At 73.3% G+C, this 230686-nt stretch carries 170 protein-coding genes, 3 tRNA genes and 1 pseudogene (1 of these 174 cut by a window edge); 80 read left to right on the top strand and 94 right to left on the bottom strand.

Annotation, left to right across the window (positions count from 1 at the left end):
* From coaE to WMF24_RS19340, 5 genes are all read left to right on the top strand, one after another.
* Window positions 1-465, top strand: partial view of a dephospho-CoA kinase gene (coaE, locus tag WMF24_RS19360; RefSeq protein ID WP_437737910.1) — the 3' portion only. 186 nt of this gene lie to the left of the window's left edge; 465 of the gene's 651 nt are visible here — the last part of the coding sequence; its start codon lies off the left edge, out of view; the stop codon is at window positions 463-465.
* Between the two features lie 129 nt (window positions 466-594).
* Window positions 595-2103 carry a ribonuclease H-like domain-containing protein gene (locus WMF24_RS19355; protein WP_437737909.1) on the top strand — a complete coding sequence of 503 codons (1509 nt, stop codon included), beginning with the start codon at window positions 595-597 and terminating at the stop codon, window positions 2101-2103.
* A gap of 145 nt (window positions 2104-2248) precedes the next feature.
* Window positions 2249-2899 (top strand): DUF72 domain-containing protein, encoded by a 651-nt coding sequence (locus WMF24_RS19350; protein WP_437311521.1) that lies wholly within the window; start codon window positions 2249-2251, stop codon window positions 2897-2899.
* Between the two features lie 100 nt (window positions 2900-2999).
* On the top strand, window positions 3000-3227 hold the full coding sequence (locus WMF24_RS19345) for an addiction module protein (protein ID WP_437737908.1): 228 nt from the start codon (window positions 3000-3002) through the stop codon (window positions 3225-3227).
* Window positions 3154-3531, top strand: coding sequence for a type II toxin-antitoxin system RelE/ParE family toxin (locus WMF24_RS19340; RefSeq protein WP_437737907.1), 378 nt, complete (start codon window positions 3154-3156; stop codon window positions 3529-3531). The genes WMF24_RS19345 and WMF24_RS19340 overlap by 74 nt, the downstream gene beginning before the upstream one ends.
* A gap of 43 nt (window positions 3532-3574) precedes the next feature.
* On the opposite strand, the gene lnt is transcribed toward WMF24_RS19340, so the two are convergent.
* Window positions 3575-5185 (bottom strand): apolipoprotein N-acyltransferase, encoded by a 1611-nt coding sequence (gene lnt / locus WMF24_RS19335; RefSeq protein WP_437737906.1) that lies wholly within the window; start codon window positions 5183-5185, stop codon window positions 3575-3577.
* A 477-nt stretch (window positions 5186-5662) separates the two neighbouring features.
* Here lnt and WMF24_RS19330 point away from each other — a divergent pair, with 477 nt between their 5' ends.
* Together WMF24_RS19330 and WMF24_RS19325 are read left to right on the top strand one after the other, a co-directional pair.
* A complete protein-coding gene (locus tag WMF24_RS19330) occupies window positions 5663-6931 on the top strand; it encodes a hybrid sensor histidine kinase/response regulator (RefSeq protein WP_437737905.1) in 1269 nt (422 codons plus the stop codon).
* Window positions 6931-8127, top strand: coding sequence for a cysteine desulfurase family protein (locus WMF24_RS19325; protein ID WP_437737904.1), 1197 nt, complete (start codon window positions 6931-6933; stop codon window positions 8125-8127). The genes WMF24_RS19330 and WMF24_RS19325 overlap by 1 nt, the downstream gene beginning before the upstream one ends.
* A 621-nt stretch (window positions 8128-8748) precedes the next feature.
* Here WMF24_RS19325 and WMF24_RS19320 read toward each other — a convergent pair.
* From WMF24_RS19320 to WMF24_RS19310, 3 genes are read right to left on the bottom strand one after another with little or no spacing between them, the layout of a single operon-like run.
* Window positions 8749-9495, bottom strand: coding sequence for a TrmH family RNA methyltransferase (locus WMF24_RS19320; RefSeq protein WP_437737903.1), 747 nt, complete (start codon window positions 9493-9495; stop codon window positions 8749-8751).
* Between the two features lies 1 nt (window position 9496).
* Entirely contained in the window at window positions 9497-10270 is a 774-nt protein-coding gene (gene pyrF / locus WMF24_RS19315) for an orotidine-5'-phosphate decarboxylase (RefSeq protein WP_437737902.1), read from the bottom strand.
* 20 nt (window positions 10271-10290) lie between these two features.
* Window positions 10291-11058, bottom strand: a complete 768-nt coding sequence (locus WMF24_RS19310) for a hypothetical protein (protein WP_437737901.1) — start codon at window positions 11056-11058, stop codon at window positions 10291-10293.
* A 515-nt stretch (window positions 11059-11573) separates the two neighbouring features.
* Between WMF24_RS19310 and WMF24_RS19305 the strand changes: the two genes are divergently transcribed.
* Window positions 11574-11789, top strand: a complete 216-nt coding sequence (locus WMF24_RS19305; protein WP_437737900.1) for an acetyl-CoA carboxylase biotin carboxyl carrier protein subunit — start codon at window positions 11574-11576, stop codon at window positions 11787-11789.
* Between the two features lie 99 nt (window positions 11790-11888).
* Here the strand turns inward: WMF24_RS19305 and WMF24_RS19300 are convergent, their stop codons facing one another.
* Entirely contained in the window at window positions 11889-12911 is a 1023-nt protein-coding gene (locus WMF24_RS19300) for an MlaD family protein (RefSeq protein WP_437737899.1), read from the bottom strand.
* 167 nt (window positions 12912-13078) lie between these two features.
* On the opposite strand from WMF24_RS19300, the gene WMF24_RS19295 reads away from it, so the two are divergent.
* Window positions 13079-13819: an ABC transporter ATP-binding protein gene (locus WMF24_RS19295; RefSeq protein ID WP_437737898.1), complete on the top strand. Its 741-nt coding sequence runs from the start codon at window positions 13079-13081 to the stop codon at window positions 13817-13819.
* Between the two features lie 25 nt (window positions 13820-13844).
* Here the strand turns inward: WMF24_RS19295 and WMF24_RS19290 are convergent, their stop codons facing one another.
* Window positions 13845-14720 carry an MlaE family ABC transporter permease gene (locus WMF24_RS19290; RefSeq protein WP_437737897.1) on the bottom strand — a complete coding sequence of 292 codons (876 nt, stop codon included), beginning with the start codon at window positions 14718-14720 and terminating at the stop codon, window positions 13845-13847.
* A 15-nt stretch (window positions 14721-14735) separates the two neighbouring features.
* On the bottom strand, window positions 14736-15611 hold the full coding sequence (locus WMF24_RS19285) for an MlaE family ABC transporter permease (RefSeq protein ID WP_437737896.1): 876 nt from the start codon (window positions 15609-15611) through the stop codon (window positions 14736-14738).
* Between the two features lie 296 nt (window positions 15612-15907).
* On the opposite strand from WMF24_RS19285, the gene WMF24_RS19280 reads away from it, so the two are divergent.
* A complete protein-coding gene (locus WMF24_RS19280) occupies window positions 15908-16846 on the top strand; it encodes a DMT family transporter (protein WP_437737895.1) in 939 nt (312 codons plus the stop codon).
* A gap of 28 nt (window positions 16847-16874) precedes the next feature.
* On the opposite strand, the gene WMF24_RS19275 is transcribed toward WMF24_RS19280, so the two are convergent.
* From WMF24_RS19275 to WMF24_RS19260, 4 genes are all read right to left on the bottom strand, one after another.
* Window positions 16875-18605, bottom strand: a complete 1731-nt coding sequence (locus tag WMF24_RS19275) for a cation:proton antiporter (RefSeq protein ID WP_437737894.1) — start codon at window positions 18603-18605, stop codon at window positions 16875-16877.
* A 146-nt stretch (window positions 18606-18751) separates the two neighbouring features.
* On the bottom strand, window positions 18752-19426 hold the full coding sequence (locus WMF24_RS19270) for a glutathione S-transferase family protein (protein ID WP_437737893.1): 675 nt from the start codon (window positions 19424-19426) through the stop codon (window positions 18752-18754).
* An 81-nt stretch (window positions 19427-19507) separates the two neighbouring features.
* Window positions 19508-20470 carry an NAD-dependent epimerase/dehydratase family protein gene (locus tag WMF24_RS19265; protein WP_437737892.1) on the bottom strand — a complete coding sequence of 321 codons (963 nt, stop codon included), beginning with the start codon at window positions 20468-20470 and terminating at the stop codon, window positions 19508-19510.
* Window positions 20467-21117: a class I SAM-dependent methyltransferase gene (locus WMF24_RS19260; protein ID WP_437737891.1), complete on the bottom strand. Its 651-nt coding sequence runs from the start codon at window positions 21115-21117 to the stop codon at window positions 20467-20469. The genes WMF24_RS19265 and WMF24_RS19260 overlap by 4 nt, the downstream gene beginning before the upstream one ends.
* Window positions 21118-21650: 533 nt before the next feature.
* Between WMF24_RS19260 and WMF24_RS19255 the strand changes: the two genes are divergently transcribed.
* Window positions 21651-24257, top strand: coding sequence for a S8 family serine peptidase (locus WMF24_RS19255; RefSeq protein WP_437737890.1), 2607 nt, complete (start codon window positions 21651-21653; stop codon window positions 24255-24257).
* Between the two features lie 239 nt (window positions 24258-24496).
* On the opposite strand, the gene WMF24_RS19250 is transcribed toward WMF24_RS19255, so the two are convergent.
* From WMF24_RS19250 to WMF24_RS19205, 10 genes are all read right to left on the bottom strand, one after another.
* Window positions 24497-25207 (bottom strand): hypothetical protein, encoded by a 711-nt coding sequence (locus WMF24_RS19250; protein ID WP_437737889.1) that lies wholly within the window; start codon window positions 25205-25207, stop codon window positions 24497-24499.
* A gap of 334 nt (window positions 25208-25541) precedes the next feature.
* Entirely contained in the window at window positions 25542-26915 is a 1374-nt protein-coding gene (locus WMF24_RS19245) for a 3-deoxy-7-phosphoheptulonate synthase class II (RefSeq protein ID WP_437737888.1), read from the bottom strand.
* Between the two features lie 72 nt (window positions 26916-26987).
* Window positions 26988-27971 carry a hypothetical protein gene (locus WMF24_RS19240; RefSeq protein WP_437737887.1) on the bottom strand — a complete coding sequence of 328 codons (984 nt, stop codon included), beginning with the start codon at window positions 27969-27971 and terminating at the stop codon, window positions 26988-26990.
* 66 nt (window positions 27972-28037) lie between these two features.
* The gene (locus tag WMF24_RS19235; protein ID WP_437737886.1) at window positions 28038-29783 is read right to left on the bottom strand and encodes a serine/threonine-protein kinase; all 1746 of its coding nucleotides are present in this window, start codon (window positions 29781-29783) and stop codon (window positions 28038-28040) included.
* Window positions 29784-30170: 387 nt separating this feature from the next.
* On the bottom strand, window positions 30171-31100 hold the full coding sequence (locus WMF24_RS19230) for an RNA polymerase sigma factor (protein WP_437737885.1): 930 nt from the start codon (window positions 31098-31100) through the stop codon (window positions 30171-30173).
* On the bottom strand, window positions 31097-31528 hold the full coding sequence (locus tag WMF24_RS19225) for a hypothetical protein (protein ID WP_437737884.1): 432 nt from the start codon (window positions 31526-31528) through the stop codon (window positions 31097-31099). The genes WMF24_RS19230 and WMF24_RS19225 overlap by 4 nt, the downstream gene beginning before the upstream one ends.
* Before the next feature lie 163 nt (window positions 31529-31691).
* Window positions 31692-32030, bottom strand: a complete 339-nt coding sequence (locus WMF24_RS19220; protein ID WP_437737883.1) for a PEGA domain-containing protein — start codon at window positions 32028-32030, stop codon at window positions 31692-31694.
* Window positions 32031-32032: 2 nt separating this feature from the next.
* On the bottom strand, window positions 32033-33607 hold the full coding sequence (guaA, locus tag WMF24_RS19215) for a glutamine-hydrolyzing GMP synthase (protein ID WP_437737882.1): 1575 nt from the start codon (window positions 33605-33607) through the stop codon (window positions 32033-32035).
* Window positions 33608-33724: 117 nt separating this feature from the next.
* Window positions 33725-34066: a hypothetical protein gene (locus tag WMF24_RS19210; RefSeq protein WP_437737881.1), complete on the bottom strand. Its 342-nt coding sequence runs from the start codon at window positions 34064-34066 to the stop codon at window positions 33725-33727.
* Window positions 34063-34440, bottom strand: a complete 378-nt coding sequence (locus WMF24_RS19205; protein WP_437737880.1) for a hypothetical protein — start codon at window positions 34438-34440, stop codon at window positions 34063-34065. The genes WMF24_RS19210 and WMF24_RS19205 overlap by 4 nt, the downstream gene beginning before the upstream one ends.
* A 70-nt stretch (window positions 34441-34510) precedes the next feature.
* Between WMF24_RS19205 and WMF24_RS19200 the strand changes: the two genes are divergently transcribed.
* Genes WMF24_RS19200 through WMF24_RS19190 form a run of 3 tightly spaced genes read left to right on the top strand, consistent with a single transcriptional unit; the run spans window position 34511 to window position 37191 of the window.
* A complete protein-coding gene (locus WMF24_RS19200) occupies window positions 34511-35791 on the top strand; it encodes a glutamate-5-semialdehyde dehydrogenase (RefSeq protein WP_437737879.1) in 1281 nt (426 codons plus the stop codon).
* Window positions 35792-35849: 58 nt separating this feature from the next.
* Window positions 35850-36746, top strand: a complete 897-nt coding sequence (gene rsfS / locus WMF24_RS19195; RefSeq protein ID WP_437737878.1) for a ribosome silencing factor — start codon at window positions 35850-35852, stop codon at window positions 36744-36746.
* A gap of 7 nt (window positions 36747-36753) precedes the next feature.
* A complete protein-coding gene (locus WMF24_RS19190; protein ID WP_437737877.1) occupies window positions 36754-37191 on the top strand; it encodes a 23S rRNA (pseudouridine(1915)-N(3))-methyltransferase RlmH in 438 nt (145 codons plus the stop codon).
* 12 nt (window positions 37192-37203) lie between these two features.
* Here WMF24_RS19190 and WMF24_RS19185 read toward each other — a convergent pair whose 3' ends face one another.
* Window positions 37204-38157: an SDR family oxidoreductase gene (locus WMF24_RS19185; protein ID WP_437737876.1), complete on the bottom strand. Its 954-nt coding sequence runs from the start codon at window positions 38155-38157 to the stop codon at window positions 37204-37206.
* 201 nt (window positions 38158-38358) lie between these two features.
* Here WMF24_RS19185 and WMF24_RS19180 point away from each other — a divergent pair, with 201 nt between their 5' ends.
* The 4 genes from WMF24_RS19180 to WMF24_RS19165 all read left to right on the top strand — a co-directional run bounded on the left by WMF24_RS19180 (window position 38359) and on the right by WMF24_RS19165 (window position 43226).
* Window positions 38359-39429, top strand: a complete 1071-nt coding sequence (locus tag WMF24_RS19180) for a helix-turn-helix transcriptional regulator (protein WP_437737875.1) — start codon at window positions 38359-38361, stop codon at window positions 39427-39429.
* A 636-nt stretch (window positions 39430-40065) separates the two neighbouring features.
* Window positions 40066-40842, top strand: a complete 777-nt coding sequence (locus WMF24_RS19175; RefSeq protein ID WP_437737874.1) for a nucleotidyltransferase domain-containing protein — start codon at window positions 40066-40068, stop codon at window positions 40840-40842.
* 150 nt (window positions 40843-40992) lie between these two features.
* The gene (locus tag WMF24_RS19170; protein WP_437737873.1) at window positions 40993-41397 is read left to right on the top strand and encodes a hypothetical protein; all 405 of its coding nucleotides are present in this window, start codon (window positions 40993-40995) and stop codon (window positions 41395-41397) included.
* A 296-nt stretch (window positions 41398-41693) separates the two neighbouring features.
* Complete coding sequence (locus tag WMF24_RS19165; protein ID WP_437737872.1) at window positions 41694-43226, top strand: cell wall anchor protein; 1533 nt, start codon at window positions 41694-41696, stop codon at window positions 43224-43226.
* Between the two features lie 179 nt (window positions 43227-43405).
* On the opposite strand, the gene WMF24_RS19160 is transcribed toward WMF24_RS19165, so the two are convergent.
* The gene (locus tag WMF24_RS19160) at window positions 43406-44851 is read right to left on the bottom strand and encodes a hypothetical protein (protein ID WP_437737871.1); all 1446 of its coding nucleotides are present in this window, start codon (window positions 44849-44851) and stop codon (window positions 43406-43408) included.
* A 215-nt stretch (window positions 44852-45066) separates the two neighbouring features.
* Here WMF24_RS19160 and WMF24_RS19155 point away from each other — a divergent pair, with 215 nt between their 5' ends.
* Window positions 45067-45894: an SPOR domain-containing protein gene (locus tag WMF24_RS19155; RefSeq protein WP_437737870.1), complete on the top strand. Its 828-nt coding sequence runs from the start codon at window positions 45067-45069 to the stop codon at window positions 45892-45894.
* A 28-nt stretch (window positions 45895-45922) separates the two neighbouring features.
* Window positions 45923-46093 carry a hypothetical protein gene (locus WMF24_RS19150; RefSeq protein ID WP_437737869.1) on the top strand — a complete coding sequence of 57 codons (171 nt, stop codon included), beginning with the start codon at window positions 45923-45925 and terminating at the stop codon, window positions 46091-46093.
* A 28-nt stretch (window positions 46094-46121) separates the two neighbouring features.
* Here WMF24_RS19150 and nikR read toward each other — a convergent pair whose 3' ends face one another.
* Window positions 46122-46565: a nickel-responsive transcriptional regulator NikR gene (nikR, locus tag WMF24_RS19145; RefSeq protein WP_437737868.1), complete on the bottom strand. Its 444-nt coding sequence runs from the start codon at window positions 46563-46565 to the stop codon at window positions 46122-46124.
* A gap of 12 nt (window positions 46566-46577) precedes the next feature.
* Window positions 46578-47696: a hypothetical protein gene (locus WMF24_RS19140; RefSeq protein WP_437737867.1), complete on the bottom strand. Its 1119-nt coding sequence runs from the start codon at window positions 47694-47696 to the stop codon at window positions 46578-46580.
* A gap of 441 nt (window positions 47697-48137) precedes the next feature.
* On the opposite strand from WMF24_RS19140, the gene WMF24_RS19135 reads away from it, so the two are divergent.
* The 3 genes from WMF24_RS19135 to WMF24_RS19125 all read left to right on the top strand — a co-directional run bounded on the left by WMF24_RS19135 (window position 48138) and on the right by WMF24_RS19125 (window position 54589).
* Window positions 48138-49385, top strand: a complete 1248-nt coding sequence (locus tag WMF24_RS19135; RefSeq protein WP_437737866.1) for an SPFH domain-containing protein — start codon at window positions 48138-48140, stop codon at window positions 49383-49385.
* A gap of 172 nt (window positions 49386-49557) precedes the next feature.
* Window positions 49558-51405 (top strand): serine/threonine-protein kinase, encoded by a 1848-nt coding sequence (locus WMF24_RS19130; RefSeq protein WP_437737865.1) that lies wholly within the window; start codon window positions 49558-49560, stop codon window positions 51403-51405.
* Window positions 51406-51586: 181 nt separating this feature from the next.
* Entirely contained in the window at window positions 51587-54589 is a 3003-nt protein-coding gene (locus tag WMF24_RS19125) for a response regulator (RefSeq protein ID WP_437737864.1), read from the top strand.
* Between the two features lie 106 nt (window positions 54590-54695).
* Here the strand turns inward: WMF24_RS19125 and WMF24_RS19120 are convergent, their stop codons facing one another.
* Genes WMF24_RS19120 through WMF24_RS19110 form a run of 3 tightly spaced genes read right to left on the bottom strand, consistent with a single transcriptional unit; the run spans window position 54696 to window position 59422 of the window.
* A complete protein-coding gene (locus tag WMF24_RS19120) occupies window positions 54696-55805 on the bottom strand; it encodes an ABC transporter permease (protein ID WP_437737863.1) in 1110 nt (369 codons plus the stop codon).
* Window positions 55802-58477, bottom strand: coding sequence for an ABC transporter substrate-binding protein (locus WMF24_RS19115; RefSeq protein WP_437737862.1), 2676 nt, complete (start codon window positions 58475-58477; stop codon window positions 55802-55804). The genes WMF24_RS19120 and WMF24_RS19115 overlap by 4 nt, the downstream gene beginning before the upstream one ends.
* Before the next feature lie 51 nt (window positions 58478-58528).
* Entirely contained in the window at window positions 58529-59422 is an 894-nt protein-coding gene (locus WMF24_RS19110; protein ID WP_437737861.1) for an alpha/beta fold hydrolase, read from the bottom strand.
* Between the two features lie 353 nt (window positions 59423-59775).
* Here WMF24_RS19110 and WMF24_RS19105 point away from each other — a divergent pair, with 353 nt between their 5' ends.
* Window positions 59776-60294: a MerR family transcriptional regulator gene (locus tag WMF24_RS19105; protein WP_437737860.1), complete on the top strand. Its 519-nt coding sequence runs from the start codon at window positions 59776-59778 to the stop codon at window positions 60292-60294.
* 233 nt (window positions 60295-60527) lie between these two features.
* Window positions 60528-61310, top strand: coding sequence for a sigma factor-like helix-turn-helix DNA-binding protein (locus tag WMF24_RS19100; RefSeq protein ID WP_437737859.1), 783 nt, complete (start codon window positions 60528-60530; stop codon window positions 61308-61310).
* On the opposite strand, the gene WMF24_RS19095 is transcribed toward WMF24_RS19100, so the two are convergent.
* The 3 genes from WMF24_RS19095 to WMF24_RS19085 all read right to left on the bottom strand — a co-directional run bounded on the left by WMF24_RS19095 (window position 61311) and on the right by WMF24_RS19085 (window position 65443).
* Window positions 61311-63851, bottom strand: coding sequence for a hypothetical protein (locus WMF24_RS19095; RefSeq protein ID WP_437737858.1), 2541 nt, complete (start codon window positions 63849-63851; stop codon window positions 61311-61313).
* Window positions 63839-64717 (bottom strand): hypothetical protein, encoded by an 879-nt coding sequence (locus WMF24_RS19090; RefSeq protein ID WP_437737857.1) that lies wholly within the window; start codon window positions 64715-64717, stop codon window positions 63839-63841. The genes WMF24_RS19095 and WMF24_RS19090 overlap by 13 nt, the downstream gene beginning before the upstream one ends.
* Before the next feature lie 84 nt (window positions 64718-64801).
* On the bottom strand, window positions 64802-65443 hold the full coding sequence (locus tag WMF24_RS19085; RefSeq protein ID WP_437737856.1) for an RNA polymerase sigma factor: 642 nt from the start codon (window positions 65441-65443) through the stop codon (window positions 64802-64804).
* 535 nt (window positions 65444-65978) lie between these two features.
* On the opposite strand from WMF24_RS19085, the gene WMF24_RS19080 reads away from it, so the two are divergent.
* Both WMF24_RS19080 and WMF24_RS19075 read left to right on the top strand, forming a co-directional pair.
* Entirely contained in the window at window positions 65979-66524 is a 546-nt protein-coding gene (locus tag WMF24_RS19080; protein ID WP_437737855.1) for a hypothetical protein, read from the top strand.
* Window positions 66524-67090 (top strand): septal ring lytic transglycosylase RlpA family protein, encoded by a 567-nt coding sequence (locus tag WMF24_RS19075; RefSeq protein WP_437737854.1) that lies wholly within the window; start codon window positions 66524-66526, stop codon window positions 67088-67090. Before WMF24_RS19080 ends, WMF24_RS19075 begins: the two co-directional genes overlap by 1 nt.
* 65 nt (window positions 67091-67155) lie before the next feature.
* On the opposite strand, the gene WMF24_RS19070 is transcribed toward WMF24_RS19075, so the two are convergent.
* A complete protein-coding gene (locus tag WMF24_RS19070) occupies window positions 67156-69582 on the bottom strand; it encodes a PQQ-binding-like beta-propeller repeat protein (RefSeq protein WP_437737853.1) in 2427 nt (808 codons plus the stop codon).
* A 231-nt stretch (window positions 69583-69813) separates the two neighbouring features.
* Here WMF24_RS19070 and WMF24_RS19065 point away from each other — a divergent pair, with 231 nt between their 5' ends.
* From WMF24_RS19065 to WMF24_RS19055, 3 genes are all read left to right on the top strand, one after another.
* Window positions 69814-70440 carry a CDP-alcohol phosphatidyltransferase family protein gene (locus WMF24_RS19065; RefSeq protein WP_061617996.1) on the top strand — a complete coding sequence of 209 codons (627 nt, stop codon included), beginning with the start codon at window positions 69814-69816 and terminating at the stop codon, window positions 70438-70440.
* 114 nt (window positions 70441-70554) lie between these two features.
* Window positions 70555-71145 carry a Uma2 family endonuclease gene (locus tag WMF24_RS19060; RefSeq protein ID WP_437737852.1) on the top strand — a complete coding sequence of 197 codons (591 nt, stop codon included), beginning with the start codon at window positions 70555-70557 and terminating at the stop codon, window positions 71143-71145.
* Between the two features lie 290 nt (window positions 71146-71435).
* On the top strand, window positions 71436-72404 hold the full coding sequence (locus WMF24_RS19055) for an outer membrane protein assembly factor BamB family protein (protein ID WP_437737851.1): 969 nt from the start codon (window positions 71436-71438) through the stop codon (window positions 72402-72404).
* Window positions 72405-72491: 87 nt separating this feature from the next.
* Here WMF24_RS19055 and WMF24_RS19050 read toward each other — a convergent pair whose 3' ends face one another.
* Window positions 72492-73235 carry a hypothetical protein gene (locus tag WMF24_RS19050; RefSeq protein ID WP_437737850.1) on the bottom strand — a complete coding sequence of 248 codons (744 nt, stop codon included), beginning with the start codon at window positions 73233-73235 and terminating at the stop codon, window positions 72492-72494.
* Between the two features lie 509 nt (window positions 73236-73744).
* Between WMF24_RS19050 and WMF24_RS19045 the strand changes: the two genes are divergently transcribed.
* The 4 genes from WMF24_RS19045 to tssI all read left to right on the top strand — a co-directional run bounded on the left by WMF24_RS19045 (window position 73745) and on the right by tssI (window position 84450).
* Complete coding sequence (locus WMF24_RS19045) at window positions 73745-75292, top strand: hypothetical protein (protein ID WP_437737849.1); 1548 nt, start codon at window positions 73745-73747, stop codon at window positions 75290-75292.
* 187 nt (window positions 75293-75479) lie between these two features.
* Window positions 75480-79379: a serine/threonine-protein kinase gene (locus WMF24_RS19040; protein WP_437737848.1), complete on the top strand. Its 3900-nt coding sequence runs from the start codon at window positions 75480-75482 to the stop codon at window positions 79377-79379.
* A gap of 207 nt (window positions 79380-79586) precedes the next feature.
* Window positions 79587-81356, top strand: coding sequence for a hypothetical protein (locus WMF24_RS19035; protein ID WP_437737847.1), 1770 nt, complete (start codon window positions 79587-79589; stop codon window positions 81354-81356).
* A 157-nt stretch (window positions 81357-81513) separates the two neighbouring features.
* Complete coding sequence (gene tssI / locus WMF24_RS19030) at window positions 81514-84450, top strand: type VI secretion system tip protein TssI/VgrG (protein WP_437737846.1); 2937 nt, start codon at window positions 81514-81516, stop codon at window positions 84448-84450.
* 11 nt (window positions 84451-84461) lie between these two features.
* On the opposite strand, the gene WMF24_RS19025 is transcribed toward tssI, so the two are convergent.
* The 8 genes from WMF24_RS19025 to WMF24_RS18990 form a co-directional block, all read right to left on the bottom strand.
* Window positions 84462-86258 carry a hypothetical protein gene (locus WMF24_RS19025; RefSeq protein WP_437737845.1) on the bottom strand — a complete coding sequence of 599 codons (1797 nt, stop codon included), beginning with the start codon at window positions 86256-86258 and terminating at the stop codon, window positions 84462-84464.
* Window positions 86259-86804: 546 nt separating this feature from the next.
* On the bottom strand, window positions 86805-87278 hold the full coding sequence (locus WMF24_RS19020; protein ID WP_437737844.1) for a DoxX family protein: 474 nt from the start codon (window positions 87276-87278) through the stop codon (window positions 86805-86807).
* Window positions 87279-87302: 24 nt separating this feature from the next.
* Window positions 87303-88097: a helix-turn-helix domain-containing protein gene (locus WMF24_RS19015; protein ID WP_437737843.1), complete on the bottom strand. Its 795-nt coding sequence runs from the start codon at window positions 88095-88097 to the stop codon at window positions 87303-87305.
* 140 nt (window positions 88098-88237) lie between these two features.
* Entirely contained in the window at window positions 88238-89212 is a 975-nt protein-coding gene (locus tag WMF24_RS19010) for a hypothetical protein (RefSeq protein ID WP_437737842.1), read from the bottom strand.
* A gap of 457 nt (window positions 89213-89669) precedes the next feature.
* Window positions 89670-90257: a Uma2 family endonuclease gene (locus WMF24_RS19005; RefSeq protein WP_437737841.1), complete on the bottom strand. Its 588-nt coding sequence runs from the start codon at window positions 90255-90257 to the stop codon at window positions 89670-89672.
* Window positions 90258-90426: 169 nt separating this feature from the next.
* On the bottom strand, window positions 90427-95622 hold the full coding sequence (locus tag WMF24_RS19000) for a pentapeptide repeat-containing protein (protein WP_437737840.1): 5196 nt from the start codon (window positions 95620-95622) through the stop codon (window positions 90427-90429).
* 150 nt (window positions 95623-95772) lie between these two features.
* Complete coding sequence (locus tag WMF24_RS18995; protein ID WP_437737839.1) at window positions 95773-96366, bottom strand: hypothetical protein; 594 nt, start codon at window positions 96364-96366, stop codon at window positions 95773-95775.
* A complete protein-coding gene (locus WMF24_RS18990; protein WP_437737838.1) occupies window positions 96363-97598 on the bottom strand; it encodes an AAA family ATPase in 1236 nt (411 codons plus the stop codon). The genes WMF24_RS18995 and WMF24_RS18990 overlap by 4 nt, the downstream gene beginning before the upstream one ends.
* A 310-nt stretch (window positions 97599-97908) precedes the next feature.
* Here WMF24_RS18990 and WMF24_RS18985 point away from each other — a divergent pair, with 310 nt between their 5' ends.
* On the top strand, window positions 97909-100626 hold the full coding sequence (locus tag WMF24_RS18985; RefSeq protein WP_437737837.1) for a dynamin family protein: 2718 nt from the start codon (window positions 97909-97911) through the stop codon (window positions 100624-100626).
* A 50-nt stretch (window positions 100627-100676) separates the two neighbouring features.
* Here the strand turns inward: WMF24_RS18985 and WMF24_RS18980 are convergent, their stop codons facing one another.
* The 3 genes from WMF24_RS18980 to WMF24_RS18970 form a co-directional block, all read right to left on the bottom strand.
* Complete coding sequence (locus WMF24_RS18980; protein WP_437737836.1) at window positions 100677-102215, bottom strand: protein kinase domain-containing protein; 1539 nt, start codon at window positions 102213-102215, stop codon at window positions 100677-100679.
* Between the two features lie 56 nt (window positions 102216-102271).
* A complete protein-coding gene (locus tag WMF24_RS18975) occupies window positions 102272-103861 on the bottom strand; it encodes a 3,4-dehydroadipyl-CoA semialdehyde dehydrogenase (protein ID WP_437737835.1) in 1590 nt (529 codons plus the stop codon).
* 121 nt (window positions 103862-103982) lie between these two features.
* Window positions 103983-105455, bottom strand: coding sequence for a TolC family protein (locus WMF24_RS18970; RefSeq protein WP_437737834.1), 1473 nt, complete (start codon window positions 105453-105455; stop codon window positions 103983-103985).
* Between the two features lie 159 nt (window positions 105456-105614).
* On the opposite strand from WMF24_RS18970, the gene WMF24_RS18965 reads away from it, so the two are divergent.
* Window positions 105615-106661 carry a hypothetical protein gene (locus WMF24_RS18965; RefSeq protein WP_437737833.1) on the top strand — a complete coding sequence of 349 codons (1047 nt, stop codon included), beginning with the start codon at window positions 105615-105617 and terminating at the stop codon, window positions 106659-106661.
* A gap of 12 nt (window positions 106662-106673) precedes the next feature.
* Here WMF24_RS18965 and WMF24_RS18960 read toward each other — a convergent pair whose 3' ends face one another.
* Window positions 106674-108155: a hypothetical protein gene (locus WMF24_RS18960; protein ID WP_437737832.1), complete on the bottom strand. Its 1482-nt coding sequence runs from the start codon at window positions 108153-108155 to the stop codon at window positions 106674-106676.
* 203 nt (window positions 108156-108358) lie between these two features.
* On the opposite strand from WMF24_RS18960, the gene WMF24_RS18955 reads away from it, so the two are divergent.
* From WMF24_RS18955 to WMF24_RS18920, 8 genes are all read left to right on the top strand, one after another.
* Window positions 108359-108895, top strand: coding sequence for a hypothetical protein (locus tag WMF24_RS18955; protein ID WP_437737831.1), 537 nt, complete (start codon window positions 108359-108361; stop codon window positions 108893-108895).
* A gap of 30 nt (window positions 108896-108925) precedes the next feature.
* Window positions 108926-111379: a DEAD/DEAH box helicase gene (locus WMF24_RS18950; protein ID WP_437737830.1), complete on the top strand. Its 2454-nt coding sequence runs from the start codon at window positions 108926-108928 to the stop codon at window positions 111377-111379.
* Between the two features lie 228 nt (window positions 111380-111607).
* Entirely contained in the window at window positions 111608-112297 is a 690-nt protein-coding gene (locus WMF24_RS18945; protein ID WP_437737829.1) for a hypothetical protein, read from the top strand.
* Window positions 112298-112886: 589 nt separating this feature from the next.
* On the top strand, window positions 112887-114236 hold the full coding sequence (locus WMF24_RS18940; RefSeq protein WP_437737828.1) for an STAS domain-containing protein: 1350 nt from the start codon (window positions 112887-112889) through the stop codon (window positions 114234-114236).
* A gap of 23 nt (window positions 114237-114259) precedes the next feature.
* Window positions 114260-114655, top strand: a complete 396-nt coding sequence (locus WMF24_RS18935) for an STAS domain-containing protein (protein WP_157906757.1) — start codon at window positions 114260-114262, stop codon at window positions 114653-114655.
* Window positions 114636-115427 carry an anti-sigma regulatory factor gene (locus WMF24_RS18930; RefSeq protein WP_437737827.1) on the top strand — a complete coding sequence of 264 codons (792 nt, stop codon included), beginning with the start codon at window positions 114636-114638 and terminating at the stop codon, window positions 115425-115427. Before WMF24_RS18935 ends, WMF24_RS18930 begins: the two co-directional genes overlap by 20 nt.
* Window positions 115424-116008, top strand: a complete 585-nt coding sequence (locus WMF24_RS18925) for a SpoIIE family protein phosphatase (protein WP_437737826.1) — start codon at window positions 115424-115426, stop codon at window positions 116006-116008. The genes WMF24_RS18930 and WMF24_RS18925 overlap by 4 nt, the downstream gene beginning before the upstream one ends.
* The gene (locus WMF24_RS18920; RefSeq protein ID WP_437737825.1) at window positions 116005-116484 is read left to right on the top strand and encodes an ATP-binding protein; all 480 of its coding nucleotides are present in this window, start codon (window positions 116005-116007) and stop codon (window positions 116482-116484) included. Before WMF24_RS18925 ends, WMF24_RS18920 begins: the two co-directional genes overlap by 4 nt.
* Before the next feature lie 160 nt (window positions 116485-116644).
* Here WMF24_RS18920 and WMF24_RS18915 read toward each other — a convergent pair whose 3' ends face one another.
* The gene (locus tag WMF24_RS18915) at window positions 116645-117673 is read right to left on the bottom strand and encodes a tetratricopeptide repeat protein (protein WP_437737824.1); all 1029 of its coding nucleotides are present in this window, start codon (window positions 117671-117673) and stop codon (window positions 116645-116647) included.
* A gap of 194 nt (window positions 117674-117867) precedes the next feature.
* Window positions 117868-119784: a L,D-transpeptidase gene (locus WMF24_RS18910; RefSeq protein WP_437737823.1), complete on the bottom strand. Its 1917-nt coding sequence runs from the start codon at window positions 119782-119784 to the stop codon at window positions 117868-117870.
* A 334-nt stretch (window positions 119785-120118) separates the two neighbouring features.
* Between WMF24_RS18910 and WMF24_RS18905 the strand changes: the two genes are divergently transcribed.
* From WMF24_RS18905 to WMF24_RS18895, 3 genes are all read left to right on the top strand, one after another.
* Entirely contained in the window at window positions 120119-121411 is a 1293-nt protein-coding gene (locus WMF24_RS18905) for a hypothetical protein (protein ID WP_437737822.1), read from the top strand.
* A 231-nt stretch (window positions 121412-121642) separates the two neighbouring features.
* Entirely contained in the window at window positions 121643-122884 is a 1242-nt protein-coding gene (locus tag WMF24_RS18900; RefSeq protein ID WP_437737821.1) for a hypothetical protein, read from the top strand.
* A 65-nt stretch (window positions 122885-122949) separates the two neighbouring features.
* A complete protein-coding gene (locus WMF24_RS18895) occupies window positions 122950-123204 on the top strand; it encodes a hypothetical protein (RefSeq protein WP_437737820.1) in 255 nt (84 codons plus the stop codon).
* Window positions 123205-123296: 92 nt separating this feature from the next.
* Here the strand turns inward: WMF24_RS18895 and WMF24_RS18890 are convergent, their stop codons facing one another.
* The 4 genes from WMF24_RS18890 to WMF24_RS18875 all read right to left on the bottom strand — a co-directional run bounded on the left by WMF24_RS18890 (window position 123297) and on the right by WMF24_RS18875 (window position 132213).
* The gene (locus WMF24_RS18890; RefSeq protein ID WP_437737819.1) at window positions 123297-125012 is read right to left on the bottom strand and encodes a hypothetical protein; all 1716 of its coding nucleotides are present in this window, start codon (window positions 125010-125012) and stop codon (window positions 123297-123299) included.
* A 184-nt stretch (window positions 125013-125196) separates the two neighbouring features.
* Complete coding sequence (locus tag WMF24_RS18885) at window positions 125197-129372, bottom strand: hypothetical protein (protein ID WP_437737818.1); 4176 nt, start codon at window positions 129370-129372, stop codon at window positions 125197-125199.
* Between the two features lie 104 nt (window positions 129373-129476).
* Window positions 129477-130499 carry a hypothetical protein gene (locus WMF24_RS18880; protein ID WP_437737817.1) on the bottom strand — a complete coding sequence of 341 codons (1023 nt, stop codon included), beginning with the start codon at window positions 130497-130499 and terminating at the stop codon, window positions 129477-129479.
* 163 nt (window positions 130500-130662) lie between these two features.
* On the bottom strand, window positions 130663-132213 hold the full coding sequence (locus WMF24_RS18875; protein ID WP_437737816.1) for a methyltransferase domain-containing protein: 1551 nt from the start codon (window positions 132211-132213) through the stop codon (window positions 130663-130665).
* A 156-nt stretch (window positions 132214-132369) separates the two neighbouring features.
* Here WMF24_RS18875 and WMF24_RS18870 point away from each other — a divergent pair, with 156 nt between their 5' ends.
* Window positions 132370-133920 carry an ATP-binding protein gene (locus WMF24_RS18870; protein ID WP_437737815.1) on the top strand — a complete coding sequence of 517 codons (1551 nt, stop codon included), beginning with the start codon at window positions 132370-132372 and terminating at the stop codon, window positions 133918-133920.
* A 42-nt stretch (window positions 133921-133962) separates the two neighbouring features.
* Here the strand turns inward: WMF24_RS18870 and WMF24_RS18865 are convergent, their stop codons facing one another.
* Window positions 133963-135486 (bottom strand): sigma-54-dependent transcriptional regulator, encoded by a 1524-nt coding sequence (locus tag WMF24_RS18865; protein ID WP_437737814.1) that lies wholly within the window; start codon window positions 135484-135486, stop codon window positions 133963-133965.
* Between the two features lie 120 nt (window positions 135487-135606).
* On the opposite strand from WMF24_RS18865, the gene WMF24_RS18860 reads away from it, so the two are divergent.
* From WMF24_RS18860 to WMF24_RS18835, 6 genes are all read left to right on the top strand, one after another.
* Window positions 135607-136452, top strand: a complete 846-nt coding sequence (locus WMF24_RS18860; protein ID WP_437737813.1) for an outer membrane protein assembly factor BamD — start codon at window positions 135607-135609, stop codon at window positions 136450-136452.
* Window positions 136449-136763: a hypothetical protein gene (locus WMF24_RS18855; protein ID WP_437737812.1), complete on the top strand. Its 315-nt coding sequence runs from the start codon at window positions 136449-136451 to the stop codon at window positions 136761-136763. Before WMF24_RS18860 ends, WMF24_RS18855 begins: the two co-directional genes overlap by 4 nt.
* A gap of 95 nt (window positions 136764-136858) precedes the next feature.
* On the top strand, window positions 136859-137338 hold the full coding sequence (gene greA / locus WMF24_RS18850) for a transcription elongation factor GreA (RefSeq protein ID WP_436609937.1): 480 nt from the start codon (window positions 136859-136861) through the stop codon (window positions 137336-137338).
* 71 nt (window positions 137339-137409) lie between these two features.
* Window positions 137410-140871: a sulfatase-like hydrolase/transferase gene (locus WMF24_RS18845; RefSeq protein ID WP_437737811.1), complete on the top strand. Its 3462-nt coding sequence runs from the start codon at window positions 137410-137412 to the stop codon at window positions 140869-140871.
* A gap of 31 nt (window positions 140872-140902) precedes the next feature.
* The gene (locus WMF24_RS18840; protein ID WP_437737810.1) at window positions 140903-142195 is read left to right on the top strand and encodes a tetratricopeptide repeat protein; all 1293 of its coding nucleotides are present in this window, start codon (window positions 140903-140905) and stop codon (window positions 142193-142195) included.
* Window positions 142182-143453 carry an outer membrane protein assembly factor BamB family protein gene (locus WMF24_RS18835; RefSeq protein WP_437737809.1) on the top strand — a complete coding sequence of 424 codons (1272 nt, stop codon included), beginning with the start codon at window positions 142182-142184 and terminating at the stop codon, window positions 143451-143453. Before WMF24_RS18840 ends, WMF24_RS18835 begins: the two co-directional genes overlap by 14 nt.
* Before the next feature lie 935 nt (window positions 143454-144388).
* Here the strand turns inward: WMF24_RS18835 and WMF24_RS18830 are convergent.
* Complete coding sequence (locus tag WMF24_RS18830; RefSeq protein ID WP_437737808.1) at window positions 144389-144970, bottom strand: GNAT family N-acetyltransferase; 582 nt, start codon at window positions 144968-144970, stop codon at window positions 144389-144391.
* Between the two features lie 72 nt (window positions 144971-145042).
* On the bottom strand, window positions 145043-146653 hold the full coding sequence (locus WMF24_RS18825; RefSeq protein ID WP_437737807.1) for a hypothetical protein: 1611 nt from the start codon (window positions 146651-146653) through the stop codon (window positions 145043-145045).
* A 620-nt stretch (window positions 146654-147273) separates the two neighbouring features.
* On the opposite strand from WMF24_RS18825, the gene WMF24_RS18820 reads away from it, so the two are divergent.
* Complete coding sequence (locus WMF24_RS18820; RefSeq protein WP_437737806.1) at window positions 147274-148707, top strand: serine/threonine protein kinase; 1434 nt, start codon at window positions 147274-147276, stop codon at window positions 148705-148707.
* Window positions 148708-148813: 106 nt separating this feature from the next.
* Here WMF24_RS18820 and WMF24_RS18815 read toward each other — a convergent pair whose 3' ends face one another.
* Genes WMF24_RS18815 through WMF24_RS18805 form a run of 3 tightly spaced genes read right to left on the bottom strand, consistent with a single transcriptional unit; the run spans window position 148814 to window position 151768 of the window.
* Entirely contained in the window at window positions 148814-149617 is an 804-nt protein-coding gene (locus WMF24_RS18815) for a hypothetical protein (protein ID WP_437737805.1), read from the bottom strand.
* Window positions 149618-149660: 43 nt separating this feature from the next.
* Window positions 149661-150788, bottom strand: coding sequence for a carboxylate-amine ligase (locus WMF24_RS18810; RefSeq protein WP_437737804.1), 1128 nt, complete (start codon window positions 150786-150788; stop codon window positions 149661-149663).
* The gene (locus WMF24_RS18805; RefSeq protein ID WP_437737803.1) at window positions 150785-151768 is read right to left on the bottom strand and encodes an ATP-grasp domain-containing protein; all 984 of its coding nucleotides are present in this window, start codon (window positions 151766-151768) and stop codon (window positions 150785-150787) included. Before WMF24_RS18805 ends, WMF24_RS18810 begins: the two co-directional genes overlap by 4 nt.
* A 332-nt stretch (window positions 151769-152100) precedes the next feature.
* Here WMF24_RS18805 and WMF24_RS18800 point away from each other — a divergent pair.
* From WMF24_RS18800 to WMF24_RS18785, 4 genes are all read left to right on the top strand, one after another.
* Window positions 152101-152172: transfer RNA gene (locus WMF24_RS18800), tRNA-Val, on the top strand.
* A 43-nt stretch (window positions 152173-152215) separates the two neighbouring features.
* Window positions 152216-152292, top strand: a tRNA-Asp gene (locus WMF24_RS18795).
* Between the two features lie 87 nt (window positions 152293-152379).
* Window positions 152380-152456: transfer RNA gene (locus WMF24_RS18790), tRNA-Asp, on the top strand.
* A 196-nt stretch (window positions 152457-152652) separates the two neighbouring features.
* On the top strand, window positions 152653-153363 hold the full coding sequence (locus tag WMF24_RS18785) for a Uma2 family endonuclease (RefSeq protein WP_437737802.1): 711 nt from the start codon (window positions 152653-152655) through the stop codon (window positions 153361-153363).
* 26 nt (window positions 153364-153389) lie between these two features.
* On the opposite strand, the gene WMF24_RS18780 is transcribed toward WMF24_RS18785, so the two are convergent.
* On the bottom strand, window positions 153390-157805 hold the full coding sequence (locus WMF24_RS18780; RefSeq protein WP_437738821.1) for a CheR family methyltransferase: 4416 nt from the start codon (window positions 157803-157805) through the stop codon (window positions 153390-153392).
* A gap of 254 nt (window positions 157806-158059) precedes the next feature.
* Here WMF24_RS18780 and WMF24_RS18775 point away from each other — a divergent pair, with 254 nt between their 5' ends.
* Window positions 158060-158773, top strand: coding sequence for a PA14 domain-containing protein (locus WMF24_RS18775; RefSeq protein WP_437737801.1), 714 nt, complete (start codon window positions 158060-158062; stop codon window positions 158771-158773).
* A 12-nt stretch (window positions 158774-158785) separates the two neighbouring features.
* Here the strand turns inward: WMF24_RS18775 and WMF24_RS18770 are convergent, their stop codons facing one another.
* From WMF24_RS18770 to WMF24_RS18760, 3 genes are all read right to left on the bottom strand, one after another.
* On the bottom strand, window positions 158786-160324 hold the full coding sequence (locus WMF24_RS18770; protein ID WP_437737800.1) for a hypothetical protein: 1539 nt from the start codon (window positions 160322-160324) through the stop codon (window positions 158786-158788).
* Between the two features lie 168 nt (window positions 160325-160492).
* Window positions 160493-161854, bottom strand: coding sequence for a TIGR03013 family XrtA/PEP-CTERM system glycosyltransferase (locus tag WMF24_RS18765; RefSeq protein WP_437737799.1), 1362 nt, complete (start codon window positions 161852-161854; stop codon window positions 160493-160495).
* Window positions 161855-162311: 457 nt separating this feature from the next.
* Window positions 162312-163859 (bottom strand): hypothetical protein, encoded by a 1548-nt coding sequence (locus tag WMF24_RS18760; RefSeq protein WP_437737798.1) that lies wholly within the window; start codon window positions 163857-163859, stop codon window positions 162312-162314.
* A 423-nt stretch (window positions 163860-164282) separates the two neighbouring features.
* On the opposite strand from WMF24_RS18760, the gene WMF24_RS18755 reads away from it, so the two are divergent.
* Window positions 164283-165560: a glycosyltransferase family 4 protein gene (locus WMF24_RS18755; RefSeq protein ID WP_437737797.1), complete on the top strand. Its 1278-nt coding sequence runs from the start codon at window positions 164283-164285 to the stop codon at window positions 165558-165560.
* A 99-nt stretch (window positions 165561-165659) separates the two neighbouring features.
* Here the strand turns inward: WMF24_RS18755 and WMF24_RS18750 are convergent, their stop codons facing one another.
* The gene (locus tag WMF24_RS18750) at window positions 165660-166265 is read right to left on the bottom strand and encodes a hypothetical protein (RefSeq protein ID WP_437737796.1); all 606 of its coding nucleotides are present in this window, start codon (window positions 166263-166265) and stop codon (window positions 165660-165662) included.
* Window positions 166266-166872: 607 nt separating this feature from the next.
* Here WMF24_RS18750 and WMF24_RS18745 point away from each other — a divergent pair.
* Window positions 166873-169407 carry a hypothetical protein gene (locus WMF24_RS18745; protein ID WP_437737795.1) on the top strand — a complete coding sequence of 845 codons (2535 nt, stop codon included), beginning with the start codon at window positions 166873-166875 and terminating at the stop codon, window positions 169405-169407.
* 15 nt (window positions 169408-169422) lie between these two features.
* Here the strand turns inward: WMF24_RS18745 and WMF24_RS18740 are convergent, their stop codons facing one another.
* Entirely contained in the window at window positions 169423-169731 is a 309-nt protein-coding gene (locus WMF24_RS18740) for a YciI family protein (RefSeq protein ID WP_437737794.1), read from the bottom strand.
* Between the two features lie 260 nt (window positions 169732-169991).
* On the opposite strand from WMF24_RS18740, the gene WMF24_RS18735 reads away from it, so the two are divergent.
* On the top strand, window positions 169992-170927 hold the full coding sequence (locus WMF24_RS18735) for a hypothetical protein (RefSeq protein ID WP_437737793.1): 936 nt from the start codon (window positions 169992-169994) through the stop codon (window positions 170925-170927).
* Window positions 170928-171073: 146 nt separating this feature from the next.
* Here the strand turns inward: WMF24_RS18735 and gloA are convergent, their stop codons facing one another.
* Both gloA and greB read right to left on the bottom strand, forming a co-directional pair.
* Entirely contained in the window at window positions 171074-171469 is a 396-nt protein-coding gene (gene gloA, locus WMF24_RS18730; protein WP_437737792.1) for a lactoylglutathione lyase, read from the bottom strand.
* Window positions 171470-171523: 54 nt separating this feature from the next.
* Complete coding sequence (gene greB / locus WMF24_RS18725; RefSeq protein WP_437640885.1) at window positions 171524-171997, bottom strand: transcription elongation factor GreB; 474 nt, start codon at window positions 171995-171997, stop codon at window positions 171524-171526.
* A 258-nt stretch (window positions 171998-172255) separates the two neighbouring features.
* Between greB and WMF24_RS18720 the strand changes: the two genes are divergently transcribed.
* Window positions 172256-174115 carry an acyl-CoA dehydrogenase gene (locus WMF24_RS18720; protein WP_437737791.1) on the top strand — a complete coding sequence of 620 codons (1860 nt, stop codon included), beginning with the start codon at window positions 172256-172258 and terminating at the stop codon, window positions 174113-174115.
* 90 nt (window positions 174116-174205) lie between these two features.
* Here the strand turns inward: WMF24_RS18720 and WMF24_RS18715 are convergent, their stop codons facing one another.
* Window positions 174206-174706 (bottom strand): hypothetical protein, encoded by a 501-nt coding sequence (locus WMF24_RS18715; RefSeq protein WP_437737790.1) that lies wholly within the window; start codon window positions 174704-174706, stop codon window positions 174206-174208.
* 420 nt (window positions 174707-175126) lie between these two features.
* On the opposite strand from WMF24_RS18715, the gene WMF24_RS18710 reads away from it, so the two are divergent.
* Window positions 175127-176533: a PGRS family protein gene (locus WMF24_RS18710; protein WP_437737789.1), complete on the top strand. Its 1407-nt coding sequence runs from the start codon at window positions 175127-175129 to the stop codon at window positions 176531-176533.
* A gap of 50 nt (window positions 176534-176583) precedes the next feature.
* Here WMF24_RS18710 and WMF24_RS18705 read toward each other — a convergent pair whose 3' ends face one another.
* On the bottom strand, window positions 176584-177372 hold the full coding sequence (locus WMF24_RS18705) for a hypothetical protein (RefSeq protein ID WP_437737788.1): 789 nt from the start codon (window positions 177370-177372) through the stop codon (window positions 176584-176586).
* A 181-nt stretch (window positions 177373-177553) separates the two neighbouring features.
* Here WMF24_RS18705 and WMF24_RS18700 point away from each other — a divergent pair, with 181 nt between their 5' ends.
* Complete coding sequence (locus WMF24_RS18700; RefSeq protein ID WP_437737787.1) at window positions 177554-178792, top strand: di-heme oxidoredictase family protein; 1239 nt, start codon at window positions 177554-177556, stop codon at window positions 178790-178792.
* Between the two features lie 74 nt (window positions 178793-178866).
* A complete protein-coding gene (locus WMF24_RS18695; RefSeq protein ID WP_437737786.1) occupies window positions 178867-179928 on the top strand; it encodes an EfeM/EfeO family lipoprotein in 1062 nt (353 codons plus the stop codon).
* Between the two features lie 156 nt (window positions 179929-180084).
* Here WMF24_RS18695 and WMF24_RS18690 read toward each other — a convergent pair whose 3' ends face one another.
* The 5 genes from WMF24_RS18690 to WMF24_RS18670 all read right to left on the bottom strand — a co-directional run bounded on the left by WMF24_RS18690 (window position 180085) and on the right by WMF24_RS18670 (window position 187621).
* On the bottom strand, window positions 180085-180858 hold the full coding sequence (locus WMF24_RS18690) for a PP2C family protein-serine/threonine phosphatase (RefSeq protein WP_437737785.1): 774 nt from the start codon (window positions 180856-180858) through the stop codon (window positions 180085-180087).
* A gap of 194 nt (window positions 180859-181052) precedes the next feature.
* Entirely contained in the window at window positions 181053-182543 is a 1491-nt protein-coding gene (locus WMF24_RS18685) for a hypothetical protein (RefSeq protein ID WP_437737784.1), read from the bottom strand.
* Between the two features lie 531 nt (window positions 182544-183074).
* Window positions 183075-183821, bottom strand: a complete 747-nt coding sequence (locus WMF24_RS18680; protein ID WP_437737783.1) for a hypothetical protein — start codon at window positions 183819-183821, stop codon at window positions 183075-183077.
* A gap of 1140 nt (window positions 183822-184961) precedes the next feature.
* Entirely contained in the window at window positions 184962-185570 is a 609-nt protein-coding gene (locus WMF24_RS18675; protein ID WP_437737782.1) for a hypothetical protein, read from the bottom strand.
* A 1328-nt stretch (window positions 185571-186898) separates the two neighbouring features.
* Window positions 186899-187621 carry a hypothetical protein gene (locus tag WMF24_RS18670; RefSeq protein ID WP_437737781.1) on the bottom strand — a complete coding sequence of 241 codons (723 nt, stop codon included), beginning with the start codon at window positions 187619-187621 and terminating at the stop codon, window positions 186899-186901.
* Between the two features lie 743 nt (window positions 187622-188364).
* Here WMF24_RS18670 and WMF24_RS18665 point away from each other — a divergent pair.
* Both WMF24_RS18665 and WMF24_RS18660 read left to right on the top strand, forming a co-directional pair.
* Window positions 188365-188661, top strand: coding sequence for a hypothetical protein (locus WMF24_RS18665; RefSeq protein WP_437737780.1), 297 nt, complete (start codon window positions 188365-188367; stop codon window positions 188659-188661).
* A gap of 15 nt (window positions 188662-188676) precedes the next feature.
* Window positions 188677-188967, top strand: a pseudogene (locus WMF24_RS18660) (aldo/keto reductase); the annotation flags it as partial.
* On the opposite strand, the gene WMF24_RS18655 reads toward WMF24_RS18660, so the two are convergent.
* A complete protein-coding gene (locus tag WMF24_RS18655) occupies window positions 188922-190163 on the bottom strand; it encodes an SUMF1/EgtB/PvdO family nonheme iron enzyme (RefSeq protein ID WP_437737779.1) in 1242 nt (413 codons plus the stop codon). The pseudogene WMF24_RS18660 and the gene WMF24_RS18655 sit on opposite strands and share 46 nt — an antisense overlap.
* Before the next feature lie 129 nt (window positions 190164-190292).
* On the opposite strand from WMF24_RS18655, the gene WMF24_RS18650 reads away from it, so the two are divergent.
* The 6 genes from WMF24_RS18650 (at window position 190293) to WMF24_RS18625 (ending at window position 198460) form a co-directional block, all read left to right on the top strand.
* Complete coding sequence (locus tag WMF24_RS18650; protein ID WP_437737778.1) at window positions 190293-191891, top strand: metallophosphoesterase family protein; 1599 nt, start codon at window positions 190293-190295, stop codon at window positions 191889-191891.
* Between the two features lie 388 nt (window positions 191892-192279).
* Window positions 192280-193323: a vWA domain-containing protein gene (locus WMF24_RS18645; RefSeq protein ID WP_437737777.1), complete on the top strand. Its 1044-nt coding sequence runs from the start codon at window positions 192280-192282 to the stop codon at window positions 193321-193323.
* A 112-nt stretch (window positions 193324-193435) separates the two neighbouring features.
* Window positions 193436-194734 carry a BMP family lipoprotein gene (locus WMF24_RS18640; RefSeq protein WP_437737776.1) on the top strand — a complete coding sequence of 433 codons (1299 nt, stop codon included), beginning with the start codon at window positions 193436-193438 and terminating at the stop codon, window positions 194732-194734.
* 20 nt (window positions 194735-194754) lie between these two features.
* Window positions 194755-196326 (top strand): ABC transporter ATP-binding protein, encoded by a 1572-nt coding sequence (locus tag WMF24_RS18635; RefSeq protein ID WP_437737775.1) that lies wholly within the window; start codon window positions 194755-194757, stop codon window positions 196324-196326.
* On the top strand, window positions 196323-197435 hold the full coding sequence (locus WMF24_RS18630) for an ABC transporter permease (protein ID WP_437737774.1): 1113 nt from the start codon (window positions 196323-196325) through the stop codon (window positions 197433-197435). Before WMF24_RS18635 ends, WMF24_RS18630 begins: the two co-directional genes overlap by 4 nt.
* Complete coding sequence (locus WMF24_RS18625; protein WP_437737773.1) at window positions 197435-198460, top strand: ABC transporter permease; 1026 nt, start codon at window positions 197435-197437, stop codon at window positions 198458-198460. The genes WMF24_RS18630 and WMF24_RS18625 overlap by 1 nt, the downstream gene beginning before the upstream one ends.
* On the opposite strand, the gene WMF24_RS18620 is transcribed toward WMF24_RS18625, so the two are convergent.
* The 4 genes from WMF24_RS18620 to WMF24_RS18605 all read right to left on the bottom strand — a co-directional run bounded on the left by WMF24_RS18620 (window position 198445) and on the right by WMF24_RS18605 (window position 202600).
* Entirely contained in the window at window positions 198445-199854 is a 1410-nt protein-coding gene (locus WMF24_RS18620; RefSeq protein WP_437737772.1) for a DNRLRE domain-containing protein, read from the bottom strand. The genes WMF24_RS18625 and WMF24_RS18620 overlap by 16 nt on opposite strands.
* A 336-nt stretch (window positions 199855-200190) precedes the next feature.
* Window positions 200191-201069 (bottom strand): hypothetical protein, encoded by an 879-nt coding sequence (locus WMF24_RS18615; RefSeq protein WP_437737771.1) that lies wholly within the window; start codon window positions 201067-201069, stop codon window positions 200191-200193.
* A 286-nt stretch (window positions 201070-201355) separates the two neighbouring features.
* Window positions 201356-202186, bottom strand: coding sequence for a hypothetical protein (locus tag WMF24_RS18610; RefSeq protein ID WP_437737770.1), 831 nt, complete (start codon window positions 202184-202186; stop codon window positions 201356-201358).
* A 192-nt stretch (window positions 202187-202378) separates the two neighbouring features.
* Window positions 202379-202600, bottom strand: coding sequence for a hypothetical protein (locus WMF24_RS18605; RefSeq protein ID WP_437737769.1), 222 nt, complete (start codon window positions 202598-202600; stop codon window positions 202379-202381).
* Window positions 202601-203065: 465 nt separating this feature from the next.
* Between WMF24_RS18605 and WMF24_RS18600 the strand changes: the two genes are divergently transcribed.
* Entirely contained in the window at window positions 203066-204100 is a 1035-nt protein-coding gene (locus WMF24_RS18600) for an STAS domain-containing protein (RefSeq protein WP_437737768.1), read from the top strand.
* Window positions 204101-204176: 76 nt separating this feature from the next.
* A complete protein-coding gene (gnd, locus tag WMF24_RS18595) occupies window positions 204177-205160 on the top strand; it encodes a phosphogluconate dehydrogenase (NAD(+)-dependent, decarboxylating) (protein ID WP_437737767.1) in 984 nt (327 codons plus the stop codon).
* A gap of 18 nt (window positions 205161-205178) precedes the next feature.
* On the opposite strand, the gene WMF24_RS18590 is transcribed toward gnd, so the two are convergent.
* Both WMF24_RS18590 and WMF24_RS18585 read right to left on the bottom strand, forming a co-directional pair.
* Entirely contained in the window at window positions 205179-207017 is a 1839-nt protein-coding gene (locus WMF24_RS18590) for an inositol monophosphatase family protein (protein ID WP_437737766.1), read from the bottom strand.
* A gap of 29 nt (window positions 207018-207046) precedes the next feature.
* Window positions 207047-207394 carry a LysR family transcriptional regulator gene (locus WMF24_RS18585; protein WP_437737765.1) on the bottom strand — a complete coding sequence of 116 codons (348 nt, stop codon included), beginning with the start codon at window positions 207392-207394 and terminating at the stop codon, window positions 207047-207049.
* 104 nt (window positions 207395-207498) lie between these two features.
* On the opposite strand from WMF24_RS18585, the gene map reads away from it, so the two are divergent.
* Window positions 207499-208251, top strand: a complete 753-nt coding sequence (gene map / locus WMF24_RS18580; protein ID WP_437737764.1) for a type I methionyl aminopeptidase — start codon at window positions 207499-207501, stop codon at window positions 208249-208251.
* Between the two features lie 104 nt (window positions 208252-208355).
* Here map and WMF24_RS18575 read toward each other — a convergent pair whose 3' ends face one another.
* Both WMF24_RS18575 and WMF24_RS18570 read right to left on the bottom strand, forming a co-directional pair.
* A complete protein-coding gene (locus WMF24_RS18575; protein WP_437737763.1) occupies window positions 208356-208847 on the bottom strand; it encodes a hotdog fold domain-containing protein in 492 nt (163 codons plus the stop codon).
* Window positions 208848-208959: 112 nt separating this feature from the next.
* The gene (locus tag WMF24_RS18570; RefSeq protein ID WP_437737762.1) at window positions 208960-210720 is read right to left on the bottom strand and encodes a protein kinase domain-containing protein; all 1761 of its coding nucleotides are present in this window, start codon (window positions 210718-210720) and stop codon (window positions 208960-208962) included.
* Between the two features lie 48 nt (window positions 210721-210768).
* Between WMF24_RS18570 and WMF24_RS18565 the strand changes: the two genes are divergently transcribed.
* Window positions 210769-212025, top strand: a complete 1257-nt coding sequence (locus WMF24_RS18565) for a dicarboxylate/amino acid:cation symporter (RefSeq protein ID WP_437737761.1) — start codon at window positions 210769-210771, stop codon at window positions 212023-212025.
* A gap of 139 nt (window positions 212026-212164) precedes the next feature.
* Here WMF24_RS18565 and WMF24_RS18560 read toward each other — a convergent pair whose 3' ends face one another.
* From WMF24_RS18560 to WMF24_RS18540, 5 genes are all read right to left on the bottom strand, one after another.
* Window positions 212165-212476 (bottom strand): hypothetical protein, encoded by a 312-nt coding sequence (locus tag WMF24_RS18560; protein WP_437737760.1) that lies wholly within the window; start codon window positions 212474-212476, stop codon window positions 212165-212167.
* A gap of 642 nt (window positions 212477-213118) precedes the next feature.
* On the bottom strand, window positions 213119-213514 hold the full coding sequence (locus WMF24_RS18555) for an SPW repeat domain-containing protein (protein WP_437737759.1): 396 nt from the start codon (window positions 213512-213514) through the stop codon (window positions 213119-213121).
* Window positions 213515-213939: 425 nt separating this feature from the next.
* The gene (locus WMF24_RS18550; RefSeq protein ID WP_437737758.1) at window positions 213940-215046 is read right to left on the bottom strand and encodes an alpha/beta fold hydrolase; all 1107 of its coding nucleotides are present in this window, start codon (window positions 215044-215046) and stop codon (window positions 213940-213942) included.
* Window positions 215047-215176: 130 nt separating this feature from the next.
* The gene (locus WMF24_RS18545) at window positions 215177-216181 is read right to left on the bottom strand and encodes a M23 family metallopeptidase (protein WP_437737757.1); all 1005 of its coding nucleotides are present in this window, start codon (window positions 216179-216181) and stop codon (window positions 215177-215179) included.
* Window positions 216182-216379: 198 nt separating this feature from the next.
* Window positions 216380-217828: a DEAD/DEAH box helicase gene (locus WMF24_RS18540; protein WP_437738820.1), complete on the bottom strand. Its 1449-nt coding sequence runs from the start codon at window positions 217826-217828 to the stop codon at window positions 216380-216382.
* Between the two features lie 468 nt (window positions 217829-218296).
* Between WMF24_RS18540 and WMF24_RS18535 the strand changes: the two genes are divergently transcribed.
* Window positions 218297-219592 carry a phosphodiester glycosidase family protein gene (locus WMF24_RS18535; protein WP_437737756.1) on the top strand — a complete coding sequence of 432 codons (1296 nt, stop codon included), beginning with the start codon at window positions 218297-218299 and terminating at the stop codon, window positions 219590-219592.
* Window positions 219593-219667: 75 nt separating this feature from the next.
* Here the strand turns inward: WMF24_RS18535 and WMF24_RS18530 are convergent, their stop codons facing one another.
* The 8 genes from WMF24_RS18530 to WMF24_RS18495 form a co-directional block, all read right to left on the bottom strand.
* Window positions 219668-220117, bottom strand: a complete 450-nt coding sequence (locus tag WMF24_RS18530) for a hypothetical protein (protein WP_437737755.1) — start codon at window positions 220115-220117, stop codon at window positions 219668-219670.
* Complete coding sequence (locus WMF24_RS18525; protein WP_061607782.1) at window positions 220114-220506, bottom strand: DUF4150 domain-containing protein; 393 nt, start codon at window positions 220504-220506, stop codon at window positions 220114-220116. The genes WMF24_RS18530 and WMF24_RS18525 overlap by 4 nt, the downstream gene beginning before the upstream one ends.
* 10 nt (window positions 220507-220516) lie before the next feature.
* Window positions 220517-221161, bottom strand: coding sequence for a DUF3540 domain-containing protein (locus WMF24_RS18520; protein ID WP_437737754.1), 645 nt, complete (start codon window positions 221159-221161; stop codon window positions 220517-220519).
* A 20-nt stretch (window positions 221162-221181) separates the two neighbouring features.
* Window positions 221182-222231, bottom strand: a complete 1050-nt coding sequence (locus WMF24_RS18515) for a pentapeptide repeat-containing protein (RefSeq protein WP_437737753.1) — start codon at window positions 222229-222231, stop codon at window positions 221182-221184.
* Window positions 222228-224870 (bottom strand): DUF2169 family type VI secretion system accessory protein, encoded by a 2643-nt coding sequence (locus WMF24_RS18510; protein WP_437737752.1) that lies wholly within the window; start codon window positions 224868-224870, stop codon window positions 222228-222230. Before WMF24_RS18510 ends, WMF24_RS18515 begins: the two co-directional genes overlap by 4 nt.
* A gap of 30 nt (window positions 224871-224900) precedes the next feature.
* Window positions 224901-225338 carry a hypothetical protein gene (locus tag WMF24_RS18505; protein WP_437737751.1) on the bottom strand — a complete coding sequence of 146 codons (438 nt, stop codon included), beginning with the start codon at window positions 225336-225338 and terminating at the stop codon, window positions 224901-224903.
* A 123-nt stretch (window positions 225339-225461) separates the two neighbouring features.
* Window positions 225462-227882, bottom strand: coding sequence for a type VI secretion system Vgr family protein (locus WMF24_RS18500; protein WP_437737750.1), 2421 nt, complete (start codon window positions 227880-227882; stop codon window positions 225462-225464).
* 108 nt (window positions 227883-227990) lie between these two features.
* Complete coding sequence (locus WMF24_RS18495) at window positions 227991-230402, bottom strand: DUF2169 domain-containing protein (RefSeq protein ID WP_437737749.1); 2412 nt, start codon at window positions 230400-230402, stop codon at window positions 227991-227993.
* Between the last annotated feature and the right edge of the window lie 284 nt (window positions 230403-230686).

Genomic DNA, 230686 nt, shown 5'->3' with positions numbered 1-230686 from the left:
GACGGATCGCTCGATCGCGCGCGCCTCGCGGCGGTCGTGTTCGCCGATCCGGAGAAGCGCCGGCAGCTCAACGCGATCGTGCACCCGCGCATCACCGCGCTCACCCTGGAGCGCGCCGCCGCGCTCGAGGCGCAGGGCGAGCGGCTGGGGTGCTACGAGGCGGCGCTCCTCGTCGAGAACCGCGTCGCCGACATGTTCCGCCCGCTCGTGGTGGTCGCGGTGCCCGAGGCGGTGCAGATCGCGCGCGCGATGGCGCGGGACGGCGCCACCGAGGACGAGGTCCGCGCCCGGCTCGCGGCGCAGCTCCCGCTCTCCAGCAAGGTCGCTGTCGCCGACCACGTCATCGACAACGCAGGCGATCGCGCCGAGACCGAGCGGCAGGCCGACGAGGTGCTCGCCGCGATCCGGGCGAGGTTCGGCGCCCCCGCCGGCGCCGCCCGCCCTGGATCCGGCCGGGGCGCCTGACGTCGCCTCGCCGGGGCGCCTGACGTCGCCTCGCCGGACCGCCGGACGTCGCCTCGCCCGCCGGACGCCGCCTCGCAGGACCACTGACTTGATGCGCAGTGCCCGGCGTGGAAGTCTCGCGACCGGCCGATGACGTCGTTCAAGTCGAAGCTCGCGCGGCTCGGGCCGCTCCCGACGGAGCAGCGCGGCGGCGCGCCGCTCGCGCCCGCGCCGCTCGCGCCGGAGCCGCTCGCCCGCGGCGGCGAGGCGGAGGACGCCGCGCGACACGCCGCGCCGCCGTCTGCGTGCGGCGCGGCGCCGGCGGCCCAGCTCGCGGCCGCGCCCCCGGCGGCCGGCGGCGCGCGGCCGTCGCTCGACGAGCTGCGCGAGCGCATCTCGCGCATCGTCGCCCGGGGCGCGCCGCCGACCCCCAGGGCCGACCCGTCGCGCGGCGAGCTCCCCTTCCATCTCGAGCAGACGCCCGGCGGGCCTCTCTACGTGAACCGCACCCGCTCGCTCGCGGCGGCCCGCGTCGGCCGCGCGCCGCTCGTCGCCGCGCGCGACGCCGACCCGGCGATGCTCGCGCTCCTGGCGCTCGACCCGGCGCTCGCCGGCTGCGACGTGCGCCGCGCGCTGTTCCTCGACACGGAGACCACCGGCCTCGCCGGGGGCACCGGCACCGTGCCGTTCCTCGTCGGCCTGGCCTGGTTCGACCCGGGCGCGGCCAGCGCGGGTCCGCTCGGCGAGCCCTCGTCCGACGGCTTCATCCTGGAGCAGCTCCTCCTGCGCCGCCTCGGCGAGGAGGAGCCCATCCTGCGCCGGCTCGCCGAGCGCCTCGCCGAGGCCTCGATGATCATCACGTACAACGGCAAGGCGTTCGACATGCCGCTCCTGCGCACGCGCTACGTGATGAACCGCCTGCCGCCGCCGCCGGAGCTGCCGCACCTCGACCTCGTCCACGTCGCGCGCCGCATCCACAAGGCGCGCCTCAAGACGCGCACCCTCATCGCCCTCGAGCACGACGTGCTCGGGCGGGTGCGCGTCGGCGACGTCCCCGGCGGCGAGATCGTCGCCTGTTACGCCCACTTCCTGCGCACGGGCGACGAGGAGGCGCTGCTCGGCGTGGTCGAGCACAACGCCGCCGACGTGCTCGCGATGGTCGCGCTCGTCGGCCTCTACGGCGAGCCGCTCGGCAGCCTCGCCGCCGGCGATCTCGCGGGCGTCGCCGCGACGCTGCGCAGGGCGGGCGCGCTCGAGCGCGCGGCCGAGCTCGCGGACGCGGCCGTCGAGCGCGGGGGCGGCGCGGCGGCGCGGCGCGCGCGCGGCGACATCGCGAAGGCGCGCGGCGACAAGGCGCGGGCGCTCTCCGACTACGAGGCGCTCGCCGCCGAGATCGACGACCCCGCGGTGCGCCTCGAGCTGGCGAAGCTCTACGAGCACCACGTCCGCGCGTTCGCCCGCGCCCTCGAGCTGGCCGACAAGGGCACCTCCGAGCCCGAGCCCGCGCAGGCGCGCCGCCGAGCCCGCCTGCAGCGAAAGATCGACCGCCGATCCGGCGGCGCCGGCGCGCTCCCCCTGCCGTTCGAGCCGTCCGACGGCGCCGGCGCGCGCCCACGGGAGGGGGGCGCCGCGGCGCCGCCGCGCGAGGGCGAGGAGTGAGCGGGCTCCTGTCTCCTGTCTTCGCGCTGGCGGGGCCCCGCGGGACAGCGGGCGGCCGGGGGGCCGCCGGGAGCCTGGGCGAGCCCATCGAGAAATCCATCGGTCCGGCTTCTCGCCAGGGCGTGCGTGGGCTAGGGTGGGGGCGATGATTACCGTCGGCTGCGCCGGTTTCCCCGTCCCAGCGACGCGCTATTTCCGCGAGTTCATGTTCGTGGAGGTGCAGGAGACCCATGTGTCCCTTCCGGGACCTGGAACGATCCGGCGCTGGCGGCGCGAAGCTCCGGTCGGCTTTCGTTTCGCCCTGCTCGGTCCGCGTGAGATCGGGCAGGAGGGGTTCCGGGACGGAAAGGTCATTGAGACGGCGCTGAAGAGCATCGAGGCCGTCGCAGACGAGCTCGAAGCGAAGAGCGCTGTCTTCGTCGGCCCCCCGGAGTTCACGCCGACGCGCGCGAACAAGGCGATCCTTCGCGACTTCCTGGTGAACGTGAAGAAGCGCTTCGACCGCGTCGTCTTCGAGCCGCCGCCCGGGTGGGATCCCGACGAGAGCGACGAGCTCACGCAGGAGGTCGGCGCGCTCGCCGCGCGCGATCCGCTGACCGCGGGGCTGTCGCGCCTGAAGGTGGCCTACTACCGCCTGCACGGTCCGGCGGGGCACAAGTCGCGCTACGAGGACCCTGCGATCGAGCGCCTGGCGGAGATCGCGCGCGGCGCGAAGCACGACGACGCGACGTACGTGTTCACGAACGTCGACATGTTCGCCGACGCGAAGCGCTTCAAGAAGGCGATGAAACTGTAGCGTGGCGCGGCCAGGAGATGGGGGCCCCTCCGTCTGGCTGGACATGCCCTCCAGCGCTGGCCCGATCCATGCGTCCGGCAGATCTGCTAGGCTGCTGCGCATGACCTTCCCGGCCGAAGAGCTCCTCGACGAGGCGATGAAGCTCCCCGAGAGCGAGCGGCGCGTCTTGGCGCTGCGGCTGCTGGAGAGCGTGGGCGACGAATCGCCGGAAGAGGTCGAGCGCGCATGGGTCGAGGAGGCCCGGAAGCGCCTCGATGACATCCGGTCGGGGCGCTCTCAGCCCGTCCCCTGGGCCGAGGCCCGCGGGCGCATCTTCACCCGAGGCTGAGGTGCCTCGCCGTCTTCTCGTCCTCGCGACAGAAGCAGAGCGCGAGGCCCACGAAGCGTTCCTGTGGTACGCCGCGCGCGACCCGAACGTGGCCGAACGCTTCGAGGCCCAGGTTCTCGCAGCGTTCGACCGCATCGCCGACGCGCCTGAGCAGGGCCTCGAGATCGACCCCGGCGTCCGGCGCCTGCTGCTGCAGCGATTTCCGTACGGATTGCTCTACGCCGTCGAGCCTGATCGCATCGTCGTGCTCGCCGTCATGCACCTCCGCCGCCGTCCCGGGAGCTGGCGAAGCCGGGGCCGTTGACCTCGGACGGGGGCGGCGACGCCGCGCGTCGCCGCGGCCGAGCTCAGCCCGCGGCGCGCTGGCGTCGCCAGCGCGCGGGTCGCGTGAACAGCGCCATCGCGGCGCTCACGACCGCGGCGGCGTACCACGGGATGTCCTGCACCGTCCCGTAGACGGTCCGCGCGCGCATGAACCTCGCCTCGCCGAGGAGCGACTGCTCCTTGAAGGTGTCGCTGTGCACGACGACGCGCCCGACCGGATCCACGATGGCGGAGACGCCGCTGTTCGTGGCGCGAACGAGGTACCGGCGGTGCTCGATCGCCCGCATCTTCGCGAGCGCGAGGTGGATCCACGGCTCGGTCGTGTCGCCGAACCAGGCGTCGTTCGTCAGGTTGACGAGCAGGTCCGGGTCGCCCTCCGCGACGAGCTTGTTCACGAAGTGCGGCAGGATGTCCTCGTAGCAGATCATCGTCGCGAGCCTGTGGCCGTTCCACTCGAGCGGCGCGAGCGACGTGCCCGGGCTGAAGCGCCCCGAGTTCGGCGACAGCGTGTAGAGGTACGGGATCGTGTCGCCGAGCGGGAGGTACTCGCCGAACGCGAGGAGGTACTGCTTGTCGTACCGCCCGAGGATCTCGCCGTTCTCGCCGGCCATCAGCGCCGTGTTGAAGCTCACGCCGCGCTCGTACGTGTTCGGGGGCAGCCGGTGGATGACCGTACCGACCACCGTGGGCACGCCGAGCCGGCTCGTGAGCGAGCGCTGGACCTCGGTCTTGTAGGCCGACTCGCGGAAGGCCTGCGGCACGCCAGCCTCGCTCCACACGACGAGCCCGGCGCCCTGCTTCGCGAGCTCGCGGGTCCGGTTCACGTGGATCTTGGCCGCGTTCCGGCGATCGAAGAGCGCCAGGTTCGGCTGGACGATCCCGATCGTGATCGGCTCGGCCGCGGCGGTGGCCGCGTCCACGGCGCGCATCCGGACGACGCCGTACACGGCGGCGAGGGCGGGGGCCGCGATGCCCACCGCGACGACCGCGCGGTTCAGCGGGCGACCGCGCCCAGGCGGCGTGGCGTCGCGGTACGGGGGCGGCGCGCCCGGCGCGGCGGGCGACGCGGCGCGCGGCAGCTTGCGATCCATCCAGAACATCACGAGCTCGGCGATGGCGAGGTTCGCGGCGACGAGCACCAGACCGACGAGGTAGGGACCGCCGAGATCGGCGACCTGACCCATCACCGGCGCGTTGTGGACGGAGGCGCCGTAGTACCAGGGGAAGAGCAGCGGGAAGACGAGCTCGCTCGTCACGAACGCGAGCGCGAAGGCCACGGGGCCCGGCCAGCCGCGCGCCTCGGCCCGCCCGTAGAGCCAGCCGCACAGGGCGATGCGCCCTGCCTGGTAGGCGCACAGGATCGCCATGAAGAGCGCGCAGAGGATCGTCGGGAATCCGCTGAACACCCGGAGCATCTCGAGCAGCCAGTAGAAGCCGGTCATCGTCATGACGAAGCCGGCGATCCAGCCGAGCAGGGCCGCGCGCCGCGGCGTCTGCCCGCGCAGCGCCACGATGAGCGGGACGAGGCCGAAGAACGAGATCGGCCAGAGATCCATCCCCGGGAACCCGAGGAAGTAGAAGAGCCCGCTGAGCGCCGCGAGCCCGCAGGCGAGGCGCGCGGGAAGCGGTCGCACCGCGCTCGCCGCGCTCGCACCGCGCGGCGCCTCCGGCCGAGGGAGGCTCGCGGCCTCGCCGCCGCTGGGGTCTGCGCTTGGAGCCTCGTTCTCTTGCTGGTGCGCGGTCGTCATCGGGGGCGCCGGAAGGAGGAGAAGCAGCGCGCCGCCGTGGCGCGGTGGAACCTGAGGGGGCCGGGCATGGCGGCCCCCGTATTGAAGGGACGCCGCCGCCACGTCAACCCGCTCGGCGCCGCCGGTCGTGACCCGCTCGGCGCGGGCGCGGATCCGCTCCGCGCGCTCGAGAACCGCTGCTGCTGCTTCGACGCGGGGCAGCGATGCGCTCGACGCGAAGCCTGGAGAGCCGCGCGCGCGCGTACGCCGCGAGCGGACGATCCGGGCGTTCCCGCCTCGGCGCACGCCGGCCATGGCGGCGGAAAGTCGCGCAGAACGTGCCTGGTCCCCGTGGTTCGTGACTACACTGCGCACGTAGAGCCCATGTCGAAGATCCTTCACATCGAGGACGATCCCGCGAACCGCCTGCTCGTCCGCAAGCTGCTCCAGAACGCCGGCTACGAGGTCCTCGAGGCCGCCGACGGGCTCGAAGGGGTGCGCCTCGCCTGTGCCCATCACCCCGACCTCGTCCTCGTCGACCTGAACATCCCGGGGCTCGACGGGTTCGAGGTCACCCTGCGCCTGCGCGGCGAGGCGTCGCTCGCCGGCGTGCCCATCGTGGCGATCACCGCCGAGGGCGACCGGGACACGAGCCTCGCCGTGGGCTGCGACGGCTTCCTCCAGAAGCCGATCGACGCGCGCTCGTTCTCCGCGATCATCGCCCGCTACCTCAGCGGCGCGCGCGAGGAGCTCCCCGCGTCGCAGGGGCCGCTCCGGCTGCGCGAGCAGAGCCAGCGCATCGTCGCCCACCTCGAGCAGAAGGTGGCGGAGCTCTCGCGCGCGAACGCCCGGCTCCGCGAGCTCGACGCGGCGCGCACCGAGTTCTACCGCAACATCTCGCACGAGCTGGCCACGCCGATGACCCCGATCGTCGGGTACGTGAAGCTGCTCGCCGACGAGGAGCTCGGCCCGCTCAACAAGGCCCAGAAGAAGGCGTTGCTCGCGATGGAGGACTGCGTCCGCAGGCTCCGGTCGCTCATCGACAACCTGCTCGACGTGACCGGCATCGAGACGGGCCGGATGCGCTTCATGCACTCCGAGTACGACTTCCTCGACACGACGCGGCGCGCCCTCGCCCAGGTGGCCGACCGCTTCGCCGAGGGGAAGGTCCAGCTCGTCGAGGACCTGCCCCGCGGCCCGCTGCCCGCGTGGGGTGACGCGGGCCGGCTCCAGCGCGCCATGATCCAGCTCTTCGAGAACGCGGCGAAGTTCACGCCGGCCGGCGGCACGGCGGGCGTGCGCGTCAGCGTGCTCCAGTCGGGGCACTACGAGCTCTGCGTGGCCGACACGGGGCCCGGGGTGAAGGCCGACCGGCAGCAGCGCATCTTCGAGCCGTTCTACCAGGTCGACGGCTCGGCCACGCGCGCCTACGGCGGCGTCGGCGTCGGCCTCGCGATCGCGCGGCGCACGGCCCGGGGGCTCGGCGGCGACGTGCGCGTCGTGTCGCCGAGCAACGAGGTCATCGAGGGCGAGACGCTCACCGGGTCGGCGTTCTACCTGACCGTCGCCCGGCGGGCGCCCCTCCAGGACGACGGCAGCTCGCCGGGCCGGCTCGGCCCCCCGTCGTCGCCGCCCTACGATCCGTCCACCTGATGGCCGGTCGCGTCATCTACCTCGACTGGAACGCCACGACGCCGCCGCACCCCGAGGTCCTGGCGGCGATGCAGGCCGCCGCCGAGGTGGCGTGGGCCAACCCGGCGAGCGTGCACGGACCGGGGCGCCGGGCGCGCGCGTTCATCGAGCAGGCGCGGGAGGCGGTCGCCCGTCTGACGGGGTTCGACGCGCGCGACGTGACGCTCACCTCGGGCGGCACCGAGGCGAACAACCTCGCGCTCTGGCACGCGTTCGGCGACGAGAACGCCGGGGATCGGGCGGCCGGCGCGCGGCTCCACGGCGCGCTCGTCGTCTCGCGCATCGAGCACCCCTCGGTCACCCGCGCCGCGGAGGCCCTCGCCGGCCGCGGCGTCGAGGTCGCGTGGGTCGACCCCGAGCCGTCCGGCCGGGTCGCGCCGGAGGCGCTCTCGGCCGCCCTCGATCGGGCGGCGGCGGTCGCCCCCGTGCGGCTCGTGAGCCTCCAGGCGGTGAACCACGAGACGGGGATCGTCCAGCCGGTCGCCGAGGCCGCGGCGCTCGCCCACGCCCGCGGGGCGCGTCTGCACGTGGACGCCGTGCAGGCCGTGGGGCGCCTCCCGGAGGCGTGGACCGGGGCGGATCTCGTGTCGGTCGCGGCCCACAAGATCCGGGGCCCCAAGGGCATCGGCGCCCTCGCCGTGCGGCCGGGCATCCGGCTCCGGCCCGTCCTCTTCGGCGGCGCCCAGGAGCGCGGGCTCCGCCCCGGGACGCAGGACCCGATCGCCGCGGCCGGCTTTGCCGCGGCCGCCCGCCGCGCGCTCGACGGCCCTGCCCGGTACGCCGCGCTCGCGCCGCTCCGCGACCGCCTCGAGGCCGACCTCGTGGCCGCCGGGCGCGCCGCCGGCGCCGCGCCGATCCGCAACGGGGAGGGCGCGCGCGCCCCCCACGTCACGAACCTCTCCTGGCCCGGCTGGCGCGGCGACGAGCTCTGCGCCGCGCTCGACCTGGAAGGCGTCGCCGTATCCAGCGGCTCGGCCTGCAGCGCCGGGACCGCCGAGCCGTCGCCGGTCCTCACCGCGATGCTCGGACCCGAGCGGGCGGCGTCCGCCGTGAGGTTCTCGATCGGCGAGGAGACGACCGAGGCCGACCTCGCCGAGGCGGCGCGCCGCGCGGCCCGCGTGCTCTCCCGCCTGCGGCCAGTTCCAGCCGGAACCTGAGTCGTTCCGGCCTTCTACGGCGAGGTCATTGGTTCTTGAACCATCCCTCGAGCCATTCCGGGCAACCGCGGAGAGAAGGGTGAGTCCACAGGGGTAACTCCTGGTAGCGACTCGTGTTTTCAGGGGGGGTGTGGATTCTTTTTATCGATCCATTGAATGGATCGAATCGGCCGTCTTCCTGGGAACCTGTTCAGCAATGGACCGGTGGCTCGAACTCGCATCAGATTTATGTCGTATCTTGTTGTAATTGCTAAATATTTATCGTTGATAAGGGATTGTACTACGGCGGTTCCGGGGGACTCCCGTGGCGCTCGATGGTGGTCACCGCGGGCGCATTGATCGAGGCAATGCGCGCAAGCTTCCGTGGGCGGCGGGTTCGCCCTGCGGCGCGGCGGGATTGTCGCGCGGCGCGCGATCCCGCGCACCGCGCAGCCCCGGGCCGGTCGGGTGGGCCATCGCACGCGCCGCGCTCACCGCGGCGGCATCCCGACGCGACGACCTCGCGGCGCGGGCCCGTCCGCTCACCGCGGCGCGGCGCCTCGTGGCTGCGGCTGCGCCCGCGAAGGATCGCGCGCGCAGTCAGGCGCAGCGCTTCTGCTGGGCTACGCGCGCCGCGCGGGGCTACGCGCGCGCCGCGCGGCGCTGTCGGACGACCTCGTAGAGCGCGATCGCCCCGGCGACCGAGGCGTTCAGCGACGAGATGGGGCCGGTCATCGGCAGCCGGGCCACGTGCTGGCAGACGCGGCGGACCGAGCGCCGCGTGCCCTTGTCCTCGGCGCCGATCACGATCGCGACCGGGCCGGTCAGCGGCAGCTCGCCGAGCTCCACCGGGCCCTGCGCGTCGAGCGCGATGGCGGCGACGCCCCGCGCGGCGAGCGCTTCGAGGGCGTCGGGCAGGGAGCGCACGCGGCAGAGCCGCGCGTGCTCGATGGCGCCCGCCGAGGCACGGAACGTCGCCGGGGTGAGCGGCGCCGAGCTGTGCTCGGGCCACAGGATCGCCCGCGCGCCGAGCGCGACGGCGCTGCGGATCACCGCGCCGAAGTTCTGCGGGTCCATCACGCCGTCGAGCGCCACCGTGATCGTGCCGCCGCCCGGCTCTCCCTCCTCGACGACCGGGATCGCGTCGACCCCGACGATCTGGAGCTCCGGCGCCGACGCGACCGCCCCCTGGTGACGGCCGCCGGCGCTGCGGCGATCGAGCTCCCCGCGGGGCGCGCGCTCGGTCGGGATGCCCTGGCCCTCCGCGAGGCGCGCGAGCGCGTCCAGCTTCGGGCCGCCGTCGCGCTGGACGAGGACCCACCCGATCCGCGCGCCGTGCGCGCGGATCGCCTCCCGGACCGGCTGCAGACCGTAGACGATGCGGCTCACGTCAGCGCGCCGGGTGGAGCGTGTGCGCGATCTCCTGCACGATCGAGCGCGCCGCCGCGAGCGGGTCGGCCGCCTCGCGGATCGGCCGGCCGATCACGAGGAGATCGGCGCCGGCCGAGATCGCGGCCGACGGCGTGGCGATGCGCTTCTGATCGTCGACGCGGGCGCCGGCCGGCCCCGGGCCGAGGCGGATGCCCGGCGTCACGAGGAGCTCGCCCGGGCCGAGCGCCTGCCGCAGCGCCGGCACCTCGTGCGGCGAGGCGACGAACCCGTGGATGCCGGCGCCGCGCGCGAGCTGCGCCATCCGGAGCACGTGGTCCGATGCGCTCCCCTGGACGCCCTGCGCGGCGAGATCGCCGTCGTCGAGCGACGTGAGCACCGTGACCGCGAGCAGGATCAGGTCCGGCGAGCGCGCCGCCTCCTGCGCCGCGCGCCGCAGCATCTCGGCGCCGCCGGCCGCGTGCACCGTCAGGTAGCGGACCCCGAGCGCGGCGGCGCTCGCCACCGCGCCGGCCACCGTCGCCGGGATGTCGTGCAGCTTGAGATCGAGGAAGACGTCGAGCCCGAGCTCCTTGCCGATCTCGACCGCCCGCGGGCCCTCGCGGACGAACAGCTCCAGGCCGACCTTGAGCACGCCGATCGACGGCGCGACGCGGGTCGCCGCCGCCCTGGCCTCGTCCAGGCTCGGGTAGTCGAGCGGGAAGACGAGCCTGCGGCGCGCCTCGTCGAGCGAGCTGCCGCCGAGGCTCGTCCTCTGCCTCACGGAGTTGGGCATGCGGTGATCTCGTCCGGTGATCAGAGGCAGCTGCACAGCGGATCGCCAGGGGCGCAGTTGCAGGGGGCCTTGGCGCCGCCCCCGCTCGCCGGAGCGCCGCCAGCGGCCGGCCGGCCGCTGCCGCGGCTGCTGCGGAGCTGGTCCTGCTTCTGCTGCTCCTGCTCGAGCTGCTTCTGGAGCGAGAGGCGCGTCGCCTCGTCCTTGGCGCTCGCGAGCTGATCGCGCAGCCCGGACATCTTGGACTCGGACTCCCTGAACTGCGCCTCGAGGCGCTTGTTCGCCTCCTCGAGCTCGCGGGCGCGCGCGGCCTCGGCCGCGATGCGCGCCTCGTTCTCCTGCGCCGACTTGACGGCGGCGATCGTGACGCCGCCGATCACCAGCACGCTGGCGATCGCGCCGCCGATCAGGAGCTTGCGCAGCTTCTTCTTCCCCTCGTCCTGCTGCAGCGCCGCGAGCGAGCGCTCGTGGTGCTGCTGCGCGGCCATCGCCTCGAGCCGCGCCTTCTGCTCGGCCTCGACGCGCGCCTTCTCGATCTCGGCCTGGCGGATGGCCTCGAGCCGCGCGGCCTCCTCGCGCGCGCGGCGCTCCTCGTTGCGACGGCGCTCCTCCTCGGTGCGGATGCGCAGCTCCTCGGCCTCGCGCGCGGCGCGCTCCGCCTCGATCCGGGCCTTCTCGGCGGCGGCGGCGGCGGCGGCCTTCTGGGCCTCTTCGGTCTTGATGCGATCCTCCTCGAGGTTCATCAGCTCCTTGAGCGAGAACAGGACCGAGCTTTCCTTCTGTTCCGACATGACCTCGTGGCTCCTTCGATCGAGCGCGTGCTGTTTGGCTAACCAGGGGGCGTTGCGGAGACCCTGCAGGTGCCCTGGGCGGGGCCACCAAGCAGGCAGATTGTGACCCGCAGAGCGGCTATCACGCAATTATTCACGACGACCGCGACCCTCGTCACGCCGAGGACTCGCGGAGCCGCCAGGCTGATTATCGCCGTGGTGAACGACTGGTACCAGGGGAAATCGCAGCGCTCCGTCCCTTCCACCTCCGTCACCATCCGCTGCCGTCCGTCGCCGTCCGCTGTCGTCCGTCACCGTCCGCTGCCGTCCGCGAGCGTCCTTGAGCGCCCGTGGCCGCGCGGGCGGGGCCTGCGGATACCCGCGCACCCGCGCGCCGCGGACAGCACCGGGCGACCTGTGCCGTCGCGGAGGCGCCCGGGGCGCGCTCGGGAAGGGAACGCCCGATACGGTGCCGCGCGCCACCTCGGTACGGTCCCGTTGGATTCTCGACGGCTCTCCGGTAGCTTCGCGCGCCCATGGCAAAGGTCATCAAGGCGCACATCACCGGTACGGTCTGGAAGATCGAGGTCAAGCCGGGCGACACGGTCGAAGAGGGGACCGTCGTCGTCATCCTCGAGTCCATGAAGATGGAGATGCCCGTCGAGGCGGAAGAAGAGGGCACGGTCGAGGAGATCCTCGTCACCGAGGGGGCCTCGGTCACCGAGGGCGCCCCGCTCGTCAAGCTGGCCTGACCGCCCGGGCCGGCCGGCGCTCAGCCCACGCACAGCTCCCACGCGCAGGTTCCGCGCGCACGCCGGCGTCCCCGCCGCGGCGAGGACGTCGGCGCGCGCTCACTCGCGCCAGAAGAACTTCCAGGGGTTGTGCTTGAGGTCGCGCGCGAGCTCCTGGAGGTCGTCGAAGAGCTGTTCGTCCATCACGAGCGCGCCCACCGTCCCCTTGCCGCGCTTCACGTGGGCGAGGACCTCCTGGGCGTCGGCGGTCGCCGCCCGCGCCCGGCCCGCGATCTCGGCGATGTCGTCGAGCGTCTTCTTGATCTTCGCCTGCTCCGCCTCGCTGCCCACGGTGGCCGAGAGCCGGCGCGCGTTCGCCAGCGTCTCGCGCGCGTCGTCCAGGAGCGGCGGCAGATCGCGCGCGGCCGTGCCGCTCACCTGATCCGCGTTCGCGAGGATGCGGTCGATCTGCGGGTTGTTCACGTACTTCTGCCGGGCGTCCTTCACGAGCTCGGTGCCGTCGAGGCTGATCTGCTCGACGTTCTCGGCGATGCGATCGAGCCGATCCTGGTTCCTGTGCATGAAGTCGCCGGTGCCCTTCAGCGTCTTCCGGAGCCCGTCGAACGCCTCGCCGACCTCCTCGCGGTGCTCGCGCATCGCGGTGACGGTCGCGTGCAAGAGCTCGTAGCCCTCGGCCAGGAGCATGTCGAGGCGCGGCGGATCGAGCCCGCGGACGACGGCGTTCTCGGGGAGCACCGGCCTGTCGGTCGAGCCGGGCTCGATCGCGAGGAACTGCTCGCCCAGCACGCCCTGCGTCGTGACGTAGAAGGTGGCGTTGTCGTGGATGCTCTGCTGATACCGCTCCTCGATGCGCACCTGGATCCGCACGAGCGGCTCCCGCCGGCCGTCCTTGCCCATCTGGCCGCCGCGGAAATGGATCTCGCTGAGCTTGCCGACCTCCACCCCGGCGATCTTCACGGGCGCCCCGGTCTGGAGGCCGCCCGGGTTGTCGAAATCGACGTAGATGGAGTACTTCGGCTGGAAGTTGACCCCGCCCATCACGAGGATGAAGGTGGCGAGGAGCCCGATCGCCGTAAGGATGAGGATCCCGACTTTGACCTCGATCGACCGCGGGCTTGCCATGGGCCTGTCATCTTCTCCTATCTGGCGGCAGGGAGGTGAGCGAAATGGGCCAGGATCTGCCTGCTCTGGCGCAGGTTCCCACGCCGGCGCCATGACGCTCCGCGCCGCCCGGCCGCTGCATGGTCGTGACTTGCCTTGACGCAACCGCTCTTGCCGCGAAAGCCACGATGATCTCGTTCCGAAATGTCAGGAAATCCTTTGGACCCAAGGAGGTCCTCAAGGATGTCTCGTTCGACGTCGCAGACGGCGAGGTGTTCTTCATCATCGGGCAGTCGGGGGTCGGGAAGAGCGTGCTCATCAAGCACCTCGTGGGGCTGCTCTACCCGGACGGCGGGGAGATCTGGCTCGACGGCGAGGACGTGAGCCGCTTCGACGAGGCCCGGATGTACCCGGTGCGGATGAAGTGCGCGATGGTCTTCCAGCACTCGACGCTGTTCGACTCGATGACGTGCGCCGAGAACGTCGCGCTCCCGCTCCGCAAGCACAAGGGGCTCAAGCCGAAGGAGGCGCTCTCCGAGGCGCGGCGGCGGCTCGAGCAGGTGCACATGCGCGAGTTCGCGGACCGCTTCCCGCCGGAGCTCGGCGACGGCATGCGCAAGCGCGTCGCCATCGCGCGCGCGCTCACGCTCGACCCGCGCTACGTGCTCTTCGACGAGCCGACCACGAGCCTCGACCCGGTGAGCGCGCGCCGCGTCGACAAGCTGATCCGCGAGCTCAGCGACACGCTGGGCGTGACGAGCATCGTGGTGAGCCACGACCTCGTCAGCATCTTCTCGATCGCCGACCGCATCGTGATGCTCTATCAGGGGCTCGTCCGCCTGATCGGCGATCGCGGCGCGTTCCAGGGCTCGACGGACCCGATCGTGCGGCAGTTCATCACCGGGAGCGCCGAGGGGCCGATCGAGTGAGGCGCCGATCGCGGTGCGCCGGCGGCTAGCGGAAGATCAGGAAGGCGGCGGCCGAGATCAGCATGTTCAGCACGATGACGGCGAGCGAGGAGTTCACGACCGCCCGCGTCGTCGCCCAGCCGACGCCCTCGCTGCCGCCGAAGGTCGACAGGCCGGAGTGGCCGGAGACGACCGGGATCGCGGCGCCGTAGGCGAGGCACTTCGCGAGGCCGGTCGCGAGATCGCCGGCGTCGACGAGGCTCACGTTCATGAACGTCTCGGGGCTCACGTCGAACATGCTGTACGCGGTGACCATCCCCGTGGTGAACGCGACCGCGGCGCTCCAGACGAGCAGGCACGTCGTCATGAGCAGGCTCGCGATGAACCGCGGCTTGAGCAGGTAGTCGATCGGGTCGGCCGCGCACATGCGGAGCGCGTCGACCTGCTCGGTGACGACCATCGAGCCGATCTCGGCGGCGATGCCCGCGCCGACGCGCGTGGCCAGCATCAGCGCGCCGATCGAGGCGGCGAGATCGCGCACGAGCAGCTCGAGGTAGGTCGCGCCGAGCATGGTCAGATCCGGGATGACCCGCTTCGCCTGCTGGCCGGCCTGGAAGACCATGATCATCCCGATGAAGCCCATCACGACCGTCAGGAAGAAGATCGACTTGTTGCCGATCTCGTACATCTGCACGAGCACGGCGCCGGGCTCGCGGCGGCCCTTGAAGCAATAATAAAGGGTCCTGACAAATACGGAGTACAGCTCGCGCGCCGACCGGAAGAGCGACAGCGCGGCCCCGCCGAGCGCGGCGACGCCGGACAGCTCCGGCGCGACGTCCCGGAGCTCGCTCGAGGGCGGCCCCGCGCTCGCGCGATCGGCCGCGTTCGCGCGGTCCCGGGGGCTCTTGTGGGGGAGGTCCATGCGCGGCGCCGGCTGTCAGTCGAGCGTGAACGAGACGAAGTAGTCGAGGATGAAGATGCCGGCGGCGGAAGCGACGACGGTCGCGTTGACGGCGCGGCCGACGCCGGGGGCGCCGCCGGTCACGCCGAGGCCGTACTGGCAGCTCGAGAGCGCGAGGACGACGCCGAAGACGACGCTCTTGACGAGGCCGCTCATGACGTCGCCGATGCCGAGCAGGCCGCTCGTGAGGCCGTTGTAGAACACGGCGGGCGCGACGCCGAGCAGGAGGTCGCCGGTGAAAGCGGCGCCGAGGAGGGCGAGCGCGTCGGCGAAGATCACCGAGAGGAGCAGCGTGAGGACCATCGCTAGGAAGCGCGGGGCGATGAGGAAGCTCACCGGGTCGATCGCGAGGACGCGGAGGGCGTCGATCTGCTCGGTGACGACCATGGTGCCGAGCTCGGCGGTGTTGTTGGCGCCGACGCGGCCGTTGATCATGAGCGCGGTGAGCAGCGGGGCGATCTCGCGGAGCGTGCCGAAGCCGGCGCCCCAGCCGAGCAGGCCGTGCGCGCCGAACCGCTCGACCAGCGGCGCCGCCTGGATGACCATGATCGCGCCGGTGAAGAGCGCGGTCACGGCGACGATGGGCATCGACTTGACGCCCATCTTGTAGAGGTTGCGCATGAACTCGGCGCCGTCGACGCGGAGCGTGGCGACGCGCACCGCGATCTGGCCCGCGAGCACCGCCATGCCGCCCACCGTGGCGGCGATCTGGAGGAACGAGCCGCCCAGCTGGTGAACGCCGGAAGGGTCCTCTGCACGGGGCGCGGGCCGCCGCGCCGGGCGCGGGCCGCCAGGGGAGGCGAGCGCGCCCGGGCCGCGCACGGCGGTGCCTGGGCCAGCGGGGGACGTCATGAGACCGGGGAGCTTAGCCCAACGCTCCCGCGGCGCGCGGCCCGATCGGACGCGATCCGACCCGAGCGGAGACCGGGACGGCTGGTCAAGCCGGAGATCGTTCTCTACCAGAGAGTACCTGAGAGGCGTCTTCCCCTGTGCGATGGCAAACGCGCAGTCGCGTGCGCAATGCCGGCGCGCCTCACGCCGCCTCACGCCGCCTCACGCCGGACGAGCGCGCCGGCGGCGGCGATGGCCGGTCTGCGGCGCTCGGTTCTCGGCCTCCGGAGCGCGTGAAGCAGAAAGAAGCGTAACCCATGTCCACCGGCGAGCGTGTCCACACCTTCAGCGACGAGCACAGGACTGGGCTGCTCGACGACGGGCGGACGTTCGCTGTCCTCTCGGCCGCGACGTTCGCGCTGAAGGCGATCTTCGTGAAGCTCGCCTACGCCGCGCACCCGATCGACGCGGTGTCGCTGCTCGCGCTGCGGATGGGCATCGCGCTGCCGTTCTTCCTGTGGCTCGCCCGCCGCGAGCGCGGCGCGAACGCCGCGCCCATGACGCCCCGCCTGTGGGCGGGCGTGATCGTCGTCGGGTTCCTCGGATATTACCTCTCCAGCCTGTTCGACTTCATCGGGCTCACGTACATCAGCACAGGCCTCGAGCGCCTGATCCTGTTCGTGTATCCGACGCTCGTCCTGCTGATCGGCGCCGTGTGGCTGAAGCAGCCGGTGCGCGCCAAGGCCTGGGGAGCGCTCGCCGTCTGCTATCTCGGCCTCGCGGCGGCCGTGTGGCACGATCTCGAGCAGTCCGGGGACACGCGCGCCGTCGCGATCGGCGGAGCGTGGGTGTTCGCGAGCTCGGTGACGTACGCGCTCTACTACATCGGCGTCGGCAGGCTCGCCGCGGCGGTCGGCTCGACGCGCCTCGCCGCGTACTGCGGGGCGACGTCGTGCGTGATGGTGCTCGCGCACCACGCCGTGGCCGGGAGCCCCGCCCGGCTCGCCGAGATCCCGGCGTCGGTGTGGGCGTACGCGGCGGCGATGGCGACGGTCAGCACCGTGCTGCCGATCGTCCTGCTCGCGGCCGCGATCCGGCGGCTCGGCGCGGGCCGCGCAGCGACGTTCTCGACGCTCGGCCCGGTGCTCACGATCGCGTTCTCCTGGGTCATCCTGGGCGAGCCGTTCGCGTGGCAGCAGGTCCTCGGGCTCGCGCTGGTCGTGGGCGGGGTGAGCTGGCTCGGCAAGATGCGCTGAGCCGGCTCGGGCGGCGCGCTGAGCCGGCTCAGCGCGCCTGCGCCGGCTGGTCGAAGAGCTCGCTCCGGACGCGCTCGCGCTCGCGCTCGACCTGCTCGGCCGTCGCGCCGAGCCGCACGAGCAGGCGCTCGGTCATCGAGAACGCGACCTCCGCCTCGCCCGTCACCACGACGTCCGCGCCCGCCTTCTTCAGCGGCCCCGCCTCGCGCAGGTAGAAGGCGCGGGCCAGGACGAACAGCCCCGGGTTCATGCCCTTCGCCTGCTCGATCACCCCGTCGCCGGGCGCGCCCGCCGACGTGTAGAGCAGGCTGTCGGCCTTCCCGACCCCGGCGCGCTCGAGGATCTCCCGCTGCGTCGCGTCGCCGTAGATCGCGTGGATGCCCTGGGCCTGCAGCACCTTCACCGTGTCGAGGTTCAGCTCGATGATGGTCGGCTCGATGGCGTTCTCCCGGAGCAGCCGCGTCAGCGTCCTGCCGACAGGGCCGTAGCCGACGACGATGGCGCGGTGCGCGAGCTCGTCGGCGTGCGCAGGCTCCTCGCCGTCCGCGTCCGCCGCGGCGGCCTGGCGGCGCAGGAAGAAGGATGACGTCCACCGCGCGAGGCGGTCCCGGATGCTGAAGAGCAGCGGGTTCAGCGTGATCGACGCGATCGACACGACGACGAGCGCCTGCGCGGCCTCGTCGGGCATGACGCCGAGCTGCCGGCCGAGCGCGGCGAGGATGAACGAGAACTCGCCGATCTGCGCGAGCGACAGGGCCACGGCGAAGGCCGTCTTCATCGGGCGGCGGAGCAGCAGCACCACGACGAGCGCGGCGATCGGCTTGCCGATCAGCACGACGGCGAGGGTCGCCAGCGTGATGGGCCAGCCGGCGGCGAGCTGCGCGGGGTCGAGGAGCATGCCCACCGAGACGAAGAACAGCACGGCGAACGCGTCGCGCATCGGGAGCGCCTCGGAGGCGGCGCGCGAGCTGAAGTCGGACTGGCCGACGACGAGGCCGCCGAGGAACGCGCCGAGCGCCATCGACGAGCCGAAGAGCTTCGCCGAGCCCACGGCGACGCCGAGCGCGACGACGAGCACCGTGAGCGTGAAGAGCTCGCGCGAGCCCGTCTTCGCCACGTAGCCGAGCAGCACCGGGATCACGCGCTGGCCGACGATGAAGGTGAAGGCGACGAGCCCGGCGAGCTTCAGGATCGCGAGCCCCACCGAGATCGCGACGCCCGTGACGCCGCCCGAGGCGCCCCCGACGAGGCCGGGGAGCAGCACGAGCACGAGGACGGTGAAGACGTCCTCCAGGACGAGCCAGCCGACGGCGAGGTGGCCGGCGGGGGTGTGCAGGACGTGGCTGTCGCTCAGGACGCGCGTGAGCACGACGGTGCTCGCCACGGAGATCGCGACGCCGAAGACGAGCGACGCGGCCCACGACCACCCCGCGACGCGGCCGACGAGGGCGCCGAGCACCGTGGCGACCGCGATCTGGAGGAGGGCGCCGGGCACCGCGACCTTCCGGACGGCGAGGAGCTCCCGGACGTGGAACTGCAGGCCGACCCCGAACATCAGCAGGATGACCCCGATCTCCGCGAGCTGGTCGGCGATCGCCTTGTGGGCAACGAAGCCCGGCGTGAAGGGGCCGACGAGGATCCCGGCCAGCAGGTAGCCGACGATGGGGGACAGCCTCATGCGCTGGGTGATGAAGCCGAGCGCGAGGGCCGCCGTGAGCCCACCCGTCAGCGTGAAGATGAGGTCGAGTTCGTGCGGCATGCCCGGCACCAGTAGCGCTTTTCGTCGCTGGCCGCAGCGGCTGCGTCGCGCGGTGGTGACGATCGCGGCCCGGGCGGCGCACGCGCGACCCGGGCGGGGCCGCGGCGCAGCGTGGCCGGCCGGCGAGCACCGCCGGGCGAGCGTCGCTACTTGCCGACGACGCCGATCGCCTCGTACTCCTCGATGATCTGCGGCTCTTCCCTGGCCTTCGCGATCCACTCCTGCATCGCGGGGAGCCCCAGGATCGACGCGACGTAGCGGCGTGAGACGTCGTCGAGCTCGACCCCGTAGGTGTTGAACCGCGTGGCGACCGGCGCGTACATCGCGTCCGCCACGCTGAAGCGCCCGAACAGGAACTCGCCCCCTTGGCCGAAGCGGGCGCGGCAGTCGCCCCAGATCGCCCGGACGCGCGCGATGTCCTGAGAGGCCGCCTCCGTGAGCGCCACGCCCTGGATCTTGCGCCGCACGTTCATCGGCAGCGCGGTGCGCAGCGCCGCGAAGCTGCTCGCCATCTCGGCGCTCACCGACCGGGCGACGGCGCGCGCCTCGCGCGCGTCCGGCCAGAGCTTCGCGTCGGGGAAGAGCTCCGCCACGTACTCGGCGATCGCGAGCGACTCCCAGAGGGTGAGCGCCCCGTGCTTCAGGGCAGGCACCTTGCCCGAGGGGGAGTGGCGCTGGATCTCCGTCGTGCGCTGGCCCGGCGCCCGGAGCGGGATCATCACCTCGTCGAACGCGGCACCGGCGTGCTTCAGGACGAGCCACGGCCGGAGCGACCACGACGAATAGGACCTGTTTCCGATGTAGAGTGTGAGCTCAGCCATGCCGGGAGCCTACCATCGCTGACCGCCGCGCGACGGCGCGCGAGCGCATCAGCGCGCGAGCGCATCAGCGCGCCGGGCGCATCACGCCGCCGGCTCGCCCCCGAACACCTCGCTCGCCAGCGCCTCCACCGCCATGCGCACCGCCTCGTCGCTGGTGTGGCGCACCCGGAACCCGAGCGCGGCCAGCTTGCTCGGATCCATCCGCGAGCGCGGCACGTCGCCGGGCCACCCGCGCTCGCCGCCCTGATACCGGATCACCGCGTCCGGGTAGGGCGACGCCGCCACGCACAGCTCCGCGATGCGGGAGACGCTCGTCGTGTCCTCGGGCGCGAGGTTGTAGACGTTCAGCCGATCTCCGGCGCGGTCGAAGCCGAACAGCATCCCGTCGGCGCAGTCACGGACATCGAGGTACGGCTTCGACTGGCGCCCATCGCCGAGCACCTCGAGCTCGGTCCGCCGATCGCGCAGCTTCCTGAGGAAATCGAGCGCCGCGCCGTGCGTCCCGCGCGGGCCGACCACGTTGCCGAAGCGGTAGATCCACGCCGTGAGGCCGAAGCACTCGACGTAGGCGCTGACGAGCGCCTCGCCCGCGAGCTTGCTCGCGCCGTACAGCGAGATGGGCAAGGAGCCGAGATCTCCCTCGGCGCACGTCCGCGGCGTGTCGCCGTAGACCGTGCCGGAGGACGAGAAGATCAGCCGGCCCACCCCGGCGCGCCGCATCGCCTCGAGCACGTTGTACGTGGCGATCGTCCCCTGCTCGAGGTCGAGCCGCGTGCGCGCGAGCCCCCAGCGCGCCTCGGGGTTCGCGGCGAGGTGGACGACGAGATCGTGGCCCACCATGGCCTCGGTGAGCCGCTCGAGGTCCAGCGCGTCCGCCTCGATGAGCGTCGCGCGACCGGAGGCGAGGTGCTGCGCGACGAACGCGCGGCGACCGACAGAGAGGTTGTCGTACAGCGTCACGGGGCCGCGCGCGACGAGGCGATCGGTGAGGTGGCTCCCGATGAAGCCGGCGCCGCCGACGACGAACGACCTGAGCTGGGTCATCGCGCGCCCTCCGCGCCCGCCGTCCGCTCGGCGCCCGCGCGCTCGATCCGCGCCGCGAACTGGAGGCGATCCTGCGTCACGAGGCGGAACGGCAGATCGTGGATGCGCAGCGGCCACTCGAGGCCGGTGATGCGCCCGCCCGCGCCGTGGACGAGCTCGACGAGCTCACCCGGGGTGAAGTAGGTCCCACGCACCTCGACGCCCGGCGCGGCGTTCCCGACGAGATCCATCCAGAGCAGCACCTTCTCCGAGACCGGGCCGAACCGGAAGTGGTCCTTCACCGCGACGACGCGCGACGCGACCCGGAGGGCCTCGGCGAGCAGCGCGCCGGGGCGCGCGCAGTGGTGCAGCACGTCGGAGAGGAGCACCGCCTCGAACGCGCCGTCGGGGAAGGGGAGCCGCTCGCCGTCATAAGCGGCGACCGGCAGCGCCGCCCCGGGCCGCGCCTTCACGTCCACGCCGACGACGCGCTGGGCGCCCACGCGGCGCGCGACCGAGAGCGCGACCGTCCCGTCGCCCGCGCCCACGTCGAGCAGCGACGCCGCGCGGCCCACCTGCGCGGCCAGGGCCCGCGCGACGCGGCCAACGCGGGGTACGTGGACCAGGCGATGGTGCAGCGAGAACAAGGCGTGTTCCAGGACCATCATGCCAACTCCCACATCCGAGCCCGGCGCCGCCCGCGCCGGAGCGCCGGAGCGCCGGAGCGCCGGAGCGCCGGAGCGCCGGAGCGCCGGAGCGCCGGAGCGCCGGAGCGCCGCGGCACGCTAGTCGAGCGCGCGGGGACGGGCAACGCCCCGAGGGCGCCCGTCATCGCATGGGGCGCCGAGGGCTGCCCTCGCGCGGGAAGGGCAGAGCGCCGGGCGACCGCGGCCTGACGGGACAGCGGCGACATCGCGAAGAACAACCCCTCTCCAGGACTGTCATCGAGGCGCCGTATGCCACGGAAGCGGAACGAGCGGGATGCCCGCGAACTCCCGCGCTCCTGACATGATGGCTGAAGCGCGCAATTCATGGCTCCCGACCCGAACGGAGGGCCGCGATGCAACAAGCCCTCTTCCAGCATCTACGGCGATGACCGCCCCGGGCTCGCCGCTCGAGCTGTACTCGCCCGCTCTCGCTTGACCGATTCGCGTCATCGAACATAGCTGACTTGATGATCGGCACACGCGGGAAAGGGCTCATGAAATACGATGTGCGCTGGTTCTTTCTGGCCTCCCTCCACATCGCTCTTCCGGCGTGCAGTGGAGAGCCTGGAGACCGGGAGGCGGGCCGGGACACTGCCCTTCCGGGCGGCGAGGAGCCCGGCGAGGCGACGTTCGCGCCGGATGAGCCGACGGAGCTCTGGTTCGTGGAGTTCGAGCGCGCGCCGTCGGTGAGCGGCGGGCGCGCGCGCGCCGGAGGCCTGTCCGACGAGGCTCGCGCGCGGTTCCGCCGGACGGCCGTCGAGCGAGGGCTCCGGTACAGACAGCGATTTTCGTTCGAGGATCTCTGGAACGGCATCTCCGTCCGCGTCGCGCGCGAGGGCGCCGAGGCGCTCCCGGAGATGCCCGGGGTCAAGGCCGTCTATCCGGTCCTGCCGGTCGATCTCGACATCGTCCGCGCGGCGGCGACCATCGAGCCGGACCTCGGCGTCGCGGGCGAGATGTCGGGCGTTGACATCGTGCGCCGGGACGTCGGCGTGACCGGTCAGGACATCCGCGTCGGCGTGATCGACAGCGGCGTTGACTACCATCACCCCGATCTCGGCGGCTGCTTCGGGCCGGGCTGCCGCGTGGCGTTCGGCCACGATTTCGTCGGCGACGACTTCGCCTCCGGCGACGCGAACAGGCAGCCCGCGCCCGACGACGACCCCGACGATTGCCTGGGCCACGGCACGCACGTCGCCGGCATCATCGGGGCGAACGGCGTCGTGGAGGGCGTGGCGCCGGACGTGACCTTCGGCGCCTACCGCGTGTTCGGCTGCCGCGGCGGCTCGCGCGCCGACATCATCGTCAAGGCCATGGAGCGCGCGGCCGACGACGGCATGGACGTGGTCAACATCAGCATCGGCACGCCGTTCCAGTGGCCGGACTACCCGACCGCGGCGGCCGCGAGCGCGCTCGTAGCGCGCGGGGTCGTTGTCGTCGCCTCGATCGGCAACAGCGGCGAGAAGGGGCTCTGGGCCGCGGGCGCGCCCGGCGTCGGCGACGCGGTCATCGGCACCGCGTCGGTCGACGGCGCGCGCCTCACCAGCCTGTCGTTCACCGTCGCGCCGGGCGACGTCGCGATCGGTTACACGCGCGCGGTCGGCAGCCCGCCCGCGCCGCTCTCGGGCAGCGCCCCGCTGGCGCGCACCGGGACGCCCACCAGCGCGCGCGACGGCTGCACGGCGCTCCCGGCGGGCAGCCTCGCGGGCAAGATCGCGCTCGTCCGCCGCGGCGGCTGCCCGTTCCCCGAGAAGGCCGCGCGCGCCCAGGCCGCGGGCGCCGTCGGCGTCGTGCTCTACAACGACCGGCCCGGTGCGATGAACCCCTCGGTCGTGGGGCGCGACCGGATCACCATCCCGGTCGTGGGGATCGCGCAGGCGGACGGCGCGCTCCTCAACGCGCGCCTCGACGCGGGGGCCGTGACCCACACGTGGACCGACCGGGCCGTGGCCGCGCAGAACGGCACCGCGGGCCTCGTCTCCGGCTTCAGCTCGCACGGCCTGAGCGCGGCGCTCTCCTTCAAGCCGGACATCGCCGCGCCCGGCGGCTCGATCTACTCGACGGTGCCCGTCGAGCTCGGCGCGTACGACTCGCTGAGCGGCACGTCGATGGCGGCGCCGCACGTGGCCGGGGCCGTCGCGCTCCTGCTCGGCGCGCGCCCGGAGCTCTCCCCGGCGCGCGTGCGCGACGTCCTGCAGAACAGCGCGATCCCCGCGCCGTGGAGCGGCGATCCCGCCGCCGGGGTGCCGGAGGGCGCGTACAGGCAGGGCGCCGGGATGATCCGCGTCGACCGCGCGATCCGCGCGACGACGCTGATCAGCCCCGGCAAGCTGGCGCTCGGCGAGAGCGAGGCCGGCCCCGTCACGCGCACGCTGACGCTCGAGAACGTGGCCGCGCACGACGTCACCTACGATCTGTCGCACGCGCCCGCCGCGTGCGCGACGGGCGGCGACCACTGGGCCCCGCGGAGCGAGACGGCCGGCGCCGCGCGCGTCGACTTCAGCGCGCCGAGCGTCACCGTGCCATCGCTCGGGAGCGCGACCGTCTCGGTCACCGTCCGGGCGAGCGACGCGCTCGCGGACGGGGGCCTGTTCGGCGGCTACCTCGTGTTCACGCCGCGCGGCGGCGCGGCCGACGGCGCGCTGCGGGTGCCGTACGCGGGCTTCAAGGGCGACTACCAGCGCGTGCCCGTGCTCAAGACGTCAGGGCACGGGGCGCCGTGGCTGGGCAAGGTGAACGGGACGCGCGTGACGCCCCAGCCGGGCGGCGCGACGTACACGCTGGCGTCGGGCGACATCCCGGTCCTGATGGTCCACCTCGACCACGGCGCGGAGCGCCTGACCATGGACGTTGTCGGGGCCGCCACGGGCCAGGCGTGGGGGCGCGCCCTGGAGCTCTCCCACGTCGGCCAGAGCTCGTCGGCGACGGCGGTCACGCGGTACGGGTGGAAGGGCACGACGAAGCGCGGCGGTCGCCCCGTCGTCGTGCCGGACGGCGATTACGTGATCAAGCTGCGCGCGCTCAGGGCGCTCGGCGATCCGGGCAACGACGCGCACTGGGATTCGTGGACGTCGCCCGTCATCACCCTGGATCGGCCGTGATGGGCTCGCTCAGGGCGCCTTGTAGACGAGCACCGGCCGGAGCCGGCGGACGACGCGCACGAGCTCGCGCTGCGCCCGCATGAGGGGGACGCGGCGGTACAACCCCGCGAGGAGCCGCGCCGCGCGATCGCGGTCGGCGAGGAGGCGTGAGGGCAGGCGCGCAAGGCGTGCGCGGCCGGGGCCACCCCCCGCGGACCGCGCGCGCCTGCCCCTGGCCGGTGCGCCGCCCGGCGAGGGCGCTACGTCGCCTGGCGATGGGAATGCGTGTGCGCGGCGCACTGGTGCTCGGCGACCCGCGCGACGTAGCCGAGCATCCGGCTCGTGACGAGCTGCATCAGGGGCGCCGTCAGGGCGTCCCAGAGGAAGAGCTGCCGGCGCGTCCGCGTGTCGGTCGCGCGGATCCGCGCCTCGTACGAGAGCAGCGTGCGGCGCTGGCCGTGGGGCGTCACGACGAAGCCGGCGGCTGCCTTGATGTGGCCGGGGCAGTCGAACGCCTTGAACTCGGCGGCGGTCCGCCCCGAGAACAGGCTCTCCGTGCGCATCGGCCGCGCGATCGCCCCGACGACGATCTCGGAGCCTTCCTTCTCGGCCAGCTTGATCTGGCCATAGTCCTGGACGTTCTGGAGCGACACGCGCGCGGGCGCGGGAAGCGGCGCGAGCCCGAGCCGGCGCCGGGCGCGCCGCACGTCGGCCACGCGGAGCGCGAAGAAGGCGCGGAGCACCAGAGAGCGGCTCTTCGCGAAATCGACCCTCCGCAGCGCGGCGTACGTCACCTCCGGAGGCGCCATCACCACGATCTCCTGGTTCACGACGATGTCGGCCTCCGGGAGGAACGACTCGAGCAGCGTGGGGCCCGTGGCGGTGCGCTGCTGTCCCTCGAGCGGGCCCTCCGTCGTTGCCTGTCCCTCACCCTGTCGGCTGTCACTCTGCTGTGTCGAGATGTTCTGCATGGCGAACTACCCCCCCGCGGTGTTTCCTTGGGACAGGCTCGACGGATCGCCACCGGGCGTCTCCTGCTTTTGGATCGAGGACCGGAGAGCGCCTGGAATGTCAGATGGACAGAAAGGGTGTGGCAACAACGCGCAACCATCCGCAACGACGCGCAACGATGCGAGAGTCACGATGTGAGAAAGAGAATTGGAACCACAGAGGGCACAGAGGGCACAGAGGAAAGAGAGAGGGAGAGAGGGGGAGATTTCTTTCCTTCTCTCCTCTGCGCCCTCTGTGCCTCTGTGGTTCCAACTCTTCCCCCCGGCAGCCGACGCCGCCGCGGGCGCCGGGGGGTCAGCCCGGGAGGCGCCGGGACGACTCCGCCATGCGGTGGGCGATGCGGAAGGCCATCTCGAGCGACTGTCGGTAGTTGAGCCGCGGGTCGCACAGGCTCGCGTAGCGCCGGTCGAGATCGGACTCGGTGAGCCCGGCGCCGATGCACTCGGTGACATCGTCGCCGGTGAGCTCGAAATGGACGCCGCCGAGGTGGGAGCCGAGCGCCTCGTGCACCTCGAAGCTGGCCTCGATCTCGGTGAGGATATCCTCGAAATTCCGTGTCTTGATCCCGCCGGACGTCGTCTGGGTGTTCCCGTGCATCGGATCGGACATCCAGAGCACCTTGCGCCCCGCCGCGCGCACCGCCTCGATGAGCGGCGGCAGCCCGTCGCGCACGCGGCCGGCGCCCATGCGCACGATGAGCACGATCTTTCCCGGCTCGTCCGCGGGGTTCAGCCGATCGAGGAGGCGGATCACCTCGCCGGGGACCGTCTTCGGGCCGAGCTTGATGCCCACCGGGTTCTCTACCCCGCTGAAGAACTCGACGTGCGCGCCGTCGGGCTGCCGCGTGCGCTCGCCGATCCAGGGCAGGTGGGTCGTCAGGTCGTAGTAGCCGGGGCGGCGCGCGACCTTCCGGGTCTGCGCGGACTCGTAGTGCAGGTTGAGCCCCTCGTGGCTCGTGAAGAACTCGACCCGCGACAGCTCCCCGACGGGGACCTCGGCGAGCGCCTCCATGAACCGGAGGGCCTCCCCGACCTGCTCGGTCATCCGCTGGTACCGCTCGCGCAGCTCGCCGGGCAGATCCGCCCGCTCGAGGAAGCTCAGGTCCCAGTACTCCGGGTGGTGCAGATCGGCGAAGCCGCCCTCCGACAGCGAACGGATGAAGTTCAGCGTCAGCGCCGCGTGCTGGTAGCCCGCCACCATCAGGCCCGGATCCGGGCGGCGGGCGGCGGCCTCGAAGGGAGCCCGGTTGATGAGATCCCCGAAATAGCTCGGCAAGCTCACGCCGGCGCGCGTCTCGACCGGGCTCGATCGCGGCTTTGCATACTGGCCGGCAAAGCGCCCGAGGCGCACCACCGGCCGGCGCGCGCCGTGCACCAGCACGAGCGACATCTGGAGCAGGATCTTCAGCTTGTTCGTGACGATGTTCGGACGACAATCGTCCAGCGTCTCCGCGCAGTCGCCCCCCTGCAGCACGAACCGCCGCCCGAGCTGCGCCTGGGCCAGATGGCCCTTGAGCCGCTCGACCTCCCACGAGGTCACGAGCGGCGGCAGCGCGCGGAGCTTCTCGACGGCCGCGACGACGGCGTCGGCGTCTTCATAGGGGAGCGGCGCTGCGTTGGGACGTTCACGCCATGAGTCGGGCGACCAGGATTGAGCAGGAACGGACATGCGTTGAGCCCTGATATGGCAAGGCTCCCACCCGCGCAACCCTCGGTCAACGCCATCGGCTGTCGAGCGCGATCAGCGACCCTCCGGCGCCGGGGCCGCCCCGGGCGACGGCCCGACGCGCTCCTCGATCGCCTGGATTGTCGCCTTGATCTCGCCCGAGATCGAGGCGCACGGCGCCGCGCAGCGGCTCATCCCGAGAAAGCCGCATCCCTTGCTCTTGCCGACGACGAGCGGCGCGAGGACGTCGATCGCGCGCCGATCGCCGTCGGCCTTGGCGCGCGCGAGCAGCGGCTGCCGCGCCTTGCAGGAAGCGGCGCCCCGCAGCTCGTGCGCGACGCGCAGCGCGGGCGTGGCCCGCTCCAGGACCGCGGCCTCCGCGAGGCGCTTCGCGGCGCGCTCCTTGAGCGCGGAGCTGCCCACCGCGAGGTCGTAGAGGAGGTCGGCCCCGTGGCTCCCCAGGGGGCCCGCCATGAGGTCGAGCGCGGAAGAGGCGGCCTCGGGAGGTCCGCCGGCGGCGCTCGCGACGACGCGCTTCACGTCGTCGTCGGCGGCCGCCCCCGGATCGAGCTCGAGGAGCCGCTTCGCCGCGGCCAGCGCGGCGGCGTGGTAGGGCGGCGGGAGCGCGTGGCGAAGCATGAGGGCCCGGAAGATCGCCGGGTCCTTGGGGTAGCGCGCGGCGAGCGCCTCCAGCGCGAGCACGCCGCCCGCGTTCGCCGCGGCGAGCTCGTCGGCGGGGACCGCGTTGCTCGGGCGCGGGATGACCGGGCGCCGCGGCGCGGAGCCCTCCGGCGGCGCGCGCTCCGCGCCCGCGGCCGCCTCGATCCGGTCGAGCGAGGCGTCGTCGCGCACGAGGGCGGCGGCGACGACGAGCGCCACCGCGGCGGCCGTGCCGGCGACGAGCCACCGCGCCGCGACCGGCGCCCGCGCCAGCATGGATGCGCGCGGGCTGGCGGCGCTGACGCTCGTGGCGAGCGCGCTGCCCTTCGCGGGGAGCGTGCTCGGTCTGTCGGGGGAGCTGGCCCGGCTGGCGCCCGTTCCAGATGCCTGCGCTGGCATGGTCCGCTCACCTAACACAGGCGCGGGCCGCGGCCCATGGCCGGCGTCGCGCGCCCGGGCCTTGGCTCATCGCCGCCGTTCCCGCCACTGGAACACGGCGGCTGCGAGCGCGGCGCCCACGCTGATCAGGAAGAGCAGCGCATCCCACACCGGCCAGGCGATGCCGACGGCCCGCTGCAGGAACACCGCCTCGAGCAGCCGCACGAGCAGCGACGCGGCGCCGTAGGCCACGAGCGCGAGGACGACGGGCGTCGTGATCCGCGGCGCGAGCGCGCTCAGCCTGACGTCGTCCCGCCAGATGTGACGGAAGACGTAGAAGCCGCCGAACAGCCCGACGCCGAACAGGGCGCACAGGATCCCGAACGTGAGGAGCGCGGCGCCCTGGCCCGACAGCGCGGCGTCATCACCGCGCGCGGCGCGCACGAGGCCGGCGAGGCTGCTGACGAGGCCGGCGCCGAGCCATCCCAGGCCGAGGCTCGCCGAGAGGAAGACCATCTGCCGCGTCAGGTACGCCTCGGACGCGGGCGAGCCGGGCAGGCCGAAGGCCTGCGAGAGCGCGAACGGCCGCCCGAGCACGACGGACGGGCGCGCGAGCGGCGCGCGCGTGCTCGACGGCATCTGCCCGGCCGCGGCCGCCTCCTCGTACGGCGTGAGGTCGCTGGCGAGCTCGCCCATCGAGGCGTGACGGCCGCCCTTGTCCTTCGCCATCGCGCGCTGGAGGACGAGCTCCAGCCCGGGCGGGATCTCCGGGTTGAGCGCCCGCGGCGGCTTCGGCTCCTCCGTCATGACCGCAAGGAGCGTCGCCGTCGGGTCGCTCTGCTCGAAGGGGCGCTGCCCGGTGAGCGCGTGGTAGAGCACGGCGCCCACGGCGTAGATGTCGGCCCGGAGATCGACCTCCTCGCCCTTCGCCTGCTCCGGGGCCATGTAGGCAGGCGTTCCGAGCACCATGCCCGTCCTCGTGAGCGCCGAGGGCTCCGAGGTCTTCGAGATGCCGAAATCGAGGACCTTCACGGTCGGACACGCCGGATCGCCCGTGAGGAAGATGTTCTCCGGCTTGAGGTCCCGGTGGACGATCCCGGCGGCGTGCGCGGCCGCGATGCCGTCGCAGACCTCGCGCGCGATCCGCACCGCCGTGCCCACCGGCAGCCGTCCCCCGGACGCCGCGAGCAGCTCGCCGAGCCCCTGGCCGTCCAGGTACTCGGCGATGATGCACGGCCGGCCGTCGCTCAGCCGGTTCACGTCGTAGATCTCGACGACGTGCGGGCTCCTGATCGCCGCCGCCGCCTCCGCCTCGCGCTGGAAGCGCGCGAGGACGGTGGGCTGCTGGGCGAGCTCCGGGTGGAGCGTCTTCAGGGCGAACCGCTTGCCCGGGATGCGGGTGTGGTGCGTCTCGTAGACGCGGCCCATGCCGCCCTCGCCGAGGAGGCGGGTGATGAGGTACGCGCCCGCCACCGTGGCGCCGACGAGCGGGTCCGCCTCCGAGGGCCGATCGCCCGGCGCGCTCCCCGGGGGCGGCGCGGGTGGACGGACCGTGTCGGCGGTCGCGTAGTGCGAGGCCGCCCGCAGCCCCGTGGGGACCGCGGGCGGGCGGACCGTCTCGGGCGCCATGTCGGGCGCGGCAGCGCTCCCGCCGCCGGGGGGAGCCGGCGGGCGGACCGTCTCCGCGGTCGTCGACGCCGTCGGCATGACGGGCGCGACGATGGGCGTGGCGGTGGCCTGGGACTGAGCCAGCGCTCCACGGACGGCGGCCAGCGCGGCCTGCCGCTCCGTGTCGCTCATGACGCGGGTCGGCCCGTCGCCCTCCTCAGGCACGTGAGAGGGCGCGCCTCCGGTAGAACCGGACGAGGGTACGGCAGGGCTGCCCGAGCGACCGGGCGAAAAGCTCGAATCCGACACGCTCAGGGCCTCGCTCCCATGAATCCTGGTCGGCCCGCGCTGAAGGCGGGGACCGACGATCCGTCGCCAAACCGCAGACGAACGCCGCGAAGCGACGCTACCACGGATCGAGCTGCGCGAGGACGCCGACCTGCCGGACCTGGATCGGCACGCGACGTCGAGGCCTTCGCGCGGCCGGTCCGGCTAGCGGCGCGCCGCAGTCGGCGGGTCAGCCGGCGGGCTGCTCAGCCTGGACCGGCTTCTGCTTGGCGGCCTTGCGCTGCTCGGCATCGAGCAGGCCGATCCGCGCCTTCTGGCAGCGCTTCAGGCGCTTCTTCTTGAGCGGGGTGGCGAGCCATTCGTGACGCAGACGGACATTCCACTTCGGAGTATTGGCCATGATCGTAGGACTTTCTCTGCGAGGGCGGCGGAGACTACACAAACGTACGGGGGCGTCAAGCTGCCAGTGGGGCCGTCTGCTTCCCTTTTGTCGAGGAGGATCCGCTGCTGGATGCGGAGCCAGAGCGCGCGCGAGGCGGAAGCGGGGCGGGGCGGGAGCGCCCGCGCCGCGCGCAGCAGGGACGCGGCGAAGGCGTCCAGCGAGCGCTCCAGCGCGGGGAAGGGGCGCAGGGCGCTGCGGCGCTCGCGGGGCTGGCGCGCGACCGCGGCGCGGAAATCCTCGCGGGCGAGGCGCAGGCGGGAGCGGACGGTGTTCTCCTTGAGCTGGAGCTCCCGGGCGATGTCGGCCACCGGGACGCCGAGGACGTCGACCATCACGAGGATCACGCGCCGCTCGGGCGCGACCTTCAGGAGAAGCGCCGTCACGATCTCGGCGCGGTCCGCGCTCGCGAGCGTTTGCTCCGGGGTCGGCGTCGGATCGCGCCCGTCGAACGGCCATGAGCCGCCCGCCCCGGACGGGATCTCTCGGCGGCGATGGGCGCGCGCGTGGTAGTGGCTCGTCTTCCGCCACGCGATGCCGAAGAGCCACCGGTGGAGCGCCGCCTCCGGCTTGATCCGCAGGGGCGGAGGCCCTGCCGCGGAGCGCTCGGCCCGCGGGGCCGCGTGGTAACGCCACGGCTCGTAGGTGTCGAGGCCCCGGTAGGCCGCGAGGAAGATCTCCTGGAGCATGTCGTCCAGATCGTTCGCCGCGACGCCGAGCCAGCGGAGCGCGTGGTGGAGGAAGGGCAGGCCCGCCGCGTACACCGTCTCGAACGACGGGCGCGCCGAGGAGAAGGACGGCGAGGGCAGCGTCATCCGATGCTCCGTGCCACCGGGGCCGCCGGAAGATCCGCGCCGGCGTAGAGGGGGTAGGGGCGCGGCGCCGGCTGGTCTGCGGGCAGATCGAGCGCCGGGGGCGGCGGGAGCCAGCGCTCGATCGGCTCGAGCTCGACGAGCATGTCCAGCGACGTCCGGAGCGAGAGGCGGAAGTCGTCGTCCTCGGCGGCCCGGGCGCTGTGGAATGCGACATAGAACAGCACGGTGCCGAGCTGTGTCGCCTGCGGATCCGCGCGGCGCTGGAGGAAGCGATCGGCGAGATCGCACAGGGCATGAAACAGGCGGCCGCCCGGGCGACGGCTCCCGGGGCCGCACACGTCGAGCGTGGCGCGCCGGCGGGGGCGCCGGGCTGCTTTCTTTGGGGCAGGCGCGCAGGGCTGCGCCTTCGAACGGCTCCGGTTCGGCATGCTCCGGTCCATGGTCAAGGTTGAGGTCGCGATGGCCGTGCGTGCGACCATCGCCATGGAATACGGAGAGCTCTCCAGGATGATTTCGACTTCTGCTCTCGCGCACCGGCGGAGCTGCGGCGCCGACGTGGGAGGACCGGAGGCGCTCGGTCCGGCGCGATCGTCAGTCCGGCACGGGCGTCATCTGCACTTGCAGGTGGATCGGCGGGGCGCCGCTCCTGGCCTCGACGAGGCGGTCCCACGCGAAGTAGCCGGCCTTCTCGACGGTGATGCGGTGCGTGCCCGGCGGCAGCGCGACGCCGCGGGCGGCGACGTAGGCGAGCGCGCCGATGTACTGGTCGTCGATCGTGACCGACGCGTCGGGCACGTTCCCCTTCATCCGCAGCGAGACCGTCGCCGGCGTGCGCGGGACGCACGCCGAGAGCCCGAGCAGCAGGAGCGCCGCGGCGGCGCGCGTCCTCTTCGCGTTCTTCGCGTTTGCGTTCGCGCTCGCGCCGGCCATCGTCACTCCCACTCGATGGTCGAGGGCGGCTTCGAGGACACGTCGAGCACCACGCGGTTCACGCCGCGCACCTCGTTGATGATCCGCGAGCTCACCCGCGCGATGAGGTCGTAGGGCAGCCGCGCCCAGTCGGCGGTCATGCCGTCGGTCGAGTGCACAGCGCGCAGCGCGATGGCCTCGTCGTAGGTGCGCTCGTCGCCCATCACGCCGACGGAGCGGACGGGGAGGAGGACGCAGAAGCTCTGCCAGAGCGACTCGTAGAGCCCGGCGGCGCGGATCTCCTGATCGAAGATCGTGTCGGCCGCCCGGAGCACGCGGAGCTTCTCCGGCGTGACCTCGCCGAGGCACCGCACCGCGAGCCCCGGGCCGGGGAACGGCTGGCGGTAGAGGATCTCCCGCGGCATGCCGAGCGCCTCGCCGGCGGCCCGCACCTCGTCCTTGAAGAGCTCGCGCAGCGGCTCGATCAGGCCGAGGTTCATCCGCTCGGGCAGGCCGCCGACGTTGTGGTGGCTCTTGATGACGGCGCTCGGCCCCTTGAACGAGACGCTCTCGATGACGTCCGGGTAGAGCGTGCCCTGGACGAGCCACTTCGCGCCCTGCACCCGCTTCGCCTCCTCCTCGAACACCTCGATGAAGAGGCGGCCGATCACCTTGCGCTTCTGCTCGGGATCCACGACGCCGCGCAGCCCCTCGAGGAACCGCGCCGACGCGTCGACGGCGTCGAGGTTCATGTGGAAATGGTCGCGGAACGTGCGCTCGACCGTCTCGGCCTCGCCCTCGCGCAGGAGGCCGTTGTCGACGAAGATGCACGTCAGCCGGTCGCCGAGCGCGCGCTGGCAGAGGACGGCGGCGACCGAGGAGTCGACCCCGCCCGACAGGCCCAGGATGACGCGGTCGTGCTGGCCCGCCTTCTCGCGGACGGCGGCGATCGCCTCCTCCACGAACGACGCGGGCGTCCAGGTCGGCGAGAGGCCGGCGACGTCGAAGAGGAACGCCTGGAGGATCTCCTTGCCGCGCGGGGTGTGGACGACCTCGGGGTGGAACTGGAGGCCGTACATCTTGTCGCGCTCGCGCGCGACGGCGCAGAGCGGGCTGCCTGGCGAGGTGCCGAGCGCGACGAACCCCTCCGGCAGCGCGGCGAGGCGGTCGCCGTGGCTCATCCAGACGTCGATGGCGTCGCCCTCGGCGAAGCGGGAGAAGATGCCCGTCGGGCGCTCGACGCGCACCGTGGCGGGGCCGTACTCGCCGCCTGTGTGCGCGCGCTCGACCTTGCCGCCGAGGTGGTGCGCCATGAGCTGGAGCCCGTAGCAGATGCCGAGCGTCGGGACGCCGAGCTCCAGCACCTCGCGCGCGCAGCGGGGCGCGCCTTCCCCGTACACGCTGGCGGGGCCGCCGGAGAGGATGAGCGCCCGCGGGGCGAGCCTGCGCAGCTCGGCGACCGGCACGTCGAAGCGGTGAATCTCGCAGTAGACGCCAGACTCACGCACGCGCCGGGCGATGAGCTGCGTGTACTGAGAGCCGAAATCGAGGATGACGACGAAGTCCCGCCGGGGTGAGAGCATGGCTGCCGCTAGCATGGCGGTGCGGGATCCGCCAGGGTCGGGCCGCGGTCGGTCGATCCATCCAGCCATCCATCCATGCGCGCGGGCGCGGCGCGCGCATCGACGGCGGCGCGCCCGCTCGCCTCGCCTGGGTCACGGCTGCGCGGGGGGCGGCGGCGGCGTGGGCGCAGGCGGCGCGCCCGTGGGCGGCCCTCCCGGCGACGGGGCCAGGAGCGGCGCGCCCGGCGCGGCCGCCGGATCGTCCGGCGGCGCGGCCGGGGCCTCCGCCGCGCCGCTCCCTGGCGCGGGCGCGCCGCTCCCTGGCGCGGGCGCGCCGCTCCCTGGCGCGCCGCCGTCGAACGCGCGCGGGGGTTCGTATTCGGGCGGCGGGCCGCCCGGGAGCGGCTTCGGGGCGGACGAGCACGCCGCGGCGAGGAGCGCGGCGGCGATCGCGGCGATCGCGGCGAACTGCGAGGCGTGGTGGGCTCGTGTCATAGCTGGACTTCGCTGCCCGCGGCGCTCCCGGCAGGATCTGGAGGCTGCGGCAGGTCGGGAGGGCCGAACGGATCGGGCGGGATCTGGAGCCGCTCCGGATCACCGAACGGCGAGGAGGGGATGGAAGGCGGCGGCGACTCGAGCGGCGCCCCGCGCGCGTTCGGCGCCGCGAGGGGGATCCCCGTGCTCGGCGGGGCGGGGGCGTCCTCGGCCGCGTCCGGGCCGCCGCACGCCGTGGGCGCGAGCGCCGCGAGGAGCGCCCCCGCGACGAGCGCCGTCGCGCGCGGCCCCGGCGCCCCGCGCGAGGCGCGGCAGGCCGGGCGGGAGCGGCAGGCGAGGAACGCCTGGATCGACCTTCGGAGATCGCCGGACACGGCGGGTACGCTAGCACGGACACGCAGGAGAACGGTTGGCCCGCGCAGGGAGGCGAGCTAGGTTCCCGCTGTGGAACAGAGCAACGTCGATCTCGAGGGCACGCTGCGCGCGCTCTGCCAGCGCGCCCGGACGGCTGCCCGGGCCCTCGCACCCCTGGACCGGGCTCAGAAGGACCGCGCGCTGCGCGCCATCGCCGAGCGGCTGCGCGCCGAGGCCGGCGAGGGCAAGCGCTCCGCCGTGCTGGCCGCGAACGCCGAGGACGTGGCCGCGGCGCGCGCCGCGGGCGTCTCCGAGTCGCTCGTCGACCGGCTCGTGCTCGACGAGGCGCGCCTCACGGCGATCGCCGGCGCGGTGCTCGAGGTCGCGGCCGCCGGCGATCCGGTCGGGCAGGTCGTCGGCATGGAGCGGCGGCCGAACGGCCTGCTCGTCGGCCAGGTGCGCGTCCCGCTCGGCGTGATCGCGATGATCTACGAGTCGCGCCCCAACGTGACGGTCGACGCCGCGGTGCTGTGCCTGAAGAGCGGCAACGCCGCGATCCTTCGAGGCGGCAAGGAAGCGGCGCGCTCGAACGCGGCGCTCGGCGCGCTGCTCTCGGACGCCTTGCGCTCGGTCGGGCTGCCGGCCGACGCGGTGCAGATCGTCCCGTCGCTCGATCGCGAGGCGACGCGGATCCTGCTGGGCCTGACGGGCATGATCGACCTCGCCATCCCGCGCGGCGGCGAGGGGCTCATCCGGTTCGTCGCCGAGAACGCGCGCGTCCCCGTGATCCAGCACTACAAGGGCGTGAACCACCTCTACGCCGACGCCGGGTGCGACGTCGACATGGCCCTCCGCCTCGTCGAGAACGGCAAGCTCCAGCGCCCCGGCGTGTGCAACGCGCTCGAGTGCCTGCTCGTCCACGAGAGCGTCGCCGCGGCGCTGCTCGGGCGCGTCGCGGCCCTCGCGGAGCGCGGGCTCGAGCTGCGCGGCGACGAGGCCACCTGCGCGCTCGTGCCGTCGGCGCGCAGGGCCTCCGAGGACGACTACGGCCGCGAGTTCCTCGCGCCGATCCTCGCCGTGCGGGTCGTGCGCTCGCTCGACGAGGCGCTCGAGCACATCGGCCGCCACGGGTCGATGCACACCGAGGTCATCTGCACGCCGCGCTACGATCACGCGCAGCGATTCCTGCGCGAGGTCGACGCGAGCTGCGTGCTGGCGAACGCGTCGTCGCGGTTCAACGACGGCGGCGAGCTCGGCCTCGGGGCGGAGATCGGCATCTCCACGACGAAGCTCCATGCCTATGGCCCGATGGGGCTCGCGAGCCTGACGGCGCTCAAGTGGATCGCCTACGGCGAGGGCCAGACCCGCTGACGCGGGCGAGATGAGGGCCCCTGTCGACAGGGGCCGGGCACAAGAAAGCGAGAGAACGTTGGCGACGACGAAGAAGGACGCAGGCGAAGGGAGCAGCAAGCCGCGGGCGAAGTCGGGATCGAAGGCGGGCGAGGGCGCGGAGCCCCGCGTCCCCGCGCGCAAGAAGGCCGTCACGGCCAAGGCGGGCGCGGCGGGGCGGGCGAGCTCCGCGGCGAAGCCGAAGCGGCCGGCGTCGCCCCGGATCCGCGCCTCCCACGCGGGCGTCGGCGACGCCGCGGCGAAGGCCGGGCGGGCGCGCCGCGCGGCCGGCGCGGGCGACGAGGTGGAGGAGAACGAGCGCCCGGCGCGGCCGATCCCGGCGGATCGGCCGGCGACGAGGGCGCGGCGTCCGGCGCGGGGCGAGGGCGACGCGCCGCGGCCCGCGCGGGGCGGCGGCGAGGGCGGGGCGAAGGCGGCGCTGCCGCTCGCGGGCCGGGCGCCCGCGCGGGCCAAGTCGCCGCTCGCCGGCCCGAAGCGCGCGGCCGCGCGCCGCAGCACGCCGCCGGCGGCCCCCCAGCCGTCGGCGCCGGCGCGCGAGCTCGCGCTGACGCTGGCCGCGGCGGGGCTCGACAAGAAGGCGATCGGCGTCGAGATCCTGGAGGTGGTGGGGCGCGTCGACTACGCGGACTACCTGGTGATCATGACGGGCCGCTCCGACCGGCACGTCCACGCGATCGCGACAGGCCTGGAGGAGGCGACGCGCAAGCACAACGTCGCGCCGCTCTCCATGGAGGGCCTCGCCGCGGCGACGTGGGTGCTGATCGACTTCGGCGACGTCGTCGTCCACGTGTTCCAGGAGGAGACGCGCCGCCTGTACGACATCGAGGGGCTCTGGATCGACGCGGGCCGCGTGCCGGTCCCGCAGGACGGCCCGCCGCCGGGGGCGCAGCCCGCCCCGCGGTTCGACCCGAGCTGAGCGCGCCGTGCGCCTCGTCGTCGCGGCCGTCGGTCGCGTGAAGGACAGGCCGCTGCGCGCGGCGATCGACGAGTACCTCGGTCGAATCCGCCGCTACGTCGCGTGCGACGAGATCGAGATCCCGGACGGCCCGCCGGCGAAGGTCGGGCCGCTCCTTGCGCGGGCGACGGCGGGGGCGAGCGTCATCGCCATGGAGGTGAACGGCAAGCCGCTCGGCAGCGAGGCGTTCGCGTCCGGCGTGGAGCGGTGGGGCTCCCGCGGCAAGGGGGTCGTCGCGTTCCTGATCGGCGGGGCGGACGGGCTGCCGCCGGACGTCTCCGCCGCCGCGAACGACCGCTGGAGCCTCTCGCCGCTCACGTTCCCGCACCGCCTCGCGCGGCTCGTGCTGATCGAGCAGCTCTACCGCGCGATGACGCTGCTGCGGGGCGAGCCGTACGCGCACTGAGCCCGCGCGCGGTCACTCCTTCGGCCAGTCCGGGGCCGCGAGGTCCATCGGCCCATCGAGCCAGCTCGCGTAGGCCGCCTCGTCGGCCTTCCTGTACTGGCCGAACGTCTTCTCGAAGTACTCGCCCCAGTGGGGCTGCCGCCCGTCGACGTCGGTGAAGCCGTACGCGCGGGCGAGGTCCCACGAGCTGAAGACGCGGCCGGCCCTGGCCGCGACGTTCGGGTCGGCGGCGAGCGCCGCGACGGCGCGGCCGACGAAGTACGGGGTCTCCGATGCGATGAAGTGCGGGTCCTTGGCGGCCGCGTCGCGCCAGTTCTCCTCGGTGACGCCGAACCCGTCCAGCATGGCCTCCGAGCGCAGGAAGCCGGGCGTGATCGCGAGCGCCGTGATGCCTGGGTGGCGGCGCAGCTCCCAGGCCATGGCGAAGGCGAGGCGGATGACGGACATCTTGGCCAGATCGTAGAAGAGGTTGCCGCGGTAGCCGAAGCTGTCGCCGTCGGTGACCTCGACGATGAGGCCGCGGCCCTGCTCGAGCAGGAGCGGCACCGCGTGGCGGCTCGTGATGATGTGCGAGGTGACGGCGCGCTCGAGCAGGAGCTTCCCCTTGGGCACGGAGAGCTTCCAGAACGGCTGGCCGAACTCGGTGAGCTCGTCGCCGCCCCAGACGTCGTTGACGAGGACGTCGAGCCGGCCGCGCTCGCGCCGGATCCGGTCGCAGAGCGCCTCGACCTGCTCCTCGACGGTGTGGTCGACCTGGGCGGCGACGCCGTGTCCTCCGGCCGCGGTCACCCGCTCCGCGGTCTCCTCGATCGTCTCCGGGCGCTGGCCCGTGGCGGGCTGGCCGCGGACGCTGCGCCCGGTGCAGTAGACCGTCGCGCCGGCCTCGCCGAGCGAGCACGCGATGGCGCGCCCTGCGCCGCGCGTGGCTCCGGCGACGAGGGCGACCTGTCCTTCCAGCGGTTTCATTCGGTATCTCCTCCTTCGTGGGGCCGGCGTCGCCGCGCCGCAGCGCGAGCCGCGCGCGGGCGGCGTCGCCGGTCCGGTCGTGCGGAGACGCTACGGGACGATTCCTGACACCTTCTGTCATGAATTCCGCGTAGGCTCGGATCCGGGTCGAATCAGGGCCAGATCGAGGTCAGGTCGAGGCCAGGAGCAGGGACGGACGTCATGCGCGCGGATCGGCTGCTCAGCTTGATGTTGCTCCTCCAGCAGGCGAAGGGCCGGCAGCTCACGGCCGAGGACCTCGCGCGGCGGCTCCAGGTCTCGGCGCGGACGATCTACCGGGATCTCGACGCGCTCTCGTTGGCGGGCGTGCCCGTGTATGCGAACCGTGGCCCGAACGGCGGGATCGCGCTGCTGGACGGGTGGCAGACGAGCCTGACGGGGCTGACGCAGATCGAGGTGCAGGCGCTCTCCGCGGTGGCCGCGCCGGGCGCGCTGGCGGACATCGGCCTGTCGGCGGCGCTGGAGAGCGGCTTGATCAAGCTGTCGGCGGCGCTCCCGGTGGTGCAGCGGTCAGCCGCCGAGCACGCGCGGCAGCGGCTCCACGTGGACTCGTCGGGGTGGTTCCAGGGAAGGGAGTTGGTGCCGCACCTCGACGTGCTGCGGGAGGGGGTCTGGCAGGACCGCAAGGTGTGGCTCGCGTACCGGGACTTCGACGGCGAGGCGAGCGAGCGGGTGGTGGACCCGTACGGGCTCGTGATCAAGGCGGAGCGCTGGTACCTCGTGGCCGGGACGGCGCGCGGGCCGACCGTGTTCCGGGGCGCGCGCGTGGAGGGGGCGCGGCTCCTCGACGAGGGGTTCGCGCGGCCCGAGGGGTTCGACCTGGCGGCCTGCTGGAAGGAATGGTGCCAGCGGTTCGCGGAGCGCCGGGCGAGCTACGTGGTGACGCTCCGCGCGAGCGAGGAGGGGGAAGCGGCGCTCCGGCGGGTCCGGCCCAGCGGCGAGCACGAGCGCTGGGGGCAGGGGAGCCGCGGGCGTGACGGGACGAGGACCGTGACGGTGGATTTCGAGCGGGAGTCGATCGCGGTCTCGCAGATCCTCGGTCTTGGCAGGGGGATCGAGGTGCTGGAGCCGGCGGCCCTGCGGGCGCGGCTCGAGGCGATCGCGGAGGACCTGCGCGCCGTGTACGGGGCGCGCGAGGGGGCGAGGGCGGGCGCCGGGGTGGTGGTGGCGTCCGCATCGACGCCGCGGAGGCGAGACCGGAGGAAGGCGGCGCCGTCGACCGGCGCCGGGTAAGAAAAAGAATTCACGCCGGAGGCTGTCGAGAGGCTCCGGTTTGAATTGAAATTCACCCGGAGGCTGTCGAGAGGCTCCGGGTAGAAAAAGAATTCAGGATGGAGGCTGTCGAGAGGCTCCGGTTTGAATTGAAATTCACCCGGAGGCTGTCGAGAGGCTCCGGTTTGAATTGAAATTCACCCGGAGGCTGTCGAGAGGCTCCGGTTTGAATTGAAATTCACCCGGAGGCTGTCGAGAGGAGGTGGGGGACCCCCCCCTGCCGGAATGATGGAACCGCCAAGACGCCATAAGACGCCAAGAAAACACAAAAAATCTTGGCGTCTTATGGCGTCTTGGCGGTTCAAAAGACCCCGCCTTCGGCCGAAGTACCCCACGACCGTCGAGAGGCTCCGGTTTGAATTGAAATTCACCCTGGAGCCCGCCGGTTGCGCCAAGGCCGGAATAACGACACCCCCATGAAAAGGCGAGTCGCCCTGTCGCCGTCGCTTCCTTGCGCAGGGCTCAGCGTCGGCCGCTGGACGCCTGACGCGGTGGCCCGGGTCGGGCTTGACGGGCGGTCGCGCTCCGGCGCTACCGTACGCTCATCATGGATCGGGGAGACGTAGCGAGCGCAGCAGCGGAGAGGGCCGGGGACCGATGACCTTCGGCGCGCACGACGACGCGCTCGCGCGATGCCGCTGGCCCGATCTCTCGCCGAGGTACGCGCGCGCGCTCCGCGCGGCGGTCGACCTCGTGCTCGAGCGCTTCGAGCCGCTGGCCATCGTGGCGGCCGGATCCATCGTCCGCGGCTGCGGAGATCCGTCGAGCGATCTCGATCTCTTCGTGATCCACGGCGCTCCGTACAAGCAGCGGTTGCAGCGCTGGTTCGGGGACGTCCCCGTGGAGATCTTCGTGAATCCTCCCGCCGCCGTGCGTGAGTACTGGGTCGCCGAGCATCAGAGCGGCCAGCCGTCCGTCGCGCACATGCTCGCCACGGGGTTTCCAGTCCTCGGATCTCCGCTCCTCGACGAGCTCAGGGCAGAGTCCGCCGTGTGGCTCGCGAAGCGGACCGCGCTCACGCCCGACCAGGATGCCTGGGCGCGGTACAGCGCCGCGACGCTCCTGGAGGACGCCCTCGACGTCGCCGCGCGCGATCCCGCGATGGCCAGCGCCCTGCTCGCCGAGGCCGTCCTCGCGATGGTTCGCTACCATCTCCTGGCGCGCAACGGCGTCCTGCCGCGCGCCAAGGAGCTCCTCGCCGAGCTCGAGCGGAGCGACCCGGAGGTCGCCCGCTCGGCGCGCCGGTCCTTCGAGGCTGCCTCGCTGGGAGACCGGATCACCGCCGCGCACGCGGTCGCCGATGTGTGCATAGGCGCTCGCGGGTTCTTCGCGTGGGAATCCGAGCGCGTGCCTGTGGCGGCGCCCTCCGGGTGACGGTCGCCAGGAGCCGCCCGGCTGAAGCGGACGCCCGGCTGAAGCGGACGCACGAGCGCTGCTGTTGCCGTGATGCGCCCGCAGCAGGGCTGTCCGGAGCGCGCGAGCGCTGAACTTCATGCAGGCTTGCGACACGGAGGGGAGCGCCGGATGCACCACGCGCGATCGGGGTTCGTGTTCTTCATCGTTGTGACAGCCATCGGTGTGACCGCCTGTGCGGCGAGCGGGCCGGCCACGGAGGCCGCGTCCCCGGCGGTCGAGGACCGCGCCGGATCCGCGTGGTTCATCGATGCCGACGGGAACGTGAAGACCTGGGTTCCGGGCAGCAGCGCGCCCTCGGACCTAAGTCTTCAGGACGATGTGATGGAGGTCCGTTGTCGCGTCTCCACGGAGGGCGAGTACTACGGGTGCAGGCGGCTGCGAGGGCCTCGGTCGGCCGAGGATGACGTCTTCGCGGCGCTGAGGACGATGCGCGCAGAGCCGGCCACGAGCAACGGTGAGCCCGTCGAGGTCTGGCGGACGCTCACCTTTCGACTGGGATTCCGGATGAACTGACCACCGCGTCGGCCGAGGATCGACCGCCCGCGGCGAGCTTCTCTCGAGATCTCCCACCCTCGGATGCCCCGCAATCGGCGTCAGCCGGGTTGCATCAGGTGTGGTTTGTGGTTTAGTTCTCCCCCTGAAGCAATTGGCTTGATTGAAAGAGCCGCTTAACAATAAATTACAGAAAGGGACTGACTTTGATCTTGACGAGCTTCGGTGCCAGAATCCGCTTCGTTTGCGCTATTTCGCTGCTCGGAGGGGCTGGCTGCGTCTCCCCTGATCTCCAGGGCACGGACCTCGAAGGCGACATGTCCGCCGAGGTGGGTGAGGCCGTTCAATCGCTCTCGACTGTAACGTTCCGCGCCAGCTCGACGGCGAGCGCGAAGAACGTGACCTCGTTGGCCGTGGCGAAGCCCGCGGGCGTCGTGCAAGGCGACGTCCTGATCGCGCGCATCGCCAACCGGAATCACGTGGAAGCGGTGATCACCCCGCCGGCGGGATGGACGGTGCTCCGCTCGGATCAGAGCGCGTCTGCCATCAAGTCGTGGGTCCTCTGGAAGGTGGCGACCGGCGCGGAGCCCGCCAGCTACTCCTTCGGGTTCGACGTCTCTGCCTACGTGGCGGGGAGCATCGTGGCGTTCAGCGGCGCCGACCCCGTGAACCCGATCGACGCGGTGAGCGGCCAGAAGAACGGCAACTCCGCGACCCTGGCGGCGCCCGCGGTCACCACCACGGCGGCGAACGGCGTCGCGGTCTGGTTCGGGACGCAGGTCTGGACCGGATCGGCCTGCCCGGCGAGCCCGATCCAGCCGCCCGCGGGCTTCACCGAGCCGTTCGACACGTGCCTCCTCTCGTCGTCCACGGGCCTCCTGTTCGACGCGGCGTACGCGCAGCTCGGCGCAGCGGGCTCGCAGCCGGCGTGGAGCGGCAGCTCGCCCTTCCCCAACACGAACACCGCGCAGGTCGTCACGCTGAGGCCTGCCGGCGCCCCGGCCTGCACCGCGGGCGACAGCTTCGCCAGCACCTTCACGACGCTCGGGAGCCTGACCTCGACCGACATCGTGGAGATCTCCGGGCTCGCCGCGAGCCGCGTCAACCCGGGCGTCCTGTACGCGCACAGCGAGAACAACGCGAACTTCGTCGCCATCAACAAGACGAACGCGGCGGTCGTCGGGAGCTATGTCGCCGGCGTGTTCCCGTGGGACTGGGAGGACGTCGCGACCGGCCCGTGCCCCGCGGGGAGCTGCATCTTCATGGCGGACATCGGCAAGAAGAGCGGGCATCCGCCGCCGGAGCCGACGACCTTCGCCGTGTACCGCATGAAGGAGCCGAACCTCGCCGCGGGCGAGACGAGCGGCACGGTGTCTGGCGACAGGTTCCCGTTCCAGTATCCGGACACGGCGCAGAACGCCGAGGCGCTCATGGTGCATCCGACGACGGGGGACATCTACGTCGTCACGAAGAACGGCACCACGGGGCTCAGCAAGGTGTACAAGTTCCCCAAGCCGCTACCGGCGCCCGACACGATGTCCACGTTGATTCACGTGGCGGATCTCCAGATGCCTCAGGGCGCGGACGTGCCCGCCTGGGAGGTCACCGCCGGGACCATCCACCCGTGCGCCAACCGCTTCCTGCTGCGCACCTACCGTGCGGTCTACGAGTACCGCGCTCCGGCCGGAGGGAGCTTCGAGTCGGCCTTCTCCGCGTCGCCCGTCGCGCTCACGGACACCAAGGAGGGGCAGGGCGAGTCGATCGAGTACGAGCCTGACGGCTCCGGCTATTTCACGATGACCGAGAGAGAGACTGCCCCGTACCCGCTGAAGCGCGTCGCTCGCCAGTAGGGCAAGCGGCCATCCCGTCACTCGCCCGCTCATCAACCACCCCTCGGGTCTCATCCCCCGCTTCCGCGCTCACAGCACGTTCGCAGCAACGGTGTTTTCCGCGCGGGGTAGGGGATGGGCCACCCCATCTTCAACCACGGTAGGCCCGCGGCGAGGGTGTTCTGGCAAGGTGCCCCCGCTCACTCCGGGAAGAACGTCTCGATCGCGAGCGCCGGCGTACCCTCCGGGTGGACCCCGCCGAGCAGCGCGAGCGTCCCGTTCGGCGCGGGAACCGCCGTCGCCCCGCGCCGCGGCTCCCGCAGCGGCAGCTCCTCCACCTGCGCCGCCGCGACATCGGCCACGAAGCTCCTCGTCAGCCCCCCGTCGCCCGCCTCGGAGCCCACCGCGAGCACGCGCCCGCCCGGCAACGCGAACGCGGCGACGTCCACGACCGCCGCGGGCAGCGCGGCGCCCGCGACCTCCACCGCGGCGCAGCTCGCCGCGCACCCCGGCGCGAGCCGCCGCGTCGGCGCCGCCGCGCCGCCCTCGACCCCGCCGACGAGCGCGATCTCCCCGGGCCCGGTCACCGCGGCGCCCGCGCCGTGCGTCGCGTCCGGCGGGAACGGCCGCGGCAGGAACGCTGTCGCGCCGTCGCCGAGCACCTCCACCCCCGCGCCCTCCGCGCTCCCGCCGGCGACGACAAGGCCGAGCCCCTCCACCCACACGGCGGCGGCGCCGGCCCGCGCGTGGCGGAGCCGCGCCACCGAGAGCGTCCGGTCCGCGCCGACGACGAGCACCGCGTCCGAGGGCTGACCGGGCGCCCCCGAGGGCTCGCCCGCGCGCGCCCCGCCGACGACGAACGAGCGGCCGTCGGCGGCCTCGACCGTGCGGCCGCCCGCCACCTCCGCGAACGAGCCGAGCCCCGTCGGCAGCGACGCCTCGGCGCTCTGCCCGGCCAGGAGGTCGGTCCAGGTCGCGCCCTCGCCGTCGATCGCGAGCAGCACGTCCCCGCGGACGACGAGCGACCGCGCCGCCCGCGGCAGCGCGCTGCTCGAGGCGCTCCCGCCCCAGCCGGCGAGGTCGTACGCGTCGAGCCGCCCCGGATCCACGTCGCCCGCCGCTGCGCCGGCGGCGGCGCCTCCGGTGAGGAACAGGTAGCGCTCCGCGAGCACCCCCCCGGGCGCGCCGACGCGGGACGCCGCGATCCCGCCCGGCGGCCGCGCCCACCGGCCGGTCCGCTGGGCGAAGAGCCGCAGCACCTCGCCAGGCACCGAGGGGAGGTAGATGCCCGACGCGGAGCGCCCGCGCACCACCGTCGCGCCGGCCGCGTCGAGGCCGCGCACCTCGAACGTGTATGCCCGCTCCGCCGGGATCTCGCCGAAGTCGAGCGCCCCGCCCGGCGCGGCCGACGCGGACACGGCCACGTCGCCCTCGACCGCCGCGGCGGTCACCTCGATCCGCGCGACGGGCGGGTCTTCCTGGAAGGCGCCCGCCTCGTGCCCCGGTACGACCTCGACCGTGATCGTCCGCGGCTCGGAGGCGCAACCCAGGAGACCGACGTGGACGACGCAGCCGATGCACGCGACGCAGCCGCGCAGCAGCAGGCCGAGCGCGGGCAGGACGCGCTCCGGGGGCGGGGTCTTCATGAGGGCGCAGTCATAGCGCCTCGCGCGCGCGCCGGCGCCCGCGGTCGAGAACTTTCCCCGCGCGCGCCCCGCGTGCGAGGCTGCACGGCCCGAGCCGAGCGCGGGCTCACCGCCGAGCGCTCACCGTCGCGCTCTCCCCGGTGGATGTAGGATAAAGTGAGACACGAAAGTTGTCGCGTCTCGGCCAGGCAGGGTAGACGGGTCGAGGAGGACGTATGAGGCGCAGCAAGGGCGAGAGCATGGACACCGGGTCGGTGCGCAACCTGGAGGAGATCCAGGAAGAGGATCCCGGGGCTCGCCCATCGCGCGCTGGCGCGCTGGTGCTCGCCTCGCTCGGCGGGGCGTGCATCGTCTTCGCGTCCGTGGCGCTCCTTCGCGCTCCGCAGCGCGAGAAGCCGGTCAGCGCCGATCCGCTCGGCGATCTCGTCGCGCGCGCCCACCCGGCCGGCGTGAAGCCGGCGCCGCGCCCCGCCACGATCGGGCACGACGTGACCTTCCCCGCGATCCTCTCCGACGCGGAGAACCCGACGACCGCGCTCGAGGCCGTGCGCAACCCGCGGGCCGCGAAGGCGGCGGACTCCGCCCAGCCGCCCGCGGCCGACGCCGGTCCGCCGTTCCCCGCGGACCGGCTCCCCGTGGTCCCGCTGCCGGCGCAGCACGTCCTCGGGCCCTCGGGAGGCGAGGTCGCTCCGAACGACACGCTCACGGCGATGGCGCGCCACGTGGCGCGCGAGGAGGGCCCCGAGACCGAGCGCGGCGGGCCGGGCGGCTACCAGCTCCAGGTGAGCTCGTTCAACGATCCCACCGACGCCGAGAACTTCGCGGCGGCCCTGCGCCGCCGCGGGCACAAGGCCTACGTCGAGCCGGCGTACGTCAAGGGCCGCGGCCTCTGGCACCGCGTGCGGATCGGCCCCTTCAAGTACAAGCGCTCGGCGGTGATCTACCGGCAGGAGTTCGAGGCCAAGGAGCGCCTCGTCACATTCATCGTCGATCCGCCCAAGACGACCGTGAAGGTGGCTGACAGCTCCGGCGACGACGCGTAGATCAGGAGCTCAGGAGAGCTTCGATCCGATGCACGCGCGAACGGTGCGGCACATCGTGCCGCGGCGAACGGTGACGCTCCTCGTCGCGTGCCTCGGGGCGCTGCCCGCATGCACAGCGATCTCGGGGGTCGGCGAGCTCCGGTTCGATGGGGCCGGGGCCTCGGGCGGCTCCGGAGGAAGCGGCGGCTTGCCCAGGTGACGCCGAGCGCGGGGCGCCGGCCCGCGCGTCAGCCGCCCTGCCGGCGCGCCCCTTCGGCCGCGGCGCCCGGGAACGCCGCCGCCGGCGTGAGCGCGCACGACAGCACCCCCTTGGCCCCGGCGAGCTGCCCCGCGAGCTCGGACAGCGCCGCGCCGCGGCCCTTGAGCGCCATCACCTGGAGCAGCCGGCCCTCGTCGAGGCGGACGAGCAGGCTCGAGACCACCGCCCCGGCGTGCTGCTCCTCGAGCGCGGAGATCCGCTGCACGAGCTCCCGCACCTCGGGCGCGTAGACGACGGTCAGCGTCGCCGCGACCTCGGCCCCCTCGTCCCAGGCGGCGCGCGTCAGATCCGCGCGGACGAGATCCCGCAGCGCCTCCGAGCGGTTCTCGTAGCCCTGCGCGGCGATGCGCCGATCGAACTCGGCGAGCAGCGCGCGATCCATCGCCACACCGAAGCGGACAAGGTCGCTCATCGTCGTCCTTCGTCAGCTCTTGCGCCGCTCGAGGTGCCGCCGCGCGGCGTCCTTCACCGGCGACGTGACGTTCTTGCTCTTCGAGATGCCCCGGAGATCCGCCTCGCGCAGGTGCTGGACCAGCCGCGTCGCGACGAGCACCGGCGTCCTCGGGTTCTCCACGAGGTTCCGCTTGACCGTGTAGCTCTTCATCCACTCGGGCGTCGTCGCGATGATGCGCAGCACCTCGTCGGAGATGTTCCGGTTGCGGCTGATGAGGACGACCTCCTCCTCCTGCATCTGCGGGCTGCGCACGGCGGCGCTGGCCACGAGGCGGTTCGCGTCGCGGACGAGCAGCATGCGCTCCTCACGCGAGCCGAGCATCGCCCGCCGGATGCGCTGCGACATGGTCATGTCGGCGAGCCGCTTGTAGAGCGGCACGTACTGCTCCTTGATCTCCTCCTTGCCCTCCTCGTCCTCGACGTGGGTGTCGACCGCCTCGTCGGCGGCGAGGGCGTCCGAGAGCGCCTGCGTCTCGTGGAACAGCACGTCGTCCGGCGTGGGCTCGGGCGACGGCTCGGCGATGAGCTCGTCCTTGATCGCGAGGCTCACCTCGCGCCACGCCGGGATGCCCGTGAGCTCGACCCCGTTGCGCGACGCGAGGTCAACGAGCCGATCGGCCGTCGACATGCGCGTGCTCTTGTTGAGGTAGAGCCGCTCGATGACGCGCGGGTTCCTGAGCAGCCGCTCCTCGTTGACGGCGATGAGCTCGGTCACCGCCTCGCTCCCGGTCCGCGCGAGCTCCTCGAGCGTGTCCGCGGCGATCGTCGGCATCGCGCAGAGCCGCTCGACGACCGGGAGCCGGTCCGCGTAGAGGCGGGCCAGCCGGTCGACGACAGCGGGCTGGAGCTCGCCCCCGAGCGCGCCCTGGAGGAGCGGCTCGGGGAGCGCGGACAGCGTCTTCTCGGCGGTCTCGCGGGCGGGTTCGTCCTCGCGCGACGCGAGCAGCACGAGCAGCGTCACGATGTCGCCCGGCTTGAGCCCGGGGGCGATGCCGCGCGCCGCCATCTCCCGGAGCTTCGGCGGCGCTCCGGGCTGCGCCATCTTCTGCGCGGGCGCCGAGAGGGCGCCGACGTCGATCGGCGCGATCATCCGCGGGGCCTCCCCGGCGCGGCCCCGCGCCGGGAGCTCATGAAATGCCGCGAGCGCCGCGGGCACGGAGGTGACGACCGCGTCGCTCGGCGGGCGACGGAGCTCGGCGCCGGCCGGCGCGGCGCGGGTGAAGACGGCGAAGGGGACGGGCGTGGCGGAGGTGGCGCGAGCGAGGCGACGGGCATGCGATCCTCCCCGGCGGGGGCATTGCTGCTCCGCGATCTGCGGATTATCCTGAGGTCGCTGTGTGCCTGAAGGGCGCGGCGATCGTCAACGGAGAAGCGACAGCGCAGGTGGAGCGCGTCGCGCGCCGGGAGGTGCTCGGGGGGGCACGGCGCGGGCACGCTCGTCAATCTGGTCAACCTCGTCAGTTTCGTCAGTCTCGTCAGTCTCGTCAGTCTCGTCAGTCTCGTCAGTTCAGCCCAGCCAGAGGAGCGCGACATGGGGATTTTCGATTTCGTGAAGAGCGGCGTCCGCGAGATGATGATCGCGCGCCCGGACGCAGCGAAGCATCTCATCGTCTACAAGCATCCGGACCAGAACGTCCCCTTCTGGTCGCAGCTCACGGTCGACAGCGATGAGTGTGCGCTCTTCTTCAAGGACGGCCGGTACGTGGGCTACCTCCCGACCGGGCGCCACACCCTGCAGACGCAGAACATCCCGTTCCTGAACAACCTCGTCAACAAGTTCACGGGCGGGGACGTCTTCATCGCCGAGATCTTCTTCGTCAAGACGCAGCCGGTCCGCGGCGTGCCCTTCGGCGGGCCGCTGGAGTCGATGGAGGATCCCATCCTCTACGAGTTCGTGACGCCGCGCATCTTCGGCGAGTTCTCGCTGGTCGTCGTCGACCCGGTGCGCTTCGTCGTCGGCTACCACGGGCAGTGCGGCGGCAGCGGCGACAACGACGTCATCCTGAGCTGGATCAAGGGCAAGTTCTTCATGAGCGTGAAGACCGTGATCGGCCAGGTCTGCGCGCAGCAGCAGAAGAGCCTCCTCAACCTCGGCGGCATGAGCATGGAGCTCGGCGCCCGCATCGTGCAGTCCGCGCCGAACCTCGAGGAGATCGGCTGCAAGATCCTCGAGATCGGCAACTTCAACATCAACTTCTCGGCCGAGGACCAGAAGCTCCTCCGCGAGGCGAACAAGGCGCGCGGCGAGGCGCGCCGCGGCATCGGCGTCGCGCAGGACACCGCCCGCGCGAAGCAGTTCGAGCTCGATCAGCGGTTCCAGCAGGACGCGCGGTACGTCCAGCAGCTCGCCGGCAACTGGCAGAACTACGCCGCCGGCCAGGCGATGATGGGCGCCGGCCAGGGCATGGCGCAGGGCGGCGACGGCAGCGGCGTCGCGGGGCTCGGCGCCCAGGTGGCGATCGGCGCCGGCCTGGCGCAGGCGATGAACCCCGCCATGGCGGCGCAGGGCCAGCCCCAGTTCGTGCCGCCGCACATGCAGCACCCGGGCGCGCCGCAGCCGGGCTACCCGGGCGCGCCGCAGCCGGGCTACCCGGGCGCGCCGCAGCCGGGCTACCCGGGCGCGCCGCAGCCGGGCTACCCGGGCGCGCCGCAGGCCGCGCCTGCCGCCGGGCCGACCATCGAGCAGCGCCTGGAGCGCCTCGCGGACCTCAAGAACAAGGGCCTCATCACGGACGAGGAGTTCCAGGCCCGCAAGGCGAAGATCCTGGAGGAGATCTGAGCCCTTCCGCGCGCCCAGCCCGCCGCGCCGGGCGCCGGTCGAGGCGGGCGCGCCCCGCGTTCGCCGCCTGTCGCGACATGTCGCCATCTGATCCGAAACACAGCGCGCGCTTTCGGCTAGACTCGCCGGGGTGCCAGTAACGCTCCGCATGGCCGGGGATGCTCCGCCCGAGATGACTGCCAGCGAGTCCGAAGCGGCCGAGCTGTTCCATCGGGCAGAGATTCCGCGGCCGCTCGGGGACCACGGCAGCGCGCCGCCGCCGGCCCGCAGCGACGCGCCCCCGCGCGGCGACGCGCCGGGGGCCCACGGCCACGCGCTGCCGGGCGGCGACGCACTCCTGGGCGGCGATGCGCTGCCGGGCGGCGACGCACTCATGGGCGGCGATGCGCTGCCGGGCGGCGACGCGCTGCCGGTGAGGTCGGTGGTCCCGACGCGCAGCGATGCGCTGTCAGTGATGTCGGTGCTCCCGACGCGTGGCGACATGTTCCAGGCGCGCCGGGGGAGGGTGAAGCAGGTCCCGCGCGCGCGGCGCTGCCCGACCTGCAGGCTGACCTTCTCGGGCGACTCCAGGTTCTGCCCGTTCGACGGCGATCCGCTCGTCGACGCGCCGGACTGGAACCCGGCCGCCGATCCGCTGCTCGGGCGCACGATCGACGGGCGCTACGAGGTCCAGGCTGTCGTCGGCGAAGGGGGGATGGGGACGGTCTACGAGGTGCGCCACAAATCCCTCGGGCGCCTCTTCGCCCTGAAGGTGCTGCGGCGCGACATCGCGCAGGACGCCGAGCTCGTCGCCCGCTTCATCCAGGAGGCGAAGGCGGCCGCGGCGATCGGCCACCCCAACATCGTCGCGGTCAGCGACTTCGGCGCGATCGAGGTCGAGCCGGGGCAGCCGGAGCTGCCGTTCTTCGTGATGGAGTTCCTCACCGGGGCCTCCCTCGCGGCGCTCCTGCGCACCGAGAGGACGCTGCCGGCCGAGCGCGTCGGGCAGATCATGCTCCAGTGCGCCGCGGCGCTCGGCGCCGCGCACGCGGCGGGCGTCATCCACCGCGACCTCAAGCCCGACAACGTGTACCTCGTCCGCAACGGCGACCAGGAGTTCGTCAAGCTGCTCGACTTCGGCGTCGCGAAGGTCGCCGGCGGCAAGCGGCTCACCCGCATCGGCATGGTGTTCGGGACGCCGCACTACATGAGCCCGGAGCAGGCCGAGGGGAAGCGCATCGACGGCCGCGCCGACATCTACGCGCTCGGGGTCCTCATGTACGAGTGCTTCGCGGGGCGCGTCCCCTTCGAGGCGGACACGTACATGGGCGTGCTGACAAAGCACATGTACATGTCGCCCGAGCCGCTCGAGCAGGTGATGCCCGACGCCTCCGCGCTCGGCGCGTTCGGCCCGATCGTGATGCGCTGCCTGGCGAAGAGCCCGGAGGAGCGCTTCTCCTCGATGGCCGAGCTCGCCGCGGCCATCGAGCTCGCCCTCGAGGCGCCGAACCGCGCGGGCGTCACCATGCCCCAGGAAGAGCAGCCGCGCCGCGATCCGCTGAAGCTGCGCGACCGCGACGAGATGCTCGGCCCGGTCCAGGTGCCCCGGGCGCCGGGCGACGCGCTCTCGATGGGCGCGCGCGTCGCCATCGCGCTCGCGGCGGTCCTCGTGCCCATCGCCATCGCCGTCGGCTTCCGCGCGCTGCGGGCCTCGGCGCCCGAGGCGGCCCCCGAGGCCGCCGCTCCGGGCGCGCTCCAGGCGCCGACGGTGCTCGAGAGGGCGCCGGACGATCCGCCGCGCGACGGGCCCCCGGGCGACCAGCGCGACGAGCCCCCGCGCGACAGGCGCGACGAGCCCCCGCCCGGGAGCACGGCGGCCGCGCCGCCCGCGCCGGACCCGTCCCGTCTGCAGGGGACGCCCGTCGTGAGCCCGGCGAGGCCGCCCGTCGCGACGGCCCGGCCGGCGGCGACCGCCGCGCCGAGCGCGCCGGCCGTGAGGACGCCGTCGATCGGCGACATCATCGATCCCTGGGAGCGCTGATCGCGCGCGCGGCGCGCGACGAAACCTGGCCTTTCCAGGCGTCCTGTGCTCACGATGGGCGCCGCCGATCACCGGGCCCACGGCCGCGGGACATGCGATCGACGGCAGCGGCGACGCGCGGCCCGGACGCTTGACAGCGTCCGCTCGGGCTCGCCATCCTTCGCGAGGGCGGAAACCTCTAGTGGCCAAGCAACAGCTCCTCCTGGTCGACGCGGATCCACGCAGCGTTCGGGTCCTCGAGGTCAGCCTGAAGAAGGCCGGTTACAGCGTGACCACCGCGAAGGACGGGGCGGACGCGCTCGCGAAGCTCGAGGTCTCCACGCCGGACCTGGTCCTCAGCGACACGCGCCTGCCGCACGTGGACGGGTACGCGCTCGTCCGCAAGATGAAGGAGCACGCCGACTGGGCCTCGATCCCGGTCGTCTTCCTCACGAGCCAGCGCTCCATCGAGGACAAGATCCGCGGGCTCGAGCTCGGCGTCGAGGACTACCTGACGAAGCCGATCTTCGTGCGCGAGCTCATCGCGCGCGTGACGCTGCTCCTCGCGCGGCGGACGCGCGAGGGAATCACGACGCGCCACTTCTCGACGACGGGGCGGACCCGGTTCTCCGGGTCGATCCTCGACATGAACGTCGTGGATCTGCTGCAGACGTTCGAGGTGAGCCGCAAGAGCGGCATCGTCCACCTGTCGCACGCGGACAACGAGGCGCAGGTCTACTTCCGCGAGGGCAAGGTCGTCGACGCGACGCTCGGCCGGCTCTGCGGCGAGGAGGCCGTCTACCGCGCGCTGCTCTGGAACGAGGGGACGTTCGAGGTCGAGTTCTGCAAGGTCGACAACCCCGACGTGATCGAGACGTCGACCCAGGGCCTGCTGATGGAGGGCATGCGCCGGGTCGACGAGTGGGGCCGGCTCCTCGAGGCGCTGCCGTCGCTGTCCACCGTGTTCGAGGTCGACAGCGAGGAGCTGCTGGAGCGGCTGAACGAGATCCCCGACGAGCTGAACGGGATCCTGCGCCTGTTCGACGGCAAGCGGACGCTGATGCAGGTGGTCGACGCGTCGCCGTTCGAGGATCTCTCGACGCTCTCGACCATCTCGAAGCTCTACTTCGAGGGGCTCCTGGTCCCGGCCGCCGCGCTGCCGCCCGACGACGTGGTGCCGAGCGAGCCGGACGCGGCGTTCCACGACGAGTTCTCGCCGCTCTCGTCGCCGTCGAGCGCGCGGCGCTCCCACCACCCCGAGGGGGGGCCGGGCAACGCCGGCGCCGACGACCTCGAGGACGCCGCCGTCGTGCCGGCGCCGCTGTCGAACCGGGTGTCGCCGGGGATGCTGCCGCGCTCCCGGTCCGGGCAGGAGATGCTCGCGCACCCGGTGGACCCCGACGCGGAGTCCTCGGGGCGCCCGGTGACGGCCCGCAGCGCGGTCCACGGGGCGATCGGCCGCCCTGCCGGCGCGGCGGCGCGAGCGGCCGGCGCGCAGGGCGGGCGGGCGCCGTCGGAGCCGCCGCGGAGCGTCGCGTCGGGCGCGGCGCGGGCGGCTGGCGCGCAGGGCGGGCGGGCGCCGTCGGAGCCGCCGCGAGGTGGTCTGTCGGCCGTCGCAGGGCGCGCGGGGGTCGCGGAGGGCGGGCGGGCGCCGTCGGAGCCGCCGCGGAGCGTCGCGTCGGGCGCGGCGGCGCGGCCGGGGGGCGCCGAGGGGGGTCGGGCGCCGTCGGAGCCGCCGCGCAGCGCCACCGCGGCCGTCGAGGCCGTCTGGGGGCGCGCGCGAACGGCGGTGGAGATCGACAAGGACACGACGCTCGCCAGCAGCGATGAGGCCCCGCTCACGCGACCTCTGGTGACGCCGCGCAGCTTCGCGCAGAAGCAGCGCGCCCCGGCGAGCGATAGGCCGCCGGCCTCGAGCCCTTTCGAGAAGCGGTTCCGCTCCTGGCCCCCCGACGCAGCGGCGCCGCCGCCCTCCCGGGTGCCCGCGACGCCGCCGCCGCTCCCGCCCGTGGCGCCGCCGCCCTCCCGGGTGCCCGCGGTGTCGCCGCCGCTCCCGCCCGCGGCGCCGCGCCCCGAGGCGGCGCCGGCCGCCGGCGATGAGCGCGCCGCGGCGGCATCGACGAGCCCCACGCTGCGGCCCCGCCCGCCGAGCGACGCGCCGCCGGCCGTCTCCATCCCGCGCGACGCGCCGCCCGCGCTGGCGCCGCCGCCCGCGCTGGCGCCGCCGTCCGGCGAGGCGCCGCCGTCCGGCGAGGCGCAGCCGTCCGGCGAGGCGCCGGCCGCGGAGCCGCGCGCGTCCGAGGCCGCCGCGCCGGCGCCGGACGGCGCGCCGGCCGGCGAGGCCCCGCCGGCGACCGTCGCGGCGCCGGACGACGCGCCTCCGAGCGAGCCGCTCAGCGAGAGCGAGCGCTTCTTCCTCCGCGCCGGGCAGGACCCGCCGCACAGGATGGCAGCGCGCGAGCCGTCGTCGACCGCCGAGGACACCGACACGACCGCCGGCGCCGTGGAGGCAACGCTCTGGGCGCCGCGCCAGGAGGCGCGCCGGGCCCGCGTCGCGCGGATCGTCGCCGGCCTCGTCACCGCGGCCGCGATCGGGGCGGCCGGCGTGTGGCTGATGCGCCAGGACCGGCACCCCGTGCCTTCCGCGCCGGTCGACCCGGCGCTCCAGGGGGAGCACCAGAGCCCGACCGCGGCGACGGCGTCGCCTCCCGCCGCGCCGGACCCGGAAGAGGATCCGAGCGACGCCGTCATCCCCGGGCTCTCCACCGCGGGCACCGCCGAACCCCCGGCTGACAAGCCGGCCGATCCCGCGGCGGGCGCGCCGACCGGGCCGGCTGCGACGAGCCCTGCCGCGCCGGCGACGCAGCCGGGCGGCCCGGCGACGGCCGGGCAGGCGTCACCGCCGGCGCAAGCGCCTCGATCGGCGCCGCCGGCGACCGCGCCCGCTGCGCCGGACGAGGAGGGCGGGCCCCTCTCGGCCCGCGTGATGCGCGCGCTGGAGTCCGGTCAGACCGGCAGGGCCGTGCAGCTCGCCCAGCAGCTGACGGCCGCCTCCCCGGGGAGCGCCACGGCGTGGCACCTCCGCGGCGCCGCGGAGCAGGCCGCCGGGCGCGGCGGGCGGGCGTCGTTCCGCAAGTGCGCCGAGCTGTCTTCGGCCGACTCGCCGCTCGGCGCCGAGTGCCGCGCGCTCGCAGGCATGCCCTGAGCCGCGGCCCGCGGGGCTCGCTCGTCCCGATCGCGCGGCGCGCGCGCCGCGGTCAGCGCGACCGCGACCTGAGCCGCGGTCAGCGCGGCCGCGACGTGAGCCGCGGTCAGCGCGACCGCGACCTGAGCCGGGGATCGAGGGCCAGCGCCGCGAGGTCGAGCACCACGGTGGCGAGCACGATCGCGGCCGCGGCGAAGAGCACCGTCCCGACGAGGAGCGGCCCGTCGCGGTTCTCCAGCGCCTCGACGGCCATGCTCCCGACGCCGGGCCAGCGGAAGATCCGCTCCGTGACGATCGCGCCGCCCGCCAGCGCGCCGAGATCGAGCGCGGCCAGCGTGGCGAGCGGCAGCAGCGCATTGCGCAGCGCGTGGACGACGAACGCGCGCAGGCGGGAGGCGCCCTTGGCCCGCGCGGTCCGGATGAAGTCCTGGCGGAGCAGCGCCCCGAGCTCCTCGCGAACGACGCGCGCGTAGAGCGCGCTGCCGAAGATGCCGAGGGTCAGCGCCGGCAGGACGAGCGAGCGCAGGTGATCGGCCGCGGTGACGCCGTACCCGTCGTAGGGCAGGAGCCGGAGCTTGTAGGCGAGCACGTACTGCAGCGCGGGGCCGATCACGATCGTCGGCGCGCTGGCGCCGAGCAGGGTGACGCCGAACGCCGCGTCGTCCCACGCCGTCCCGCGCCGGGCCGCGGCGACGAGGCCGAGCGCGAGCCCGAGCAGGAGCTGCACCGAGAGGGCGGCCAGCGCGAGCTCCATGGAGCGCGGCGCCTTCGCCACGAGCAGATCCACGACCGGCTTTCTGTAATGGAAGCTGTAGCCGAGATCGAGGTGAAGGCCGAGGGGCCCGGCCGCGCAGCTCCGGTGCTCCGGATCGCCGCGCGCGCCCGCGCGCGGGGCGGGCCCCGCTGGATCGGGGCCGAGGTGGACGAGCCGGCGCACGAACCGCGCGAGCTGCTCGGGGACCGGCCGATCCAGCGCGTAGATCGTCCGGACGCGGTCGACGTCGGCGGCGGACGCCTGCGGTCCGACGAGCATGCGCGCCGGGTCCCCCGGCAGGAGGTACGCGATCGCGAACGAGACGGCGGTGACCCCGGCGATCACGATCGCCGCCCACCCGAGGCGCCGGAGCAGGTGCGCGACCGCGGCGCCCACCGCGGCGGCGCGGCCCGCGCGAGCGGGGCTCGTCGCGGCGGTGCGGCGCGAGGGCGTGGCGCTCATCGCGGGGGCACGGCGCGGCCGGGCAGCGCGCGGAGCGGCGAGACGCGCGGCGGCGCGCCCGCGCGCGCGAGGCGGCCCGGCGCGGCCGGGTCGAGCCAGACGTCGTGGAAGCGCGAGGGGACCACGGCGGAGCCCTCGTAGCCGCGCAGGTACGGCTGCCAGACCTCGAGCATGCCCACCGTGTACGTTGGCACCCAGGGCGCGCGATCGCGGACGATGCGCTCGGCGCGGGCGTAGAGCTCGAGGCGCCGCGCGCGATCCTGCTCGGCGTGGGCGGCGTCGAGCGTTCGATCGAGCTCCTCGTCGCTGAAGAAGGCGAAGTTCTGCGACCCCTCGTCGCGGATGGCGCGCGACGAGAGCGTCGGCTCGAAGAAGCTGGCGGGGTCGGGGAAATCGGCCTGCCATCCGACCCAGCCCATGGGGACGGTGCGGCGCCGCGACGCCTCGGCGAGGTAGGTCGCCCAGCTCACGAGCCGCAGGCGCACGCGGAGGCCCACCTTCGCGAGCTGCTGCTGGAAGATCTCGCCGACCGCCTGCTCGAAGGTGTCCGGTACGGCGATGTACTCGATGACCCCCGGGTAGCCGCCCTTCCCGGTCGCCGGGTCGTACGCGTAGCCGGCGGCGGCCATCAGCGCGAGCGCGCGCGAGAGGTCGTGCTGGCGCATCGGCTCGTCGCTCGGGGGAGCCGGGATGGACGGCGGCAGCACGCGGTCGAGGACGAAGAGGTCGGGGCGCACCTTCTCGAGCACGGAGGGGTCGAGGGCGAAGGAGACCGCGCGCCGCACGGCGAGCCGGTCGAACGGCGCGAGCTCCGTGTTGAGGAAGACGGCGTTCGTCCTGCTCCGGGTCACCCAGCGCGTCGTCGCCTTCCACGCGGGGTCGGCGCGGTAGATCGCCACGTCGGTCGCCGTCAGATCGCGGAGGTAGTCGAGCTTTCCCTCCTCGAACTTGTAGCGCTGGGTCGACGCGCGCATCCGCGTCTGCCACTCGATGGCGTCGAGGAACGGCCGGCCCGGCCGGAAGTACCCCTCGTGCCGCTCGAGCCGGACGCCGGCGTCCTGGTCCCACCGCGCGACGCGGAACGGGCCGGCGCCGCACGGCGGGGGAGGGCTCGCCGCGTCGACGACGGCGCCGGAAGAGGGGCACACCGGCGCCATGAACGCGAGCGTCATCCGCGCCAGGAAGGTCGCGTCCGGCGCGCGGAGGTCGATCGCGACGGCGCTGTCGCCGAGCACCCGCACGCCGGCGAGGTGCGGCGCCGCGCCCTCCCGGTAGGCGGCGAACCCCTCGATCATGTCGTACTGGCTGGCGCCCGGGCTCGGCGTGCGGGGGTGCAGCGTCCGCTCGATCGAGCGCTTCACGTCGGCGGCCCGGAGCTCCGCGCCGTCGTGGAAGCGCGCGCCCTCGCGGAGCGTGAACACGTACGTCCTCCCGCCCCGCTCGACAGCGACGTCGCGCGCGAGCTCGGGCGTGACGTTCCCGTCCTGGTCCCACGTCACGAGGCGGGCGAAGACGAGCTCGGCGACGGCGCCCGAGACCTCGTCGTACGCGATCGCGGGGTCGAGCGTGCGGAGGTGGCCCGTCGTCGCGAGGCGCAGGGTCCCGCCGCGCACGGGCGCGCCGGGCGAAGGCTCGCCGCCCACGCCCGCGAGCGGCGGCTGCACGCCGCGCGGCGAGACGCCCCAGAGGAGCAGGAGCGCCGCGCAGGCGATGAGCAGATCGACCGGCAGGCGCCGCCCGCGCGGGAGCTCGGCGCCGGCGGGATCGAGCGCCTCGCGGAGCCCCTCGCCCGCGCGGTGGAAGCCGAGCACGGTGATCACGATGAAGAAGCCGGGCGCCGCGACGAGCAGCGGCTTCACCTCGAGGCTGGGCACCGCCTCGTGCAGCATCCGGCCCCACGTGGCGGTCGGCGGCTGCACGCCGACGCCGAGGTAGCCGAGCGTGCCCTCGGCGAGGATCATCTGCCCGGCGCCGAGCGTCGCGACCGCGAGCAGCGTGCCGCCGACGTTCGGCAGGACGTGGCGCCGGACGATGTGCAGCGTGCCGGCGCCGAGCGCGCGCGCCGAGGCCACGAAGTCGCGCTGGGCGAGCTCCAGCGTCTTGACCCGGACGACCCGCGCCACCCAGGTCCACCCGGTGAGGCCCAGCACGAGCAGGATCGTCCCCACGTCGGAGCGCCCCACGGCGACGCCGATCGCGGTCACGAGCAGGAGGTAGGGCAGGGCGAGGATCACGTCGATGATCCGCAGGAGCGCGCCGTCGAGGGCGTCGAGCCGCGTGCCGCTGGCCATGCCGGCGGCGACGCCGACGAGCGCGCCGAGCCCCGTGGCGAGCGCCGTGGACGCGAGCGCGACGCCGAGCGAGAGCCGCGCGCCGTGCGCGAGGCGCGCGAGGAGATCGCGGAACAGCGGGTCGGTCCCCAGCCAGTGGGCGGCCGACGGCCCGGGCGGCGCGCCGAAGGCGTCGCGGGACAGGCTGAAGTCGCTCGCGTTCGGGTCGTGGCCGACGACGGCCGGCCCCAGGGCGGCGAACAGCGCGAGCAGCGCGACGATCGCGAGGCCGATCAGCGCCGACCGGTCCGCGAGCAGGCGCGCCGCCGCGGCGTCGCCGAGGAGCGCCCGGGCGAAGCGCCGGCCCGCGCGCGCGGGCGCGAGCCGGGCAGAGCGATCCATCACCGCTTCCCCTCGGAGCGATCCATCACCGCTTCCCCTCGGAGCGATCCATCACCGCTTCCCTTCGAGGAACTGCGTCGCGAGCGCGACGAACTCCTCCGGCCGCTCCTCGTGGGGCGAGTGCCCCGCGTCCATGATCTCGAGCATCGCGCCGGAGATCTCGCGGGCCAGCCGCTGCGCGCTCGCCGCCGGGAAGATGCGGTCGTCGCGCCCCCACACGACGAGCGTCGGCGCCGTGACCCGGGTGAGGCGCGCGACGACGGGGCGCGCGTCGAGCACCGCGCGCAGCACGGCGTGGGCGCTCTCGCGCGCCGAGGGGGCGTTGAAGAGGTCGTAGTGCCTGTCGATGCGCGACATCGGCACCGCGGCGTCCGCCCGGAAGACGTCGTCGCGGAAGAACGACCGGAACGTCCCGCGGCCGTGGAGCTGCTTGAAGAAGATGCCGCCCACGACCGGCAGGAGCGGGAGCTTCATCCTGAAGCGCTTCGGGAACGGGTAACAGAGCGCGTCCTCCAGGACGAGCCGCTGGACGAGCTCCGGGTGCTCGGCCGCGAGCGTGATCGCGATCGCGGCGCCCATCGCGTGGCCGACGACGTGCGCCCGGCCGACGCCGAAGGCGGCGATGAGGTCGGCCATGGCCTCGGCGAACGTCTCGATCCCGTAAGCGTACCGCGCCGGGCTCGGCTTCTCGCTCTCGCCGAACCCGGGGAGATCCGGGGCGATGACGTGGAAGCGCTGGGCCAGCGCGTCGATCACGTCGTCGAACTCCAGGTGGCTGACGAGGAAGCTGTGGATCAGGAGCAGCGCCGGGCCGTTGCCGGCCCCGGCGACGAGGACCCGCATCCTGACCCCCCGGGCGGTGACGTCCCTGATGACGCGTTCGACCGGTCGGGGAGCGGCAGGCGGGGCCGCGCCCCGACCCTCGCTGGCGAGGGCCTTGGCCATGGTGCCGACGAGACTATCAGCCCTTTTGTCTGAATTGGCCGATGTGTGTCAGGGTAAGGGCGATGCCGCTTCACGAGCCTCCCCGCGCGCCGGGCGCCCCCTCGCGCGCACCCATTGCCCCCGGCACCCCGCTTTTCCCGCCTGCCCCCAGGCTTCGCGACGTGCGGAGCGGATCGACGCGCCGTCCCGACGGACGAAAAATGTCCGAGGCGTGTCGAGAACCCCAGGAAAGCACCGCGTCCCACGACAGCCACACAATAATCGTAGTCGCGTCAATTGACTGTATTCCATTCAGTGGAATAGAGTCGCCCGCGTCGGTTGGGTAGGGCCTCCGGCAATCGATGGGAGGACCGGTGCAGAGGATCCCCGAGGACGTGCTGGAACGCCTTGAGCGCGAGCACGCCCAGGGGATCACCTCGAGCGATATCCTCGAGCTGTTCGCATCGCACGGCATCAAATTCAGCGAGGCGACGCTCCGGAAGTACGTGCAGCTCGGCCTGCTCCCGCGCAGCGTGCGCGTGGGCCGCAAGGGCAAGCATCAGGGTTCGCAGGGGATGTATCCGGCCACGGTAGTCCGCCAGGTTCAGCGCATCAAAGAGATGATGGCCCAGGACTACACCATCGAAGAGATCCAGCGTGAATTCCTGTTCGTGAGAGGTGATATCGAGGAGCTCGAGCGCACGATGGCCAAGGTCTTCAATGCGCTCAGGGAAGCTGCCAAGGAGAGGCGGAGCGAGACGAGCGGCAGGGCGATCGCCCAGGACCTCGCGAGCGCGGAGACGCTCGCGCGGGAGCTCGTCGCGAAGCTTTCGTTGATAGAAGAGCGCTTGATGGCGCAAGCGCGGCTCACGAAACAGGCGGCCTCGTCGTAAGGGGCCGAGTCGCGGGATCTTCGTTGATGTGCATGGGGCCGCGGGCGCGGCCCCTCCTGGGTGTGGTGTACCGACGGGACGGGCGTCAGCTCGTTTCGTCGTAATTTTTCAGGGACGGCATCCGGCGTTACGTCGGGCAGGGAGCGGTGATCTTCGCGCTCGAGCTGGGACTCGGGACGTGGAGGGAAACGCGCGCGCTTGAGAGCGGAGACGCTACCAAACGGAGGCAGCGCATGGCGACGGTGTCTGAGAGCGAGCTCGAGATCTTCGGCCTGGACGGTTCGGATGCAGTGGGCGGCGAGTGCGACCCGGCCGGCTCGAACGAGCCAGTCGTGGAGGGCGCGCTCGCGCTCCAGGTCGATCCCGCGGCGTCCGGGAACTCCATCACGCGCGAGCAGCGCAGGTCCCGGCGCAAGCGCGAGATCCGGGCGCGGACGATCAGCGTCAAGCGCATGACGAAGCGCGAGCTGGAGATCGGCCGGATGCTCTATCCGGAGACCGATTATTACAAGCCGCGCACCCGCGCCGAGTGCGTCGACGGCCCGCGGCCGTGCCCGTACGTCTCGTGCCAGCACCACCTCTATCTCGACGTGTCCGCCAGGACGGGCGCGATCAAGCTGAACTTCCCCGATCTCGAGGTCTGGGACATGAACGAGACGTGCGCGCTCGACGTCGCCGACCGCGGCGGCACGACGCTGGAGGACGTGGGCGCGATCATGAACCTGACCCGCGAGCGCATCCGCCAGGTCGAGGTCAAGGCGCTCGCGAAGCTAGAGGCGCTGAAGGACATGATGGCGCTCCGCGACTACGTCGACGAGGGCCCTGTCGGCAAGCGCCGCCTCCCGGTGCTGACCCAGCCCGAGGAGGACGAGGACGAGGACGAGGTCGCGCTCGACGAGGACGAGGACGCGGCTGTCGACGCCGACGCCGACGCCGAGGACGAGGGCGTCGAGGCGACGCACGCCGAGCGGACGGCCGGGATCGAGGACGCCGGCGACTTCGACGGCGGGGAGTGATCAGTCGGGCCGCGCCTCCACGGTCACGATCGCGTCCGCGCCGAGGGCGCTCGCCAGGAAGGCGCGCCACGTGGCGAGCGTGGCCTTCGCCGGGGGCGTGCGGGCGGCGCGGCCGGTGAAGAGGTTGATGAGACGGCGCCGCGGCTCCGCGAGCGCGTCGCGCTCGCGCCGGGCGACGAGGGCCTCGGCGCGGCCGAGATCGGCGTCGGTGACCCGCTGCGCGAGGCCGGCGAGGAGCTGCTTCACGCGCTCCGTCGCCTCGTCGAGCTCGGGGCCGGGAGCCCGGATCTCCACCGCGAGCGCCGCCGCGCGCGTGCCGCCGAGGAGACGGGCGCTCGCGCGCGCCGCGAGCTGCCGCCGCGGGGCGCCCGCGTCCGCCGGCGGAGAGGCCGGCGCGGAGGCGGCGGAGGGCGCCGGCGCGGAGGCCGACGCTGTCGCCGGAGCGGCGAGCGCCGTCGCGAGCAGGCCGTCCGCCCCGTTCAAGGCGGCGACCGTGAGCTCGGCGAGCTCGCGCGCCGTGGACGCGGCCTCGCGCGCGGCCGGGAGCCGCGCGCCGACGACGGCCTGCGCGAGGGCCGTCCCCGCTGGCAGGCGGGCGTCGTGGTGACCGGGACGGGGCACGACGGCGCCGTCCGGTGAGCCGCACGTGCGCGGCGCGAGCCGCGGCGCGAGCCAGCGCTCGGCCGCCTCCGCCGCGGCGGCCGCCTGGGCGGCGTCGGCGTTCGCGAGGACGGCGATCCGGAGCGGGCCGGTCGCGAGCGCCTGCCAGCGGAGCTGCACCGTCTCGAGCGCGCTGCTCGCCACCCGGTCCCAGACGCCGAACGGCTCGATCCAGGACGGGTGGTCGGGCGCGATCGCGGAGGCGAACGCCTCGAGCGCCGCGGCCCGACCGCCGGAGAGGCGCTCCAGGTGCTCGAGCGCCGCGGCGCGCGCCTGCGTGAGCGCGTCGGGGCCGAAGGTCGTCGCCGCGATCGTGCGCGCGGCGGCGCTCGCCACGCGGCGCCCGAGCTCGGCCGGCGTCTCGCGGTCGTCGCGGAACGGCGCGTGCGCGATCACCCCGACGGCGTCGGCCGTGATCCAGGGCTCGATCGTCACGTCGAGCTCGCGCCGCCGCGTCTGCACGGCCGCGAGCGCGGCGAGCGCCGTGGCGCCGGCGTCGTACAGCCCCTCCTCGGCGACGCCGCACGGGCTCGCGAGCAGCACCCAGACCTCGCCCTGCCCGCGCTCGACGAGGGCGCGCCGCTCGAGCGCGGGCTGCGCGCCCGCCGCGAGCGCGCGCGAGAGCTCGGCCTCGAAGGTGCGCGCGCCGGCCTCCCCTGGCGCCGCGGGCCGCGGCGGCTCGGCGCTCGGGGCGACGCCGAGCGCCGTCGCCCAGCGCTCCGGCGGCGCGTTCGGCGCGCTCCCCGAGAGCGCCCACCAGGCGGCCCGCGCGCCCGCGTCGCGCGGGTCCTGCGCGGTGAGGATCTGCCGCGTGACGATCGCGGGGCCCGGCGGCGCGGCGAGGCCGCGGCGGATCTCCTGCCGCGCCACCGCGGCCGCGAGCGCCGCCGAGGCCTCGACGGTCGGGGCCGCGGGCAGGTCGGACGCCTCGATGGTCACGCTCACGCAGCCGCCGCGCGGGCGGGCGACGCCGAGCACCTCGACGGTGCGGAACGGGGAGGGGAGCGCCGAGAGCCGCGCGCGCAGCGCCGACCCCGGCGCGCCGAGCCGCTCCGCCGCGGCGACCGCCGCCTGCGGGCTCGCGACGCGCGCGGCCACGGTGACGCGCGCGGCGCGCCGCTCGAGCTGGTTCGTCGCGTACACGCCGATCGTGTCCGCCGCCGGCCACGCGTCCGCGGGCGGGCCGCCGGCGGGCCAGCCGTCGATCCCCTCGGCCGCGCGCGCGGCCTCCGCGCAGAACGCGGCGGGGCCGACCGCGGCGATCGAGGTGCGGCCGGCGTGGAGCGCCGCGGCGCGCCAGGCCTCGAGCTCGCGCGCGCCCGCGGGCGTCGCCAGATCGACGACGGGCTCGGCGCCCGCGAGGCCGAGCCGGCCGGTGCACGCGGCGATCGGCGAGAGCTCCGGGGCGTCGAGCGGGGTCGCCCGGAGCGCCTGCACGCGCTCGATCGCGCGGGCGACCTCCGGGCTGCCGGCGACGATGGGCTGCGCGAACGCCGCCGACAGCGCGCGCAGGAACGGCGCGACGCGCGCCGCGTCCTTGACGAGCAGGCGCACGCGGAAGGCGCTGCGATCGATGCGCGCGTCGACGTCGAAGCCGGCGGCGAGCAGCCGCGCCTCGACCACGGTGGCGAGGGCCGTCGTTGCGACGGAGCCGAGATCGGTCGCGACCGACGCGACGAGCGCGGGCGCGGGGTCGCCGTCGCGCGAGACGAGCGTGAGCCGCGGCCGGGCCTCGAGGTTGCGCACCTCGATGCGCCCGACGCTGCCGTCGGGCGTCGAGACGAGGGCGTTCTCCGGCGACGGCGCGGCGCCGCGCGTCGCGCCGGCGCAGGCCGCGAGCAGGACGAGCGGCAGCGGGAGCGCGGGCCTCAGGGAGCGCATGCGTCGTCGACCGGGAGCGGCGCGTCCTCGGCCTGGAAGTCGGCCGGGCAGCGCGGGGCGATCTTGAAGCCGTAGAAGTAGGTGAGCACGCCGGTGACGGAGCGGAACGACGCGCCGGCCGCGAGGGGGGGGCCCTGGGCCTCGAGGTCGTAGAGCTCGTTCGACAGGCTCGGGACGTCGGCGGCGGGCACGCCGGCGCCGACGTTGATGGCCGCCGTGTAGCGGCCCCCGCTGCTCCTGGGGTCGCCGGCGATCGTGATGCCCTCGACGCGCACGAGCATGCCGATGTACCTGCGGGCGGACGCGTAGCTCCTCAGGTCGTCGAGCGGCACCCGCATCGGCCTCGGGGGGCGATCCTCGAAGCGGAAGCTCAGGGTGCCGCCGATCTCGGGCAGGGTGCGGCAGTCGCCGAACCGGCCCGACGAGGGGCCGAGGAACTCGGTGAGCACGCCGCTCAGATCGACAGCGTCGCCGGGGACGAGCCGCAGGTCCGGCGGGCTGAACGCGGGCTGGAAGACCGTCATGCCGGAGTAGGCGACCGGCTCGTCGGCGAGGTCCTGCACGTAGTGGTTGCCGTGCGCTCCCTCGCCGGTCTCGTCGAAGCGGTCGATGGCGACGAGGGCGACCCCGGTGACGTGGGCGCGGCGATCGGGCGGCACTGCGCAGCGCTCGCTGTCCTCGTCGTCCGGGTCGAGCCACGCGGCCTCGCCGACGAGCTCCGCGATGCGCGCGCCGCCGCCGCGCTCGTCGGCGAGCGGGATCGACGGGGCGTCGCCGTTGCCCCCGCCGCACGCGGCGAGCAGCGGGGCGGCGGTCACGACGACCACGGCCGGGAGGGCGGAAGAGGTGCGGAGCGATCGGGCCATCCTCTCCGGCTCATACCACAGGGCGGACGGACGCCGAGCCCCCTTCGGGCGCCTCGATCGCCGGGCCCTCCTGTGCGGGGCGCCTCACGCCGCAACGCGCGCGTCGGACAGCATCGCCTCGAGGCGGCTCTGGATCTTGTGACGCTTCGTGTAAACGGTCTTCACGCTGATGTGCATCCGCTCGGCGATCTGCTCCGGGGGCAGGCCCTCGCCGAAGTAGAGCGCGACGAACTCGCGGTCCTTGTCGGAGAAATCGTGGAGCACCTGCCCGACGATCGCGGCGCGCTCGCGGCGCTCGGCGTGGTCCTGCGGGGAGGGGCGCTCGCAGGGGAGCTCGACGGCCGCGTCGTCGAGCGGGGCGCAGCGCAGCGCGCGGCGGGCGCCGCGCAGGTGGTCGTAGGCGCAGTGGACGGCGAGCGTGCCGATCCAGGAGCTCAGCCGCGCGCCGCGGTCGGCGTCGAAGGTCCGCAGCTTGCGCTTGTCGTTCGAGATCAGCTGCATGAGCAGCGTCGCGTGGATGTCGCGGATGTCGTCCTGCGCCACCACGGCGGAGAAGCGGGCGATCACGCCGCTGATGCAGCGGTGGACCAGCCTGTCGTACCTGGCGTGGAAGGCGCGCCAGGCGCGCTCGTTCCCCGCGATCATCTCCTTCACGAGCGCCCCTTCGGCGACGTCGCCGAGGTCTTCCGAGCATCCCTTACCGCAATGAGGCAGGTCGTTGGACATGCCGGGGCCATGTGCACCCGACATGCCAGCGCCGGCGACGCCGGATCGACGGGCGGCGCGGCGGCGATGTGCCGCCGTGAGCCTGTGGCCGTACCTCGTGAGCTGTTAACGAGGGTTCACTGCCCTCCGAGCACGCAGCGCAAGGGGGCAGGCGCGGACGGCGGCGCCGCGCCGCCCGTCGAGCGCCAGCGAGACGCCGGAGGATTTGATGTGCGGTGCGGCGTGAGAGCGTGCCTCGAAGGACATGCCGGACTCGGTTGTTCGAAGCCGGCGAGACATTCACTCTCCTGTTCGCGTCGGGAGGCATGTGGTCGTGGGGACAGGGCGCCCGAGCGGGCCGGCGGCGAGCCGAGGGCGCGCTCGGCCAGGCGCCGGCACGCCGGCGCGGGGCGCAGCGTGAGCCGGGCGCCGCCCCGAGGCCGGCGCCCGCCGGCGGCATGGAAAAATCCAGCCCTGCGCCCGGGCGCGGGGTCGCTCCGGCGGCGCCGAGCGCATCGGGTCTGCGCGCGACCCTGTTTCGGGTTATGGACGGATCGTGCTTTCCGGTCGCGCCCTCGCCCTCGCGGTCCTCGCGTGGTCGTTCCTCAAGGTCGCGGTGCGCCGTCTGTTCGACGGTCCGAGCGGCCTTGCGCTCTTCCACGAAAACTACGACGCCGATCGCCTGCCGCCCCTCTCGCCCGCCGAGCGCGCGGCCCTGCCGGGCTTCTCCCGCTGCATCGCGTGCGGGCGCTGCGACCTCGGGGAGGCCGAGCGCATCGCGGCGTCCGGGGGGGCCTACCCCGGCCTCATGACCGTGGTGCTCGCGTCGTCGCGGAGCATGCCGGACTTCGACGCCGCGGCGCTCGCGCTCGCGCACGTGCCGGAGGCGGTGCTCGCCGAGAAGGAGCGGATCTGCCCGACCGGCGTGCCGTTCCGCGGGCTGGCCAGGTTCGTGCGGTCCAAGGCCAGCGCCCAGGCGCCCCTGTCCGCGAACGGGGAGGGGGGCGACCCGGCCGCCCTGGCCCTCGTCGCCGCGGTGGCCCCGCCCGCGGCCGCCCTCGACCCCTCGTCGGCCGACCGCGCCGCGCCCGAGGCGCTGTGATGACGCCGCAGGGACACCGGGTCGCGGCGAGGGCGCTCGCCTTCCTGCTGCTCTTCTGCACCCCCGCCTGCTCCGCGCACCAGCCGGTCGCGCCCCGGACGGGCGGCGACGCGCCGATGGCGCGCACCGTCGCGCCGAGCACCCCGCCGGTGCCCCGGCCGGGCCGCGTGGAGGACGACGACGCGGACGAGGACGACGGCCGCATCTCGACGCCTGTCGCGCCCGCGAGCGCCAGGAGCGCGAAGAAGGGGGTCCCGATCCAGCGCGGGCGCGCCACCTACTACGCCGACAAGTTCAACGGCCGCGCCACCGCGAGCGGGGAGCGGTACAACCCGCGCGCGCTCACCGCCGCGCACCGGACGCTCCCCTTCGGCGCGCTCGTCGACGTGATCCGCCGGGACGGCCGCCGCGTGCGCGTCCGGATCAACGACCGCGGCCCGTTCAAGCGCGGCAGGATCATCGATCTGTCGCGCCGGGCGGCCGAGCGGATCGGGCTGATCAAGGACGGCGTGACCGACGTGACGCTCGAGCTCATCTGGAAGCCCACACGGCGGCCGCGCCGCTGACGCGCGCGGCGGCCCCGACCCGGCGGCCGCGCTGACGCGCGCGGCGGCGCCGGGCGCGGGGGCCGTCACTGCACGAGGCTGAGCCGCGGGGCCGCGGCGAAGGCGGCGAGGTGGCCGCTCTCCTCGGCGACGTAGACGTCGCACCGCTCGTCGACGCGCAGGAGATCGGGGATGAGGTCGGTCGGCACCTTGCCGAGCAGCGCGCCGTCGCGCGGCCGGACCACGTGCACCTCGCTCTGCGGCACGAACAGCGCGCCCGAGCGGAGCACCGGCTCGAGGCGCCGCGGCCTGTCGCCCTCGACCCCGCCCGCGATGACGTGCCGGTACCGGACCGCGCCGTCGTGCGCGCCGACCCCGACGATCTCGCCCGCCTCGCTGTTCACCACGACGACATCGTCGACCATGAGGCACGAGGCGGTCGCCGCGCACGCGGTCAGATCGAAGCGCGTCGCCCCGGTCCGGCGGTCGAGGCCCACGAGCCCGGTGCCGCGCCGCCCGTGGGTCACGACGCACACGGTCTCGGGCCCGAGCAGCGGCGCGCCGACCGGCGCCACGTGCTTCGGCAGGTCGACCGTCCACCGGGCCTCGCCGGACCACGGGTCGAGGTGGTGCAGCCGCGCCCCGCCGCGGCCGACGAAGGCGCCGTCGCCGGCCAGCGCGAAGAGCGCGTCGTGATCGACCGCCACCGGCGACGCGAACGGGAGCCTGTCGCAGAAGCGCCAGACGACCTCGCCGCTCAGCACGTCGAGCGCCACGAGCGCCGGCTCGCCGCTGCCGACGACGACGAGCTTGCCCGCGCGGCGCAGCCGGAAGTTCTCGCCGCGGCGCGCGGCGTAGCGCCAGCGCACCTCGCCGGAGTAGAGGTCCACCGCGGCGAGGTGGCGCGTCCCCTCGCTCACGATGAGCATCCGGGGCAGCCCGGGGGCGCTCACCACCGCGCCCGAGGCGTTCGCGCCGACGCGCGGCGAGAGGCGCGTCGACCAGGCGACCTCGCCGGTCGCGAGCTCGTGGAGCTGCAGCGTGCCGTCGGGCAGGAGCCGGCCGAGGCCGACCGGGGTCATCACCGAGACGGCGCGCGGCGTCGGCTTGCGCCACAGGCACTCGCCGGTGCGCCGGTCGATGCAGGTGAGCTCGCGCGTCGAGCCGACGACGAGCACGTCGCCGCAGAGGAAGGTCGCGCGCAGGTCGAGCGACGGGATCGCCGCGATCCACCGGGCCGTGAAGCGCAGGCGCGTCCGCCCGAAGGTGTCCTCGGCCGCGGCCTGGGGGCGCGCCGCCGCGGCGAAGGCGCGGTACGTCTCCGGGGCGACGTTGATCTTCGCGTCGTTGCGCGTCAGCTCGCGGAGCCGCTCGGCGAGCTCGCGCACGCGCGCGCGGAACTCGAACAGGCGCAGGTTCGACGTCTGCCCGCGGTCGCGGCGCACGAGGCTGCGCGCGAGCGCCCGCCCGAACGCGACGACGCCCTGGGCGAGCGCCGCGACGTCGACGGCCGGGAAGGTCCAGGTCTGCGCCCGGTCCTCGGCGGCCGCGAACGCCGAGCCGCGGCCCGGGCCGAGCGCGCGGGGGTCGGCGGACGCGGCGCGGCCGACGCGGGGCACGCCGAGCGTGAGCGACAGCGCGCCCTCGCTGTGCAGGCGCACGCCGAGGATGGCGCCGCCGACGGTGAGCCGCCGGTGGTACGGCTGCCGCCGCGCCCACGCGTCGAGCGACTCGAGCGAGAGCGACGCGAGCTGCTCGGCGAACGGGAAGATGAAGACGTCGGGCAGCTCGCGCGCCTCCTCGCCCACGAGCACGCGGATCTTGCCGCGGAAGAGGAGCGAGAAGAGGTCGGCCCGGAGCACGGCCGGCTGCGCGGCGGCCGCGCCCTGCGACGGGCGCAGGAGCGCCTCGGCCGCGATGACGATCGGGATCTCGCCGGTCGGCTCGACGCCGACGATGGCGGGCTCTCCCCCCGGCTCGTCGTCCGAGAACGGGAGGGCCGCGGCGAGGGCCCTGCGCGCGGCGGGGAGCCGGTGCTCGCCGAGCACGCCGCGCTCGGCGTCGTTGTCGGCGAGGGCGGCGTCGCGGCGCAGGGCCGAGCTCCTCGGCGGGGCGAGCCGGTCGATGGCCGCGAGCAGGCGCGCGCAGAGCGCGTCGCCCTCGAACCGCCGCTCGTGCAGGGCGATCTCGGGCACGTCGCCGCCGTGGAAGACGGTGACGAGCAGGTCGCGGCCGACGCGCTCCAGGCCGAGCTCCCAGGGGTCGGGCTCGAGGCACAGGCGCACGACGGCGCGGGCGCGGCGTCCGGCGGCGAGCTCCGCGGCGGCCTCGGCGAGGTCGCAGAGCAGCGGCAGCGCCTCGGTCTCGGCGCGTAGCGGCAGCGCCGCTTCATCGAGCGGAGGGGGCGTGTTGCGCGCCCCCTCCAGGACGAAGTCGAGCAGCTCGTGCAGCGACGTGCGCTCGGGCTCCGGTGAGCATCGGGTGGTGTCGGCGACAAGAGACAGTCCGGGCATCCGTTGCGGGATGCTAGGCAGGGCGGAGCCGGGTCCTAAGTTTTGTGCGCGGATAGCCGCGGAGTGGACAAGCGGGTGGCACCTGACTAGACAGCGCCGCCGCCGGGGGCCGCCGGTGCTTCCGCGCTCGAGGAGCGCTGCGGTGGGAGGGCGGCTCGGGTACGCTGGCGCGCGCCGCGCGGATTGGTGGGCAATCCAACCGGACGTGCAACACTCCGCACCCCGAGCGCCATGTCTCCCGAAAGACCGCCCCATTTCTCGATGCTCCGGTCGTTCGCGCTGGCCGACTTCGTCACGCTGGCGAACGCGGCGAGCGGCACGCTGAGCATCCTGCTCTGCCTGAACTACGTGGCCGAGCGCGAGCGCATCTACATCTGGGTGGCCTTCGGGCTCTTGCCGCTCGCGCTCGCGTGCGACGTGCTCGACGGGACGATCGCGCGCTGGCGCCGCAAGCACTCGCCGCTCGGCGCCGATCTCGACTCGCTCGCCGACGTCGTCTCGTTCGGCGTGGCGCCCGCGGTGCTCGGCTACGCGCTCGGCCTGCGCGGCCCGTGGGACGCCGCGGCGCTCGTCTACTTCGTCGCGTGCGGGATCAGCCGGCTGGCGCGGTACAACGTGACGGCGGCCGAGCTGTCGGACGAGCGCGGGAAGGTGCGTTATTACGAGGGAACGCCGATCCCCACGAGCCTGCTCATCGTGCTGCTCTTCGGGGTGCTCTTCGCGATGGATCGCGTGCACGAGCAGCTCTGGCTCGGATCCATCGCGCTCGGCCCCTGGGCGTTCCACCCGCTCAGCCTCGTCTACGTCGTGAGCGGCAGCGCGATGGTCAGCGGGACGCTCCGGATCCCGAAGCCGTAGCGGGGAGGGTGGCGCGCCGAGCGGGCCTCTCCGGCTGCAGCCGACAGGGCTCCTCGCTCCTGGCTCGCTCGTCGCCGCCTTGCCTCTCGTCGAGCCCCCGGGCACGCTCCTGTCATGGGCCAGCCCGGCGAGAAGCCCCGCCGCGCGACGTACGCCGATCTCGAGGCCGTCCCGCCAAACAAGGTGGCGGAGCTCATCGGGGGCGTGCTGCACGTGCTGCCCCGGCCGGCGCCGCCACACGCACGGGCGTCGTCGCGGCTCGGCGTCAAGCTGGGGGGCCCCTTCGATCTGGGCGAAGGCGGACCCGGCGGCTGGCACATCCTGGACGAGCCCGAGCTCCACTTCCCGGATCCGGCGTCCCCGGGGGATGTGGAGGCCGTTGTTCCCGACCTCGCGGGCTGGCGCGTGGAGCGCATGCCCGAGCTGCCGGAGACGGCCTTCTTCCCGCTCGCTCCGGACTGGGTCTGCGAGGTCCTGAGCCCCTCGACCGAGGAGCATGACCGCGAGGAGAAGATGCCGGTCTACGCGCGCGAGGGCGTGCGGCACGCGTGGCTGGTCGACCCGATCGCGCGGACGCTCGAGGTCTTTTCGCTCGTGCCCGGGCGCGGATGGGCGCCTGTCGCGACCCACCGGGACGCCGCACGGGTCCGGATCGAGCCCTTCGACGCCATCGAGCTCGACCTCTCCCTGCTGTGGGTGAAGTAGCGGGCGGCGCGCAGCCTCCCACAGTCCCTGGTCGCCCTTCGATCCCTCGATCCTGGCCGCTGTCATGCCGCGGCGAGGCAGCGCCGCCCGCGCGCCGCTCACGGTCGCTCTCGATCGCGGGCAGCGGCCGGCGATAGACTGTCGCGATGCGACCCTGCAGGAGCTGTGGTGCCGCGCTGGAGGCGAGTGGTCATGGGGGGGTCACATGTCCGCGCTGCGGCGCCGAGAACCCCGCCGTCCGCGGTACGGCCGCGCAGCCGCCCGCGCCTGCCCCGGGCCCGTCGAGGGCGGTGAAGGCGCTCCTCGCCGTGGGGATGGCGGCGGTGGGCGCCGGCTTCGCGGTGATGTTCTTCGCGCGCGTCGAGCCGCCCAGGGAGACGCCGTCGCGCGCGCGCCAGCTCTCGACGCAGCTCGACGCCCTCTGCTTCGTGGACGCGAACGGCGACGACGCGCCCGACCCGGTGCTGTGGCAGGACGGCAAGACGCGCGGCCGGGTCGTGGCCGTCGACGGGCGCAGCGGGCAGGGGCTCTGGTCGTCGCAGGAGTTCGAGCGGCCGGAAGCGCTCGCCTGCCCGGACCAGCGCACGGTGCTCGCGGGCGGCGGGGAGGAGAGCCGGCTGCGCGCGCTCGACGCCCGCACGGGCAAGGAGCGCTGGGCGGCGAGCCTGCCCGCGGTGCCCGACGAGGTAGCCGGCGGCGACGGCTGCGCGACCGTCGTGATGAAGGACGGCGCGGCGATGGGGATCGCGCTCGCGGGCGGCGAGGCGGCCGACTGCCCGACGGCGCCGGCGCCGGCGACGATCACGGGGCACTTCTGGGAGCGCAAGAAGAACCCCCGCGTCGTGCAGATCGGCGACGTGGAGGTCGCCCTCTCCGCGCCGGCCGAGGGGACGCCGCGGCTCGCCGCCGAGGGGCGGCGCGGCGGCGCGTCGCTCTGGAAGCGGGATCTCCCGGCGCGCGCGCCGGTCTCCGGCGGGCGGCCGGACCTGTTCCTCGTCGCGAGCGGCGGCGCCGCCGTGGTGCTCGGCGTCGACGTCGCCGGCGGCACGGAGCCGCGGATCATCGCCCTCGACCCGGCGTCCGGGGCGAGCCGGTACGATGTCGCGGCGGGCTACCTCGGCGAGCGGCTCCTCGTGGCGAAGGCCTCGGGCCCTTACGTGTACATCGTGAGCGGCGCCGCCGTGAGCGGCGCCGCGCTGCGCGCGATCGACCCGGCGACCGGAGCCACCGTGTGGCGCGCGACCCCGCCGCCTCCGTGATCCGGCGCGGCGCGGCGGGCGTGCTCAGCACAGGCAGCCGACGCGGCGGGCGCGCTCAGCCAAGGAGAGCCGGCGCGGCGGGCGCGCTCAGCAGAGGCAGCCGACGAACGTGCCCGAGAACAGCGGCCGCTCCATGACCACGGCGCCGCACGTCGGGCACATGTCGCCGAGCTTGAGCTCGCGGGGCGGCGGCGCCTGCTTCGACGGCTTCGTCGCCGGCGCGCCCGCGGCGGCGGCGGTCACGGCGAGCGGCTGGAACTCCACGATCGACACCCGCGAGAACCCCTGCCGCGGCGTGGCGCTGCGCTGCGGGGAGGCCAGGAGATCCTGCTTCGTGCGGACCGGCAGGATCGGCCTCGACATGTTGATGTACGCGAGCTCGGACGTGTAGAGCGCCGGATCGAGCATGCGCGGGTCCTCGGGCTGGACGATCCCGTGCTGGAAGGCCTCGATCAGCATGTCGATGTCCGTTCGCGCGTTGCGGTTGCGGGCGGCGTCGACGAGGAACAGGCCGTTGCCGTAATAGGCAGCGTTGAGCCAGAACCCGGTACCCGCGGTGTGGTAGCCGCCGGTCGCCCACTTGTAGCCGCGCAGCGAGCGGACGTGCGTGGTCAGCGCGTTCGCCAGCGCGTAGGACGTCATGCCCAGGGGCAGCAGGCTGACGAGCGCTGCCGGATGGAAGTTCAGGCAATCGCTGCAGCAGACAGGCACAGTCGGCACGAGCGCCTGCGCCGGGTCGATGCAAACCTGGACTTCCGATTCGCTGCGATAGCAGCCGGTGAAACAGGAGTGCCGCTCGACGGCGGCCAGGAGCGCGGCGGGAAGTGCCATGCGAGCAACTATACCGTCCACGAGGGCGCATGGCTGCCGCCGCGAGCCGCAGCGGCGCCGTCGCCGCGCGCTGTCCGCGACGCGTGATGACGACGCTGGACGATGAGCCCAGGCGTTCGAAACGTCCGCGCGGCCGCGTGCGTCCACACGCGGCCTCGTCGCCGCGCTGGCGGCCACCGCCACGACCTTTTGCGTGTCGTCACGAGCTCTTGGGCGTCGTCATGCGCGTTCATACGCCGCGACACGCGTCGACGCGCTCTGACGCGCTCTGACGCGCTCTGACGCGCTCTGACGCGCTCTGACGCATGATTGCAGCCAGGCGAGCGCAATTGCGTCCTTCGTGTGCCTGTCACAGGATCGCCGCACGTGGCGAAGGCCGTACAACAAGAACGCATGTTTCGCTGGCGATTCGTCCGCGATGGAGCGCGGCCGGAGGAGCGCGCGATGCCGGCGCGGGCGGGCGCCGCCTCCTCCTGCCGGCCGGTGCGCCGCGCGCTCGCACGGGCGGCGTGACGGGGCGCAGGCGCGCGCTGCTCGTCGCGCTTGCCGGCGCCCTCTCGGCGCTGCTGCCGGCGCTCGCGCTCTCCGGGTTCACGGTCGACGACGCCCTGATCACGGCGCGCTACGCGCACCACCTCGCGCGCGGGCTCGGTTACCGCTTCAACGCAGCGGGGCCGGTGACCGACGGCGTGACGCCGCTCGGGTGGGCGTTCGTGCTGGCGCCGTTCGCGGCCGCCGGCCCGCTCGCCGCGCTCGCGGCCGCCAGGGTGATCGGCGTCGCGGCGTGGACGCTCGCCGCCGGGGCGCTGGCGCTCGCGGTGGACCGGTGCTCCGGTCGGCCTGCCCGGTTCGCGGCGCTCCTGCTCGTGCCGGCGTCGGCCCCGCTCGGCGCCTGGAGCGTGGCGGGCATGGAGACGGGCGTCGTCGCGGCGCTCGGCGCGCTCGCCGTCGCGCTGCCGGCGCTCGGCAGGGCCCTCGCCGGCGCCGCCTGCGCCGGGGTCGCGGCGGCGCTCCGGCCGGAGCTCCTGCCGTTCGCGCTCGTCGTGGCGCTCGCGGCCCAGGCGGCCCCGCGACGCGGAGGCGAGAGGGGGGCGACGCCGCGAGGGGGACACGAGGACGGGGGCGAGGCGACGCCGCGAGGGGAACACGAAGGCAGGGGCGAGGCGACGCCGCGCCCTTCGCCGCCGGCGTGGGCCCGCGCGCTCGCCGCGCTCGCGCTCGCGGGCGCCCCCTTCGTCGCCGTGGCGCTGACGCGGCTCGCGATCTTCGGGCGCGCGGCGCCCCTCGCCGCGCTGGCGAAGGCGCCGGACGCGGCGCTCGGCGCGCGCTACGCGCTCGCGTGCTTGCTGCTGACCGGGCCGGTTGCGCTCGTCGCGCCGCTCGCGTGGCGCGCGCTCCCGGCGTGGCCGCGCGGGCTGCTCGCGGCGGTGGCGGTCCACTTCCTCGCCGTCGCGGCGGCCGGCGGCGACTGGATGCCGCTGTCGCGGCTCGTCGTCCCCGCGCTGCCCGCGGTCGTGCTCGCGGCGGCCCACGTCGCCTCCGTGGCGGACGCGCGCGTCACGGCGCCGCGGATCGCGCTCGCGCTCGCGGGTGAGCTCTTCGTGATGGCGCGGGTCGGGCCGACCGCCGCGCGCGTGGGCGCCGAGCGGCTCCGCGTCGTCGAGGAGCTCCGCGGCGCGCTCGCCGGGGCCGAGGTCGTCGCGGCGCTCGACATCGGCTGGCTCGGGGCCGCGACGGGCGCGACCCTCGTCGACCTCGCCGGGGTCACGGACCCGGCGATCGCCGCGCTGCCCGGCGGGCACACGACGAAGCGGATCCCCGGCGCGCTGCTCGACGCGCGCGGGGTGGACGCGCTCGTGCTGCTGCTCGCGGAGGGGCAGGCGCTCGCGTCGCCCTGGACCGCGTCGCGGTTCGCGCGCGGGGTGGAGCAGCGCCTCGCGCGCCTCCCGGGCGCCGGCGAGGCGTTCGCCCCCGTCGCGGTGAGCGGCGTCCCGCACCTCCGGTACGTGGTGCTGCGTCGCACAGGCGCGGAGAGCGCAGGCGCTGCGCCGCGCTGACACGCGCGCCGGCGAGGTGCGCGCCCGTGCGCCGGCGCGTGAAACGCGGAGCGTCGATCAGCGCGCCGGCGACGTGAGCCGGCTCGCGCGCCGCGCGCGTCGGCGCAGGCGGCAGTGGACGGCGGACGCGCGTCGCTGGCACGCTGTGTAGAAGCGGCAGAGCGCCCGCCCGGAGCGCGTCAGCTCGATGCAGTCAGGAGAGGTCGTCGACGGCCGGTTCGAGATCGAGGAGCACGCCGGCTCCGGCGGCACGGCGCGCGTGTACCGCGCGCGCGACCGGCGGTCCGGCGAGCGGGTCGCGCTCAAGCTCCTGCAGACGGCCGCGACGCCCTCGCTGAGCGCCCTCGCGCGCGAGGCGCTCGCCCTCGCGACGCTCCACGTCCCGGGCACCGCCCGCTACGTCGCGCACGGCGCGACCGCGGGGGGACGGCTCTACCTCGCGACCGAGTGGTTCGCCGGCGAGACGCTCTCCGAGCGCCTCGACCGCGCGCCGCTCACCATCGCCGAGAGCCTGACGCTCGCCGCGCACGTGGCCGAGACGCTCGCGGCCGTCCACCGGCTCGGCTTCGTGCACTGCGACGTGAAGCCCAGCAACCTCGTCCTCGAGGGCGGCGACATCGAGCGCGTCCGCCTCATCGACTTCGGCGTCGCGCGCCTGTCCGGCGACGAGGAAGAGCCCCCGGCGCTCGGCGAGATCCGCGGCACGCCGCAGTACATGGCCCCGGAGCAGGCGCGCGGCGAGCCGCACATCGACGCGCGCGCCGACGTGTTCGCGCTCGGCAGCGTGCTCTTCGAGTGCCTGACCGGGCGCGCCGCGTTCGCGGGCGACGACCCGCTCTCGGTGCTGATGAAGGTCCTCCTCGAGGAGCCGCCGCGCGTCAGGGAGCTCCGCCGCGACGTCCCCGCCTGGCTCGATCGGCTCGTCGCGCGGATGCTGTCGAAGCCGCGCGAGGCCCGCCCGCGCGACGGCGCCGCGGTGGCGGCGGCGCTCGCCTCGGAGGCGATCGCGCGGGGCCTCGACGCGGGGCCGCTGTCGCAGCCCTCGTCGTCGCACCCTCCTTCGCGCCGCGCGCGCGAGATCACGACGAGCGAGCGGAAGGTCATGTGCCTCCTCCTCGCCCGCGAGGGCCAGGCCGACGCGGAGGCGACCCTCTCCGACGTCGAGGACGAGCGCCGCGCGCGGGCGATCCGCGAGCTCGTCGAGCGCCACCGCGGCCGGGTCGAGCTGCTCGACGCGCGCTGGCTGCTCGTCACGCTCTCGGGGTCCGCCGCGCCCACCGACCTCGCGGCCCAGGCGGCCCGGTGCGCGCTCGCGCTCCGCGAGCTGCTCGGCGGCGCGCGCCTCTCGCTCGTCACCGGCCGGGCCGAGGTCGCCGCGCGGCTGCCGGTCGGCGCGGTGATCGATCGCCTCGTGCAGCTCGTCCAGGGCTCCCGCGAGCCGCCCCGCCCGGCGGCGATCCGCATCGACGACACGACCGCGGGCCTGCTCGGCGCGCGGTTCGACGCGACCCGGGACGCGTCGGGGTGCTGGCTCCACGGCGCCCGCGAGGAGCCCGAGACGCCGCCCCCGCTGCTCGGCCGCCCCACGCCGTACGTCGGGCGCGATCGCGAGCTCGCGCAGATCGCGGCCGACATCGACGGCTGCCTCCGCGGGCGCACCCCCGGCGCGGTGCTCGTCACCGGCGCGGTCGGCGCGGGCAAGTCGCGGCTCTGCTACGAGCTCGTCCGCGCGCTCCGGGCGCGCGGCGAGCCGCTGGAGGTCTGGGTCGGCCAGGCCGATGCGATGAGCGCGGGCTCCGCCTTCGGCCTGCTCCAGCGCGCGCTCCGCCGCGCGTTCGGCCTGCGCGACGGCGAGCCGATCGCGTCGCGGCGGCGCAAGATCCACGGCCGCGCCGAGCGCCGCGCCGGGGCCGTCGCCGCCGCGCGCCTGTCGCCGTTCCTCGGCGAGCTCGCGGGCGCGCCCTTCCCGGACGACGACGACGTGCGGCTCCGGGCGGCGCGGCGGCGCCCGCTCCTGATGAGCGACCAGCTCCGCCTCGCGTGGGAGGACTTCCTCGCCGCCGAGTGCGCCGCGCAGCCGGTGCTCCTCGCGCTCGACGACCTGCACTGGGGCGACCTGCCGACCGTGACGCTCGTCGAGGCGGCGCTGCGCAACCTGAAGGGCAGGCCGTTCGCCGTGCTCGCGCTGGCCCGCCCCGGCGTGCACGACCTCTTCCCGGGGCTCTGGGGGTCGCACCTCCTCCGGGAGATCCGCCTCGCGCCGCTGCCGCCCGCGGGCGGCGAGCGGCTCGTGCGGGAGGCGCTCGGCGACCGGGCGAGCGCGGAGCTCGTGCGGACGCTCGTCGAGCGCGCCGACGGCAACGCGCTCTATCTCGAGGAGCAGATCCGCGCCGCCGCCCGCGGCAGGACCTCGGCGCCGCCGGAGACGGTGCTCGCGGTGGTGCAGGCCGGGCTCGACGCGCTCGACCCGGAGGCGCGCCGCGTGCTGCGCGCCGCGAGCGTCTTCGGCGAGGCGTTCACCGAGGCGGGGGCCGCCGCGCTCGTGGGCCGGGCGGAGGTCGCGCCCGAGCTCGACGAGCTCGCGCGGCGCGAGATGATCTTGCGGCTCACGCCGCCCGGCGCCGAGGGCGACGCGGCGTACCGCTTCCGCCACGCGCTCGTCCGCGAGGCCGCGTACGGCATGCTGACCGAGGGCGACCGGCGGCTCGGCCACGCGCTCGCGGGCGGCTTCCTCGAGCAGCGCGGCGAGGCCGACCCGATGGCGCTCGCCGAGCACTTCGAGCGCGGCGGCGAGCCCGCGCGCGCGGCCACGGCGTACCTCGCGGCGGCGCGGCAGGCGCTCCGCGGCAACGACCTCGGCGCGGCGCTCGCCCGGGCGGCGCGCGGCGTCGCGTGTGATCCGGCGCCCGCGACCGTCGGCGAGCTCCGCCTGATCGAGGCCCAGGCGCACTTCTGGCGCGGCGACGTCGCGCTCGCCGAGGAGCGCGCGGCGGCCTCCGCCGAGCAGCTCGCGCCGGGCTGCGCGGCCTGGTTCTCCGCGGTGACGCAGATCATCATCGCCGCGGGCACGACGGGCGGCCACGAGCGCGTGGAGCGCTGGGCCGCCGTCGCGCGCGACACGCCCGCGGCCGTCGAGGAGGGGAGCTCGGCGAAGAGCGTTTGCCTGAGCTCGGCGGCGCTCATGCTGGCCTTCGGCGGGCGCTACGCGCTCTCCGACGCCCTTCTCGAGGCCGCGGAGGGCGCGATCGAGGGCGCCGCGGCGCCGGATCTCGACGCGCTCGCGAACCTCCACGATGCGCGGGCGATCCGCGCGCACGCGGCCGGCGACGCCGGCGCGAGCCTGTCGGGCATCGAGGCGGCGCTCGCGGCGTTCGAGCGGGCCGGCGACGTGCGGAGGGCCTGCCTCGCGCGGATGAACCTCGGCTACTGGTACGGCCAGGCGGGCCAGCTCGAGGAAGCCGAGGCCGCCCTGCGCCAGGCGCTGGCCGAGTCGGAGCGGATGGAGCTGCGCGGCACGACGGCCTACGTGCTCCAGAACCTCGGCCTCGTGCTGGCGTACCGGGGTCGGCTCGACGAGGCGAGGTCGGTCGAGGAGACCGCGTGCGCGATGCTGGAGCGCCACGGCGACGCGCGCATGGAGGGCTGCGCGCGCGTCTACCTCGCGAGCATCCTCGTGCTCGCGGGCGACGCCTCCGCGGCGGCGCGCGAGGCGCTGGCCGCGGAGGCGCTGTTCGACCGGGCCCCGCCGATGCGCGCCTACGCCGTCGCGGTGCTCGGCCGCGCGCTGCTCCACCTCGGCCGCGCGCGCGAGGCGCTCGCGGCCGCCGAGCGGGCGCGCGCGCTCCTCGACGAGGTGGGCGTGGAGGAGGGCGAGTCGGTCGTGCGCCTGGTCCACGCCGAGGCGCTGCGGGCCTGCGGGCACGGCGCCGAGGCGGCGCGGGCGATCGCCGCGGCGCGCGCGCGGCTCCTCGAGCGCGCGGCGAAGATCCGCGACGCGGTGTTCCGGGAGCATTTCCTCGAGCGCGCGGCCGACAACGCCCGCACGCTCGAGCTCGCGCGGGCGTGGCTGGGGGAGGCGGCGGAGTAGGTCGTGGCCGGCTGAGGCGGCGACGCGTCGTTCATCCCGGGGCGTCGTGGCCCTGCTGCGCCTTGCGCCCCAGGGACGACCAGATGGGCACCCACGTCGCGGGGCGGGCATCCACGTCGCGGGGCGGGCGGGGCGCGCTCGCTGGACGAGCAGCGCGGCTGCGACGGAGGAGCGCGCCCACGGACGCCATCGTTTACGCTCGGAGCGATGAGGAGCCGCCCGCTCATCACGCTGCGCGTGCCCGAGGTCGTGCACCCGGGCGAGACGTTCGACGTCGAGCTCTCGCTCGACAGCGCCTCGGAGACGCCGATCGATTTCGTGCGCGTGACCCTGCAGCAGACGCAGACGCTGTGGTCGATGGGTCGCGGGGAGGTGCTCCAGGCGCGCGATCGGCTCCTCCTCAGCGAGGAGGTGGCCGGGCGGGGCCGGCTCGGGGAGGGCGCGCATCGCTACCGGGCCTCGTTCACGCTGCCCGGCGATGTCCCTCCGACGCACCTCGGGTTCGTCGCCGAGCTCCGGTGCTTCGTCCGCGCGGTTGTGTCCATCCCGTGGTGGCCCGACGCCGAGGAGATCCGAGACATCGTTGTTCGGCCGGCGATCGGGCCACGACCGAGGAGCGAGCCGTTCACCGGCGCGAGCGCCCGCGGGACCGGCCCGTTCGTCGAGGTGTCGCTGTCGCATCGCACCCTCGCCCCCGGCGACATGCTGACCGGTGCGGTCGCGTTCGGCGGTCTCGCGGGGCGTCGCGCCAGCACCCTCGAGGTCGCCCTTGTCGGCGTCGAGAGGGTGCATGCGGGCCCGGAGCCCTCGTCGAGCGAGGTCCACAGGCTGCCGTTCTTCCGGGATCTCTCGAGGTCCCACGAGGGGCAGGAGGTGCCTTTCCGCATCGAGGTGCCGGGCGATCTCGCGCCCTCCTTCAGCGCCGCGGAGGTCTCGCTGGAGTACGCGCTGGACGCGGTGCTGGAGCACGCGGGCGGCCGGGTTGTGCACCGCGTGCCGGTGGACGTCGGCCCGTTCGCGCCGCGGTCCGGGCGCGACGCGACGCGCCCCAGCGTCGGCGCGGCGCGATGGCGCGCGGTCTGGGCGCGCGCGGGGGAGAGGGCGGGCCTGTCGCTGCGCGAGGGGGCGGACGGGCTAGGGCTCCGCGGCGTCCGCGCGGGTTGCGTCGTGGAGGTGGCTCGGGGCGACGAGGCTCGGGGCCACGGGCGGTCGGCGTCCGGCCTTGGCGCGACGGTGCACATGGCGGAGCCCTGGGGGCTCGACCTTCACGTGCGGCCGCGGCGCGTCCTGGAGCTCGTCGGCGTTGTCACGGGGGACCCCGCGTTCGACGGGCGTTTCCGGGTGTGGGGGCGGGAGGACGCGCAGGTGCTGGCGGCGCTCACGCCAGCGTTGCGCGCCGCGCTGAGGGCGTTCCCCGAGGTGGAGCTGGACGACGCGCGGGTGCGGGTGCGGAGCGCCGTGGGCGCTTTCGACGAGTCGGTGCTCGAGCTGTTCCTGCGGCAGGTCGAGGCGCTCGCGCGGGCGCTCGCGGACGCCGGCGCGGCGCTGCCGCCGCCGGCGGCGATGGAGTCGTGCCTGCCCGCGTGGCGCCGCTTCGCCGAGGAGTGCGGCGGTTCGCTCCATGTCGGCCCGATGCGGATCTCGGGCTACCTGGAGGGAGAGCGGTTCGAGCTGGCGACGTTGTTCAAGGGGGCTGCAGCGGTCGGGACGCGCGTCGCGCTGCCGCTGGATCCGGCGATCGAACGCGCCGATGGCGGCTCGATCGCGGCGAAGGAGGCGCTCGCGGCGGCGCTCCGGGACCAGGTGTCGTGGTTCCGCGATGCCGAGGGCGCGGTGATCTCGGTCGGGCCGGAGGAGATCGCGGTGAGGCTCGCGGCGACGCTCGGGGCTCCGGCGGCGGCGCGGGAGGTGCTGCAGCCTATGCTGGCGCTAGCGCGGGCGCTGCGGGGCGAGCGGCGAGGGGGGCCGTACCGGTGAGAGGGAGGGCAGGGCGGGGACGTGGCCGGGGAAAGAAGTGCTCGACGAGGAGCCGGCCGCGTGGTCGGCGCCGGTGGGGATCGTGATCGGCCGCTGATCCTTGGCGCCGGGCCGCACGTCCGGGCGATGCTGGCGCCTTCTCACCCGAGGGACGCCCATGAAAGACATCCTGTCTGCTCGCCTGGAGTCACGCGCCTTCGCCGCCGACGCGGTCGAGCTGTACGAGCTCACCGGGCGCGAGGTCATCTCGCAGCTGTTCGAGTTCCAGCTCCACGTCGTGTGCAAGAGCCCGGAGGGGCTCGACGAGGAGGCGCTGCTCGCGGAGCCCGCCGCCCTTGTGTTCCTCCGGGGCGACCGCGAGGAGCGGCGGCTCTTCGGCGAGATCGCGGTCGTGCGCGACGCGCTCCTCACCGAGGCGGCGCACACGGCGTACACCCTCACGTTCGTGCCGCGCGCCTTCCGCATGACGCTCACCGAGACGTCGGAGATCTTCATGGACCTCTCGGTCCCGGAGATCCTCAAGAAGAAGCTCGAGCGCGCGGGCCTGTGCGAGGGCGACGACTTCGAGCTCCGCCTGGTCGGGTCGTATCCGCCCCGCGAGTACGTGGTGCAGTACAGGGAGACGGATCTCCAGTTCGCCTCGCGCCTGGCCGAGCACCTCGGCATCTCGTTCTTCTTCGAGCACCGGGACGGCCGCGACGTCATCGTCTTCGCCGACGCGAACAGCGGCTTTCGGCCCATCCCCGGCGGCGGTCGCGCGCACTTCTATCCCCGGGGCGAGCACGCCGGCGTCCACCGGCTCGAGGGCACGACGCGCAAGGTCCCGAGCCGCTACGTGGTCAAGGACTACAACTACCGCACGCCGCACGTGCCGCTCATGGCGGCCGCGACGGTCTCCGATACGGCCGGCGGCGGCATCGTCGAGTACGGGGCGCACTTCAAGACGCCCGACGAGGGCGAGCGCATCGCGGCCATCCGGGCCGAGGAGCTGCGCGCGGGCCGCAAGGTCTTCGAGGGGGCGAGCGACGTGCAGGCCCTCGGCGCCGGGGCGCGGTTCACGCTCGAGGGGCACCCGCGCGGCGACATCGAGCTCTTGCTCGTCGAGGTGCGCCACAGGCTGCAGCAGGCGACGATGAACATGGGGACCGGCGGCGAGCACGCCTATACGAACGAGCTCCGGGCGATCCCCTTCTCCACGACCTACCGCCCGCCGCGCGTCACCCCCAAGCCCAGGGTGCATGGGGCCATCACGGGGGTCATCGACGCGGCCGAGAAGGGCCAGTACGCCGAGATCGACGACGCCGGCCGCTACCGCGTGCGCTTCCAGTTCGACACGAGCGGCGCCGAGGACGGCAAGGCCTCCAGGCTGGTCCGCATGGCCCAGCCCCACGCGGGCGCGGGGTACGGGTTCCACTTCCCGCTGCGGAGCGGCGTCGAGGTCATCCTCACCTGCATCGACGGCGACCCGGACCGGCCCATCATCACCGGCGCGGTGCCCAACCCGCAGACCCCGAGCACGGTCGGGGCGAAGAACGGGCGGCGGAACGTCATCCGCACGGGCGGCGGCAACGAGATCAACATCGACGACACCGAGGGGGAGGAGCGCATCAAGCTGGCGACGCCGTTCGGGGGCGCCACGTTCCAGCTCGGCTCGCCCAACACGCCCGAGGCGGGGGCGGCGCTCACGACGAGCGAGGCCTGGACGGCGGTGGCGAACGCAGGCGTGAGCACGCTCACGTCCGTGAACACGGTGGTATCCGACATCGCTTCCATCCTGACTGCCGGGAACTCCGTCAATCACGCCGGGCTCGCGAGCAGCGTCTTCAACGCGCTCAAGGGCGAGAAGGGTCAGAAGCTGATAGACGGCCTGCTCGGCATTGCCAAGAGCGCTCTCGACATTCCGGCAAAGCTCGACAGCTTGGAGCAAGCCAGGCTCGACGAAGACGCCGTCAAAGCTCAGGCGCGCGCCGATGAGATCGAGCGGTCCATGGCGAGACGATGGTCTGATGAGAGCCTGCGAGCGGCCCCCAAGGTCGCGACCGCGGACGGGACAGCGCGGCCCATGACGCGCCAGGAATGGGAAGCGCTGTACTATCCCGAGGACCTTCAGCGAGCCGAGAAGGCGACCCTCGACGCGAAGCGGGCGAAACAGATAGCGGACGGGCACAAGAAGCAAATCACCGAGGGTGATGACGCGATCGCCCGACGGGAATCGCTCAATACGATCGAGAACGCCAAGACCGCCAGCGCGGGTATCAAAGGTGTGGTCGACCTGTACAGCTCGAACGTCAAGATCCTTCAAAGGAGCGCAGAGCATGCCGCCGTCGCCGTGGCGAAAACCATGGCGACGGCGGCCGGCGGCTTCGCGAGCGCGGGCCGAATCCCCGGCATCATCACTGCTCCAGGAAGCCCTCTGAACCTGAACTCAGCCACTGTGACTTCTGCTATCGTGGGAGACGTCGACGCCTTCGTGTGCGGCGGGGTCACGGCGACGCTGTCATCCGGGGGCCAGGCAATCGTCGCCGGGGGAGGCGCTGCGATGCTCAAGTCGCCCGCCGCCGTGGAAATCGCGGGCAGCGGGAGCACCCTGATCACATCCAACGAGCTCGTGGATCTACTGTCACACGTCGCAGTGAAGCTGACAAGCGGTCACCTGATGAGCATCAAGAGCGGCAAGGTCGTGGACATTGATGCGGGTACCAGACTGGAGATGAAATCTGGAGGGCCGCTGATCGCCGAGGCGCGCGGCGCGGCCAACATCAAATCCGGGGGTGCCATGGCATTGCAGAGCAGCGACACGCTGACGGCGAACGCCGCAGGCAGCATGAAGCTCACCGCTGCGTCGAACGCCCAGATGGACGGCAAGACCCTCACCGTAAAAGGGGGCGATTGGGGCATGGAGGCAGGTTCCGGCAAGGTCACCGTCGGCAGAGATGGAGTGGGCCTGACTGTCTCATCAGGCGACGCGCGCATAGCCAAAGGCGGGTCGGCGTGCACGGTAAAGAGCGGGAGCGTGGAGCTGAAATCTGGGGGAGCGAAGCTCACCTGCGGCTCGGGCACGATAAAGCTCAGCGGCCGAATCGAGCTCGGGTGAGACAAAAAACTCTAATGGCGTGAGCTCTCCCAAGCAAGAAACCAGATGTATGCCATGAGCCCAATGAAGGCAATCACGCAGCCGAACGTCCTGGATCGCTTCTTCTCCGCGGCCTCCGCTCTGATGGCGTCATCTGCCATCTGCTGATGGTGCGTCACGAGGGCATCGAGCTGCGCCTTGTGCGCTGCCTCTGCTGCCTCCTCAGCGGCCGCTTTCCGATCAAGGAGCGCCTCCCGGGTTGGCTTCGCGGGCCTGGGCTCGTTTCCACTGGCAAAGAGCAGCCTGCCGCCAGCGTCGAGCTTCCAGGCAAGCCCTGCCTTGCCGAGAAGCCAGAGTCCCCCACCGGGGCACACGGCGATCCTGACCTCCGACAGCGGCAGAGCGTCGCGCTGGGATTCAAGGACAGTGCTCTGATCTCCTGTCGGGCCGACGCGTACGAGCCGGCTGCTGCGAAGCACGTAGGCGTCTCCGCGGAGGTCGGCACCGAGCATCCGGCGCTCTCGTTCCGGGGGTTCGTCAGGGAGATCCACGCAGTAAATCTTGCGTCCTTCGGCGTCGAAGCGGGCGAGCGCATTCGTGTCCAACAGATAGAGTGAGCCATCCGGGCCGCAACACATACTTCTGAGCCAGATGGCCACCTCCACCGGCCGATCGGGGAGAGCGCGCAAGCCCCAGCTCGAGTCGTCATCGGGGTCGCCCCTCGGAGCTTGATTCGCCCAGACGGGCACCTCCGCTCCGTTCTGGGCAATTCGCCGGAGCCTGCCGTCGTCGTGGAGCAACAGCGAACCATCACGGTCAGCGGCCAGCGGATCCTGCTCGATGTCGTGATCGAGCAGAGCGGGCGTGGTTATCGGCGCTGTAGCGCCTGGGCGGTCGACGAGCGCCCCCGTCTCCGGCGAGAGCCAGAGCGTCGACAAGCCCCGGTGCATCACGACGAGCGTGTCCTTGAGGCAGTACATGAAGCGCACCGCGTCCGTGCGATCGCGCTGGATCCAGCGGATGTTCAACGATGGATCGACGGACCACAGGACGTTGTCACGCCTTTCCCTCACATGGCCGCTATCGTCATGATACCAGTGCGACTGCGTGGCCGCGCAGTAGAGGTTCCCCTCGGCATCCACGGCCGCCACCGGCAGCCCTTCCCAGTCGAACAGCCCCGCCGCGACGGCCTGCGGCGCGGGGGCGTTCAGGGGGACCGCGGGGTGAAAGCAGAGAACCCAGCTTGCCGCCACCTTCCTTCGCCCCCGGTACACGAACCCGTCCGGCACGTGCACGCTCGCCCTGCAGAACCGGCAGGTGGACGCGCGGTTCACGCCGTCGAACGCGGCCGGCGAGCCGCACTGCGGGCACGGAAACGTCGCCGCCTCGGCCTCGGGCGCGGGCGCTCCGGCGAGCGGGTCCGGATCCTCGCCGACCAGGTGCGTGATGTTCGGGAGCGCTCCGGAGAGCTGCGCGGGCACTGCCCGCACCCAGGTCTGCTGCGCGCATCGATCGCAGCGGAGCATCGCCTGCTCCCGCACCTCCTGGATGGCCGCGACGGGGATCTCTTTCCCGCAGCCGTGGCAGCAGGGCCCGCGCCGCACGTAGGCGGCCGAGAGTTTGCCCGCCGAGCTGCGGCGCAGCTCGTTTGCGAGCAACCTCGGGCCGTTGTAGAGGGGGGCGCGGAGCAGCGCCTGCCAGAGATCGCCGCCGATCACCGTCGGTCTCCCGCAGCTCTGGCAGGTCACCTCGCGGGCCAGCGTGTTTACCGGCATCGGCAGCCGGCAGGTGCCGCACTCCGTCTCCACCTTCACCGCGACGCTGATCATGGGTGTCTTCCGCTCCTCGATGCCTCTCGATCACCAGAGAGGCTCGCTCGGGCGTGCTCCGGCGAAAGCGCACCGGACCGGAGGCTATCGTGCCCGTTCTCGCGGGTCCAGCGCGGGGCCTGGCGGCCCGAGCGCGTCCAGGTGTCGCCCTGCCTCTCGATCCGAGCCTCGTGATTGCGGGTAGCAATCAACTCGAGGTGGGGTCCGGGATCCTCTGGACCGCGGGGCAGGCGGGCAGCGGGCATGTCGGGACATGGCCAGGGGCTGGCCGGCGAGGCAGGCGGGCATGTCGGGACATGGCCAGGGGCTGGTCGGCGAGGCAGGCGGGCATGTCGCGACATGGCCAGGGGCTGGTCGGCGAGGCAGGCGGGCATGTCGGGACATGGCCAGGGGCTGGCCGGCGAGGCAGGCGGGCATGTCGGGACATGGCCAGGGGCTGGTCGGCGAGGCAGGCGGGCATGTCGGGACATGGCCAGGGGCTGGTCGGCGAGGCAGGCGGGCATGTCGCGACATGGCCTGCGGCTTGTACGAGCGGAGCGCCGCGTCTTACTCCCCGTTCCGGCGCCGGCTCTCGCGGCGGCCAACGATCGCCACGGCCACCGTCGCGGCCAGGAACACGATCTGCAGCAGCGTCCGCGGCACGAGCGGCGTCACAGGGCTGCCGCCCAGGGTGAGCCCCGCGCGCGCGGCGTGGACGTTCGCGGGGAACATCGCCACGAGCAGCACCGTCAGCCCGGCGGCGGCCCATGGCGCGAGCCTCGGGACGAGGAGCGCCGCAGCGCCCGCGATCTCCAGGACCCCCGTGGCGGTCACGAGGAGCTCGGGATAGGGCAGCGCCGGCGGCACCATGGCGACGAGCTCGGCGCGCCGGCTCCCCCAGTGGGCCGATGCGGTCAGCAGGAACATGGCCGCGAGGGCGTACCTCAAGCACGTCACCCAGCTCGCGAGGTGTTTGACGCCGAGGCGCCCGAGCACGAGGAACAACACGAACGAGACCGTGAGGACAAGGAGAGGTGCCATGCGCGCAACATGGCAATCCGCCCTTCACCCGTCTTGAACCAGCTGGCTACGACGTCTCAGGTCGGACGGGCTCACCCCGAACATCCGGCGGAAGGTCCGGGTCATGTGCGCCGCGTCCGCGAAGCCGGCCGCGGCGGCGGCCTCCGCCAGCGTCGCGCCGCCGGCGATCGCCGCCCCGGCGCGCTCCAGCTTGAGCCACAGGAGGTAGGGGCGCAGCGGCACGCCGACGCTCTCCGTGAAGGCGTGCATGAACCGCCCGGGCGAGAGGCGCGCCACGCGCGCAAGCGCCTCGAGCGACGTATCGGCGCTGCCGTCGTCCGCCCGCAGGTGGCGCAGCACCCGCTGGATGCCCGGGTGCCTCGGCCTCGGCGAGGGCGGCGGGAGCGCGACCCCCAGCGCCTGGAACACGCCGGGCAACGCCGCCGTGAGCCCGCCGTCGCCGACCGCGGCGACGCACGACCGCAGCCGGTCCGCCGTCTCGCTGCCAACGATCTCGAGCTTCGAGGCCCCGAACGCCTGGGCCAGCCCGTCGCCGGCGTCGCTCTCCGGCTCGACGAACACGAGGAGCACACGTCTGCCCGACGCGTCGACCGCGTGCGCGACGTCGGGGGCGGTGACGACGGCGCCTCCCGGCTGGAACGGGCCCGCGTCGGCCCCGCGGACCTGGAGCTCTCCGTCGAGCGCCAGCACGAGGTGCCAGCAGTGGTGGGCGTGCAGCGTGCTCCGCTCTCCAGGGCCCCACGTCGCCAGCACGGACGGCCACGGCCGCAACACGCCCGCGTGCGCGGCGAGGCCTGTCGCTTTCGAGGGGAGGAGCATCGGCCCGCAGTCTAGCCAGTCGGGCCCGGTGAGCGCCGCCTTGCGCGAGGGGTCAGGGAGCAACGAACCTCGCCCGCGCGCGTTGTCCTTGCCGCTTTCGGAAGAACGGTGCTGCCGCTCCTGTGGCGGGTGCTGCGCCCCTACCGTCCGATGCGCGCGCGGATGGTGGCGCGCGTCTCTGCCGAGAGCGTGTCGAGGTAGGAATCGGAGAGCGCGCGGAGCACCTCGTCTGGCAAGGCGAGCAGCACCTGCTCGGGCGGCAGGCCGGCGACCCGCTGCTCGGCAGGCAGCCCCGCCAGGCGCTGCTCGGGGGCCAGCCCCGCCAGGCGCTGCTCGGGGGGCAGCCCCGCCAGGCGCTGCTCGGGGGGCAGCCCCGCCAGGCGCTGCTCGGGAGGCAGCCCCGCCAGGCGCTGCTCGGGAGGCAGCCCAGCCAGGCGCTGCTCGGGGGCGTAGGCCGACAGCACCCGCTCGGGCGGCAGGGTGGCCAGGAGCTTCCTGAGCACCTCGTCGAAGCCCTCCAAATCGTGCATGTCCATGGCGATCTCCTCGGCTCCAAGCTGCTGCGACAGCCACCGGCGGGCCTCGACGGTTCGGGCCTCGCCGTGACCGAACAAGCGTAGCAGATCGTCGTCCTCGGCCTCCGCCGCGGCGTCGATCTCCACGACCAGCAGCGTGAACGCCCCGCCGTGGAGCCGCCAGTAGCCGCCGCCGAGGTCGCCCCACGCCAGGCCGAGGTCGGCCACGTCCGCGTCGAGCGACCTGGTGCGCGACGGGACGAGCAGCACGCCGCCGAGGTCGCTCCGCTGCTCGATCCGCTCCGGCTGGTCGGCGCAGTAGAGGTGCAGGTAGCTGCACAGCCGGTCGAGGTTGCGCCGGCGGTAGGGCCGGCCGATGCTCTTGAACTCGACGATCGTGTCCCTTGGCAGCAGGTCCCAGAGCCGCTTCAGCGTGCCGGCCGGCTCGCTCGGCCCCGCGCCGCCGCGCAGCAGCAGGTAGTCCGCGCGGAGCGGCTCTGTCGAGAGCGGCACCTCGCTGCGCACCTCGAACCGCCGCGAGCCGCGCTGGGTGAGCAGCGCGACGAGCAGCACATGCCAGGCCGTCCGGGTGGAGCCCATGGGGCGCCGTCTACAGGCGTGTCCCGGGCGGGGCCAACAATCCACGATGTCCTGCGCACGGCCCCGGAGGGAGGTCCGGGGGCGGGTATCGGCCTGCGCCGAGGCATCGTGTCTGGCGCGCATGAAACACTGCTGCCCTGCGTAATTGCAGCGAGCTTCCGGACGCCGCGGCTTCGGGGCGCGCTACGCCGACACCGGCGCGCCGCGGGACAGCCACGCCTGCGTCATCCGCGGTGTCGTGTGCCGCGCGGACGAGGCTCGGCTCGGGGGAATCGTGATCGGGGTGGTAGACGAGGAGCCGTAGGCGTTCGGCTGTCCCTGGAGACCGGTGCCGGTCCTCGCCGTGGGCGGGAGAGCCAGAGAAGCAGAGCTACGCGAGCGTCGTGACGAGGGATCCGGCGCCTGGCGACCGCGACGGCGGGGCTCACGGTGCAGCCGGTCATCGGGGGTCAGGCGTTCAATCGCCGTCCAGGTCGAGGTCCTCCCACCAGATGGAGAGATCGAGCTCCACCTCCTCGAACGGCTCGGCGCGCACCCGTTCCGCCGGACCATGGACGCCGAGCTCGAGCCACCTGCCGTCGACGAGGCGGCTGACCGCGAGCGATCTCGCCTCGGGATCCACATACCAGAGGTGGCTCACGCCGATCTCGGCGTAGAAGCGCCGTTTGACGATGAGATCATAAGCGCGTGTCCCGGGTGACAGGACCTCGCAGACCCAGTCCGGCACGACGCGGATGGGCTCTTTGACGGGCAGGCGAGGCAGCCGCTCGCGCCGCCACCCCGCCACGTCCGCCGAGATCTCCGGGGCGCGAGGGAGCTCGACGCCCGGCTCGACGAGGATCCACCAGCCGCCGGGGCCGTTGCGCCGCTTCTGGAAGGGGCCGTGAAGGTCCGTGGCGATGCTTGTCTCGAGGCTCCCGTGCGGGGCGCGCGGGCGGGGGAAGGCGTAGAGGTCGCCGTCGATGATCTCGCCGCGCATCGTGTCCGGCAGCGCTTCGAGGTCCGCTCTCGTCGCGGTGCGACCCAGCTTCCGGGCAAAGCTCATCGGGGGCTCCTACGTCGCACGGAGCTTACCGCAGCGGGGGCGCGCCGCGCGAACACCGGCGCGGCGGCGATGCCGGCGCGTGCGAGGCCCCTGGGACCTGCGGGGCTGAAGGACGCACGCGCCTCGGTCGAGGTTGGCCAGGAGCGGCCGCCCTCCCCGCGACCGGCGCTCAGCCCCGGCCGAGACGGCCAGGCGGTGCGGGCAGCAGCGGCTCGTCGTCCGCGATGCGCAGGCCAGGGATGAGGGCGTCGAGCTCGCCTGGCTCGAAGCGGCAGAGGTTGGCGGCGTGCCAGAATCCCCCAGCGATGTCGCCGCCCAGCTTGTAACGGCCGTCGGATCGAAAGGCGACCCAGCCTTCAGGGAGCATCAGGAGCGCGGCGAGGCATGCACCGGTGCGCACGTCCCAGAAGCGGAGGGTTCCGTCGGCGGAGCTGGAGAGGAGCGTGTCGCCGTCAGGGGTGAAGGCCAGGTCCATCACCGAATCGGAGTGCCCTTGCAGCACGCACAGGATGTCGCCTGTCGCCGCGTCCCACAGGCGAACGCTGCGGTCATCGGAGGCCGATGCGAGCAACGCCCCGTGAGGGCTGAAGGTCACGCTCATCACCCGGCTGCCATGGCCGCGCAGCGCGCGTGGCTCGCCTCCGCCATCGAGCGGCCAGAGCCGCACGACGGTGTCGTCGGCGCCGGACGCGAGCGTCCTTCCATCGGGGCTGAAGGCCACGCACCTCGCGACGGCGTCGTGAGCTCCCAGCTCGCGCGCTGCTCCTTCGCCCTTCACCTGCCAGAGCCGGATGGTCCGATCGACCGATCCAGATGCGAGCGTCCTCCCATCAGGGCTGAAGGCGACGCACCTGACGACATCGTCGTGAGCTCCCAGCACGTGAGACGGGTCTGCCGTCCCGGCGCGCCAGAGCCGCACCGTCCTGTCGAACGAGCTCGACGCGATCGTCGTCCCATCAGGGCTGAACGCGACATCCGTGACGTACTCGGAGTGCCCCTCCAGCACGCGTGCGACGTCGTTCGTGCCGAGCTCTCGCACCCGGATCGTGCGGTCGTGAGCGGCGAATGCCAGCGCTGTGCCGTCAGGGCTGAAGACCAACCTCGAGGCGCAACTGCCGCTCTCCTTCAGCGAAGGCAGCGCGCTCCACGTCGACATGCGCCAGAGATGAACGCCGGATCCCTCGCAGCCGAGCGCCAGCGTGGAGCCATCGCGGCTCAAGGCTGCTGCGAACGCCATCCTTGGATGCCCGTTCAGCACACGGAGGGCTCCTCCTGTCGCCGCCTGCCAGAGCCGTACGGTCCGGTCTTTCGAGCCAGACGCGAGCGTCGCGCCATCGGGGCTGAAGGCAACGCTCGTCACGCCAGCGGAATGCATCTCGAGCACGTGCGACATGACGTTGGACTCGTGCCACAGCCGCACCGAGCCGTCTCCAGAGGCAGATGCGAGCGTCGCGCCGTCGGGGCTGAACACGACGCTCCTCACGTGCCGCGCATGACCCTTCAGCATGTTCAGCGCCTCGCCCGTCGACGCCTGCCAGAGCCCGATATCGTAGTCCATGGATCCCGACGCCAGCCTCTCTCCGTCAGGGCTGAACGCGACGCTGAGCACGCCGCCCCGGTGGCCGCTCAAGACGCGAAGCATGTCGCCAGTCGAGGTCTTCCAGAGCCGGATCGTGGCATCATGAGCTCCGGAGGCCAGCATCTCGCCGTCGGGGCTGAACGCCACGGCCTTCGCCCCGCCCAGATGACCCTCGAGCACGCGGAGCTGACTCGATGCGGTCGCATGCCAGAGTCGCACGGTGCCGTCACGAGCGCTGGAGGCCAGCATCTCGCCGTCGGGGCTGAAGGCGACGCTCGTCACGTCATGCACGTGCCCCCTGAGCACGCCGAGCACATTCCCCGTCGATACATCCCAGAGTCGGATCGTGTGATCTTCAGAGCCGGAGGCGAGGGTCTCGCCGTCAGGGCTGAAAGCGATGCTCGTGACCCAGTCGGAGTGACCATCCAGCCTGCGCAGCGCGCTGCCGGTCGCCATGTCCCACAGCACGACCCAGCGGGCGTGGCCGGATGCGAGCACCGTCCCATCGGGGCTGATCGCCACGGCGTTACATCGGCTCTCTTGCACCCAGCTCGGCTCGAACCTCGCCGCCTCCGGCATCGCCGCGCCGAACGTGTCGCACGCGTCGAACCGCGCGCCCCGCGCGCCCACGAGCTTCGCCCCGCGCAGCTTCACCGAGGCGAGCTTCGCCCCCGTCAGGTCCGCGCCCACGAGGCGCGACCGCACCGCCGTCGCCCCCGTCAGATCCGCCCCCGAGAGCGCCGCCCCCGAGAGGTCCGCCCCGTCGAGCTGCGCCCCCGAGAGCTGCGCCCCGCTCAGGTTGGCCCCCACGAGCTTCGCCTCCCGCAGATCCGCCCCCCGCAGGTCGCAGCCGCTGAGGTCCTTCCCCGACAGATCCTGCCCCCGCAGATCCGCCCCCGCGAGGTACATCCGCTCCGCCCCCGCGAGGTACATCCGCTCGCGTACGCCGAGCCCCATCCGCCCGTAGAGCCGCAGCGCGTTCGCCGCCGCCACCGCGCCCCACGCGCCGCCGAGCGCCGCGCTCACCCACGCCGCCGCCTCCTCGCGCCCGGCGAGCGCCCCGAAGAAGTCGGCCATCAGGTCGCTCACCTCGCGCTGCGCGAGCGCCGGCGCCTCGCCGGAGCGCTGCACCTCCTCGGCCGCCTCCCGCGCCACCAGCCACTCGAGCACCGACTGGTGGATGAAACGGAAGTTCTCCTGGTCGTCCCACACGAGCAGCGTGCCCGACCCGATCTCGTGCGTCGCCACCGCCACGTCGAGCTCGTGCCGCCCGAGCGCCTGCAGCGCCGCGATGAGCTCCGGCGGCAGCTCGCGGATGCTCACGCTCTGCTCCGTGCGCTGCCACAGCCGCGTCGCGAGCTCCGTCACCGCCCGCCACCGCTGCGCCACCGACAGCCCCGGCTGCGCGCCCCGCGGGTGCGCGCGCTCGTACTCCCAGACGAGCCACCGGTCGAGCAGGAGCCGGTACAGCCCCGCCGACGTGATCTCCCCGTCGCCCGCCTTCGCCTGCCGGAGCTGCGCCTCCTCGATCTCCGCGATGAACCCGAGCATCCGCGGGTTCGCCGACAGGCCGAGCAGATCCTTCACGTCCGCGAGCAGCCGCATGCGCGCGTCGGCCGCCTCCTCGCTGCCGAGCCGGTTCACGAGGAACCGGTGGATCTGCTCGGCAGTGAACGGCAAGAGGCGCGCGAGCCGGTAGCCGGGGAGCAGGGCGGCCTTCTCCGCCAGCGCCGACCGCACCTGCTGCTCCGAGATGAAGTGCTGGCTGCGGCTCGTGACCACCACCTTCGCCGCCTTGCCCTGCGCCGCCTGGATCAGCGTGTCGAAGTGCTCCACCGCACGGTCGTACGTGACGCGGAAGGCGAGCTCGTCGAAGCCGTCGAACAGGAGCGCGATCCGCCCCTCGGCGAGCATGTGCCGGAACGCGGGCAGGTCGATCTTGCCGAGCCCCGCGAGCGCGAGGTGCTGCGCGATGAGCGCGTTCAGGTCGCGCGCCTTCTCTAGCGCGCGCATCTCGATGAGCACCGGCGTCAGCGCGCCGCCCGTCTTGCCCATGCGCCGCGCGAGCTCGCGGAGGAGGAACGTCTTGCCCGTGCCGAAGTCGCCGAGCACCAGCACGAACCGGCTGTGCTCCGAGTCGAGCAGCTCGGCGAACGCGTCGAGCGCGCGCTCGCGCAGCGCCTCGTCCTGGCCCATCGTGAGCGCAACGCGCTGGTCGACGTAGAGCGCCGACGGGTAGGTCGGGTCCCGCTCGAGCTTCGCGTTCTGCCACGCGAGGTAGCCGCGGAAGTCGATGAGCCCCTGGTACTCGAGGAACCGCACGAGCCGCACGCGCCGCGCGCTCGCGTAACGCACGAGCTCCTCCGGCGCGGGCTCGCCGCCGTAGACGAGCGTGGACACGAGGCCGGGGTCGTCGCGGCGGTACGAGGCGTCGATGCTCTCCAGGAACGCGGAGACCGCCTCGGTCGAGATGCCGCTCTCGAGCGCCGCGAGCGGCGCGATCCGGACGATGCCGCCCTCGTTGACCGACACGCGCAGGTAGCAGCCGAAGGGGAGGGGAGCGTCGAACCACTCGATCTCGACGCCGTCCGGCTCGCGCAGCCTGCACACGCGCTCGACGCGCGAGAGGAAGTCGTCGCTGCGCCCCTCGCCCGGCAGGACGATGTCGTCGCCGTGCTCCGCGTGGCCGCCCCGCGCGCGCGCCGGGAAGCGGCGCAGCCTGCGGCCCCGTCCGGCGTCGTCGGCGCGCCCGGGCGAGAGGGTGCGCCGCAGGAACGCGAAGAGGAACTCGGCCGAGGCGCGGCACGCGAACGCGCGGAAGCTGTCGTCCTTGTCGTGGTCACCGTGGTCCGACACCGCCTTCGCCACGATCGACCGCCGCCCGAGGCGCTCGGCGACGTAGCCGATCGCCGCGGCCTCCATCTCGACGCCGAGCACCTTGCGCCCGATCGGCCTGAGCCGCTCGAACAGCGCGGGGTCCTCCTGCACCGCCTTGCCCGTGGCGATCGGGCCGATGTGCACGCGGAACGGCCGGGCCGGCGGCGGGCCGTCGGGGTGGATCACGCGCTCGCGGCGCACCTGCGCCATGCCCGCCTCCGTGAGCTCGAGGCCGCGGTCGCCGATGCGGAGCGCGCCGTCGGCCTCCAGCTCGCCGACGCGCTCGGCCCACCCGGGGCAGCGCTCGGCGCGCTCCGGCAGCGCCACGGGGGAGGGAGCGCCTTCGACCTGGCTCGCATAGAGCGCGTGCCGGAGCCACCACGCCTGCGACGCCCTCGACGGCGGGCGCTCGCGCGCGAGCGGCGTCGCGCGCTCGAACTCGCGCGCGAAGAGCGCGGCGTCCATGTTCCACGTGCGCTCGAGGTTGTACGTCTCGATGTCGTGGAAGAAGCCGCCCTCGCCGCCCTCGCCGGGCGCGACGCGCTTGCCCTCGTCGTGGCTGTAGACCCGGTCCGCGACGATGACGTCGCCGAGCGACACCTCGCCGCGCCTGCCGGCGCAGATGCCGCACATCGCGAGGCACCCCGGGTCGAGCTCCTCGATGAGCCCCTGCGCCCGCGCGGCGGCCGCGCTCTCGCCCATCCGCCCCGACCACGCGGCGGCGACGCGCAGCGGCTGGCCGCGAGCGTTCGGGATCTCGCGGACGTAATACGGAAACCCGGCCGGATCGCGCGCCTCGCGCCAGCCGTCCCGGCCGCCGTCGCCGAGCGCCAGCACCGCCTCGAGCTCGTCCTGCAGCGCGGTCACGACCAGCGCGTCGACGCGCCCTGTGGGGAGGTCCGGCGGCACGGGGCCACTCTAACAAACAAGCGAATCGAGCGCGCTCCGTCGCGTGAGCCGTCGTCCGGGGGCCCGGAAGGGCCTTTGTCGACGGCTGGGTACGCGAAGCACGCGAGCTCCCCGCGCGCCGCCGAGCCTTCGACATCCGCCGGCCGCAGGTCAGGCGCTGACGTCGCCTCCGCGCACGAGCGCGGTGAGCGCCTTCACGATCTCGAGGATCGCCTCCACGCGTTGTCGAATGCAATCGCGCACGGCACGATCCGATTGCCACGAGATCCTGTTGAAGATCGCGTCACGGGCGTTGACGTCCTTCTGGAGCGCCTGCGCCACGAGCGAGCTCGCGAGGCCCTTGTCGCAGTGCTCCGCTGCCTCGATGACGGTCTCGGTGTTCTCCTTCAGCAGGAACACGTGGAGCCGATCCGGCGCGTCGCACCTGTCCTTGATCGCGCGCACCACCGCGGCGTCGTCCGCGCTCTCCGCGACGCCCTCGTGCTTGAGCTGGTGGCGTATGGCGTCGTTGTCGACGAGCGCGAAGACCTGCTGGCCCTTGGCGCTCAGGCGACGGATGTCTCTCCGGCAGCTCCGCAGGAGGTTCTGCACGCCCTTCATCGGGCGGCCGTCGAGCTTCTTCCGGAGCGCGAAGCGGTCTTCCCCGGCGTCATCGGCGACGCACGCGACGAGGAGGTTGTGGAGCCCGAACTCCTTCTCCGGACCTCGCTGATCTTCGTACAGGATGACCGCGAGCGGGGTCACGCCCCCTCCCGCCGCGTCAGGATGGAGGCCGCGTGGCCGGCCCCCCGCACGTCGCCGAGCCCGCGGTAGTCCGTGAGCCAGTCCCGCAGCGCCTCCGGATCGGGCCGCACGAGCCGCGTGGCGCGGCGATCATCGAGCTCGCAGAGGACGACCGAACGGGCGGGGTCGGACAGGCCGTCGAGCAGCCGGTCGGAGTGCGTCGCGAGCAGCACCGGCCGCTCCTTCGCCATGGCCTCGAAGAACCCGAGCACGCGCTGGAGCAGCTCGGGATGCAGGTGCGTCTCGGGCTCGTCGAAGGCGATGAGGCTCTTCTTCGTGTTCAGCCGGTAGAGGGCCACGAAGGCGAGGTACGCGAGCGTGCCGTCGGAGATCGCGAACGAGGGGATCTGCTCGTCGAGGCCGGCGTACTTGAGCCGCAGGGCGATCGAGCCGCCGCCCGGATCGGCGCGCACGTTGACGGACTCGACGTCGGGACCGAGGCCCAGGCGGACGTAGTCCATCGTCTCCCGCCAGTGCGCGTCGGAGAAGTCGTTCTTGAGAGCGCTCCACGCGTTCGGGAGGTTCGCTCCGAAGCGAGACAGCGCCTCCGCCGGCTCGATCGTCGCCGCGCCGCGCAAGGGCGAGGGCTGGCCGCGCGAGCGCTGCACCCAGCGCGCCGTGGTGTCGAAGGGAACGTGGACGTCGATGGCGCGGAGCGCGGCCAGCGCTTCACGTATGAGCCAGTGAGGGGGGAACTCGCCGAACGAAGAGAGCGCCAGCCGTCGGGAATCGATGGACCTGCCGACGGGTCCAGTTGCTGGCTCATCGGTCAGAAAGCTGAACGAGCTGCTCCTCTGGACTCCCCCCTCGCGCGAGATGATGCTGACACGCCGATCCACGGGAGCGTCGCTGTCGTCGCGCTCGGCGAAGACGCAATCGAGGTGCTCGCGCAGGATGACTCCGCTTGTATGGAGCGTGAAGGAGTACTCGAACCTGTCGTACAAGCGATCTTCCGGCACGAGGGCAAGTCCGAGCTCCAGGTGCTCGGCGCCGACGCGAAGCAGGCTCCCGACACCGCCGTGGATCCTGTTCAGGTCCTCGGAGAAGCTCTCGCTGGCCGCGCGCTGTAGCAGCTCGCACGCCTCGATCAGGCTGCTCTTGCCGCTGCCGTTGTCGCCAATGAGGACGGTGAGACCGTCAAGCCGGAGCCGCACATCGGCGAGCGACCGCAGCCCCTTCGCGTGAATCTCCATGATCCGGTTGCCTGGCATGACGAGCGCCACCGTGCCCCGCGGCGCCCTCGTAGTACCCCATGCGTGTGGGCACGGCGTACCTTTTGTCTTGTCGTTGCCCGTCCGTCGGTGGCGCATGCGGAGCCCCAGCGAAGGCCAGCGCGCCGCTCGCGGTCCCCCGGCTGGCTCCGCTGCCGGTGGCCTCGTGCGCACCTCGCAGCCCTCCGGCGAGCTCCTGGCTGTCTCCCGGCCCGGCCCCCCGCCGCGGGTCGGCCACCGCGGGGTCGTTTTTCTTGGACGAGCGCCCTCTCCCGGGGCTTTCATCCCGCCCATGGCGAGGCTCGTCGAGGCGCTGAACCGGTTCTTCGGGAGGGTCGAGATCCTCGCGCTCGGCCTCGAGAACGAGCGCAGCGCCGCCGAGGCGGCGCTCGCGAAGGGCATGCCGCTCGACGCGCGCGAGCACGCCCGCACCATCCTCTCCGTCCTCCCCGACTCGGCCGTCGGGCTCGCGCTCTGGGCCGACGCCGCGGAGGAGGCGTGGCTCGACGAGGAGGTCGTCACGGCGCTCGCGGACCTCTCGAGGCGCGTGCCGTGGCGCGCCGACGTGTGGCTCCGCCTCGGGCGCGCGGGGCAGCGCACCGGCTGGGGCGGCGCGCGCGACGCGCTCGAGCGGGCCGCGTCGGCGCCGGAGGAGCGCGACGCCGCGCGCCTCGCGCTGCTCGACCTGTGCGACCTCGACCTCGCCGCCGGCGACCCGGCCCGCGCGCAGCGCTGGCTCGACCGCATCCCGGCGCCGCTCTCGACCGTGCCCGACCGCGACGTCGCCCTCCGCCGCGCCGCGTGCGCGCTCGCGCAAGGCGACCTCGATGGCGCGCGCGCCGCCGCGGAGATCCTGGGCGAGCCCGCCGCCATCGAGGGGCGCGCCGCCCTCGTCCTCGCCCAGCTCGCGCTCGCCGAGGCGGGCGCCTCCGCCGCGGCGCTGCCGCCCGCCGTCGTGGCGCGCGCGCTCGACCTCGGGCTCCGGGCCCTCGTGCTCGACGTCCCCGGCGCGGCGGAGCTCTGCGCCGCGCTCGTCGCCGCCTCCCGCGACGTGCTCGTCGTCGACCGCGTGCGCCGCGTCGTCCGCGCCGCGGACGCGCTCGACGAGCCGACCTGGGCCGCCGCGTTCGCGTTCGCCGAGGGGCGGCGCGACGACGCGCGGCAGGCGCTCGCGCGCGGCCTCTCCGCCGGCGACCGCGCGGCCGCGGCGGCGCTGCTCCGCATGGCCGTCGAGACGCGCGACCTCGGCGCGCTCGACGCGCTGGCGGCGCGCGCGGCGGAGGCGACGCGCGCGGCGGGCGAGGAGACGCGCGGCGCGGCGGCGCCGCCGCTCCCGCCCGACCTCGCCCGGCTGCGCGACGCCGCGGCGATGGCGTCCGAGGGGCAGGGGAGCAAGGCGCTCGACGCGCTCGACGCCGTCGCCGGCGAGGGCGCGGCGTGGGCCGAGGACATCCGCCGCTCGATCCTGCGCGGGTGGATCCCCCCCGCGGAGGGCGGCGCCGCGCCCCGCCCCGCCGCCTGGGGCGACGTGCTGCGCGAGCTCGCGCGCACCGCCAAGCTCCTCGACCGGCTGGATCTGCTCGCCGCGACCGAGGCGCTCGCCGTCGAGCGGGAGCGCCCGCTGCGCGCCGCCGTCGTCGGCGAGTTCAACGCCGGCAAGAGCACGTTCCTGAACGCGCTGCTCGGCGAGGACGTGGCGCCGACGGGCGTCCTGCCGACCACCGCGACGCTCCACTGGGTCGCCTGGGCGCCCGATCCGTTCGCGCGCATCGTCGTACGCGGCGGCCAGGACCGCGTCGTGCCGCACGCGGCGCTCAAGGACACGCTGCGCGCCCTGGCCGCGGCCGGGGACAGGGTCGCGCGCGTCTTCATCTACGCACCCATCGAGCGGCTGAAGCGCGTCGAGATCCTCGACACGCCCGGCTTCAACGCGCCCGACCCCGACCACATCGCCGAGGCGCGGCGGGCGTTCGACGAGGCCCACGTCGCCCTCTGGCTGCTCGACGCGCCCCAGGCGATGAAGGAGTCGGAGCGGCGGGTGCTCTCCGAGATCAGCGCGCTCGGCGTGCCCGTGCAGATCCTCGCGAACAAGGCCGACCGGCTCAAGCCCGACGCCCTGGAGACGGTGCTCGCGCACGTGCGCGACAGCCTCGCGGCGAGCGCCATCGCGTCGCTCGCGCCGCCGATCGCCTTCTCGGCGCGGCTGTCGCTGAAGGGGCGGCTCGGCGACGAGGCGGCGCTCGCGGCCTCGGGGTGGGCCGAGGTCGAGGCGCTCTTCGCCGAGCAGATCGTCGACGCGAGCGACGCGCTCCGCGAGCGCGCGCTCCGGCGCAAGGCGGGCCGCATCGCGGCCGAGCTCGCCCAGGCGGCCTCCGCGCGCGCCGCGGAGGATCGCGAGGCCGTGCGCCGCGCGCGCGCCGAGGCCGATCGGCTGCGCGCGGGCGCGGCGTACCTGCGCCGCGAGCGGCGCGCGATCGCCGCGGCGATCGACAAGGCGCTCGAGCCCGCGCGTCGGGAGCTCGCGGCCGACCTGCGCCCGATCGCGGCGCTGCCCGAGGAGCGCAAGCGCACGGACGCGGGCGTCCGCGCCTACGTGCAGGAGCGGCTCGTGGCGCGCCTGAGCTGGCCGCTCTCGGTCGAGATCGCGAGGGCGGCCCGGGCCGGCGTGGACGCGAATGGCCGCGCCGCGCGCGGCGCCGAGGGCGTCGCGGAGCGGGGCCCCGCGCGCGGTGTGGACGGAGACGACGACGGTGACGGCGAGCCGTCGCAGCGGGCGGCGTCCCACGTGCGCGCCGTCCTGATGGGCATGGTCGCGGTGCACGACGCGCCCGACGAGCTCGCGGCGCGCTCGATCGAAGGCGTGATCGAGGCCGCGATCGACGCCTTCGCGATGGCGCTGACGGCCGAGGCGGAGGCGCCGGTGCCGCCGCCGGCGTCGGCGGCGATCGAGCAGCGCGCGCTGGCGCTCCGCGGCGCCTTCGATGCGCCCGCGGCGCCGGCCGACGCCTGAGCCGCCCGCCCGCGACCGGGGGCTCCGACAGAGGCCCGGGGCCGCGACGGTCAGCGGCTCAGGAAGAACGCGAGCACGCCGAGCGCCAGCCCGATCACGATCGCGATCGGCACGACGAGCCGGACGAGCCACATGTCCGTCGTGCGTGCGGGCGGGCGGCGATCCCGCCGGACCAGGAGCGGCGCGCCCTCGACCGTGGGCAGCGCGGGCGGCCGCGGCAGCGCGGCGGCGGCGCGCGCCGCGGCGGCCTGCGGCGCCGCAGGCCGGGGGGACGGCGCGCGGGCGCCCGGGGCGGGGAAGAGCGGCGACAGGTCCTTGCGATCGCGGATCACGATGTCGCTCGACGGCGGGTCGCTCGAGGGGACGTTGATGCGCGCCTGCGGGAGCGTGCGCGAGAACTCCTCCGACGTCGGCCCCGCCAGCGCGTCGCGCCCGTGGACGCCGGGCAGCGCCGAGGCGCGCGACGAGATCGCGCTCGACGGCGGCCCCTCCGTCAGCGCGCCCTCGCGGAACATCGCCTTCGCCAGCACCTCGCCCCGCTGCGCCGGCGGCGGCAGATCGACGTCGCGCAGCGGCGGCGCGGCGGTCATCGTGCTGCGGATCGACACCGGCATGGCCGACTCGATGGTCGGCGCGTCCTCGGGCGCGCTCGCCGACGCGGCGGGGAGCAGCGCCTCGGACAGGTGCGGCAGGAGCCGCTCGAGCTCGTCGCGCAGCTCGCGCGCGGTCTGCTGCCGCTGGCCCGGCAGCTTCGCGAGCGCCGTGAGGATGATCGACTCGAGGCCGGGGTGGATCTGCGGCACGAACAGGCTCGGCGCGGGCGGCCGCTTCCGGACGTGATCCATCGCCACCTGCCACACGAGGTCCGTTGGCGGGAAGGGGAGCCGGCCCGTGACGAGCAGGAAGAGCAGGACCCCGCACGCGTACACGTCGCTGCGACCGTCGATGGCGTCGCCCCGGCACTGCTCCGGGGACATGTACGCCGGCGTGCCGACGACGACGCCCACCGTGGTGACCGAGCCCCAGACGCTGATCGGCGCGCTGTTCGGCCCGTCGTCGCCGGCGCGCGTGCCCCCCTCGACCATCTTCGCGATCCCGAAGTCGAGGACCTTCACGCGCTCGACCGACGGATCCGCGCCGTCCCGCAGGATCATCACGTTCTCGGGCTTGAGATCGCGGTGCACGATGCCCCGCTCGTGCGCCGCGGCGAGCGCGTCGGCGATGCCGATGAGGATCCGCGCGGCGCGCGCCTCGGAGAGGCGGCGCTCGGCGACGAGGAGCTCGAACAGGTCCTGGCCCGAGACGAGCTCCATCACGATGTACGGCAGGTGCCCTTCGACGCCGGAGTCGACGATCTGCACCGTGTTCGGGTGGCGCAGGCGCGACGCCGCCTTCGCCTCCCGGTGGAAGCGCGTCACGAACGTCGCGTCCCCGAGGAGCTGCGGGTGCATGATCTTGATCGCGACGTCGCGCGGCTCCGCGTCCTGGACGCCGCGGTAGACCGCCGCCATCGCGCCCTCGCCGATGAAGCCTGTGATGTGGAAGCGGCCTGCGATCGTCCGGCCGATGAGTTGCGGGCCCGCGCTCATGAGCGAGACTTCACCATAGAGTCCTCATCGTCGAGAGCCACCCCGGCCATCGAGCTTCACGGCTTCGCCGGCGCGGGCCTGGGCTCCGCCTTCGTCCCGAGGATCGCCTCCAGGATCGGCCGCGCCCCTTGCACCGCGGTGCGCTGCGAGTAGAGGTGGAGCCCGCGCAGGCCGCCGAGCTCCTCGCCGCCGCCGGCGCGGCCCGGCCCGCCGTGGGTCGTCTGCGGCAGCACGGTGCCGGGGCCCGGCGCCTGATCGGCGATCCGCTCGCTGCCGAGCAGGACGCGGCCGTGGTACGGCGCGACGCCGAGCAGCACCTCCGCCGCGAAGCCGCGGTCGTCGCTGTAGACCGCGCAGACGAGGCTCCCGCGCCCGCGGCGCAGCAGCGCGACCGCGTGCGCCGCCCCGCCGTCGTAAGGAAAGAGCGTCGCGACAGGGCCGAAGACCTCGTGCTCGTGCGCGGCGGGCGCGCCGTCAGGGCCGCTCGCCACGAGCAGCGTCGGCGGCACGAAGTACCCCTTTCCATCGGGCACCCCGACCTTCTCGAAGGGCCCGACGCCGCCGAGCGCCACCGTCGCGTCCGCCGCGAGGCGCTCGATGCCCGCGCGCACGCCGCGGAGCTGGTCGGCCGTGGTGAGCGGGCCCACCGTGACGCCCTCCTGCGCCGGGTCGCCGACCCGCGCGTCGCGGAGGCGATCGACGAGGTCCTCGCGCACGGTCTCGATGACCGACGCGGGCACGAAGATGCGCCGGATCGCCGTGCACTTCTGGCCGGCCTTCTGGGTCATGTCGCGCACGACGTCGCGGAGGAACATCGCGTACGTCTCGGAGCCCGGGGCGGCGTCGGGGCCGAGGACCGCGCCGTTCAGGCTGTCGGCCTCGACGTTCACGCGGACGCTCTCGCGGGCGATGGCCGGCAAGAGCCGGAGCGACGCGCCGGTGGCGCTCGATCCGGTGAAGGCGAGGACGTCGTCGCCGCCGAGGTGATCGAGCAGATCGCCCGGCGGGCCGGCGACGAACGAGAGCGCACCGCGCGGCAGCGGGGCGCGCTCCGTGAAGATCTTCATCAACCGGAACGCGACGAGCGCCGTGCTCGTCGCGGGCTTCGCGATGGCGGGCATCCCCGCGAGGAGCGCGCACGCGGCCTTCTCCGCGAGCCCCCACGCGGGGAAGTTGAAGGCGTTGATGTGCACCGCGACGCCCGGGCGCGGCACGAGGATGTGCTGGCCGAAGAAGCGCGGCGAGCGCCCGAGCTGCACCCCGTCACCGTCGGCGAGCAGGCGCGCGTCGCCGAGCTGGGCGCCGAGGTCGGCGTAGTAGGCGAGCGTGCCGATCGCGCCGTCGATGTCGAACTTTGCGTCGCCGCGGGTGTTGCCGCCGTTCTGGATGGCGACCTCGATCAGCGCGTCGCGGTGCGCGTGCGCGGCGCGCGACATCGCGCGCAGCAGCTCGCCGCGCTCGGCGAACGTGAGCGCGCGGAGCGCGGGGCCGCCCTGGGCGCGCGCGAACGTCACGGCGGCCGCGAGGTCGAGCCCGTCCGTGCTCGTCTCCGCGAGCGGCTCCTCCGTCGCGGGGTTGACCAGCGTGTGAGGCTCCCCCCGACCGGCGATCCACTCCCCTGAGACGTAGCTCTCGAGCCGCTCCATGAAGCGCGTAGCCTACTCGCGCGCTCGCTCGACACAACCCCCGCGGGGAGCGCGGCGCGCGCCTCGGTTCACCCGGTCTGCGCCCGTTGGCCTTGCTCGTACCGTTCGCACCGTTTCGCACCTACTTGCACGACGCGGACGCGAGCAGCGCCGTGATCTTCGCCCGGACCACCTCGAACTCGCGCAGCGCGAGATCGAGCTCGGCCTCGCGCTGCCTCCGACCGGACTCGACAAGATCGAAGCTCGTCGCGGTCCCGGCCTCGAAGGCGACCTGCGTGAGGCGCGCGGTCTCGCGCGCGAGGTCGCGCGACTGCTCGGCCACGACGCGCGCCTGCTCGGCGACGGCGACGCCGCGCACGGCCTGCGCGGTGTCGAGCTCGGCCGCGCGCTCCGCAAGGCCGATGCGCGCCCGCTGCTGCTCGACGAGCGCCCGGTTCACACGGAGGTCGCCGTAGCGCGCGCCGCCGTCCCAGATGGGGATGGTGAGCACGGCGCTGATGGACCACTCCCACGACCGCGTGCTGATGCCCTCATCGTTCCCGAACGCGGTCTGGGCTTGCAGCGTGCTCGACAGCTCGGCGTACGGGGCGAACGCGAGCTTCGCGTCGGTGAGGTTGCGCTCGGCGATCTCCAGCTCGGCCCGGGCCGCGCGGACGTCGGCGCGCTGATCCGAGCGCGCCCGGGCGCACTGCGATTGCATCTCCGCCGCGATCCCGTTGAGCGAGAAGGTCTGCGGGACGCCGACCTCGCCGCGCTCGCCCAGCACGGCCCCGAGCGCCTCGCGCGCCCTGCGCAGCGACTCGTCGCCGTTGACGAGCGTCGCGCGGGCGAGCGCGACGTCCTGCTCCGCGCGGACGACGTCGAGCTTCGTGCCGGTGCCGAGCCGCTCGCGCCGCCGCGTCAGCTCGAGCCGCTCGAGCGCGCTGCGCAGCCCGACCCGGTTGACCTCGCTGGCCCGCTCGGTCGTGACGACGGTGACGACGGCGTCCGCGACGGCGCCGATCGTGACGCGGCGGCGATCCTCCAGGCTGAGCTTGGCGACCTCGACCGACAGGTTGGCGGTGCCGATGCCGTACCACGCGCGCGGGGCGAGGATCGGCTGGCTGAGCGTCAGCGCCGCCGTGGCGCTCGTCGGAAAGAGATCGGAACGCGCGGTGCTCGGGGCCGTCGGATCCGGGTCCGCCGGTACGCCCACCGTCGTCTGGTCGCCCGCCAGGCGGTGGGTCAGGGTGCCCCTTGCGTCGAGGCTCGGCAGCGCCGCGGCGAGCGCCCGCCGCGCGATGCCCTCGGCGCGGGCGACCTCCTGCACGGCGATGACGAGGTCGGCAGAGCGCTGGTCGATGATCGAGCGCGCCTCCCGCCAGCTCGCGAGCGTGCGCGGCGCCGGCGGCGGGGGCGCGAGCGCCGGATCGTCCACCTCGATGCGCGGCGGCGTCGTCGTCGCCGTCGCCGGCGCCGGCTGCCCGGGCCGCCCTTGAGGCTGCTGATCAGGCCGTCCCGCGGGAGGGACGGGCTGCGCGAGGGCTATCCCTTGATGCAGGGCGAGGAAGGCGAGGGTGCGGACAGCGACCATGCGGAGCCGGCGACGGGGCATGCGCGACTCGATGCGATGTCCGGCGCGCGACGACAAGCCCGAAGCCGATGGGGCGCGGTCCCGGGCCTGCGCGCGTGTGCGAAACCGTGGGCGGCGCGGCCTCGCGGCGGCTCAAGTCGTGGCGACGGAACGCGGATGCGCCACTATTCTGGACCACCGATGCCAAGCCGGTTGCCCCCGAATGACATCTGCCTCGGCTGCGGGAAGCGGCGGCGATGCGGCGCCGCGGATCCCTGCGCGCGCTGCGGCGCGCCGCCCCACCGCGCCTCGTGGCGCCGCGCCGAGCAGCGCGGCGCGGCGCCCAAGATCGAGCTGTTCCTGAGCGCGATCACGAGCTGCCTGCTGCTCGCCTACACGGCGCTCTACGTGCTGCTCCTGACGGGCCTCGCCGAGTCGGCGGACGGCTCCCTCGCCGCCGCGGGGCTGTTCGCCGCGATCCTCGCGCTCGGCGTGAAGCTCTCGCGGTGGATCGTGCGCTCGCTCTTCGAGCTCTGGGGCACCACGTGGGTGTACCGCTCGGCCGACGGCGCGCGCTGGGGCACCGTGAGCGTGCTGTTCGGGTGGTACGGCGCCGGCGAGGGCGTGTGCCTCGAGGAGTTCCAGCCGACGAGCGCGGGCTCGACGCTCTTCTGCTCCTCGGACGCGATCGAGGCGGGGCTCCCGGTCGTCGCCGCGAACCTGTCGCGCATCGCGGGGGCGACGGGCGGCGACGCGTTCTCGCCGTTCGAGGTGCTGATGCTCAGCGCGTTCACGGGCCTCGTCGCGCGCGGCGAGGCGACCATCAGCAGGGCCACCGGGGTGCGCTGGCGCAAGGACTGGCTCGGCGCCGCGCGGCGCGGCGCGCCCCACACGGTCTTCACGATCGAGCGCGCCAGCGAGCGCGAGGAGGGCAGCGCGCTCGAGCGCGAGATCCTCGCGGCGCTGCAGGCCAGGGCGGACGGCCTCGCGCCGCTCGTGGAGCCCGAGCGCCCCGGGGGCTACCGCGACGCCGCGTGGCGGCCGCCGCCGGTGCGGCTCCGCATCGAGGAGGTGCTGCGCCCGCGCGCGCTCGCGCTGGCGGCGCGGGCGCTCCGGAAGGAGCCGCGCGGCGGCGCCCCGGTCGCGGTCGCCGCGGCGCTCGACGAGTTCGCCAGGCGCGACCCCGCCCGGTTGAGCCACCTCCGCGCGCTCCTCGCCGAGCACCGCCGCGGCCCGCTCTCCGCGTGAGCGGCGGCGCGCTCAGTGCCAGACGCCGATGCCGGCGCTCACGCTGTCGTAGCGGGGCGCGAAGTCCATGGACGCCTGCACCGTGTACGAGACCTCGGGCAGCAGCCCCCAGAAGGTCGTCGACAGCACGCGGATGTCCGCGCCGAACGTGAAGTGCTGCCTCCCCACGCGCCCGCTCCCCAGGCGCCCGTGGCGGTTCGGCTCGTAGTAGCTGCCGAAGCGCGTGTGCACGCGCCCCGGGATCGGCTCCGTCTCGATCCCGAACCGCGGCGAGAAGCTCACGTGCGCGCCCGACGTGCCGACCGCCGAGTCGCCGCGCTCGCTGCCCGGCTGGTTCTGCGCCAGGAAGGCCTCCAGGCCCACCCCGTTCGCCACCGCCCCCGTCACGAGCAGCTCCGCCGTGATGAGCAGGTGCTCGCGCGGCCAGTTCCAGTAGCGCGCGCGCCGGTCGCGCTCGAGGACGGCCGGCCCCGCGGCGAGCTCCCGCTCGTCCGCGGCGCGCTCGCGCGCCCGCGCCGCCGCGAAGGCGCGCTCGCGCGCGGCGCGCTCCTCCGGATCGGCGATCGTGAGGAGCTCGAGCTCCCTCCGCGCCTCCCGCTCGGACCGCCGGCGCGCGATCATCTCGCGGAGCTCCCGCTCCTGATCGCGCGGGTTGATCCACGCCGGGTTGAGCGGGCGCGGGCCGACCTGCACGGCGAGCCCGAGCTCGATCTCCCAGGGGAGGACGACCTGGTTCGGCAGGATCAGCCCGCCGGCGCGCCGGACCCCTCGATCCACGACGACGCCCTCGCCGAGCAGCCTCCCGCCGTTCACCGGCATCCGGAACGTGGCGCCGAGCCGGTACGAAGCCCAGTCGGGCCGGATGAGCACGCCGACCTCCGGAGAGATGCCCGCGATCGTCAGGTCCGTCTGCTCGGCGGCGAGGCCGAGCGTCACCGCGCGCGCGCCGGCCCCGACGACGAGCGCGTCGCCGAGGAGGCGGACCCCGCCCAGGAAATGGTACTTGCCGGTCACGACGGTGGTCTCGGCGCCGGCAGCGTCCGTGATCGAGTACCGTTGAAGCTCCGCGTTGACGCCGACGCCGAAGTCGCCCGCCTGGAGCTGGCCGCCGAGCGTCAGGTACACGAAGTTCGAATAGTCGAGGTCGATGGCGCCGCTGTTGTCGAAGTCGTTGTTCTCGAAGAGCTCGATGGGGATCGAGATCGACCCGGCGACGTCCCACTCCAGCCAGCGAAAGCTGAAGGGCTCGCGGACCGCGGGCGCCGCGGCGTTCGCCACCATCCCGGCGATCCCCTCGGCGTAGCCGGCGTACGCGCCTGCGATCCCGGTCACACGCAGCGGCGCGAGGATCGGCCCCTGGAAGAGGTCGAGGACGTACGCGTTGTCCTGGAGCGGCTGGGCCGACGCGGCCGGCGGCAGGCCGACGAGGGCCAGCGCGGAGAGCGCCGCGGCGGCGCGGCGGCCGGTGCGGAGGGCGGTGGTCGTCTCGGTCACCTCGCGCTGCTCCGGTCCAACAGCATCTCGTCGCGCCCGCGGCGAGGTGATAGCACTGGCCCGCACGGAAGGGACCGCGGAAGCGGACCCCCGACCCGCGGCGGCCGCCCCGACCCCGAGCTCCCGGCTCACGGGGGACAAGAAGAGGGGCCCGCCGCCCGAGCGCCCGCGCACCACCGCCCGCCCAAGGAATCGCCGCACGCATGCCCGCCCAAGCCCCCGCGCCCACCGCTCCCGCCTCGGCCTCGCCAGGGACCGACGCGCGAGCGCGCCGCCCGGCGACGGCGCGGCGCCGCGGGCCTCGCGCCCTCGGCCGCCGCATTGCCCAGGTCGCTTATTACAGCCTCGCCGCGCTCATCATCGTGGCGTGCACCCTCCAGATCATCCGGCAGGTCTTCTTCCTGCCGGTCGTGCCATCGCCCTTCGGGAGCTGCCGGGAGGGGCTGCTGGCGCTCGTCCGCGCCGTCGAGCGCGCCAGGGACGCCGCGCCCGGGACCGACGGGGAGGACGCCGCCCTCGCCCGGTTCCGGAGCAAGCTCGCCCCGGAGTGGACCTACCGGGACGGAGTCGCCGTCTCGTGCCGGGGCTCTGCAGAGGACGAGCGCGCTCTCGACGCCATCGAGCGGCTCCGCTATGCGGAGGAGCACGCAGTGCGGCGAGAGGCAGGCGACCTGGCTCCGCTGCGGCGCCGGGTCCGGGCGATTGTCGATGGCCAGCTTGGGCCCGTATCCCCGAGATAATCCCCCGACGCGGCGATCACGCAGGACGATATGACCGACATGACCGTTCCTTCTCCCCCCGCCGTAGTGGCGGGTGAAGCGCAGACCGGCGAAAAGCCGCAGCCGCCGCCCACCTTCGATGTGCTGCCCCTGTCGTCCGAGCTGCGCGAGACGCTCGCGGAGATTGGCTACGTCCACCCGACGCCTGTCCAGCTCGCCGTGTGGGAGCCGGTCACGCGCGGGCGCGACGCGGTGGTGCAGGCGCGCACCGGCACCGGCAAGACGGCGGCCTTCGGGCTCCCGATCGTCGACCACGCCGTCAAGCGCTCGCTCGCGCAGGCGCAGGTGCTCGCGCTGTGCCCGACGCGCGAGCTCGCGCTCCAGGTCTCCGCGGAGATCGAGCGCCTCGGCAAGCGCAAGGGCATCAAGGTGGTCGCCGTCTACGGCGGCGCGCCGATGCAGCGCCAGATCGACGCGCTCGCCGCGGGCGCGCAGGTCATCGTCGGCACGCCGGGCCGCGTGCTCGACCACCTGCGCCGCGGGACGATCGTCGCCAAGCACATCCGGCTGCTCGTGCTCGACGAGTGCGACGAGATGCTCTCGATGGGCTTCGAGCGCGAGCTCACCGCGATCCTGGCCGAGCTGCCGCCGGAGCGGCAGACGCTCCTGTTCTCGGCGACGCTCCCGCCCGACATCGAGCGCATCGCGCGCAACAAGCTGCGCTCGCCCGAGTTCGTCACCCTCTCGGGCGACGCGGTCGGCGCGCTCCAGATCCAGCACTACGTCTACCTCGTCACGGGCGACAAGCACGCCGCGCTCGTCCGCATCATCGAGGTAGAGAACCCCGAGAACGCGGTCATCTTCTGCAACACGAAGGACGAGACCGAGGCGGTCGCCGCGGCGCTGAAGCGCCAGGGCTACGACGCCGACTGGCTGAACGGCGATCTGCCGCAGTCCGATCGCGAGAAGGTGATGAGCGCGACGCGCGAGGGGCGCCTGCGCTTCCTCGTCGCCACCGACGTGGCCGCGCGCGGGATCGACATCTCGCACCTCACGCACGTCATCAACTACGACTTCCCGCAGGACGCCGAGGCGTACGTGCACCGCACCGGCCGCACCGGCCGCGCGGGGCGCACGGGCACGGCGATCGCGCTGATCACGCCGCAGGACGTCGGGCCGCTCTACATCCTCCGGCTGACGTACAAGATCCGCCCGCTCGAGAAGCAGCTCCCCTCCGAGGGCGAGCTCAAGACGCGCGCCGAGGCGGACCTCGTCGCGATGCTCGCCGAGGCGTTCCTGCCGAAGGGCACGCACCCGGACGACCTCTCGCTCGCGCGCCGGCTCCTCACGCACGATCAGGCCGAGGCGATCGTCGCGGGCCTCTTGCGCGACCACCTCGGCGCGCGGCCGACGGCGCAGGAGGAGGCGAGCGCCGCGCGTCGCGCCCAGCAGCCGCGCCTGCCGCGCGAGGCCGCGGTCCCGTCGACCCGGCCCGAGCCGGCGGCGCGGGGCGAGCGGGGCGAGCGGGGCGAGGCGCGCGCGCCGCGCGACTCGAGCCCGCGCGCGGCCGACTCGGCCGAGCCGCGCTCGCCGGAGACGGAGCGCAGCAGCGAGCGCGAGATCGCGCGCGACGGGGATCGAGACCGCGGGCGGGAGCGCGATCGTCGATCGCTGCGCCTGCGGCGGGACGAGGGGCGCCGAGGGCCCCGTGGCGCGGACGCCCCCGCGGGCGACGAGCTGCGCGGCGAGCCGCGCCGGCCCGAGGTGACGAGGGCGCGCGACGAGGGGCCCGTCTCGGTCGAGCCGCTCACGCGGCCGGAGCCGCCGATGCGGATCGAGCCGCCGCGCGTCGAGGGCGCGCAGGGCCGCGGCCCGGCGGAGCGGCTGCGCGAGCGGCCGGGCGCCGCGACGCTGCTGTCGGCGCGCCGCGGCCCCGCCGCGTCCGGCGTCGCCGGCGCCCCGGCCAGGGCGCAGGGCGGTGCGCCGGGCCAGCCGTTCTCGCGCCACGCCGACTTCACCATGTGGCAGCCGCCCGAGGAGGAGGGCGACGACGAGCCGATCCTCGGCGAGCCGCCGTCTCCGCCGCCGGGCTCGCCGGCGTCGCGCGGCGGCGATCGCGAGCGCGCCAGCGGCGCCCCGCCGTCGTTCCCGGGCGAGCCCGCGGTCGAGATCGAGAGCGAGGGCGCCGGTGGCTCGCCCCGCGCCGCGGCCGTGCGCGACGAGCCCGAGGGCGAGTTCGTCGAGGTCTTCATCAACCTCGGGCGCCGCGACGGCGCGCGCGCCGCAGATTTCCAGCGCGTGCTCGTCGAGCGCGCGGGGATGGCGAAGGGCGACATCCGGCGCATCCGGGTGCGCGAGCGCAACGCGTTCGTCAGCGTCCCGAAGGCCGAGCTCGCGCGCGTCGTGGGGGCGCTGAACGGCGCCACGATCGCGGGCAAGGAGGTGCGCGCGGAGCAGGCTCGGGAGCGCACGTCAAGCGCCGAAGAGGTGGCGGAGGACGCCTGAGCGCGCGCGCGCCGGCGCTCCGTCAGGCGGCGCCGGCCTGCCATCGGGCAGCGCCGGCCGCCACCGCCGGGCGCGGACAGCGCCGGCGCCGCGCCGAGGTCCCACGCCGTCCGCGCATCCGCCAGACACCGCCCGCCGGCGTACGCCGGTGAGCGCTCGCGTGCGACGTCGTCGAGGCGGCGCGCAACGCGCTAGCCAAGCCCGCCCACTGGTCGTATCACGGAAGGGATGGCGCGCAGTGGAGCGGAGGATATCGACCGGCTTCGACGGGACATCGATCGAGCGCTTGCTGACAAGCTCGACGCGGAGAGGGTCCTCCCGCTGCTCGCGCGCCTGGCCCGCGCGACGGCGCCCGGGAGCGAGCCGTGGATCTACGCGCACCGTCACCTCGCGGAGATGGGCGTCGAGCACGACCCGTGGCGCGCCGCGCTCTTCGCGCGCCGCGTCCTGCAGTTCCACGAGGAGGACGACGGCGCGTGGGCGGTGCTCGGCCTGGCGCAGTCGCTGCTCGGCAACTACCGCTACGCCGCGCGCGCCTACGAGCGCGCGCTGGCCATCGCGCCCGACAACCCGTGGTACGCCCACAACCTGGGTCACCTCTACGACGTCGCGCTGAACCGCCCGCAGGACGCCCTGCCGCTCCTGGCGCAGGCCACCGAGGCGCAGACGGGCGAGGCCGACATCGCCGCGAGCTACGCGCACGCGCTCGCCCGCTGCGGCAAGCTGGTGCTCGCCAAGAAGATCCTGAAGCGCGCCATCCGCCACGGCGCCACCGCCGACCAGATGGCGCTGTGGCGCTGGCTCGACGCGGGCGCACCGACGACCGGCGACAGCGGGCCCGGACCGCAGCGGCCGGTCGACTCGAAGCGCAAGACGAAGCGGCGCCGCGCCCGCGAGCGCCAGAGCGCCGGCGACTGACGATCGCTCGCGCCTCGGCGACCGAGCACGATGGCCGCGCGCCCTCCTGCGCGCGCCCGCGCCGCGCGTTCCACGCGAGAGGCCCACGTGCGCTCTCGCTGTCCGACTCCACGATCGCGGTGCAGCGAGCGCGCCGGCCGGGCTCGACCGCGATGCAGCGCGGCACGCGCGCCGGCGCCCTGCTCGTGAGGCGAGGCACGGGCGAGGTTGTACGGACACGGGCTACCTCGGCTGGGCGGTGTGCATGGTGGCGCCACAAGCGACATGCACGGCCGACGCGAAGCTTGACGGTGGGTTGCCCGGTTGGCGATAAGCTGTGTTTCTCGACTGGTGCTGGACACGATCCCCGCTCGGCGGGACAGAGCACCCTGCGAGGACAAGACATGGGCGTAACGAGCGTGCAAAGGACGGACAGGGCGGCGGAGCGCGACGCGCGCTCCGCGATCGTCCTGTCCGGCTCGCGCGGCTCGTCGTCCCGACGCGCAGATCTCGGGCGGCCTGGCAAGACGATTCGTCGCGTCGCGCACCGGAGAGACGCGCTGCCCGGCGCTCCGCGAGGCGAGCGCGGGCTCACGACGGAGATTTCGCGATGAGCGAAGAGGCTCTGCGGCAAGAGATTGCGAGGCTCACGGAGCGCGTCGCGACGCTCGAGCAGCAGATCGAGGCGCACGAGCGCGCGGCAAAGGAGCAGGCCGCGCAGCTCGAAGAGGCGCAACGCGAGGCGCGCGAGCGGAGCGAGCAGCTTGCCCGCTCGGAGGAAGAGCTGCGCCGGCAGGCGGGCATCTTCAAGCTCGTGCTCGACAGCATGGCCGACGGCGTCGCCGTCGTGGACGAGAAGGGCGAGCTCCTGATGCGCAACCCGGCGGCGGAGCACATGCTCGGCCGCGCGCCGCTCGATCTCACCCCGGGCGACGGTCCGGATTCGCGTGACGCGACGCTGTTCTTCCCCGATCAGGCGACGCCCTGGCCCGCGTCCGAGCACCCGCTCGCGCGCGCGCTGCGCGGCGAGACGGTCGACCAGATCGAGCTCTTCGCGAGGAAGCCCGCCGAGCAGGACGGGCGGCTCGCCCGCCGGCATCCGACCCTGCCGGGCAACGCGATGCCGACCCTCGCGCCCGCCTCGGGGTCCCAGGGCGACGACGTCGAGCCGCGGTCGGTCCGCGTGCCGCCCGCGTTCGCCGAGCCGCGCGCCGAGCCGGGCCCGGTGTCCGGGTTGTTCCTGACGGTGAGCGCCAGCCCGATGCGGGGCAAGGACGGGTCGATCTCCGGCGCCGTCGCGGTCTTCCGCGACGCGACCGAGAAGAAGCGCCTCATCGAGGATCTCGAGGCGAAGAACCGCGACCTCGTCGAGAGCGAGAGCGCCAAGAGCGAGCTCGTCGAGCGGCTCCGCTACGCGATCGACGAGATCTCGACGCCCATCCTCGAGCTCTGGGACGACGTCCTCGCGCTGCCGATCATCGGCGTCGTCGACTCGCGCAGGAGCGCGCAGATCATGGAGCGGCTGCTCGACGAGATCGTCCGCCGCCAGTCGCGTTACGTGATCATCGACGTCACGGGCGTCGAGGTGATCGACACGCGCACGGCCGACCATTTCATGAAGCTCATGAAGGCGGTCGAGCTGCTCGGCGCGCGGTGCCGCATCACCGGGGTCCGGCCCGCGGTCGCGCAGACGATGGTGGAGCTGGGCATCAACCTCGGCAGCGTTCGCGCCGCGCGCAACCTCAAGCACGCGCTCCGCGAGAGCCTGGCGTTCGCCGGCCAGAAGCCGACGCTCTCGTCCCTCATGGGCGCCCGCCGCGGCGGGGCCAAGGGCAACGAGCGCCGGGCAGAACAAGCGTTCCCTCAGAGCGGCCCCGAGGCCGCGTTCGACCCGTCGGGCACCGGTCCCATGAACACGACACAGCTCCAGCTCAGCGCGAGGAAGGAGACGTCCACTTGATGCAAGCGGGTAGGGTCCCCATCGTGGGCCTCTTCGGGAACTTAATCGTCTCGGTGCAGGGCGGGCTCACCGACGGGCAGGTCGAGCAGCTACGCGACGACGTGACGGGGTCGATCGAGGCGCGCTCGCCTCGAGGCCTCATCGTCGACCTCTCCGGTGTCGAGATTCTCGACAGCTATCTCACCCGCGCCATCCGTGACATCGCGCTCACGGCCCGGCTGATGGGCGTCCGGACGGCGGTGTGCGGCCTGCGCCCCGCGGTCGCGATCGCCCTCGTGGAGATGGATCTCGAGATCCCTGGCGTCGTGACGGCGCTGAACCTGGAGCGCGCCGTCGAGATGCTCGCGCCGTCTGCGGAGGACGACATGATGCCGCCGGAGCTCACGAACGAGGTGTCGCATGAAGATCCCTCCTCGTGACGGACCGCCCTCCAGCGGCGGCGCCACGGGGCCGCCCTCGAGCCGGTCGGGCGGACCGGTCTCGACCCGCTTGCCCGGCTCGCCGCAGTCGGCGCGCGGCCCTTTGCCGCCGTCGTCGACGCCGCAGATCGTCGGCCGCTCGATCACCGATCAGATCGAGACGGTGCTGGCGCAGTTCCTCTCGCCCGCGGTGAGGAAGAGCGTCATCGACTGCGGCATCCGGCAGGCGAAGGTCGATCCGCTCTACGCGCGCGAGGGCGATCTCCGGCGGCTGCTCGTCGAGGTCAAGCGCGGCGTGAAGCTGTTCGTCCGCGACCAGGCGCAGCTCGATCGGTGCATCACCGAGCTCGGCGAGCTCGATCACGCCGCCCCTGCGCCGCGCGAGATCACGATCGACGTGCGCAACGAGGAGGACGTGCTGCGCGCGCGGTCTGCCGGCCGCGAGCTCTGCATCGAGCACCTCGTCAGCGACGTCCTGCAGACGAAGATCGTCACGGCGATCTCCGAGCTCGGGCGCAACATCGTCAGGTACGCGGGCAACGGGCAGATCATCGTCCGCTCGCTCACCTCGCCGATGCGCGCGATCGAGATCATCGCGCAGGACCACGGGCCCGGGATCTCGAACCTGCAGGAGATCCTGAGCGGCAAGTACCGCTCGCGTCACGGCATGGGCGCGGGCCTCCGTGGAACGAAGGCGCTCATGGATGCGTTCGACGTCAAGACGGCGCCCGGCGCGGGCACGACCGTGACGGTCAGGAAGTACCTCGGATGACGATCGCCATCGGGACCGCGTGCTGCGTCGCCGCCGGCGAGGAGGTCGCCGGCGACGAGGTGGTGGTGGTCCGGCAGCCTCCCAGGGTGCTGATCGGCCTCGCGGACGGGCTCGGGCACGGGCCCCACGCCGCGCAGGCGGCGTCCGCCTTCTGTCGCTACGTGGAGGACCACGCGTCGATGCCGCTCGAGGACCTCCTCACCGGGGCCGGAGAGCACATCGCGTCGACGCGCGGCGCGGCCGCGGCGCTCCTGCGCATCGACGAGAGCGCGGGCGAGCTCGAGTTCTCGGGCGTCGGCAACATCGCGATGAAGGCGATCACGCGGACCGCCATGCCGATCTTCTGCTCCGCCGGGATCCTCGGCCGGCGCGTGCGTCGGCTCCGCAGCTTCCGCTTCCCCATGTCGCCCGGCGACGTCGTCATGCTGCACTCCGACGGCATCTCCAGCGGCTTCGACCTCGCGGCGTTCCGCGATCTCGAGCCGGAGGAGATGGCGCGCCGGATCGTCGACGCCCACAAGAAGTCGTTCGACGACGCGACGTGCGTCGTCGCCGTGCTCCGCGACAGGGCCCCGGCGTGACGCAGCGCACCCCACCTACCTTCAACATCCCGGTCACGCGCGAGGAAGATCGCTTCGCCTGCGCGGCGGAGGGCGCGCAGATCGCGCGCTGGGCGGGGCTGTCGGAGCGCGCGCAGCACGAGCTCGCGATCGCGATCGCCGAGCTCGTGTCGAACGCGGTGCGCCACGGCGGCGGCGGCAGCATCAGCATCCGCGCGATCCGCGACGAGGCGCCGGCGGGGAACGGCCGGTGGGGCGTCGAGGTCATCGTGCGCGACTCCGGTCCCGGCCTGGATCCGCGGATCGCGCTCATGGAGGAGGTCGGCCCGAAGAGCGATCGCAGCCCGTCCTCGTCGAGCTCCGCGCGGCTCGTGCCGAGGATGCCCGGTCAGGGGCTCGGCGTCGGGCTCGGCGCCGTGCACCGGCTGATGAGCTCCGTCGTCATCCGCTCGTCCCCCGGCATCAGCACCGAGATCACCGCCATCAAGTGGAAGTAGGCGGCCCCTCGCGCGGTGCGCGACGGAGCCGCCTCACCGGTCCCCGTGACGCGGCGGCGAGCGCGCGCCGACGTGGCGGCGGGGCGCGCCCGAAGTCCGCCCCGGCCCGCGCATGCACGCGCCGCCCGACGCTGCGGGGGCCCGCGACCGTCAGCTCACGTCAGTTCAGCTCTTTCTCGGTCCGCTCGTTCTGCTCGGCCTCGAGGAACGTCGCGGTGATCTCGCGCTCGAGGGCGAGGTTGATCTCGCGGTCGAGCGCCTCGATGCTGCCAGCGAGCCGCGCGACGTTGAGGGCGTAAACGAAGACCCGCGCGCAGGGGTGGACCTCCGCGCTGCCGCGGAGCCCTCCCCGATCGCGCTCGTCGGCGTTGAGGCCGTCCAGGAGCACGAGCGCGCGGGGATCGACCCCCTCGGCCACGAGCTCCATCCCGGGCACGTCGGAGATGTAGAGCTCCGCCCCCTCGACGTAGCGCCGGAGCACAGGGTTCAGCGCGGCGATGGTCTTCTGGGCCAGCGTCATGAAGCCGTCGCGGCTCGGCGCCCACGGCGGCATGCCGAGCTCGACGTCGAGCTCGCGCGAGCGAAGGAAGGCCTGCGTCGCGCCGCGGACGTCGCCCCGCTCGTCGCGGATGAGCCCGAGGTAATAGTGGGCCTCGGCGTGGCGCGGGTCCTTGAGCGCCGCCTCCTCGATCAGCGTCGCGGCCTTGTCGGCCTGGCCGATCTCGTAGAAGGCGCGGCCCACGAGGAAGGTGTGGTTCGGGTTGTCGTACGGGCCCTCGGGGATCCGGGCGGCCACCTGCGCGGCCTCGTCGAGATCGCCCTTGCCGAGCAGCGCGTCAAACTTGAGGAGGAGCGCGTCGATGATCTCCTCGTCGACCTCGGCCAGATCGAGCGCCTGGTCGCACATCTCGATCGCCTGGTCGAAATCGCCGAGCGGGTGGATGTACACCTCGGCGGCGTTGAGCATCGCCTCCAGGTAGGTGTCGTCGAGGGCGATCGCCTGGCGGTACGCCTCGATGGCCTCCTCGCCCTCGCCCTCGAGGGCGGCGACGAAGCCAAGCAGGTTGTGGGCTTCCGGCGAGTTCGGATCGAGCTCGAGCGCCCGCCGGGCTGACGCCTCCGCTCCGCGCGTATCCCCGCGCTGGACAAGATCCCACCCGCGATCAAGGTGCGCCGAGAACTGGTCCATGGCGGCTCCACAAGTGTGCGAAGGGGGCCCCCGAGTCAAGAGGGAGCCCTGTCAAAGCAACCGTTCGAGCTGTTCCGGGCACGGCCTGCCGGGATTTCCATCGCCGGGCGCGGCGCTCCATCAGGGCAGGACCGTACGCGGCCGCCTGCGTGGAGCCCCGGAGCGCGCGGGCGAGGGGAGGGGGCGGCCGCCGCTCACTCGTGGATGGAGATGAGCGTGCCGCGGTTCTCCGGCGTGGCCCAGACCCCGTGCCAGCCGCGGGGCAGCCTGGGCTCGCTCCAGAAGAAGACCTTCTTCGCGTCGAGCGGCGAGAGGTTCACGCAGCCGTGGCTCATCTCCCGGCCGAAGTTGGAGTGCCAGAAGGCGCCGTGCAGCGCGTACGATCCGTCGTAGTACGCGACGAACGGCACGTCCTCGATGCTGTACGGCAGGTCACCCGCGACCGTCCCGTCGCCGTCCATCGTCGTCGCGATGTGCTTCTCGCGGATGCGGAACACGCCGGTGAGCGTCGGGTGGTCCTTCTTCTTGTCCTTCGAGCGCCTCCCCGGGGAGATGAGCGCCGCGAACACCGGCCTGTCGCCCTCGATCGCGACGAGCGTCTTGCGCGTCACGTTCACGTCGATCCACTTCTCGCCCGGCGCGAGGTCCGGGGGCGGGCTGCCGATGTCGGTGTACGTGCCGTCGGCGCCCTTCATCCACCAGCCCTCGGTCGTCTTCCGGTAGACGGTCGACCTGTGCTTGTGCACCTCGCCCGTGAGGCCGAACGCCGCGAAGCGCTCGAGCTTGCCGGCCACGGACACGGACTTCATCTCGGCGTCGAACTCGTACTTGCTCGACGTCTTCGAGAGGATGAAGCCGACCGCCTTCGCGCCCTCGGGGAAGTCGATGCCCTGCGAGGTCGGCGGCTTGATGATGTACATGCGGTCGCTCGGCGCGACGAGACCCGCGGTCGTCTTGTACCAGGTGCGGCTGTTCCAGCCGAAGGTCCTGTCGACCGCGACGAAGAAGCCCTTCACCATCCGCTTCGCGACCGTCCCGTCGGCGTCCTTGTCGAGATCGGCGAGCGTGACGTTGATCGGCTTGCCCTTCTCGTCGACGTTCTCCCACCAGGGCTTCTCGGGCTCCTCCTCGACCGGCGCCGGGTCGATGCCGAGCGACGCGGCCGCGGCGACCGCGGCCGCCTTGTCCTCGGCCGCGGACGCCTCCGTGGCGACGGCGGTCACGGCGGGGGCCCCCTCGGCGCCCGCCGCAGGGCGCGCGGCGGCCGCGGCGGCCACCTCGCGCTCGGTCTCCTCGTAAAGCTCCTCGGCGCGCTTCCGCTCCTCTTCCTTCTTCTTGCGCTTCGACGACTCGAGGTACGGCTCGTAGCGCGCCATCTCGTCCTTCGAGGGGACGGAGCGGTAGAGCGGCGTGCCGTGCGTCGTGTTGAACGCGTACTTGTACGGCAGCACCTCGTCGAGGTTCGGCGGCGTGATGCCGAGGCGGACGTGGGGGTTCTTCATGTCGGTCGTCGCCGACCTCCCGCAGACGTAGCCGCCGTCGAGGAGGCGGTACCACCCCTTGGCGCAGCTCCCGCCCATGATCGGCTTCGGATCGACAGGCACCTTGCCGCCGAGCCGGATGTAGCCGAGCCGCTGCTTCGAGAACTCCATCGTCGGGTAGACCGGCGCCTGCGGCACGATGGAGCCGAGCAGCGGCCCCGTGTACGGCTTGTCGGGCTCGGGCTCGGGCGGGGCCGCGGACGGCTCGGCGCTCGCGATCGCCTTGGGCGCCTCGGCGGACATCGCGCGCGCGGACGCGGAGGACGTCGGCGCAGGGCGCGGAAGGGAGGTGGTCCGGTCGTGCGACGGGTGGCCCTCGGTCGAGGGGCCGGGGGGCGCCTCGCCCTGGCAGCCGCTCGCCCACGCCGCGGTGCCCGCGAACGCCGCCGCGGCGACGAACCCGAGCGCGCTGGAGACGAGCGACGCGCGCGCTGTGCCCGCGCCCGGAGCGCGGCCGGGGTCCGGCGCAGGTTGCGGCTTCCGCGCGTCGCGGGTGCGGACGTTGCCGCTGCCCTGCGGTCGTGCGAGGTCGTTCTGCCCGCGGGGGCGGGGCGCCTGAGAGCGGTTCATCGCATCCACAGCGTTGGGGGAGGACCGGTCCTCCCGATCCTCGCGGTCTGATGAACGACCCGTCGGGTCGGGTCGGCTCGGCGGTCTTAGTACCTGGTCGCTCACGTGTCGATCCACTTCTCTGCGGAGCGCGACCCCGCGACCTCGCGAGGGCGGACGCTGCGGCAGGCGACGTCGCAGCGGAGCGAAGGACATGCCACGGAGCCGCGGCGCCTGCGCCCGCGGGCGCGGATGCCGTTCGGGTGGCTGCTGCTAGGGTACCGCCGTGGCGGAACGGACCCCGGGGCGTGGCTCGAACAACACGACGACGGCCCGGCGCGCAGGCCGGGGAGCGATGATCCTCCCGCTCGTGCGGGCCGCCTCGAAGCGCGCGCTGGCGACCGCGGCGGCCGTCGCGTTGCTCCTGCACCTGCCGCTCCTGCCGACCCCGCTGTTCTCGTGGCTCGAGGCGATGTTCGCGCTCCAGGGCGAGCTGACCGACTACGACGCGGGCGAGACGATCGTCCCGATCGACCTCGACCTGCTCGCCGACGACCCGAGCGCCGTCGCGGCGGCGCCGTCCGCGACCGGCGGCGAGGGGACGCCCTCCGGGCCGGGCGCCGCCGCGCCCGCGGCCCCGCCGCCGACGCCGCCGCCCCCCGCGGCGTCCGCGAGCGGCGCGCCTGCGGCGCCGGACGCGGGCGCGCCCGAGCCGCCGCGCCGCAGGCCGCCGGGGGACGCGGGCCCGGACGCGGCGGGCGACGGGGGCGAGGGCAGCGACTCCCCGAACCTGCGCACCCCGCTCAGCGCCGCGGGCGCGCCGGGCAAGCTCGCGTCGAAGGACCCGAACGTCCAGGTGCTCATCGCGGGCGACCGGCTGCGCACCCACGAGCTCGGCGCGTGGTTCGGCCGGATCCTGACGACCATCCCCGAGTGGCAGTCGTTCTTCAGCGACACCGGCGTCGACCCGATCCGGGACATCGACCACCTCCTCATCGCCGGGCCGCAGCTCCGCGACTCCAGCAAGGTCGTCGCCGTCATGGACTACCGCGCGCCCGAGGAGGCCATGCGCGCGGCCGTCAACGTGATCGTGGAGCGCTCGAACGGGTCGTGGATCGACGACGCCCCCGTCCCCGCCGCCCGCGCCACCGCCGAGCGCGCCGAGCGCATCTTCGCGATGGTCCCGGACCGGCGGCTGCTCGTGGTCCTTCCTGCTGAAGAAGAGGATCAACTATCCAAGTTGAAGTCGATGAAAGGCTTCAACAAATCGTCGGCGGCGGGCATCGTCATCTCGATGCTGACGCCCGCGAACGCCTTCCGCGGGGTCCAGGCGCTCCCGCGCAGCCTCGCGTGGATGCGGCTCACCGTGACGCCGACGAAGGACGGGGGCGCCGACCTCGCGCTCACGGCGGGCGACGAATCCCCAGAAAAAGCGCTGGAGCACGCGCAGGAGCTCACGAGGACCTTGAACGCGATCCGCACCATCAACCTGGGGATCACGCGCATCGACGTGGTGGACGAGGTCACCTTCAACACCGACGGGAAGGTCATCTGGTCGAAGCTCCACATCACGAACCGGCAGCTCAAGCTGATCATGGGCTTCGTGGAGCAGGCGCTGCGGGACCAGGCCGCCGCTCGGAAGAGGTAGAAAGAGGCAGAAGGTCCAAGCGAGCGGGAGCAGGCGGGGGCGAGCAGAAGAAGGAGAGCGCGGGCGACGGCGGCCGGGAATGGCGGCCTGGGGCACGGCGCCGGCCGCGCGGGGGGCCGCCGGGGCCGCGCGTGGGGGCCGCCGGGGCCGCTCGGAACACTAGCCAAAGGGGCGGCGTTCAGTTAATCCGACCAGCCCGCGCCGATGACGCCCGATCACTCTCCGCACGCCGTGCTCGATGAGCTTGCCGGACACCCTCACGGGGACGCCCTCGCGCGGGTCGTGCACACCGCGGCGTTCGCCGCCGCGGACGAGCGGCGGACGACCCTGGAGGGCGGCCTCGCGGAGCTCGTCGACAGGGCGGGCCTGTCGGCCGCCGACGCGGAGACCCGGTTCGGCAACGTGATCCGGGCGCTCGAGCGCGGCACCAGCGAGGGCGCGGGGAGCGCGACCCGGGTGCTGCTCGCCACGCTGCTCGCGCGCGGGGTCGCGCTCTCGCCGCCCGAGGGGGCGGAGGCCGAGGGGCGCGTCGCCGAGGCGCTCGTGTGGCTGGCGACGTACACGTCGGTCGACGCGCTGGCCGCGCTGGACGCGGCGCTCGGCGAGCGCGCCGCGGGGCTCTGGCGCGCGGTCGCCGCCCTGGTGCGGCGCGCCGACCAGGGCGCCCTGCCGCAGCTCGGGCGCGCGGGCGCGATCATCGCCGCGGCGGGGCTGCGCGGGAGCGCCTCGCCGGCCGCGCGCGCCGAGGCCGCGGCGCTCGTCGACGAGGTGCGCGATCCCATCGTGCGCTCGCTGCTGCGCGACGCGCTGTCGCCCGGCCGGCGGCCGAGCCGCGCGCCGGGCGCGCCGGCCGGGGACGGCGCGGGCGCGGACGAAGGCTGGGCGGGCGGCGCACCGGACGCCGACGGCGGGGCGCCGGCGCGGCTCGCGGGCGAGCTCTCGCCGCCGCCGCGCGGGCCGGTCGCGCTCGTGCTGCTGGCGGCGACGGGGATCTTGCTGGTCATGCACGCGGGCCGGCTCGCCGGGAGGTTTCTGCTGCGGTATCGCCGGCCCGCCGCGATCGAGGTCGGCCCGAGGGGCGTGACCGTCCGGAGCCGGACCGAGCTGCTCGGCCGGTCGTTGCGGGAGCAGGAGACGTACATCCCGGTCGAGTCGCTGCTCCGGGCGACGCGCGAGGTGCGCTACCCGCGGCTCGGCCTCTACGCCGGGATCGTCGCGCTCGGGCTGGGGACGTACCTCGGCGTGTCGCTGCTCGTCGACGGCGCGCGGGCGGGCTCGCCGGAGCTGCTCGGCATGGGCGCGCTCGTCTTCGCGTTCGGGGCGGCGCTCGACTTCGGGCTGTCGCACCTGGAGACGGCGACCCGCGGCCGCTGCCGCGTGGTGCTCGTGCCGCGGAAAGGCCCGGCCGTCGCGCTGGCGGGGCTCGAGCGCGCGGCCGCGGACCTCGCGCTGGGCAAGCTGCCGCGCGCCTGAAACTTGGCCGGACCGCGCTGCCTCCGCTAGCCCGATCGGGCGAGGGAAACGAGAGGAGCGAGGTGATGGCGATGCGCTCGAAGGCCGAGGCGATGGCGGGGCTCAGGCGGATGCTGCACGACTTGCTGATCGCGCGCGAGGGCGGGGAGAGCGCTCCCCGCCTGGCGCGCGCGCAGGGCACGGTGGACGGCGCGATGCGCGCGCTGCTCGACAGCGGGCAGGCGACACTTCAGGAGCTGCTCGAGCTCGTGGCCGCCGAGCGCGCTCGCGTGAGCGGCCCGGCGACCGCGGAGATCGGCGCGGCGTCCCTGAGCGCCTGACGCGCTGCTCACGCGGGCCGCCGCGTTGCTCACGCGGGCCGCCGCGTTGCTCACGCGGGCCGCCGCGTTGCTCACGCGGGCCGCCGCGCTGCTCACTGCTGCGGGCAGGCCAGGTTTGCGACGAAGTCCCAGCACGGGCCGCTCACGCCCGGCGCGCCGTTGCTCGTCTCGGGGCCCCCGCGGCCGGCGACGCCGCCGGCGCCCGCCGTGCCTTCCGTCACGCTCAGCGCCGGCGCCAGGCTCGGCGCGGCCGCGTAGGCGATGCCCACCGCGTGGCCGCCTCGGCCGCCGCCGCCGGGGCCACCGTCGCCGCCCGCCCCGCCCATGCCTCCTGCGCACCCCTGGATCGAGCCGGACACCGCGACGCGTGCCCCGCCGTTGGCTCCCATGCCGCCCAGGCCACCAGGGCTTCCGTCGCCGCCCACGCCCCCGTTGCCCGCTTTGCCGACGGTGACGGTGACGTCGGTCAGCGCCAGCTTGGTCCCGAGGCTGAGGATCCCGATGCTCGACCCGCCGGCCCTGCCGCCGGTCCCTGCCTTCCCGCCGCAGCCGCCGGCCCCGCCCCCGCCGCCGCTGGCGCCCACGCCGTCGACGTAGGTGCCCCCTCCCGCCGCACAGAACTGTCCTGCTCTGGCGGCACCGCCGCCGCCGCCGCCCTGACCCCGCGCCCCGCCGGTGCCGCGCTTGCCGTCGCCGCCGGTGGGGCCCGCCAGCGTCAGCGCGGTGTCGCTGCCGGGGTCGCCGGGGATGCCGCGTTCACCGAGCGCGCCGTCCTTCCCGCGCGCGCAGTTGGCCTGCGCGATCGACTGCCCGGCACCGCCGAGGCCGCTCCCGTCGGGGTTCTCTGCCGGGAGCGGCGTGCCGTCCTGGCCCTTTTGCCCGTTGCCGTCATCCGTATCGGGCTTGCCGCCGAGCCCTCCGACGCCGCCGCTCGTGTCGCCATCCTCGCACGTCGTCACGCCCGGCAGACCGCCGTAGACCGTTCCGACGCACGCGTTCGAGACGTCGTTCGGCGCGCTCGCCCCGTCCTGCGCCGCCGTCGGCGTCTCTCCCGGCGCGCCGTTCATCCCGTCGCCCGCGATCACGTCGACGCGCACGAGCTCCGCCTCGATGTCGTCGACCGCCACGCCGATCGACGACTCGCCCGGCTCCGTCGCGTCGGCCGCGACGATCGTGAAACTCCGCAGCGTCACGCCGCTCGCGCCTTTCGCCAGCGTGAGCGCCGGCTTGTTCGCGTCGCCCTCGATCGTGCTCCGCGCCTCGGCGCTCCACGTCCAGCCCGCGTCGCAGTCGAAGCCGCCGATCACCTCGGCCGCCGCGCCGACCGTCACGCTCCCCGCGAACGCGCCGCTCGAGCACGCCAGCACCCGCTTGCCCTTCGCCTTCTCGATCGCGTCCGCGAGCGACGCGTACGGCCTCGCCTTCGTCCCGTCACCCCCGGCCGCGGCGCCCGCGCGCGCGAACACCGCGCACTGGTCCCTCACCGTGGTCGGATCCTGCGTCGGATCCGCGTCGCAGGTGGGGTCGGGTTGCTGGTCGGTGCCACCCCCGCCGGTCCCATCGGGGGGGGGGCAGTACCTGGCGTCGTCCTCGCACCGCTCGGAGTAGGACAGCGGCCAGCATCCGGCGAGGTGGAGCGCCGCGACGGCCGACGCGGCGGGGACCACGCACGAGGTGAACAGGATGCCCATCCTCCGTCGATGCCCGACGCGCCGCGCCGGCGCGCCGCCCTCGTCCGGCGCTCCGCCGGCGCGGGGAGGGGATGCGTTGCCCACGGCCTTGCTGCTCGTTCGTCCCGTCGATTTCATAGCCCAAGCCTTTCCTGTGACGCTTCGCTCCACCTGCAGACCGCTGCAGAAGGCGGGCGCGCGGGGCGCGCCGCCCCGAGCATAGTCAGCCGATCGATCGCCTGATCAAGGGCGATCGATCGGCCGCACGGTTCGGGCAGGGCTCCGCGCGCGGGATCCCGCTTCAGTCGCGCCTGTCCGCGGCTCAGGGGGCGACGAACGCCACGTCGCCCTTCGTCGTCTGCCCGCCGACGCGCCACCAGTTCGCGATGAGCAGCCGCCCGTCCACCTCGACGATCCGCGAGAAGGCGCCCGCGAACCCTTCCTGCTCGATCGCCTGCACGAACCAGCTGTGGCCGTCGCCGCTCTTCGTCCCGATCGCGAGCCGCAGCGTCCCGCTCGTCGCGTCCTGGTAGCTGATGCGCACCTCCCCCGACGCCGTCACGAACAGGTTCGCGTCGTCGCCGACGAGGTGCTGCCCGTCCTCGAACGGGACCGCCTCGATCCCGAGCCCATCGTCCGCCACCTCGGGCGGCTCGACGTCGGTGCCGCCCTTCACCCGCGCGTACCGCAGCCCCTCCGAGCGGCCGTCGGCGTACGCGAGGTGCCAGTCCCCCGCGCGGTCGATGAACAGCGACGTCCCCATGCCGACGTCGCCCGTGTCGGTCGCCCCGTCCGGGGTCGCCCCGTCCACGATCCGGGTCTGCCATTCCCCCATCGCCCTCGACGCGATCACCACGTTGCCGTGGATGCGATCGTAGAACGCGAGGCCGAACCCGCCTGCGGCGTCCGGCGCCATCGCGATGTAGTCGCCGATCGCCTCCGGGTACGTGTCGGTCCGGCCCCCGTCGGAGACCACGGCGCACACCGGCGAGCCGCCCTCGTCGATGCACGCCTGCCCGGAGGCGCACGCCGGCTCGCAGTCGGCGCCCGGGAGGGGCGCCTCGCAACGCCCGGTGGTCCGGATGCACTTCGTCCCCCCGCCGCAGAGGAACTCGCGGCACGGCGTCGCCTCGTCCGTCGCGACGTCCTCGAACCGCCACGCGCCCTCCTGCGGCGTGGCGCTCTCTCCGGTCGCGAGGCGCACGCTCGACGTGACCGCGCCGCCCTCGCCCGGCTCCATCGCGAGGTAGGCGATGACGGGCAGCCCCTTCACGAAGAGGAGCTTCGCGTAGCGCCCGATGTCGCTGTCCGGCGCCTGCTGCACCGAGCTCACGACCCACGCGTCTCCCTGCTTCTGCGCGAACTTGAGCCCGCGGTTCGTGCGGTCGTAGTACGCGACGGCCGGCTCGCCGTCCGGACCGACGGCGATGGAGGTCCACAGGCCGACATCGTCGCCGGGGTCGACCTGACCCCCGCGGAACCCGTTCACGTCGAACCGCTTCGGGTCGACCTCGGGCTCCGCGGGCACCCCGTCGATCGCCTCCCACGCGACCGCCTCGCCGTCCCACGTGCCGACGACGAGGTCGCCCCACTGGAAGGCGTTGTGCCAGTCGGCCTCCGCGTAGCCCGCGACCCAGACCGTGCGCTTGTCGGGGGCGACGGCGACCGAGGTGTAGGCCCCGATGAGGCCGTGCTGCAGCGTCATGCAGTCGGGCGCGACGCACTCCTCCTTCTCCACGGTGGGCTCGTCGCTGCACGAGCAGCCGGCGTGGGAGCCGAGGAGCGCGGTCACGGCGACGCCGGCCAGCGCGCCCCGCAGGCTGCGCGTGCCGCGCGCGCGCCGGTCCGCGTCGCGCGTGCTCGACCCGCTCCCGTCAGCATCGCGCGCGCTCCCCGCTCGCGCCGCGCCGCCGCGCCGCGCGAGCCGCACGGCCGCCGCGAGGGCCGCGAGGCCGAGCCAGAGGCCGCCCGACGGGCCGGCGCTGGGCCCGCCGGCCACCACGCAGCCGCAGCTCGCCGGATCGACCGGCACGCGGCCGCGGAGGATCGGCTGCCGCGCCGTGCCGAGGTTGCCCTCCTCGTCCACGGCCTCGACCTCGATGTCGGCGGCGTCGCCGACGTGGACCGACCGCATCTCCGCCGCCGTCGCCCACGGCGACCACGCCCCGCCGTCGAGCCTCACGCGCACCTTCGCGCGCTCCGCGTCCGAGACCATGTCGCGCACCTCGAGCGGCACGTGGCCGTCCACCGCCGCGCCCACCGAGATGACCGGCGGGTCGACGTCGACGACCATCTCCACGGTCGCCGGCGTGGGATCGAGCGACATCGGGTCGCCCGCGATGCGCGATCGCACCGAGATCACATGCCGCCCCGGGAGCCGCAGCCAGTCGTCGCGCAGGTCGACGATGCGCTCGCGCGTGAACGGGCGCCACGCGCCGCTGTCGATCCGGTACGAGTACTCGACGACCTGGGTGCCGTCGTCGAGCGGCGAGCTCATCACCAGCCGGGCGGTGGGCCCGTTGTCGCGGGTCATCGTCGGCAGGCGGAGCCCCTCGGCCCGCACCTCCTTGCGGCTCAGCTCGGCCTCCGTCTCGCTCTGCATGACGCGCTGCTGCGCCGGCAAGCCGAACGCCGCGAAGATGCCCAGGTAATTGTCTTGCCCCTTCGTGAGCTTCCGCAGGCCGGGGGATCCGGCGCCGTCGGTCGACTCGGGGAGCACCAGCGAGAGCCCGAGCCCGGAGAGCGGCCCGTTGAGGTCGATTGTCGGCAGGCCGCCGCCGATGAGCTGGCCAACCTGGCTGCCGAGGAGCCCGCCCAGCGCGTCCGCGATCGACTCGGGATCTTCCCGGAGCAGCCCGTTGTTCGTCACCTTGCCGTTCGCGACCGTCAGCGCCTCGATCACCGGCGTGAGCCCCTCGGGGGTGACCGCCAGGTTCATCGGCACATCGACGTCGTACGTCGCCGTCATGAACCGGATGAACCGGTCGAGCGACCACATGTAAAAATCGAAGCTCGCCCGCTCGAGCTGGATGCGGATCAGCGGGTCGTCGCTGGCGTTCGTGCCATTCCCGAACGTCACCCTGGGCGGCGTCTGCGGGCGGACGACGAGCGCGACCTGCTGCGATTCGCGCTGCAGCCCGAGGTCCTTTGCCGACGACGCCAGGAGCCCCAGCGTGCCGGAGTTGAGGAGAGGCACCGTCTCCGTGGAGATCCCGAGGCAGAGGAATCCACTGTTGTATAGACCGTTCAAGGCATAATTCGCGAATCGCTCGGAGATCGCGAGACCGAGGTGCGGGCCGGGAAGGTCGGCTGGCCACCCGGAGACGGTGTTGGCGACGAGCTCATCAGGAATCGGGATCCCCGCCGGCAACGGCATGTCCGACAGCGACACACACTTCGAGATCGGCAGCGGCTCGGCGCCGCCGTAGAGGCCGAGGGTGACCCCGTTGCCCACGGGGTTGAGGTCGCCCCAGGTGAGATCGGAGCCGTCGTCGCGCTCGCTCGTGCCACCGCCGGCGAGCAGGAGGTCGAACCCGCCCTGCGTGCCGGGGGAGATCCCGGCGAGCAGCCGGCCCATGTCGAGGTGGCCCTCGACGCCGAGCAGGATCGACGCGCACTCGTCGGTCGCCCTCGTGCCGTAACGGCAGACGCCGCCGATGTCGTTCGTGCCGTCGGGACAGGCCGGATCCAGCGTCGGATCCGCCTTCAGACAGAGCTGCTGATCGAGCTGGGCCTTCAGCGTGTCGGACATCGAGCCCATGAAGCTCGTGAGGATCGGCTTCACGAAGTCCAGGGCATCGCCGACCCACGTGCCCCCGCAGTCGAGGTGCAGGCTCGACTCGAGCTGATCCTCGTCGATCGAGAGCCGGACGACCTTGACGCGCGAGTAGCCCTGCCGCGAGTGCTGCGGGTTGACGTCGATCTCGACCGAGAGATCGACCTCGACATCGATGTTCGTGAAGGTCTGCTCTGCGGGCGGGCACGCGTCGTTGCCGTTGAGGGTGACGTACTGGGTGCTCTCGCCCAGGATGCCGCCGTCCAGGAAGATGGGCAGGCTCTGCATCCGCACCGGCAGGGGCCCCCGAATGACGAGGTTGTGCGGCGCCCTGGGCTGGATCTGCAGCGCCGCGCGCCCCACGTCGATCTCGGCCGTGCACGTCGGGGGCGTGGCCGCCGCATCGGCCCCGCCGGGACAGAGCGTGTAATCGATGATCCCGCCGAGGACGGAGCCCGGGGTCCTCGGGATCGAGAACGTGATCACGCCGCTCTCCCCGCCGCCGAGCAGCGCGCGCCCGAGGACACCCAGGTTCTGCTCGAGGAACTCGATGCCCGACTGCGTGAGCCGGGCCGCGCCGGCGTTCTCGATGCGGTCCGCGGGCTTGAAGCCGGCGGGGAGGGGGGTCATTCCGCAGCCGGCGCACCCGCCGCCCGAAGCGGCGCATCCGGCGATGACAAGCAGGACAAGGATGGAGGTGAAATGCTTGATGACGCGGGGCATAAGGAACCCTCCGAAGAGCACGACCCGCAGCGCCGGGCCCGCTGGTCGCGGACTTCAGGACGCCACGACAAATCGTACGCTCCCCGGAGAGCCGCCCGCAAGCGCTACTGTGGACAGAGACCGTTGATCTTGACCGCGCTCGCGGCGTACTCCCCGCCGAGCGTATAGGCGTCTGCGCAGTCGTCCGTCGCAGGCGAGTTTGTCGCGCTGCACCAGTCGCCCCTCAGCACGATCTGGTCGTTCTCATCGCGCTTGCAGGTATTGGGCATGCCACCCGTGCCGTATTCTCCGATATCGCCGGAGAGCACGACGCAGAGGCTCTGCCCCATCCCGATACCGGGGACGATCACCCGGTCGACCTCCTCCAGCGTGATGAAGGCGCTGAGCTTGCCGCCGTTGATGAACGCCGGGGGATCACCGTCCTGGCCGGGGAGGCAGGCGTTCTGCCGATCGAGCCCCTCGACGTTGTACCGGCCGATGCAGTTGTTGTCCGCCGACAGCGTCGCGTCGGTGAGCCGCACCTGGTGCAGGGGTAGGATGATCGGCTCCGGGGCCGTGTTCTCCTCGCCCGTATCCAGGAAGATCGGGACGTTGAGGGTCTCGGCCTCGCCGCTCCACGCGCCGTCGGTCAGGGGGGCGTCGATCTCGGTGGGCGCGATCTCGAACTCGCCGGCGGACATGTTCGCGAAGCAGTAGCCCTCGAGCGGATCGTCGGGGGGCAGCGCGCCGCCGGTGCGCAGCTTGCCGGTCGTCGTATCGAACTCGAGCAGCCAGGAGAAGGTGCCCGTGCCGTTCAGATTACACTGGGGCAAATTCATCGTTAACCCCTGGGCGACGAGGTTCGCGATATAGCCGCTCGCGAGCACGTCGGGCTTCGTGATCGTGAGCTGCGCCATGCGCAGCCCGAGCTTGGTCGCGCCGTGGTTGTCGTGGACGGCGATGCAGTCCGAGGCGACCGCCGTGCAGATCGGGTGCTTCGGCGAGCAGTCCTCGGTGGCCCCGCCGCCCGTCCCCCCGGACGAATTCGAGCTCGTCCCGCCGGGGTCGTCGCCCCCGCAACCCGCCATCGCGGCTGCGCCCGTCAGCGCGGACACACCCAGTACATAAACTGCCTTCAGAAACCGCATGTCGTGCCTCCTCCGGAGTTGAAAGGTGCGGAGTATAGGCGACCGCATTGCGATGACCATGCAGCGCGGCGACGGCGCACCGCGTCGCCATCGCTTCCTCTCCGTGACGCCATCTGGGCGCGCGTCGCGCGCGGTGGCGCATCCCGCGCGCGTCGCGCGCGGCCTAGCGGCGCTCGTAGCGGTCGCCGAGGCGGTCGCCCACGGGGAGCGCGCGCAGGAGGCGAATCATCGTCCACACGGTGCCGGCCAGCTTGCGCAGCTTCGAGGTGCCGACGCGCTCGTTGTAGTCGATGGGCATCTCCACCACGCGGTAGCCGCATTTGGCCGGGAAGAGCAGCGTATCGATGGGCAGCGCGTCGCCCTCGCCGTCGAAATCGAACGCGCGAATCACCGAACAGCGGTAAGCGCGCATGCCGCTGTGGACGTCCGAGGTTGGGATGCCGTGCATCGCGTGCGCCATCGCCGCAAAGGCGCGGTTGGCGAGGTAGTTCGGGACCGGCATGGCCGCGGGCCGCGCGCGGGTGCGCGCGCAGTTCACGACGTCCGCGCCCTCCTCCTCGACGAGCCGCCGGAGCACCGGGATGTTCTCGGCGGGGTAGGTGAAGTCGCAGTCGAGGTAGATGAGCAGCTCGCTCTGCGCGGCGGCGCTGTACATGAGCAGCTCCATCGCTGGCCCGTGCCCGCGCGGCGGCACCTGCCGGAGCACGCGCGCCCCGAGCCCGGCCGCGATCTCGGGCGTCCTGTCCCGCGTGGAGCTGTCGACGCAGAGGATCTCCGCGTCGGGCGCGGCCTTCCGGATCTCGCCGATCATGGCGCCGACGCTCTCCTCCTCGTCCATCGTGAGCATGCCGACGGTGAGCTTCATCCGGCGCGGGCGCGGCGGCTTCCTGGCGACGATCACGTGCTGGAACGCGAGCAGCCCGGGCGCGCGGCCCGCGACGACGTCCTCCAGCGGGCGGACGAGCGCCTGGTAGGCCTTGTAGGGGAGAGAGCGGGCGAGATCGGTCGGCTCCTCGCCCGCGCCCATGCCGCGCAGGATGAGGCCCTTTGCGGCGCGGACGAGCATCGGGTTCTGCTCGACGCGGAGCACCTCGAGCCCCGCGCGCTCGACGAGCCGGATCGCCGAGTCGCGCGTGAAGAAGCGCAGGTGCGTGTCGTCGAGGATGCCGCTCGGCTCGTAGTCGAAGCGCCCGGCGAGCAGGCCGAGGCGCACCGGCCAGGCCGCGACGTTGGGGAGCGAGACGATGACCTGGCCGTCCTCCTCGAGGTGCGGCAGGAAGCGGCAGAGCACGGCGAGCGGGTCGGCCGTGTGCTCGAGGACATCGGCGAACAGGAGCAGGTCGAAGCGCCGGTCGCCGAGCGCCTCGCGCACGGCGGCGTCGCTCGTGATGTCGGCGGCGAGGACCTCGTCGAGCACCGCCCCGGCGCGCGCGATCGACCCGGGCGCGATCTCGATCCCGGTCACGCGCGCGCCCGTGCGCTTGACCGCAGCGCCGTTGAGGCCGATCCCGCAGCCCACGTCGAGCACCGTCCGCGGCCGGCCGGCAACCGCCACGAGGGCCCGGTTCACCTCCTCGACCGCGTACTTGCGGCCGGCGGGGGCCTCGGGCGCGGCGCGGTGCGGGGCCACGGGGGCCGGGTCGCCCTCGCCCTCGGGAGGGCGCGGCCCTCGAGCTTCCCCGTCTCCTCGCGCGTGGCCGGGCTCGGCGTTCACGCGCGGCTACTTAGCACGCTTCTCCCAGGCAGCGCTGAATTCGCGGGGGTTGCGTCACGAGCGCGAACGGCGTTGCGGGCGAGGGGAGTCCGCGCTTCAGTTACCGTTGTCGGGGAACTCCTTCCGACGGAACGGCTTTGCACGGACGGCGCGCCGATGAGCAACGGACGAACGTCGAGAGACCCGGTGGAGCACGGCGCGTTGCTGGCGGCCGGATCGCCCGCGGGGCTCTACGTCATGTCGCTCGACGGCCGCCTCGTCGACTGCAACGAGGGGCTCGCCCGGCTGCTCGGCTACGGCTCGCGCGAGGAGGCGCTCGCGGCGGCCGATCTCGTCCTCGGCGGGTGCGTGGCGGGCGGCGCGGGCGCGAAGCCGCCGGCGTCGACCGGCGCGATCGAGAGCTGCCTCGCGCGCCGCGACGGCTCGACGGTCCGCGTGATGCGGACCGAGGCGCTCACCGAGGCGGGCGGGGAGCGGCGGGTCGTCGGGGCCGTCGTCGACCTCTCCTCGTCGCGCTGCTCCGACGACCGCCGGCGCGAGCTCTCGGAGGAGCTGCGCCAGGCGCAGAAGATGGAGGCGGTGGGGCGGCTCGCGGGCGGAATCGCTCATGATTACAATAACTTGCTCGCGATCATCCTGAACTACACGAGCCTCGTGATGGAGGAGCTCGACGAGCGGAGCCCGGTCCAGAAGGACCTCGCCGAGATCAAGCGCGCCGCGCAGCGGGCGGCGTCGCTCACGCGGCAGCTGCTCACGGTGAGCCGGCGGGGGCTCGCGCAGCCGGTCGTGCTCGATCTGCGGGACGTCGTCCGGGGGATGGACGGCGCGCTCCGCGCCGCGGTCGGCGGCGCGGTCGAGCTCGCGATCGCGCTCGGCCCGTCGGGCTGCCGGGTGCTGGCGGACGCGGGGCAGCTCGAGCAGGTGGTCATGAACCTCGCGCTCAACGCGCGCGACGCGATGCAGGACGGCGGCAAGCTGTCGATCGAGGCGCGCGCGGTGCGCGTCGGCGCCGCGGGGAGCCTGCACGACGCGCACCCGGCGATCCCGCCCGGCCGGTACGCGCGCCTCGTCGTGCGCGACACCGGCAGCGGCATGAGCGACGACGTGCGCACGCGCGCCTTCGAGCCGTTCTTCACGACGAAGCCGAGGGGGAAGGGGACGGGCCTCGGGCTCGCCACCGTGTACGGGATCGTCAAGCAGTGGCGCGGCCACATCGAGCTCGCGTCGCAGCCAGGGCAGGGCACGCGCGTCGAGATCTACCTGCCCCTGGCGGCGGCGCGGCCGGCGTCCTCGCGGCGCGGGCGGGCGTCCCGCGCCGCGCCGGGCCCGGGCGAGGGCGGGACGGTGCTCGTCACCGACGACGAGGACGCGGTGGTCACGCTCGCGAGCCGGATCCTCGCGCAGGGCGGCTACACGACGCTGACGGCGCGCGGCCCGCGCGAGGCGCTGCGCGTCTGCGAGGCGCAGCGCGGGCGCATTGACCTCCTGCTCACCGACGTGCTCATGCCCGAGATGTCGGGCTGCGAGCTCGCCGAGCGCCTCGCGGAGCGCAGGCCGGACATGAAGGTGCTGTTCATGTCCGGCTACACGGGCGACGCGCTCGAGGGGCGGCGCGGCGCGCGGCCCGACGCGGCGCTGCTGGCGAAGCCGTTCACGGCCGAGTCGCTCCTCCGGGCCGTCCGCAAGGCGCTCGAGGGCGCCCCGTAGGCGGGCGCCCGGCGTCGCTGCGCGCCGCGTGGGCAGGCGCGGCTACGGCGCCTCGCCCCGCTTGATGCCGTACGCGCGGATCTTCTTGTGCAGGTTCGTGCGCTCCACGCCGAGCACCACGGCCGCGCGGGAGATGTTCCAGTCGAGGCTGCCCAGCACCTCGACGATGTACCGGCGCTCGGCGCGGTCGCGGAACTCGCGCAGCGTGAGGCGAGGACGCTCCGGCTCGTTCCGGGCCGCGCCCGCGGGCGGCTCGGCCGCGCCGGGCGGCGGGGGCGCGATCGACCCCTCCCCGGCGGCCCCCTGCGCGTCGTCCTCGAACGGGTTCTCGTGCGGATCCTCCGGCAGATCCGCGATGGTGACGACGTCCCCCGAGAGGATCGCCGCGCGCTCGATCACGTTCTTCAGCTCGCGGACGTTGCCCGGCCAGCTCCGGCGCTCGAGCGCCGCGTAGACCACCGGGTCGATCGTCTTCTGCTTGAGGCCGTTCTCGTTGCAGAACGCCGCCATGAACGCGTCGGCGAGCGCGCGCAGGTCCTCCATGCGGTCGCGCAGCGCGGGGCTCTTGATCGGGAACACCGCGAGGCGGAAGAAGAGGTCCTCGCGGAAGCGCAGCGCGGCGACCTCGCGCGACAGATCCTTGTTCGTCGCGGCGAGCACGCGGACGTCGACGTGCCGGCTGTGCTCGCTCCCCACGCGGCAGATCTCGCCCGACTGGAGGGCGCGCAGCACCTTGGCCTGCGCGGCGAGGTCCATGTCGCCGATCTCGTCGAGGAACAGCGTGCCGCCGTGGGCCTGCTCGAAGAACCCCCGCTTCGGCCCGCTCGCCCCCGTGAACGCGCCGCGCTCGTGCCCGAAGAGCTCGCTCTCGATGAGCTCACGCGGGATCGCCGCGCAGTTGACGCGCACGAAGGGGCCCCGCGCGCGCGGCGACAGCCGGTGGATGGCCCGGCTGATGAGCTCCTTGCCGGTGCCGCTCTCGCCCGTGATGAGCACGCTCGCCTTCGTGGGCGCGACGCGATCGATCTCCTTGAACAGCCGCTGCATCGCGGCGCTCTGGCCGATCATCTCGTAGCGCGACTGCACCTGCGCCTTCAGGTCCTCGACCTCCCGCGCGAGCCGCGAGTTCTGGAGCGCGTTCTTGACCCCCACGAGGACGCGCTCGCGGTTGAGCGGCTTCTCGAAGAAGTCCGAAGCGCCGAGCTTGATCGCCTTCACGGCGTCGTTGACGGTCGCGTGGCCGCTGATGACGATCACCGGGAGCTCGCGGGTCGCGTCGTCCTGGCGGACGCGCTGGAGCAGGTCGAGGCCGTTCATGCCGGGCAGGAGCAGGTCGACGAGGGCGAGGTCGACCGGGCTGTCGCCGTGCGCGAGCAGCTCCAGCGCCGCCTCGGCGCTCGGGGCCTCGGCGACCTGGTACCCCTCGCCCTGCAGCACCAGCGCCAGGGTGCGGCGGATGTTGCGCTCGTCGTCCACGACGAGGACCGTGGGCGCGGCGGCGCCGCCCGGGTGCAGCGTCGGCGACGATGCCGCCGGAGGAGGGGACGCCGGAGAGGAAGCGGGCATGGCGTCGACCATACCCCAGCTCCGCCGCGCGCCACGACGCGGGAGCAAAGGCGCGCGCGGCCGGGCTCCGCGGCGGAAGCCCTGGCGCGCCGGCGCCGGATTGGGTACGAGGCGTGCTCGATGAGACCCTCCGCCGCCGTCCTCGCCGGGTGCCTCGCTGCCCTGGGCGGGCTCGTGGGCTGCGACTTCGAATTCAACGACGGTCGCACGGCCACCTTGACGTATACCGAGGACGCGCGCGCCGCGTACAACGAGGCGATGGCCGCCTTCCAGGCCAAGGACTGGGAGGACGCGCGCGCCCTCTTCACGGAGCTGAAGCGGCGCTTCGCCTACAGCCGCTACGCGCGGCTCGCCGATCTCCGCATCGCCGACCTCGATTTCGAGCAGGGAAAGTACCCGGAGGCGATCGCGGCGTACCGCGCGTTCATCCAGGAGCACCGGACGGATCGGAACATCGAGTACGCGAAGTACAGGATGGCGAAGGCGCTCTTCCTTGACATCGACGACACGGTGTTCCTGCCGCCGGCCGAGGAGCGCGATCAGGCGACGACGATCGAGGCGCACCGGGAGATCCGGACGTTCCTCCGGCAGTTCCCGCGCAGCCGCTACCGCGAGGACGCGGCCTACATGCTCGAGGTCGTGACGGGGCGGCTCGTGCGGCACGAGCTCTATGTGGCGCGCTACTATCTCAAGGAGGACGCGTTCGAGGCGGCGCTCGCGCGGATCGACTACGCGCTGAAGACGTTCCCGGGCTCCGGGCTCGACCCCGAGGCGCTCGTCCTCAAGGGCGAGACGCTCCTCAAGATGAAGAAGCGCGACGAGGCGCGCGCGGTGTTCGAGTCGGTCATCCGGGACTGGGGCGGGCCGTTCGCCGTGACCGCGCGGCGGTTCCTCGACGAGATGGGCCCCGGCCGCGCGCCCGCCAAGGCGGCGTCGGCCCCGGCGCGCTCGAGGCCGCGGCTGTGACGCAGACCGGCGGCCGGCCGTCCTCCGGCGCGCGGTACGTGCTGGAGCAGACCGACGCCGGGGGCGCGCCGGGCGAGTTCGTCTACCGCGGCCTCGTGCGGCTCCCGGACGCGGACGTCCCGGTCGAGGTGCGCGTCGCCGAGGCGAGCGGCGCGGCCACCGCGACGGTGGACGCCGGCGCCGTGCCGCCCGGCGGGCCGCGCCCCGAGGACCTCTCCCGGACCGCGGCGGCCCTCGTCCGGAGCGCGACAAAGTCCGCGGACGCCCACGCGCGACGGCCGCCCCGGAAGATCGTGCGCTGGCGGGGGTAGGGAGCCCCGGCGGCCCCGGCGGTCGGCGCCTTCCGCGCTCGCGCGGCCTGGCACCGTCGTCTCCCGGCCGGGAGCCATGCTAAAAGCGTCCCACCATGTCCTCCGAGAAAGTACCGATGACGCCCGAGGGGCAAGCGCGGCTCCGTGAAGAGATGCGACGGCTGAAAGAGGTCGACCTACCGCAGGTCGTCAAGGACATCGGAACAGCCCGAGAGCACGGAGATCTCTCCGAGAACGCCGAGTACCACGCCGCCAAGGAGCGGCAGGGTATGATCGTGGCCCGCATCAGCTACCTCGAGCAGACGCTCTCGCGCGCCGAGGTGATCGATCCGTCGAAGCTGAGCGGCAGCAAGGTCCAGTTCGGCGCCAAGGTGAAGCTCGCGAACGTGGACACGGACGAGGAGCAGAGCTTCCAGATCGTCGGGCCCGAGGAGGCCGATCTGAAGGTCGGCCGCATCTCCGTCGCCTCCCCGCTCGCGCGCGCGCTGCTGGGCCATGAGGTCGGCGAGGAGGTCCGGGTGATGATGCCGGCCGGGCCGCGCACGTACGAGATCCTCGAAGTCTCCTACGCATGACCGATCGCAACGGGCCCGCTCCGATGCGCCCGCGGGGCCATGGGGGCGCCGGCCGCCACCCGGGGGGCTCCGTGCCCCCCGGTCGAGGCACCCTGAGCAGCCGCCCTGACGCGACGGCCGCCGCGGAGGCGCTCGCGGGCGCCTCCGCCCAGGGCGCGCTCGGCCACCGCGCTCCGGCGGCGCCGCGGCCGCACGCCGGCCCGTCGCGGCCGTCCACGCCGGCCCCGGCGCCGAGCCGCGCCGCATTCGCGAGCGGCAGCTCCGACGCCCCGCCGCGGAAGCTGGAGACCGAGATCGGGTGGCGCATGGCGGACGCCTACCTCGCGCTGGCGGCGCTCGCGCTCGCCGAGCTCGTCGTCGTCGGCGCCCTGCGGTGGCGAGAGCTCGTCGGCCCGTACGAGCTGAGCCGCGCCGCCCGCGATCTCCTGCCGCTCGCCCTCGCGGCCGCGGCGCCGTGCGCCGCCCTGCTCGGGGCCGTGCTCGAGATCGTCATGCGCGCCGAGCGGCGCGGGTTCCGCGCCGTGGCCGCGCTGATCGCCGGCGCGTTCGGCGGCGCGGTGGGCTTCGGCGTCTCGGCCGGCCGCATGTTCGAGGGGGGCCGTCGGGCGCCGTTCGTCGCGGCGCTCGCGCTCCTCGCGGCCGGCGCGACGTTCGCGCTGGCGCCGCGCGTCGCCCGCGCCCTGAAGCGGGCGCGCGCCGTGGCCTCCGGCCGGTGGCTCCTCGTCGCCGCGATCTGCGCGGTCGCGCTGCTCGAGGTCGCGAACGCGCGCGTCCTTCCGCGGCTCTATGCCGCCTTCCACCTCGGGCTCGCGGCGCTGACGCTCGCGGCGGCGGCCTTCGCGACCCCGGCGCTGCCCGTGCGCGCGGCGGGCGGCGGCGGCGAACGCGAGCGGCGCGATCAGCGCTCGCCCAGGCTCGTGCGCGCCGCGCTCGCCCTCGTCCTGTTCGCGTTCGGCGCCGCGCTCGCGCCCGGCGCCGCCGACAGGCTCGCGCTCGCGGACAACATCCGGCTCATCTACGCGACGCACGGCCCGCTGCTCGGCCACGTGGTCGAGCTCGCGGCGGCGCTCTCGCCGCCCGAGCCGCTCGACGCGGCGCCGCTCGACGAGCGCGCCAGCGGCCACGCGATCGACCTGCGGGGGCGCGACATCGTGCTGATCAGCATCGACGCGCTGCGCGCCGATCACGTGGGGGCGTACGGCTACGGCCGGAACATCACGCCGAACCTCGACCGCCTCGCGGCCGAGGGCGTGCGCTTCGACGCGGCGTACACGCCGACGCCGCACACCTCGTACGCCGTGTCGTCGCTCATGACGGGCAAGTACATCCGCCCGCTCGTGCTGCAGGGGCTCGGGGAGGACTCCGAGACGTTCGCGCAGCACCTCCGCCGCTACGGCTACAAGACCGCGGGCTTCTACCCGCCGGCGGTGTTCTTCATCGACGGCGAGCGCTTCGGCGCGCTGCGGGATCGGGCGCTCGATTTCGAGTACCAGAAGATCGAGTTCGCGAGCGCCGAGCTCCGGGTGGAGCAGGTGCGGACCTACGTCGCCGGGCTCGCGCCGGATCAGCGCGCGTTCCTCTGGGTGCACCTCTTCGAGCCGCACGAGCCGTACGAGGCGCACCCCGAGCACCCGCTCGGCGACCGCGACATCGACCGCTACGACGCCGAGATCGCCGTCGCCGACGCGGGCGTCGGCGCGATCGTGGACGAGATCCGCAGGGGCCGGCCGAACGCGGTCGTGATCGTCACGGCCGACCACGGCGAGGAGTTCGGCGAGCACGGCGGGCGCTACCACGGGACGACGGTGTACGAGGAGCAGGCGCGCGTCCCGCTCATCGTGAGCGCGCCCGGCCTGCTCTCGCCCCGCGCGGTGCAGGCGCCGGTGCAGCTCGTGGATCTCCTGCCGACAGTGCTCGCGGGGCTCGGCATCCCGCGGCCGGCGCGCGTGCGCGGGGCCGATCTCGGCCCGCTGCTCGCGCGCGGCGACGAGGCGGCGCAGCAGGCCGAGGCGGCGCCGCCGGGCGCGCCGCCCGCGCTGCCGGGCTTCGCGTTCTCCGAGACCGACACGCAGACGCTGCTCGCCAAGGGCACGCTGCGGCTCGTCTGCGCGCGCAAGATCGGCGCGTGCGCGCTCTACGACGTGGCGACCGATCCGCGCCAGGCGCAGGACATCTCCGCGCTGCGGCCCGCGGAGCTCGGCGCGATGCGGGCGGAGCTGCGCGCGGTCGAGGCGTCGCACGGGCGCTACGAGGTCCGCGGCCTCCGCAAGGAGGGCAAGGGCTGGCCCGACGCGCTCCGCCGCGGCATCGCGGGCGACGCCGACGCTGTCGTCGAGGTCGCGGCGCTGCTCGACGACGCCGACGTGGCGATCCGCCGCAAGGCGGGCGAGGTGCTCTTCGATCTGCGCCGCCCCGAGGCGGCGCCGTCGCTGCGGCTCGCGCTCGTGCGCGACGAGGACGACGAGGTGCGGCGCTGGGCCGCGCTCTCGCTCACGCGGCTCGGCGAGGGCGCGCCGCTCACGCGCGATCTCGTCGTCGATCCCGATCGCAAGTGGCGCCGCCTCGCGGCGCTCGCGCTGGCGGAGTCGGGCGATCGCCGCGGCGACGACGTGCTCGTCGCGTGGCTCCGGCAGGCGGTCCGGGGCCCCGAGCAGGACGGCGGCGCCGCCGATCCGGCCGAGGTGACGCCGTTCGAGCGGGCGCGCGAGATCATCGACGCGCTCGCGAAGATCCGGGTGAAGGCCGCGCTGCCGCCGCTCATCGCGGCGCTCGGCGACGTGCGGCTCCGCCCGTACGCCGCCGCCGCGCTCGCCGCGATCGGCGAGGACGCCGCGCGGCCGGCGCTCGCCGAGCGGCTGAGCCAGGAGCCGTACCAGACCGCGCGCGTCGCGATCGCGGAGGCGCTGGTGAAGCTCGGCGCCGGCCCGGAGCTCCGGGCGCCGCTCCTGCGCATGCTGGGCACGCCCGATCCGCTGCCGGGCGGGCTCGGCTTCGCGTTGCGGGCCGACATCCTCGACCTGCTCGGCGGCCCGCGCGAGCGCGATCTCGGCCGGCTGCGCCGCTTCGCGAAGAGCGGCGTCGGCCTCGGCGTGGTGATCCCGAAGGCGGGCAACGGCAAGGGCGTGCGCGTCCTCTGCCGCGCCCGGACGGACGACGGCCGCCCCGGCGAGGTGCGCTTCGGCAGCCCGAAGCGCGGCGCGCGCCCGCCGAAGCGGGACGGCGCGTCCATCGTCCCGGCCAGCGCGCCGGAGCTCGACGCGGACCGCGCGGTCACGCTCGTCGTCCCGCCGGGGAGCGAGCCGACCGAGGCGTTCGCGACGCTGCCGCCCGCGACGGGCGCCCAGCCGGGCAGCTACGCCGATTTCGTTGTCTACGCGACCCAGAACGTCGAGGTGTTCGCGTGCGCGGTCGTCCCGCTGAGCGACGAGATCCCGCCCCCGCCGCCCGCGCCCTGGTCGCCCGGCGACGCCGGCGCCGGTGATCATGGGGCTTCGCCGCCGCGGTCGGGCGACGCGGCTCACCGGCCAGATTGACGCCGCAGGCCGCGAGACTAGAGTCCGCCGCGTGTCGGACAAGGACCGAGAGAAGGCCGAAGAGAATACCGCGCGGACTGACGAGGGCGCTGCCGCGCGGAGCGATGGCGACGACGACGGGGCTGCGGAGGCGGCCCCGGCGCGGCCACCTCGCGGCGCTCCGGTGAAGGACGCCGGCGACGAGGGCGGCGACGAGGCTGCGCAGCGGGTCGCCGAGGCGCTCGGCGTGGCCGAGGAGGACGAGGCCCCCGCCGCGGACGCGGCGGGGGGCGAGGCCGTGGAGGCGTCGCCGAACCGCGCGGCCCGCCGCCGCGAGGAGGCCACCGCGCGCCGCCGCAAGAAGAAGTCGACGGGCGAGGAGCTGCCCAAGGACAAGAACGCCCGCGCGAAGGAGCTGCTCGCGCGCCGCAGGGAGCAGGCCGAGGGGCGCCGCCCCGTCCAGCTCCTGCCGGGCGAGATGGTCGAGGACGCGCTCACCCGCATGAGCACCGGCGCTGGCCGGTGGATCAAGAAGAACTTCCACATCGTCCAGTGGGGCGTGCTGGCGGCGATCGTCGCGACCGGCGGCGTGCTGTTCTACCTGTCGCACGCCGACAAGAAGGACGCTGTGTCGTCGTCGGCGCTCGCGAGCGCGGTGGCGGCGGACCGGGGCAGGGTGCTCGCCGAGGACACGCGCACCGACGAGGAGAAGGAGCTCGACGTCACGAGGACCTTCAAGAGCGCGGAGGAGCGATCGGACACCGCGCTCGCCGCGTACAACAAGGTCATCGACGAGCACGGCGGCACCGGGCCGGCGATCCTGGCGAAGCTCGGGCAGGCCGGCGTCCTGCTCGACAAGAAGGACTACGCGCACGCGCTCGACGCCTACAGCGCCGTGGCCTCGTCGCCGCTCGCCGGGGCCGATCCCGACGTGAAGGGGCGCGCCATCGAGGGCATCGGCTTCGCGAAGGAGGGCAAGGGCGATCTCGACGGCGCGCTCGCGTCCTTCAAGGAGCTCGAGGCGATCGACATGAAGGGCTACAAGGAGCTCGCGCTGTATCACCAGGCGCGGATCCACCTGGCCAAGGGCGAGACCGACAAGGCGAAGGAGCTGCTCAAGAGCGCGCACGAGAAGCTGCAGGCGCCGTCGCCGGACGGCCGCTCGTTCCAGTTCCTCGAGGCGGTCGTCGAGGAGATGCTGCGCAAGATCGATCCGGCCGCCGCGCCGCCCCGCGCCGCGTTCGGCGGCCCGAAGGGCCAGGCGATGACGCCGGAGGAGATCGAGCAGCTCATCCGCCGGGCGCGCGAGAGCGCGGAGAAGAAGGCGGGCGATGCGCAGCAGTAGCCGCGCCGCGGGCGTCGCGCTCGTCGGGCTGGGTCTCGCGTCGCTCGGCGGCTGCGGCAACCTGGGCGTCGCCGCGGCGCCCGACGCGCCGCTCTGGCTGCACCACCCGGGCAGCGCGCTCGGCATCACGATGCGCCGCGATCTCACCGCCGAGACGCGCAAGGTCGGCGAGGCGTACGAGCGCGGCCGCCCCGAGATCGACGTGGCGCACCGGCGCATCTTCGTGGGCTCGAGCGATCACGGCCTGTACGCGGTGCGCGCCGACACGAGCGACGTCCTCTGGCGCTTCGAGACGGTCGGCCCGGTGCAGAGCGAGCCGCTCTACGACGCCGCGTCGGATTCGGTCTACTTCGGCTCGAACGACGGCGCGCTGTACAAGGTGCGCGCCTCGGACGGCAAGCTGCTGTACCGCTTCATGACCAACGCCGAGGTCACGCGCCGGCCGGTGCTGCGCGACGGCGTGGTCTACGTGACGAACGCGAACGACACGCTGATCGCGCTCGACGCGGCGACGGGCGCGATGCGGTGGCACCAGCACCGGACGCCGGCGTTCGGGATGGAGGTCTCCGGGCACGCCGGCCCGGCGCTCGGGCGGGACAAGGTGTACACCGCGTTCTCCGACGGGGTCGTGATGGCGTACGACCTCAAGAACGGGTCCGAGCAGTGGGCGCTCGTCGATCTGGCGGCCGAGGCCGAGCAGAGCGCGGGCGGGCAGACGCCGAAGTACCTCGACACGGACACCACGCCGGTCCTCGGTCGGATCGCCTCGGGCGACGTGGTCTTCGTGGCGGGCTACGCGGGCGGGGTGTTCGCGCTCGACGCCGAGAACGGGACCCGGGCCTGGGTGAACGAGGCGGCGGTCGGCGTCACGGAGCTCGTGCTGTGGCAGCAGCCGGCGCACCAGCCTCGGAGCGGCGGCGGCCCGGTGGTGCCCGAGCGGACGGTGCTCCTCGCGTCTTCCGGTTCGACCGGCCTATGGGCCCTCGATCCCGAGGACGGCCGCACGATCTGGCGCCGGGAGCTGCCCGACGGCGGCATCTCGGCCCCGGTGCCGTTCGCGGGGGCGCTGCTTGTGACGACCACGCGCTACGGGATCTTCCTGTTCTCGCCGCTGGACGGGGCCGTGATCGACGGCATCGAGACCGGCGGCGGCATCGCGATGACGCCGGCCGCCTACGGCCGGCGCGCGTTCGTCCTGACCAACGGCGGCGCGCTTCTCAGCCTCGACGTCGAGACGCCGCCGGTGCCGAAGGGCTGAACGCCCGTTCTGGGGAACGGCGGGGACGGCGGGACGCTGGGCTGAAGGGGGGGCGCACGGAGGCGCGCCCGGGAAGCCGCGGCGGCGGGCGCGTAGCTACGTTCGCGGGGGCGACGGGCGGGCCGGGTGGAGCGCTCGCGGTGGGGGGGCGGCGGGAACGCGCAGGCCGAAGGCCGACCCGGGTTGAGCGCGACGGAAGCGGACCCGCGGCGGCCCCGGGTTGCGGTGCGCCCGAGGTGACGGCGCGCGCGTCGGGGCCAGCGATAACCGCGTCCACGTGCTCGGATTTGCTCCCGAAACCGGCGTGAGGCCCCCCTGCCCCGGTGCTGACCTTGGATCGCATAAGAAACATTATGTCAACTAACGCCCCAGGCGGTGTTCGAGACGCTCCGGCCCAGCCGCCCCGGGTCGGTCCGGTCCGCGGCCCGACCTCGGTCGGTCACCACCGGCATCCGGGCGCGTCCCGGACCAAGGGCTCCGTCCCGGCCCACGGCTCAACCCCGGTCGGTCAGTCGCCGGTCCCGTCACCTCAACCTCGGTCGGCCCAGCCTCGGCCAGCCAATCCGGGTCGGTTACCTCAACCCGGGTCGGTCGCCCCACCCCGGGTCACCCCACCCCGGTCCCGGACCTCAACCTCGGTCGGCCACCCCAGCGGTCGGCCCGTCCACGTTCGGTCCGACGCCGGGTCGGTCACCTCAACCCGGGTCGGTCACCTCAACCTCGGTCGGCCACCCCAGCGGTCGGCCCGTCCACGTTCGGTCCGACGCCGGGTCGGTCACCTCAACCCGGGTCGGTCACCTCAACCCGGGTCGGTCACCTCAACCCGGGTCGGTCACCTCAACGTCGGTCAGTACCGCAACCTCGGTCAGCGCCCCCGCCGCGAGCGCCGCCCTCAGACCGCCGCCGGCTTCCTGCTACCGGCCGGCTCACCCGGCTCAGCCACCGCCGCCGTCCTCGCCCGGCTCCCCTGACGCCCTCAGCGGAATTTTCGCCCACAGGACGACCTCGCCCGCTCGATCCAGCGGCTTCCCGGACGCCTCCTGCTCGCTGCCCCACGCGCGCACCTTCGCCGGCGCGTCGTCGCCGAGCGGCGCGAACCCCGCCTTCCTGTAGAAGGCCTGCGCCCAGCTCGCCTTCTCCCTGGAGCGCAGCACGACCTGCTCCATCCCGAGCTCCCGCGCCCGCTCGTGGAGCTCCTCGAGCAGCCGCGTGGCGATGCCGCGCCGCTGGTGATCCGGGTGCACCGAGAGCTCCTCCAGGTACGCGACCCCTGGCGCCTCGTCGCGCCACGCCAGGTAGCCGACCACCTCGTCGTCCGCCTCCGCGACGCGCACGTCGTGCCGCCGCGTCAGCGCGATGAGCTCCGAGAGCGTCCGCGCCGGCACCTCCGCCGCGTCGAAGCCGATCTCGTGGTACATCGCCGTGCAGGCCTGCTCCAGCGCCACGAGCGCCGGTAGCTGGGCCTCCTGCAGCCCCGTCATGCGGATGCGCTTCGGCGCCGTCCGATCGTCATGCATGCCCCGAGGCTACCGCGCGATACGCGGATCACCCCACTTCTTGCCGAACTTGCGCCGCGCCCCCGCGGCGGCTCAGCCTCGTAGCTGGAGCAGCCGCGCGATCGTCTCGCCGTCCCCGGGGCTCAGCGGCACGAGGATCCCGAGCGCCGCGCCCCGCGGCGGAGCGTTCCTCCCGTCCATCGGGACGAGCCGCAGCTCCCCCGTGCTCGAGATGCCGATCACCGCCACCCGCAGCGCCGGCAGCGGCTCGATCTGCGACGCCGGCAGCCTCGGCGGCGGCGCTTGCCATTCCCCCTCGTAGGGCGCATCGCTCCACGACGCATCCACCGCGGCGGTCCCGCGGTCGTCCGCGGCGGCGCGCGCACAGGCGGCCGCCTTCGCGTCGGCGCCCTTGGCCGGCGTCGCCCCCGCGAGCTCCCCGGTCGCCAGCGTCGACTCGCCCTGCGGGTCCTCCGCGGCGCCGCCGTCGTCGTCGTCCGGCTCGGCTTCGGTCCAGCCGCCGCGCTCGTCGGACCCGTTGGGCTCCGCCCGCAGCTCCGGCGGAGCGGCGGCAGAGCCCTCGCCGTCGCCCGCCATCTGCTCGAGGCCGAGCATCGGCGTCTCCTCGTCGAGGTCCTCGATCCGGTGCTCCATGAGCACCCGCTGCTCCTGCGGCGTCAGCGGCCGGCGCGTGGTGCCCTCATCGTCGCCCTCGGGCCAGAGCCGCGGGCGCCGCTCGGTCGCCTCCTGCGACGAGGCCGCCCCGACGACCGGGCTCCCCACCAGCCGACCGCCGGGCCCCACGGCGATGTTCGTCGGCACCGTCTCGCGCTGATCCGCCGGCGGATCCACCTCCGTCGCGTGCTGCTCGTCGCTCGTGCCCTTGAGCGCGACGCCCGCACCCCGGCCCGTGCGCACGCTCGCGGCCGGGAGCTTGACCACGGGCACCTCCTCGGTCACCGCGGTGGTCGACGACACCCGCGTCTGGGCCGACGAGAAGCCGGCGATCGCACGCCCCTTCGGCGCGGCCGTCGAGGCGGTCCCCCCCGCGGGGCCGCCGGCCGTCGCGGCCGTGGGACGCGCCGGGAGCGCCGGCGGCGGGCCGGGCGTGCGCCCCGACGGCGACAGCTGCGTGGGGGTCATCGCGCGCCCGGCCGCTGACTTGACCGGCATCGGGGTACGTTCGGGGGCGGCCGGCGCCGGGCGTGCCGCCCCGGACGCGGGCGCGCCGACAAGCGGCGCCCGCTTCACGGCCGACGGCGAGCTCGCGCCGGCGCCGCCGCGCTCCACCCGCCCAGCGTCCGCGCCCGCCGGCCCTGGCGGCCGCGACGGCTGCGCCGCCGGCCCCGAGGCGCCCGGCCTGGGCGGCGGCGCGCTCGCCCCCGCGGGAGGAGCGCCCGGCGCCTGGGGAGGCGCGCTCAGGGGCGCCTTCGGCGGCACGCTCCCGGCGGTCGGCGGCGCCTCCGCGGCCGCCGCGGGAGGCGCATCGATCTTCTGCGCGACCTCCGCGGCGGCCTTGAAGAGCTCGAGGGCGCGCAGGTCGGCGTTGGCGTCCGAGGCCTGCTCCGCCGCGCGGCGCAGCCACCTCAGCGCTTCCTCGCGCTCGCCGCGCGCCCACAGGGCGGTCGCTGTCGACAGCGCCCAGTGCACGTCTTCGTCGTCTTCGTCGTGCGGCGGCGGGATGGGGCGCAAATTGGCTTCCATGAGGCCTCGTCGAGCAGGTCGCTCCCCCTGTACCACGAGTCCGCGGCCCGCGTCTCCCGCGCCCGCGGCCGCGTTCTCCGCGGCGCTCCGTTCCCTCCATTCCCATTTCGCGCGCTGATCTGCGCGCGCACCTCGGTCCCACCGCTGCGCTCGCTGCGCTCCCCTGCCCGACCGCGTTCGCAACCCATCCGCCGCGACGCGCCGCGCGCCGGAGCCCGCCTGCGATGTCAAGCCTGAACGGGCTCTCTCCCCGCGGAGCGACGCCTCGTCGAGCACCCCCGGCCACCGCGCGCTCCACGCTCGGTCCACGCTCGGTCCACGTGCGTTTCCCGGCTCTCTGGGCGAATCGTCAGACCGATCGCGGCGGCCGCGACCGGCCGCGGCACGAGCGCTTCGGCCCGGAAGCCGCCGAGATCATTACCCTCGGCCGCCTTCGCCCCCGATCTTGAGGTCCGTGTCCGCTTCGTGGCACCCTGGCTTCGCGGGACCTCCTTCGTGACGTGCGGGGCGACGGCGCTGCGTCGCTCCGGCCGACGTCGAGGCAGCGCGCCTCCACGAACGTAACGGCGGCACTCGAGCTCCACCCCTCCACACTCCGCCTCCCCTTCTAGGACCACTGCGTGCAGATCTTGTCGGACCTCAAGCCTGGAGACACGCTGGGCCGCTACGAGATCCTCATGCCGGTCGCCCGTGGAGGGATGGCGGCCGTCTGGGCGGCGCGCCTCGTGGGCTCCCGCGGCTTCCAGAAGATCGTCGCCATCAAGACGATGCTGCCGGAGTTCGGCGACGACCCGGCCTTCGAGGCGATGTTCCTCGACGAGGCCCGCCTCGCGTCCCGCATCCGGCACCCCCACGCGGTCGAGATCGTCGAGCTCGGCGACGAGAACGGCGTGCTCTACATCGTGATGGAGTGGGTCGACGGCGACACCATCTCCACGCTGAACAAGCAGGTCAAATCGACCGGCGGCATCCCCCTGCCCATCCTCCTGCGCATCGCCTCGAGCATCTGCGCCGGCCTCCACGCCGCGCACGAGCTCCGCGACGACGACGGCAAGCTCGTCGACCTCGTGCACCGCGACATCTCGCCGCAGAACGTCATGGTGTCGTTCGACGGCATCGTGAAGATCGTCGACTTCGGCGTCGCCAAGGCCACGGGCCGGCTCCACGAGACGCGCGTCGCTGGCCAGCTCAAGGGCAAGATCCCGTACCTCTCCCCGGAGCAGCTCACGTCGGGCAAGGTCGACCGGCGCTCCGACATCTTCTCGCTCGGCGTCCTCCTCTACACGACCCTCAGCGGCTACCACCCGTTCCGCGGCCGGACGGACGCCAAGACGATGGAGAACATCCTGCGGTTCGCCCCGGTCCCGCTCCGCGAGCTCGTGCCGGACGTCCCGTTCGACCTCGCGGTGGCGATCGAGCGCGCCCTGGCGAAGGACCCGGCGGACCGGTGGAACGACTGCGCGTCCTTCCAGCGCACGCTCGACCAGATCGCGATCTCGATCGGCACGCCGGTCACCGACGGCGACGTCGGCCGCTTCGTCCGCGAGACGCTCGGCGACATCGTGGCGGAGCGCCGGAAGAAGCTCGCGACCGCGATCCAGCTCGCGGACAGCCGCATGACGTCGCGGGGCGAGGCCCGCACCGCGTCCTCGGTCCGGGGCGACAGGCGCGCCAGGCAGCAGGCGCCCGCCGGGAGCACGCCCCTCCCCGCCACCTTCGCCGGCATCCTCCCCGTCTCCCTCGACGACGGGCCCCCCAGGTCCGCCGCGCCGGGGCCGCCCTCCTCGAGCCTCGCGCAGCCGGTCACCTCCGCGCCGCCGGCCCTCGTCACCCCGGCGCCGCGCCCCCGGCGGCGGTGGCGCCGCCGCATCCGCCTCGCGCTGTTCGTCGTCCTGCTGCTCGTCTCCGGCGCGGCGTTCGCCGCCCGCGCGGGCATCCTGCCCGTGCCCGGCGCCGTGCACGGGCTCGTGCGCGACGGGCGCGAGCACCTGCGCGGCGCGCGCGAGGTGCTCCGCGGCCTGCTCGATCGCCTGAGCGCCCTTTTGGCGGACTAGCCCCGCACGCCGAGGGCCCGGCCGGGGATGGTGGACCTGGACGTCGCCGCACGTCGCGCGGCGACGTCAACCCCGGCGCCGCGGACGGGCGCACCCGCGGCGGCGTTCACTTGACGCCCGCGGACGGCTCCGGGAGGCAGACGCCGAGCGTGCAGAGCAGGAGGTTGACGTCGCCGGCCGCGCAGTAGACCTGCCGCGCGCAGTAGTCGTCGTAGCCGCAGAGCTGGTGGCACGACGCCTCGGTCCCGAGCGCGCCGGTGAACGTCATGCACGACCAGCCGCTCGAGAGCCACAGCCCCTCGGGCCGCTTCGTGTCGAAGAGGCACGCCTCGGCGCGCGTCTCCGGGTCGAACACCTCCGCGGTGCAGGCCTCGCCCCCGGACAGCTTGCTCCGCGCGGCGGACATCGTGTTGAGCAGGTAGGTCACGTCGCACGTCTGCTCGGACGCCGAGTCCCGCACGATCCGGGCGCGCAGCTCGTCCTTGCGCGCCGCATAGGCCCGGACGGCGCGGATCGCGCCCATGACCTGGTTGTTGCCGCCGTCGGGCTTCGTCCCCTCGGCGAGCGCCTCGAGCACCCGCTGGACGAGCTGCTCCGCCTCGGGGTCCGTGCCCGCCGCGCCGTCCTTCGCGTACCCGATCCGGATGTACGACGGCGGCGTGCGCGGCGTGCACGGCTTCGCGTGCGCCCAGAGCTCCTCGCTCACGATGGGCGGGCGCTTCGTGAACGGCTGCTTGCAGACGCCCACGGCGCCGGGCGGCAGCGAGCCCGAGGCCCGGGGCGTCGGCTGCCCCGGACCCTCGTTGACGTACTCGGTCGACGCGCAGCCCGCGCCGCCCGCCGTGGCGGACAGCGCGAGCAGGCAGCTCACCGAGAGAGCTGCGGCGCAGCGAAGCGGAGCGATTCCCACGGCCGCACGGTAGCAGAGCCGGCGGGCGGGCAGAAATTCTCGTCTACAGCCCGAGGTTCGACTGCTCGATCAGGTCGTCGACGACGGCCTCGAAGCGCTCTGTCCGGGCGTAGACCGCGAGCTGCCGGTCCGCGCTCGTCCCCTCGGCGAGGATGGCCCGGATCCGCTCGAGCTCCCCCTGCGACCCGAAGATCTCCGCCGACTCCTGCACGAACTCGAGGAGCTCGCCGACGAGGAGGCGGACGGGCACCTGCTCCTGCTTGCCGAAGTCGATGAGCTGCCCGTCGATGCCGTAGCGCACCGCGCGCCACTTGTTCTCCTCGATGAGCTCCTGCCGGTACTCCCGGAACCCGAGGTTGCGCCGGTACAGCAGGTACAGCTTGCCCATGACGGCCTGGATGAGCGCCGCCAGCGCCACCGTGTCGTCGAGGCGCGTCGTCATGTCGCAGATCCGGATCTCGACCGTGTCGAAGAACGGGTGGGGGCGGACGTCCCACCAGATCTTCTTCGCGTTGTCGATGCAGCCCGTCTTCACGAGGAGGTCGACGAAGCGCTGGAAGTGGCCGTACGACTCGAAGAGCCCCGGGATCCCGGTGCGCGGGAAGCGCTTGAAGATCTCGCTGCGCGTGCTCTTCAGCCCCGAGGAGCGGCCGAGCCAGAACGGCGAGCTCGTCGACAGCGCGAGGATGTGCGGCAGGAAGTAGCGGACCTGGTTCGCGAGGGCCATCGCCACCTCGCGGTCCTTCACGCCGACGTGCACGTGCAGCCCGAAGATCAGGTTGGCGCGCGCGACGTCCTGCAGGTCCTCGACGATGCCCCGGTAGCGCTCGCCGTCGGTGATCTCCTGCTTCTTCCAGTCGCTGAACGGGTGCGTCCCCGCCGCGACGATGCGCATCCCCCCCTGCCGCGCCAGCGCCTTCAGGCTGCTGCGCAGCTCGGCGAGCTCGTCCCTCGCCTGCCGGATGTCCCGGCAGATGCCGGTGCCCGTCTCGACGACGGACTGGTGCATCTCCGGGCGGACCCGCTCGCGCAGGAGCTTGTGCCCCTGCCCCCCCTCGAGGAGCTGGCTCACGTACGACCGGAGCTCGCGCGTCTGCGCGTCGACGATCTGGAACTCCTCCTCGATGCCGAGCGTGAACTGGCCGTCGAGGAGCCCTTCGACGCAGGTCATTTGGGGGCCCCGAGCCGCACCCTCCCCGCGGAGGGGCGGACGAGCTTCGACCACGCGTAGCTGTCGCGCGTCCGCCGGTCGCCGCGCGCGCACTCCACGGCGAACGCGACCATCCAGTCGACGGCGATGTTGAAGTAGCGCTCGCGCAGGTGCTCGATGTGCATGTCGGGCGCCGGGTTCGTGAAGTCGATCGCGTACGGGACGCCGTCGCGGATCGCGAACTCGATCGAGTTCATGTCGTAGCCGAGCGCCCGGTTGATCTTGATCGCGTCCTCGATGATGCGGTCGTGCAGCGCCTTCGGGAGCCACCGCTCGTCGTCGTGCTGCACGTAGCAGCCGCGGAGCCCGGTCGGGCCGATCGCCTTCGGGTCGTACTGGATCGGGAGGATGCGCTCCTTGCCGATGCAGATGCAGCGGACGTAGTCGTCGAAGTCGATGAACTCCTGCAGGGTCATGACGTTCTGCCCGGAGGCGTTGTAGGCGGCGAGCAGCTCCTCCTGGTTCCGCACCACCGACACGTCCTTCCATCCGCCGCCGTCCGCGGGCTTCAGGATCGCCGGGAAGCGCACGTAGTCGATGATCGCCTCCCAGTTGAGCGGGTACTCGAGGTTGCGCAGGCTGCGCTCCTTGACGATCGCCGGGATGTAGTCGTGCTGGGGCAGCATGACGGTGCGCGGCGTCGCGATGCCGATCTGCGACGCCAGCGAGTAGCCGAAGAACTTGTCGTCCGCGCTCCACCAGAACGGGTCGTTGATCACGAACGCCCCGCCGAGCGCGGCGGCCTTCAGGTGGAAGCGGTAGTGCTTCACCTCCTGGCTGATCCGGTCGATGAGCACCCGGTAGGGGCTCTCGAAGCGCTCGGGCGTGCCGCCGATCTTCGCGATCTCCGCCCGGATGCCCGGCACCTTGTTGCACCTCTCGAGGAACGCCTGAGGGAACGACTGCTCCCAGCCGACGAGGATGCCGATCTTCTCCGCCATACGATGCTGTCTCCTCCACAACGCGTGTTCGCGGCCACCGCCGCTGACGCGCAGCGTAGCGCGGACACACGGGAATTTTACGCTAGAAGTGTATCGATGAGCTGGTGCGGCGCGCGGGCAGGCGGCCCGGTCCGTCCGTGTCGGCCGAGATCTCGTGAGGGGAGCTGCGGAAAGGGTTGGCGGGACAACAGGCGCGACCGACGAGCTCGGGCGGCCTGCAGGCCACGCGAGATCGCGCGAAAACCGGGCCGGATCGGCCCGGGACGGAGCTCATGCGAAAATAGATGTTGACGGACGCGGCTCGGCGAGTAGAGTCGCGCACCTCTCCGACGGGGCGGGTAGCTCAGCGGCAGAGCGTCGGCCTTACAAGCCGATGGTCGCAGGTTCGACCCCTGTCCCGCCCACTCCCTGGGTCAGGACCTGGGTACGACGTCTGGATGTGAGTCTGGGGTGGTAGTTAAGTTGGTTATAACGCCGGCCTGTCACGCCGGAGGCCGCGGGTTCGAGTCCCGTCCACCCCGCCAACTTTCCTTCCCTGTATCCGGATCGCCTTTTCTCTGAGCCTCCTCCGGGGCCGCACCGTCGGTGCGGCCCTTCGAGGGAGTCGGACTGGGGTGGTAGTTAAGTTGGTTATAACGCCGGCCTGTCACGCCGGAGGCCGCGGGTTCGAGTCCCGTCCACCCCGCCAACTTTCCTTCCCTGTCGTCGAATCGCCTTTCATTGGAGCCTCCCTGCGAAGGGCTGCGTTGCAGATGCAGTCCTGCGAGGAAGTCGGGCTCATGAGGCGCTGAGCCGAGCAGGCGCTGTGCGCGAGGAACGCGTCGGCCGTCATCGCTGCGATCGGCCCGCTTGCTTCCCGCAGGGGGGCGGCGCAGGGTGCGTCCATGGGCTTCCCTGCCGAGAAGCGCCAGCGCGCCACGCTCGCCGATCTCGAGGCCGTCCCGCCCCCCCTCGTCGGTGAGCTCATCCGCGGGACGCTCCATGTCTTCCCTCGCCCCGCGCCGCCGCACGCGCACGCGTCGTCGGTGCTCGGCGCCGATCTTGTCGGGCCCTTCCAGCGCGGCCGCGGTGGGCCGGGCGGGTGGCGCATCCTGGATGAGCCGGAGCTGCTCCTCGGGCCTCCGGGGGACGAGGACGACATGGTCCCCGATCTCGCGGGCTGGCGGATCGAGCGCATGCCGCGGCTCCCGACGACGAAGTTCACGCTCGCGCCGGACTGGGTGTGCGAGGTCCTGAGCCCCAGCACCGTCGTCACCGACCGGGCAGCGAAGATGCCCGCCTACGCGCGCCACGGCGTCCGGCACCTGTGGCTGCTCGATCCCCTCGCGCGGACGCTCGAGGTGTTCGCGCTCGAGGCGGGGCGCTGGGTCGTCGTTGGCGTCCACCACGGCAGCGCCCGGGTCCGGGCGGAGCCGTTCGACGCCATCGAGCTCGAGCTGTCGGCCCTCTGGGACGGGGCCGAGGAGACGCCGCAGGAAGGCGCAGCTGCGGCCCCCGCAGGCGAACCAGCGCCAGCGCCTCCACCAGCGCCTGCGCCGCGCAAGCCCCCGCCCGCCGCAAGGAAGGGCCCGCGAAAGGGCCGCACGCGGGCGTAGCGGCGTCCGGGGCCCGTCCCGACCGCCTACGGCGCCACGAACACCCGCTGGATCGCCGCCTCCAGGTCGCGGAAGCTCACCGGCTTGATGAGGTGCTCCAGGAAGCCGACGCGCGCCGTCTTGCGGCGGTCCTCCTCCATCCCGTAGCCGCTCAGCGCGATCGCCTTGACGGCGTTGCCGGCGGACCGGAGCGCCTCGAGGAGATCCGTGCCGCTGCCGTCCGGCAGCCCGAGATCGCTCACGAGCAGATCGTACGCCTCCGCGCTGGCCAGATCGAGCGCGGCGCGGACGCTCCGGGCGATGCGCACCGTGTGGCCGGTCAGCGTGAGCAGCTCGCTCATCATCTCCGCCGTGTCCTCGTGGTCCTCCACGAGCAGGATGCGCAGCGACCGCCTCGGCGCGACCGCCCCGGCGGCCCTCGCCTGCGCCGGCGCCGCGGACGCAGGGGGCCTCGCCGCGGGGAGGAAGACGCGGAACGTCGCCCCGCCCCCCCGCCCCGGGCTCGACGCGACGATCGTGCCGCCGTGGAGCTGCACGATCGCCCGCGAGATCGCGAGCCCGAGGCCGAGGCCGCCGAAGTGCCGCGCCATGGCCGCGTCGCCCTGCTCGAACGCGTCGAAGATCCGCGGCAGGACCTCGGGCTCGATGCCGACGCCCTCGTCCCGGACCTCGATGACCACCTGCCCGCCTTGCTCGTAGCAGCGCAGCGCGATCTGCGACCCTGGATAGCTGAACTTCACCGCGTTCTTGAGCAGGTTCCAGACCACCTGCTCGAGCCGGGCGACGTCGGCCGAGACCCAGTGCTCGCCCGGCGCGACGTCGAGCGTGAGCCGGATGCTCTTCGCGTCGACCTCGTCGGCGCAGATCTCCATCGCGTGCTCCAGCACCGCGCGCGCCGCGACCGTCTGCGTCACGAGCTCCAGCTTGCCGCGGACCACCCGCGTCAGGTCGAGGAGATCGTCGATGAGGCGCGCCTCGAGCTCGGCGTTGCGCTGGATCATCTCGAGGCCGCGCCGCACGTCCTCGGCCAGATCGTCGCGGCGAAGCAGCCGCGACGCCGCCGTGACGACCGGGGTGAGCGGCGTCCGGAGCTCGTGCGACAGGACGGCCAGGAACTGATCCTTGGTGCGGTTCGCGTGCTCGGCGGCCTCGCGCGCCGCGATGAGATCCGCCTCCACCTGCTTGCGGAGCGTGATGTCCTGCACCACCGCCGTCGTGCGGACGATGCGGCCGCCCCCGTCGCGCATCGCGGTCACCGTGGTGCTCGCCCAGAGGCGCCCCCCGTCCCTCGTCACGTAGCGATTCTCGAGCGCGAAGTCGTTGATCGCGCCGCGCAGCAGGCGGCCGTACAGCTCGCCGATGCGGTCCAGATCCTCCGGCGCCGTGACCTCGTGGAGGCTCTTGCCGAGGAGCTCCGCCACGTCGTAGCCGAGCATGCCCGCGAACCTCCGGTTCACCCGCACGAAGCGGCCCGTCCCGGGCTCGCACTGGAGCTTGCCGACCACGGCGCTCTCGAAGATCGTGCGGAACTCCTCCTCGCTCGCGCGGAGCGCCTCCTCGGCGCGCTTGCGCCGCGTGACGTCGTTCACCATCGCGGACGCGCCGACGATCTTGCCGCCCCCGTCGCGGATGGGCGCGAGGTTGATCGAGACGTCGATGCGGCCGCCCCCGCGCTCGACGCCCACCGTCTCGATGGGCTCGACGCGCTCGCCGCCGATCACCCGCTCGAAGACGGCGCGCAGCTCGTCGGCGCGCTCGGGCGCGACGAGGACGTGGACGGGCCGGTCGACCGCCTCTCGCTCGCCGTAGCCGAACATCCGCTCGGCGGCGGCGTTCCAGCTCGTGATCGCCCCGCCCACCGTCGCGCCGAGGATGGCCTGCTCGGCCGACTCGACGATCGCCGCGAGCCGACCCCGCTGCAGCTCGGCCTCCTTCAGGCTCGTCACGTCCACGAGCGTGACGACCACGCCCGAGATGACGTTCGCCAGCGTGCGGTACGGGAGGATCCGCATCATGTAGCAGCACTGGCCGTCGTCGAGGCGCACCTCCCGCTCCCGCGGGGCGAGCGTCCGCAGCACGTCGCGGGCGTCCGGCACGAGCGACGCGGCGTCGAAGCGCGCCGCGATGTCGAGGATCGGCCTGCCGACGTCGCCCTCGATCAGCCGGAACACCTCCGTCGCCGCGGGCGTGAACCGCCGGATCCTGAGCTCCTCGTCGAGGAACACCGTCGGGATCTGCGTGCTGAGCAGGAGGTTCTGGAGGTCGCTGTTCGCCGCGTCGAGCTGCTCGATCTTCGTCCTGAGAACGGCGTTCAGCGCCTCGAACTCCTGGTTCAGGCTCTGGAGCTCCTCGTTCATGCTGAGGAGCTCCTCGTTCGAGCTCTTCAGCTCCTCGTTCGAGGTCTCGAGCTCCTCGATCGTCGTCTGGAGGTGCTCCCGCGTCGCCTTGAGCTCGTGCTCGAGCTGATCGACGAGCGATCCGCTCTCGCGCCGGGGCCCGGCCGGCGGCGCCTCTCCCCGCGCGGCCGGCCGGAGCTCGTCGAACAGGACGACGAAGAGGCCGAGCTCGTCCTCGAGATCGCCGAGGGGCCGCACGACGAGGTTGATCCGCTGCGTCCCCGCGATGGTCTCCACCGCGATGTTCTCGTGCACCACCTGCTCGCGCATCCTGACGGCGCGGTGCACGGCCGACCGCACCTCGGGGCGCAGCGCCCGCAGCACCATGCTCGAGACGTTGACGTCGAGCGCCCCCGTCGACGGCGCGAGGTACTTCCCCGTCTCGCCGGACAGGTACACGATGTCGCCCTGCTCGTTCACGACGACGCACGGCGGCCCGTAGCGATCGAGCAGGCGCCGCTCGATGGTGCGCTCGATGCTCTGGTCGGGCGAGAAGGTCCCGCGGGAGGGCTCGCCCGCGCGCCGGTCCGTGCCGACCCGCTCCGCGAACGGGAGCCGCGCCAGCCCGCGCAGGGCGCCGCGCTTCTTCTGGAAGATGCGCCGCTTGCCGTCGACCGCGCGGAACAGCTCGCCCCGCTGCGACACGCTCTCCGAGGGGCCGAGGAGCAGGTGGCCGCCCTCGACGAGCGCGTAGTGGAAGATCCCGAGCACCCGCTGCTGGAGCTCGCCCTCGAGGTAGATGAGGACGTTGCGGCACGAGATCATGTCGATCCGCGAGAACGGCGGATCCTGGATGAGGTCGTGCCGTGAGAAGACGCAGAGATCGCGGATCTCCTTCGCCACCGAGCGGGCGCCGTCCTCCTCGGCGACGAAGAAGCGCGCGAGCCGCTCGGGCGAGATGTGCTGCGTCGCCTCCTCGGGGTAGCGGCCCTGCCGGGCGATCTCGATGGCCCGGTCGTCCACGTCGGTGCCGAAGATCTGGATGCGCGGGGCCGCGGGCAGCGACGCGGCGTGCTCCAGGAGGAGCATGGCGATCGTGTAGGCCTCCTCCCCGGTGGCGCAGCCCGGCACCCAGACGCGCACCTGGCTGTCCGCCCTGCGCTCGGCGAAGAGCGCGGGGACGAGATCTCGCCGCACCACCTCGAAGGTGTCCGGGTCGCGGAAGAACTCGGTCACGCCGATGAGGAGGTCGCGCACGAGGTGGACGGGCTCGTCCGCCTCGCGCCGGAGCAGCGCCAGGTAGTCGGCGATGGAGGTGGCCCGCAGCACGCGCGCCCGGTGCTGCACGCGGCGGAGCAGCGTGGTCCGCTTGTACTGGCGGAAGTCGTGGCCGGTGCGCTCGAGGAGCAGGGCGCAGATCTCCGGCAGGCGCGCGGCGATCTCCTCCTCGACGAGGCGCGCGCGGTCGCCCTCCACGAGGAGGCGCCGCGCGTGCTCGAGCAGCGCGGCGGGCATGTCGCGGACGGCGAGCACGTAGTCGACGAGGCCCGTCGCGATCGCGTGCCGCGGCAGCTCCGGGGGGTGGGCCGCCTCGGGGTGCTGCGCGATCGTGAGCCCGCCGTGCTCCCGGACGGCCTTGAGCCCGATCGCGCCTTCGTGCCCCGACCCGGAGAGCACGACGGCCACCGCCCGCTGCTTGCTGTCCTCGGCCAGCGAACGGAACAGCGCATCCATCGCCGTGGGGTGCTCCCGCGGATCGGCGAGCTTGCTCAGCCGGAAGACGCCGCCGTGGAGGGTGGCCGTGGCGTTCGACGGGAGGACGTGGACGCGGTTGGGCTCGATCGGCAGCCCGTCCGCGGCCTCCTGCACGCGCATGGCCGTGTGGGGCGCCAGGAGCTGCGGCATCACGCTCGCGTGGTGCGGATCCAGGTGCGCGAGCACGAAGGCGATCCCGCTGTCGGGCGGCATCGCTGAAAGGAAGGTCCTGAAAGCGTCAAGGCCGCCGGCCGACGCGCCGAGCGCGACGACGAGGCCATCGGCCAAAGGCACCCGCCGGGGCGGCCCGTCGGCCGGCGCACCCTCGCGGCTCTCCCCGTGATTTCGCATCAAGGCGCCACGACGCTTAGTACACGTCTGGGACAGCAGCCAGCGCGCGTGAAGGCGAGGCCCGCTCGGCGGCGACATAAGGAACTACCCGACCGCGATCTCGTGCGCGCCCGCCTCGCGGCGGCGGCGCCGTGACGCGCGCACCGCACGCCGTTGCCGGAGGCGCCCGTGCGCCGCTTCTCCTTGACAACTCATGAGATCTCCGCGTGCATAGCGCCGAGCGGCGAGCTGGCCGCGGGACAGAGAGCGCTTTTATGAGTAGATTTCTTGTCTTCTGGAAGACGACGCCCGTCGTGGTGAAGGCCATGGCGGTGTGCCTCGTGGTGGTCGCGGCGGGCGCCGTGGTGCTCGTCGGGCGCTGCGCCGTGACGCAGACCGAGACAGGGGCGCAGCAGGCCGGGCCGGTCCTCGTGAGCGGCGCGGTGGTCACGATCGACGCGGTCCCCGCCGCGCCGCCGGGGGTCGTGGTGATCGGGCAGGCGACGGACTTCGGCGGCCCGCAGACCGCGGGGGTGAACGCGCTGCGCGGCCTCGTGTACTTCGTGCCGAGCGGCACGTCTCACCTCCTGAACACCGCGTCGCTCAGCCCGGTCGCGGTGCTCTACACGTCGCGGCTCGACATCTCGCCGCGCTCCTGGGAGAGCGGCTTCCCGGGCGTGCCCGGCGGCCGCAACGAGTGGTTCCAGATCGCGTACGAGGGAGAGCTCGTGACCTCGCGCAGCGGGACTCACCGGTTCGAGCTGCTCTCCGACGACGGCTCCCGGCTCTTCGTCGACGATCACCTGGTGATCGAGAACGACGGCCGGCACCCGCCGGCGAGCGCGCAGGGCGCGGTGGTGCTCCAGCCCGGGAGGCACCGGATCCGGGTCGGGTACTTCCAGGGGCCGCGCTTCGAGATCGCGCTGCAGCTCTTCGTCACGCCCCCGGAGGGGCCGCGGCAGATCCTCGACGTCTCCCGCGTGCTGTGAGCGCGCGGCGCCTCAGCCGCCGCGCTGCGCGAGCGTGAGCAGCGCCTTCACCTTCTTGTACGAGACATGGGGATTGTCCTCGGAGCCCCCGAGATCGTCCTCGTCCTCGCCCGCGCCCTGGGCCCGGATCGGCATCCAGACGTAATCCGGGTGGAGCTCCTTGCCGTTGACCCCGTTGAGGATCGAGGGGTTCTTGATCCACTCGCCGCCCAGGATCGTGAGGTTCTCGTCGAGCTCGAGCACGTAGTGCAGCTCCGACACGGAGAGCGGGACGTTGCGCTGATCGGGCGGGAGGCGGAGCGTGTCGCCGGTCACCGAGTCGGAGATCATCCAGAAGCGCCCCGCGACGCGGGCGAAGCGCCGCGCGTCCGGGTTGAACCTGTAATTGTAGCAGTCGGCGCCGTGGAACGCGCCGCCGCACAGGAGCCGCGCGGCCTCCCTCACGTTCACCTCCTCGATGACGTCGATCGAGAACTGCTTCACCGGGAAGCTCCACACCTCCACGTCCCAGGTGTGATCGACCACGAACATCAGCCGCTTTCGCTCGGTCGACGGGCCGCTCAGCGGCTTGGCGCCGATCCCGAGCAGGCCGGTCATCGCGATGTGCATCGTGGCGGGGTTCAGGTCGCGGCACGCCGGGTCCATGGGCCTGCCGTAGACGTCGCGCATCGTCCGGTCCGCCCGCGTCTCGCAGCGGCGCCCCGAGAAGGTCACGGTGTCGCTGAAGTAGACCTCGCTCATGAGCGCCTCGATGTCCGCCATGCGGAAGAGCACGCAGCCGGTCTCCACGGAATTGCACTCGGTCACGGTGTCGCCGACGAGCTTCACCCGGACGTCGCGGCGCGGCCCGGCGCCCTCGGCGGCGACGTAGGCCGACCACCCGTTGCAGTGCCCCCACCAGTACTCGGGATAGACGTTCTGGTAGAGCCCGTGGTGCTGTAGCTCCCAGCGTGTCGCCGGCCCGGCCACGACGACCGCGGGCTGGATGTAGGGCGGGTTGCGCATGTACGAGGGCCTCCTGAGATCCTCCATGCTCCACGTGGCGATGCCCGCGAGCGACTCGAACTGCCCTGGATGGACGAGGAGGTCGTATTTCTCGACCGGAGAGAGGTTGTCCGGGTCGGAGGTCCGGTCGGAGTAGTTCTTGTTCAGCGAATTCCAGCGATCGGCGATGCCGTTCTGACGCTGCGGCCACCAGTTGGAGGCGAACGCGCTCGTCTGCGCCTCGCCTTGCCGGAGCGTCGTGCTCAGCTGGAGCAGCGAGCCCGTGAGATCGGGGTGCAGGTACGAGGGCGAGTTGGCGCCGTCGATCGCCTCGCGGCCGCCGCTCGTCGGGATCAGGAGCTTGTGAGAGCCGCCGAGGATCTGGCCGGTCTCGGGCGAGAAGCCGAGCACGTAGGGCACGGACCCACCTTCGATGAAACTGAACGTCGAGCCGTTCACGCTGCTCTCCGCGAAACCGACGCTCTCTCCCGGCGCTGAGCCCAGCTCCGCGCAGCCCAGGGCCAGAAACACCGAGCTCACGAGGCTCGCCCTCATCCGCGTCTTCATCGCTGATCCCCCCGCAGAGACCGACGACCGCCGGCCCCCCGGGCGCTCCCTGCAGACACCGCGCCACCGGGCTCGGCTGCAAAGAGCGCAGCCATTGCACGCGCGGTGGATCGCCGCGGAGCGCCCGCGCGCGTGGTCGCGCGCGTCGACCGCGCGTTCGCCGCGGGTTCACCGCGCGCCGATTCGCCAGAGCACGACCTTCACGGTGTCGATGAGGATGGAGATGTCGAACCAGAGCGAGAAGCTCTTCATGTAATAGAGATCGTACTGGAGCTTCTCCAGCGCGTCCTCGGCGGACGCGCCGTAACGGCAGCGCACCTGCGCGTGTCCTGTCACGCCCGGCTTCACGCAGAGCCGCTGCCGGAAGAAGGGAATCTGCTTCTCCAGCGCGTCGATGAACTCGGGGCGCTCGGGCCGCGGCCCCACCATGCTCATCTCCCCGACGAGCACGTTCCAGAGCTGCGGCAGCTCGTCGAGCCGCGTCTTCCGGATGAACCGCCCCACCCGGGTCACGCGCGGATCGTTCTCGACGGCCCACGCGGCCCCGTTCTTCTCGGCGTCGGTCCTCATCGACCGGAATTTGTGGATCCTGAACGGCTTCCCGAGGGCGCCTGTCCGGATCTGCGAGTAGAGCGCCGGACCCCTCGAGTCGAGCTTCACCGCGATCGCCGTGAGCGCCATGAGCGGCAGCGCGAGCGCGAGCCCCACGGTCGCGCACACGACGTCGAAGATCCGCTTTGCGACGAGCGTCCGCCGCCGCACCCTGAACCCGTGGGCGAAGATGATCTGGCTCGGCTTCAGCTCGCGCACGAAGATCCTGCCGGTCACGCGCTCGTAGAAATCGATACCCTCCTCGATCTCGACGCCGCGGAACTTCAGCTCGAGGAGCTCCTCGAGCGGGAGGGCGGCGCGGCGATCGGAGGTCGCCACGATCACGGTCGCCACGCCGCGCTGCTCGACGAGGCGCCGGAGATCTCGATATCTCCCCGCGACGTCGGGCGCGTCGATCGGCTCCTCGTCGCGGACGAGCCGGCCCGCGAGGCGCAGCCCGAGGACCTCGCCGTCCTTCTGCATGAGGCCCGCGCACGAGCGGGCGAGCTCGCCCGAGCCCAGCACGACCGCCAGCTTGCAGAAGCTCTCGCTCCTCAGGACCCGGCTCCACGCCGCGCGCCACGCGGGCAGCACGAGCGCCGCCGCCCCGAGCGACATCAGGAGCACCCGGTCCCCCATCTCCGCGTCCGGCACGAGCCAGAACGCGAGCCACAGCACCGCCGCCGCCACGCCGAGCGCCCGGAACGTCGTCAGGAACAGCGCGCGCGCCGGGAGCGGCTCGGGCCCGTAGAGGCCATGGTAATAAAGCGACGTCAGCGCGACCAACGAGATGCTCAGCGTCCGGCCGAAGCGCTCTCCGTCCAGCGCGTGCTCCCACCCCACGAGCACGCCCGGCGCGCAGCACACCAGAACCGAGAGCAGGCTGGCCTCGACAAACCACGCCATGGCCCGGCGTGGCGACCGGAACAGCTCCAGCATCGTCCCTCCCCTCGTCGGCCCCAGGCGGTCGCGCGTCACGGCGCATCGCCTCTGACGGGGCACACACGGTTGTAGCTGAACCCACATTAGAGCAGACCAGGGCACAACGCCAGATGCCTCCGACGAATCGCGTTTCATGTCGGCGGACTGGACAGCAGCGCGCGGGGCCGGACGCGGCGAAATTGGCGTGTTCGCCGTCAGGAGCGCGCGGTCATGTGCGGGCTGTCACGGTGAGTCTCGGCGCGAGGACGCTGGCGACGGACTGCGTGCGTGGCTCCCGCACCGTCGCTCGGGGAGCTGTCAGGGGGCGTCGCGATGAGGGGATGCCGGCGACGGACTGCGTGCGTGGTTCCCGCAGCGCCGGTCCGGTCAGGCCGCTCCGGTCAGGCGTCGAGCCGGAGCGCGGAGGGCGCGTCGCTCCGGAACGGAGCGCGCTTCGTGGTTCGCGCGAAGGAGGTTATCGCGGGGCGCGGCGGGAGGGCGCGCCGCCCTGTTCGGACCGCGCGGGCGCGCCGCCCTGTTCGGACCGCGCGGGCGCGCCGCCCTGTTCGGAAGACGCGGGCGCGCCGGCCAGCACGGAGCGCGCGGGCGGCGGCTCGCCCGTGGCCTCGCTGGCGACGTCGTTGCGGTCGTCGTCCCGCTCGCGGCCCGGCTCGGGCGGCTGCCAGCGGCCGGACGGCATCCCCTGGATCATCGCCCTGCGGCGCTCGTCGTCCCAGGCGCTGTCCGGGTCGCGGGGCAGGGTCCGGTGCCGGTCCGTCGACAGCGTCCCCGAGATCCCGGCGCTGACGATGCTCCTCAGCGAGCCGCCGGCCTCGCCGGCGCGGGGCGCCGGGTCGAGCGCGGCGCGGACGTACTCCAGATCGACGCCGCCGCGCAGCGCGACCCCGCGCGCCAGCGGATAGGCGATCTCCGCGCCGGCGAGCGCCGTGATCGTGGACAGCGACCCTTCCCTCGCAGGCGCGGGCGCGCCGGGGTCGAGGTGGAGCGGCGGGCTCGCGGCGACGGGGGCGCTGCCGGACGAGAAGCGGGCGACGCCGGTCACGACGAGGTCGCGCGTCGCGCCCCCCGGCACAGGCCGAAAGCTCGCCTCGAGCGACGCCTCGTGCTCGTGGCCGAAGCCGATCCTCGGCCCGAGCGACGTGTATTCATACGCATACCCCGCGGTCAGCCGGTAGCGCTCTGCCACGTAGGTGAGCCCGGCGCGCGCCGTGGGCGCGAGCACCGCGTCGCGCGACGCAAGCACGGGCGGCGGGCTCGCGACCGTGAAGCCGCCCGAGACGCGCGTCGACACGTTCCGCGTGAGCTCGTGGGACTCGGAGAGGAGCGCCGCGCCCGCGTGGACGCGCGCCGCGCCGCGGGTGAGCTCGGTGTCGAGCAGCGCATGATGATACTGCGTGACCTCGTACCGGAGCTCCGGCGTCAGCGTGTCGCGCGGGCCGAGGTCGACCGAGGTGCTCACGTCGGCGCGCCCCGTGTGCGCGTCGACCCCGACCGCAGACGGGTCGTCGGCCGAGAGCGCGCCCGCCTGCTCGTATCCGGCCCCGACGCGCACCGCGGCGCGCCTCGATGTGGTGATGGACAGCGCCGGTCCGCCGGAGAGCGTGTATTGAAGCCGATTGCCGAACAGGAATGGATCGCGCGCGGCGAGCGCGTCGTCCGCGCGCACGCCGAGCCGCGTCGCGAGGTAGCCGGCCGCCGCCATCGAGAGATCCGCGAGCGGCGAGATCGCCCAGCCCGCTCCCCCGCCGAGCCGCGCCGAGACGCTGTCGGACGGCGCGGCCCGGACCGCGCCGAGCGAGACCTGAAAGACCCGCTCGTAGCTCCCGTCGAGGCCGAATCCGTAGCGGGACACCTCGCCGCGGAGGGAGCCCTCGACCGCGCCCTGGACGCCCGCCATCAGCGCGCCCGTGCCCACGTCCCCGACGTTCGACGCCACGCTCTGCTCGACCGCCGCCCGCGCTGTCACGTCGGAGTCCCACATCGGCAAGACGAACGAGAACACGCGCCCCCTCCCTGCCGGGCGCAGGGCCCGCGGCGCGGGACGACCCGATGTGTCGCCCTCCCCTCTCCCGCAAGCGCGCAGCGCGCCCGGCGCCCCGAGCCTCCCACGTCAGATAATGTTTGCAACATCACAAATGTGACCCCGGCATGTGCCGGCATGTACCCGGCATGTGATCGAGCGCCGGTGCGCGCCGGTGCGCGCCGGTGCGCGCCGGTGCGCGCGGGACGCGCTGGCAGCGCGGCGCCGGGGACGCTGCGAAGTGGGGGCCAGGCCGCGGTTTTGGGTCCTGGCGACCGATCGCGCGACGTGGACGTGCGCGCACGGGGCGAGACGGACCGAGGAGTCCGCCTCTGCCCCGCTGGGGCAAGCCGCGGCCAAGGTGATGTTTACCACGCTGAAAAATTCTGCCGTGGAGGTAAAGGCATGGATGAGGACCGCTCGACGAGGCCGCTGCGCGTTCTCTGGGTGACGCGCATCTTTCCGAACCGGGTTGAGCCGCTGTCGTGTGCGTTCCAGCGGCAGCAGCTCGCGGCGCTGTCGCGCCGCTGCGCCGTCGAGGTGCTCGCGGCGATCCCGTACCACCCGGGCGTGTCGCTCCTCGGCGAGCGCACGCGTCCGGGGCGCCTGACGGCGGTGCCCGCGCGCGACGAGATCGACGGCGTCCCGGTGGTCCACCCGCGCGCGCCGTACCTCCCGGGGGCGGGCAGCGTGCTGGCGCCGGTGAACGCGCCGCTCTACCTGGCGGGGCTCCTGCCGCACGTCCCGCGGCTGCGCGGGCGGTTCGACGTTGTGCTGGGGGCGTGGCTCTATCCCGACGCCTGCGCCGCGGCGCTGCTCGCCCGGATGCTCGGCCTGCCCTACGCGGTGAAGGCCCACGGCACGGACGTGAACGTCGTCGCCCGATGGCGCTCGGTGCGCCCGCTCGTCGGCGGCGCGCTCCGGTCCGCCGCGTACTCCATCGGCGTGAGCCGGCCGATGGTCGAGGCGCTCGTGGCGCTCGGCGCCCCGGAGGATCGCGCGGTCCTCGTCCGGAACGGGGTCGACCGCGCGCTCTTCCGCCCGGGCGACCGGCGCGTCGCCCGCCGCGAGCTGGGGCTCCCGGAGCGCGGGCGGATCGTGACGTTCGTCGGGCACGTGAGCCGCGAGAAGGGCATCCGCGAGCTGCTGCGCGCGTTCGAGGCGCTCGGCGGGGGCGGCGCCGGCGGCGAGCCGGTCCACCTCGTTGTCGTCGGCGACGGCCCGGAGCGGGGCGCCGTCGAGCAGGCCGCCGCGCGGACCGGGCGCGCGGGGGGGCGCGGGGCAGGCGACGGGCGCGGCGGGCGCGGGCGGATCGTCGTCGCCGGGGCGCGGCCGCTTGCCGACGTCGCGCGCTTCCTCGCCGCGACCGACCTCCTGGCGCTGCCGAGCTGGGCGGAGGGGACGCCGAACGTGGTCCTCGAGGCGCTCGCCGCCGCGCGGCCCGTGGTGGCCACGGGCGTCGGTGGCATCCCGGACGTCGTGGAGTCCGGTCGCACGGGCCTGCTCGTGCCGCCGCGCGACGCCGGCGCGCTCTGTCGGGCGCTGCGCGAGGCGCTCGCGCGGTCCTGGGACGAGCGCGCGTTCGCCGAGGCGGCGCCGCCGTCCTGGGAGGAGAGCGCCGAGGCGCTGCGGCGGGTGCTCGCGCGGGCCGCGTTCGGGCGGGCGCGGCGGGCCGCCGCCTAGGTCCGGGCGCGCGAGGCGCGTCCGCGCCGCTGCACGGCCAGCCGCTGCGCCCGTCCAGGGACACCGCAACCGGCTGTGCGTTCACGTCGATGACGTGCATCATCCCCAGGAAATCGACCACGTGCACCGCGGCGACCCGCGGTGCCTGCACGCCGTGTGCTCGACCGCGATGCGCCGGCTGCCCGAGAGCGCGAGGCCCGCCTCGATCCAGCCCGAGATCCCCTGGCTGCACAGGTACAGCGGCAGTCCGCCGCCGATGAGCGTGGCCGTCCCGGCGACGTCGCTCGTCGCCTTCACGCTGAAGTCGCCGTACTTGAAATAGGTCCTGTACACGAGGCCGAACCGCTTGAAGAGCAGCGAGGGCGAGCCGGCCATCGTCTTGTAGACCGTCGTCAGGTCGTTCCGGGCGACCTCCGCGCCGAAGTGGCGCATCTTTTCCATCCTGCCGGCGAAGATGCCGTTCATGAGCACGCAGTCGAGCTCGATGAGCGGCGCGAGGTCGTTCCAGGTCGAGGGAATGGGCGGTTCGTCGAGGTAGCGGGCCGCCTGCGGAGAGAGCCGGCGGCTGAGATCCGCCAGGACCCGCGCGCCGTAGCTCTGCCGCAAGGCCTGGGCACGGGAGCTGATGAGGGTGCCCTTCACGAGGTTGCCCTCGTTCAGGATGCGAGGATCGCCGAGGAACGGGGTGAAGTCTGGCGCCGGCATACTACGGAGCGCTCCCATCTTCTCCCAGTATAGCGGCAGCTTCGCATCGATGTGTGACAGAATCGCGTCTCCCCTCTCTCGCGACAGCGCTTTGTTCATGCTCCCCGTCTGCGGAGACGGACGCGCCGCGGCGCATTGCCGTTCGTTGCCTGTTCTCGAATGTCCTCGAACCGCGCCTGGGTTCGCGGTGGTTCGCCGTGATTCACCGGTTTCGACAGCGTCACCGCCCCGTTTCGCGGTGGCGAGCTCCGTCGCTCCGCCGGGGGCCGCGCTGGGCCGCCGGGTTTCATGCGCCGCGTCGAGCGCGGCGCGTCGCCGGCCAGGAAACCGACGCCGACGGTGGCGCCCGCGTCGTCGCGTGGTCGGCGATGCCCGCGAGCGCGGCCGCGCTGCGGAATCGACGACGGCAACGCAGCCGCGCCGGGCGCGTCCTTTGCCGCCGAGCTTTGCCGCCGAGCTTTGCCGCCGAGATACCATCTGCCACGGACACACGGCTTCCCAGGTGACGCGCGGCGCGCATGCATGCACCGGGTACGACGCGTGCTAATCAGCATCGACCCACGTCGGCCGGCGCGGCGGTACGCGCCGAGCAACACCGAGAGACAGCATGCGAACGACTCGAACCTTCCTCATCATCGCCGTTCTCTCCTTGTGCCTTGTCGGAGCGGTGGCGCGCGCCGACGCGGCGCCGGTCGCCGGTCACCCGCGACTCTGGCTCACGAAAGACCACCTCCCCCGGCTGCGCGGCTGGGCCGCGGACAGCCGCAACCGCATGTACAAGGAGGCCATGCTGCCCGCCCTCCAGGGCGCGATCGCAGCGTACGAGAACCGCTTCTACCCGAATGGCCGTCCCAACCCGACCTGGCCCGACGGCGGCACGAACGCCTACGTGCAGTATCCGACCGAGGCGTATGCGGAGTTCTTCGCCTTCATGTCGCTCGTCGATCCGGACGTCGCGGCGCGTCCGACGCACGCTGTCAGGGCGCGCAACCTGCTGATGTACGTCATCGAGGAGGCGAGCAAGGGGCGCGCCGCCGGAAAGCCCTTCCGTGGCCCGGGGTTCGCGACGGGCGATCGCTCCCGCTGGTGGGGTGAGGGGTTCCCGCTGACGGTCGACTGGATCTACAACGCGGCGGACACGAGCGGGCGTCCCGTCCTCACCGCCGGCGACAAGGCCAAGATACGGCAGGTCTTCCTCCGGTGGATCGACGACAACCTCCGCGCCGCCACCGCGGGCAACGAGCACCCGCACCCGATCGGCGTCATGAACGATCCGGCGCTGCTGCGCGATCGGCTCCAGCTCCGGTGGGCGGCGAACAACTTCTATCTCGGCCACCTGCGCCAGGTCACGCTGATGTCGCTCGCGATGGACGACGCGGACGACCCCCCGCTCGACCCGAACGCCCCGCCGGAGGCGCTCGGCAACACGCTGCGCAGCTACCGCGCGAACGCGACCGGCGCCTGGCTCTACCAGGCCTTCGCCGTCTTCGAGGCCCCCGAGATCGCGGCCAAGCAGCTCGGCGTCCCGCCCGACGGGCTCGGGGTGGCCAGCGGCGGCCTGCCGGTGGAGGGCTTCCTCTACGGCGGCGGGCTCGCGAGCCTCCACCAGGCCCTCCTCGCGCTTCACACGTCGGGCCACGCCACGCGCGCGCTCGCAGGACCGCAGATCGGGCTGCTGGGGAGCGGGTACTGGGACCGGTTCACCGACGGGTTCCTGCACTCGATCGCGCCGGCCCCGACGACGTACCCGTCCAGGAGCGATCTCGGGCCGGTCTACGAGGCGGCGAACTACGGCGACACCCTGCGCGTCTGGGTCGAGCCGCGCTTCATCGAGGTGTTCGGCTCGCTCGGCGTCTACGACCACCTCACGGGCAACACAGCCCGCCTCCACCGGTCGCGCTGGATCGTGGCCAACGCGTTCGAGGGCGGCGCGCCCGCGCTCTACGCGCGCACGTCGAAGGTCTGGGGCTCGCCCGCCCCGGCCCGGGCCATCCTGAGCTTCATGCTCTTCGATCCGGCCGCGCCGCTGCCGCAGGATCCTCGCCCGGCGATGCCCACCGCCTTCTTCGAGCGGGCGCCGGGCCGCGGCGCCGTCCTCGCGCGCACGGACTGGACGAAGAACGCGACGTGGCTCACCTGGCGGTGCGGCTGGGCCACCATCAACCACCAGCTCGGCGACTGCAATCAGCTCGAGCTCTACCGGAAGGGCGAGTGGCTGACCAAGGAGCACACGAGCTACTCGAACAACCTCATCGGGGCCACGGTCGAGTACCACAACACGCTGTCGCTGCAGAACGACAGGCCGTCGCAGATCCGCTGGTACGAGAAGGAGATCGTCGCGCGCGGCGGCCAGTGGCGCGAGGGGCGCGCCGCCGGCGATCCGACCGTGCGCATGAGCCGGGGCGCGGGGTACGTGTTCGCGGAGGGGGACGCGACGGACCTCTACAACACGCGACAGAACGCCTGGGTGCCGGCGGACGTCGCCCGCGACATCGTCCACGCGAGCCGGTCGATCGTGTGGCTGCAGCCCGATCACGTCGTCGTCTACGACCGCGCCGTGTCGCGCACCGCCGGCCGGTTCAAGCGGTTCAACCTGATGACGACCGCGGCGCCGCAGATCGCGGGCCGGACGGCCAGCGCCGTCACCCCGCGCGGGCAGACGCTGTTCGTCCAGAGCCTCCTGCCGCGCAGCGCCAGCATGAAGGCCGTCCCGGTCGAGGACGTCGACGGCCGGGCTCAGATGGAGCCGACGACCCACCGCCTCGTCGTGGAGGATCCGGCCGGCCCCGCGGACGTCCGCTTCCTGCACGTGCTGCAAGGCGCGGACGCCGGCGCGACGATGGACGCTGCGGTGCGGATCGAGGCCGGCCAGGGCGCCGGCTTCGAGGGCGCGCTGGTGGCCGGCAGGGCCGTCCTCTTCCGCTCGGCGTCGCAGGCCGGATCGAGCCAGCAAGCCACCGCGGCGTCGCTTTCCTACCAGGTGCCCGCCACGGCGCGCCGGCACGTGATCACAGGCCTCACGCCGAAGGCCGGCTACGACGTCGTCGTCGCCTCCCGGGGAGCGGGCCTGGAGGTCCGCGTCTCCCCGGGCACGGCGCACACCGCGGACGACGCGGGCGTGCTCGCGTTCGGCGCGCCGTAGCGGCGCGGCGATCCGTCAGGGCGCGCGGGAGAAGACCTTGTCGAGCTCCTCCTTGCCGAACACCGGCGCCCACGGCAGGAGCTCGTACTGCGCCACCCCCTTCTGCGTGAAGGGATCGTCGTCCCGGATCTGATCCAGCGTCGCCACGACCGCCTCGTCCGGCACCCGGAGCAGGAGCGCGCCGCCGTAGCGCGGGTCGAACGGCCCTGACGCGAGCAGCAGCCCCTGGTCGATGAGCCGCTTCAGGTAAGCGCGGTGCTCGTCGACGACCTTCAGCACCTCGTCGAGCGGTCGCCTGTAACGGATGATCGCAATCGCGTACATGATTCCTCCGGGCGCGACTTTACCTCCTCCGCGCCACGGCAACGATGCCGTCCAGCGCGCCGCCATTCCGTGGAGCGGCGCCGCCGTGCCACGCTTGCGCGCCGCCCCTCCGCGCCGCGCGCCGTCGTGCCGCGCAGCGGCGCCGCCGGAGAGGCGCGGCGGTGCCGGGCGGAGAAGCTCGTGGACCGTCGTCGCACGCGCCCCCTTTCCCTTCGCCCTCCCGTCTGGCAGTGTGCGCGCCCTCCGCTGGAGACATCTGTATGGCGAGACCCCCGAAAGCAGCACCTGCTCCCGTTCTCCCTTCCTCGCCGGCCGCCGCGCTCGCGGCGTACGGCCGCGTTGAGCCGAAGCTCCTCGAGCTCGGCCCCGAGGACCTCGTGACCGTCTACGTCGAGGTCCCCAGGGCCGTGAGCTCCGTGCTCTCCGCCCTGCCGCACCTGCGCGAGCTCCGCGAGGAGATCGTCCGCGATCTCCCGAACCACCCGATCGAGATGCTGGACGAGCTCGAGGACTACGCCCTCGCCGCCTGGTACGCCGATCTGCTCTACAGCACGCCCGCGAACGAGCTCGACACGAAGAAGCTCACCGACGAGGCGGGCACGCTGCGCGAGGGGCTCCTCGTCGCGGCCGAGGCGCTCGCCTACCGGAACCTCGTCGACAAGCAGCGCGTCGCCGACATCCGCAAGGGCAAGGGCCACACGGATCTCGCGAGCGATCTCATCGCCCTCGCCGAGCTCTTCCGCGGCTCGTGGGACAAGGTCCGCGCGAAGACGGCGGTCGAGGAAGCGGAGCTCGAGCGCGCCGCCGATCTCGGCGTGCGCCTGCTCGCCGCGCTCGCCGCGAAGCCCGGCAAGGGCTCGTCCGCGGCGCCGAAGATCACCGACGCCGCCGATCGCCGCGCGCGCGCGATCTCGCTGGTCGCCAAGGCCTACGAGGAGTGCCGCCGCGCCGTCGCCTACCTGCGCTGGCACGAGGGGGGCGACGGTGACCTCGCCCCGTCGCTCCTGCAGAAGCCGCGCGGCCGCCGCCCGAACGCCGAGAAGGCCGCCGCCGCGGCCGCGAGCGGCGCGCCCTCCGAGGCGCCGGCGAAGCAGCCCGCCGACGACGCGGCCGCAGGCGCTGACGACGCGGCCGCGAACGGCGCGCTCTCGTCGCCCGAGCCGGCGAACGACGCGGCGCCCGTCGCCAACGCCTGACCGTCGCGCGCGCCTTGCTTCCGCGTCGCGACGCGGAAGCAAGGCGCGCCGTGACGCGGAAGCAAGGCGCGGAGAGCGCGGAGAGCGCGGAGGCCGCCCCGGCCCTCCGGCTCCTCCGCGCCCCCTGCGTCCGCGGCGATCGGCGGCTACCGGGTCCGGCTCGACTCCTCGATCAGCTCGACCTTGTAGCCGTCCGGATCCTCGACGAACGCGATCACCGTCTTGCCGTGCTTCATCGGGCCCGGCTCGCGCGTGATCTTCCCGCCCGCGGCGCGGATGCGCTCGCAGGCCCCGTGGATATCGTCCACGCCGAGCGCGACGTGGCCGTACGCCGTGCCGAGCTCGTACTTGTCGACGCCCCAGTTGTATGTGAGCTCGAGCTCGGCGTGCTCCGGGTTCCTCCCGTAGCCGAGGAAGCACAGCGTGAACTTGCCCTCGGGGTAGTCCTGCCGCGACAGGAGCTCCATCCCGAGCACGTCCCTGTAGAAGCCGATCGAGCGCTCGAGATCGCCGACCCGCAGCATCGTGTGCAAGATCCTCATGCCGACTCCTGTCTCCTCTTCGGTTCCCGTTCCGGACTTCGCGCCGCGCGGCGCTCAGCCGTAGCGCACCGAGATGATCTCCATCTCGGCCTCGCCCGCCGGGCGGCGGACCGTGATCACGTCGCCCGCGCGCTTGCCGAGGAGCGACCGACCGACAGGCGAGCGCCAGCTGATGCGCCCGGACGCGCTGTCGATCTCGTCCTCGCCGACGATCTGGTACGTGTGGCGCGCGCCGTCCTCGTCCTCGATCTCGACCGTCGCGCCGAAGAAGACCTTGTCGCCGCGCTGCTCGGACGGATCGACCACGACGGCCTTCTCCAGCCGCTTGGTCAGGTAGTGCATCCGCCGGTCGATCTCGCGCAGCTTCTTCTTGCCGTAGATGTACTCGGCGTTCTCGGACCGGTCGCCCTGCGCCGCAGCGTCGGCGACCTCCTGGACGATGCGCGGCCGCTCCACGGAGCGGAGCCGCGCGAGCTCCTCGGACAGCTTCCTGGCCCCGCTGGGCGTGATGTAAGCCGGGTCGGACATGGTTCGGTGGCGACGGAGCCTACGCCGCGCCGCGCGCCGGATCCACCGCCGTCGCGCCCCGCGCGGGAGCCCCCCGACGCGCCGGGCGAACGCCCCGAAGTCCTCGGATCTCCACGGGATAGCCCCCGCGTCGCGGACGGTTGTTGACGCGACGCGGCGGCATGCTACGCGAATGAAGAACTATGCCGCGGCTGCGCGGAAGACCGGGAGGAGACCCGGCTGCCAGCGCCTGGCGCCGCGGCAACCAGGAGGTCTCCCATGTCGAATGCCCAAACCCACCAGAACCGCTACAAGGCTGACCTCCGCGAGATCCGCTTCCTCCTGTTCGAGCAGTTCAAGCTGGACGAGCTGCTAGGCAACGCGCCGTACGACGCGTGGGGGCGCGACGAGGTCTCGATGGTCGTCGACGAGGCCTACAAGTTCGCGTGCGAGGTCTTCGGCCCGCTCAACGCGGTCGGCGATCGCGTCGGCTGTCGCATCGAGGGCGGGCAGGTCAAGACCCCGCCGGGGTTCAAGGACGCGTGGGACAAGCTCTACGAGGCCGGGTGGAAGTCGGTCTCGGTCTCGCCGACCTACGACGGGCAGGGCGGCCCGTTCACGCTCTACACGGTGGTCGAGGAGTTCCTCTGCGGCGCCAACGCGGCGCTCAACATGTACCCCGGGCTGACGTACGGGGCGGCGGAGGTGATCGAGCACTTCGGGACGCCGCGGCAGCGCGACATTTACCTGAAGCGCATGTACGGCGGCCAGTGGAGCGGGACGATGTGCCTGACCGAGCCGCAGGCGGGCTCGGACGTCGGCTCGTCGCGCACGAGCGCGGTGAAGCAGAAGGACGGCAAGTACCTCATCCGCGGCACGAAGATCTTCATCTCCGGCGGCGACCAGGACCTCACGGAGAACGTCGTTCACCTCGTGCTCGCGCGCGTCGAGGGGGCGCCCCCCGGCACGAAGGGGCTCAGCCTCTTCATCGTGCCGAAGTTCCGGGTGAACGACGACGGGTCGCTCGGCGAGTCGAACGACGTCCTCGTCGGCAACATCGAGCACAAGATGGGGATCAACGGGTCGTCGACGTGCGTGCTCAACTTCGGCGAGAACGACGGCTGCCTCGGGGAGCTCGTCGGCACCGTCGAGCACCAGGGCATGCCGCAGATGTTCCGGATGATGAACGGCGCGCGCATCTCCGTCGGCCTCCAGGGCGTGTCGGTCGCGTCGTCGGCGTACCTGAACGCGCTCGAGTACGCGAAGGACCGCAAGCAGGGCTCGTCGATCCTCCAGTGGAAGGACGCGACCGCGCCGCGCGTGCCGATCATCGATCACCCGGACGTGCGGCGGATGCTGCTCGACATGAAGAGCCGCGTGGAGGGCATCCGCGCGCTCATCATCAAGCTCGCGCGCCACCAGGACGCGGTCGCCGTCTACCAGGGCAAGGACGACCGCGCGGCCGCCTACAACCAGGGCCAGGTCGACCTGCTCGTGCCGCTCGTGAAGGCCTACTCGTCCGACCAGGCGTTCCGCGTCTGCGAGACGGCGATCCAGACGTTCGGCGGCGCCGGGTACACGAAGGACTACCCGGTCGAGCAGTACTGCCGCGACGCGAAGGTCTTCTCCATCTACGAGGGCACGAACCACATCCAGGCGATGGACCTCGTCGGGCGCAAGCTCGGCCAGGCCGGCGGCGCCAACCTGCAGGCCTTCCTGAACGACGTGGCCGAGTTCGTGAAGGCGCACGAGAAGCACCCCGTCCTCGCCGCGAGCGTGAAGGAGCTCCGCGAGGCGCACGAGGCCGTCGCCGGCACCGCCATGCGGCTGCTCTCGTGGTTCCAGATGGGCAAGATGCCGATGGTGCCGCTCGCCGCGAACCGCTTCCTCGAGATGATGAGCGAGCTCGCGATCGGCTGGCTCCTGCTCGACGGCGCGGCCATCGCGCTCAAGGCGCTGGAGGGCCTGCCGGCCGGCGACGCGGGCGCGAAGGACCGCGCGTTCTACGAGGGCAAGAAGCACGCGGCCCTCTACTTCGCGGCCAACGTGCTGCCGCACGCGAAGTTCTCCGCCGAGCTCCTCGGCCGCGAGGACTCGTCCGCGCTCGACATCCCGGCCGACGCGTTCGCGACGGTCTGAGCGTCCTCCGCCCTCCCTTTCCCCTCCCCCAACGCCTGTGCCGCGCCCTCCGCGCCGGCCCCGCCCCCGGGCGGGCGGCGGCGCGCCGGCTCACTCCGGGACGGTGAGCCGCTCGGCCAGGTCCCGGACGGGCACCGGCATGGTCGGGTCGCGCGACACGGCCACGATGTCGGCGCGGAGCGCGCGCACCTCCGTCAGCCGCAGCCACGAGAGCGCGAGCCGCGTCATGCTCGGCAGGCCCCGCGCGAGCACCGCCCGGACGACGTCGGCCGCCGGGAACGAGAAGGCGACCTCCTCGGGCGGCAGGCCCGCGGCCCTGGCGGCCGCCTCGATGCTCGCGTCGAAATCGTCCCGCTTCGACTCCAGCACCTCGAAGACGAGCGGCCCGCGGTCGGGCGTGAAGGGCTGAGCCGGCCCGCCTCCCTCGGGCACGACGACCCAGGCCGCCGCGCCGTCGAGCCCCACCCGCGCGCCCGACTCGAGCGTGACGAGCGGCAAGAAGCGACCGCCCTCGAGCGGCTCTCCGCCGCCGCCGTCGAGCAGCTCGCGCACGAGGTCCCTCAGGCCCGCGCTCATCGCATTCGCGCTCATGGGCGCATGTTCTCACGAAAGACGCGGCGATGGGCAACTCGCCCGACGCGCCCCCGCGCGGGCGCGCCGCCGCCGTAGCTCCGCGCGCGCTCGCGTTCGCGCCTGCGCGCAAGCACGTGCGCGCGCGCTCACGTGCCCGCGCGCGCACGCGTATGCGCGTGAGGCCCTGGCCCCGCGACGAGCGCGTCCGTGGCGCGGTGGCGCGGAGATCCGAACGCGCGGGACACGCCACGTCGCTTTGCCTGGAAATCACGCCGCGTCGGCCGGAATAAGAATAGTATGGGGAATCAATTCAAACGTGACGCGATGGTATTGGTTGGCTTCATGGCTGCTGCGGCGACGAGCGGCTGCGCAGCGGATGAGATGGGGAACGGCTCCCTTGGCGGGTATACCGGAGATGACGCCCCCGACGAGGCCTGTGTGCCGAGCAAGAACGCGGAGCGGGTCGACGCGTCGTGCGGAGTCTGGGTCGACGCGAGCACCGGTCACGACGGCGACGCCGGGATCCCGAGCGCGCCGCTGAAGACGATCGCCAAGGCGCTGGATGTCGCCTGGACCAAGGGAAAACGCGTCTATCTCTGCGCCCAGAAGTTCGAGGAGTCGCTGCTCGTGCCGGGAGGAATCGAGATCTACGGCGGCCTCGATTGCACCAGTAACTGGCGCTGGATAGGCAAATCGGAGAAGACCACCATCACCGCCCCCGAGGGGGAGACGCCGCTCTCGTTCCACGGAGGCAACGGCGTCGCGGTGCTGGAGGATCTCCACGTCATCGCGCGCTCCATCCTGCCGATCCATACGGGGCTGGCGGGCCGCTCGTCGATCGCCGTGAACACCTCGGGGATCCCGCTCTACATCCGGCGAAGCACGATCGAGGCGGGCGACGGGGCGCCCGGCGCGCTCGGGGGCTCGTTCATGAACACCCCTGCCGAGGCGGGGACATCCGGCAACTTCGGCAACGCCGCGTGCACGTCCGCGACGGTGCTGGGCGGTACCCCGGTCAGCAGCACCTGCGGTACGCCCGACGATCGCGCGGACGACTCGCGCGGCGGCAGCGGGGGACTGGGCGGGATCGAGTCCGGCGACGACGGAACCGATGGGGTGCCGGGCGCGTCGATGAACCACGGGAGGGGTGAGAGCGAGACAGGCCGCTGCACTGCGGGCAGGGACGGCGAGGACGGGGAGGAAGGCCTTCCCGGCGCGGGGGCGACCGGCTTTGGCTGGCTGTTCCTGGAGGGCTATACCGGCCCGCTCGCCGGAGACGGGACGCCGGGCAAGCCCGGGCAGGGCGGCGGCGGCGGGGGCGGCGCGAAGGGCGGCGCAGGCACGCTGATGTGCCCCTTCGCGAGCTCGGCGGGCGGCGCGGGCGGCGGCGCAGGGGGCGCGGGCGGCTGCGGCGGGCTCGGCGGCATCGGCGGCGGCGCGGGCGGGGCGAGCATCGCGGTGTTCGCTGGCAGCGCGACGGCCCACCTCGAGGACGTTGTGCTGAAGACCGGCCGCGGCGGAGACGGCGGAGACGGGGGCCTGGGCCAGGACGGTGGCGAGGGGGGCCTCGGCGGTTCGGGCGGCATCCTGGGCAAGGCCACCGGGCTGAACTCCGCCTGCAGCGGCGGCAACGGCGGCAGGGGCGGCAAGGGCGGCGACGGCGGCGGCGGGCTCGGCGGCCACTCGATCGCGGTGGCGTTCGCCGTCAGAGCGCCCGATCTGAAGAACACGACCATCGAGATCGGCGAGGCCGGCCTCGGAGGGCGCGGGGCCGGGCCGCGCTACGACGGGGCAGACGGCGTGGCGGCCGAGATCTACGACATCGAGCAGAACCTCGGGCGTTGATCGGAGGTTGATCGGACGTGAACCGCGCGCAGCAGCTCGCCCGACAGCGCCTAATCCGGCGCGGGCGTCGCGGGCCAGCTCCGGTCCTCCTGCATGCAGCGGAGCTGCGTGACGCGTCGCCCGGCCGCGGTGGTCACCGCGACCTCCTTGATGGGCGCCTCGCGCCGCGCGCGCCGGCTCAGCTTCTCGACGACGAGGATGCCTTCCCGCTCGCCCGCGAGGTGGAGAAACTCGTCGAACAGGTCGACGTGCGCGCCGCGCGCGCCATCCTCGGCCGTCGCGATGCGCCGCTGGGTGGCGACGCCGATCGCCAGCGTGTCGCCCCCCGCGCGCACCACCATCGCCGGATCGAGCCCGCGCTGGCTCTCGTCAGGCACCGTCCAGATCTCCGCGACCCCCGCCTCGGAGACGCGCCGCTTCACATAAGAAAAGGCGGACTCCAGCGTGTTGTTCCGGTACGGGACCGCCCTTGATTCCATCGGATCGACGTGGTTCCGCCAGAACGCGATCAGCGCGCGCGCCCAGCGCCGGCCGTCCAGCCGGCGGTCGGTGAACGGCCATTCTCCGGCCATCGCCTCGGCGCAGGCGCGGAGCAGCGCCTGCTCATGGATTCCCCGCGTCGCCAGGCACGGCGCGCAGTGCATGTACGCCGTGCCCCTCTCCAGCGCCGCGCCGCACATCGAGCAGATGTCGTTGCCATAGCGAGGGCCCATGTACCGGAGCCACCCGGCGCCGAGCGCACGGTACGCAGCGCGGCGCTCCTCGTTCCGGTCCAGCTCCCGCAGCCCGTCCCGCAGGGCCCTGGCGGCCGCGCGCCGCTCGTCATCTCGCTGCGTCATCCGCTGTCCTCCAGCGTGAGCCCTGTCCGCGACGGCTCCCCTCAGTGTAACGCCGTAGCTTCCGCCGCGCTTCGCGACGACGCGGGCCCCCCGCAGCCGGGACGGTACCCCAGGCGCGCGGACATGGAGGTCCCTTGTTGACATTGACTTTCACTTACTCCCTCGGTATGCGTCGGAGGACATGTCGCGATTTGCGTTGTTTCTCGCCCTTCCGTTGCTCTTCCACGTCGGGTGCGGGGCGGAGTCCGGCGACGAGGACGTCGATCCGCTGGCGGGCATCCAGATCATCGGCGACGATCTGAGCGACATCCCTCTGCGCGGCGCGTCCGCGGCGCAGGTGGCTCGTTTCAAGGAGGGCGACAGGCTCTTCGACTTCGTCTTTCGCGAGCGCGACGGGCTCGGGCCGCTCTACATCCGCGCGTCGTGCGCCGGGTGCCACGAGGGGGCCGCGCGGGGCCCGGGCGCAGTCCAGAAGATGGTCCTCGTCGAGGCCGACGGCGTGACGCCGGCGGCGGATCAGGCCGCGCTCCCCTACGGCAACACGATGCGGCCCTACGGCGTCGGGGGGGCGACGACGCTCGTCCAGCCCGAGGACGACCTGGTCCTCAAGCTCTCGCAGCGCCTCGGCCCGCCGGTGTTCGGGCGCGGGTACATGGAGGCGGTCGACGACGCCGAGATCGAGCGGGTCGCGGCCGAGCAGGCCGCGCGGGGCGACGCCATCCGCGGGCGCATCAACCGCGTCGTGTTCCACTCGAAGAAGAACGCGGACGAGGCGTTCCACCGCTTCTCCGAGGGCGACGAGAACCTCATCGGCCGCTTCGGGTTCAAGGCGCGGGTCGCCACGCTCGACGACTTCACGGCCGACGCCTACCAGGGCGATATGGGCATCACCTCGCCGCTCCGCCCGAGCGAGCTGCCGAACCCCGACGGGCTCACGGACGACGCCAAGCCGGGCGAGGACGTGGATGTCGAGACGGTGAACGCCGTCGCCGACTACATGCGCCTGCTCGAGATCCCGAAGCGCGCGCCCGCCGATCCGCGCGGCGAGGCGCTGTTCGTCGAGGCCGACTGCGCCGCCTGCCACGTGCCCTCGCTGCGGACGCGCGCCGACTACCCGATCGCGCAGCTCGCGGACATCGACGCCCCCGTGTACACCGACTTCCTGCTCCACGATCTCGGCCCGGACCTCGCCGATGGCCTCATCGACGAGTCGGCGAGCTCCACCTCGTGGCGGACGGCGCCGCTCATCGGCATGCGCCACAGCACCTCGTACCTCCACGACGGCCGCGCCCGGACCATCGAGCAGGCGATCCTGCTCCACGACGGCCCGGGGTCGGAGGCCGCCGGCTCGGTCGCCGCGTTCCGCGCCCTCCCGCGCGAGGAGCGCGAGGCCCTCATCGACTTCGTGCGCTCGCTCTGAGCGAGCCGCGCGATCGCGAAAATACACCGCGCGCGCTCGCCCCGGGCGAGGCGCGACAAGGAGCTCGGACATCCATGCCTATCCCTGCCTGCCTGCGGTCCGGTCTGGCCATCGCCGCCGCCGCCCTCTCGCTCCCCGCCTGCGGGAGCGACAACGAGGCGCTGCTCACCGACGCGAGTTACGAGCAGCAAGCCGTTCAAGACGTGAAGATCTTCATCCAGGGCAACCTCGATGAGTTCGCCGCCGCCACGGCCGCGCTCCTGACGGCCGCGCCCGAGCCGGATGAGGACGGGTGGAGCGCGACGAGCGACGCGGAGGCCGTCGACGCCATGAAGGCCGAGTGGAAGAGAGCGCGGCAGTCGTACGAGCGCGTCGAGGGGGCCATCGCGGTCATCTTCCCGGATCTCGACTACTCGACCGACGCCCGCTACGACGCGTTCATCGAGGTCGCGGCCGACGACGACCTCTTCGACGACGAGGGGGTGACCGGCGTGCACGCCATCGAGCGCATCCTCTGGGCGGACCAGATCCCGGAGCCCGTCCTCGCCTTCGAGTCGGCGCTCGCGAACTACAGCCCCGCCGCCTTCCCCGCGACGATGCTCGAGGCGGCCGAGTTCAAGGACCTGCTCTGCACGCGCCTCGCGGCCGACGCAGAGAAGATGCGGTCCGATTTCGAGCTCCTCGCGCTCGACGCGCCGTCCGCGTACCGCGGGGTCATCAACTCCATCCTCGAGCAGGTCGAGAAGACCAGCAAGGCGGCCACCGGAGAGGAGGAGTCGCGCTACGCCCAGTACACGCTGGCCGACATGCGCGCGAACGTCGCGGCCGGCGAGCGGACGTACGAGGCCTTCCAGCCGTGGGTGCTCAGCAAGGGCGCCGAGGGCGAGGAGGTCGACGAGGCGGTCCTCGCCGGCTTCGAGCGGCTGTCGAGCGCGTACGACGCCATCGAGGGCGACGCGCTGCCGCCGTTGCCCGAGGGGTGGAGCGAGCAGGCGCCGACCGAGGAGCAGCTCGCGACGCCGTTCGGGAAGCTGTTCTCGCTGGTCGAGCGCGAGAGCGACGACGCGACCCCGGGCACGCTCGCGTACGACATGACAAGGTCCGCCGATCTCCTCGGGATCGACGCGCTTCCTTAGGCGCACACCCGCTTCGGATACGGGCCCATCTCGACGTTTTCGGTGCTCGGCGTACAGGGAGTACGCCTGCGCGCCGAAAACGCCGATCTGGGCCCGTCTCCTGTGCGGGTGCGCGCCGCGATCGTGCGTCCGGCGGGCAGAGTGGTCGGGGGCGCGTCAGGCGGCGGGGGTCCAGCGGACGAGCACGCAGGTCACGTTGTCGGGGCCGCCGTGGCGGTTGGCGAGGTCGATCAGCGAGCGCGCCGTCGCGGCGAGATCGTCTCCCTGCGCGAGCGCCTCGGCGATCTCCGCCTCGGAGACCGGGCCGGAGAGCCCGTCGGAGCAGATCAGCAGGAGATCTCCTGCCTGCGGCTGCTCGAGGCGCGTCGCGACGTCGACGGTCTTTCCCATCCCGAGCGCGCGCGTGACGACGTTGCGCGCGAGCAGCGGATCGACGTCGTCGGGGAGCAGCTCGCCGCTGTGCAGGTGCTCGTTCCAGAGCGAGTGGTCCTCGGTGAGCCGCTCGAGCCGGCGCTCGCGATAGCGGTACACACGGCTGTCGCCGACGTGCGCGATGCAGGCCGCGTTCGCGTCGGCGTAGACGCCCGCGAACGTGGTCCCCATGCCGTAGAAGCGCGGGTCGCGCTGCCCCACCTCGAAGATGCGCTCGTTGGCGCGCCAGATGGACGAGACGAGGCGCAGCTCGAGCGGCCCCGTCAGGTCGTCGTACCCCGTGGGCTGGGTGATCTCGCCCTCGCTGTCCTTGCAGCACGACTGGACGATGTCGACCGCCATCCGCGACGCGATCTCCCCGCCCGCCGCGCCGCCGATGCCGTCGGCGACGATGAAGAGGCCCAGGTCCAGATCGACGGCGAAGCTGTCCTCGTTGTGCTCGCGCTGGCGGCCAACGTGGCTGTCACCGGCGGCTTCGATGCGGAGCGGGGGGTTCACGGAGCTTCCTCGTCGACGGAACGCATGTGGGATACCCGCGCAGCATCCAGCGACCGGGCGCCTCGCGCAAGTCGGGAACGGCGCGATTCGCGCGGAGAGCGCCGGCGCGCTCGGCGCCGCGCGCCACATAGGTGATCCGCGTCACATGCCTGCTGTCGCGGCGTGTGGGCGCGGGGGCGCGGACGCCGGGCGCGTCACGTGCGCAGCGCGGCGGTCGCGTGCGGCTGGAGCGGCGGGTGCGGCTCGCTGCGCTGCCCTGCCGGCGGCGGGACGCTCGCCGTGAGGGCCTCGAACCGGCCGCTCTTCCAGGTCACGAGCCCGCCCGTGAGGCGGGCGGCCTTGCCCGCACCCGGGTCGGATTTCAGCCAGACCAGGGGGCGCGCGGCGAAGACGGGCTTTGTGCACGCGACGTCCTGGAAGGCGGCGGACCACGAGCCCGTGTTGCCGAAGAACAGCCCGCCCTCCCAGACGCCCTCGGGCGTGTGCGTGTGGCCGAACACGACCGCCCTGGCGCGGTGGGCCCTGGCGACCTGGCGCGCGGCGCGGCTGACCCGCTGCCACGTGGCGTCGAGCGGGAGCTTCGGCACGAGGCGCTCGTAGACGACGAGCCCGGCCGGCGCGACGAGCGCCGCCGGCGCGAGCCAGCCCGGCGCGAGCAGCACCCACACGAGCGCCGCAGCGACCGCGAGCAGCAGCAGGATCGCCCGGTCGAGCCAGAGCTCGCGCGCGACGAGCCCCAGCCGGTCCTCGGCCGGGGGCGCGAACAGCCGGGCATGGCGGGCGACGGCGCGGAGCGGGGCGCCCGTCTCCTGCGCCGCCGCGGCGAGGCACTGGCGCAGCCGGGCGCGCCGCCCCGGCTCGCGCCGGCGCACGAGCTCGACGACCGTGCGGAGCGCCCCGAGCGCCCAGGCCACCGCGAGCGACCGGCGCGAGAACATGTAGTAGCGCGCCCAGTGCGCGAGGTAGCCGAACGCGGACAGCATGAACGAGGAGTCCACGTGCGGGTTGAAGTAGCCCATCCGCGAGACGAGGAGCCGGCACACGAGCGAGCCCATGGTCGGCTGGATCTCGCCCGGCGTCCGCCCGAACGGGACCATCGGGTAGCGGTAGCTGCAGTAGGCGTCGTACTGGTTGCCGTGCTCCACGATGATGCCGTCCGGCGTCTTGTGGAACCAGGCGCGGAACACGACGCGCGCGCCCAGCGACGCGCGCGCATCGCCCGAGCGCGGCGCATCGCCCAGCGCGGCGAGCGCCGCGTCGACGACGCGGGCCCGGACCAGCTCGCGCACCTCGGGGAGCGTGAGCTGGACGTCGTGGTTGCCGGAGATGAACACGACGGTGTGGCCGTCCGCGACGACCCGGCCGAGCGCCTCGATGAACACCGGGTGATCCGCGAGGATCGCGCGCATGGCGGGGACGGCGTGCTCGGCGCTGCGGGGGAGGTCGTGAAAGACGCTCTTCTGGTCGATGACGCGCGGCGCGTCGAAGTCGAACACATCCCCGTTGAGCACCAGCGTGAGCTCGTGGCGCCCGGCGCCGCGCGCCGTGCCCCGCTTCATCTCGCCCCGGAGCGCGTCCAGCATCGCCGCGACCTCGCCGTCGGGGGAGTAAGGAGCCTGACGGTAGCGCATCCACAGACCGTCACCCGGCTCGAGCTCACAAAGATGGATATCCGAGATTGCCACCGTATGGAGCATTCAAACAAGGTGACACACGCGCCTGTTCACGATTGTCAGGGAACTGTCACGACGGCGTGTCGGTCCATGGAAGCGCGGAAAGCTGGGCCGTGGGAGGGCGCTGGCGGCTGTCCGGTTGGTTGGTACAATAACGGGATGCGCGACGCGCGTCGCGGCGATCGCCCGCCCTGGACTGCGAGCCGTGGGCGCCTGTCATCGGTCGTGGCGTCGTGTGCGAGGCCCTGCGCAGACGGGGGTTGACGAGCGGGCGGGGTCACGCGGGTTGCGGGCCGCGAGGCAGGGCGCCTGACGGCGCGGGTGGCGCGGTCACGTCCCGGCGTCGCCGGCTCGCCTGGGCGCGAGGCCCAGGCGGCTGGAGAGTGGAGCTGCGGCGCCGGGGCCGATGCCTGAGCGGCCCCCGCGTGCCGCGCGTCAGACCCCCTGCCGGAGATCGGCTGCCTTCACGTGGCGGGAGACGCGCGGCACTGGCGTTGTTTCATCGGGGCCCCGCCCCGGCCCCATCCCCTTTGGCGGCTGGCGTCAGCAACCCCAGCCGAGCGAGCCGGAGCCCGAGCAGCCATGGCCGTGATGGCCGTGGTGGTGGTCATGCACGACGATCGGGACGGCGTGGTTGTTTCTGAAGAGCTCGTCCAGGATCGCGAGGATGTTGATGTTGTTGTTGTTGTTGATGTTCAACGGGAAGCCGCCGAAGCCGCCGCCGAAGCCGTTGAAGAAGGGGAAGCCGCCGCCGCAGCCGAGGCCACCGGGGAAGAAGCCACCGCCGCAGCCACCGAACATCCGCTGGCCCCCGTCCTGGCCAAGCGGCGCCTGGCCGAGCTGGCCGACGGGCCCCTGGCCGAGCTGGCCGATCGGCGCCTGGCCAATCGGCGCCTGGCCGAGCTGACCGACAGGCCCCTGGCCGAGCTGGCCGACGGGCCCCTGGCCGAGCTGGCCGACGGGCCCCTGGCCGAGCTGGCCGACGGGCCCCTGGGGACCGAGCCCCCCCTTGCTCGGCCCGGCCTTGCTCGGCCCGGCCTTGCTCGGCCCACCCTTGCTCGGCCCACCCTTGCTCGGCCCGAACAGGTCCTTGCTAGGCGCCTGGGCCTGGTACCCGCCCCGCTCCTCGTCCGCGACCTCCTCGAGCGCAGCGGTGGTCGAGTCGATCGCCTCGACCTCGTCGAGGCCCGCCTGCTCGAGATCTGCGTCCGCCGCATCGACGGCGCACCCCGTGCCCAGCGCAGCCATCACCATCGCGAGTCCCAGCACCTTGCCATGAATCGAGAGCATGTCGTCCTCCTCAATGTCCCATGATGGCCGGACTCCCCGAGCCATCTTGAGCTCATCGAAGAGCAGGTTGTGTGCCTTGCCCCTCGTGTGTAGACACTGCCGCCCCGAACTCCCACCCTTGGGCTCGTCATGAGAGCGAAAAGGCAATCTCTGGATCTGCGCAGGCTTTCGTTTCCGATAATCTCAACGCGAACACCAGCGGGACGGCCACCGCGCGGAGGACGTATGGTCCGTGAGCCAGGCGCGCCATGTTCGAGATCGCCTGAGCCGTCCTGGAGATACCGAGCATCGTGCGTCTGACCTGCTCAGGATGCGCCGTTTGTGCATCGGTGAAGGAAAGGTGCGAGTCGGCCGACTCGGGTCGTAAGCTTCCGCCTCCGTCACCGCAGCTCCGCGGCGGGCGCTCTCGACGAGCCACGCGGACACATCCGTTGCACCAGCGCGCGCTCGTGGCGCCTGACGCCGCGCCCCGATTCACCCCATCCGGAGCGCGTCCAGCATCGCCGTGACCTCGGTCCGGGGGGAGCACGGCGCCCGACGGTGGCGCCTCTGCAGACCGTCACCCGGGCCGAGCTCACGAGGATGGATATCCGAGATCCCCATCGTCTGGGGTACCCGAACAACGTGACACGCCCGATTGTCCGCGATGGCCAGGGAACTGCCGCGACGCCATGTGGGGCCATGAAGGAAGCGTGGAAAGCGGGCGGTGGAGAGCGCCGGCGGCCGGTTGGCTGGTCGGTCCACCAGCGGGATGCGCGATGGGCGTCGCGGCGATCGCCCTGGACTGGCGAGCGCTGGGCGCCTGGGTTCCGTCGTGGCGTGGTGTGCCAGGCCCTGCGCAGGCGGGGGTCGGCAAGCGCGCGAGGCCGCGTGGGTGTGGGCGAGCGAGGCAGGGCACCTGACGACGCGGGCGGCGCGGTCACGTCCCCGGCGTCGCGGGCCGCCTGGGCGCGAGGCCCAGGCGGCTGCACAGGAGAGCTGCGGCGAGCGGCGTTGACGGAGCCGATGCCTGAGCGGCCCCCGCGTGCCGCGCGCCAGAGCCCCTGCCGGAGATCGGCTTCACGTGGCGGGATACGCGCGGCACTGGCGTTGTTTCATCGGGGCCCGGTCCCGTCCCCATCGCCCGCCTGGCGGCTGGCGTCAGCTGCCCCAGCCGAGCGAGCCGGAGCCCGAGCACCCATGGCCGTGATGGCCGTGGTGGTGGTCATTCACGAGGATCGGGACGGCGTGGTTGTTTCTGAAGAGCTCGTCCAGGAGCGCGAGGATGTTGATGTTGTTGTTGTTGTTGATGTTCAGCGGGAAGCCGCCGAAGCCGCCGCCGAAGCCGCCGCCGAAGCCGTTGAAGAAGGGAAAGCCGCCGCCGAAGCCGAGGCCACCGCAGCCACCAAACATTCGTTGGCTCCCGTCCTGGCCAAGCGGCGCCTGGCCGAGCTGACCGAGGGGAGCCTGGCCGAGCGGACCGGCGGGCGCCTGGCCGAGCTGACCAATGGGCGCCTGCTGCCCGACCATCCCCTTGCCCGGCCCGCCCTTGCTCGGCAGGCCCTTGCTCGGCCCGAACATCTCCTTGGTCGGCGCCTGGGCCTGGTACCCGCCCCGCTCCTCCTCCGCCTCGAGCGCGGCAGAGGTCTCCTCGACCTCGTCGAGGCCCGCCTGATCGAGCTCCGCGTCCGCCCCGTCGACGGCGCACCCCGTGCCCAGCGCCGCCACCACCATCGCGAGTCCCATCACCTTGCAATCGATCGAGATCATGTCGTCCTCCTCAATGTCCCTTGATGGCCGGAAGCCCCGAGCCATCCTGGGCTCATCGAAGAGCAGGTTGTGTGCCTCGGTCCTCGTGTGTAGACACTGCCGCCTCGATCTCCCACCTTCGGACGCGTCACGAGAGCGAAAAGGCAATCATTGAATCTGCGCAGGCGTGGGTTTTCCGATATGCCAACGCGAACACCAGCGGGACGGCCCCGCGCGAAGGGCGTGTCACCCACGGGTCGTGGCGCGTCATGTTGGAGATGACGAACTCACCACCATGATAGCCGGAGCCCCCCCCGCGCCGCGCGCAGCGCACCTGTCGCGCGCTCGCGCCGATCACCGGCGTCGCGGCCGTCGCGAACGAGGCGGGATGGCCCCTCTCTCAGCTCGCACACGGACGGCGCGCGGCGCCGCACCGCCGGTCATATGACCCGGCCGCACCGCGCCTGAGCCGTCCTGGAGATACCGAGCATCCTGCGCCTGACCTGCTCAGGCTGCGCCGTTTGTGCATCAATGAAGGCAAGGCCCGAGTCGATCGACTCGGGCCGTAACCGTCCGCCGCCATCACCGCAGCTCCGCGGCGGGCGCTCTCAACCTTCCATGCGGACATCCCCGTTGAGCACCAGCGTGAGCTCGTGGCGCCCTGCTTCAGCTCGCCCCGGAGCGCGTCCAGCATCGCCGCGATCTCGCCGTCGGGGAGCGAGGGGCCCGATGGCGGCGCATCCACAGACCGTCACCCGGATCGAGCTCACGAGGATGGATATCCGAGAACGCCACCGTATGGAGCATTTGAACAAGGTGACACATCCGACTGTCCGCGATGGCCAGGGCGCTGCCACGACGCCATGTCGGGCCATGGCGCAAGCGCTGGAGGCGGGCGATGGCGGCCGGTCCGGTGTCGCTCCATCAAAGGGATGCGCGGCGCGGCGATCGCCCTGGACTGTGAGCGGTGGGTTCCTGTCACCCTTCGTGGTGTCATGTGCGACATCGTGTGTGATCAGGGGTCGATGAGCGCGCGGGCCACGCGGGGGTGTGGGGCGGGCGATGCAGGGCGCCTGACGCCGCGAGGCGGGACGGCGCAGGCGGCGCGGCGATACGCCGCGGTCACGTCCCCGGCGTCGCCGGCCCGCCTGGACGCTCAGCCCAGGCGGCTGGAGAGGAGAGCTGCGGTGAGCGGCGATGCCGGGGCCGATGCCTGATCGGCCACCGCGTGCCGCGCGTCAGAGCCCCTGCCGGAGCTCCGGCTGCCGCGTTGCGGCGGGGGGCGCGCGGCGCCGGCGTGTTTTCTCAGGGCCTCGTCCCGGCCCCCTTCGTCCGCCTCGCGGCCGGCGTCACCCGCAGCCCGACCACCCGCCTCCCCAGCCGAACATGCTGGAACCCGCGACCCCGGTCGAGTGGTGCGGGCAGTGATGCGGCCAGACGTGCGGCGGGCAACCGAGGTGCGGGTTCCGGAAGCGGTCCAGGAGCGCGATGATATTGATGTTGTTGTTGTTGTTGATGGTGACGGGGAAGAAACCGGGGAAGCCACAACCACCGACGAAGCGAGACCCACCGAAGCCCAGGAACGGCATGCCGAAGCCACCGAGGCCCGGCACGCCGAACCCGCCCAGGCCCGGCACGCCCACGGGCAGAGACCCCGGAACGCCGATGGGCGCAGGCCCCGGCTGGCCGACGGGCACCTGGCCGATCGGCGCCTGGCCGATCGGCGCCTGGCCGATCGGCGCCTGACCGATCGGCGCCTGGCCGATCGGCGCCTGGCCGAGCTGCCCCACGGGCGCCTGCCCGAGGTCCGCGGGGAGCTGCTGGCCGACGCCGAGCGGCGCCTGGGCCCCGAGCATCCCCTTGCCCGGCCCGAGCAGATCCTTGCCAGGCGCCTGGAGCCCGCCCCTCGCCTCCTCGCTCTCCTCGAGCGCAGCGGCGGTCGCGTCGATCGCCTCGACCTCGTCGAGGATCGCCTCATCGAGGTCCGCGTCCGCCGCGTCGACGGCGCACCCCGTGCCCAGCGCCGCCATCACCATCGCGAGTCCCAGCACCTTGCCATGAATCGAGAGCATGTGTCGTCCTCCTCAATGTCCCATGATGGCCGGAAGCCCCGAGCCATCTTGGTCTCATCGAAGAGCAGGCTGTGTGCCTCAGCCCTCGTGTGCAGACACTGCCGCTCCGAGCTCTCACCACCGCCTCGCGGCGCGCGCAAAAAGGCAATCTCTGGATCTGTGCAGGCTTTGGTTTTCCGATATCTCAACGCGAACACCAGCGGGACGGCCACCGCGCGGAGGGCGTGTCGCGCGAGTGTCGGGCGCGCCATGTTGGAGATGGGGAACTCATCACCACGTGCGCCCGGGCCCCGCGCGCCGCGCGCCGCGCTCCTGTCGCGTGTTCGCGCCGATCACCGCCGTCACGGCCGTCGCGAACGCGGCGGGACAGCCACGCTCCCGGCTCGCACACGGACGGCGCCCGGCCAGGGCCCGCCGGTCATCTGACCCGGCCGCACCGCGCCTCAGCCGTCCCGGAGATACCGAGCCTCCTGCGCCTGACCTGCTCAGGCTGCGCCGTTTGTGCATCGACGAAGGCAAAGACGGGAGCCGATCGACTCGGGCCGTAAGCGTCCGCCGCCATCACCGACGCTCCGCGGCGGGCGCTCCAAAACGGGCCACGAAGGCGCGATCCTGCGCCACATGACCACTGGAGAGGTGTGATGGGGTCGATGTGGTTGGACGTGCGCACGCGGCTCCTTGGCCCAGCCCACGTGCGTCTACGTGCGGCCGGTGGGTTGGTAGAATTTTCGTCTGGAGGGCGCATGAGCGAGCCGAGCGAGACGGTAGCGGCCGATGGCGGCCGCCACGGTGTGTTGGGAGCGGTCGCCGCGACCGCGGCGGCCATCGCGGCCGGGTCCGCCGGCTGCGCGCCGACAGAGACGCCCGCGACGCCCCTGGGGCCTCGCGGCGCCGCGGCCGCGCCGCCGCGCGCGCTCGGGCGGACCGGGGCCCAGGTGGACCCGGTGTCGCTCGGCGGAGAGGGGATCCTCCGGACGACCGGCCGCCACCGCGAGGCGGTGCCGGTGATCCTGGAGGCGCTGCGCCTCGGCGTCCGGTAGTGCGATACTGCGCCTGCGTACCAGCAGGGCCAGGGTTACCATGGTGAGGCCTTCCGCGCCGCCGGGCCGAAGGCGCGCGAGCAGCTCTTCCTCGCCTCGAAGACGCTCGCGCGCGATCGGGACGGCGCGCTCCGGCTGCTCGACGACAGCCTGCGACGCCTCGGGACAGACCACCTCGATCTGTGGCAGTTGCACGACCTGCGCGAGATCGAGGCGCTCGACGCCATCTTCGGCGAGCGGGGCGCGATCGCCCGCTGCCCTCACGGCGGATCGACGTCCTTGCAGCAGCGGAATCCGAGGTGGTAGTTCGCGTGGCTGGACTTGCTCATCAGCCGCGTCCCGTGCCATGCGGGCGCGCGCCAGCGGCAATCGTCGGCGTGGACATCCATCGATGAGAAGGCGAACCAGCTCCCCTTCATCTCGGTGAAGCCCCGATCCCCGTGGCGCGCGAGCTCCTCGGGCAGGATGGGCAAGCTCATGTGCTCGGCCACGTTGCCGTGCAGATCGAAGACGCCGAGGCTGCTCCTGCACGCGGGGAAGGCGCCGGCCGGATAGGTGTTGGAGCCGCAGCGGTCCCAGCCGCCGCCCGGGCAGCCCGGCGTGCGCGAGCTCCCTGTGCCGCAGAGCGCGTGGTTCTTCTCGGGGCCATGGCTCCACACCTTCTCGCGCAGGAGGTTGTGGTGCCAGCTCGCCTCGTCCCGCGGCCTCTCCCACTCGTACTCGACATCGGGCTCCCTCAGGGCGCCGGCGCACGCGCCCTCCCACTCGTGCGCATCGCAGATGCGCTTTCCGATCGCCCTGCAGAGGAGCGCCGCCTCGCGCGCCCGGACGTGGACGACCGGGTACTCGCAGGGGATGTTCGGGAACTCGAGCTGATCGATGCAGACGCGGGCGCTCGCCGCGGTCTGCCCGCGCGTCGGGTCGAAGAGCGGCACCATCCCCGGCGCGCCGCAGGCCGGCTCGCGCGCGCGCTCGACGCCCGCGACCGTGCGGACGCGGCGGCACTCGGAGCGCGACATCGGGTGGCGCGATAGCGCGGGGTTGCCCTGGCCGAGCACCGGCGAGGCCGCGAAGATCTCCTCCACGCGCTGCATCGCCTCGTCCGAGAGCGCGAGCTCGCGCCGCATCGCCCCGAACAGCCGGCGGCGCTGCTCGTCCAGCGTGGCAGGCGCGATGTCCTCGTCGTCGATGGTGAGCGTCGCGCGCTCGGGCATCGGCCGGGGCGGCGCTGTCGGCGCGCGCCCGCGCAGCGCGCCCGCCACGAGGGGCGCCGCGCTGCGCGCCGCCGGCGTCGGCGCGAGCGCGCGGGCCCACACGGCCACGCCCGCGACGGCCGCGCCCGCGGAGACAGCGCCCGCGGCGAGGAGGGCCGCGGGCGCGCCGCGGCCGCGCCTGCGCGCCGCGGCCGCGCGCACGCCGGTCGACAGCGCGGGCGGCAGCTCGCTCGGCGCGGACGGCCGCGGCGCGCAGGCCGGATCTCTCGGCATCTCGTGGCAGGACATCGGCGCGCGATCTCGCGCTTACTGCTACGAGCATCCGTCAATTCCGGCAAATTTCGGGGCGCGCGCGGCCGCTTTCCGGCCTGAGCGCCGGCTTGACGGTGCTGCCCGGGGCACGTCAAATGGGACGCTGTGCGAAGGGCGTTCCTCCGAGCCTTCTACCTGGCGCTCTTGCCGGTGCTCGTCCTCTTCGCGCTGGTCCTCGCGCCCGCCGTGGTCGTCTCGCGCCTCGCGAGCCGGAGCCGCGTGTGGCGGCCGGAGACATGGAAGAAGATCTCCTACGGGAGTCGCTATTTCCGGTCGTCGCTCCGGGGCAGGCTCGGCGAGATGGCCGACGTCATCGATATCCTCCGCGCCCGGCTGATCCTGCTCTTCGGCCTCGTCGTCACGATCTGCGTCGTCGGCGGGCTGGTCGTGCACCTGCTCGACGTCGGGGTCCCGCGCTGGGCCGCCGCGTGGCCGGAGGGGTCGATCGCCTCGTTCATCGCGTCCGACCTCGCGTGGTTCCCGGCGGGCGGCAGGCTCTCCTTCGGGGGCGGCGCCGCGCTCGTCCTGGTCGGGTGCGTGGCGCTCGCGCTGCTCGCCCTCGGGATCTCGCTCTACGCGTGGCTCGCGTTCGCCCTGGGCGAGGCGAGCCGCGTGATCCTGCGGTATGGCGGCGCGGCCACGCTCTTCCCCGACCCCGGGGACGCGATCCCCGGCGGGCGGCTCGTGCTCTGCCAGATCTCGGATCTCCACATCACGGCGAACGGCCGCGAGCCGTACGAGATCGAGGAGGGCTCGGCCGCGTGGCCCGAGGAGGTGCCTCGCCCCGACACCGCCGAGCTGACGGGCCGCCTCCGGCGGCTCGTCGCGGAGATCGCCGCCATGAAGCCGCCGCTCGTCGCGCTGACGGGCGACATGACCGATCTCGGGGAGGTGGCGCAGTGGGACGAGCTCGAAGCGGCGCTCTCCGGCGTCCCCGCGTCGTCCCAGGTGCTCATGGTGCCTGGCAACCACGATGTCGCCATCAACGTCGGCACGTCGCCCGATCCGTACCTCAAGAAGCGCGCGGAGCGCGAGCAGCGCTTCGTCGACGTGCTCACCCGCGTCGAGCGAGGCCCGTTCCAGCCGCCCCTGTACACGACGGCGCGCACGCGGGCGCGGCGGCGGCTGCGCGCGATCGCCGGCCTGTATCCGAGGCAGATCGAGCTCGAGGGCGGTATCCGGATCTTCGGGCTCAACTCCAACCGTTACCGGTCGCGCTTCGTGGGGTCGAACGCGATCGGGCAGATCGGCGGCAGCCAGCTGCGGCGCCTGGCCCGCGCGCTCCGGCGTGGGTCCGGCCCGGTCGTCGTGCTCCTGCACCACCACGTGGCGCGGCTCGCGGGGCCGATCTCGCTCAACGACACGTTCATGATCGCCATGGACGGGCCGCGCCTGCTCGAGATGCTCGCGGCGTACCAGCAGAAGAACCCGAGGAAGAACAGCGCGCTCGTGCTGCACGGGCACAAGCACCTCGCGTTCTTCGGCCACTACCGCTCGAAGAGCGGCGGCCGCGTCAGCGTCTATGCGCACCCGTCGTCGACGCTGGGCCACGAGACCGACGGGCACCTCGATGGCGTCGCGCGGTTCGCGGCCATCCGCCTGACGGACGAGGGCATCTGGCGCGTCGAGACGCACCCGCTCCGCCGGGCGCGCGCCGCCGGCGCCGAGCCGTCGCCGGCCGCCGCGGAGGCGGCGGTGTCCTGAGGCGCGCCCCGACACCCTCCGCCGTTTCGTATCATTTGCGTCATTTCGCGACCGAGCGCGGACGGCGGCCAGCTCCGTCAGCTATGCTGTGCGATCGCGCGATCGCGAGGAAGCTTCGCGGCCGCGTCCGCCTTGAATGTGTCACGCACCATCGAGGGCTCCGGCCCAAAATCGCGCCGGACCGCGCTTATGGAGGGTTCTGCTGATGAAATTGCCCACGTTGACCATCGTGTTGCTGACAGTGGGTGCTATCGGCGTCGCATGTGGGGGTAACGTCGCCAGCAGCGGCGACAGTGGCGGTGGCGGCGGCGGTAGCTCGCAGACCACCTCGAGCGGCAGCGCGGGCGCGAACGGAGGCTCGGGCGGAGGCGGCGCAGGCACCGGAGGCTTGTCGGACATCGGCGGCGATGTCGGCCCGGGCGGCACGGGCAGCGGCGGCTCCTCGGGCGAAGGCGGGGCGTGCGCCACCGAGACGGCCGAGGCCGATATCGAGCCCGTCTACATGGCCTTCGCGTTCGACGTGTCCGGCAGCATGGGCATGGGCGACGACCCCTGGCACGACAAGTCGCTCAAGTGGGATCCCGTCGTCGCGGCGACGAAGCAGTTCTTCGCAGATCCCCTGTCCCAGGGGATACACGCCTCGCTCCGGTTCTTTCCGAGCGAGGGCGACACCGACACGAAGTGCGACGCGGACACCTACACGACGCCCGAGGTCCCGATGACGCCGCTGCCGTCGCCCTCCTTCGCCGAGGCGATCGACGCTGTCACGCCGCAGGCCCCCGAGGAATGGCGCGGCGGCACGCCGACGCTGTTCGTGATGCAAGGGACGATCTCGTACGTCGAGGCGCAGCGGCAGGCGACACCAGGGAAATACGCCATCGTCCTCGTCACGGACGGGTACCCCCAGGGCTGCGGCTCGCGGAACAACAGGATCTCGCTCGTGGCCGACCAGGCCGCGAGCGCGCTCGCGGACGGCATCCCGACGTACGTCATCGGGGTCGCCAACCCGCCCCTCGAGGGCGCGCCGGAGACCGTCGAGGACATGAACGAGGTCGCCGTGGCGGGCGGGACCGAGCACGCCTACCTGATCGACACCGGCAACCCCGCGGCGACGACGGACGCCTTCAAGGCCGCCGTCGATGCGATCCGCGGCGCGGCCGTCTCCTGCACGGTCGCGATCCCGCCCGCGCCCGACGGGCGGACCTTCGACGCGCAGAAGGTCCGTGTGAGGTACACGAGCGGCGACGGCGACCCGACCGCGCTCACCTACGATCAGGACTGCGCGACCGAGCGCGCCTGGCGCTACGACAGCCCCGAGAACCCGACGCAGATCGTGCTCTGCGACAGCACGTGCGCCGCGATCCAGGCGGACCCGGAGGCCGCCCTGGGGGTCGATTTCACCTGCGAGGACGTGATCGCGATCCCGCGGTGATCCCGGAGCAAGCCTCAGGGCAAACCACCGCCGCCGCCCGCCCGCCGCCGCCCGCGTCGTCCGCCGTAGCGGTATCTTGACACCCTGCGGCAATCCCGCCCACGATGCGGAGGTGACACATCGCCCGCTGAAGTCGCCCGCGGCCCCCGCTGTCCCCCGCCCCTCCACCGCATCTGCCCTCGCCGTCGCGCTGTCGCTGCTCGCCGGCGCGGGCCAGGGCTGTTCCAGGGGCACGGGCCCGGCATCGGACAAGGCCGCATCCAGCGCCGCGGCCTCCGCGGGCGCCCCGCCCGCCGAGGCCGCGCCGACTGCGGGGTACAGGGTCGGCATGGTGCTGGTCGGCCCCTACAACGACAAGGGGTGGAACCAGGCCCACTACGACGGCATGCGGGCGGTCCTCGCGAAGATGTCAGACGTCGGCTTCGAGTACGTCGACAAGGTGAACCCGGCCGACCGCCCGAACGTGAAGGGCTCCCAGGTCGCGGACGACCTCATCTCCCGCGGCGCCAGGGTCGTCGTCTACAACTCCGACGACTACAAGGACGACGCCCTCGAGACAGCGCGCAAGCACCCGCAGGTGACCGTCATCCACGTCTCCGGCGACACCGCGTGGAAGGACGGCAAGAACCACAAACCCCAGGGAAACCTCGGCAACATCATGGGGCGCATCGAGACGGCCAAGCACATCTCCGGGTGCGCCGCGGCGCTCGGCACCGAGACGGGGAAGATCGGGTATCTCGGCCCGCTCGTGAACGACGAGACCCGCCGGCTCGTCACCTCGGCCTACCTCGGCGCGCGGCACTGCTGGGAGACCTACCGGAAAAAGAAGCCGGAAGAGCTCACGTTCAAGGTCACCTGGATCGGCTTCTGGTTCAACATCCCGGGCGTCACCCTCGACCCGACCAAGGTCGCCGACGACTTCTACAGCAGCGGCTTCGACGTGCTCCTGACCGGGCTCGACACGCCCGAGGCCGCGCTCCAGGCCAAGAAGGCGAGCGGGGCCGGCAAGAAGGTCAAGTACGTCCATTACGACCACAAGGCCGGCTGCGATCTCGCGCCGGAGATCTGCCTCGGCGTCGCCTACTACAACTGGGCGCCGCTCTACCGCGACATCATCGAGCGGTCGCGCGCGGGCAAGTACACGAGCGAGTTCGTCTGGGCAGCGCCCGACCTCCGCGACCTGAACGGCGAGGGGTCGGTCGTCGGCTTCCTGCCCGGACCCGCGCTGGGAGAGCAGAAGGCGCAGCTCGACGCGTTCATCCAGGCGCTCGCCGGCGGGCTCGATCTCTTCAAGGGGCCGCTCAAGCTCCAGGATGGCACCGAGCTCCTGAAGGACGGCGAGGTCGCGACGCCCCAGCAGATCTGGTATCTGCCGCAGCTCGTCCAGGGGATCACCGGGCCGAGCAAGTAGACGCCGCGGGGCGGTGCTCCATGCGGATCGAGATCGAGCGCGTCACGAAGCGGTTCGGCCCGGTCAGGGCCAACGACGACGTGTCGCTGACGATCCAGGCGGGCGCCGTCCACGGGCTGCTCGGCGAGAACGGCGCGGGCAAGAGCACCCTGCTCCGCGTCCTGGGTGGCCTGCTCCGGCCCGACGCCGGCCGCCTGCTCTTCGACGGCCGCCCTGTCGCGCTCGCGAGCCCCGCCGACGCCCTCGCCGCCGGCGTCGGCGTGCTCCACCAGGAGCCGCTCGACTTCCCGCCCCTCACCGTGCTGGAGAGCTTCCTCGTGGCGAGGCCGCCCGCCCGGCGCGCGGGGGGCGCCGCGCGCGCCGCCCGGGGCCTCGCGGGCCGCGCCGCGGACCTCTTCCTCCCCCGCCGCGCGGCGCGCGAGGAGCTCCTCGCGCTCGCGGCGCGGTTCGGCTTCTCCGTGGACCCGGACGAGCACGTCGCCCGGCTCACGCTGGGCGAGCGCCAGCAGATCGAGCTCCTGCGGCTGCTCTCGCTGGGCGTCCGCGCGCTCCTGCTCGACGAGCCAACGACCGGGATCTCCGCCGCGCAGCAGGAGGCGCTGTTCTCCGCGCTGCGGCGGCTCAAGCAGGACGGCAAGGCGATCGTCCTCGTGTCGCACAAGCTCTCGGACGTCGAGGCGCTCTGCGACCGCGTGACGGTGCTGCGGCAGGGCAAGGTGGCGGGAGAGGCGGAGATGCCGGCGGGGGCCGACCGCCTCGTCGCGCTGATGTTCGGCAAGGCGCTCGCGCCGCCGGAGCGGCTCCCGACCGCGGGGGACGGCGCGGCGCTCTCGCTCGATGAGGTCGCGGTCGGCGATCACCGGCTCGACCTGCACGTCCCGCGCCTGGCCGTGCGCCGCGGCGAGGTGCTCGGGCTCGCCGGCCTCGAGGGGAGCGGCCAGCGCCTGCTGCTCCGCGCCTGCGCCGGGCTGCTCCGGCCGCGGCGGGGCCACGTCGCGATCGGCGGGGCCGACCTGACCGGCCGCCCCTACCAGGCCTTCCTGCGCGCCGGCGTGGGGTACCTCCCGGCCGACCGGCGCCGCGAGGGCCTCATCGCGGGCCTCTCCATCGAGGAGCACGTCGCGCTCCGCGCGCCCCGGCCGGGGTTCGTCCTCCGCCCGCGCGAGATCCGCCGGGCCGCCGAGCGCGCGATCGAGGCGTTCCGGATCCGGGGGCGGCCGGAGACGCCCGTGGAGCTCCTCTCCGGCGGCAACCAGCAGCGCACCCAGCTCGCGCTCCTTCCGCCGGACCTCACGCTGCTCGCGCTGGAGCACCCGACCCGGGGGCTCGACATCGAATCGGCCCGCTGGGTCTGGGAGCAGCTCCTCGCGCGGTGCAAGGCCGGGACGGCGCTCCTGTTCGCGTCGTCCGAGCTCGACGAGCTCATGCGCTACAGCGACCGGATCCTCGTGTTCAGCGGCGGGCGCGTGTCGCGGCCGGTCAGCGCCGCCGAGCTCACCCTGGACCGGCTCGGGCGCATGATCGGCGGCGCGCTCGACGAGGCCGCGCCCGCCCCGGCGGGGCCGTCGGCGCCCGCGGAGCCCGGTCGATGAGCCCCGCGCCGGCCGGCGGCGCCGCGCCGGGCGCGCGCCGGGCGTGGCCCGGCGAGGTCGCCGCGCGCCTCGGGCCGCTCGCCCTGTCGCTCGCGCTCGTGGCGGGCCTCTGCGCCCTCCTTGGGGCCTCGCCGGCGGCGGTCGCCGCGAGCCTGTGGGAGGGCGCCTTCGGCTCCGCCGACCAGGCGGCGCGGGTGCTCGCCACGCTGGCGCCGCTGCTCCTCTGCGCCAGCGGGCTACTGTTCACATTTCGCGCGGGGCTGTACCACCTCGGCGTCGAGGGGCAGCTCGTCGTCGGGGCGCTGTGCGCCACCGGCGCGGCGCGCGCGCTGTGGCCGGGCCTCCCCGCGGGCGCGGTCGTCGCGCTCTGCGTCGCCGCGGGGGCGGTCGGCGGGGTGCTCTGGGGCGCCGTCACGGGCGCGCTGCACACGCGCGGCCGGGTGAGCGAGATCTTCGCCGGCCTCGGCATGAACTTCGTGGCCCAGGGGGCGGTCCTCTACCTCGTCTTCGGGCCGTGGAAGCGCCCCGGCGTCGCGTCGATGGCCGGCACCGAGCCGCTGGACGGCGCGCTCTGGCTCTCCACGCTGGGCGGCACCGAGCTGAGCCCGGCCGCGCTCCTGCTCGCGGCGCTCGCGCTTGTCGGGACGGCGGTTGTGCTCGGGCGGACGCACCTCGGGCTCCGGCTGCGGGCGGTGGGGCTGAGCCGAGAGGCCGCGGAGGTGCTCGGCGTCCCGGCGGCGCGGCAGATGCTCCTCGCGTTCGCGATCTCGGGCGCGCTCGCTGGTGTCGCCGGCGCGCTGCAGGTGCTCGGGACCTTCCACCGGCTCATCCCGAACGTCTCGAGCAACCTGGGCTTCCTGGCGCTGCTCGTCGTGATGCTCGCGGGCCGGCGCGCCGCGCTCGTCGCGCCGATCGCGCTGTTCTTCAGCGCGCTCAACGTGGGCAGCCTGAAGCTCCCGATGACGCTCGGCCTGGAGTCCTCGCTCTCGGGCGTGCTCCAAGGTGTGCTCGTGCTGCTCGCGCTGCTGTCGCCCTGGAACGTGCGCAATGCGCGCGGCACGCGCGACACGCCACCCCCGCGCGGCGCCCGCCGGCCGGAGGAGGCCTGATGGACGGCGGCGCCGAGATCGTCCCGCTGCTCGCGACAGCGCTCGCGGCGTCGACGCCGCTCGTCTACGCGGCGGTCGGCGAGACGCTGGCCGAGCGGGCCGGGGTCATCAACCTCTCGGCCGAGGGCGCGATGATGCTCTCGGCCATGGTGGGCTTCGCGGCCGCGCTGTCGACCGGGAGCGTGCTCGCCGGCTTCGCCGCCGCGGCCGCGGTCGGGGCGCTCGTCGCGCTCGTCGTGGCGGTCGGCGGCGTCCACCTGCGCCGGTCGCAGATCGCGATCGGCTTCGTGCTGGCGATGCTCTGCGCGGACCTCTCGTCGGTGCTCGGCGGCCCGTTCGTGCGCGTGCCCGGGCCGACGGTTCCGGGCATGGCGATCCCGGTGCTGCGGGACGTGCCGGTGCTGGGACCGCTGTTCTTCCAGAGCGATCCGGTCGTGTACGCGAGCTACGTCCTCGTCGCCGGCGCGTGGCTCTTCCTGTACCGCACGCGCGCGGGGCTCCTGCTCCGGGCCGTGGGGGAGCAGCCGGCGGCGGCCAACGCCCGCGGGGCGCACGTGGCGCGGGTCCGCACCGCGGCGACGCTGCTGGGCGGGGCGCTCGTGGGCGTCGGCGGCGCGGCGTTCTCGCTCGACTTCAAGGCGGGCTGGAGCCACCGCCACACGGCGGGCTACGGCTGGATCGCGCTCGCGATCGTGATCTTCGGCGGCTTCCACCCGGTGCGGGCGGCGCTGGGCGCGTACTTCTTCGGCGTGCTGTCATCGATGGCGAGCCTCGGCCAGAGCGCGCTGCCGTCGGTGCCGACGCAGGTCTTCAGCGTGGCGCCGTTCGCGCTGATGATCGTGGTGCTGGGGCTCACGTCGAGCGGGCTCCTGGAGCGCCTCGGCGCGCTGTTGCCGGATCCGGCGCGCCGCCCGCTCCTGCGCGCGTTCGACGCGACGCCGCCTGCGGCGCTCGGGAAGGCTTACCCGGCGGACGCGGACGGCGCGGAGGAGAAGCCGAGGGGCGCGGATCAGGGAGCGACGTAGCAGACCTCCAGCCAGGGGCGGTCGCTCTGGATGGGGTGCTCGCTCGAGCGACAGGACGTCTGCCCGTCGGGATCGCCGTCGAGGACGAAGCCGTGGTTCGGCGTCGTGCCGTCGACCCACGCCTGCACGACCTCGGTCAGGTCGGCGGACACGGTGGACGCGCCGGTCCAGGTGAGGTCCGCCTCGACGGCCGCATCGTAGCTCGCCGCGAAGCTGTTCCAGGTGACGCTGTCCTCGGTCCACGGCGCGGTGATGCGGTGGACGCGGACACCATGGTCGCTCGATCCGAAGGCGGCGGCGCCGAACTCGGCGGACGTGACGGTGGCCCCCGCCGGGATGCCGTCGAGCGCGAACCAGTAAAGCGCTTGCTGGCGGAGGCCGTGCGCCGTGCCCGATGCGTTGTACGGGCTGCTGCCGTCGCTGTAGCTGGGGTACGCCTCAACGATCTGCGCGTCGGCGACCTCGCCCGAGGCGCCTCGCTCGAGGGTGACGCACACGCCGACGCACGCGTCCCCGTTGCCGTCTCCATTGCCATCGAGCTGGTCTGGATTCGCGGTGACCGGGCAGTTGTCGCAGGCGTCGCCGATGCCGTCGCCGTCGCTGTCGGCCTGGTCCGGGTTGATGACGTCGCCGCAGTTGTCGGCCGCGTCACAGACGGCATCGCCGTCGCTGTCGCCGAGCGGACAGGGGTCGCACACATCGCCTGCCCCGTCGGCGTCGGCGTCGACCTGGTCCCGGTTGCTCACGCCGGGGCAGTTGTCGCAGGCGTTGCCGACGCCGTCGCGGTCGAGGTCGGCCTGGTCGGGGTTGATGACGTCGCGGCAATTGTCTGTCGCGTCGCAGACGTTATCGCCGTCGCGGTCGCCGAGCGGACAGGGGTCGCACACGTCGCCGATGCCGTCGCCGTCCGCGTCGGCCTGGTCGGCGTTCTTCTTGTAGGCGCAGTTGTCGCAGCCGACGCCGAGGCCCGGCGCGACGCCGTCCCCGTCGTAGTTCCCGAGCGATGTGACCGAGCGGTGGTAGGCGTCGCACACGTTGCGATCCGCGCACGGGGTCCGGGTGGACGAGAGCGCATCGAACAGGCAGAGGCGCGACGAGCCCTCGGTCGACGCGACGTCGACCTTGACGAAGCCGAGGAACAGCGACTGGCCGCGGTTGATATCGACCCGCACATCATTGCACGTCATGGGATCGTAGAGGGCGAGCACCTCGGGCTCGGTGAACGTCCTCTGGACCGTCAGGTTATTGCAATAGCAACGCCTGTCGCTCGCGACCGTGCCGAGGTGAACCCCGTTCAGGTACAGCGCGAACTCGGCGTTGCCGCAGTCGGCGTGGTTGATGGTGAACGTGATCGCGGTCGCCGCCCCGAACGCCGTCCCGGGGAACGCGAGCATGAGAAGCACAAAGCAAGCGCGCGCGGCGCTTGTACGGAGGTAGCGCATGGTACTTCTTATATGCTTCCTTCGCCCAGCGTACAACGATCATGATTGGGTTTCGCGCGCTCTCCGCCACGCTTGGCGAACGGGCTGGCGCACGGCTCAGCGAAGGGGGCGCGCCATGACGACACGGCACCGTCGGGTAATGCCGCTTTCAGTCGAACGTGTGGCGCGTGTTCAGGTGGTGGTCAGGTGGCGGGGTATTGATGATTTTTTGCGGTGCTCCGCTCCGAGCGGCGGACGCCTGTGAGCGGCGTGCGGTCGGGGGCGTGCTGGCGATCGGGCCATCGAGGATCATCCCCCGGCGCGGACAGCAGAAGACCTGCGCGTGACGCGCCGGAGCGGCGCGACGCCGGCCAGGAGCAGCATGACGAGCGCCGCCTTCGGCGTGGAGCTCCGCGCGAACGCGCAGCCCGACGCCTCGTGCTCGACCTGCAACACCGCGCTGCGCTCGCTCTCGTTGCCGGCCTCGTCGATCGCCGACACCGCGATGTATACGTCGCGACCGACGTGATCCTCGTCCACATAGAGGAGCATCGCGTCGCCGTCGAGCCACGCGTCCGGCTGCGCCTTGGTGCGCGCCTGCTCCGGGCTGAAGCCGACGTACACGGCGTACACAAGCGCCTCGGCGGGGGTGTGGTCGTCCTCGCTGGGCGCGGCGAGATCGAAGGTCAACGTGGTCATGTCACCGCAGCTGCTCGCGCCGCACGCGGGCTCGTTCGCGTGGAACTCCACGTCACCGCGCGCGAGCACGGGCGCGCTCGGCGCGGCGCCGTCGATGACTTCGGAGGTCCGGACGAGGCGCTCGACCGTGGGCCGCAGGCGCAGCCGGTACGTGGTGTCGGGCGCCAGCGTCTCGGCAGGGCGAAGCACGACGTAGCCCGGCGGAGCGACGGGGACGTCGGAGCCTGCCGCGGCAACGGAGGCGCCGGTCGCCTCCTCGACCAGCAGGTGCGAGAGCTCGGGGAGGTCGCCCCAGATCACGATCGCCACATTGCGTGGCACCGTGGTGAGCTCACCCGGCGCGTCCGCCGCGGTGAGCTCCCCCGCTGCGCCGGCGCGCAGGAAGCCCTCCGAGACGCTGGTATCCACCGGGTCACAAGCGCTCGCGCGCCCGCCGGCGGTCAGCACGCCGAGCCCGATCGCGAGCGAGAGGCACGTTCCGAGGTTCATGCCCTCCTGGAAGAGCAAGCGGCACGCCATGCGGCCGCGCGCCGTCAAGGGGGCCAGAGAGTCGCCAGGGGTCTGATCGCGGCGTCGTGCCCCGCTCGCGCCGACCCCGCCGCGCCGAGGAGAAGCGCGCCCGGATGAGCGGTTCGACGTCAGCGCGTCGGGGTGATTCGATGCGGTCCGGGCAGGATGCGACGTGACCTCGCAGCGTGCCGTTGAACCGAGGCAGGTTGCGGTATCGTATCGAAACCTACGTGTAGCCCCGGCGATATCGGCCGGCGCCGCGCACTTACGGCCGGCCGATGCGGCGCCGGATCGCGTCCTGCACCTCGGCGGGGAGCGAGCGCAGGTACTCGTCCGCGAAACCGCGCAGCACGTCATCGGACAGGGCCAGCAGTTGATGCGCGGGTGGCAGCCCGGCCAGCCGCTCCTCGGGCGCGAGCCCGGCCAGCCGCCGCTCGGCTGGCAGCGAGTCGAGCAGCTTCTGCAGCATCTCGTCGTAGCCTTCCAGTTCCTTCACATCCTGCATCGCACCCTCCTCCGGCCTCACCCACTGCTGCAGCCACCGCCGCGCTTCCGGGCTGAGCACCGGGCGATGGCTGAAGATCCTCAAGAAGTCGTCCTGCTCCGCCTCCGCCACCTCGTCGGTGACGACAAGATAGGTCGCGTACACCGCGCCGTCGATCCGCCGATAACCTCCGCCCAGGCGCACCAGCGTCCAGTCCATTTCAGCCGGCTCCTGCAGCAGCGTGCGCGTGATGCTCGCGACGACAAGGACCAGCGTGAGCGCGCGGTAGCCGGACAGCCGCTCGATCTGAGCCACGTGGTACTGCACGCCGTAACCCCACAGGCGCAGCAGATCGCCGCGCCGGAACGCGGACGGCGCAGGGCTCTTGAACTCGAGCACCGTGTCCGTTCCGAGCAGAGGCCAGAGGCCGCGTAGCACCCGGGCGTCACCTCCCCCGCCCGGCACCCCCTCTTTCCGCAGCAGCACCATGTCCGCGCGCTGCGGCTCGACAGCGAGCGGCACCTCGGGGTGGACGGAGATGTTCGCGGGCGCCCGGGCGCGAACCAGGTTCACGAAGCCCAGGTGCCACAGGTTCCGGAATGTCGTTGCCATGAAGGACCCATGCAGAGGACGCCGGAGCGCGGCGCGCGGGATTGCGCGCGACTTCCGCTGCAGAGCAACGGGGCGACGTCATTCATGAGTTCCGGACAGGCCTGCGGAGTCGTCTCGGAAACGACGCGGGGCCACCGGGGCGCGCGGCAGCACCACGCCGGCGCCGCGGGGCGCTCGGAGCGGAGCGCCGGGCTAGCTGATCCCCATGGGCGCGCCGCCCTCGGCCACGAACCGATCGGCGATGTCCACGAGGAGCGCGTCGGTGGCGGGCTTGCTCTTCACGGTGACCTGCGTCTCGTCGGGCAGGAGCACGAACGAGCCGATCACCTTGCCGTCGAGCCGCACCTCGTGGCTCCCGCCGGGCGGAGCAGAGGCAACTTCATAGATCTTGCCGTCACGCGCCTTGATCTTCATCCCCTAGCGGTAGCACGCAGCGACGCCGCGCGGGCCGCCCGATGGCGGCCGCGTGACGCGGCCCCAGGCCGCCCAGGGCGAGCGCGCCCTCGGCAGGCGGACCGCCGCGACACGGCCGCCGCGGCGCGGGCGTGACACGGGCGACGAACGACGCGGCCCGATGCCCCGGATCAGCGCGAGGGACCTCAGGGGGCGCGACGCGACGCGGCGCGCGGCGCGACCACGGCGCGCGGCAGGCGAGAGACCTCCCACCGCGAGCGGGTTGCGGGGTAAGATGCGCCGCGCGCCGAGCGCGAGGAGTGTACACCGTGCCGAGATTCGATCTGGTCCTGAGCCCGTCGCTCGCTCCGGCGAGGCAGGGCTCCGCGAGGAAGCGATCCGGGAGACCGTCATGAGGGCGGCCTCCTCGCAGCACATCGCGTCACGGACCGACGCCGCGGGCCTCGCGCTCGACCCCGATCGCTGATGTCGATGCCAGAGTCTGGCCAGCCCTCCGAGGGCGGAGGCGGCGGGTGGATCGTCCTCGGCGTCCTGAACGAGATCCTCCTCAAGCTCGCGAACCAGTCGGACCTGCGATCGCTGTGGGAAGAGGTCTGCTCGAGCGCGCGATGGATCGTCCCGTCCCAGCGGCTCTGCGTCGTGCTCGGCAACGAGGGCGGCGGCGCCCGGATCGCGGCGAGGTACGAGCACGGCACCTTCGAGTACGGCGCACCGGAGGGCGGCGGCGGCGTCGTGGTGGACGCCTGGATGGTCGCGGCGCTGGAAGCGCAGCGCGCCGCGTGGTTCAAGGGCCCCTGGACCGAGGCGCGGCAGGCGGACCTCGCGCGCGCGTGGCTCCTGGCGGAGGACCCGGACGTCGTGTTCCACGTGCCGATCCAGGTCTACAAGAAGACCATCGGCACGATGCTCTTCGCGCTGGAGGATCAGCGCCAGGTCGACCGGAAGGCGCTCGCGAGCGCGACGACCTACGCGCTGTACGTCGGGGCCACCTACACGATGCTCAAGAACTCGCTCGACCTCGCCGCCGCGAGCGCGCAGCTCCGCGAGCAGAACGAGGAGCTCGAGCGCGTGCAGATCGAGCTGCGCGTGCAGCTCGATCGGGTCCGCGCGCAGCACGAGGCGATGCTCGAGATGTCGACGCCGATCATCCAGGTGTGGGACAGCGTGCTCACGCTGCCCGTGATCGGCACGGTCGACGGCGCGCGCGCGGCCCGCATGATGGAAGAGGTCCTCGCCGCGATCGTGGCGCACAGCGCCCGCTTCATGATCGTGGACCTCACCGGCGCGCAGGCGGCCGACGCGTCCACCATCGAGCACCTCCTCCGGCTCTTCGCGGCGACGAGGCTGCTCGGCAGCCAGTGCATCGTCTCGGGCGTCCCGGCCGGGATGGTCCGGCGCATCCTGGACGCCGGCGGCAGCCTCGACGGGATCCCTGTGTTCAGCACCCTGAAGAGCGCGCTCGAGCACGCGATGGGCGCCATCCGACAGAGGCCGCGGTGACCTCCCCTGGGAGGGCGCCCGGGCACGGGGGCGCGCCCCCGTGGTACGCCCGCGATCGCAGACAGGAGCGTGAGACATGAAGCTCGCAATGATCGGACTCGGCAGGATGGGCGCCAACATGGCGCGCCGGCTCATGCGCGGCGGCCACGAGGTCGTGGCGTTCGATCTGAACCAGGAGAACGTGAAGCAGCTCGCCGCGGAGGGCGCGGAGGCGGCCTCCTCCCTGGGCGACGCGGTGGAGAAGCTCGCGCCGACGCGCGTCGTCTGGGTCATGCTCCCCGCGGGCGCCCCGACCGAGCGCGTCGTCCAGGAGCTCGGCGAGCTGCTCGCCCCCGGCGACGTGATCATCGACGGCGGCAACACCTACTTCAAGGACGACGTCCGCCGCGCCAGGGAGCTCGCCCCGAGGGGCGTCCGCTACGTGGACGTGGGGACGAGCGGCGGCGTGTGGGGGATCGATCGCGGCTACTGCCTCATGGTCGGCGGCGCCCCCGAGACGTTCTCCCTGGTGCTGCCCATCCTGCGGACCCTCGCGCCGGGGACGGGGGACATCCAGCGCACGCCGGGCCGGCGCGAGGCGCAGGGCACGTCGGAGGAGGGCTTTCTGCACTGCGGCCCGGTGGGCGCCGGCCACTTCGTGAAGATGGTCCACAACGGGATCGAGTACGGCCTCATGCAGGCGTACGCCGAGGGGTTCGACATCCTGAAGAACGCGGCCACCCCGCGGCTGCCCGAGGAGCACCGGTACGACCTCGACCTCGGCGAGATCGCCGAGGTGTGGCGGCGCGGCAGCGTGGTGGGCTCGTGGCTGCTCGATCTCACGGCGATCGCCCTCACGGAGAGCCCGGACCTCGGCGGGTACAGCGGCTTCGTGCAGGACTCCGGGGAGGGCCGCTGGACCGTGATGGCGGCGATCGAGGAGGCGGTGCCCGCGGAGGTGCTCTCCTCGGCGCTCTACGCGCGCTTCCGCTCGCGCCACGACCATACCTTCGCCGAGAAGGTCCTCTCCGCGATGCGCCACAAGTTCGGCGGGCACCTGGAGCGCCCGACCGGAGGCTGAGAGCGGCGGAGGGCGCGCTCAGCGCCCGGCGGCGAGCAGCGCCTCGGCCAGGAGCATCGCGTCGACCGGCCAGAGCTCGGGCGGGCGCGCGCGCTTCGCGCCCGCCTCGGGCAGCGGGCGGCAGGAGAGCACGAGGCGGCGATAGCGGTCCGGGACCGCGGCCCGGCCGCGCGCCGCGCCGAGGAGCGCGCCGGCGATCGCGGCGTTGGTGTCGGTGTCGCCGCCGGCCATCACCGTCTCGACGAGCCCCCGCTCGAGCGAGGGCGCGTGGAGGAGCTGATAGAACGCGTTCTGAAGGGCGATGAGGACCCAGCCGGCCTGGTGGGAGTAGCTCCGGGGCGGCGCGCGGCGCGCGGCCTCCAGCGCGGCGAGGACCACGCGCTCGCCGCTCCGCTCCGCCTCCGCGCGGGCGGCCTCCCACGCGTCCTCGACGCCCGCGCCGCCCACCGCCGCTGCGATGGCCGCGACGAACGCGGCGGACGCGGCGCAGCAGACCGGGTGGGGGTGCGTGAGCGCGCTGTCGTCGCGCGCCCACGCGGCGGCCTCCCGCGGGCGGCCCGCGCCGAGGATGCCGAGCGGCGCCGCGCGCATGACGGAGCCGTTCGCCTCGCTGGCCAGGTTCGCGGCCGCCCGGGCGCGCTCGCGGCGCACCTCGGCCGGCGCGGCCGCGGCGGCGGAGAGCGCGGCCGCCGTGGTGCCGCCGATGTCGAACGGGCGGGAGCCGTACCAGTGCACGTACGCGTCGAGCGCCGCCTCGGCGACGAAGCCGCGCTTGCGGACGATCGACCGCGCCAGCATGAGCGCCATCTCGGAGTCGTCGGTCGGCTGTCCGGCCAGCGTGTCCCACGTGCCGCCGTCGGCGAGATCGTCGACGCCGCCCGGGTAGAGCGGCGCGATCTCCTCCGCGGTCCGGAACTCGACGAGCGCGCCGAGCGCGTCGCCCGCGAGCTGGCCGAGCAGGCAGCCCTGCGCGCGGGAGAGCGCGCCGGGATCGGCGACGAGCAGGCTGCGCGCGGGGCGCAGGAGGCCGTACGCGCCCTGCGGCGCCGGGATGCGGCCGTGGATGACGGCGTTCCACGGGCGCCGCGCGAGCTCCCGCACGACCGCGGGGGCGCCGCCGAAGAGGCGGCAGATCTCGCCCTCGCGCTGCGCGGTGTATGCGATCGGCGCGCCGTCGTCGTCGACGAGCTCGCCGCCCGCGGCGCGCACGAGCGCGTGCCCGGCCGCGTAGTCCCAGCTCTGCGGCCGGCTCAGCGAGACCGCGGCGACGCCCTCGCCGACCGCCGCCAGCGCGAGCCGGTAGGCGAGGCTCGGGAGCGAGAGGAACCGCGCCGGGGCGACGCACCGGGCATTGCGGGCCGGGAGGTAGTCCGCCGACTGCGAGAGAAGCACGACGGCGTAGCGATCGAGCGCGCCGCCGGCGAGCGAGGCCGAGACGGCGGCGCCGTTGCGCCGGATCGGGCCGGTGCCCTCGGCCCACGCGATGAGATCGCCGTCGTCGTCGGGGTAGGCGTACGCGAAGACGACGCCGAGCACCGGCGTGCCCTCGCGCAGGAGACCGATCGACACGGAAGCGCCGCGGTAGCCGTGCAGGAAGGACGCGGTGCCGTCGTTCGGGTCCACGATCCAGCGGTGCGACGGGTCAGCGCCGTCCCGGGCGCCGGTCTCCTCGCCGAGGAACGCATACGGGGTGGCCCGGGTGAGCGCGTCGCGCAGCAGGACCTCGACCTCCACGTCGACGTCCGCGTGCGTCCCGGCCCCGCGCGGGCCGCCCGGACGGTGGAACTCCGCGCGGAGGATCGCGCCGGCGCGGCGCGCGGCCTCGACGGCCAACGCGAGCTCAGCGTCGTAGCCCATGCCGCTCCCGTGGCTCCACCGGCGGCAGCCTAGCCCAGGTCGACGCCCCGGCGGCGGCCGGCGTCGAGATCGTCCCGCGGAGGCGCGGCGCCGGCCCGTGCCTGCCCGGGAGGCGCGGCGACGTAGCTGCGGAGGTCGGCGACGGCCGCGTCGACCTGCGCGACGATGGTGCGGGCGTGGTCGAGGAACGCCGCGCCGGCCGGCAGGAGGCGCATGCCGCGCGCGGTGCGCTCGAAGAGCTGCGCGCCGAGCTCGTCCTCGAGGCCGCGGATCTGCCGGCTGAGGGGCGGCTGCGCGATGTGGAGCCGGCGCGCGGCGCGGCCCACGTGCCCCTCCTCGGCGACGGCGATGAAGTAACGGATCTGAGACAGGCTCACGCGGACGATGGTACCGCGAACGGCGCCCGGGTGAGGAGCCGCGGAGAGCGCCCGAGATCAAAACGGTATTGGATCGCCGGGCGCCGCGCGCGCATACGCCTCGCATGAACGTGGAGATCCTCGGGCCTCGCGCGTGCGAGGCGATGCGGCGCGCGGGGCGCGCGGCCGCGGCGACGCTGGCGGCCGTCGGGGCGCGGCTCCAGCCCTTCGTGACGACGGCGGACATCGACATGTGGGTGCGCGAGGACACCGCGCAGCGAGGCGGCCGCCCGAGTCAGCTCGGATACAAGGGCTTCCCGGCCGCGGTGTGCACGAGCCGGAACCACGTCGTATGCCACGGGATCCCGCGGCGCGACGAGGTGCTCGTGCCGGGCGACATCCTCAACGTCGACGTGACGACGGAGCTCGGCGGCTACCACGGCGACACCTCGGCGATGTTCTTCATCGGAGAGCCGAGCGCCGAGGCGCGGCACGTGGTGGACGTCGCGCGGCGCTGCCGGGACGCGGGCGTCGCGGTCGTGCGCGACGGGGCGCGGCTCGGCGACATCGGCGCGGCGATCGAGGAGGTCGCGCGGGCGGAGGGGTGCAGCGTCGTCCGCGAGGTGGGCGGGCACGGGATCGGGCGCCGGATGCACCTGCCGCCGCACGTCGCGCACACCGGCGTGCGCGGCGCTGGCATGCGGCTCCGCGCCGGGATGGCCATCACGATCGAGCCGATGGTCAACCTGGGCTCGAACCGCATCCGCACGCTCGCCGACGGGTGGACCATCGTCACGGAGGACGGCAGCCTCTCGGCGCAGTTCGAGCACACCGTGCTGGTCACGCGGGACGGCTGCGAGATCCTGACGCTCTCCTGACATTTCGGGCCACACGCCGCGGCCCCGCGGGCCCAGGCTCGGCGCGAGCTGCGCGGCGAGGGGCGCCCGAGCGTCCATCGACCTCGCTTGACGCCATGGCGGCGTCACCGCCCCTTGGTCACCCACGCCCACACGAACTCGCACTCCATCGGCGACGCGCCGCTCTCATCCGTCACGGTGACGGGAACGGTCACATCGCCCTTCGGCTGATCCTCGAACGACTTCCGCTGCTCGGGCGAGAGCGTCGCGACGGCGCGCAGGCCCCCCTGGGCGCGGCGCTTGTAATCGACCTTCATGCTGCGCAGGAGCGGCAGCTTGTCGTCGGGTAGGTTGACGGCGACGACGAAGCCGGTCGCCGTCTCGGCCAGGAGCCCCGCCGCAGCGGCGTGCACGCCGCCGATGTGGTTCTGGATCTTGCGCCCGTTGGCGAGCCGCAGCGCCACCCGCTCCGAGGTCACCTCGTCGAACTGGATACCGGCCGTGCCCGTGAACGGCACCATGCGCTGGAACAGCGCGGTCTGCGCGCGGGAGCGAAGGAAGGACGGAAGGACCTGGAGCGGGGCAATCGAGCGGGCGATGAGGTTCATCTTGGACATGACAGCCTCCGGATGCGGCAATCTGCGCGTTGTCAGCTGCGCGGGCGCGGCGAGCTTAGCGCACGCCGGCGCGGCGCCGCGCCCGGCGCGCAGGCAACCCGCGGCGCCCGGATCAGCGCCGGCGGCGCTGCGCCCTGCTCACCGCGACCGCCGCCTCATCTTCCGCCTGTTCCGCCTGTTCCGCCTGTTCCGCCTGTTCCGCGCCGGGATGCGCCGTGTCCGTCGCGACGCGCACCCTGCCCCGCTGATCCCGGTCCGCCACGCCGACGCGCTGGCGCAGCGCAGCCGCGGGGCGCGCGCCGCCGATCGCCCGCGCCATGGCCACCTCGTGCATGCGTTGGTGGTGCTCGCGCCACCAGCGCATGCGCTCGGCCTCCTCCGCCCAGTCGTCCTCGTGCGCGGTGAACGCGACGAGCCCGTGGATGCCCAGGCCGATGGCCCAGAGCAGCGGGACCATCGCGGCCCACAGCACCACGCCGAACAGCGCTCCGAGCACCACGAGCGCCGCGTTGACGATCAGGTAGATGCCGAGGTGCCGGTAGAAATTGCGGCGCTTGCGGCGGAGCCACGAGGCGCGCTCCGCGGCGGTCGCCTCGACGGCCTTCCGCTCGTCGTCGCGCGACCGCAGCGCGCGGCTCGCCTCGCGCAGCGCCTCCGGAGCGACCCCCACCTCTTCCGCCGCGGCGAGCAGGTCGTCGAAGCCGAGGCGCGCGTCGGCGCGCGGCGCCCGCGGCTGCGCGCCGTCGGCCGAGGCTTGGCGCTCGATCGCGCGGGCGAGGACGTCGCGGACCTCGTCCGTCGAGAACCGCTGCGCCTCCGTCTCGCCGCCGCGCGGCGCCCCGCTCCCCTTCTCGACGGGCGCCTGCGCGGGCGGCGCGACCGCCGCGGCGGCCGGCGCCTCCCCCCGCCCGGCCGCGTCGAGCGCGCGCACGAGGTCGTCCATCGACGCGAACCTGTCCTCGGGGCGCTTCGACAGCGCGCGCAGCACGACCGCGCTCACCGCGGGCGGCACGGCGGCGGCGTCGAGCAGCGCGCGATCGGCCTCGTCCGTGAGGATCGAGGCGACCACGGCGAGCATGTCGCCGGCGCCGCGCCAGGGCAGCCTGCCGGTGAGGAGCTCGAACGCGAGCACGCCCCACGCGAACTGGTCCGCGCGGCCGTCGAGCTCCCCGCCGCGGATCTGCTCCGGGGCCATGTAGACGGGCGTCCCGAGCTTGACGCCGAGCGCGGTCAGCGTCGGCAGCGCCGGGCCCTCGGTGGCGGCGCTCGGATCGGCGTCGCCGGCGGCGCGACGGGCGATGCCGAAATCGAGCACCTTGATGACGCCGTCGTCGCGGACCATCACGTTTTCCGGCTTGATGTCCCGGTGGACGAGCCCCCGCCGGTGCGCGGCGGCGAGCGCGCGGCCCACGTCGGCGAGCCAGGCGACCCGGATCGAGGCCGGCACCCCGGCGCCGCCGACCGCGCTGCGCAGGGTGCGACCGGCGACGAGCTCCATCACGATGAACGGCGTCCCCTCGATCTCGCCGACGTCGAAGATCGCGACGGCGTTCGGGTGGTCGAGCGCGGCGGCCGCGCGCGCCTCGCGCAGGAGGCGCGCGGCCGCGTCCGGATCCACGGCGCCGCCCGCGATCACCTTGATGGCGACGCGCCGGCCGAGCCGCGCGTCGTGCGCCCGGTAGACGCAGCCCATCCCCCCCTGCCCGATCGGTGCCTCGATCGTGTACCGCTCGAACGAATCGCCCGGCTTCAGCATGCCCGGCGGCGAGCGTAATGGATCCGCGCGCGCCTGGACAGGCAGCCTGGAGGCCCGGTCCGGCGCGCCGCGGCCGGGGTGCGCCCGGGAAACAGCGCGCGGCGGCGCGGGCGGCAAGGGCGAACTCGGCGGCTCACGGCGCCGCGGCTTGTGTAAGGTGGCGGCATGTCATCGCATCGAACGATGCTGCTCGGGGTCGTTGTCGGGGCAGCGGGCGGTCTGACGGCGAACGCGGTCGCGGCGGGCTCTCCGGCGCTCGGCTGGTTCGTCGATCACGTCACCTACCCGGTGGGCCAGATCTTCCTGCGCCTGCTGTTCATGCTCGTGCTGCCGATCCTGTTCTCGGCGCTCGTCATGGGCGTCTGCGAGCTCGATCTGAAGCACGTCGGCCGGCTCGGCCTGCGGACGCTGGGCTACACGGCCGTGGTCTCGACCATCGCGGTGCTGATCGGCCTCGTCCTCGTGAACCTGATCCGCCCGGGCGCGGGCTTGCCCGAGGCGGTCCGGGGCCTCGCGAGCAGCGGCGGGATCAAGGCGGCGACCGCGCCGGTCGACACCTCGCCGGTCGGGATGATCATCGCGATGGTGCCCGACAACGTCATCAAGGCGGCGGCCGCGGGCGACGTGCTCGCCGTGATCACGTTCTCGCTGCTCTTCGGCCTGGCGCTGTCGCTCACCCCGACCGAGGCGGCGACGCGGCTCCGCGAGTGCATCCAGGGGCTGTTCGACGTCTCGATGCGCCTCATCGAGGGGGTGCTCCGGTTCGCGGCGATCGGCGTCGGGGCGCTGCTCTTCACGATCACGTCCCGGATGGGCATCGGCATCATGCAGCAGCTCGCGGCGTACGTGCTCACGGTGCTGCTCGGCCTCGGCCTGCACATGTTCGTTGTGTACTCGCTCTCGGTGCGCTTCCTGGGCGGGATGTCGCCGGTCGCGTTCTTCCGGGGGAGCCGGACGGCGATCGTGACGGCTTTCTCGACCGCCTCGTCGAACGCGACGCTGCCGACCTCGCTGAAGGTGGCCGAGCAGGAGCTGAAGCTCCCGCCGTCCGTGGCGCGCTTCGTCCTGACGGCCGGCGCCGCGATGAACCAGAACGGGACGGCGCTGTTCGAGGGGGTGACCGTGCTCTTTCTGGCGCAGGTCTATGGCGTCACGTTGACCCTCGGGCAGCAGGCGATCGTGATGCTCATCTCGGTGCTCGGCGGGATCGGCACCGCGGGCATCCCTGCTGGCTCGCTCCCCGTCATCGCGATGATCCTGGGGATGCTCGGCATCCCGCCCGAGGGCCTCGGCCTGGTGCTCGGGGTGGATCGGTTCCTCGACATGTGCCGGACCGTGATCAACGTGGTGGGGGATCTGGCGGCGGCGGTGTTCGTGTCGCGGGATCAGCACCCGAAGCCGCAGGAAGAGGGCGGGACGTGAGCCGAAACGACCGACGCCTGCGCGGGTGCCTCCAGGCAGAGGTCTCGCGCAGGCGCCTGTAGCAGTTCTGGCGGCTCGGAGGCCGAGCCGCGGGTCGCATCGACCTCCGGCGTGCGCCGCGACGCCGGGAGGTCCGGGATCAGGCCGCCATCTTCATCCCGGGCATCATGCCCATCATGTTCGGCATCATGCCCATCATGTTCGGCATCATGCCCATCATGTTCGGCATCATGCCCATCATGTTCGGCATCATGCCCATCATGTTCGGCATCATGCCCATCATGTTCGGCATCATGCCCATCATGCTGGGCATCATCGGCATCATGCCTCCCATGCCCATCATGCCCATCATGTTGGGCATCATCGGCATCATGCCCATCGGCATCATGCCGCACATCATCGGCATCATGTTCCCCATCATCGGCATCGAGCTCATTGGCATGTTCATCATGGCTTCTTCTCTCCGTCAGTCGTCTCGAGTTGTTGGATAACCCCCTGCCCGGAACGGAGCAACATCGAAGACCTCGACCGCGGTGCTTTCCTCCACGGGAGCGGACGGGTGTTCGTACGGAGCGGACGGCCTGCCGTACGGAACGGAGGAGCATCCACGATAGCGACAGCGAGCGTGGGTGCCCTGGCGGAAATAGACCTCCGGAAACGGGGGAAGCGCATGAGGGATGAACCTCGATTGCTGGCAGGTCACGCGACCGTTTCGAGTCGCTGCGAGCCACGTTCGAGGACACTGCAGCGACACTGCGGGCACGCTCGAACGGTTGAGTCTGGTCGCCATCGTACTACCAGCCTGCTCGGCTGGTCGGGCGACCGGGATCGCCTCGCGCCGTGGCTGAGATCGCCAGTGGGATCCTGGCGCCGTCGCGGCCCGGCGACAAGGCGCCAGGCGAGCTGCTCGCCGGCAGCAGGTCAGACCGCGCCGCGCTCCGCCGCGCCCTCGACGAGAGCGCCGCGCTCGGTGCGACACGACAGCCGGACGCCAGCGACGTCCACGTCGAAAGTCCATGGAACAAAAGGCGCGCGGCCGAGGCACTGCCCCGGCCGCCGCGCCGATTCGCGAGGATCACTCACACGACCATCGTCAGGAGAACGACCGGTGTTCCGGCCGAACGCCGGCTGTGGTCGTCGTGTAGGCCGAACGGTAGTCCGTCACGAGCCAGACAAGGGCGACGGCCACGCCCGATACAACGAAGAAGTTCCTCGCAGCGGCCGCCTCGTCGAAGTTGAACAGCCAGGGCGCCGCGACCAGGAAGACGGAGACCGCGGCCTCGAGCCCACCATGAACAGGGAACGGGATGATCTTGGCGGCGCCCAGCGGATACGCGGTGAGCAGCGTCATCCCGACGTGCACGGCGCCCAGGATGTAGCACAGCGTCTCGGGGAGCCCGCCGAAGCCGAACAGCGAGGGCGCCAGGAGGAACAGGGCCGCGACGGCATAATCGATATATCCATGAACTCGAGGCGACAGGATCTTCATGACCGACTCCTTGCAAAATCAATGCTTTGAATTGATTGCCTTCGTCGGTCCGTGAAGCTGCAAGCTGCATGCCGCAGAGTGGCTAGGCGGAGCGGATCCGCCCGCCCGGCGAGCTCAGCGAGCTCTTGCCCGCCGCCATGATCGCGGCGAACCGTCGTCCATCGGCCTGCGCTGGGCTGGCGCAGCGGCGCTGCGCGCACCGACAGCAGCGCCCCGGGACAGCCGTGCGCCGCGTCGAGGCGCCTCGCCCCGGCAGCGAGAGCGCCTCGTGTGGCACATTGCCCCGACGGCGCCCACCCGCCACATGACATCGTCGCTCGGCGCCTCTGCGCGCCGAGAAGGCGTGTTGTCCCGACTGTCCAGCGCGCTCGCCCGGCGTCAGATCCCGAGTTGCCGCCGCGGCCGCGTCGACCCGGGGAGCGCCCTCAGGGCGCTTGCTCCAGGAACTTCACCAGGGCGTCCCTGTATTTCTCGAACGCCTCGATCTGCGGCAGGTGACCCACGCCGGGGAGCTCGACGAGCCTGGCGCCGGGGATCGCCTGCGCGGCCTTCTTGCCCAGCGTCGTGTAGTCGCCGAGCGCGTCCGCGGCCTCCTTCGGCGCCCACGCCTTGCCGAGCGCCGTCCGGTCCCGCAGGCCGATGACGAGCAGCGTGGGCGTACGGAGGCGCGGCAGCTCGTAGACGACGGGCTGGGTGAAGATCATGTCGTACGTGAGCGCCGAACACCACGCGACGCGCGGGTACTCGGGGTGCTCCGTCCAGCCCGCCTGGATCTCGATCAGGCGCTCATACTCGGGCTTCCACGCGCCGTCGTAGTAGCTCTTGCGCTGGTACTCGCGGATGCTGTCCCGCGTCGCGCCGAGCTCCTGCTTGAACCAGGCGTCGATGGAGCGGTACGGGACCACCGTCTTCCAGTCCTCGAGGCCGATGGGGTTGACGAGGATGAGGCGCTCTGTCCGCTCCGCGAACATGAGGGCAAAGCGCGCGGCGAGCATGCCCCCCATCGAGTGGCCGACCACGGCCGCGCGCTGGACGCCGAGGGAGTCGAGCAGCGCGCGCGTCGTCTCGGCCAGGCCGTGGAAGCTGAACTGGTACGCAGCGGGCTTCGTCGATTTGCCGAACCCGATCTGATCGGGCGCGATGACCCGAAAGCCACGCTCGGTCAGCGCGCGGATCGTGGACTCCCAGTGGGCCGCGGAGAAGTTCTTGCCGTGCAGGAGGAGCACCGCGCGCCCGTTCGGCTTCTCGGGCTGCACGTCCATGTACGCCATCCGGAGCTTCTGGCGCTGCGACTCGACGTCGAAGTACCGGACCGGATAAGGGTACGTGTACGACGTGAGCTCCGGGTCGAGCCCCGCCCCCGGCGACGCCGCAGGGGGCGCGCTCGGCGGCGCTGCGGGGCGTGCAGCCGGCGACGCCGCAGGGGGCGCCGACGGCTGGAGATCGGCGCGGGGCGCAGGCGCGCACCCCGCGGCAGGGGCGAGCGAGAGGACGAGCGACGCGAGGAGCGGGGCGAGCGAGAGCGTTCTCACAGGGGACCTTCCTGGTGACGTGCCAGAGTGGACGACGGGGACCGCGGAGGCTCCGCCGCAGGGCGGCGTGGACCCTTCCCCGGGGCCGCCCGCGCGGACGAGCCGCGGGGCGGACCGGGGCGCAGGCCTATCATTTCGCCGGGGAGACCAGGAGCTCGGGATCGATCCGCGTCTCGAAGAGGTTCATGCGCCAGTCGAGGTGCGGGCCGTTCGTCCGGCCGGTCATCCCGACGGTGGCGACGACCTGACCCTGCTTGACCTCGTCGTTCACCTTGGCGGCGAAGCCGTGCAGGTGGATGAACGTGGAGGTCAGTCCATGGCCATGATCGATGATCATGGTGTGACCGCTCAGCGGAAGGTTCTTCTCGACGAACACGACCTTGCCGCAGGCGGGCGCTCGCACCGGCGCGCCGACGGGCACCGCGATGTCCACGCCCCAGTGAACCCCGCCGTCGGTGCCGTTGAGCACGCGCGGCTGGCCGTAGCGCGAGGTGATCGGGCCCTTCGACGGCCAGATGAAGCCGTCCTTGTAACAGCTCTTCTTCGTGTACTTGTTCCGGACAGCGTCGAGCTTCTTCTCGGCCTGCGTGAGCTTCACGCGCGTCGCCATGTCGAGCTTGACCATGTTCTCCGGCAGGTTGTCGACCTTGTCGACCTCGAACGTGCGCTGCTCCACGTCGAAGAGCTTCTCGAGCACCTGTCCGTCGTCGAACGTGATCGTCAGCTTCTCCTGCGCCGGCGCGTTGCGCGAGAACGCGATGAGGAACTCCCCCTCGTCGCTCACGGTCACGCGGTGGCCCGGGAACGCCATGCGGCGCAGCTTGCCGGTCAGCTTGGCGCGGAGGAGCCCTCCCTGGACGGCGCGGCCCTCCACGGAGAGGCGGCTCGCGTCGGCCGCAGGCGGCCCGGCGTCGGCCGCCGCCGCGCTCGCCGCCGGGGCCGCGGAAGCGCCGGCGTCGACCGCCCCGCCAGGATCGGCCGACGCCGTCGCGCTCGCCGGGGGCGGCGCGCTCGCGGATGCGGCCGGCGCGGCGTCGGCGACGGGTTGAGCTCCCGCGTCGGGCGCGCCCGCGGGACCACCGCGATCACACGCAACAACGGTAAGCAGGCTTACAACGATGGCGGGGATACGCATCGCGCGATCGTGCCAGAATTCGCGCATACGGACGCAAAAAAGTGTGAACGAGCGCAATGCACGATGCCGGCATGCAGCGGTGCGCTCGACCGGCGCGCCACCGCGCCTCCGGCGAGCGTGAGCGGCGGGGGATGCCACCGCGCCGCGACACCCCCTCAGGGCGAGCGCGGCGCGGCAACCGGGATCGTCGATATCGGGTCAGCGATCCGCGCGTGAGGCATCGTGCAACGGCTGCGGTCGGCCTTGCTGCGGACGACCCTGCCCCTGCGGGCGACTCTGCCCCTGGGACCCGGCGTGCGCCTGCGGGCGACTCTGCCCCTGCGGGCGACTCTGCCCCTGCGGGCGACTCTGCCCCTGCGGGCGACTCTGCCCCTGCTGGGGCCGGCCTTGCCCCTGCGGGCGACCCTGCCCCTGCGGGCGATTCTGCTCCTGGGGACCCTGCCCCTGGGGGCGACCTTGCCCCTGCGGGCGACCCTGCGCCTGCGCCTGGAGCGTGGGTCGGGGGTCGGCCTGGGCGCCGGCGAGCCCCGGGATATCGAGGATGGGGAGGCGCTTCTGGATGAGACGCTCGATGTCGGCGAGGTACGGGCGCTCCTCGCTGTCGCAGAACGAGAGCGCCACCCCCGACGCCCCGGCGCGCGCCGTGCGGCCGATGCGGTGCACGTAGCTCTCCGGGATGTTCGGGAGGTCGTAGTTGATCACGTGCGAGATGTCGTCGATATCGATGCCGCGCGCGGCGATGTCGGTCGCGACGAGCACGCTCGTCGTCCCCTGCTTGAAGCTCGCGAGCGCCCGCTCGCGCGCGCCCTGGGACTTGTTCCCGTGGATGGCGACCGCCTCGATGCGCGCGCGGCCGAGCTGCTGGACAACGCGGTTGGCCCCGTGCTTGGTCCGGGTGAACACGATCGCGCGGCGCAGCGCCGGATCCTTGAGCACCTGCTCCAGCATCGCGCGCTTGTCGGACCGCTCGACGAAGACCACCCGCTGCTCGATCTTCTCGGCCGTCGTGGCCACCGGCGCGACCTCGACCCGCACCGGGCGGCGCAGGATGCTGTTCGCGAGCTTCTGGATGTCCGGCGGCATCGTCGCCGAGAACAGCAGCGTCTGCCGTCGCTCGGGCAGCATGGCGAGCACGCGCCGGATGTCGTGGATGAACCCCATGTCGAGCATCCGATCGGCCTCGTCGAGCACGAGCGTCTCGAGCCGGCCGAACGGGGCGATGCCCTGCGAGCAGAGGTCGAGCAGCCGGCCGGGCGTGGCCACGAGCACGTCGACGCCGCGGCGCAGCGCCTCCATCTGCGGGCGCTGCCCCACCCCGCCGAAGACGACCGCCGTCCGCAGGCCGAGGTTCCTGCCGTACGTCACGAAGCTCTCGCCGATCTGCGCGGCGAGCTCGCGCGTCGGGGTCAGCACGAGCACGCGGAGGGCGCGCGGGCCGCTCGGCGCGCCGCCCTGGGCGAGGCGCTGCAGGATCGGCAGCGCGAACGCGGCCGTCTTGCCGGTGCCCGTCTGCGCGCACCCGAGGACGTCGTTGCCCTCGAGGATGGGGGGAATGGCTTGCTGCTGGATGGGCGTCGGGGCGGTGTACCCCTCGGCTTCGATGGCGCGGAGCAGCGGTTCGATGAGCTTGAGATCGGCAAATTGCATGGACATCGGGCTCCGGAGGAGCGCCTCCTGACAGGTCGAGACGTGCGCCGCGGCACCGCGCCCTCCATCGCGGAGGGATCGATCACGGAGAGCTGTCGCCCTGCGCCTCCTTGAACGGAGGCTGCGAGGCTCGCATGACAGCGACCGAGCACCGCGACACGTGCCAGGTCAGTCCGAGGCCGCGACTCTAGTACGCGATGGTGAGGAAGTCGAGGAGCGACCGCGCGTCCGTCAGCTGCGCGCATCCCGTTTCGTGTCACGCGCATCGTACGCGTACGCGCATCGCGCTCCGCGCAGCAGACGGACGCGATCGTGGATGGATCGCTCGCCGTGCTCTCTCGGCGTTCTTTTGGGCCCGCGAGCGCAAGAGCGGGTACCGTGAGCTCTGCGCGTCGTGCTACACCCTCGCCCGCGCGCGGGCTCGCGCGCGCGTCGCGTTCCTTCCGTCCTTCAGAACCGCAGCACCGCATGGCCGAAACCGCCGAAGCCCCGAACCCGCCGGCTCAGGCCGGGCGCTCTGCCACCAGGGACCCCGGCGCCCCGCAGCGCCGCCCGCGACTGCGGCGCTGGGTCCTCGGCTCCGTCGCCGTCTCGGCGCTCGCCGGTGTCGGGCTGTGGGTCGCGGTGCACCGCATCCCGTGGATGGGCCCGCTCGTCGCGAACGGGCTGCGCTCGGTGATCGGGGCCGAGAACGTGACCGCGCTCGAGGAGACCGCCTACGGCGTCGAGGATCGCGTCCACCAGCTCCTCCGCAGGAACGAGCCGCCGAAGACGTACTGGGAGGTGCCGTCCGAGCCGGCGCCGGAGCCCGTCGCGCCCGCCGCCGCGACGGGCGCCGCAGCGGGCGCCGCGGCCGCCCCGGCCGTCGTGACGTCGGCGTTCCGCCCGAAGGACGTCGGCCCCTCGCACACGGCCTGGCCGGCGCCCGGCGACGGGCGGTGGGTTCCCATCGTGGATCACGCGCGCCCGGGCGACCCGCCGCGCCTCTACAAGACGCTGCTTCACCCGGATCCGCACCGCTCCTGGGCGGAGCTGTTCATCGTGGCGGTGGACCTCTCGGGGGTCGACGTCCACCTGATGGCCGGCTCGCGCGAGCCGGCGGCGACCACCGACGAGGGCAAGGCCTACGAGCGGCTCGCGAAGATCCCGGAGGCGCACCACGGGCGGCTGCTCGCGGCGTTCAACGGCGGCTTCATGACCGAGCACGGCCAGTGGGGGATGCGGGTCGACGACGTGACGCTGGTGCGCCCCCGCGACAAGGGCTGCACCCTCGCGCTCCACCGGGACGGGCGGATGCAGATCGCGCCGTGGCCCAGGATGGCCGCCGACGAGGGCGGCATGCGGTGGTGGCGACAGACGCCGAGCTGCATGGTCGAGGACGGCGAGCTCCACGCGCTCCTCCGCGCGCCCGAGGTCCGCAACTGGGGCGCCACGCTGGACGGCAACACCGTGATCCGCCGCTCCGCGGTCGGGCTCGACCGCGACGGCAAGGTCCTCTTCGTCGCCATCAGCAACCACACGACGGCGCCCGCGATCGCGCTCGGGCTGCGCCACGCCGGCGCCGCGGCCGTCGCGCAGCTCGACGTGAACTGGTCGTACCCGAAGTTCCTGCTCTACGAGCCCGGCGAGGGCGGCGCGCTCATGCCGGTCGCGCTGGCGAGCGGCTTCGAGTTCTCGGAGGACGAGTACATCCGCAAGCGCTCCCTGCGCGACTTCTTCTACCTGACCCGCAAGGACCCGGCGCCCGGAACCAGTACGCCGTGATCACGCGCCGTCGTCACGCGCGGTGACCGTGCGCCGCGCGCGGCCGCCCTCCCCGGGCGGCGCCGCCCCGCGGCCTCAGATCGATCGGCACGCGAAGATGTGCTCGATCGCGTCGATCGCGAGCTGCTCGACCTGGTAGGCGGCGATCTCGGCGGCGCTCGCGAAGCGCAGCAGATCCATCGGCGGCGGCCTCACGACGAGGTACGCCAGGATCTCCGGCGCGGCGCGCCGCTGGATGACCGAGAACGCGATGAGGTCGCCCCGCGGCGCGGCGCTCACGCCGCGGATCCCGAGCAGGAGCTCGACGCTCGGCGTCTCGGGCGCCTCGTCGAAGGCGACGCGCGGGGCGTGGCCGGCGGCGCGGAGCTCGGCGGCGATCTCCTCGAGCACGGGCCGGATCACGGCGTCGCGCGCCGCGCGGAAGGCGTCGTCGAACGCCCGGCGATCGCCTGCCAGCTTCTCCTGCTCCCGCGCCGCGTAGCGGCCGGTGATGAGCGCCAGGCGGTTCTTGCTGTGGTCCCTCACGGCGCCAGGAGGAGCACCTTGACCTGGCTCGGCACGATCGACACCGCCGGGCAGTTCGTCGAGTTCGTGATCGTCATGCTGGTCATGCGCGTGGCCGGGATGCCGCCGACGAGCACGGTGAACGCCGCCGTGACGTGGCGCGACGGGCCCATCACCATGCCGGACGCGACGCCGAGGGCGACGCCCGGGTTGTCGCCGTTCGTGAGCGGCACGGTGGTCGCCATGTTGTGCGCCGGCGCGCACATGAACAGCACGTTGTACGCCGCCGGGATGCCCATCGGCTGCATCGCGATGTTGGGGTACGGGATGGGGGTCGGCGCGGGCATCGGCGTGAGGCACACGTCGGGGGCGCCGAGCGACATGCCCATCATCTGCGTGTTGGCGAACATCTCGTCCTCCTCAGCCCAGGTGGATCTGCGATCCGTCGATCTTCGTCAGCCCGCCGCTGTTCACGAGCGTCGTCTCCGCCTTCACGTGGAACGCGGCCCGCGCCTCGAACTCCAGGTACTCGGCGCGCACCGCCTCGGACCGCGCGATGAAGCGGTAGGCCCGGTCGAGCCGCTGCACGAGGCGCTCGGCGACCGTCTCGACCGACTGTGCCACCGTCTTCACGCGGTCGACCTTCGCGGTGAGGCTCTCGCCGAGCACGCTGAGGACCCCGACCACCGCGTCGGCGCGCCCCGCCGAGAGGCGGGCGGAGCCCGCCGCGATCGCGGCCTCGCCGGGCGTGACGACGTCGACCCCGTCGCGGCCGCTCACCGAGAGCCTGCCCGACGACGCGGCGATCTCGAGGTCGCCCTCGACGGAGAGCCGCGCCGCCGTCTCGTCGTCGCGCTCCAGCACCGCGAGCACGTGCGAGCCGCGCTCGTGGTGCGCGACGAGCACCTCGTCGCCGAGGGCGGGCTCGAGCAGGCAGCTCGCGGCGCGCCGCGCCTCGAACTCCCCCGAGCTCGACCTGAGGCGCAGGCCGCGGCCCGAGACCCCCACCACGGTCGCGACCTCCTGCATCGGCCACGCGAGCTTCCTTGCCAGATTGTCTCTCATCGGTACCTCCGTCCTGACCCCTACCGGCTCTCCGAGCGCCGCTCCGCCTCGCTCAGCTCCTCGTCGTCGCCGAGCGCCGCGGACCGGTTCGTGAATCGCGTGTCCTGCTGGCGCGTGCGGTGGAACCGCGCGCGGAACAGCGTGCAGCGCGAGAAGTCGGCGTTCGCGAGATCCGCGTACGAGAAGTCGGCGTACGTCAGATCGGCGCCGGCGAAGCTCGCGCCGACGCAGCTCGCGCTCTTGAAGATGGCCTGCTGCGCGCTCGCGCCGTCGAGGCTCGCGCCGTCGAGGCGCGCCTTCACGAGGAGCGCCTGACCGAGCTTCGCGCTCCTCAGCGTCGCGTTCGTCAGGGTCGCCTCCGCGAGGAGCGCCCGCTCGAGGTTCGCCTCGTCGAGGCGCGCGCCCGCGAGCGAGGCCCCCTTGCAGTTCACCTGCAAGAGCCGCGCGCCGCGGAGATCGCAGCCGGTGAGGTCCACCTCCATGAGCTGCGCGAGCGTGAGATCCATCCCCGAGAGGTCCTGGCCGCCGAGCTTGCCCCCGATCAGCATGGTCCGCTCGAGCTTCGCGCCGCGCAGCCGCGCCGTCGACAGGTCGGCCTTGAGCAGCGCGGTCTGCTGGAGCCGCGCGCCCTCGAAGACCGCGCGCGCGGCCTCGGCGTCGACGAGCGCCGCGCGGTCGAGGTTCGCCGCCTTGAGGCTCGCCTCCTCGAGGCGCGGCTTGATGAGGCTCGCGATCGTCAGATCGGCGCGGTCCAGGGTGGCGCGCGACAGGTCGCACTCCACGAGGCTCGCGGCGACGAGGTCGGCCTCGCGCAGGTCGGCCGCGAGGAACGTGCACCGGTCCCACATCCCGTGCCGCAGGCGCGCCCCCGGGAGCTTCGCCCCCTCGAACCGGCAGTCGGAGAAGACCGACTCGTGGAGCCTCGCGCCCGTCAGGTCCGCCCCCCGGAACGACACGCGCTCGAACACGGCCCCGGAGAGGTCGGCGCCGCGCAGGTCCGCGCCCGCGAGATCCTCGTCGGTCACGGGATCCGCGTTCGCGACGCGCGCGAGGAGATCGTCCTTGGTCATCGCTTTCGCCTCGGGAACAAGGTCCGGACGACGTGGGCATCCTTGAAGCTCGTGCGCGTGTCGCCCTCGGCGCCCATCAGGTTCGCGCGGAACAGGTTGGCCCGCAGGAACGATGTGCCGTGCACGCGCGCGTTCTGCAGCATCGCCTCCATCAGGTTCGCGTCCGACAGCTCGGCGTCGCCGAGGTCCGCGCGCATCAGCCGCGCCCCCTTCAGGCTCGCGCCCGCGAGGCGCGCCTCCTTGAGGTCCGACTCGCTGAGGTCGCAGCCGTCGGCGCGGACGCCCGCCAGCCCGGCGCCCTTCATCGAGGCGCCGCGCATCGTCGCGAGCTCGAGCGCCGCGCCAGAGAAGTCGGCCCCGCCGAGCCGGCACTCGAGCACGAGGCGCAGGTTGTTCGCGCGGGCGGCGCGGAAGCAGGCGCCCTCCGCGCCCGTCTCGACGAGCGCCGCGCCCTCGAGCACGGCCTCGACGAGGCTCGCGCCGGCCATGCGGCAGCGGAAAAACGTTGCTTTACGGACACTTGCGCGATCGAGCTTCGCCCCCTCGAGGTCGCACTCGTAGAAGAGCACCTCGTCCGCGAGCGCGCCCTCGAGGTCGCCGCGCGAGAGGCGCGCCTCGAACAGATCGGCGCCCCGGAGGTCGGCGCGGGCGAAGCGCGCCTCCGCGAGCTCGCCGCGGTGGAGGACCGCCCTGGCGAGGAGCGCGCCGCCGAAGTCGGCCCCGCGCGCGAGGACCTCGCCGAGGTTCGCGCCCTCGAGGCGGACGCCCTCGAGGCGCGCGCCCTCCAGGTTGGCGCGCGCGAGCACGGCGCCCGACAGGTCGGCGCCGGCGAGCGCGCATTCACGCAGGTCCGCGCGCTCGAGGAGCGCCTCCCGCAGGACGGCCCCGGAGAGATCCAGCCCGCGGAGATCCGCGCCGGTGAGGTCCCAGCCGGCCATCGGCGCGCCGGACGCGAGCGCGGCCTCCACCCGAGCGCGCAGGTCCTTCTGCGCGGCCCCCTCCGGGATCGCCGCGGGCGCCATGTGGTGCGCTGCCGACCGGTAGCCGAGGAGCTGGGCCTCCTCGAGCTTGCGCAGCTTCGCGAGGAAGGCCGGATCCTCGATCTGGGCCTCGAGCTCCTCCATCGGCGCGCCGAGCTCGCGGCCGACCTGGGCGGTCTCGCGCATGCGGGCGATGTGCTCCTCCGCGCGGAACCTGGGCGGCCCGCCCGCTTCCTGCCGCGACTTCTCGATGACCGCGTCGAGGTCGATGCCGTGCTCGGCGAGGCTCTGGCGCGCCTGCCCGAGCGCCTCCTCTTGCCTGGCCTTCGCCTCGGCCTCGATGCGGGCGGATTCGGCCTCGACCCGCTCGATGTACTCCGGCAGCTCGTCGAGCTTCGGCGGCGCCTCGGGCGGCGGCAGCTCGCGCGGGATGCCCTTCTCGTCCGGATCGAGCCCGAGCACCCGTACGGACATGCGGGCCTTGTCCAGCTCGCGCTGCGCCCGCTCGCGCGACCGCCGCTCCAGCACGCCCTCGCGCCGCAGGAGGTCGTCCATGTCGCTGAATTTCTCGTCCGGCAGCGCGGGGGCGTCCGGATCGGCCTCGGGCAGCAGATCGCTGTCGCGCAGCGCGACGAGGTGGCCCTTCTTCTTGTCGAGGCGCTGCGCGAAGGCGGCCTGGTAGTGGGCCTCCGGCCGGGGCGCGCCGCGGCGCTCGATCGCCGCGAGCAGGCATTTCACGTCGCGCGCGTCGTCCTCCTCGACGCGCGCGACGCCGCGGAAGATCGCGATCATGCGCCGGATGTTGGGCAGGAGCACGATCGTATCGAGCCGCGTCGCGACCTCCTCGAGCGCGTCCTCGCGCGAGGCCCGCGTCAGGAAGCACCGCGCGGCGAGCTCGGTCACGCGGCCCGTCAGCGTGGCCTCCTCGGGGTGGAGGTGCTCCAGGGCGATCGGCTCCCCGCCCTGGAAATAGGCGGGCAGGCGCTGATCGAGCGGCGCCACCATGAAGTACTCCGGGTCGAGATCGCGCGCGAAGCCCGGGAAATCGTTCTCTAGCCACGCCGCGTCGTACGTCCCGAGCTTCGACTGCCGCTCGGGCCAGGTCGCGTCGAGGGGGCCGAACGCCGCGGGCGGCGGCCGGTCGTTCGGCGACGTGATGAGGTGCTTCGGGTGCTCGATCTGCGGGAGCGGATGGTGCTTCTTCCCGTCCTCCTCGACGGCCGCGAGCCCCGTCCCGATCGGGTTCGGCGCGAAGCCCTGCCCGCCGAACGCCTTGTCCCAGCCGAGGGCGAGCTCGGTCAGCGGCTCGGGCTCGCTCGGCACGCCGCGCTCCCAGCGGCGCTTGCCGACGACGTACACCGTCTTGTCGACGGGGCCGACCTGGACCCGGGCGCGGAACGCCGGGAGCGGCTTGCCGCCCCTGGCGAAGGCCTTACCGAAGACGAGGACCTCGCCGCGCGGCTTCGGCAGCCCCTCGTCGAGCGCGACGTCCTTGCCGAGCTGCCGCGGGATCTCCTGCCACATCGAGATCTCGGGGAGCGGGAGCTCCGGCGCGTCGAGCGGGACGTAGGCCGCGAGGCCGAGCGCGAGGAAGCGCTGCTGCTTCAGCTCGAACACGCGCTGAAGGACGGAGATGCGTTGGGGTTTGATGATCCGCATGGGGGATAAAGGCTCACTCCGGAGGGAGGCTCAGCGCTCGCTCTTGCCCGTCACGCTGCGCGCGACGTACGTGCGTGAGAGTTTGGCCCAGCCCACGTCGGGGTAGACGAGGCCGGGGTCCTCGCCGTCGATCTTGACGGCGACGGGCTTGCCCGACTCGACCATCGACAGGGAGCTCGTGTTCATCTCCCACTCCGTGTTCGCGAGGTACGGCGCCCCGCTCGGCGGCTGCACCTCCAGCCGCAGATCGACGAACGCCATGGCGCCGTCCTCGAACGTGCCGCGCGTCCGGCTCGAGACCACCCTGGCGTTCGCGGCCCGCGCGCGGGCCGCCCGCTCGCCGATCTCGGCCATCCGCTCCTTCACCGCGCCCATGCGGGCGTCGTCGCGGCGGAAGACGAAGAAGAGGACGACCGCCACGACGAGCAGCGGCACGAGGATGGCGGATATGGCGATGATCGTACCCATGTCGCTGCGCGATCTCCCCTTCGGGCTCACGGGTGCTGCGCTGCGGTCTGTCCGCAGGTGCCGGCGGTCGAGGTCGAGCTGCGGGGCCGCGGGGACGCCTCGCCATGCCCGTCGCCCGTTGTGTCAACTGAGCACATGGACCCCGGAGAGGTGGTATCGCAGGGCCGTCATCGCGAGGCGCGTCGGGAGCTGAGAGATCTTCGCCGCGCCCGTCTCGATGGATGTCGGCTTCACGGTGAGCTCGATCGCGCTGTTGATCGCGAGCGAGGCGCCCCATTTGTACGCCAGCGCCACGCCGCCCGTGATGTCGAGCTTGGCCGCGTACGTCGCGGTGAACGCGGCGGAGAGCTCCAGGGTCGCCTTCGCGCCGACGAAGGTGGAGATGCTGGCGCCCACGGCGTTCGTGTTCGAGACGCCGAGGAACGTATCCGACTTGAACCCGGCGGTGACGTTGACGTTGTTCGAGGAGTAGAGCTTCTTGAACGGGCCGTGCGTCTTGAGCTCCTCGGTGCCCTTGATCTCGCCCTTCAGGTTGCCGTCGACCGTCTGGATCATGTTGCTCTTGACGCTGACCTCGCACTGGTCCTGCGTCTCCAGCGTGAGCTTGCCCTTGCTCTTGACGGTCGTGGTCCCCGACTGCGTGTCGACGAGGGTGTTGCCGGACTTCGTGGTGACGGTCGTGTCCCCGGTGTTGATGTTCACCGTGTAGTTGCCGGTCTTCACCGTCGTCGTGGTGTCCCCCTCGACCGTGGTGGTCATGGTGCCCGTGTCGACGTCGGTGAAGAGGTTGCCGCTCGTGACGTGGAGCCACGTGTCGCCCTTGACCTCGGTGTACGAGGTGCCGGACTCGACGTAGAACTCGTGGATCCCGGACTGGACGTGGGTGATCCAGTTGTCCTTGATCGTGGCCACCCAGGAGCCGCCGCCGTTCAGGCCCACGGTCTGGTCGAAGTTCTTGCCCGCGTCGAGCAGCGTGTTGTCGTCCGTCTTCACGATGAGCTCGTGATCGTCGTTCGGCGCGCCCATGCGCAGGTACGTGTTCGAGTACGGCGTCGACAGGGTGACGCGCTGCTGTCCTGTCTTGTCCTCGAGCTCGAGCCGGTTTCGCCCGCCCGTCTGGATCACGTTCTTCGTGTGGTTGCCGCTCGTGATCGGGCTCGGCGTGAGCGCGTTCGGCACGACGCCCGAGATCACGGGCCGATCCGGGTCGCCGCCGAGGAAGCTCAGCACCACCTCGGTCCCCCGGCGGAGCGGGAAATGGAAGCCCTCGATGCCGCCGCCGTGCGGCTGCATCATGCGCACGAACGTCGAGGCCTTTCCGCTCTTCAGGCTGCTCTCGTCGAACTTGAACTTGACGTTGTACCGGCCGAGATCGTCGATCTGCGCGTATTCGCTCTCGGCGGGGCCGTCCACGGTGCCGTTCTCGTAACCGTAGATGCGCGGCCACGGCGTCCGGGACTCCGCGCGCATCTGCGTCTTCGCGGGGATGGCGGTGATCTCGACGAAATAGGCCTCTTCGTGCGGCAGATCGAGCAGCTCACGGTACCCGGTGGCCCCGGCGAGCTGGTTGCCGTAGTGGTGCGCCTCGATGGTGAGGTGCTTCGCGTTGAACGCCGCGCGCGGGTGATCGTCGAGCTCGAACGTGTAGCCGGGCCGGAGGTGCAGCCGCGTGCCCGTGCCTCGATAGAGCACCTGCCGCGCGCGCAGCTCCTCGGCGCGGAGCCTCGCGAGCCGCTCGCCCGCGGCGGGCGAGAAGAAGCGCTCGCCGTAGAGGCTCACCTCCCCCGCGCCGTTCGGCGACACGCGCGCCGAGCCGGCGACGTTCAGGTTCGGCCGGGCGTAGTCGTAGTCCTTCAGCTTGATCGACGCCGGCAGGGTCGTGTGCTGGCTCGTGAAGGTGCGGAGCGACATCCCCGCGGTCACGTCGTATCCGATCTGCGGGTGATAGCGGACGGGCGCGCCGAGCGGGTCGTCCTCGTACGTCATGGCGTCGCAGAAGACGATCTTGTCGCCTTCGGGCGTGTGCTCGAAGAAGTAGAAGATGCCCTCGCGCTCCATCCACCGAGAGAGGAAGTCGAGATCGCTCTCGCGGTACTGGCAGATGTGCTCCTCGACCTCGTAGCTGCCGAGGCGCATCTCGTACTCGTCCGGCCCGATGCCGTTCTCCTCGAGGACGGCCTTGATGACGTCGGGCAGCGTCTGCCTGGTGAAGATCCGGCTGTGCTTCGAGAGCCCGAGCAGCCACAGCTTCGGGACGAGCACCGCCCGGAGCAGCGAGCGGCCGTCCATCTCGTGCACCACGCCGGCGGTCGCGAGCACGCCGGTGAAGACGAAGGGCGGGAGGTTGTCCTTGGGCCAGTCGAGCACGAGCGAGGCCTTTGCCCCGATGGCGTCGGAGAGGTCGAGCGCCTCCGCCTCCTCACCCTGGAGCAGGAGGAAGATCTCGATCTCGTACGGTCGCGATATGGCCTCGACGCCGCGAAAGCCGATGACGCGCGTGGTGATGGGGAGCGCGCCCGAGGAGATCTTGATAAGGTCGTCCATGGCTCTTCCTGGTTTCTCGAGGGCACCTTCCGGGTGCCGCTAAGGTAATCTTCCGGCGGACCGTCCTGGGGCGCCGCTCACAGAGCTAGGCAGAAATCCATCGTTCGGTCAACCTCCTGAGGGACTGTTGATGCCGTCGTCGGCGGGTGGGATCTCGACGAGGGCGCGCAGGATCGCCCCGCTCGATTTCGCGTTCGCGAGCTTGACCCCGTACACGTTGGCGCCCGCGAGGTCCGCGTCGCGCAGGTCGGCGCCGTCGAGGTTGGCGCACGGGAGGCTCGCCTCCTTCAGCTTCGCCGAGCGCAGGTTGGCGCGGGCGAGGTCGGCGCTGACGAAGCTGGATCTCGAGACGTCGGCCTTGCTCCCGTTCATGTCCGCGAGGCGCGCCCGGTCGAAGACCGACTCGGTGAGGCGCGCCTGCCGCAGATCGGCGCCCTCGAGCGACGCGCCGTCGAAGCGCGCGCTCGATCCCCTCGCGAAGGCGAGCTCCGCGTGATCGAGCCGCGCGGAGGAGAGCTGCGCGCGGTCCAGCGTGGCGCGGGAGAGATCGGCGCGGGTCAGGTCGGCCGCGTCGAAGATCGCGTCGGTCAGATCCGCGCCGCTCATGTTCGCTCCGGCGAGCCGCGCGGACGCGAAGTTGCACCGGGTGAGCGTCGAGCCGGCGAAATTCAGGCGCTCGAGCGAGGCGCCGCGGAAGTCGACGCCGTCGAGCTCGACCCCCGCGAGCTCCAGGTCGTGGAGCGGCTGCCCGTCCCTCAGCCGGGCGAGCAGCGCCGCGCGCAGGCCCCGCGTCTCTGGCTCGGGCCGGGCCGCGGCGGGGGCGGTGCGGGGGGACGCGGGCGGTGGCGGGATGGCCCGGGTGGACGCGGGCGCCGGCACGGCGGAGCTCGCGGGGGCGGCTGCCACGTCGCGCGAGGACGCGGGCGGTGGCGGGATGGCCCGGGTGGACGCGGGCGCGGGCATGGCGGAGCTCGCGGGCGCGGCTGCGACATCCCGCGAGGGCGCGGGCGCGGCGGGCGCGAAGACCGGCTCCAGGACGAGCGGCGATGAGGGCGGGACGGTGGCGGGGCTCTGGCCGTCGCGCGCCTCGGGGGACGGCGGCGGCGGCGGGAGGCCGTCGGGGCGCAGCGACGGGTCGTTGCCGGGGCGCGCGAAGGGTAGCGCGAACGGCACGGATCCCGGGGGCGGCTCGCACGGAGGCGGGGGGGTGACCGCGACGAAGGGCAGGACCGGCGACGGCGGAGCGCGATCCCGGTCCCCGGTGGTCTCGGTGGGATGCGCTTCGACCCAGGGCGCGAGCAGGCCGCTCATGGCGCTGAGCGCCTCCTCCATCTCCGGCGTGAAGTGGCTCATGGCGCGGGGCGGCGGGCCCAGCGGCGTCGCCCGTGAACGCGTGCCCCACGGCGCTCCCGGGATCGTTCCCCTCCGCACGGGAGGCCCGCTCCCGGGCTCGGCGAGCGCGAAGGGCGCGAGCGGCTGCGCCGTGCCCGAGATGAGGGTGGCGACGTGGGTCTCGGCCGTGATCTCGTCCTCGATCACCGGGCGCCTCGCGCTCTCCGGCTCCATCTCGACCGGGCCCTGCGCTGCGGGGACGACGCGGGACGACGGCGGGCCCGCGAGCGGCGCGGGCCAGGCCAGCGGCCGCCCCGGCAGCTCCACGCCTGCGACGACGCGCATCCTCGCCGGCGTGTCGCCCGGCAGCAGGGCGACGTTCCCGCGCCAGATCAGCGAGCAGCGCAGGCGGTCCGCGTCGATGCTCAGCGTGTCCGCGACGAGCTCGATCGGCTGCCCCTGGTCCTCCCCGCCTGCCCCGCCGCGGTAGAGCCGCGCCAGCCCCCGCGCCGAGGGCAGGCTCGACCGGAACAAGGGGTAGTGCGGGTGCAGGCCCTCGAGGACGATCCACTCGTCGCCCCGGAGGAACTCTATCTGTTGATCCGGCGGCGCGGCGTGAAAGTAGCGGAAATCGAAGGCCGCATCGAGCTCCGGAGCCGGCCGATCGGGCGCCTGATCCCGCGCGAGCAGGCGCCTCCTCGGGGCCCAGTGCCGGGCGATCGGGCCGAAGCCCGCCGGCCGCGTCGGGGCGGTCGGATCGACGATGCTCGGCAACACCGCGTCGGCGCCCACGCCCACAGGGTTCGCTTCGACGTGCGGGCCGCCGTAAGCGCGCTCGTAGACGATCGGCATCCGGCTGAACGGGCGGGGGCTGGGCGCCGCTCGCGTGTAGTCGCCGAAGACGTGGAGCACCTTGTTGAGGAGCCACCGATCGTCGCGGAAGAGCGCGACGCGCACCGAGATCGACGTCGCCGTCTCACCCGCCGGAGCCGACGCGTGCCCGCGGACGAGCACCCCGGCGCTCGGCAGGTAGGGCGCCGTCTCGCACGCCTCGTCGAGGCTCCCCCACCCCTCGCGGGGCTGGTCTGCTCGCACCAGGTCGGCCGCGGGGGCGAGCTCGGCGCACCGCTCGTGGACGAGGGCAAAGGTGGCCTTGACGATGACCGTGAGCCGCTCTGCGCCTTGCATGCGCCACAGGACCGCGCCGCAAGACGATGGCGTCAGGGCGACGATGGAGAGGGGCCAGGGGGATTGCACAGCGCAGGTGGACGGGGCGTTGCTCGATGCTGCGGAGGACCCCAGGTTCGGCAAGATAGCGCCCTGCGCCTCGCCGACGCAAGCGCATGACACGGCCGGAGAGGGCGCGTTGTCATCGGGCTTTCTCTCTCGGGACCATGTCGCTGTGAAGATCGTCCTGTGACCGTCCGATGTGGGATGTCCACGGGCATGGTGTGAGGCGATGGCCGCCGCAA

Source organism: Sorangium sp. So ce1335, assembly GCF_051521615.1.
GTDB lineage: Bacteria > Myxococcota_A > Polyangia > Polyangiales > Polyangiaceae > Sorangium.
The sequence above is the reverse complement of the archived record's forward strand: the minus strand, read 5'-3'. Positions and strand labels throughout refer to the sequence as shown.

Excerpts from the sequence above, each read along its gene's own strand:
- WMF24_RS19355 (WP_437737909.1), top strand. The coding sequence starts at position 595 with ATGACGTCGTTCAAGTCGAAGCTCGCGCGGCTCGGGCCGCTCCCGACG.
- WMF24_RS19350 (WP_437311521.1), top strand. The coding sequence starts at position 2,249 with ATGATTACCGTCGGCTGCGCCGGTTTCCCCGTCCCAGCGACGCGCTAT.
- WMF24_RS19345 (WP_437737908.1), top strand. The coding sequence starts at position 3,000 with ATGACCTTCCCGGCCGAAGAGCTCCTCGACGAGGCGATGAAGCTCCCC.
- WMF24_RS19340 (WP_437737907.1), top strand. The coding sequence starts at position 3,154 with ATGACATCCGGTCGGGGCGCTCTCAGCCCGTCCCCTGGGCCGAGGCCC.
- WMF24_RS19330 (WP_437737905.1), top strand. The coding sequence starts at position 5,663 with ATGTCGAAGATCCTTCACATCGAGGACGATCCCGCGAACCGCCTGCTC.
- WMF24_RS19325 (WP_437737904.1), top strand. The coding sequence starts at position 6,931 with ATGGCCGGTCGCGTCATCTACCTCGACTGGAACGCCACGACGCCGCCG.
- pyrF (WP_437737902.1), bottom strand. The coding sequence starts at position 10,270 with ATGCCCAACTCCGTGAGGCAGAGGACGAGCCTCGGCGGCAGCTCGCTC.
- WMF24_RS19310 (WP_437737901.1), bottom strand. The coding sequence starts at position 11,058 with ATGTCGGAACAGAAGGAAAGCTCGGTCCTGTTCTCGCTCAAGGAGCTG.
- WMF24_RS19305 (WP_437737900.1), top strand. The coding sequence starts at position 11,574 with ATGGCAAAGGTCATCAAGGCGCACATCACCGGTACGGTCTGGAAGATC.
- WMF24_RS19300 (WP_437737899.1), bottom strand. The coding sequence starts at position 12,911 with ATGGCAAGCCCGCGGTCGATCGAGGTCAAAGTCGGGATCCTCATCCTT.
- WMF24_RS19295 (WP_437737898.1), top strand. The coding sequence starts at position 13,079 with ATGATCTCGTTCCGAAATGTCAGGAAATCCTTTGGACCCAAGGAGGTC.
- WMF24_RS19290 (WP_437737897.1), bottom strand. The coding sequence starts at position 14,720 with ATGGACCTCCCCCACAAGAGCCCCCGGGACCGCGCGAACGCGGCCGAT.
- WMF24_RS19285 (WP_437737896.1), bottom strand. The coding sequence starts at position 15,611 with ATGACGTCCCCCGCTGGCCCAGGCACCGCCGTGCGCGGCCCGGGCGCG.
- WMF24_RS19280 (WP_437737895.1), top strand. The coding sequence starts at position 15,908 with ATGTCCACCGGCGAGCGTGTCCACACCTTCAGCGACGAGCACAGGACT.
- WMF24_RS19275 (WP_437737894.1), bottom strand. The coding sequence starts at position 18,605 with ATGCCGCACGAACTCGACCTCATCTTCACGCTGACGGGTGGGCTCACG.
- WMF24_RS19270 (WP_437737893.1), bottom strand. The coding sequence starts at position 19,426 with ATGGCTGAGCTCACACTCTACATCGGAAACAGGTCCTATTCGTCGTGG.
- WMF24_RS19265 (WP_437737892.1), bottom strand. The coding sequence starts at position 20,470 with ATGACCCAGCTCAGGTCGTTCGTCGTCGGCGGCGCCGGCTTCATCGGG.
- WMF24_RS19260 (WP_437737891.1), bottom strand. The coding sequence starts at position 21,117 with ATGATGGTCCTGGAACACGCCTTGTTCTCGCTGCACCATCGCCTGGTC.
- WMF24_RS19255 (WP_437737890.1), top strand. The coding sequence starts at position 21,651 with ATGAAATACGATGTGCGCTGGTTCTTTCTGGCCTCCCTCCACATCGCT.
- WMF24_RS19250 (WP_437737889.1), bottom strand. The coding sequence starts at position 25,207 with ATGCAGAACATCTCGACACAGCAGAGTGACAGCCGACAGGGTGAGGGA.
- WMF24_RS19245 (WP_437737888.1), bottom strand. The coding sequence starts at position 26,915 with ATGTCCGTTCCTGCTCAATCCTGGTCGCCCGACTCATGGCGTGAACGT.
- WMF24_RS19240 (WP_437737887.1), bottom strand. The coding sequence starts at position 27,971 with ATGCCAGCGCAGGCATCTGGAACGGGCGCCAGCCGGGCCAGCTCCCCC.
- WMF24_RS19230 (WP_437737885.1), bottom strand. The coding sequence starts at position 31,100 with ATGACGCTGCCCTCGCCGTCCTTCTCCTCGGCGCGCCCGTCGTTCGAG.
- WMF24_RS19225 (WP_437737884.1), bottom strand. The coding sequence starts at position 31,528 with ATGCCGAACCGGAGCCGTTCGAAGGCGCAGCCCTGCGCGCCTGCCCCA.
- WMF24_RS19220 (WP_437737883.1), bottom strand. The coding sequence starts at position 32,030 with ATGGCCGGCGCGAGCGCGAACGCAAACGCGAAGAACGCGAAGAGGACG.
- guaA (WP_437737882.1), bottom strand. The coding sequence starts at position 33,607 with ATGCTAGCGGCAGCCATGCTCTCACCCCGGCGGGACTTCGTCGTCATC.
- WMF24_RS19210 (WP_437737881.1), bottom strand. The coding sequence starts at position 34,066 with ATGACACGAGCCCACCACGCCTCGCAGTTCGCCGCGATCGCCGCGATC.
- WMF24_RS19185 (WP_437737876.1), bottom strand. The coding sequence starts at position 38,157 with ATGAAACCGCTGGAAGGACAGGTCGCCCTCGTCGCCGGAGCCACGCGC.
- WMF24_RS19180 (WP_437737875.1), top strand. The coding sequence starts at position 38,359 with ATGCGCGCGGATCGGCTGCTCAGCTTGATGTTGCTCCTCCAGCAGGCG.
- WMF24_RS19175 (WP_437737874.1), top strand. The coding sequence starts at position 40,066 with ATGACCTTCGGCGCGCACGACGACGCGCTCGCGCGATGCCGCTGGCCC.
- WMF24_RS19170 (WP_437737873.1), top strand. The coding sequence starts at position 40,993 with ATGCACCACGCGCGATCGGGGTTCGTGTTCTTCATCGTTGTGACAGCC.
- WMF24_RS19165 (WP_437737872.1), top strand. The coding sequence starts at position 41,694 with ATGTCCGCCGAGGTGGGTGAGGCCGTTCAATCGCTCTCGACTGTAACG.
- WMF24_RS19160 (WP_437737871.1), bottom strand. The coding sequence starts at position 44,851 with ATGAAGACCCCGCCCCCGGAGCGCGTCCTGCCCGCGCTCGGCCTGCTG.
- WMF24_RS19155 (WP_437737870.1), top strand. The coding sequence starts at position 45,067 with ATGAGGCGCAGCAAGGGCGAGAGCATGGACACCGGGTCGGTGCGCAAC.
- WMF24_RS19150 (WP_437737869.1), top strand. The coding sequence starts at position 45,923 with ATGCACGCGCGAACGGTGCGGCACATCGTGCCGCGGCGAACGGTGACG.
- nikR (WP_437737868.1), bottom strand. The coding sequence starts at position 46,565 with ATGAGCGACCTTGTCCGCTTCGGTGTGGCGATGGATCGCGCGCTGCTC.
- WMF24_RS19140 (WP_437737867.1), bottom strand. The coding sequence starts at position 47,696 with ATGATCGCGCCGATCGACGTCGGCGCCCTCTCGGCGCCCGCGCAGAAG.
- WMF24_RS19135 (WP_437737866.1), top strand. The coding sequence starts at position 48,138 with ATGGGGATTTTCGATTTCGTGAAGAGCGGCGTCCGCGAGATGATGATC.
- WMF24_RS19130 (WP_437737865.1), top strand. The coding sequence starts at position 49,558 with ATGACTGCCAGCGAGTCCGAAGCGGCCGAGCTGTTCCATCGGGCAGAG.
- WMF24_RS19120 (WP_437737863.1), bottom strand. The coding sequence starts at position 55,805 with ATGAGCGCCACGCCCTCGCGCCGCACCGCCGCGACGAGCCCCGCTCGC.
- WMF24_RS19115 (WP_437737862.1), bottom strand. The coding sequence starts at position 58,477 with ATGGATCGCTCTGCCCGGCTCGCGCCCGCGCGCGCGGGCCGGCGCTTC.
- WMF24_RS19110 (WP_437737861.1), bottom strand. The coding sequence starts at position 59,422 with ATGGCCAAGGCCCTCGCCAGCGAGGGTCGGGGCGCGGCCCCGCCTGCC.
- WMF24_RS19100 (WP_437737859.1), top strand. The coding sequence starts at position 60,528 with ATGGCGACGGTGTCTGAGAGCGAGCTCGAGATCTTCGGCCTGGACGGT.
- WMF24_RS19095 (WP_437737858.1), bottom strand. The coding sequence starts at position 63,851 with ATGCGCTCCCTGAGGCCCGCGCTCCCGCTGCCGCTCGTCCTGCTCGCG.
- WMF24_RS19090 (WP_437737857.1), bottom strand. The coding sequence starts at position 64,717 with ATGGCCCGATCGCTCCGCACCTCTTCCGCCCTCCCGGCCGTGGTCGTC.
- WMF24_RS19085 (WP_437737856.1), bottom strand. The coding sequence starts at position 65,443 with ATGTCCAACGACCTGCCTCATTGCGGTAAGGGATGCTCGGAAGACCTC.
- WMF24_RS19075 (WP_437737854.1), top strand. The coding sequence starts at position 66,524 with ATGACGCCGCAGGGACACCGGGTCGCGGCGAGGGCGCTCGCCTTCCTG.
- WMF24_RS19070 (WP_437737853.1), bottom strand. The coding sequence starts at position 69,582 with ATGCCCGGACTGTCTCTTGTCGCCGACACCACCCGATGCTCACCGGAG.
- WMF24_RS19065 (WP_061617996.1), top strand. The coding sequence starts at position 69,814 with ATGTCTCCCGAAAGACCGCCCCATTTCTCGATGCTCCGGTCGTTCGCG.
- WMF24_RS19060 (WP_437737852.1), top strand. The coding sequence starts at position 70,555 with ATGGGCCAGCCCGGCGAGAAGCCCCGCCGCGCGACGTACGCCGATCTC.
- WMF24_RS19050 (WP_437737850.1), bottom strand. The coding sequence starts at position 73,235 with ATGGCACTTCCCGCCGCGCTCCTGGCCGCCGTCGAGCGGCACTCCTGT.
- WMF24_RS19040 (WP_437737848.1), top strand. The coding sequence starts at position 75,480 with ATGCAGTCAGGAGAGGTCGTCGACGGCCGGTTCGAGATCGAGGAGCAC.
- WMF24_RS19035 (WP_437737847.1), top strand. The coding sequence starts at position 79,587 with ATGAGGAGCCGCCCGCTCATCACGCTGCGCGTGCCCGAGGTCGTGCAC.
- tssI (WP_437737846.1), top strand. The coding sequence starts at position 81,514 with ATGAAAGACATCCTGTCTGCTCGCCTGGAGTCACGCGCCTTCGCCGCC.
- WMF24_RS19025 (WP_437737845.1), bottom strand. The coding sequence starts at position 86,258 with ATGATCAGCGTCGCGGTGAAGGTGGAGACGGAGTGCGGCACCTGCCGG.
- WMF24_RS19020 (WP_437737844.1), bottom strand. The coding sequence starts at position 87,278 with ATGGCACCTCTCCTTGTCCTCACGGTCTCGTTCGTGTTGTTCCTCGTG.
- WMF24_RS19015 (WP_437737843.1), bottom strand. The coding sequence starts at position 88,097 with ATGCTCCTCCCCTCGAAAGCGACAGGCCTCGCCGCGCACGCGGGCGTG.
- WMF24_RS19010 (WP_437737842.1), bottom strand. The coding sequence starts at position 89,212 with ATGGGCTCCACCCGGACGGCCTGGCATGTGCTGCTCGTCGCGCTGCTC.
- WMF24_RS19005 (WP_437737841.1), bottom strand. The coding sequence starts at position 90,257 with ATGAGCTTTGCCCGGAAGCTGGGTCGCACCGCGACGAGAGCGGACCTC.
- WMF24_RS18990 (WP_437737838.1), bottom strand. The coding sequence starts at position 97,598 with ATGGAGATTCACGCGAAGGGGCTGCGGTCGCTCGCCGATGTGCGGCTC.
- WMF24_RS18985 (WP_437737837.1), top strand. The coding sequence starts at position 97,909 with ATGGCGAGGCTCGTCGAGGCGCTGAACCGGTTCTTCGGGAGGGTCGAG.
- WMF24_RS18980 (WP_437737836.1), bottom strand. The coding sequence starts at position 102,215 with ATGAGCGCGGGCCCGCAACTCATCGGCCGGACGATCGCAGGCCGCTTC.
- WMF24_RS18975 (WP_437737835.1), bottom strand. The coding sequence starts at position 103,861 with ATGGAGCGGCTCGAGAGCTACGTCTCAGGGGAGTGGATCGCCGGTCGG.
- WMF24_RS18970 (WP_437737834.1), bottom strand. The coding sequence starts at position 105,455 with ATGCCCCGTCGCCGGCTCCGCATGGTCGCTGTCCGCACCCTCGCCTTC.
- WMF24_RS18965 (WP_437737833.1), top strand. The coding sequence starts at position 105,615 with ATGCCAAGCCGGTTGCCCCCGAATGACATCTGCCTCGGCTGCGGGAAG.
- WMF24_RS18955 (WP_437737831.1), top strand. The coding sequence starts at position 108,359 with ATGCCCGCCCAAGCCCCCGCGCCCACCGCTCCCGCCTCGGCCTCGCCA.
- WMF24_RS18950 (WP_437737830.1), top strand. The coding sequence starts at position 108,926 with ATGACCGACATGACCGTTCCTTCTCCCCCCGCCGTAGTGGCGGGTGAA.
- WMF24_RS18945 (WP_437737829.1), top strand. The coding sequence starts at position 111,608 with ATGGCGCGCAGTGGAGCGGAGGATATCGACCGGCTTCGACGGGACATC.
- WMF24_RS18940 (WP_437737828.1), top strand. The coding sequence starts at position 112,887 with ATGAGCGAAGAGGCTCTGCGGCAAGAGATTGCGAGGCTCACGGAGCGC.
- WMF24_RS18930 (WP_437737827.1), top strand. The coding sequence starts at position 114,636 with ATGAAGATCCCTCCTCGTGACGGACCGCCCTCCAGCGGCGGCGCCACG.
- WMF24_RS18925 (WP_437737826.1), top strand. The coding sequence starts at position 115,424 with ATGACGATCGCCATCGGGACCGCGTGCTGCGTCGCCGCCGGCGAGGAG.
- WMF24_RS18915 (WP_437737824.1), bottom strand. The coding sequence starts at position 117,673 with ATGGACCAGTTCTCGGCGCACCTTGATCGCGGGTGGGATCTTGTCCAG.
- WMF24_RS18910 (WP_437737823.1), bottom strand. The coding sequence starts at position 119,784 with ATGAACCGCTCTCAGGCGCCCCGCCCCCGCGGGCAGAACGACCTCGCA.
- WMF24_RS18905 (WP_437737822.1), top strand. The coding sequence starts at position 120,119 with ATGATCCTCCCGCTCGTGCGGGCCGCCTCGAAGCGCGCGCTGGCGACC.
- WMF24_RS18895 (WP_437737820.1), top strand. The coding sequence starts at position 122,950 with ATGGCGATGCGCTCGAAGGCCGAGGCGATGGCGGGGCTCAGGCGGATG.
- WMF24_RS18890 (WP_437737819.1), bottom strand. The coding sequence starts at position 125,012 with ATGAAATCGACGGGACGAACGAGCAGCAAGGCCGTGGGCAACGCATCC.
- WMF24_RS18885 (WP_437737818.1), bottom strand. The coding sequence starts at position 129,372 with ATGCCCCGCGTCATCAAGCATTTCACCTCCATCCTTGTCCTGCTTGTC.
- WMF24_RS18880 (WP_437737817.1), bottom strand. The coding sequence starts at position 130,499 with ATGCGGTTTCTGAAGGCAGTTTATGTACTGGGTGTGTCCGCGCTGACG.
- WMF24_RS18870 (WP_437737815.1), top strand. The coding sequence starts at position 132,370 with ATGAGCAACGGACGAACGTCGAGAGACCCGGTGGAGCACGGCGCGTTG.
- WMF24_RS18865 (WP_437737814.1), bottom strand. The coding sequence starts at position 135,486 with ATGCCCGCTTCCTCTCCGGCGTCCCCTCCTCCGGCGGCATCGTCGCCG.
- WMF24_RS18860 (WP_437737813.1), top strand. The coding sequence starts at position 135,607 with ATGAGACCCTCCGCCGCCGTCCTCGCCGGGTGCCTCGCTGCCCTGGGC.
- greA (WP_436609937.1), top strand. The coding sequence starts at position 136,859 with ATGTCCTCCGAGAAAGTACCGATGACGCCCGAGGGGCAAGCGCGGCTC.
- WMF24_RS18835 (WP_437737809.1), top strand. The coding sequence starts at position 142,182 with ATGCGCAGCAGTAGCCGCGCCGCGGGCGTCGCGCTCGTCGGGCTGGGT.
- WMF24_RS18830 (WP_437737808.1), bottom strand. The coding sequence starts at position 144,970 with ATGCATGACGATCGGACGGCGCCGAAGCGCATCCGCATGACGGGGCTG.
- WMF24_RS18825 (WP_437737807.1), bottom strand. The coding sequence starts at position 146,653 with ATGGAAGCCAATTTGCGCCCCATCCCGCCGCCGCACGACGAAGACGAC.
- WMF24_RS18810 (WP_437737804.1), bottom strand. The coding sequence starts at position 150,788 with ATGACCTGCGTCGAAGGGCTCCTCGACGGCCAGTTCACGCTCGGCATC.
- WMF24_RS18805 (WP_437737803.1), bottom strand. The coding sequence starts at position 151,768 with ATGGCGGAGAAGATCGGCATCCTCGTCGGCTGGGAGCAGTCGTTCCCT.
- WMF24_RS18785 (WP_437737802.1), top strand. The coding sequence starts at position 152,653 with ATGGGCTTCCCTGCCGAGAAGCGCCAGCGCGCCACGCTCGCCGATCTC.
- WMF24_RS18780 (WP_437738821.1), bottom strand. The coding sequence starts at position 157,805 with ATGCGAAATCACGGGGAGAGCCGCGAGGGTGCGCCGGCCGACGGGCCG.
- WMF24_RS18775 (WP_437737801.1), top strand. The coding sequence starts at position 158,060 with ATGAGTAGATTTCTTGTCTTCTGGAAGACGACGCCCGTCGTGGTGAAG.
- WMF24_RS18770 (WP_437737800.1), bottom strand. The coding sequence starts at position 160,324 with ATGAAGACGCGGATGAGGGCGAGCCTCGTGAGCTCGGTGTTTCTGGCC.
- WMF24_RS18765 (WP_437737799.1), bottom strand. The coding sequence starts at position 161,854 with ATGCTGGAGCTGTTCCGGTCGCCACGCCGGGCCATGGCGTGGTTTGTC.
- WMF24_RS18755 (WP_437737797.1), top strand. The coding sequence starts at position 164,283 with ATGGATGAGGACCGCTCGACGAGGCCGCTGCGCGTTCTCTGGGTGACG.
- WMF24_RS18750 (WP_437737796.1), bottom strand. The coding sequence starts at position 166,265 with ATGCCGGCGCCAGACTTCACCCCGTTCCTCGGCGATCCTCGCATCCTG.
- WMF24_RS18745 (WP_437737795.1), top strand. The coding sequence starts at position 166,873 with ATGCGAACGACTCGAACCTTCCTCATCATCGCCGTTCTCTCCTTGTGC.
- WMF24_RS18740 (WP_437737794.1), bottom strand. The coding sequence starts at position 169,731 with ATGTACGCGATTGCGATCATCCGTTACAGGCGACCGCTCGACGAGGTG.
- WMF24_RS18735 (WP_437737793.1), top strand. The coding sequence starts at position 169,992 with ATGGCGAGACCCCCGAAAGCAGCACCTGCTCCCGTTCTCCCTTCCTCG.
- gloA (WP_437737792.1), bottom strand. The coding sequence starts at position 171,469 with ATGAGGATCTTGCACACGATGCTGCGGGTCGGCGATCTCGAGCGCTCG.
- greB (WP_437640885.1), bottom strand. The coding sequence starts at position 171,997 with ATGTCCGACCCGGCTTACATCACGCCCAGCGGGGCCAGGAAGCTGTCC.
- WMF24_RS18720 (WP_437737791.1), top strand. The coding sequence starts at position 172,256 with ATGTCGAATGCCCAAACCCACCAGAACCGCTACAAGGCTGACCTCCGC.
- WMF24_RS18715 (WP_437737790.1), bottom strand. The coding sequence starts at position 174,706 with ATGAGCGCGAATGCGATGAGCGCGGGCCTGAGGGACCTCGTGCGCGAG.
- WMF24_RS18705 (WP_437737788.1), bottom strand. The coding sequence starts at position 177,372 with ATGACGCAGCGAGATGACGAGCGGCGCGCGGCCGCCAGGGCCCTGCGG.
- WMF24_RS18700 (WP_437737787.1), top strand. The coding sequence starts at position 177,554 with ATGTCGCGATTTGCGTTGTTTCTCGCCCTTCCGTTGCTCTTCCACGTC.
- WMF24_RS18695 (WP_437737786.1), top strand. The coding sequence starts at position 178,867 with ATGCCTATCCCTGCCTGCCTGCGGTCCGGTCTGGCCATCGCCGCCGCC.
- WMF24_RS18680 (WP_437737783.1), bottom strand. The coding sequence starts at position 183,821 with ATGCTCTCGATTCATGGCAAGGTGCTGGGACTCGCGATGGTGATGGCT.
- WMF24_RS18675 (WP_437737782.1), bottom strand. The coding sequence starts at position 185,570 with ATGATCTCGATCGATTGCAAGGTGATGGGACTCGCGATGGTGGTGGCG.
- WMF24_RS18670 (WP_437737781.1), bottom strand. The coding sequence starts at position 187,621 with ATGCTCTCGATTCATGGCAAGGTGCTGGGACTCGCGATGGTGATGGCG.
- WMF24_RS18665 (WP_437737780.1), top strand. The coding sequence starts at position 188,365 with ATGAGCGAGCCGAGCGAGACGGTAGCGGCCGATGGCGGCCGCCACGGT.
- WMF24_RS18655 (WP_437737779.1), bottom strand. The coding sequence starts at position 190,163 with ATGTCCTGCCACGAGATGCCGAGAGATCCGGCCTGCGCGCCGCGGCCG.
- WMF24_RS18635 (WP_437737775.1), top strand. The coding sequence starts at position 194,755 with ATGCGGATCGAGATCGAGCGCGTCACGAAGCGGTTCGGCCCGGTCAGG.
- WMF24_RS18630 (WP_437737774.1), top strand. The coding sequence starts at position 196,323 with ATGAGCCCCGCGCCGGCCGGCGGCGCCGCGCCGGGCGCGCGCCGGGCG.
- WMF24_RS18625 (WP_437737773.1), top strand. The coding sequence starts at position 197,435 with ATGGACGGCGGCGCCGAGATCGTCCCGCTGCTCGCGACAGCGCTCGCG.
- WMF24_RS18620 (WP_437737772.1), bottom strand. The coding sequence starts at position 199,854 with ATGCTCGCGTTCCCCGGGACGGCGTTCGGGGCGGCGACCGCGATCACG.
- WMF24_RS18615 (WP_437737771.1), bottom strand. The coding sequence starts at position 201,069 with ATGAACCTCGGAACGTGCCTCTCGCTCGCGATCGGGCTCGGCGTGCTG.
- WMF24_RS18610 (WP_437737770.1), bottom strand. The coding sequence starts at position 202,186 with ATGGCAACGACATTCCGGAACCTGTGGCACCTGGGCTTCGTGAACCTG.
- WMF24_RS18605 (WP_437737769.1), bottom strand. The coding sequence starts at position 202,600 with ATGAAGATCAAGGCGCGTGACGGCAAGATCTATGAAGTTGCCTCTGCT.
- WMF24_RS18600 (WP_437737768.1), top strand. The coding sequence starts at position 203,066 with ATGTCGATGCCAGAGTCTGGCCAGCCCTCCGAGGGCGGAGGCGGCGGG.
- gnd (WP_437737767.1), top strand. The coding sequence starts at position 204,177 with ATGAAGCTCGCAATGATCGGACTCGGCAGGATGGGCGCCAACATGGCG.
- WMF24_RS18590 (WP_437737766.1), bottom strand. The coding sequence starts at position 207,017 with ATGGGCTACGACGCTGAGCTCGCGTTGGCCGTCGAGGCCGCGCGCCGC.
- map (WP_437737764.1), top strand. The coding sequence starts at position 207,499 with ATGAACGTGGAGATCCTCGGGCCTCGCGCGTGCGAGGCGATGCGGCGC.
- WMF24_RS18575 (WP_437737763.1), bottom strand. The coding sequence starts at position 208,847 with ATGTCCAAGATGAACCTCATCGCCCGCTCGATTGCCCCGCTCCAGGTC.
- WMF24_RS18565 (WP_437737761.1), top strand. The coding sequence starts at position 210,769 with ATGTCATCGCATCGAACGATGCTGCTCGGGGTCGTTGTCGGGGCAGCG.
- WMF24_RS18560 (WP_437737760.1), bottom strand. The coding sequence starts at position 212,476 with ATGATGAACATGCCAATGAGCTCGATGCCGATGATGGGGAACATGATG.
- WMF24_RS18555 (WP_437737759.1), bottom strand. The coding sequence starts at position 213,514 with ATGAAGATCCTGTCGCCTCGAGTTCATGGATATATCGATTATGCCGTC.
- WMF24_RS18545 (WP_437737757.1), bottom strand. The coding sequence starts at position 216,181 with ATGCGTATCCCCGCCATCGTTGTAAGCCTGCTTACCGTTGTTGCGTGT.
- WMF24_RS18540 (WP_437738820.1), bottom strand. The coding sequence starts at position 217,828 with ATGCAATTTGCCGATCTCAAGCTCATCGAACCGCTGCTCCGCGCCATC.
- WMF24_RS18535 (WP_437737756.1), top strand. The coding sequence starts at position 218,297 with ATGGCCGAAACCGCCGAAGCCCCGAACCCGCCGGCTCAGGCCGGGCGC.
- WMF24_RS18525 (WP_061607782.1), bottom strand. The coding sequence starts at position 220,506 with ATGTTCGCCAACACGCAGATGATGGGCATGTCGCTCGGCGCCCCCGAC.
- WMF24_RS18520 (WP_437737754.1), bottom strand. The coding sequence starts at position 221,161 with ATGAGAGACAATCTGGCAAGGAAGCTCGCGTGGCCGATGCAGGAGGTC.
- WMF24_RS18515 (WP_437737753.1), bottom strand. The coding sequence starts at position 222,231 with ATGACCAAGGACGATCTCCTCGCGCGCGTCGCGAACGCGGATCCCGTG.
- WMF24_RS18510 (WP_437737752.1), bottom strand. The coding sequence starts at position 224,870 with ATGCGGATCATCAAACCCCAACGCATCTCCGTCCTTCAGCGCGTGTTC.
- WMF24_RS18505 (WP_437737751.1), bottom strand. The coding sequence starts at position 225,338 with ATGGGTACGATCATCGCCATATCCGCCATCCTCGTGCCGCTGCTCGTC.
- WMF24_RS18500 (WP_437737750.1), bottom strand. The coding sequence starts at position 227,882 with ATGGACGACCTTATCAAGATCTCCTCGGGCGCGCTCCCCATCACCACG.
- WMF24_RS18495 (WP_437737749.1), bottom strand. The coding sequence starts at position 230,402 with ATGCAAGGCGCAGAGCGGCTCACGGTCATCGTCAAGGCCACCTTTGCC.